Here is a 228588-nt window from a genome sequence, read left to right on the forward strand (position 1 = left end):
CCCGCAGCTGCTAATTTCGCCCTGGGCCGGGCTGATCGCCGACACCGTCGACCGCCGAAAGTTGCTTCAGCTGACCCAGGTGGCGATGGCGCTGCTGGCCGTGGGCCTCGGCCTGCTGGTGCTCACCGGCGCCGCCGAACTCTGGCACGTCTACGCCTTTGCGCTCGCACTGGGCATCGTCTCGGCTTTCGACGCACCCGCCCGGCAGACCTTCGCCTCGGAACTGGTGCGCGATGACTACCTGCCGAACGCCGTAGCGCTCAACAGCGCCTCCTTCAACGCCGCGCGGATGGTGGGCCCCGCCGTAGCAGGGCTCCTGACCGCGGCGGTGGGCCCCGGGTGGGTTTTCCTCATCAATGCGCTCACCTTCGGCGGAATGGTCTACGCCCTGCTCGCCATCCGCGCCTCCACGCTCAACGTCCAGCCGCGGTCGGAACCGGGAAAGGGCCGCATCAAGGCGGGCCTGCGCTACGTCCGCGGACGGCCCGATCTGATGATGGTGCTGCTGGCCATCTTCCTCGTCGGTACGTTCGGGCTGAACTTCGCCGTATTCATCGCGGCAATGGCCCGCACCGAGTTCGGGCAGAACGCCGGAGTGTTTGGGGTTCTCTCCTCGGTCATGGCGGTTGGGTCGGTTGCCGGAGCGCTTCTGTCGGCGAGGCGCGACAAACCGCGGATGCGTTTCGTCTTCGGGGCCGCCGGTGCCTTCGGCATCGCCTGCGGGGTCGCCGCGCTGGCGCCAACCCTCGAGCTTTTCGGCCTCGCACTGGTCCCGGTGGGACTTTTCGCCCTCACCCTGCTCACGAGCGCCAACGCCTACGTCCAGACAACCACCGACCCGGTCATGCGCGGGCGCGTGATGGCCCTCTACTTCGCCATCTTCCTAGGGGGCACACCGCTCGGCGCGCCGGTTGTCGGCTGGGTATCCGACGCGTTCGGGCCGCGGTGGAGCCTCGGTGTCGCCGCCGCCTCCGGCATTATTGCCGCTGCTGCAGGACTGTTCTGGGCCTGGCGCTACCACGAGGTGCGGCTGCGCTACGACCGCTCCCTACCCCGGCGCCTGCGCATCACCCACGAGGCACCCCACAGCGCCGGGGACTGAACCTGCAATCGGCGCCCTGGGCTCACTCGCCGCCCTCGCCAAATTCGGCACTGAGCCGTTCGACAACGTAGTCGATGCACGAAAGCAGCGCGGATACGTCGTCGGGCTCGATCGCCACGAACGTGGCAATGCGCAGCTGGTTCCGGCCGAGCTTTCGGTACGGCTCGACGTCCACGATCCCGTTGGCACGCAGCACCGAAGCGATAAGCGCGGCGCGGATGGGAGGGGTGATGTCGATCGTGGTGATGACGTTTGAGCGGTCCTCGGGACGCACCACGTACGGCGTTGCGACCTCCGAAGCCTCGGCCCAGGCGTAGACCCGGCCGGCCGAATCCGCCGTGCGGGCAGCTGCGAAGTCCATTCCCCCGTTGCTGTTGAGCCACTGGAGCTGGGCGTTGAGCATCACCAGTGTCGCCAGGGAGGGAGTGTTGTAGGTCTGGTTCAACTGCGAATTGCCGATCGCCGTCTGGAGGTTGAGGAAGTCCGGAATCCACCGCTCCGACGCGTCGATGCGGGCCGCCCGCTCAAGCGCCGCCGGCGAGAACAGCCCCAGCCACAGTCCGCCATCCGAGGCGAAGTTCTTCTGGGGTGCGAAATAGTAGACATCGGCCTCGGACACGTCGACGGCCAGCCCGCCGGCGGCCGAGGTCGCGTCGATGAGCATCAGTGCGCCGTCGTCGGCACCTGCGACGCGTCGGACGGGGGCCGCGACGCCCGTCGATGTCTCGTTTTGGGGCCAGGCGTAGACGTCGGCGCCGGCCTCGGCGGACGGCTCGGGCCGGGTGCCCGGCTCGGAGGTGATGATGGAGGAGCGCTCCAGGAACGGCGCCTTGTCCGTTGCCGCCGCGAACTTCGACCCGAACTCGCCGAAGGAAAGGTGCTGGGCCCGGGAATCGACAAGCCCGAACGCTGCGGCATCCCAGAACGCCGTCGAACCTCCTACTCCGAGAACAACCTCATACCCCTCGGGCATGCCGAAGAAGGTGGAGAGCCCTTCGCGGACCTCACCGACGAGGTTCTTCACCGGCTTCTGCCGGTGCGAGGTGCCAAGGATCGACGGGTTGGCGGCCGTGAGGGCACTGAGCTGTTCGGAGCGCACCTTCGACGGGCCGGCGCCGAAGCGGCCGTCCCGGGGCAGCAGGTGGGTGGGAATTCTTAGGTCCGAAAGCTCGCTCACTGGTCCTCCGTGTGGATGTGGGGTGGGTGGGGCAACGGGCCCAATTCTGCCCCAGCGGAGGTGCGCCGGGTTATTTATGAAGTGCAGCACGCCGCACGGGCGGCGTCGACGCACGATTGCCGGGGCCGAAGGCGGATGGGTTAACCTGAGGGGGCGTAGGGACCCGGCCCGGTCCGGACGTGCTGCACGCAGCACGCAGTGCCCTTACCCGCCCCGCATTGTGCCGCACCTAGGAGCCGAACCCTCATGACGGACCTCATCGATACCACCGAGATGTACCTGCGGACCATCCTTGAGCTTGAGGAAGAGAACATCGTCGCACTGCGGGCCCGGATCGCTGAGCGGCTCCGCCACTCCGGCCCCACTGTGTCCCAGACGATCGGGCGCATGGAGCGGGACGGGCTCGTTGTGGTCTCCGGCGACCGCCATCTCGAACTCACCGAGCTCGGCCGGCGCCGCGCCACGGGAGTGATGCGCAAGCACCGCCTTGCCGAACGCCTGCTCAGCGACGTCATCGGCCTCGACTGGGCCTACGTCCATGAAGAGGCGTGCCGGTGGGAACACGTGATGAGCGAACGCGTCGAGCGGCGCCTCTACGAACTGCTCGGGCAGCCATCGCAGTCGCCCTACGGCAACCCGATTCCGGGCCTCGAAGCGATCGGCGGAGTGCCTTCAGAGTTGCTCACCGACGGCGTCACGACCCTCCTCGCGGCAATGGAGGACTACCGGCCGGGCACTGCGGTGACCCTCCTGCGCCTTGCGGAGCCGATCCAGGTCGATCCCGAGCTGCTGTCCCAGCTCGCCGACGGCGGACTCCGCCCGGGCGCGTCGCTCAACCTGGAGTCGGTGGGCGGCTACGTCTCGGTGCGCGTTCCGGGCGTCGACGGGGCCCTTGAACTGCCGCCGGAAGTCGCTTCCCACGTTTTCGTCTCCGTCGCCTAAGGCGCCGGACCGGCCCCGGCGCGGGCCGCATCATGGGGAAACAGGGCAGCTACGCCCTGAACACAGTTGATAACAACGTGGTCACTTTGCGTCAACGCTCCGGGACTGCCAGACTGACCCTCGATACCTCGCCGTGATCTTCCTTGGAGTGCGCCGCAGCCATGTTCCTGCGGATTTCGTTTCGCTCCCGCAGATCCGTTGCGCAGCTCCGTAGGAAGGGAACGTATTTGTTGAAGCAGGAAGTGTCAGGACGCCGCCGGGCGGGTGTTCCGGTTGTCTCCGAGCGTCCGAGGGATGCGCACCGGGCCGAGCGCCGCAGCCGCGGAACGCGGCACCCGGCGGCCGCTCCGCGCCCGCGCGATGCGCACCGCACCGAGCGCCGGCGCCGGGCAGCCGGATACCGCGAGGACCTTTCCTTTTCGGGACTGAGCCAGAAGGTCGCGATGGCTGCCGCCGTGTCGGGCATCGCCCTGACCGTCGCGTGGCCCACGACAGCCGCGGTGCCGGCTTCCGCAACCGCTGAGGCGGCCCCGGCGGGCGCCGAAGTGCATGTTCCCGCCTCGGCCCGCGTCGACTTCGACCGCGCCGCGCTCAGCACTACCCTCGGCGCCGACGCGCGGCTCGAGGCGGTCATGACCGCCTCGGCTGGATCAGCGACCCCGGCGGCGGCCAAAGGCGCGCTGACGGGCCCCCTTGACGCCCTCGTCGAAACCTCCGGATTCGGCTTCCGCCCAAGTCCGATGACAGGGCTCGGGGAACTCCACAGGGGCCAGGACTTCAGTGCGGCCTGCGGCGCCCGGGTATATTCGGCTGCCGCAGGTACCGTGACCTTCGCCGGATGGCACCCCTATGGGGGAGGAAACCGGATCGTTGTGGACCACGGCAACGGCCTGGAAACCACGTACAACCACCTCTCGGTTATCGAGGTGTCCGAAGGCCAGCAGGTGCGGCGGGGCGAACGCGTCGGGCAGAGCGGATCAACCGGCGCTTCAACGGGCTGCCACCTCCATTTTGAGGTGATGATCGAGGGCCAGGTCGTCGACCCTCTGGGCTGGCTGTAACACACCCTCGACCCTTCCGTGACCGTAATGTGACAATCTGCGTGATCTAGGGTACGTTCTACTCGTGCCAGATCGTCATAGGTCTGGCGCCCTCAAGCAAATCGCCTAGCTCTGCCATTGCCTGAGGTCCGTCCGCACATTCGCATGGCAGAGGCGGGGGAACCAATTTTTGGGTTTCGCAAGAAATCCTTGGGGTTAAGTCGCTGATTCGTCAGCGGCCGGGTGACTCCCATCCGAATCCGACAGCTCACCTCGCAGGCATTGGGAGAGGCAATTTCACGTGTCCAATAATTCTCTGGGTCGCCACCGCGCGGCCCACGTGTCAGCGAGCCCGCTCACAGTTCTTTCTCAGGCCGTTTCCTCGAATGCAGGAACTGTAGGCCGCCAGGCCGCCGTCCTTGTCGCAGCCTCAGGCCTCGTCTTCACCGCAGGTCTTCCCGCAAACGCAGCACCCGCCGCAGAGCGCGAAGTGCAGTCAACCTCATCGTTGAGCGTGACTGCCCCCGCAGCCTCGAAGGTCAGCGCCGCAGCCACGGCCGCCGTCTCCTTTGAGCGCGAAGCCGTGAACGTCACCCCCGCCGTCGTCGTTGCGGCACCGGTCGAGGCGCCGGCCGTCGAGGCTCCCGCCGCACCGGCTCCAGCCGCAGAGGTCGTTGTTGCCGCAGCCCCTGCCGCAAAAGCTCCTGCCGCCCCCGCAGTCCAGGCCGCCGCAGTCACTCCGGCTCCTGCCGCTCCCGCTCCCGCCGCGAAGCCGTCCGCCGGAATCGCAGGCGCCCTCGTCGGCTCCGCATACTCCCAGATCGGCGTTGCCCAGGACTGCACCGCCATGGTCGAGAAGGCACTGCGCTCGGTTGGAAAGTCCGTCGGCGACCTCGCTCCGGGCCAGTTCTTCCAGTACGGCGACGTCGTCGGATCCCCGCAGGCCGGTGACCTCGTGATCACCGCGGGCCACGTGGCAATCTACGTCGGCAACGGCCAGGTCATCAGCGGCGGCCTCAACGGGCTGAACACCGGTCTTCACTCCCTCTCGGATCTTCCCGGCGCAAGCTTCGTCCGCGTCCGCTAAACCCCACTTTCACACTCCCCCTCTCACACTCCGGAGAACCCCTATGTCTTCTCGCGCCCCGATCGCCCGCCACCGTGCCGAAGTCCAGCACACCGCACCCCTTGCAGCCCTTGCCAAAGCCGTCACCGAGAACGCCGGCGGCATGGGACGGCAGGCCGCAGTCATCGCTGCTGCATCCGGCCTGGTCCTGACAACCGGCGTCGCGGCCAACGCCGCGGACCTGCAGCCCGAGCGTGAATCCTTTGCCTCGACGCTCAAGGTCGACGCCAGCCCCGCCGTCGTCGTCGCCGACGCCAACGCCAAGGTCGCCTTCAACCGAACCCCGGTCAAGGCCGTCGCCAAGCCCGTCACCGTCGAGGTGACCGTTGCCGCGGAGCCATCGGCCCCGGCAGCACCGGCAGTACAGGCCACCCCGGCCGTGCAGGCAGCTCCGGCAGCCGTGCAGGCCGCTCCCGCCGTCGTGAAGGCTCCCGCCGCACGGAAGGCGCAGGCAGCTCCGGCCGCTCCGGCCGTCAAGGTTACTCCCGCAGCATCCTCCGGCAAGGCCGCAACCATCGCCGCGGCGGCCAAGGCCCAGCTCGGCGTGAACCAGGACTGCACCCGGCTCGTGAGCAACTCCCTCGCCGCAGCCGGCATCAACTTCCACGGCTGGCCGGCAGGCTACCTGTCCCTGGGTCGCACCGTCAGTGCCGGTGAAGCAGTTCCGGGCGATCTCATCTACTACGCCAACGGCGGCATGGGCCTGGCCCACATCGCTGTGTACATCGGCGGCGGCCAGGCTGTGCACGGCGGCTTCAACGGCAACTCGACCGTCATCGCCCCGGCGCAGCTCGGTTCCGGCCCCGTGTTCATCCGCGTGGGCGGCTGACACCCAGCGCCTGGTGGTTCTTCGAACCAACAGCTGAAGAAAGGAACCGGCAGCGGTGCTGCCGGTTCCTTTCTCTTAAAGTGCCGCCCCTGCCTCCGCGCCGCAACTTCGCTCTTTCTATTCGCCCCGGCGCGCAGGTCGGCTACCCTAGGCATTGTTAATCCGAAGAACTTATCCCGAGCATCCGGGGTGGCAGCCGGTAGCGGGGACATAGTCCGCAAAGAGGCATGCGCATGCGCACTCTCGTTTTGAATGCAGGATATGAACCGCTGGCGGTTGTTACGTTCCGCCGGGCGCTGGTGCTTGTGCTGACAGGCAAAGCGAGCGTCGTTGCCGAGGATGAGGATCCGGTTGTCGGGCCTTCCGAAATTCTCGGACGCCCGTCGGTGATCCTGCTGAACCGGTATGTGAAGATCCCGTACCGTCAGGAAACGGCTGCGACCCGGCGCGGGGTGCTGCGCCGGGACAACCACCTCTGCGCTTACTGCGGGAAGACCGCTACGACAATCGACCACGTCTTTCCCCGCTCCCGCGGCGGGACCGACACCTGGGAGAACATGGTTGCGTGCTGCCTGCGGTGCAACAACGCCAAGGGGGACAAGACGCTGGGCAGCCTCGGCTGGAGCCTTCGTGTTGTGCCGCGGCCCCCGCGCGGGCCGTTGTGGCAGCTGCGCGAACTCGAGAAGCCGGCGCCGCAGTGGAACGAGTTCCTCACCGAAAGGGCAGCTTGAGCGACCCAGCGCCACTTCCGTACGACGCAGTCATCCTCGCCGGCGGGCGGTCCTCCCGGTTGGGCGGAACCGCCAAGGCAGGCCTCACCATCGGCGGCCGGACGCTCCTTGAGAGAACCCGCGCCGCCGTACCGGATGCCCTGCTGACCGTCATCGTGGGGCCGGCGGACCCCGCTCAGGAGGCGGGGGTGATTGTCACCCGGGAATGCCCGCCCTTCGCCGGGCCTGCGGCAGCCCTCTGTGCCGGACTCGCAAGCCTCGCGGCCGAGCCCGACCGGGACCTTCCCGCGTGGACCTTCGTCCTCGCCTGCGACATGCCCCGGTGCGATGTTGCGGCCGAGGTACTGCTCGGTGCCGCAGCGGAGGACCCCTCGGCTTCTGTCGTCGCGCTTGACCGGGACCGGGTCCAATTGCTCGCCGGGCTGTACCGCAGGGAGGAGCTCTTCGAGGCTGCGGCTGAGGCGCTGGCTGCGGGAGGCGCGCAGAATCTTTCGATGCGCGCCCTCCTTGCTAGGGTGAAGATTAGACCGGTCCCGGTTCCGCCGGGCACGACGTCGGACGTCGACACCTGGGCTGACGCCCGGATTCTCGGTGTTGACGTCCGCTAACCAACCCGTGGAGGGTACTCATGGACGAGCGCGAAATACTTCTTCAGCAATGGAGCGAGAAGCTGCTTTCGGCTTTTGAACTTGGGGATTCCAAGGTCGACGTCAACGCCATCCTGGCACTTGCGGGAAACGCTGCCGCCGCAGTGGTGCGCCCCGCAGCGCCGCTGACCACCTTCGTGGCCGGCTACGCCGCCGGGCTCGCCGCAGGCAGCGGGCAGGCTGAAGAAGCCGTGGCGATGCGGTCAGCGATCGAGCACGCGTCGCGGGTCTGCGACGAGGCGGGGGCGGAACGCTGATGGGCGACGTTATTGACGGCGGACGGGACATGAGCTGGGAGAAGGCGCGGGAGGCTGCTTACAACGCCGGGCAGCCGATGCCGTTCCAGACGGTGCCGCTGGCGGATGCGCTCGGCCAGACCCTCGCCGAGCCGGTCGAATCCCTCCTCGACATACCCCATTACGCATCTTCGGCAATGGACGGCTGGGCTGTCAGCGGCCCTCCGCCGTGGACCTTCGTCACGCCCAAGCCCGCCGAGGACTCCGGGCGGTGGCACCCGTCCCCACACACCGATTCGGGCACCATCACCCTTGAGCCGGGGCAGGCAACCTTCATCCTCACCGGCGGAGTGGTTCCCCACAACGCGACCGGCATCCTCCGGACCGAGCACGGGGAAATCCGTGAGAATGTGCTCACCCGGAACGACCTCGCGAGGCATGATGAGCCGGTTCAGGGCGAACACATCCGCCCTGCGGGGGAGGAAGCGGCACTCGGCACCATCGCGATCCCGGCCGGCGTCGTGCTCAATCCCGCCCAGATCGCCCTTGCCGCTGTATGCGGCCACGACACGCTGGCGGTCCTGAGGGCGCCGCGGGTTTCGCTGCTGATGACCGGTGACGAAGTCATCGAGGCGGGGCTTCCCCAGCCGGGCCAGGTCCGCGACACGTTCGGGCCCCAGCTGCCCGCGCTCGTGGCGATGCTCGGCGGGCATGTCGACGTCGCGGGGAGGGCCAAGGACGACCTCGACGACGTCGTCAACGCCATCAGTGCGGAGGCGACCGACGAGTTCTCCCTGGCCCGGGCGTCGGGGGATGTGCTGATCACCACGGGTGGGACGGGCAGTTCCTCCGCGGACCACATCCGCCGGGCGCTGGCGGTGCTCGGAGCCGAGATGATCATCGACGGCGTCGCGATGCGCCCCGGGCACCCGACGCTGCTCGCCCGCCTGCCGGACGGCCGGTTCCTGGTGGGCCTGCCGGGCAACCCCCTCGCGGCGATGATGGCGATGTTCACGGTTGCTGCGCCCCTGCTCGCCGGTCTGCGCGGAGCTCCCATACCGGGATTGCATCGGGTCCTCAGCGGAGGGTATTTCGAGCCGTTGAGGGGCAGGAGCAGGCTCGTGCCCTACCGGATCGAGGCCGGCCGTGCGGTGCCGAGCCGGCACCAGCGTTCGGGCATGCTCCGCGGGCTCGCCTCCGCCGACGGCGTGATGGTCGTCCCGGCCGAAGGGTGCGACATCGACCAGCCGCTTCCCGCGCTGACGGTGCCCTGGCATCCGGTCCCGCAGGCCAACTGACCTCCCGCACGACTGACTTCCCGCGCAACTGAGAGGAGCAAGCACATGAGCAGCCGAGTCACCCAACGACGCCGCATCACCAAGTTCCGGCTCGGTTCCGATGTTCCGGGTGGATCAACCCGGCGCGAAGACGTCCTTGCCGGGGAAGAACCGCTTGAAATCCGGCTGGGCGGGAGGCCGTTCACCGTGACGATGCGGACCCCCGGAGACGACTTCGACCTCGTCGCAGGCTTCCTCGTCTCCGAAGGGGTGGTGTGGGAGCCGGGGCAGCTGCCAAGCCAGCGCTACTGCGCCGGAGTGGACGACAACGGGCAGCAGACCTTCAACGTTGTGGAAGCCCAGCTCCGGCCGGGAGTGGTGTTGCCGGAGACTGCGCTCGAACGGCACGTCTACACCTCGAGCTCCTGCGGGATCTGCGGGACCGCCTCGATCGATGCCGTCCGCAAGTCGTCCCGCTTCGACCTGCGCGAGGACAACGCCCCGGTCGACGCCGCCGTCCTCGCCGGCCTGCCCGACCGCCTTCGGCAGAACCAGAAGCTGTTCGACCGCACGGGCGGCGTCCATGCGGCGGGCCTGTTCACAGGCGATGGCGAGCTGCTGTGCCTGCGCGAGGATGTGGGCCGCCACAACGCCGTCGACAAGGTGGTGGGATGGGCGCTGCGCGAGGGCATGCTTCCCCTTGCCGGAACGATCCTCCAGGTCTCGGGCCGGGCATCGTTCGAACTCGTCCAGAAAGCGCAGCTCGCGGGCATCCCGATCCTTGCGGCGGTCAGCGCCCCCTCCTCCCTCGCAGCCGACCTTGCCGACGATGCCGGCCTTACCCTCGTCGGGTTCAGCCGCGGCACGTCGTTCAACTGCTACTCGCATCCGGAACGGATCCGTCCCGAGACACCCGCGGAATAGCGCCCGGCAGGGCGGGGCCGCGCATTCCCTTGAGCGCGGACCATGAACTAACGACGATTGGGCCAGCGCAATGGAACTAGGCATTTTCAGCTTCGGAGACCTCCACCCCGACCCCGTCACGGGTCAGCGGGTCTCACCCGAGCAGCGCATGGCCGACCTGCTCGAACGGGCGCGCCTCGCCGACGACGTCGGGCTTTCCTACTTCGGGATCGGCGAGCACCACCGGCCGGATTACGCGGTCTCATCGGTGGTGCCCGTCCTCGCCGCGGCGGCCGCGCAGACCCGGAACATCCATATCGGGTCGGCGGTGACGGTGCTGAGCACCGAGGACCCGGTGCGCGTCTACCAGCAGTTCGCAACCCTCGACCTGATCTCCCGGGGCAGGGCGGAACTGACCGCCGGCCGGGGCTCCTTCATTGAGTCGTACCCCCTCTTTGGAGCCGCACTCGAGGATTACGACGCGCTTTACGAAGAGAAGATCGACCTGCTGCTGCGCCTTGACGCGGAGGAACGCATCACGTGGAAGGGCCGTTTTCGACCCCCACTCGACAACGCACAGATTCTGCCCCGGCCGACCTCTGGCTCACTCGACATCTGGATCGCAACGGGCGGAACGCGGCAGTCGACGCTGCGCGCGGCTGCCCTCGGCCGGCCGGTGATCTACGCGATGCTCGGCGGGACCGTGCGCAACTTCGAGGAGCACGCCGAGCTGTACCGGAAGTTGGCCGCTGAGGCGGGCCACGACCCCGGTGCCTTGCGGGTGGGCGTCAGCAGCGTGGGGCTGGTGCTGCGCGAAAAGGCGAACGAAGTGTTCCGGCCGTACTGGATGGATTCGATGGTCCGGATTTCGGGCGAGCGGGGCTTCCCTAAGCCGAGCGGGGTCACCTACAACATGCAGTCGGCCCGGTCCGGGGCCGTTTTTGTCGGGACTCCGGAGCAGGTTGCACAGAAGATCGTTCTCACCTCGACCTTCATGCAGCACGACCGCCACATCTTCCAGTTCGACTTTTCCTCCGTCCCGCAGGCCCAGGTCCTTGAGTCGATCGAACTGCTGGGCACTGAAGTGCTGCCGCTGGTTCAGAAGGAACTCGGCGTCGCCTGAGGCTGCTCCTCCTTCCCGCCGAGTTCGCAGGTCACCACCCTTTAGGGGCCCGAAGGCGTGGTGAGCTGCAGTGTCGGCAGGAGGGGCGGCGGGCAAGCCGTCTACCGCCGCTTCCGCGTCCCTCGAGTTCGCAGGTCACCACCCTTTGGGAGCCCGAGAGCGTGGTGAGCTGCAGTGTCGGCAGGAGGGGCGGCGGGCAAGCCGTCTACCGCCGCTTCCCGTCCCTCGAGTTCGCAGGTCACCACCTTTTAGGGGCCCGAAGGCGTGGTGAGCTGCAGTTTCGGCAGGAGGGGCGGACGAAGAGGGGCGACGGCGGCGGGCGGAAAGAGGGACGACGGCGACGGGCGACGGCGCGCGGGGAGGGGCGGCCGACGGCTAGAAGGGGTGGAGCAGGCGCTGGACGAACCTTCGCGTACGTTCGTGCACCGGAGCCCGCAGCACCTGGTCGGGGTGGCCGCGTTCAACGACGACGCCGCCGTCCATGAATACCACCTCATCGGCGACTTCGCGGGCGAAGGCGAGCTCGTGGGTGACGATGACCATTGTCCAGTCCTCCTCGGCCAGGTCCTTGATGACCTTGAGCACTTCACCGACGAGTTCGGGGTCAAGCGCTGAGGTCGGCTCGTCGAAGAGCAGCAAGTCGGGACGCAGCGCCAGCGCCCGAACGATCCCCACCCGCTGCTGCTGGCCGCCGGAGAGCTCGAACGGATACTGGTCCTTCTTGGCGAGGAGCCCGACGCGCTCAAGGAGTTTCTCGGCGTCCTGCTCGGCCTCCCGGCGCTTGCGCTTCTGGACCTGTACCGGGCCCTCGATGATGTTCTCGAGGACCGTCATATGGGGGAACAGGTTGTACTGCTGGAACACCATGGCGCTGTGGTCCCGCAGCGCCGAAAGCTCCTTGGAAGAAACGCCTGCACCGAAGGTCACCGACGGGCCTCCGGCGAAGGCGACGGTTCCGCCGTCGGGCACCTCGAGGCCGTTGAGGCAGCGCAGCACTGTGGTCTTTCCCGATCCCGAGGGCCCCACGAGGGCCACGACCTCGCCGCGGTGCACCGACAGGTCGATCGACCGCAGCACGGTGTTCGTGCCAAATGACTTCTCCAGGCCCCTGGCGGTGAGCAGAACCGGACCTTGGCCCTCCTGCACCGGGCGGATCGGCTCAGTGGATGACATAGCGGTCCAACCTCTTTTCGAGTGAGTGCTGCCCGACGGCAAGGATGGAGCAGAACGCCCAGTAGATCAACGCGGCCTCAAGGTAGAGCAGCATGAACTCCTGGCTGAAGGCCGCAATCTGCTGGGCTTCGCGGAAGAGTTCGGTGACGAGGATCAGCGAAGCCAGGGAGGTGTCTTTCACCAGGGAGATGAAGGTGTTCGACAGCGGGGGAACCGACACGCGCGCCGCCTGGGGGAGGATGATCCGCCGCAGCGTCCTGCGCCGGGTCATTCCAATGGTGTGCCCGGCCTCCCACTGGCCCTTGGGCACCGAAAGGATGGCGGCCCGCAGGATCTCCGCTGCGTATCCGGCGACGTTGAGCGAGAACGCGATCACCGCGCTCGGCCACGGCGGGATGGTGACGCCGATCGAGGGGAGTCCATAGAAGACGACGAACAGCTGAACCAGCAGGGGAGTGCCCCGGATCACCGAGATGTAGGCCCGGGCGACGCCGGCAAGCACGCGCCGTCCGCTGATCCGCATCAGGGCGAGGAGCAGTGCCAGCGCCAGTCCCAGGACAAAGGACACGAGCGTCAGGGGGATGGTTCCGGTCAGCCCGCCCCGGAGGATGGGCCAGAACGAGCTCCGGAACAAATCCCAATCCACGTATCAGTCCTTCCGTCCGCGGGATGTGCGCGCGGCCGCGTCGAAAAAATCCCCAGCCGGCGGTGGACGCCGGATCCTCGTTCCTGCCGCCGGTGCGCCGCCTACGGCTGCGGCCTACTTGCTGACGTCGGTTCCAAAGTACTTCGTTGAAATCTCGGCAAGGGTACCATCGGCGCGAAGTTCGCTCAGGGCCTCATTGACCGCCTCGACGAGATCGGTGCTGCCCTTCTTGAAGGCAACAGCGCTCTCGGAAGTCTCCTCGGTTTCCGCCGCGATCTTGATCGAAGAATCCTTCGAGGTGTTCTGGTAGTCGAGGTAGGTCAGCTCGTCGTTGATCGTTGCGTCGACCCGGCCCTGCTGGAGGAGGGCAACCGACTGGGCCCATCCCTCGACGCCTTCGACGTTGGCGCCGCTCTCCTTGGCAAGTTTGTACCAGTTGCTGGTGAGCGACTGGGCGGTCGTCTTGCCGCTCAGGTCCTCGAAGGATTTGATTTCGTCGTTGTCGGCGCTCGTGACGATTACGCCGTTGCTCACGGTGTAGGGGTCGGAGAAGTCGTACTTCTTGGTGCGATCCTCGGTGATCGACACCTGGTTGGCGATGGCGTCGAAACGGCCGGCTTCAAGCCCGGCGAAGATGGCATCCCACTGGGTCTCCTCGAACTCGACCTCGACGCCGAGCTTCTCGCCCACGGCGGTGATCACCTCGACGTCGTAACCGGTGAGGTCGCCGTTGCCTTCCTCGTGGAAACTGAAGGGCTTGTAGGTTCCCTCGGTACCGACGGTAAGGACGCCGGCCTCCTGGATCTGCTCAAGGGTTGTGGGAGCCGCGTCGGATGCTCCACCGCTGGTTCCCCCTGCCCCGGGTTCGGACGAAGCCGAGCATCCGGAGACGGCAAGGGCCAGCGCTGCGGCGGTGCCGAGGAGGGACAGGCGGAAGGTCATGGGAAATCCTTTATGTCTCGCGGGTGGTCTGCTGGGCGGTCCGGCGGGCGGACTCCAGTAGTGCAACAACACTGCACCATTCCATTGTTCCGCGCTGCTGGCGATTCAATGTGACCTCGTATGTCGAAACTTTCCGGCAACCCTTGATCCTGCCCCCGAAATTGTGCCTAGGGCATACACGGGAAGACCGGGGGTGCCAGCGCCTAAGCTTGAAGAGGCTTAACGGAAGGCACCTGTATGAGCATGGAAGGCGCGGCCTGGAGTTCCCTTTACCGGATCTCGACCGCCAAGGACCGCACGAACAAATTCTCCAAGGAAACGCTGAAGCGTATCGTCGCGTTCGCCGTCCCCTACAGGGTGAAGCTCACGCTGTTCATCATCCTGTCGGTCGGCTCGGCCTTCCTCGCCGTGGCAACCCCGGTCCTCGCCGGGCAGGTCGTCGACGTCATCGTCGCCCGCGGCTCAACCCAGACTGTCATGTGGCTGGCCCTCGTCATTGCCCTGGTTGCGGTGGCTGACGCCGGCGTCAGCATGGCAACGCGCTGGTACTCGGCGAACATCGGCGAGGGCGTCATCCTCGACCTGCGTACAGCCGTGTTCAACCACGTCCAGAAAATGCCGATCGCCTTCTTCACGCGCACCCGCACCGGTGCGCTGGTCAGCCGGCTCAACAACGACGTCATCGGCGCGCAGCAGGCCTTCAGCGGCACCCTCTCCGGGGTGGTGAGCAACACCGTGGCGCTCGCCCTGACCCTCATCGTCATGCTGAGCACCTCCTGGCTGGTCACCGTCCTCGCAATCGTGATGCTGCCGCTGTTCCTTGTCCCCGCACGCCGCATGGGCAGCAAACTCGCCGCGCTGCGGAGGGAGGCAGCCGACCACAACTCCGCCATGAGCACGCAGATGACCGAGCGGTTCTCGGCTCCCGGAGCCACCCTGGTGAAGCTGTTCGGCCGTCCCGACTCCGAATCCGAAGAATTCCGGGTCCGTGCCGCCCGGGTGCGTGACATCGGCGTGCGGATGGCGATGCTCCAGTACGTCTTCTTCACGGCGCTGATGCTCGTCTCCGCGCTGGCCCTGGCACTTGTCTACGGTCTCGGCGGAACGCTCGCGCTTGGCGGGCAGCTTGAAACCGGTGAGGTCGTTACCCTCGCACTGCTCCTGACCCGCCTTTACGCGCCGCTGACGAGCCTCGCCAACGCACGGGTCGAGATCATGAGTGCGCTCGTCAGCTTCGAGCGGGTCTTTGAAATCCTCGACCTCGTGCCGTTGATCCGGGAAAAGGCGGACGCCCGGAACGTGCCGGGCGGGCCGGTCACGATCGAATTCGACGACGTCCGATTCGCCTATCCTTCGGCCGACAAGGTTTCCCTCGCCTCCCTTGAAGAGGTCTCGACCCTCGACACCCGCGGCGGAGAAGAGGTGCTCCACGGCATCTCCTTCAAGATCCTGCCCGGCCAGACGGTTGCCCTGGTGGGCACCTCCGGCGCCGGAAAGTCGACGATCGCGCAGTTGCTGGCGCGCCTTTACGACGTCGACAGCGGCGCGGTGCGCCTGGCCGGCGTCGACGTCCGCGACGTCACCTTCGCCTCGATGCGCTCCACCCTGGGCATGGTGACCCAGGACGGGCACCTCTTCCACGAGACGATCCGCTCGAACCTGCGGCTCGCACGCCCCGAGGCGACTGAGGACGAACTGTGGGACGCCGTGCGCCGCGCCCGGCTCGAACCACTGCTGCGGTCCTTGCCCGACCAGCTCGACACAATGGTCGGCGAGCGCGGCTACCGGCTCTCCGGCGGAGAACGCCAGCGCATGACGATCGCCCGCCTGCTCCTTGCCCAGCCGCGCGTTGTGATCCTCGACGAGGCCACGGCTGCCCTCGACTCGACGTCGGAGGCGGCCGTGCAGGCCGCGCTGACCGAGGCGCTCGAGGGCCGGACGGCGATGGTGATCGCCCACCGGCTCTCAACGATCCGCAGCGCCGACCTCATCCTGGTCATCGAGGACGGGCGCATCGCCGAACAGGGAACCCATGAGGAGCTGCTTGAGCGCAGCGGCCGGTACGCGGAACTGCACCGTACCCAGTTCGCAGTGGAGAAGGCCGTCGCGCCGGACGAGGATCCTGACGTCCTCAGCGGAACCCGCGCTTCGACCTAGCCGGCGCAGGCGGTGCTCCGGCAAGCTCGACCAGGGCCGGAATCACGAACTCCGTCAGCAGCGGGGCGAGGTCGGTGCGCAGCCCTAAAGTGCCGAGGTCGAGCCAGCCGATTTCCTCAATCTCCGCGGCAGGGACAGGGGTTCCTTCGAGCGGGCACAGGAACACAGTGGCATCGATGAGAGTGTCGGCCTCGTTTGCTGCCGGCCCGTACCAGGTGCCGAGCAGGACCAACCGCGAAGGGGGGACGGCAAGGCCCAATTCCTCCTGCAGTTCGCGCACCGCGGCGGCCGCCGCCGACTCCCCGGGTTCGAGCTTGCCCCCTGGCTGCATGAACAGGATGGTGCCGCGTTTGCGGACCAGGAGGAGGCGGCCGGCGCCGTCGAGCAGGCACAAGGCGGCGATTGTCAGGACCTGGGTCATTGCCGCCTCGGAGTTTCGGGCAGGACCGCCGGTGTAGCGCATTGCCCTTTTCGATCATGGTGCCCCTGGCCGGAATCGAACCGACGACCTTCCCTTTAGGAGAGGGACGCTCTATCCTACTGAGCTACAGAGGCGGGGCGGCCCTGAAACGTCGGACAGCCAAGCGGTTTTCAGCATACCTGCTCCCGCGCCCCATAGGGAAAATCCGGGCCGGCATTGGCGCTTCGGAGAGGTTCCAGCACCATGCATGCGCCCAGAGGTTTTTGTTGCACTCCACGGTCTGGCCCTAGCAATGTTGGGCAAAGTCCACAACGTGATTGCGGTCACGGGTAGGTTGCTGTTCATTAGAGGGATGGCAATTACCCACATACTCCCCAGAGCGGTAACCGACGAGGTCGGATGGCTTGCCGCAATCGACAACGCAATCAATGCGATCTTCGAGCCGATCACAACCGTTTTCTCAGCGATCGTGTTTTTCCCGATCACCATCGGCGAGGTCAGTTTCCCGGCTGTCGTCGCCTGGCTCATCGCTGCCGGCGTCATCTTCACCATCTACTTCGGGTTCATTCAGTTCCGTGGCCTGAAAGTCGCCTCGGAGGTTATCCGCGGTAAATATTCGGTCAAGGACGACCCGGGGGAAGTGCCCCACTTCCAGGCGCTGACCTCCGCCCTTTCGGGAACGGTGGGACTCGGCAACATCGCCGGTGTCGGCGCCGCCATGGCCCTGGGCGGGCCCGGCGCCACCTTTTGGATGATCCTCGCAGGCCTGCTCGGCATGGCCAGCAAGTTCGCCGAGTGCACCCTCGGCGTGAAGTACCGCGAAGTCCATGAGGACGGTTCGGTCAGCGGCGGCCCATTCAAGTACCTTCCCATCGCCTTCAGCAAGTTCGGGAAGGTCCCCGCAAAAATCCTTACCGGCATCTTCGCCGTCGCCATCCTCATCTTTGGTGTCGCGGGCGGCAACATGTTCCAGGCCAATCAGACATTTGCCCAGGTGCAGAACGTCACCGGTGGTGAGGACGGTTTCTTCGGCAGCGCCGGCTCCGCCCTGATCTTCGGAATCGTCCTGGCCGTCCTCGTCGCCGCCGTCATCCTGGGCGGCATCAAGTCCATCGGATCAACAACCAGCAAGCTCGTTCCCGCCATGGGATTCGTCTACGTGGCGTCCTGCCTGCTCGTCATCTTCGTGAACATCGGACAGGTTCCCGCAGCCTTCGGCGCCATCATCCAGGGTGCCTTCGCCCCCGCCGGCATCGCCGGCGGCGTTGTCGGCGTCATGGTCGTTGGATTCCAGCGTGCCGCCTTCTCCAATGAGGCCGGGCTGGGATCGGCTGCGATCGCCCACTCGGCCGTGAAGACCCGGAGGCCGGTCAGCGAGGGCTTCGTTGCCCTCTTTGAACCGCTCGTCGATACGGTGCTCATCTGCACCATGACGGCGCTTGCCATCATCATCGCCGGTGCGCCGAGCCTCCAGGCCGGCATCGATCAGGTTCAGGCCGGCGACGGCCCGCCTGACGGCGTGACGCTCACCTCCGACGCGTTCGCAACGGTGCTGCCGTGGTTCCCCATCGTGCTCGCGGTTGCGGTTGCACTCTTCGCCTACTCCACACTGATCACCTGGTCCTACTACGGTCTCAAGGCGTGGGAGTTCCTCTTCGGCCGCGGAAAGAAGTCGGAGGTCCTCTACAAGGTCATCTTCCTGTTCTTCACGGTCGCCGGCTGCGTCCTGACCTTCAGCCAGGTCATCAGCTTCGCCGATGCCGCACTGTTCGTCTGCGCCTTCGTCAACCTGCTCGGCGTGTACCTGCTGCTGCCGGTCATCAAGCGCGAGATGAAGGACTACCTCGCCGACCGCAAGAGCGGGAAGCTTGCACTGCTAGGAATCGAGCCCGGGGAGATGGAGCGCCCTCGGAGCTGATCCAGCTCATCAATCCAGTCTCCGGACCATTCACCAAGGCGCCCGCCGGCACTCAAGCCGGCGGGCGCCTCCGTGTGCTGGAGGAACAGCCCGAGGGCCCGATCGTGGGGCCGGGAGATACCATGCGCGTGCCGACAGTCAGAGGCACCGCCTAGACTTGAATGCACCATGGATATGCTCTTCGACCCATACCCCGCCCCCTCACCCGCCGGATCGAAAAAATCAGGCATCAAGACCGGCAGCGGGGAAACCCCTTCATCCGATCCGGCGCTGGCGCATGCCCCGGTGCCCGGACCGAACGAAGCGCGGGCCGCGGAGCTCCTCAGCGGGTTGAACCCCCAGCAGGAAGAGGCCGTCCGGCACAGCGGCTCCCCGCTGCTGATCGTCGCCGGGGCAGGCTCGGGCAAGACGCGGGTGCTCAGCCACCGCATCGCCTACCTTCTCGCCACGGGGCGGGCACGGCCGGGAGAGATCCTCGCCATCACCTTCACCAACAAGGCGGCCGCCGAAATGCGCGAGCGCATCGAAGCGCTTATCGGCGACGTCGCCCAACGCATGTGGATCTCGACCTTCCACTCCTCCTGCGTGCGGATCCTGCGCAGGGAAGCCGCAAGCGTCGGCCTCAACTCCAACTTCTCGATCTACGACTCGGCCGACACGCTCCGCCTGATTACGATCGTCGCCAAGGGCCTTGACCTCGACCCGAAGCGATTCGCGCCGAAGGCGATCCAGCACAAGATCTCGGCGTTGAAGAACGAACTCATCGACGAGGAAACCTACGCCGGCTCGGCCGACTCCGGCGACCCCTTCGAGCAGGCGGTCGCCGAGGTCTACAAGGGGTACGCCCAACGCATGCGCCAGGCGAATGCAATGGACTTTGACGACCTCATCGCCCAGACCGTCTACATGTTCCGTGCCTTCCCCGGAGTTGCCGACTACTACCGCCGCCGCTTCCGCCACGTCCTCGTCGACGAGTACCAGGACACCAACCACGCCCAGTACGCGCTGGTCCGCGAGATTGTCGGAGTTCCCGGAGAAACCACCGACTCGCCGGCGGAGCTGACCGTGGTGGGCGACTCGGACCAGTCGATCTACGCCTTCCGCGGAGCCGACGTGCGCAACATCGTCGAGTTCGAGAACGACTACCGGAACGCCCGGACCATCCTCCTCGAGCAGAACTACCGTTCCACCCAGACAATCCTCAGCGCAGCCAACGCCGTCATCTCCCGCAACCCGAACCGCCCCGAGAAGCGGCTGTGGACGGCCGAGGGCAACGGCGAAAAGATCGTCGGCTACGTCGGCGAAAACGAGCACGAGGAAGCCCGGTTCATCGCCGAGGAGATCGACCGCCTCCAGGATGAGGAAAACCTGCGCCCCGGCGACGTCGCGGTGTTCTACCGCACCAACGCACAGTCCCGCTCCATCGAGGAGATCCTCCTGCGGGTCGGCCTGCCCTACAAAGTGGTCGGCGGAACCCGCTTCTACGAGCGCAAGGAAATCAAGGACGCCCTCGCCTACCTTCGGGTCCTGGTGAACCAGGACGACGTCGTCAACCTGCGCCGCATCCTCAACGAACCCAAGCGGGGCATCGGTGACCGCGCCGAGTACGCGATCGCTGCCTTGAGCGAGCGCGAGCGGATCAGCTTCATGGAGGCGCTGCGCGCGGCGGACCGCGCTCCCGGCATGGCCACGCGTTCGGTGAACGCTGTTGCGCACTTCGTCAAGCTCATCGACGACCTCGCCGAGGTCGCCAGCAGTTCCGGGGCCTCCGCCGCCGTCGAGGCCGTGCTGGAGCAGACGGGCTACCTTGAGCAGTTGCGCACCAGCAACGATCCGCAGGACGAATCACGGGTCGAGAACCTCGCCGAACTTGTCGCAGTGGTGCGCGAGTACGAGCGGGACAACCCCGAGGGAACCCTCGGGGACTTCCTCGAGCAGGTCTCGCTCGTGGCCGACGCCGACTCGATCCCTGACGCGCCGGAGGGTTCGGTCGAAGAGGTTGAGAAAGCCGTAGCCGAGGCCCGGCGGCAGGGCGTGGTGACCCTGATGACCCTCCACACCGCCAAGGGGCTTGAGTTCCCCGTGGTGTTCCTCACCGGCATGGAACAGGGAATCTTCCCGCACCAGCGTTCGGCAACCGACCCCAAGGAACTGGCCGAAGAGCGCCGGCTTGCGTACGTGGGCCTCACCCGGGCCCGCCGGCGGTTGTACCTCACCCGGTCCGAGGTGCGGAGCATGTGGGGCCAGAGCCAGTACAACCCGGCGAGCCAGTTTGTTGCGGAAGTGCCCGACGAACTCATCGAGTGGAAGCGGGAAGGGGCATCCCTTCCGGCTTGGAACGCCAGTCCGACAAGCGGTCCACGGTTCAGCGGATCGTACTGGGGCGCAGGAGGTGCAGCGGGCGCAGCTCCCGCAGCGGCGAAGGCGATCGGCAGGGTGCAGCCGCAGAAGGAGGTCGTTTCGGTCGCGCCGGGGGACAGCGTCAACCATTCGACCTTTGGAAACGGGACGGTTGTCGCAGTCGAAGGCTCCGGCGACAAGACCGTCGCGAAGGTGCGCTTCGATGCGGGCGAAAAGCGCCTGCTTCTGCGCTACGCGCCGCTCACGAAGACCGCCTAGGCGGTCTCCAAAAGCAATAACCGAAAGGGCAGTTTTTCTACAACTCATAGAACTGTGGCCTTACTCACGAAACCGGTAGTCTGGAAAAGGCGCTCAGCGCCAAGGGACTACAGTTCCCTGTGTAAACCTACTTCGACGTAGAAGGACACCAGCCCGTGGACCTGTTTGAATATCAGGCGCGCGATCTCTTTGAGGCACACGGAGTTCCCGTGCTCGCCGGCATCGTGGCGCACACCCCCGAAGAAGCAAAAGCAGCAGCTGAAAAAATTGGCGGCGTCGTCGTCGTCAAGGCTCAGGTCAAGGTTGGTGGCCGCGGTAAGGCCGGCGGCGTTAAAGTGGCCAAGACCCCCGAAGAAGCAGAACGCTATGCCTCCGACATTCTGGGGATGGATATCAAGGGCCACACGGTACACACCGTGATGATCGCCCAGGGTGCCGACATCGCCGAGGAATACTACTTCTCCGTGCTGCTCGACCGGTCGAACCGCAACTACCTTGCCATGTGCTCCGTCGAAGGGGGCATGGACATCGAGCAGCTCGCCGTCGAGCGCCCCGAGGCCCTGGCCCGCGTCGCCGTCGACCCGGCCGTCGGCATCGACTCGGCCAAGGCGCAGGAAATCGTCGAAACCGCGGGATTCGCACCCGAACTGCATGAAGGCGTCACCGCGACGATCCTCAAGCTGTGGGACGTGTTCGTCAATGAAGACGCAACCCTGGTCGAGGTCAACCCGCTCGTGAAGACCGGCAGCGGTGACATCCTGGCCCTCGACGGCAAGGTCACGATCGACGAGAACGCAGACTTCCGCCACCCCGACCACGCGGCACTCGAGGACAAGGAAGCAGCCGACCCGCTCGAGGCCAAGGCAAAGGCAAACGACCTCAACTACGTCAAGCTCGACGGCGAAGTGGGAATCATCGGCAACGGTGCCGGCCTCGTAATGTCCACCCTCGACGTCGTCGCCTACGCCGGTGAGTCCCACGGCAACGTGCGCCCCGCCAACTTCCTCGACATCGGCGGCGGAGCCTCCGCCGAGGTCATGGCCGCCGGCCTCGATGTCATCCTCAACGACACCCAGGTCAAGAGCGTCTTCGTGAACGTCTTCGGCGGCATCACCGCCTGCGACGAGGTCGCCAACGGCATCGTCAAGGCGCTTGAGATCCTCGGCGACGAAGCCAACAAGCCCTTGGTCGTGCGCCTCGACGGCAACAAGGTGGACGAGGGCCGTGCCATCCTGCGCGAGGCCAACCACCCCCTGATCACCCTGGCCGACACCATGGACGAAGGCGCCGACAAGGCCGCCGAGCTGGCTTACGGAAAGTAAAGGTTCCAATGTCTATCTACCTGAATAAAGACTCAAAGGTGATCGTCCAGGGCATCACCGGCGGCGAAGGCACCAAGCACACCGCCCTCATGCTCGCCGCAGGCACGCAGGTCGTGGGCGGCGTCAACGCCCGCAAGGCCGGCACCACCGTCACCCACGGCGACGTCACCCTGCCCGTCTACGGCACCGTGAAGGAAGCAGTCGCAGAAACCGGCGCCGACGTCTCGATCGTGTTCGTTCCGCCGGCGTTCACCAAGGACGCCGTCGTCGAAGCGATCGAAGCAGGCCTCGGCCTCGTCGTCGTGATCACCGAGGGCGTTCCAGTGCAGGACTCGGCCGAATTCTGGGCCCTCGCCCAGTCCAAGGTTGACGCCGACGGCAAGCAGATCACCCGCATCATCGGGCCGAACTGCCCGGGAATCATCACCCCGGGGGAGTCCCTCGTGGGCATCACCCCGGCGAACATCACCGGCAAGGGCGGGGTGGGCCTCGTTTCGAAGTCCGGCACCCTGACCTACCAGATGATGTTCGAGCTGCGGGACCTCGGCTTCTCAACGGCCATCGGGATCGGCGGCGATCCCATCGTCGGGACCACCCACATCGATGCCCTCGAGGCTTTCGAGGCCGACCCCGAGACCAAGGCAATCGTCATGATCGGCGAAATCGGCGGCGACGCCGAGGAACGTGCGGCCGAATACATCAAGGCTCACGTCACCAAGCCGGTCGTCGGCTACGTCGCAGGGTTCACCGCACCCGAAGGCAAGACGATGGGCCATGCCGGCGCGATCGTCTCCGGTTCGGCCGGAACCGCCCAGGCGAAGAAGGAGGCCCTCGAGGCCGCCGGAGTCAAGGTCGGCAAGAGCCCGTCCGAGACCGCCCGCCTGCTGCGCGAGGTCTACGCAACGCTCTAACGCCTGACGCGTCGAAGCCCCCTGGGCCGCCCTTCTGGGCGTCCCGGGGGGCTTTTTCTCTTGCAGCCGAGCAGGGCTTGCCGGTTCGTCGGGGACAATGGGTCAATGACCACCACAACGCCGACCGATTCCCCCTATCTCATCACCCGGTCCCGGCTGATCGAAGCGCCGGCGCAGCAGATCTTCGACGTGCTCGCGGCGCCAGGCCTGCACAGCGTGATCGACGGCTCCGACACGGTGCGCGGTGAACAGCCCAACGGGCCCGACCGCCTCTTCCTTGGTGCCCGTTTCGGTATGGAAATGAAAATCGGGGTGCGCTACAGAATCCTGAACCGCGTCGTCGAGTTCGACGAAGGGCAGCGCATCGCCTGGCGCCACTTCTCCCGCCACGTGTGGCGCTACACCCTCGAGCCCCGCGGGCAGGCGACCCTCGTCACCGAACAGTGGGATGCCCGGACGGTTCCCCTCAAGGTGCTGCTGCGCGTTGCCGGATATTCGCGCCGCCATCCCGGCAACATCGAGCGGACGCTCGAGCGCCTTGAGGAGTATCTGAGGACGAACCCCTGACCACCTGCCGGACGGCTCAGCCGGCCGAGGTGCCGAAGAGCATGCCGAGGAGATAGGTCGCCGCGGCGGCACCGAGCCCGATGGCGAGCTGGCGCAGTGCGAGCTTCAGCGGAGAGGCGCCTGACAACAGGGCCACAACGGCCCCGGTCGCCAGCAGTGCGGCGCCGACGAGGATGCAGGACGTGACGACGGCAGCCATGCCCGTCAGTCCCGCGAGGTAGGGAAGGATGGGGATCACGGCGCCCGAGGCGAAGAAGCAGAAGCTCGATGCCGCAGCGCCCAGCCCGGTGCCGACCTGCTCGTGGGCGTCCTCCGGTTCCTCGCCTTCGGGCTGCAGGGAGAAGCTCGGGTCACAGTCGCAGTCCGCGAGCCCCATCCGTTCCTCGGCGCGGTGCGTTGCCGCCTCGAGGGTCATTCCACGGGCCCGGTACACCAGGACCAGCTCGTTCGCCGCGATATCGAGTTCCTTTGAGGCCGTCAGGGTGACCTGGGTGGGGCGGGTTGCCGAGAGCAGCTCACGCTGGGAGCGGACCGATACGTACTCGCCGGCTCCCATGGACAGCGCCCCTGCCAGCAGCCCGAAGAGGCCGCTGACAAGGATGAGGGACGTTGAAACCCCGGTGGCCCCGATGCCCATGATGAGTGCAAGGTTGCTCACCAGGCCGTCGTTTGCACCGAAGACAGCGGCCCGAAAGTTTCCGGAGAGGCGGTTGCGCCCCCGGGTCGCCAGGGCGCGGACCACTTCCTCATGGATTTGTTCGTCAGCCGCCATGGCGTTGGTCGCCGTGGGATCGCTCGCGTACGGTGAGCGTCCTTCGGCGCGCTGGGCGAGTGCGAGGACGAAGACGGAGCCAAAGCGCCGGGCCAGCAGGCCCAGCACCCGGTTGCGCAGGGAGGGGCGCACGGGCTGTCCCGCAGCGTCACCCAACAGCCGGATCCAGTGGGCCTCGTGCCGCCCTTCGGCATCGGCGAGGGCAAGCAGGATGTCGCGTTCTTCGCCGTCCCGGCGTCGGGCAAGGTCTCTGTAGGTCGCTGCCTCGGCACGCTCATCGGCGAGGTATTGGCGCCACCTCTTGATGTCGTGGGGGCTCGGCCTTGGATGGGCGGCTGTCACTCGGGTACTCCTGCTCTTGACGATCGCAGGCCGGGCGCGTGGAGCTCCGGCCTGCAACACGTGGACGTGTTGGGCCGAAGGTCTCGCTCGCCGCCGGTGGGCGGTGGACTGCCGGGCGGCTTAATTGGCGCCAGTATGTCGACAGGCCTCGTGGCGTGCCACCACGGAGCTACTCCCCTTCGCTTCTCCAAGTCTAACCTCTCGTCCGACGGCGGCTGATTCCGCGGGAGGCGGGTGCCGCCGGAGGGGAACGCGGCCGGGGCGGCAGCATGCTGCAGAATGAAGGATTGGGTAGCTACCACGACGGCGGCGGGGCACTGTAGAGTCAGCAGGGTCAAAACAGGAAGCAGGCTTATGAAATTGGAGTTTCCCCGCCCGTGGGTGTCGAACTATGCTCCCGGGGTGCCGCACGAGATTTCCGTTCCGGACGGCTCGTTGTTCGACCTGCTTGAGGCCTCCGCCGCGCGGCACCGCAGCCGGACCGCTCTCGAATTCTTCGGCGCCGGCACGACCTACGGCCAGCTGGGCGACGAAGTCCTGCGCGTGGCCGAGGCACTGCGGCGGCTCGGAGTCGTGCCGGGGGACCGGGTGGCCCTCGTCCTTCCCAACTGCCCGCAGCACATCGTCGCTTTCTACGCAGTGCTCCGGCTCGGAGCGGTCGTTGTCGAACACAACCCGCTGTACACCGACCGCGAGCTGCGCCATCAATTCGAGGATCACGGAGCGAAGGTGGCAATCGTCTGGGACAAGGTCGTGCCGCGCGTGCAGCGCCTGCCTGAGGACCTCGGACTTGATGCAATCGTTTCGGTCGACCTCACGCGCGCGCTTCCGGCCCGCAAGCGCCTTGCGCTGCGGCTTCCCCTTCCCGCCGCACGGCGGGCCCGGGCGGCCCTCACCACATCCGAGAAGCTGACCGGCCCGCGCCGGGTCATCGGTTGGGACAAGCTCGTCGAGGGCGGGAGGCTGCGGGCCAGACACCCGCGCCCTGCAGCGGGCGACACCGCGGTCATCCAGTACACAAGCGGGACGACGGGCAGCCCCAAGGGAGCCGTTCTCACGCATCGAAACCTGCTCGCCAACGCGGCCCAGGGCAGGGCATGGGTTCCCGGGCTGACCGAGGGGCGGGAAACGGTCTATGCGGTGCTGCCCATGTTCCACGCCTACGGCCTCACCCTCTGCCTGACCTTCGCCATCAGCATCGGCGCCCGGCTTGTGCTCTTTCCACGCTTCGACGTCGACCATGTGCTCGAGGCCGCGCGGCGCACCCCGCCAACCTTCCTGCCGGCCGTGCCGCCCATCTATGACCGGCTCGCAGCCGCCGCCGAGGAGCGCGGCGCCGACCTCACAAGCATCCGCTTCGCCATCTCCGGAGCCATGAACCTGCCGCAGGCCACGGTCGAGCGGTGGGAGAGGGTGACCGGCGGATACCTTGTCGAGGGCTACGGCCTCACTGAAACCTCGCCTGTGGCACTGGGCAACCCCATCGGGCCGACCCGCCGCCCTGGCACGGTTGGACTGCCGTTCCCCAACACCGACGTCCGTGTCGTGGACCCCGACAACCCGACGGTTGAGCGGGCGCCTGGAGAGGCGGGGGAGCTGCTGATCCGCGGGCCCCAGGTCTTCTCGGGCTACTGGCGCAAGCCGGAGGAAACCGAGGCGGCCCTCCTTGAGGGAGGGTGGTTCCGGACGGGGGACATCGTGAAGGTCGACGCCGACTCCTACGTCAGCATCGTCGACCGCATCAAGGAACTGATCATCACCGGCGGGTTCAACGTTGCGCCTACCGAGGTTGAGGAAGCACTCCGAAGCTGCAACGGCATCGCCGACGCCGCCGTCGTGGGTCTGCCGCGCGCGGGAGGCGGTGAGGACGTCGTCGCCGTCGTTGTCCTGGCCGATGGCCAGCAGCTCGACGAGGACTTCCTCCGCAGCCACTGCCGGGGCGCCCTTGCCGCCTACAAGGTTCCCCGCCGCATCGTTGTTGTAAACGATCTGCCCCGCTCCCTGATTGGGAAGGTGCTGCGCCGCGAGGTGCGCAACAATCTCCTGAACGACACGGCATGCTGACGGCACAGCATCGTAACCGAAACATTCAACGGGAAGACAGTGAAAACATGAGCGTCAATGCACCAGAACCGATGAATCCCTGGAAGGACAGCCTTGGTCGGGCCAGCACCCGCTGCGCCCAGGTCCTCCTGATGCTGCTCCTCGCGGTGATCACTGTGTACGCGCTCATCCAGGTGCGCCTCGTCGTGATTCCGCTGCTGCTCGCCCTCATCCTCGCCGCCGCCATCGTGCCGCTGGTGCACTGGCTCCGCCGCAAGGGCTGGCCAAGCTCCGCTGCAACCGGCTTTTCCTTCCTGCTGCTCCTGCTGCTCTTCGGCGGGCTGATCACCGGCATCGTGTTCGCGGTGCAGCGGCAGGCCGGGGAATTGGTGGACAGTGCGGTGGAGGGGTTCGACCAGCTCTACGCCTTCGTCGAAAACGGACCACTGCCCATCGATCCGCAGCAGATCCAGCAGGCGCGGGACGCAGCGATCGACTTTGCCACGAGCAGCACGGCCGGCGCCGGCGCCCTTTCCGGCCTGAGCGCGGCAGGCAACTTCATCGCCGGCGGCCTGCTGATGGCCGTCATCCTGTTCTACTTCCTCAAGGACGGCGAGAAAATCTGGGCCTTCATCCTGAGGGCGTTCAAGGGCAAGCGGCTCGTGAAGGCCCGCCGGGTCGGCTACAGCAGCCTTGCCGTGCTCGGTGGCTACGTACGTGGAACGGCCATCGTGGCGTTCGTCGACGCTTTCTTCATCGGCCTGGCGCTGTTCATCCTTGGCATCCCGCTGGCGCTTCCGCTGGCGGTCATCGTCTTCATCGGAGCGTTCATCCCCCTGGTCGGGGCGACGCTGGCCGGAGTTCTCGCGGCGCTTGTCGCGCTTGTCTCAAACGGGCCGACGGCGGCCCTGATCGTCATCATCGTTGTCATTGTCGTCAACCAGCTCGAGGGTAACTTTCTCCAGCCGGTGGTCATGGGCCGCACCCTCAGCGTCCACGCTCTCGTGATCCTGCTCGCCCTGACCGCCGGCACTATCCTTGCCGGAATCATCGGGGCGATCCTGTCGGTTCCCGTTGCGGCCGTGACCTGGGCGGCCATCAAGGCCTGGAACCAGGAGGACGACGACGAGATCACGCAGACCGAAATCGTGAAGGCGGAGCAGGCCACTGCCCTCGATGAGAGCGGCCACGGCCTGAGCACCCTTCCCAAGGACGACCCCAAGGCCATCGAACTGGCGGATCGGGCCGGCCGTGCCGCGCAAGAGGAGCGCCCGGGTACGGCCTCGCGGGGAGTGACGCCCGAGACGGAGGAGAATCCCGACATCTTCGCCTCCGAACCTGCGCCGCCGGCGCCGGGCGGCACCACCCGGACTGACAAGCGCCGCGACCGCCCCGACGGCGGATCGAGCGCGCTGGGCGGCTGATCCCTCAAGCGGACGCGAAAGGGCCCCTTCTGCATTGTGCAGAAAGGGCCCTTTTGCGTAGCTGGCGCACCCCTCGGGCTGCGTCGCCACCCGTCGGCAAATCCTTCCGTCATGCCGCAGTTGGCCGGGACATTGCGTCGGCCCGCCGCTGCGACTGCTGCCGTTCCCGCCGCCGCGGGGCAGGAAGGAGTCCGGTCAGTGCCGGCCGGCTGCCGCGCCTGAGATCTCCGGTGTGACGTCCTCGGGGACGTTGCCTGCCACGCGTTCCTCCCAGGCGGTCATGACCGCCGGATCGGTGCGCGGGCTGGCCATGGAGGCCAAGACGTAGGCGAAGGCCGACGCGGCGAGGCCGAAGTAGATCGGATAGTTGGAATAGATGCCGTCGTACTGGTTTTCGGCGTTCACCTCGAGGTAGATCATGGTGCCGAGGGTGACAACGGTTCCGACCGCCATTGAGATACCGGCGCCGAGCCCGTTGCCGCGCTTCCAGACAAGGCCGCCGATGATGGCGACGAGCAGGCCGCCAACAAGGATGTCGTAGGCGATCGTCAGCGCGGCAACGACGTCCTGGACGACGATGGCAAGGGCGATTGCCGCAAGGCCGAGGCCGAGGACCCACCAGCGGCTTTCGGTGACCTCACGCTCGGCGCTTACTGCCGGAGCGGCCTTGGCGGCAGCGCTCCGGTTCGACCAGCTGCGGACATAGGGCAGCACGTCGGTCCGGGCGACCGTCGCAGCGGCGATCAGCGCACCGGACGCCGTCGACATCATCGCGGCAACGGCGGCGGCAAGGACGAGGCCGCCGATCCCGACCGGCAGGACGTTGATGGCCACGTCGGCGTAGACGTCGTCCTGCGAGGCGATGTCGGGGAGGATGACGCTCGCCGCCATGCCGATCAGCGCGCCGGCAACGCCGTAGAGGATGCAGTAGACGCCGGCTGCTGCCCCGCCCCACCGTGCGACCTTGGCGGTCTTGGAGGTGAAGACGCGCTGCCAGATGTCCTGGCCGATGAGCAGGCCCAGGGTGTAGACAACGAAGTAGGTGATGATGCTCTGGGCGCCGATCCCGGTGAGGCTGAAGAATTCGTCCCCGGCACGCTCGGAGATGCCGCTGAAGCCGCCGGCCGAGGCGAGCGCGAAGGGAAGCATGAGCGCGAAAACGCCGATCGTCTTGATGATGAACTGCGCCATGTCGGCAAGGGTGATCGACCACATTCCGCCGACGGTCGAGTAGATGAGGACGATGATTCCACCGAGGGCGATGGACAGGGCGCGGTCCCAGCCGAACAGCACAACGAAGATCGTGGCGTAGGCCCCGGTTGAGGTGGCGCAGAGCATCAGGGTGTAGGCGAGCATGACGATGCCCGAGACCTTTGTGGCTTCGTGGCCGTACCGCAGCGTGAGCATCTGGGAGACCGTGTAGATCTTCAGCTTCGATATGGTCGGGGCGAAGAGGAGGCTCAGCAACAGCACCCCGGCGCCGATCGCAACGACAAGCCACATGCCCGAAAGGCCGTAGGTGTAGCCGAGCCCTACCCCGCCGACGGTCGAGGCGCCGCCGAGCACGACGGCTGCCATGGTCCCGGTGTAGAGGAAGGGTCCGAGCCTGCGCCCGGCCACAAGGTAGTCGCTCTTGTTCTTTGTGCGCGACTTTCCCCACCAGCCGAAGCCGAGCATTGCCGCGAGGTAGAGCACAACGATTGCGATATTCAGGTATTCCATAGTTCTTCCCGTCGCGCGGATGTTGCCCTGGAGGCAACACGTGTTGTCTAGTAGGCTATTGTGACCCGGGTTACACGTCAAGCCTGCCGAGGGGCCGGGCGGGCCGGGAGCATCCGGTCGGTATGCTCAACATTAGATGCGCGCAGAAAGAGGACTGCAATGAAGGCTCTTCCGGTTGAACCCACGAATGCGCCGGTGGCGATAGGTTCGCGCATCCGGGCGGCGCGGCAAGCGCAGCGCATGACCATCGAGCAGGTCGCCGAATCCACCGGACTCACCAAGGGCTTCCTGAGCAGGGTTGAACGCGACCTCACGTCTCCGTCGGTCGCTTCGCTGGTGACCCTCTGCCAGGTTCTTTCGATCTCCATCGGCGATCTGTTCCTCGCCCCTGAAACCCACCTGACCCGGCTCCAGGAGGCTCCGCGGATCAGTCTCGGTGGTGAGGGAATCACCGAGCGGCTTATGACGGCCCGGTCGGAGCGCCGGCTCCAGGTGATCCGGGCGGAGGTTGAGCCGCATGGACGCGGTGAAAGCGACCTCTACTCCGTTGACTGCGAGGTCGAAACCCTTCACGTTGTGGAAGGGCGCTTTGTGCTGATCTTCTCCAACGAGCGCTTCGAGCTCGAAGCGGGGGACACTGTGACGTTTCCGGGGCGCGAGCCGCACACCTGGGTCAATCCGACGGCGCAGCGTTCGGTGGTCCTCTGGACACTCGTCCCCGCGGCCTCGCGGGGCTGAGCCAGCCTGCCCGCTCGGGGGCCACCTTCGGCCCGCCGGCCGGTGATGCGGCCACTCCGGGCCGCTCCTCAGCTCGGCGGGGCGGTGGCTGCCTTGACCGAGACTCCGGTCACAATTAGCCTTATACAAAACAATTGATGCTTATAGAGCAACTTCGCAGGCGGTTGTCCTGCGGGCTGCCTCACGGGACGGACTAAACGACGATGGAAGAACTGCGGATCACCGCCGGCGGGAAGCTCGGACCTGTCGACTCAGCACGCGTACCGCGCTATGCCGGAGCCGCGACGTTTGCCCGGCTGCCGCGCCTGGACCAGGTGGAACGGGCGGACATCGCCGTCGTCGGCGTGCCCTTCGATTCGGGAGTTTCCTACCGCCCGGGTGCCCGCTTCGGCGCGAACCATGTCCGCGAAGCTTCACGGCTGCTGCGCCCCTACAATCCGGCATTGAACATTTCCCCCTTCGAGCAGGTCCAGGTGGCCGACGCCGGAGACATGGCCGTCAACCCGTTCAACATCGGGGAGGCAATTGAAACAGTCCAGCACAACGCGCTCGAGCTGACCGCGGACGGCACGCGGCTCGTGACCCTCGGCGGGGACCACACGATCGCCCTTCCCCTGCTCCGCGCGGCATCAGAACGGGCCGGAAGTCCAGTTGCACTGCTTCACTTCGACGCCCACCTCGACACCTGGGACACCTACTTCGGTGCGGAGTACACGCACGGGACCCCCTTCCGCAGGGCCGTTGAGGAGGGCATCCTCGACACCGAGGCAATCTCCCACGTCGGTACGCGCGGGCCGCTCTACGGAGTCAAGGACCTTGAGGACGACCGCCGCTTCGGGTTCGGGATCGTGACCTCCTCCGACGTCTTCCGGCAAGGCGTCGACGAGACAGTAGCCAAGCTGCGGGAGCGCATCGGCAACCGCCCGCTCTACATCTCCGTCGACATCGACGTCCTCGACCCCGCACACGCCCCCGGCACCGGAACGCCGGAGGCCGGCGGAATCACGAGCCGGGAACTGCTCGAGATCCTGCGCGGATTCCGGGGAATGAACCTTGTGGGCGCCGATGTCGTGGAGGTGGCACCGGCCTACGACACTGCCGAGATCACCGGCGTCGCCGCCTCCCATGTCGCCTACGACCTCGTGAGCCTGATGGCTGACAACCTCTCTTCAACCCCCGTCAAGGAAAGCTGAATGGAACTCACCGACAGCGCTGCCTCCGCCCCACCGCACCCCATCTCCGGCCAGCGCAACGGCGGCGATCTTGTCGTCGAGACGCTCACCGCCCTGGGCGCAAGCACCGTCTTTGGCATCCCCGGCCAGCACGCGCTCGGCTTGTTCGATGCGCTCTCCCGTTCGAGCCTGGAGTTCGTCTCCTCCCGCGTCGAGAACAATTCCGCCTTCGCCGCCGACGGGTTCTCCCGGGCTACCGGCGAGGTCGGGGTCCTCTTCCTCTCGACGGGTCCCGGAGCGCTCACCTCGCTTGCCGGGCTGCAGGAGGCCTATGCCACGGGCGTGCCGATGGTCGTTATCGCAAGCCAGATCCCATTGGAGGGCCTCGGCGCGCGCCGCAAGGGCATGCTGCACCAGCTCGACGATCAGAAGGCCTCGGCGGCCAACGTCACCAAGAGCCAGCGGCTGATCCAGCAGGCCTCGGGCATCCCCTCGGCCATCCAGGACGCGTGGACCGAAGCGGTTTCCTCGCCCCAGGGCCCGGTATGGATCGAGATTCCGCAGAACGTGCTCCTCGACCCCGTGCTGGTGCCGCGGGTCGAGGACGCGCTCGCCGAGCCGTTCGACAACCCGCCCCGCGTCGAGCTGGTGCGCGAAGCCGTGGCCTGGCTCAAGGAGTCGAAGCGGCCGGCGATCGTCGCCGGTGGGGGAACCCGCCGCGGCCGCGCTGAACGTCAGCTCCTGTCGATCGCGGAGAAGCTCGGTGCGCCGGTCCTCTGCTCGCCCGGCGGAAACGGTGCTTTCCCGTGGAATCACGAGCTCTCCCTCCAGGCCTGGGTCGAGGACCGATACGTCACAGAAGTGCTCGAGGACGCCGACCTGCTCCTGGTGATCGGTTCGTCCCTCGGTGAAGTCACCTCAAACTACTTCACGCTTGAGCCTCGCGGCCGCATCATCCAGATCGATGCCGAGCCCCGGGTGCTCGAATCGAACCGCCCGGCCCTGGGCATCCGGGCCGACGCCGGCCAGGCGCTCACGGCGCTCGACGAGGCCCTGCCGGTGCTTGATCGTTCCCGTACGGAAGGCTACGACGCCGCGGCGCTCGTGGCGGAGACCCTGGCCAAGGTCAAGGCCCGCCTCGACGGGCAGGACCTGCTCAAGGAGCGGACCTTCATGGCCGACATCCGGGCAGCCGTGCCCGATGACATGCAGACCTTCTGGGACATGACCATCTCGGCCTACTGGGCGTGGAGCTGCTGGGATGCCCGTGCGGGGCAGTTCCATTCGGCGCAGGGCGCCGGCGGGCTCGGCTTCGGCTTCCCGGGTGCCCTCGGCGGATCGGTTGGACTCGCGTCGAAAGGGAAAACCCCCCGCGTCCTTGCGGTCTCGGGTGACGGTTCGGCGATGTATTCGATAGCCGAGCTGGCAACCGCCCGTCAGCACAACCTTCCAGTGACCTGGCTGATTGTTGACGACGGCGGGTATGGCATTCTCCGCGAGTACATGGAGGGCGCCTTCGGGAAGGCCACGGCCACGGAGCTGGCCCGGCCTGACTTCGTGAAGCTCGCCGAAGCGTTTGGTGTTCCGGCACGCCGCGTGGCACCCGAGGACATCGGCGAGGCACTCAAGGAGGGCTTCGCGGCGGAGGGCCCCAACGTCGTCGTCGTCGAAACCCTCATGCGGCTGTTCGCACCCACCCATCTTGACTCCTGAGCTTTTCGGCTGACCGGTTCGCAGCTAGGGTCGAAAGACCCGAAGGCCGAGCGAAGGAACCGCAATGTCATTCAGCAAGGGCGATAAGGTGAACTGGAACACCCCGCAGGGGCAGACCGAGGGCAAGGTTCTCGAGAAGCGCGATAAGGAATTCACCTTCGACGGGCAGAAATTCAAGGCCTCCGCCGACGAGCCCTATTACATCGTCGAAAGTTCCAAATCGGGCAAGCAGGCGGCGCATAAGGAAAGCGCCCTCAGCAAGGCCTCCTGAACGGGGCGGGCCCCTCATTTCGGTCTGCCGTCTGTGGTTCTCCAGTGTCAAGCCATTTCTTGGGCGCCGAGGCGGTTTCCGGAGCATTTTCCCTCCACTGGGACAAGATCCCGTCAGGATCGGGGCCGTTCCGCGCCATTTGCCGTACTTTCCTCCTCCTCTGGTCCGCGCCGGCCATTCTCGGAGCCGCGATCACCGACTCGACGTAGCTTAATCGTAAGTACGCTGATAAACGTAGAGGGTACGTCGGTTTTCAAGGACAAGGAGTACGACATCATGGCAGGAAACCTTTTGGCACGGTCCGCCCACGACCTCGGCGCGGCAGCGTGGTTCGGCGGAACGCTCATGGGCGCCGTCGGACTGAACGGAGCCACGGGTAAGGCGAAGGATCCGCGCGAGCGCACGCGCCTCTCAAGCCTCGGTTGGGCAAAATGGACGCCGGTGCAGGTTGCTGCGTTCGCGGTCCACGCCGTCGGTGGTCTTGGACTGATCCTTGGCAACAAGGGGCGGCTGGCGAAGCAGCAGGGCGTCGGGACGAACACGTTGATCAAGGCGGTCGTCACCGTTGCCGGAATGGCGCTCTCCCTCTACGCGGGAATGCTCGGCAAGAAGGTTGCCGAGCTCGCCGAGCAGGGCGGCGAGGGTGCCACGGAGCCCCGTCCCGGTGCTTCGGACCAGCTCGCCAAGGCGCAGTCGCAGCTGAAGATGATCCAGTGGGCACTGCCGGTGGTCAGCGGCACCGTCGTTGCTCTCGGCGCCCACCAGGGCGAAATGCAGCGGCCGCAGAACGTCTTCGAAGGCATCTTCAACAAGCGGTCCTAGCTCGGGCTTCCGATCCCCCGCCACACGCCGCACCGCGCGGCGGGCCCTCCCTCCTTTACCGGGGCGGCCGGTGGCGGGGGATCGCCCGTCCGGGAATGAAATACCCCTCCCTCCGGTTATCAGGTACATGCAAACGTATGTATTTGGAAGGGGTGCACGATGACTAAGCAAATCCTTGTCGTTTCTGCTGGTCTTGGAGTGCCTTCCTCGAGCAGGATGCTCGCGGACCTGCTCTCGGAAGCCGTGACGGACGCGCTTCGCGTGCAAGGGCAGCCGGTCGAAGTGGAGACGGTCGAACTGCGGGAATTGGCTGTCGACATCGCCAACAACCTCGTCACCGGCTACGCGCCTCCGGCCCTCGACGCGGTGTTGAAGCGTCTCGCCGACGCGGACGCGCTTGTTGTCGTGAGCCCTGTCTTCTCGGGATCGTACAGTGGCCTGCTCAAGTCGTTCTTCGACGTCGTCGACAACCAGGCGCTTGGCGGAATGCCCGTGGTCATCGGAGCCACCGGCGGAAGCGCGAGGCATTCGCTGATGCTTGACCATGCGATGCGCCCGTTGTTCAGCTACCTGCGCATGGTGGTTGTGCCGACTTCTGTCTACGCCTCCCCGCAGGACTGGGGAGCCGGCGACGAGGGTGCGGCGGGGCTCGAAGAGCGCGCCCAGCGCGCGGCAAAGGAACTGGCCGCGCTGCTCGTTGGATCGGCGACGACGCGGGCGCCGCGCGCCCCGGAGGTCTCGGCCCCTTTCGAGGAACTGCTGGCACGGATCCAGGGCCGCTGAGCGGAAGCGGCGCCTGTTCCCGTTGGCCGCGGGAACGCCCGGGCGTAGGGCCGTTACTGCATTGTGAAAGTGCTGGCCAGCGCTGAGCGGGCGGCGGGAAGCGAGAGCAGGCCCGCCACCGCGGCGTTGCGCGCCCTGAGCGCGGCCGGCGCGAGGGGGCGCCCCAGTGCCATGTTCACGTGGGCCCGGCGCCGGGCGAGCATCGCCTCACGGCGCCGGGTCGTATTGAACCGCGCCACCTGCCGGCCCACGTCGACGCCGTCGCGCAGCGCAGAGACGATGACGGGAGTGAGCAGGCCCGCGTCGAGCCAGCCAAGGTTCATCCCCTGCCCTCCGATAGGGCTGATCTCGTGGGCGGCGTCGCCAAGGAGGATGGTCCGGCCGGCGATGAAGCGGTCGGCGATCTGGGAGCGGACCCCAAACGCGCTCAGCATCGTGTTCCCTGCCCGGTCGAGACGTATCCCGGTGCGCGCGGAGACAAGTGCGGCAAGGGCGTCCACCGTCGGCTCAGGCCCTGGGGAACCCGTGCGCACCACCCACCTCCGAATCCCTCCGGGGAGCGGAAACGACTCGACGATTCCGTGCGGCTCAAGGTAGAGCACCGCAGCTGAACCGTCGCCACTGGTGTCGGGAAAGTCTCCCATCAGGTACCGGTCGGGGTAGGTGCGCCCTGATGCGCCGATTCCGGCGAATTCCCGCACCGAGCTCTTCGCGCCGTCGGCTCCGATCAGCAGGCGGGACTCCACCGATGCGGGCTGGCCGTCCTGTTCCACGGTGGTGACGACGTGTCCGGGCCATTCTGCAGTCCCTACCGCCGTGATCCCGCGGCGGAGCGTACCGGGGAACGCTGCTTCGAGGCGGCGCTCGAGCACCTCCTCGGTCACCGCCTGCGGAACGGCAAGCACGAACCGGTGCCTGCCCGGGAGCGAAGCGAACGAGAGCGCGGTGACGTGGCGGCCGCCGCTGCGGGCGATCCCGTGCGTGATGCGCACCCCGCGGGCCGTGAGCTCGTCGCTGACGCCCGCCGCTTCGAGGGCGGCAAGCGCCGGCGGGTGGATGCCGATCGCCCGGGAATGGGAACTCCGGCGGGTGCGGCGCTCAAGCACAACGACATCGAGCCCGGCCTGCCGGAGCAGGATGGCTGTGTAAAGGCCGACCGGCCCGCCGCCGACAATCACGACGTCATGCATGGGGTGCGTGCCCCCGTTCAAGGACGAGGAGGTTGCGGAAGGGGCTGGCGCTCTTCACGCTCCATCCCCGGCGGCCCTGGCTGCGCAGCACCTCACGAAGTTCTTCCGGCGTGTAGCTCCGGCGGATCGAGGTGAGCCCGTCCTGGCGGATATACGACCCGCGCAGGGGGAGGGTTGCTGCGGAGAAGAGCCCGTAACCGACGCGGCTGCGTGAAATATCGCTGTGGACCCCGACTCCGACCGCCAGTTTCTCGGTGTCGTTCAACAGGCCATCGAGTTCGTCCGGCTCGAGATGGTGGAGCACATGGTTGGAGGTTACGGCGGTGTAGGTCCTGCCTTCGGCCACGAGGTCCGAGCTGAGGGCCCTGCGGTAGGTCAGACCCGCCACGGGTGGCTGGGCGGCGGCATAGGCATAGGCCCGTTCGTCCGGGTCGATGGCGGTGATTGTCAGCAGTATGCCGTCACGGCGGGCCCACCTTGCGAACGCCCGGGGGACGTCGCCGCCGCCCGAGCCGATGTCGAGCAGGGTGTTGGCCGACGTCGGGGAGAACTGCGGGCGCAGGATCCGGACGTAGGTGCTCCTCCAGCCAGAGACGACGGAATTGACGAGGCCGAACTGGGAGTAGGTGCGGTCCAGGGTGGCAGGGTCGCAGTCCGGTTTGTCCATCTGCTCGACCGCGCTGGTGTCGCGCTGCCCCAGGAAGCCGAAAGGATTCATCCTCCCACTTTGGTCAGCAGCGCCGTTTCGACGGTGAGGCCGGGGCCGAACGCCATCGAGCAGATGCGCTCGTCGCCGCCGGAGAAGGGCTGTTCCAGAATGTGCTTGAGCACGAACATCACGGTGGCGCTGCTCATGTTGCCATAGTCGCGGAGGATGGTGCGGGCGGGAACCAGCTGCTCCTCGGTGAGCTTGAGCTTGGCTTCGACCTTGTCGAGGATGCTGCGGCCCCCGGGGTGGATGGCCCAATGCTCAATATCCCGGTAGTCGCCTCCCTCAAGGGAAGGATCCCGGGCCAGCAGCGGCTCGAGGGCTCCAACGATGTGCTCGTCGATGATGTGGGGCACGTAGGTGCCAAGCACCATCTCGAAACCTTCATCACCGATGTTCCACGCCATCGACTCCTCGCCGACCGGGGTGAGGATCGTCTCGAAGTGGTCGAGGCTGAGCAGCGGCCCCTCCGAGGGGAACTCGCGGGCGGTGACGACCGCGGCGGCGGCGCCGTCGGCGAACAGCGACGAGCCAACGATCGTGTCGGGGTTGTTCGATGACCGCACGTGCAGTGAACACAGTTCGGCGCTGACAACGAGGACGACGGCCTCGGGATCCGCTTCGCAGAACGCCTTCGCCGAGCGCAGCGCTGGAAAGGCGGCGTAGCAGCCCATGAAGCCCAGATGGGAGCGCTGAACCGACGGATTGAGACCCAGCGCCCGCACCACCTTGTAGTCCGGGCCGGGGTTGAAGAAGCCGGTGCAGGAGACTGTCACCACGTGGGTCACATCCGAAGCCTCGACGCCGGCGGCAGCGTCGAGCGCCTTTTGCGCCGCCTCGATGAACAGTTTCGTGCCTTCGACGGCGTACAGCTCGTTACGGGTCTTGGTGCTGGGACTGAGGATGCGCATTGTCCGAGAGTCGAAAAAGACCGGGTTTTCCGCTGCGCTGTCCAGGGTGAGTTCCTTCACCGCCGTGTACCGGGTGTTGATGCCCGAGGAATCGAATGCCGCGCCCACCAGGCGGGTGCCCAGACGGGTCAGGTCGGGCTGGGCGGCGAAGGCCTCCCGGACCTGCGGCTGCACCATTATTGTCTCGGGCACAGCGGTTTCCAAGGACCTCAACAGAACTGTCATAGTCAATTGATAGAGGACTAACGCGAAGAACACAATGTCAGTAGGCTTATCATTCCGCAGTTTTCGAGGTGAATGGAGCACAGCATGGTGGATGGCCCAAAGAACACGCTGAACCAGGACGACCCCCGAGAACCTGCCGCCGAAGCGTCGACCGAGCTCCAGGACTACCCGGGCTTCACCGAGCAGATGAAGCCCCGGCCCGACCACGGGGAGGAGTCTTACAAGGGCAGCGGACGGCTCAAGGGACGCAAGGCGTTCATCACCGGCGGTGATTCGGGGATCGGACGCGCTGTCGCGCTCGCCTACGCCCGGGAAGGAGCCGACGTCGCCATCGGGTATCTCCCCGAAGAGGAGGAAGACGGCAAGAGCTGCGTCGAATTGATCCGGGCCGAAGGTCGGAAGGCCGTCGCGGTCCCCGGAGACGTCCGGAGCGAGGAGTACTCCCGCACCGCCGTGGCGCGGGTGGTTGGCGAGCTGGGCGGGCTTGACCTGCTCGTGAACAACGCCGGATACCATCTGGCGCAGCCGGGCGGAATCGAGGACATCTCTGCCGATCAGCTCAGGCGGACCTTCGAAACGAACGTATTCGGCGCCGTCTGGCTGATCCAGGCCGCACTGCCGCATCTGTTGCCCGGCGCATCGATCATCACCACAACATCAATCCAGGGCTACCACCCTTCAACGAGCCTGATGGACTACGCGGCGACAAAGGCCGCCCTGAACAGCCTCACCTTCAGCCTGGCGGAACTGTTGGGCGAGCGCGGCATCCGCGTCAACGCCGTTGCCCCGGGACCGATCTGGACGCCGCTCCAGCCTGCCACGACCACTTCCGAAAAGCTTGAGACCTTCGGCGAAGACACACCCCTCGGGAGGATGGGCCAGCCCGCCGAACTGGCCGGTGCCTTCGTCTTCCTCGCCTCGAACGACGCGCGCTACGTATCCGGCGAAGTGCTTGCCGTAACCGGCGGGAAATACCTTGCGTGATGGATCGTGACGGCCACTAGGGTGAAGGCGCGATGCTTACAGTGCCGATGCCTCAGGCAATGTGGAGGTACCCCTTGGTGACTGCACGGCGCCGCCGTGCTGCGGCCCTTTCGCTTATGCTCGCTGCAGCGCTGGCCCTATCCGGATGCTCAGTTCAGCAGCGGCCCGCGGAGGCGACGGCCGATGCGACCAGCGGGGCAACGGCCGGTGCAACCGGCGGTGCGATCGGCGGGGCGACGCCGGATGCCACAGCAACCCCGCGCAATTCCCCGGACCCGTCACCCTCGGCGCCGGCCACCTCTTCCGGCCCACCGGTGACGTCGCCACCGGCAACTCCGGCGCGCAGTGCACTGCCCCGAGGTGGAACCAGCCTCTTCCCCGCGCACCGGCTCGTCGGGTACAGCGGACATCCGCTCTCTCCGGGACTGGGGCGCCTGGGCATCGGGGACCTCGACGAGCGGGTCAAGGAGATCGAGGCGCAGGCGGCAGCGTTCGCCGGCGGGAGGAAGGTACTGCCGGTCCTTGAGCTCATCACGGTCGTTGTGCAGTCCGAGCCCGGAGCCGACGGGAAGTACCGGACCTTCACCCCCGACGAGACGATCCGGCAGTACCTTGAAGCCGCACGGCGGCACAAGGCACTCCTGCTCCTGAACATCCAGCCTGGCCGTTCGAGCATGACCGCCGAAGTGAAACGGCTGGAAAAGTGGCTCAAGGAGCCGGATGTGGGGCTGGCTTTGGATCCCGAGTGGGATATCACCGACGCCGAACTGCCGGGAGCGGTGTACGGGTCGACGGCCGGCGAGGAAATCAACGCGATTGCTGCTGACATCGATGCCCTGGTCAAGCGCGAGAAGCTGCCGCAGAAGGCGCTTGTCTTCCACCAGGTGGCGGTAGGCGTCGTCACCAACGAAGCGGCAATCGGCGACTATGCGGGGGTCGAGGTGATCAAGAGCGCCGACGGTATCGGCTCGGCCGATCTGAAGATCGAGGCCTACGACCTGTTGACCGAGGGCCTGCCTGCTTCGATCCATCCCGGGTTCAAGCTGTTCTTCGAGGAAGATGCGGCACTCGGTCCGCTGATGACGCCGCAGGAGGTGCTTGCGCTCGATCCGCAGCCGGAATACATCCTGTACGAGTGATTCCGACGGTCCTCACGGCTAGGCTGCGGTGGGCTCCTTCGCGCTTCGACCAAGCCGCACGGCCGTCCGCAGCGAATATCAGCTAAATCGCCGCCCTGGCCGTGGACACCGTTGTGGAGTTCACGGCCGCCGGAGCGGCTTCACCGACGGCAGAGCGAGGAACACCGATGAAGATCCGATGGAGCGTCCTTCTTGCCGCGGGCCTCGCTGCGGCATCCCTCGCGGGATGCGGCGTCGCGGAGGAAAATCCGCTCGACGTCAATGCGGCGCGGGAGGCGCGGCCTGGCGTCGCCGCCGGAGCGGTGGCGGGAGCCGTCTCCGAGGACGACCCGCTCAATATCGGTGCCGATGGAGCGAAGCTCTGCGGGGTGCAGCCGAAGGACAGTTTCCAGGAATACACCGTCATGCTCCACAACCCCACCCTTGAAACCTTCACGTTCGGCGAAATCGCGCTCGGCGCGCCATCGGGCCTGAGCATCGTCGAAGCGGAGATTTCCCCGGCCAACAGGGAAGGCCACGGCCACCACGGTGCCGAAGCAGACGCCCACGCGGGCCACGAACCGACGCCCAGCGCCACATCCACGGAGCCAAGCACCTTTCAGGTTGAGCCCGTGCCTGCGGCAGGGTATCGCTTCGAGCCGGATGCCCACATCAACATCGTTGTCGCAGTCTCACTCGATGAGGCGGTCGACAACGGCACTGCTGAAAACATCATCGTCAACTTCGCGTCGGACGCCCGCGAGTACACAGTGGCCCACAACCTTGAAATCGAAATCGACAGGGTGAGCTGCGGCAAGTAGCGCTACTGGGCGTCGGCGTGGCGGCCGGGCAGCAGTTCGGTGATGAGCTGCTGGACCCGGCCCCGGATCTCGTTGCGGATTTTCCTCACGGTCTCGACGTCCTGGCCCACAGGGTCCGCGACCGGCCAGTCTTCGTGGCGGCGTCCCGGGAAGTGGGGTTTTTCGGCTTCCATACCGAGCGTGATGATCACATCCGACTGTGAAACGTCGTCCTGCGTCAGCAGCCGCGGAACCCGAGTCGAAATGTCAACGCCCACCTCGGCCATCGCGTCAACCGTCGAGGGGTCGACGCGATCAGCAGGCTCCGGCCCTCCCGACAGCACACGTATCCGACCTTCGGCGAACCGGCTGAGGTAGGCCGCTGCCATCTGCGACCGCGCCGAATTGCGTATGCAGACGAACAGAACCGACGGTTTGGGAAAAGCGCTGCTGCCAATCATGTGCCCGGCCTTCGCTGTGGCGGAATCCGATCTACCCGAAATTCGATATAACGAAGTAAACCAGCACTTACGGCCATAAGCACCCCTTGTGGGCGGCGGGTTGCCCCAAGGGCGCGGTGCTCCGGTCCGGCCGGAACACCGCGGACTTCTATGTCTCTGTTCAGCCGAGCAGTTCCCGCACCATCGGGATCACCTTGGTGCCGTAGAGCTCGATGCTGTGCATGAGCTTCTCGTGCGGGAGCGGACCGAACGTGTACTTCAAATCGAACCGGTCGATCTCAAGCGTGCGGGCCGTCGCCGCGATCTTGGCTGCGACAGTTTCGGGAGAACCGACGTACAGGGATCCGGCGTCAACCTCCCGATCGAACTCGGCCCGGCTGGTGGGACCCCAGCCGCGCTCGGAGCCGATACGGTCCCTCATGATCCGGTAGTCCGGCCACAGTTCTTCGCGCGCCTGTTCGTCGGTGTCGGCAATGTGGCCCGGAGAGTGCACTCCGATCGGCAGCTGCGGCTTGCCGAACTGGGTAAGGGCCTGATGGTAGAGGTCGACGTACGGGGCAAAGCGTGAGGGATCGCCGCCGATGATGGCAAGCATCAGGGGCATTTCGTACCGCGCCGCCCGCACAACAGACTCGGGGCTTCCGCCGACGCCGATCCACGTCTTGAGCTTGCCCGATTCGGTGGTCGGGAAGACACTCTGGTTATCCAGCCCGGGGCGGGTCCGTCCCCGCCAGGAGAAGGGCTTCTCCTTGAGGAGTTCGCTGAAGAGGTCGAGCTTTTCCTCGAAGAGCTCCTCGTACTGGGTGAGCTCGAAGCCGAAGAGGGGGAAGGATTCGGTGAACGAGCCCCTCCCGAGAATCACTTCGGCACGCCCGTTCGAGGCGGCGTCGAGGGTCGCGAAGCGCTGGAAGACACGGATGGGGTCATCCGAGCTCAGGACCGTCACGGCCGAGCCGAGGCGGATGCGCTTGGTCTGGCCGGCGATGGCGGCAAGCACGGTTTCGGGTGCGGAAATGGCGAAGTCGTCGCGGTGGTGTTCCCCGACCCCGAAGAAGTCCACGCCGACCCGGTCCGCAAGGACCGCCTCGGCGATGACGTTACGAATCACTTCAGGGTATGCCAGCAGCTCCCCGTCGGCTCCCCGCGTCACATCACCGAACGTATCAAGTCCGAGTTCAAGTTTCTTCGCCATGATGGTGCTCCCGTAGTCTATCCGCGGTTCACAGTGAACCGCTTCCGCTAGAACACCAAAGCACCCCCTGCGATTCCCGGCGCACGGCAGGGCGGTGTCGGGCCGTGTGATCGCCCGAAAGGCCAAGGCGGGGCGTCAGGCGGCGGTGACACTTTCGAGTCCGAGAAGGGTGAGGCTGTTCTGCCACAGCTGATCAAGCTGCGCGGGATCGTTGAACAGTTTCGCGAAGAGGACCATGCCTTCGATCTGGGCGACGATCGACTTGGCGGTGCCCCGCGGGTCCTCGAGTTTGAGTTCGCCGCCATCGATGGCCTCACGTATTGCTGCCTCGATGATGTCGATCTGCTCCCCGAAAATATCCTGCAGCCGCTCGCGCACCGGGTCGTCCTGGGCGCTTACTTCGAGGGCCAGGTTGCCGAACAGGCAGCCCGTCACGGCACCTGTGCCTTTCAGGGCGCTGCTCTGGATTTCAGCAGTAGAGATGAACAGCTTGCGGAGGCGGTCGATGATCGTGTCGGGCGCCGTGAGGACCCCGGTCCATTCTTTCCGCTGCTTGATCCAGTGCTCGTTGATGACTTCGAGCGCCAGGGCCTGTTTGGACGGGAAGAAGTGGTAGAAGCTGCCCTTGGGAACGCCGGCCGCCGCGCAAATTTCGGCGACCCCGATCGAGCCGTAGGTGCGCTGCTGGAAGAGTGCTGTGCTCGCATCGAGAATCCTTTGACGAGCGTCTGATTTTCGTCCCATGTTGCAATTATAAGACCAGTCGGCTATAAATGGGCGAGTACGTAGTAGACCGATCATCTAGTAAGGACAACAGGTACATGGAACCTCGCAAAGTAGCAATCATCACCGGGGGCTCTCAGGGCATCGGGGAAGGGCTCGTCTCCGCGTTCCGCGGCATCGGCTATGCCGTTGTCGCCAATTCCCGCTCCATCGCCCCTTCCGACGACATTGATTTCGTTACGGTCGCAGGCGACATCGCCGACCCGGCGGTTGCTGAAAGGGTCGTCGCCACCGCGATCGAGAAGTTCGGCCGCGTCGATACCCTCGTGAACAATGCCGGGATCTTCGTCGGCAAACCGTTCACCGAATACACGATCGAGGACTATGAGCAGGTGCTCAGGGTCAACCTCGGCGGGTTCTTCCATGTCACCCAGCAGGCGATCACGCGGATGCTTGAGCAGGGTTCCGGCCACGTGGTGAACGTGACTACAACCCTTGTCGAGTATGCCAACTCAAGCCTCCCCTCGGCACTTGCCTCACTGACCAAGGGTGGCGTCTCGTCGGCGACGAAGTCGCTTGCCGTTGAGTATGCCGGCCGCGGGATCCGTGTCAACGCCGTTTCCCCCGGGCACATCAAGACCCCGCTCCACGAGTCGCATGACCACGACCTCCTCGCGGGCCAGCACCCGGTGGGCCGGATGGGCACGGTCGACGACATCGCCCGCGGCGTCCTCTACCTCGAGCAGGCCCCCTTCGTCACCGGCGAAGTCCTTCACGTCGACGGCGGTCAGAGCGCGGGCTACTAGGCGCCCGCCGCGGAGGCGGTCCTGCGGGCCGCCTCCGTCATCGATAAGGACACCCATGGTGTCCGCCCACCCGAAAGGCAACACATGAAATCCCCTGATATCGGGCCGTTGGGTACCATCACCACCGTCCTTGAAGCGTGGGCCGGTGGAATCCGCGACCACCGACCGGAGGCCGTGGCTTCCCTCTTCACCTCCGACGCTCTTTTCCAGGGCTTCGACAAGACGTACATCATCGGGCGTCCCGGCATCAGTGCCTATTACGACAAGCAGCCGTTGGGGTTGACTGCCGCTTGTCGCGTCCGCGAACACCGGCAGCTTTCCGCCGACAACCTCATCTCCTACGTGGACGTCGACTTCACGCTCCCCGGCGGTGAGGTCATCCCCGTCCACCTCACCGTGGTTCTGCACCAGGCCGGCCGTGCCTGGTTGATCAGCCACTACCACGTCTCGAAAATCGCGTAAACGCCGGGCGCCTGCCTTATCGATAGGTCCCTGCGAAGGAGGCGAAGATCTCGGCCGCAGGGGCCTGCCGAGCGAGGGGAGCCGATTGCCCGGCCCAAAGGCTGGCGAGATCGGTGCGGCCCTGTTCCTCGGCGGCCCTGCGGAAGGGCGAGGTCATTGCGCCGAGGGCGGGGTAGGGGATACGGGTCTCCCATCCCGCTGCTTCCCGGGTCACCCGGTTGGCAATGCCCCTCGCCATTCGTCCGGTGAAGGCTTTGGTCAGCACCGTTGTGCGGCCGGCCGGTCCCGTTAATGCATCCTTGTGGAAGGTGGAGGCAGCCGACTCGTGCGACACGAGGAAGGCTGTGCCGATCTGCACTCCTTCCGCACCCAGTTCGTGTGCCGCGCGGACCTGGGCGGGTGTCACGATTCCCCCTGCGGCAACGACGGGAGCGTCGACCGCGGCCACCACCTGCGGCACAAGGGAGAACGTGCCGACCAGGGACTCCTCGACCGGGGCAAGGAAAGCGCCACGGTGCCCGCCGGCGTCACTTCCCGACGCGACGATCACATCGACGCCGGCGGCCTCGAGGGAAACCGCCTCCTCGACCGTTGTTGCGGTTCCGATCAGGAATATGCCTGAGCGGTGCGCGCGCTCGACAATGTCCGGACCCGGTACGCCGAACACGAAGCTGATGACCGGCGGTGCGGCTTCCAGGAGCGCGTCGACCTGCGCGTCAAAGTCGATTTGCGTGTCCGGGAGCGCCTCGGGGGGTGGAATGCCCAGTTCCTCGAAGTACGGCGCGAGCAACGCTGTCTGGGCGTTTAGCTGGCCGCTGGCCGCCGCGTTTTCGCCGCCCGACGGGACCCACAGGTTGACCGCGAAGGCCCGTTGGGTCGCAGCCTTGAGCCGCCCGACCAACTGCGTGATTTCCGCGGGGGAGAGGTGGTGGGCACCGAAGGAGCCAAGGCCGCCGGCATTTGAAACAGCGGCGACCAGCGCCTCGGAGGATAGTCCTCCACCGAATGGACCCTGGATAACGGGAACGTCCAAGCCGAGCACCCGTGCCACCCGGGTTTGCCGTGAAGGTGTGTTCATGCTTGCGGGCCCTTCATTTCGTGATATTTCCTCATTTGCTTTCCCCTGCTTGACATGATATTGGCCTCTCACCTATAACTGAACCCACATAGTAGACCGAACGTCTAGAAAGGAAAGCACAATGACTGCAGGCCAGGAGACCGGCCGGGCGCGCTACAGCTTCACTGACGCCGCCGCGGCGCTGCGGCTGGTCCCTACCGCTCCCGTTCCGGACGTTGCCCGCGGGCCGAAGGTTCCGGACGTGGGTTATTACGTGGAGGAGCTCGCCGACGGCATGTTCCTGTTGAGCGACGGGACCTACCAGATGATGTTCGTTGTCTCCGATGAGGGAGTGGTGGCCGTCGACGCTCCGCCGACGCTCGGTCACAACATCCTTCGGGCGATCGCCGGTGTGACGAAGAAGCCGATCACGCAGATCGTCTACAGCCATCAGCACGCCGATCACGTCGGGGCGATGTCGATCTACCCCCAGGACGTTCCCCGATATGCCCAGCGGTTCACCGCGGAGCGGCTTGCGAGACTGGGTGATCCCAACCGCCCGGCCCCGACGGTGGTGTTCGACGACAATCACACCCTTCAATCCGGCAGCCACACGCTGCAGCTTGACTACAAGGGGCCGAACCACGCCGAAGGGAACATCTTCATCTACGAACCGCAGCGGAAGGTGCTGATGCTCGTGGACGTCGTTTTCCCGGGATGGGTTCCGTTCTCGAACCTTGCCGTTTCCGCCAACGTCCCCGGCTTTGTCAACGCAATGGATCAGGCCCTGGGCTATCCCTTCGAAAAGCTCGTTCCCGGGCATGTGACCCGCTCCGGCACCCGCAGGGATGTGGAGGTGCAGTCGGAGTACATTGCCGACCTGCGTGCCACGACGGAGGCGGCGCTTTCTTCTGTCGACTTCGAGAAGGTCATGGCCCCCGTGGATATGTCGAACGCCTGGGCGGTCTTCCGGGCCTACCTTGACGAGGTCGCGGCGAAGTCGGCTGACGAAGTTATTCCCCGCTGGGTGGACCGGCTGGGGGGCGCCGACGTGTTCACCCTGCCCAACGCCTGGGCGATGATGGAGGCCCTGCGCCTCGACTATGGAAGCCTCGGCCCATTCGGTATCGCCGACTAACGGGCCGCAGCGCTACATCCGCGATAGCTTTGGAAGTGGGCCGGTCGCCGCCCTGCGGCTGGCCGGGCAGGCGGTCCCGCCGCTCGCGCCGCTCCCGCCGTCGATGCGTTCAATGACCGCGGCCCGGTTCCACAGAGCCTGCTGCCGCGGCTGCGGATTCCTGGTGTGCAGTGGTGCCGGCGCCGTACTTTGAACGGCTCCCGGATCCCACCGACTACCGGGAATTATCCCAAGCCTCTTCGAGTTGATACGCATACAGTATCAATTACTCCTGATTTAGGAGTAATTGGAACACCATTCCTTCGTCGCCTTCAGCGATCCCGACGGCAACGAACCAGTTCCTGTGGCATCCCGTCCGCAAAACCGTGACGCCGCAGAGTCGCCCGGCGCGAGCAGCCGGCGGCCGGACTGCATCAGAAGCACAAGTCACCAGAAACAACACCCCAGTAGTAAGCAGAAGCAACAAGGAAAGGAATTGTCATGGATTTCAAAATTGAGGTAATCGCCGTTCCCGTTTCTGACGTGGACCGGGCCAAGGCGTTTTACGATTCGCTCGGATGGCGTTTCGACGCGGATTTCACCGTCGATGAAAGCCTCCGGGTCGTCCAGTTCACTCCTCCGGGTTCAGGGGCCTCGATCATGATCGGCAAGGGCATCACCGCCGGCGCCCCCGGCTCCCTGCAGGGCGTGTACCTGATCGTCGATGACATCATCGCCGCCCGCGAGGACATCGCCGCCCGTGGCATCGAGATCTCCGAGGTCTGGCACGATGCGAAGGGCATCTGGCACCACGAAGGTGAGAAGGACCGTGTCGCCGGGCCGGACCCCGAGCGCAAGACCTACGCCTCCTACGCCTCCTTCACCGACCCCGACGGCAACGGCTGGTTTCTCCAGGAAATCACAACCCGCCTGCCCGGCCGCATCTGAACCGCCGCATTCACCCCGCCGCGGCGTCCGGATCACCGGGCGCCGCGGCGGCACCAATTCGCAGCACCCGGCTGCGGGCGATGCACGAATCACCTGCAGGAATAAGAAATCAAAGGCAGAACTGAGAATTTGAGGGAAGACACGACAGTGGAAAAGACAGAGTACGACCTGATCGTCCTGGGCGGAGGTGCGGTAGGCGAGAACGTGGCCGACCGTGCTGTTCAAGGCGGGCTGACCGCGGTGATCGTTGAGGCCGAGCTGGTCGGAGGCGAGTGCTCGTATTGGGCGTGCATGCCCTCCAAGGCGCTGCTGCGTTCAGCGCAGGTGCTGCGTGCGGCCAAGCACGTGCCCGGCGCGGCCGAGGCAATCACCGGTGACCTCGACGTGGCCGCGGTGCTGGCCCGGCGGGATGCCTTCACCAGCAACTGGGACGACGCCGGCCAGGTGGGTTGGCTTGAAAGCGCCGGGATCGACCTGGTGCGCGGCCACGGCCGGATCAGCGGGACCAAGGAAGTCACCGTTACCGCCACCGACGGTACCGTCACGGTGCTCACCGCCCGTCACGCAGTGGCCGTGACCACCGGCTCCGATGCCTCAATGCCGCCCATCGAAGGACTTGCCGACGCCCGCCCGTGGACATCCCGTGAGGCCACGAGCATCAAGGCTGTCCCCGAGAGCGTGGCAATCATCGGTGGAGGCGTTGTTGCAACCGAAATGGCAACCGCATTCGCCGGGTTCGGCACGAAGGTTACCGTTATTGCCCGCAGCGGACTGCTCACCGAGATGGAACCCTTCGCCGGGGAACTTGTCGCGGCGTCCCTGCGGGACCTTGGCGCCACGGTGCTCACGGACACCAAGACGACAAAGGTCACCAGGGACGGGGACACCGTGACCATCGAGACCGCCGACGGTGCCCAAATCACCGCCGGGGAGGTCCTCGTGGCCACGGGGCGCACCCCGCGCAGCACCGACATCGGGCTTGACTCAATCGGGCTTGCACCCGGGACCTGGCTGGAGACCGATGACACGCTGCGGGTTCCCGGGTTCGACTGGCTCTACGCCGTCGGGGACGTCACAGGGCGCGTCCTGCTGACCCACCAGGGCAAGTACCAGGCCCGCGCGGCAGGGGACGTCATCGCGGCCCGGGCCGCCGGCGCTGTGGTCTCGGACGGCCCGTGGGGCACGCACGTGGCTACAGCCGATCATGAGGCGGTCCCGCAGGTGACCTTCACCGACCCTGAGGTTGCCTCAGTGGGCCTGACTGCCGCAGCCGCCCGCCGTGCCGGCTATGAGATCCGGGTTGTGGATTACGAACTGGGGTGGACCGCCGGCGCCTCGGTTCACGCCGACGGGTATACCGGCAAGGCGCGCATGGTCGTCGATGAACAGCGCAAGGTCATCCTCGGGGTGACCTTCGTCGGCCCCGATGTGGCCGAGCTGCTTCAGGCCGCGACCTTTGCCGTCGTCGGCGAAATCCCCCTGGACCGGCTTTGGCACGCTGTGCCGGCCTACCCCACCGTCAGCGAGATCTGGCTTCGCCTGCTCGAAACATACGGTCGGCCCCAGCTGGCTCCAGTCCAGTAACCGGCACCTGCCGGCATCCGTACCGCCTGGGGCGGCCCCGTCCGGGCCGCCCCAAGGCATACAACAACGATCCCGCCGGCCACCCGCACTTCAATCCCACTACCCCCGGCTAGCGCCGGACACCCAAGGAGATTTCGATGGCGCTCTCGGAACGCGAGCAGGAACTGTTCGCCCAGCTGGAGAAGCAACTCCAGGACGATGACCCCCAGCTCGCCGCAGCATTGGCCCCGGCGCCCGTCCCCACCGTCTCGACCCGCCGGGTCGTCCTCGGCGTGCTCCTCACCCTCGCCGGCTTCCTGACCCTTATCGCAGGCGTCATGGTCCCGGAGCAGGCCACAAGCATCTTCGTCGGCATCCTCGGCTTTACCATGATGGGCGCGGGGATCTCGATTGCGTCGACGCTCGTCGAGCCGGGGCCCGCAGCGCGCTAGGAGCCTGGTGCGATGCGGATCGGCGCCTTCGTGCGGCGGGCCCCCGGGTTAGGGGGCGAGCCGGTCAAGGATGGACCGGGCGGAACCGGCGATGCACCGGCTGTACCCGGTGCCTGCCCATAAATTGAGGCGATGGGGATCGTTGGCCACAGCCGCAGCGGCCCGCAGGGGACTCGTCAGGTGGTGGATCTCCGGATATCCGTATGGCGCAACGGGGTCGTAAGCCCTCATGAAGTCGTTGTGGAGACCACGTGCATTCCGGCCGGAGAAAGCCTTGGTGATGGCGGTGGTCGTGAACTGGTCGGATGAAAGCGCGGCCCGGTGTGGCCCACGGGTCCCGGCTTCGTCGGCCCTGAGGAATGCTGTTCCGGCTTGGACTGCGACCGCACCCCGTTCAAGCGCCGCCCGCGTATCTTTTCCCGTGACAATGCCGCCGGCCGCGATCAAGGGGATGCCCAGATCCGAAAGCTCATCGAGGAGCCCGTGCAGGGCAGTGGTGTTCGCGGGCGCGGTTGCGTTGAAGGTTCCCCGGTGTCCTCCGGCTTCGGGGCCCTGGACGCAAAGCGAATCCGCGCCCGCCGCCAGCGCCTGTTCCGCCTCGTTTCGCGAGGTGACGGTGAGCGCTACGGCAACGCCCCGGTCCTGCAGTGCGGTGATGACGCCCGCCTCTGGAACGTCGAAAGTGAAGGACACGACGGCGGGCGCAAGTTCAAGGAGCACCTCGACCTTCTGCTCCCAGTCGTCATCGTCGTGTCGCGGGTCGCCGAGGCCCGCCTTCAGGCGTTCTACCTCGGGAGCGAGGGAAAGCGCGTACTGCTGGAGGGCATCGGCAGTGACGGTGGAGGGCTGCGGGACAAAAAGGTTGACCCCAAAGGGGGCGCCGGTCAATTCGCGTACCGCGTTGATCTCCGACCGCATTATGGCGGCCGACTTGTAGCCCGCCGCAAGGAATCCCAGTCCGCCGGCAGTGCTGACGGCCGCCGCAAGCGAGGGGGTGGACGGGCCACCCGCCATGGGAGCCTGGATGACCGGCAGGGCCAGGTCATCAAAATCGAAGGGACGATCTTTTCCCGCTGATCCGCTCACGCTGCAGGCCTTCCCTCGTGCGCTCCGTCGTGCTTTCCGCCGGGTCCAAGGCTACCCGCCATGGCGCCGGCAACAGGGGCTCAGGCTGCCTGGATGAGGAGTGGGTTGACAGGGAGGTCCGCTTTCCCTATAAATAGTAGACCGTCCGTCTAACATCTGAAAGGAACACAATGAAAAAGGTATTGATGGCAATCACCGGAGCCACTGTCTGGGAGCTGAAGGACGGCTCGCAGCACCCCACAGGCTTCTGGGCGGAGGAGTTCGTCGTCCCGGACCGAATCTTCCGCGAAGCGGGCTTCGACATCACGATAGCCACCCCCGGCGGGGTCACCCCGGTCGCAGACGAACTGAGCCTGGCGCTGGCGATGAACGGCAATGACGGCGAAAAAGTCGCGGAGTACCGCGCGTACCTTGACGGCTCGAAAGAGAACCTGGCCGCCGCCGTCGCGCTCGAAGACGTCGACTCGAGCGACTACGACATCGTCTTCGTTCCCGGCGGCCATGGTCCGATGCAGGATCTTGCAGTGAATGCCGACATCGCCCGGATCTACGAGGAAACACTCGATGACAACACCAAGGTTGTCGCGTCGCTGTGCCATGGGCCTGCCAGCTTCAGCTCGGCGACCCGGGATGGGCAGTGGCTGTTCAAGGGGCGGCGCATGACCGCGTTCTTGGATGAGGAAGAGGTTCAGGCCGGCTTCGCTGACAAGGCGCCCTGGCTGCTTGAGTCACGCATGCGCGAGTACGGCGCCATCTTCGAGTCCGGCCCCGCCTGGGGCTCCTTCGTCGTCGTCGACGGCAACCTCGTGACCGGCCAGAACCCGGCGTCGGCCGAGGAAGCGGCGAACGCCGTTATCGCCCTGGCTACGCGGGCCTGACCCACCATCTCCCGGTACCGGCGGCTCATAGGGGGCTGCCGATGCCGGGGAGTGCGGTTCGGGCATCGGCCATCGGAGCCCGGAAGCTCTTTCAATCCTTTGACTTGCATCTTGCAAGTTACACATCCGAGCAGGTAGCCTCTTTCAGCTTGCACATCGCAAGTTTGCTAGCGCCGGCACCCCAAGGGCGCAACCACCGCCACCTAGGAGACAAATCATGAAACGCTTCTCGTCCCGAGGCGCGTTCTGGACGGTCGCACTCATCCTGACCGTCACCTTGTGGTCCAGCGCTGCCGCTACGATCGTGTTCCCGGTGTACGCCGCGGAGTGGGGGCTGGCGACGTCCGTCACGACAGCGGTCTTTGCCGCCTACCCGGTGCTCCTCATCGCCACCCTGCTCATCTTCGGCAACGTCTCCGACGTCATTGGACGCCGGAACACACTGCTTGCGGGGCTGGTCTTCCTGCTCGGCGGCGCAGTGTCCTTCGCACTTGCAGCCGACACGTTCTGGCTGTTCGCGGGCCGCGCGCTGCAGGGAATCGGTGCGGGGCTCACCGCAGGAGCGGGAGCGGCTGCCCTCGTCGAGTTCAACCCGACAAAAAACCTCAAGGCACCCGGTTCGTTGAACACCATCACCCAGGGTGTCGGACTCTTCATCGCCACAATCCTCGGCGCGGTCCTCATCCGCTTCGCCCCGGACCCCCTTCACCTCAGCTACTGGCCGCTCACGCTGATGGTGCTCGTCAGCCTCGCCCTCGCGCTCTTCCTCCCGGCCCACACCCAGCCCGCCAGCACCGCGCGGAAGGCCTGGCGTCCGGCCGGCGTGCGCGTTCCCCGCCACCTGGCCGGGATCTATGCGGTTGCCGCCCTTTCCTCGGCGGTCGGCTTCGGTGAAGGATCCCTGTTCCTCTCGCTCGGCGCGCTCATCGCCCGTGATGTCACCGGCGCCTCGGACATCCTGGTCATCGGAGCGGTGCTGTCAGTCTCCTACGTCCTCGGCGTCGTCGGCGCGTACCTCGCCGGCAAAATCGACCCCACCACCTCGATTCTCCTTGGCAGCGCCTTGACCATCGTTATGGCGGTGCTCCTCGCCGCATCTGCCCAGTCCCAGTCCTTTACGCTGTTCATCGCCGCCTCGCTTGCCGGCGGCAGCGCCTATGGACTCGCGGGCGCGGGCGGCATTGGGCTTGCGGCGATGAACGCGCCGGCCCACCTCCGCGGCCAGATGCTCTCGGCAGTGCTTCTCGTCGCCTACCTGTTCCTCGGTGGCACGGCGCTTGGTGCAGGGCTCGCCTCGGCATCCGTCGGCCTTGATGGCGCGATACGAATCCTGGCCCCCATCCTCATCGGCCTGGCGGCTGCCTCCCTTGCCGCCGCGACCGCCCTGCGGATCCACCTCGCCCGCGCTTCACGCACACCGAAGGCGCACCCAGCTGCGCCGGCCGTGGCCTCCGGAGCCGAGGCGGGCTCCATCACCTGAGCCATCCTGTCGGTCGACACGGGCGATCCGGATTCCATCACCGCGGCCGTCCGCACCTCCGTTGACACCCCGATCGTCAACGCGGCGGGGATCACCGGGGCCGGGTCGCTGGGCATCTCGACGCAATGTACCGCAGCTCGTGCGCGGCTGGGCGCGGCTGGGCGCCGCTTCAGGGAGGACGGTTGGCCGGACTGGCGCCGGGAGGCACAGCGGCACAAGACCGACCGCTTCGACTAAAATGCTTGCAAGTTGCAAGTGAGAGGGTGGAAAAGTGGGATCGATCGACTGGAGAACCGGCCCGTGCTCCATCGGACGCGCTGCAAGCATCCTTGGAGACCGGTGGTCCCTGTTGATCCTGCGAAACGCCATCCTGGGCTACACGCGGTTCGATCAGTTCAAAAAGCAGCTGGGCATCGCGGACAACATCCTGTCCAACCGGCTGACCCGGCTGGTAGAGGACGGCATGCTCGTGCGGGAGGACTATGAGGACGGCGCCAGGACGAGGCAGCGATACCGGCTGACGCAGGCGGGAGCGGACTTTCGCCTTGTCCTGGAGAGCCTGGCGCACTGGGGCCAGTCCAACACCCGCTCCGAAGCGGCAACCGGGCCAATGAGGGTCCTCCATGCAGACTGCGGCACGGTCCTGACGGACGGGCAGTACTGCGCAACCTGCCAGTTGGCGCTCGAGACGCCCGACGTCGCCTGGGTCATGCCATGGCTTTCCGAGCAGCCGGTGCGCCTTGCCGCTCCGCTGCTCAGCAGTCGGGCCCGCTGAGTCCGCCCGCCCCAGCGATGGCCTTTCCACGGCCACAGGCAGCCACCGTCCGAACGTAACCGGCAAGCTCCTCCGAGCCTTCCGGACAGGCGGCTGGACCTGCGGCCGAACCGCTGTTAGTCGTCGAGGCGGAAACCGACCTTCATGGTGACCTGCCAGTCAGCGACATTTCCCTCGCTCAGGTGCCCACGTATCTCGGTGACCTCGAACCAGTCCAGATTGTGAAGCGTGGCCGATGCGCGGGTAATTGCATTTCGCACAGCGGCGTCGGTGCCGTCCGGCGAGGTTCCAACGATTTCGGTGATGCGATACGTGTGACCGGCCATTTGTCCTCCTGGAGAGAATTGCCGCCATCCAGCGGCGGCGCCATGCGGATGGCCGCAACCCTAATACGTCAAGCAGTCCGAGTCCATAGGCCCTGCGGCGCGCACTCACCGGGCCTTAACCGAAAAAAGGCCCTGCCTCAAAGCGAGGCGGGGCCTTTTCAGGCATCGGGAGATGCGTTGTGAGACGGTGATCCTTAGGCGGGGATCTGCAGAACGTCGCCGGTGAAGATCAGGTCGGCGTGGATGACCGTGTCGGCGTTTGCCGCGTACAGTGCTTCCCAGCCACCTGCAACGCCGAGCTTCGCGGCGATGGAGCTGAGCGTATCGCCCGACTGGATGACGTAGGTCTCGCCGCTGACTGCAGCAGCAACGACCGGTGCCTGGGCAACGGGTGCCTCGGCGACAGGTGCCTGGGCAACGGGTGCTTCAACAACGGGGGCCTCGACAACGGCTGCTTCGACGACGGGCACCTGGGCGACAGGAGCCTGCTGGACCGAAACGGGTGCCGGAGCAGGAACCGCTCCGCCGGTGCTCGCCGAGCTGTTCAGGCCGAGCTGCGAGGAGCAGGAGGGCCATGCGCCCCAGCCCTGACCCTCGAGAACGCGCTCGGCTACGGCAATCTGCTGCTCGCGGCTGGCATCGGCTGCGGAGCCGGATCCACCGTACGCGGCCCAGGTGGACGGGGAGAACTGGAGTCCTCCGGAGTAGCCGTTACCGGTGTTGATTCCCCAGTCTCCGCCACTTTCGCACTGGGCGAGGGCGTCCCAGTCGCTGGCGGGAGCGGCGTTCGCCGCACCAGCCGAAGCACCGAGGCCAAGGCCTGCGAGGGCGACGACGGCAAGGCCACGGCGCGCGTTAAGAGTCGTTTTTGAGTTCTTCATGAGGGTACGATGCTCCAAAAGGCCACCTGCACTCGTTCCGTCCCCGGACGTCTTTGTACCGCTGCTCACCTTGACTGAATAGAGGTCATGGTTCGGTATCCGCCTGACGAGCAGCATGCGGTGGAGGCGGTACCGGGCATATGCAGCCGCGCGGTTTGGAACCGGCAGCCTTTATCGATCCCCAGAGCGGGGAACACCCCTACGCTAGGCGAGAATTCGATCGTTGCCAAATCGAGATGAAACGGTAATTGACTTTTCGAAAAAACCGGAAAAAAACTGGAAGTCTGCCGCTCGGTCTGGAACACTTCGCCCGCGGTGGGCCCTTGACGGACCTCCGGCGGGGCTTCGAATCGGCCAAGAACGGCCGTTCGCGGGTGGCTCCGCCAGCTGGAATCAAGGGGGTTCCGCGCCTGCTTCGCGTCAGTGAAGCGCGTGCCCCGGTGTGGTTCCTGTAGAACGGGAGCATGGAAACTCCTACTGCCGCACTTACCTGTCAGGTGCCCCTCCGCTGGGGCGACATGGACGCCTACGGTCACATCAATAACGTTTCGGTGGTCCGGCTCCTCGAGGAGGCCCGCGTCGGGGTGTTCGGCCAGCCGGCAGGAACCGGCGCTGCCGGGCAGACCGCGCAGGTTGAGTTTTTCTCGGCGCTCGACGCCGATGTCCAGGCGCTCGTCGTCGAACACAGGGTCCGGTACACAGCCGCTCTTGAGTACCGCAACATTCCAGCGGTCGTCGACGTCTGGGTAAGCGAGGTGAAGCCCGCGAGCATCACGCTGTCCTACCTCGTCCGCGATCCCGTGAACGGGGAGGTCTGCGTGAAAGCGGCTACCGTTCTTGTCTTCGCCCGGGCTGCCACCGGCCAACTCGTGCGGCTCAGTGCTGACCAAAGGGATCTGTTGCGCACCCGCCTTGGGGCTCCTCTATTCGGCTGATGCTCCCGAATAAGGGTGCGGACACGCCGGAGGGCAGCAGCCGGGGTGCCGCCCCGGATGCTGCCCTCCAGTGTGTTCTCGTCCTACTGCTGGGCAGAGCCCGCCATGCTGGCCTGCTGCGTACCGAGGTAGCCATTGGGATCGAGGACGTACTTCGTCGCGGCTCCCGCGTCGAACTCCTCGTAACCCCGCGGGGCGTCGGTAAGCGGGATCGCCTTCGCGTTCACGGCCTTGGCGATGTTCACCTTGTCGTGGAGGATCGCCATCATGAGGCCCCTGTTGTACTTCATGACCGGACACTGCCCGGTGGTGAAGGACAGCGACTTGGCCCAGCCGGTGCCAAGGCTGAGTGACAGCGAGCCAACCTTGGCGGCCTCGTCGATGCCGCCCGGGTCGCCCGTGACGTAGAGCCCCGGGATGCCCAGCGCTCCGCCCGCGGCCGTGATGTCCATCAGCGAGTTGAGCACCGTCGCCGGCGCCTCCGTGCTTGACCCCGAACCATGGCCCCGGGCTTCGAAGCCCACGGCATCAACGCCGCAGTCGACCTCGGGCACGCCGAGCAGCTGCTCGATCTGGTCCTTCGGATCGCCCTTCGAGACATCGACTGTCTCACAGCCGAAGCTGCGGGCCCGCTCGAGGCGGTCGGCGTTCAGGTCGCCAACAATCACGACGGCGGCGCCGAGGAGCTGGGCCGACACTGCAGCGGCAAGCCCGACCGGACCAGCCCCTGCCACGTAGACAGTCGATCCGACGCCGACACCCGCCGACACGGCTCCATGGAATCCGGTGGGGAAGATGTCCGAGAGCATCGTCAGGTCGAGGATTTTCTCGAGCGCCTGATCCCGGTCCGGGAACTTCAGCACGTTCCAGTCCGCATAGGGCACCAGGACGTACTCCGCCTGGCCTCCCACCCAGCCGCCCATGTCCACGTATCCGTAGGCGCTTCCGGGGCGGTCGGGGTTGACGTTGAGGCAGATGCCGGTCTTCCGCTCCTTGCAGTTGCGGCAGCGGCCACAGGCGATGTTGAAGGGGACCGAAACGATGTCGCCCTCCTTGATGAATTCGACGTCGCGGCCCACCTCGACCACTTCGCCCGTGATCTCGTGCCCCAGGACCAAATTGGCCGGCGCGGTCGTGCGGCCCCGGACCATGTGCTGGTCCGAACCGCAGATATTGGTGGCTACGGTCTTGAGGATGACTCCGTGTTGCACCTGCCGCCCGACGTTTGCCGGATTGACCCCAGGGCCGTCCTTGAGCTCGAAGGTGGGGTAGTCGATGTCGATGACCTCGACCTCACCGGGAGCCTTGTAGGCAACAGCTTTGTTTCCAGGCATGGGTTTCCCTTTCAGTAACAGTCGGTCCGGTCCTCGTTGACCGGATCCTCCTCGCTGAGCTCCTCCATGCGCCCTTCCACTGCTCGGCCGTGAGGCGGAGCTCCGTCCGACCGTAGCGGATTGAAGGTTGCAAGGGCGTTGCAGGAAAGGGCAGGGTGGGAGCCATGACTGAGACTGTTTTGATCACCGGCGCCAGTGCCGGCCTCGGGGCCGAATTCGCGAAGCAGCTTGCAGCCCGCGGATCGAACCTCATCCTCGTTGCACGGGACGCGGCGCGCCTCGATGAGAGCGCAAAGGCACTTCGGGGCACCCACGGTGTTGAGGTGGAGACGCTTGCGGCGGACCTCCTGGACGACGGCGGCCGGGATCGGGTGATCGCCCGTCTTTCGGCATCCGAGGTTCCGGTGACGGCGTTGGTGAACAACGCGGGCTACGGATTGCAGAAGCCGTTCGCAGACAACACGCTCAACGACGAACTGCGCCACCTGAAAATCCACGTGGAGGTGCCCATCGCGCTGATGCACGCTGCTCTCCAGGGGATGCGGCGGCGGGGGAGCGGGCGCGTCATCAATGTTGCGAGCGTTGCCGGTTTTACCCCGCGGGACACCTACGGTGCGGCGAAAGCGGCGATGATCAGCTTCAGCCGGTGGGCCAACATCGCCTACCGGAAGGAGGGAATAGCCGTCACCGCGGTGTGCCCCGGGTTCGTCCACACCGAATTCCACGACCGCATGGGCGTTGACAAGGCCTCGGTTCCGCAGTGGATGTGGCTCGAACCAGGCCCGGTGGTTGCGGAGGCGCTGCGCGACGCGGGCGCGGGCAAGGCCGTATCAATCCCAAGCAAGCGGTACAAGGTGCTATCCGCTGTGGCACGCACCGCCCCTCCCTCCCTCGTTGCCGCGCTCGCCAACCGGGGCCGCTGAGCTGTGTAGTTGGAGTTAGGGATAGTTCGAGTCAGGGGTAGTCCGAGGAGCGGCGCCCATCGGACCGGTGATTCGGGAGCCGGTTCAACCCCGGCAGCCGGTTCACCCCCGGTCGTCCCAGGAGTCCTGGCCGGGTTCGCCCGCGGAATCCGCCGCGCCCTCAGGCCCGTGTTCTCCAGTAAAGCTCGGCGGAACCATTCCGCCGCCGGAAGTGCCCTGCTGCTCCCGGATGTTCGCCGAGTCGGCTCCGGACTGCCCTGCGTCGGGCTCAAGGGCCGAATCGCGCCGGTCCGCCGTCGGCTGCCCGCTTCCCGCGCCGCTGAGGTTGTCTTCCCCGTCCCCGTTCGCGGGGCCCTTCGCCGGCGCGTCGGCCTTCTCCGGGCGGACGGCTTCTGTTCCGTCGCCTGCTGCTCCAATGCCACTGCTCACAATTAGTCTTCCCTTCGTCGGGCCCGCGGTCGGTGGCCAGGCGGCGCTACGGGCCGAGGAACGCCGCGAGCTCCTGTTCAAGTATTGACGCCGGCTCCTTCAACCGGCACTCCCACACCACCATCACTTCCCATCCCATCTCATGCAGGAGGGCCAGCTGCGCGCTGTCCCGTTCAACAGTGCGGGCCCGTTTCTGAGCCCAGAACTCGGCATTCGTTGACGGTGCGCGCTGCCCGGCGCGGCAAGAATGGGAGTGCCAGAAGCACCCGTTGACGAAGATCACCTTGCGGCGGCTCGCAAAAACGAGGTCCGGCTTTCCCGGCAGGAGTGTCCCGGCGAACGAGCCGTGGAGCCTGTACCGGTAGCCCGCCCGGTGAAGCGCACGACGCACGGCAAGCTCCGGCCGAGTGTTCCTGCCCCGGATCCGGGACATGTTGAGGCTGCGCTGTTCGCGGCTGACGGTGTCGGCCATGCATCGATCCTAGGCTCCGCGGAGTGGGTGATCCACAATCCAGTAAGTATGCTTATGATTAAGCACCGCATTTGAGGAAAATGCCCCTTACAAGGAGGTAAGACGATGGCTGGTTATTTCAAACTGGTTGACGCCCATGATGACGGCTACCGAGTGAAGCTGACCGCCCCGGATGGTTCACTGGTTGCCGTTTCCGCTTTCTATGCGACGAAACAGGACGCAATTGCGGGAATTGAATTGATGCGCGAGATCGCTGGAACCGGACCGGTCGTCGACCAGAGCAGGGGCGACATTGAGGCTCCTGATGCGTTCCTGCGCGGTGTCTCCGCCTCCGCCGCACCGGGAACCGCCGCGGCGGGGAACGGCGCCTCGATCTAGCCCGCCGGGGAAGGCGGCCCCGCCTTCGGAGCCGTCGCAACCAAGGCCTACGCCCCCCGGCCGGCCCGTTCCGCCACGATACTCGCCTCGTGTGTACCAATGTATACAATGAGCGAAACCGGGTACTAGACTAGAGGCAAAACTCGTTTTCAAGCTAAGGAGCGAAGGTCATGACTGCCGCGGATTCATTTGGCTCAAAGGGCGTACTCGATGTCGCCGGTAAGTCGTACGAGATTTTTCGGCTGGATGCTGTTGAGGGTGCGGAGAAGCTCCCCTTCAGCCTCAAGGTACTGCTGGAGAACCTCCTGCGAACAGAGGACGGCGCGAACATCACCGCCGATCACGTCCGCGCTCTCGCCGGATGGAACCCGGACGCACAACCGGACACGGAGATCCAGTTCACGCCGGCCCGCGTCATCATGCAGGACTTCACCGGCGTTCCCTGCGTTGTCGACCTCGCCACGATGCGTGAAGCAGTGGCGGACCTCGGTGGCGACCCCAAGCGGGTGAACCCCCTGGCGCCGGCGGAGATGGTCATTGACCACTCCGTGCAGATCGACGTCTTCGGCAACGCCGGAGCGTTGGAGCGCAACATGGAAATCGAGTACGAGCGCAATGGTGAGCGCTATCAGTTCCTGCGCTGGGGCCAGACCGCGTTCGATGACTTCAAGGTTGTTCCCCCGGGCATGGGCATTGTGCACCAGGTGAACCTCGAATACCTGGCCCGCACCGTGATGACCCGCGAGGTCGAAAGCAACGGAACAACCGTGCTGCGGGCATACCCCGATACCTGCGTGGGAACCGATTCACACACCACGATGGTCAACGGCCTTGGCGTGCTCGGCTGGGGTGTCGGCGGGATCGAGGCCGAGGCCGCAATGCTCGGCCAGCCGGTGTCGATGCTGATCCCCCGGGTCGTGGGCTTCAAGCTGTCCGGCTCGATCCCGGCCGGGGCAACGGCCACCGACGTCGTGCTCACGATCACCGAGATGCTCCGCCAGCACGGCGTGGTCGGCAAGTTCGTCGAGTTCTACGGTGAAGGCGTTGCCGAGGTGCCGCTGGCCAACCGCGCAACGATCGGCAACATGAGCCCGGAGTTCGGCTCAACCGCGGCAATGTTCCCCATCGACGAGGTGACCCTCGACTACCTGCGCCTGACCGGGCGTCCCGCCGAGAACGTGGCGCTGGTTGAGGCCTACGCCAAGGAACAAGGGCTGTGGCACGACCCGTCGAAGGACATCCAGTTCTCCGAGTACCTCGAACTCGACCTCTCGACCGTCGTACCCTCGATCGCCGGTCCGAAGCGTCCGCAGGACCGTGTCGCGTTGACCGAGTCGAAGAGCCAGTTCCGTGAGGACCTGAGCCACTACTCGGACGACCCCCACCTTGCCGAATCACCGGCGGGAACCGTCGACGAAGCCTCGGAATTCAGCTTCCCGGCCTCCGATTCGCCGAGCTTCACCGCAGGGAGCACCCACGTAGACGAAAACGCCAAGCCGCGGGAAACCGTGCACGCCGGGGCGGACCAGGCAACACGGCCTTCCAAGAAGGTCAACGTCACTATGAAGGACGGGCGCGAGTTCGAACTCGACCACGGTGCGGTAAGTATCGCCTCGATCACCTCCTGCACCAACACCTCAAACCCCTCGGTCATGCTCGCCGCCGCCGTGCTGGCACGCAACGCCGTCGAGAAGGGCCTCACCTCGAAGCCGTGGGTGAAGACCTCGGTCGCACCGGGCTCGAAGGTCGTCACCGACTACTACGAGAAGTCGGGCCTCATCCCCTACCTTGAGAAGCTGGGCTTCTTCATCGTCGGATACGGCTGTGCCACCTGCATCGGCAACTCCGGTCCGCTTGAGGATGAGATCGCCAAGGCCATCCAGGACAACGACCTCGCCGTGACGGCCGTCCTCTCGGGCAACCGGAACTTCGAAGGCCGCATCAACCCGGACGTCAAGATGAACTACCTGGCCTCCCCGCCGCTGGTGGTCGCCTACGCCCTGGCCGGCACAATGGACTTCGACTTCGACAACCAGCCCCTGGGCCAGGACAGCGACGGCAACGACGTGTTCCTCAAGGACATCTGGCCCAACCCCGTCGAGGTGCAGTCCGTCATCGACTCCTCGATCAACGAGGAGATGTTCACCTCGAGCTACGGCACCATCTTCGAGGGCGACGAACGCTGGAAGTCCCTTCCGACGCCCGCCGGCGCAACGTTCGCATGGGATCCCGAGTCCACGTACGTGCGGAAGCCGCCATACTTCGAGGGAATGACCCTCGAGGCCGAGCCCGTGCAGAACATCGAGGGCGCCCGCGTCCTGCTCAAGCTCGGCGACTCGGTCACCACCGACCACATCAGCCCCGCCGGCTCCTTCAAGTCCGACACGCCCGCGGGCCGCTACCTCCTTGAGCACGGGGTCCAGCGCAAGGACTTCAACTCCTACGGCTCGCGCCGTGGCAACCACGAGGTGATGATCCGCGGCACGTTCGCGAACATCCGCATCAAGAACCAGCTGCTCGACGGCGTCGAAGGCGGCTTCACGCGCGACTTCAGCCAGCCCGACGCGCCGCAGGCGGCAGTGTACGACGCGGCGGAGAACTACCGGAAGGCAGGCATTCCGCTTGTCGTGCTGGCCGGTAAGGAATACGGCTCCGGGTCCTCCCGTGACTGGGCTGCGAAGGGAACCGCGCTGCTCGGGGTGCGTGCGGTGATCGCCGAAAGCTACGAGCGCATCCACCGCTCCAACCTGATCGGCATGGGTGTGCTGCCCCTGCAGTACCCGGAGGGGGCAACCGCCCAGAGCCTCGGCCTGACCGGCACTGAAACGTTCGCGGTCGAGGGCGTCACCGAGCTGAACGAGGGCAGGACGCCGCGCACGGTCAAGGTCACGGCAACTCCGGCCGACGGAGGACAGCCGATCACTTTCGACGCCGTCCTGCGCATCGACACTCCGGGTGAAGCCGACTACTACCGCAACGGCGGCATCCTGCAGTACGTGCTTCGTCAACTGGTGGGCTGACCCAGCACCGTGGCCGAGTCAATGGACGCGTCCACGCGGGTGGACGGTGAAGCCATCTTTCGGGTGCTTCGGGGGGAGATCCTCGCAGGGGTCCACCCCCCGGGCACCGCTTTGCGCGAAGTGGTGATTTCCGAACGCTTCGGTGTTTCCCGTACTCCTGTCCGGGAGGCGCTCAGCCGGTTGCAGCATGAGCGCCTCCTTGAGCGTGCGGCCCGCGGGCTCCAGGTTCCGCAGATCGACCCGCAGGAAGTCATCCAGATCTACGACCTGCGGGTCATGCTCGAGGAGGAAGCCGCCGGGCAGGCAGCGCTCAGCCGTGGAGCGGCGGAGCTGATGCGCCTTGAAGCGCTTCTTGAGCGTGACCGTGCCGCGAACGATCCCGATGACCGCACGAAGATCGCGTACAACCAGGAGTTCCATCTGGCGGTGTGGGCGGCAACCCACAATCCGGTGCTGACCGACCTGCTTGCACGGTTGTCCACCCACCTGATCCATACGCCGCGCTCAACGCTTTCGGTCGACAACCGCTGGCAGGAATCCCTCGACGAGCACGCCGCCCTGGTGTCGGCGGTGGCGGACCGCAGGGTCGACGACGCCCGACGGATCGCCCGCACCCACATGGAAACTGCGCGGACCCTGCGCCTGCGACTGCTGCGCACCACGGCAGCCGGGTAGCGCCGTGGAACTCCAATCCAGGCTGCTGCTCGACGTCGACACCGGAATCGACGACGCGATCGCCCTGCTCTACCTCCTGGCCGCGCCAGGGGTGCGGATCGAAGCGATCACCTGCACCGCGGGCAACGTCCCAGCCGCCCAGGTTGCCGCGAACAACCTTGCCCTGCTCGAGCTTGCCGGCGTCGACGGGGTGGAGGTCGCGATCGGCAGCGAAGTGCCCCTACAGGTACCGCTGGTGACCACTGAGGAAACCCACGGCGATTACGGCGTGGGCTACGCCGTCGTGCCGCCGGCCGCCGCCAGCGTCTCGGACAGGCACGCCGTCGAGGTGTGGGTCGAGGCGGCGCGGGCCAACCCGGGCCAGATCACGGGCCTGATCACCGGGCCGCTCACCAATTTCGCCCTGGCGCTGCGCGCCGAACCGGAACTTCCCTCGCTGCTGCGCGGGCTCGTCATCATGGGCGGGGCATTCAACTACCCCGGAAACACGACGCCGGTGGCCGAGTGGAATGTTTCGGTTGATCCGCACGCAGCGCGCGAAGTCTTCGCCGCCTACCGCGGGCTGCCGGCCGAGAAGCTGCCGATCGTCTGCGCGCTGGAATCAACCGAACGCATCGAATGCCTCCCCGAACATATCGACCGTCTCTCGCGCGCGGCAGGAGCCGGACCGGAGGTGCTCAGCGCCGAAGACGCCGAAGGGCTGCGCAGCTCCAATTCAAACCGGATGATCGCCTGGGTCTCGGATGCGCTGCGGTTCTACATGGAATTCCACCGCCGCTACGACCAGGGCTATCTCGCCCACCTCCACGACCTGTTCGCGGCGATGGTTGCCACCGGTGAAGCCTCCTTCAGCGCGCGCACCGCAACGGTCGACGTCGAAACCTCCTCCATCCTCACCCGGGGGCAGACGGTTGGGGATTTCGCCGGGTTCTGGAAGCAACCGCCGAATGCGCGCGTGGTGCGAACCAACAATCCCGAGGAATGCTTCGATCTGCTCGTCCGCCGCGTCGGGGCCCTCGCCAGGTCGCGGGGCTGAACGGGAGCCGCTGCGCGGGTACACTTACTAACTGCCCGCACTGCCGCGGGCCCGCGCCGAGGTGACATGAGGTGCACTCCCAAGCCTTTCCCGCGCTAATGAGGACTGCCATGAGTTCACCCCTGATCCTTCCCGCTTCGCGCGGCTCCTCCGCGCACCGCCGCCTCCTGACCGCCGCCGGAGCGGTGTTGATCGCCGCGACCTACCTCTACCTCGTGCTGGCCCAGCCCTCCGAGGTCGCCGGTGGCACCGGCAACGCCGCCGCCCTGATCTGCCTCCTGGGCTTCCTCGGCGGAGGAGCGCTCCTCGTTGCCGGAATCGTGCCGACGCTGAGCACCAACACCCTCGTGATCATGCCCCTTGGCATCGCGCTCAATATCGCGATCGGCCAGACCGCCGGAAGCCTTGGGCTGCAGATCTACCTCGACGCGATTGGAACGGTGCTCGTCGCCGTCCTGGCCGGACCAGCCGCGGGCGCCGCAACGGGGGCGCTCAGCAACGCCATCTGGGGGCTGTTCAATCCCCTTGCGCTTCCCTTCGCCGCAGGGGCGGCCCTGATCGGCCTGCTCGCCGGCCTCGCCGCGCAGTACGGGATGTTCCGGCGCGTCTACCTCGCGCCCCTGGCCGGTCTCGTCGTCGGGGCGATCGGCGGGCTTGTCGCAGCTCCCGTGGCCGCCTTCCTGTTTGGTGCCGCCGGAAGCGTGGGGACCAACGCCATCGTTGCTGCCTTCCGGGCGGTTGGCGATTCACTGCTCGTGGCGGCGACCAAGCAGGGGCTCACCTCCGACACCATCGACAAGCTGATCGTGTTCACGCTTGTCGCGCTCATCGTCTACTCCCTGCCGCGGCGGACCCGCAGCCAGTTCCCGTTCCTGCGCCGTCATGCCGTGCTCGCAGGCACGGCGCACGCCGGCCGGTAACGCCTTGCCCCGGCGCCGGGTCTTCCATCCGTTCACCGAACTGCTGGCGGCGGCGCTCCTCGTCGTCCTGGTCCTCGTCATCAACCGCTGGCAGTTCTCCCTGGCGGTGCTCGTTGCCGTCATCCTCCCTGCGGTGCTCCTCTCCGGGGCGCCCCGGAAGCTCGGAACGGCGCTGGCCGTCGTGGCGGGGCCGCTCCTTGCCTCGTCACTGGTGCTCCATGGGTTGTTCTTCCCCGAGGGGTCGACTGTGCTGGCGCAGTGGGGTCCTGCCCGGGTGACCGCCGAGGGGCTCTCCTTCGCCGGCTCGATGGGCCTGCGCCTGGCCGTGCTTGCCGGCGCCCTGCTCACTGCGGCAAGCACCGTGAGCATCCCCGAACTGATCTCCGCGATGACCTCCAAGGGCTGGAACCGGAAGCTCGTCTTCCTCCTCGGCTCGGCGCTCGGCCTGCTGCCGCAGGTGGCCGAACGGGCCCGTGCAATCACCCAGGCACAGCAGGCCCGCGGCCTTGTGGTGCGCGGAGGCCTCATCTCGCGGCTTCGAGGGTTGCTCATGGTCACCGTTCCCCTGGTGCTGGGCCTGCTTGTCGAGGCGGCCGAACGCGCGCGCATGCTCGAGGCCCGGGGGTTCTCCGCCACTGGAGCACGCACCAGCTACTTCCCCGACACCGACACCCGCGCGCAGGCCGCAGCACGCTGGGGGATGACCGGTGCCGTCCTTGTCTTCTCGGTGCTGTGGCTTAGCGGGGGAGCCTGAAGTGATAAGCCTGCACTGCGAGCTTTTCGCCTACGATGATGCCCCCGACGAGGGGCCGGATTGCCCCCGGCAGGGTCCGGACGCGCCCGCCGGAACCGGCCAGGGGAGGAAGGGCGCTGCACTGCGCGGCACCGCCCTCGACGTCGCACCCGGCGAACTCGTGGTCGTCGTCGGTGCTTCGGGCTCGGGCAAGACGACGCTCGCCCACCTGCTCGCCGGCCAGACCGGCAGGGACGCCGGATCCGTTTTCCGGGGCACGCTGGCGCTCGACGGCCAGCGGCTCGACTTCTCCGGCACCGACGACGACCCCCGGATCGACCCGGCGGCGTGGAGCGCCCGGGTGGGGTTCGTCGCCCAGTCGGCGTGGAGCCAGCTCTCCCTGATGTCCGCGACGGTCGGTGAGGAGATCGCCTTCGGGCCCGCCAATCACGGCGTGCCGGTGGACCGGCTTCGGGAGACCGTTGCCGCTGTGGCCGGGGACCTCGGCCTCACCGGACTCCTTGACCGGGACCCGCGCAGGCTCTCCGGAGGCCAGCTGCGGCGGACCGTGATCGCCGCGGCCGTTGCCGCGCGCCCCGGCATCCTCGTGCTCGACGAACCCTACCAAGGCCTCGACCCGGAGGCGGCCCGTGAGGTTGCCGCCGTCCTTGACGGGCTGCGGGCTGCGGGGACCGGTGTGGTGCTCCTCCAACCGCTGCTCCCGCAGGATGCTCCGCCGGGCACCCGGATCATGGCGCTCGACGGCGGACGGCAGGTCTTCAGCGGATCGCTCGCCGAGGCCCGGGACGCCGACCTGGCACGCCACGGCATTGGCACCGAAGGCGAGCCTCCCCGCTTCGTTCCCGCCCCTCACCCCAAGCCAATCGCTGAGCGAATCCCGCTGGCCCAGCTGAGCCGGGTCCATTTCACCTATCCGCAGCCCTCGGGAGAACCTCCCGCCGGACTGCACGGCGTCGACCTCACCGTGTTTCCCGGTGAGATCATCGCACTCACCGGGGCCAACGGCTCGGGGAAGTCGACGCTGCTCAAGCATTTCAACGGGCTGCTCCGCCCGTCGGCCGGATCGGTGCGCCTGGCCGGGGGAGAGCTTGGGGGGCGCAGCGTCGGTGAGCTCGCGCGCACCGCCGGCTACCTCTTCCAGGACACGGACCAGCAGCTCTTCGAACGGACGGTGCTGCGCGAGGTGGCCTACGGACCATCGGCCGCCGGGTCCTCCCGGGAGGCCGCGCAGACCGCCGCGCATGCCGCACTCGAGGCCGTGAACCTGGGGAACCGCGCCCAGTCCCATCCCTACGAGCTCGGCTTCGTTGAACGGCGCCTCGTCGCGCTCGCTTCCCTGATCGCCACGGGTCCGGTGCTGTGGGTGCTCGACGAGCCGACGGCCGGTCTCGACGAACGGGGGCGGAACCTGCTCGCCCGGGTCCTCGCCGACCATGCAGCTGCCGGGGGAGGGGCAGTGCTGGCCACCCACGACACTGAGTTTGCCCGGGCGGTCTGCCACCGCATCGGGCGGCTCATGGGCGGCACGCTCCGGTTCCCGCCGGGTTTCCCCCCGCGCGGGGCACACCCCCGGTAGGGTCCGGGGCTATGGACAGCAACGCGGAAATCCCTCCCTCACCGGGCAGCGGCGCCAGTTCCCCGGCCGACCCCGACTTCGGCGAGCTGGGCGGCCGACGACGAACCGTTTCCTCATCCGGCGCGCAGCTCGCCGTCTTCGAATTCGGGCGCACTCCCGCACCCGGAGTCCCCGCACTGCTGCTGGTCCACGGCTACCCCGATGATCACCGGGTGTTCCTCCCGGTGATCCGCCGGCTTGCCCCGACCTTCACGATCGTCGCCTACGACACGAGGGTTGCCGGCCAGTCAGTATCCGGCGGCGGACCGGGCGCCTTCCTGCTTTCAACGCTCGTCGATGACCTGTTCGCGGTGATCGAGGCAACAGGACTGGCCCAGGTGCACCTTGTGGGCCACGACTGGGGATCGATCCAGGCCTGGGCTGCACTGCGGGACCCGCGGGCGGGGGTGTTTTCACGGTTCACGAGTGTCTCCGGGCCTGATCTGCTTCACTTCCGGCGGTGGGTCCGCGGCAGTGCACGCCGGCCCGGGAGGTGGCCCCGCCTTGCCGGCCAGCTGCTGCGAAGCTCCTACGTGGCCGCCTTCCAGCTTCCCCTGCTCCCGGAGGCGGTGTGGCGGCGCTACCTGGGTCCGCGCTACGAGGGTCTCTCCGGCCGAAGCATCGGCGAGAACCCGGCCCGTGGGCTCGTCCTGTACCGTCGAACGCTTTTTTCCGCGCGGCGGGCCCCCGGGCGCATCAATGTGCCGGTCCACGTCGTCGTCCCGCTCCGCGACCCCTTCCTGTCGCCGTCGCTCACTGCTGGACTCGAGGAGCAGGTGGGGGAGCTGAGGGTTGAACACGTTGAGGGCGGCCATTGGTGGATCGCCGCCCGCCCGGCGGATTTCGCGGCCGTCCTCGACGCCGGCTCGCGCACCAACGGAACCTGAGGCAGCTCCTTAGGCCTCCAGCAGGCCCCGGATGTCGTCGGCGGTGAGCGCGGAACTGAAGACCGCGTCGTCGTCCATGACGGAGGTGAAGAGCCGGGCCTTCTGCTCCTTGAGCTTCATGACCTTCTCCTCGATGGTGCCCTTGGAGACCATCCGGTACACCATCACGTTCTTCGTCTGTCCGATACGGTGGGTGCGGTCCACGGCCTGTGCCTCGGTGGCAGGGTTCCACCAGGGGTCGAGGAGGAAGCAGTAATCCGCCTCGGTCAGGTTCAGGCCGAACCCACCGGCCTTGAGGCTGATCAGGAAGACCGGAGCCTTGCCCTCCTTGAAGGAATCGATCACCTCTCCGCGGCTGCGCGTCGACCCGTCGAGGTAGGCGTAGTCGATGCCGCGGGCCTCAAGCTGGGCTGCGGCCTTCTTGAGGTAGGAGGTGAACTGGCTGAACACCAGGGCGCGGTGACCCTCGGCCAGCACGTCCTCGAGCTGCTCGAGGAGAAGTTCGAGCTTGGCCGACGGTACTCCCTCGTGCTCCGGATCGACAAGGGACGCGTCGAGGCTCAGCATGCGCAGCAGGGTCAGCGACCTGAAGACGATCATCCGGTTGCTGTTCATGTCTTCGATCAGTCCAAGCAGCTTCTGGCGTTCGCGCTGCAGGTACGTCGAGTAGATGTGGCGGTGCTCGGGGGAGAGCTCAACCTCGAGCACCTGTTCCTGCTTCGGGGGCAGGTCGGAGGCGACGGCCTCCTTGGTGCGCCGCATCATGAGCGGCCGTATCCGGCGCCGCAGCCGCGCGAGCGGACGGTTGTCGCCGGTTTTCTCGATCGGTGTGCGGTAATCCTCGGTGAACTTCCGGGCCGACGGGAAGAGCCCGGGCGCCACGATGTTGAACATCGCCCACAGCTCCATGAGGTTGTTCTCCATCGGTGTTCCGGTGATCGCCAGCTTGAACGGGGTGTCGAAGTCCTTTGCGGCCTGGTGGATCTTCGACGTCCGGTTCTTGACGAACTGCGCCTCATCGAGGATCAGTCCGGCCCACTCGAGGTCCTGGTAGGCGGGAAGGTCGAGCCGGAACAAGGTGTAGGAGGTGATGACGACGTCGGCGCCGCGGATCTGCTCCGCCACCGGAATCCCCGACGCACCCTGGGTGTCGGTGATCCCGACCACCTTCAGTCCGGGCGTGAACCGGTGCGTTTCATTGATCCAGTTCGGAACCACCGAGGTGGGTGCGACGACGAGGAAGGGCCGGCCAGGCTCGGAGGTGGTGCGTGCGTGCTCGATCAGCGCGAGGGCCTGGAGCGTCTTGCCCAGTCCCATGTCGTCGGCGAGGACCCCTCCCAGCTGGTTGCGCCACAGGAACGCCAGCCAGTTGAACCCCTCCTGCTGGTACGGCCGAAGCTCCGCCGCGATGCCCGGGGGCACCTCGACGGGTTCGAGGCTGGGCAGGTCGAGGAGCCCGGCGACTGCGTCGCGCCAGGCCGATGCCTGCTCGGTCTCGTCGGCGAGGTCCTCGAACTCGGCCCACAGGCCGGCCTGGTACCGGCTGATCTGGAAGCCCGTCTCCCATTCGCTGAGGTCCCGGGCTTCCTCGATGAGCTCGCGCAGCTGCTCGAAGACGGGCTGGTCGAGTGAAAGGTAGCTGTTGTCGACGAGCTTGAGCTTCTTCCGACCCTGGGCGAGGGCCCGGAAGATCGAGTCGAAGGGGATCTTCCGGCCACTGACCGTGACCATGACGCCGAGGTCGAACCAGTCCCGGTTGTCGGTCTCAACGGTGGAAATTGTCAGCTGCGGCGCCTCGGTGAGCTCCTGGTAGAGCGGTTTCACACCGACAATTTCGACTTCAACACCCTTGAGCTCTTCCAGCCGGGGCAGCACGTCCTCGGAGAACTCGACGGCGAGCATCTCCTCGAGGGTCGTTGACTTCAGCGGCAGCGGCCCCAGGACGGACGCCGCTTCGCTGACCAGGGCCTCTTCGGCGTCGGCGTCGCGGAACCCATCGACGTCGTCGCTCTGAAGGGGACGGCGGTGCACCGCCGCCCCGATGCTGTACTTGAACTCCCAGGACAGGGCCACCGCACCGTCGGACCGGTATGCCGCGGTGAGCAGGAGGACCGGCGGCTGCGCCTCGGGCAGGTCGACGCTTTCGTCGCTGCTGGCGATCCGCAGGGAGCGGCGAAGCCTCGGGTAGTACTCCTCGAGGAACTCCGGGGTCTCGGCGGCCGGCACGACCACCGGGCGGGCCCGCTGCAGCAGGTCGATGTGCTGGCCGCTGAGCTTTCCGGCGGAGGCGAGGGTGATGACCGAGTCTGGGGCGACGGTGTAGATACCGTGGTTCGCGATGACGTGCGCCGTCTCGGCCGGGTGTTCAACGCCGTCGATTTCGAGCCGCGGGTTCAACTGCAGGTCCCCTTCACCGGCGGCCGTGGCGTCGAGGGAGAGTACCGCCCGGCGCCCCAGCTTGATCGTTACGGCCTTTTTCGTTCCGACGAACTCGATGCCGAGCCGTTCGGCCTCCTCAAGCAGCTGCCAGAGCATCGGGTTGCTGAACTCGTCGAGGTAGAGCCATGAGTCGTTGTTGCCGAAATAGTTGACGCCGGTGCCGCGGTGCAGGGCGGGGAACTGGGAGAACCAGCGGTGCTGGTCGGGGTCGAGCTTCAGGCCGTAGGTCTGATAGCTGATGTTGCCCCAGGACAGGCTGTTCTTGACCCACTTGCCCTTGCTGTTTTGGCTGACGGGCCTGACCCCGAGCCGCGAGTTGAGCGTCCGCAGGCCCTGCCGGTCGGCTGCGGATCCCCAGCGCTGCACTGCGACTTCGGGGGTGCGCACCTCGAACTGGAGTGCAAGCGGGGTGGGCGCAGGGGTTGAAGGCGTTTCGGGTCCGGCCGGTTCAAGCAGTTCGGTGAGTGATGCCTGCCAGCCGGCGGGCCGGCGGGTCGAAGGCACGGCAGCGGGCTCGTGGTTGGCGAGGAGGTGCTCGGTGTTGCTTTGGAGTGCTGTTGCCGCGACGTGCTTGCAGCTACCCCCAACCGGGCAGCTGCAGTGGCTCTCCAAGGGTCGGAAACGACCGTCGCCCTTCAGCCCGAGGCGAAGCTTCGTGCGGTATTCGGCCGGACTTCCACCGCGCACCCGCCCGGTGAGGATCTTCGCCCCGGCGTCCCAGGCCACCGACGTCACCGCGCCGTCCTTGGCGTAGATCTGGCCCCGTTGGAAAGCGGCTCCGCCCACGACGCGGATGATGTCCGTGACATCGACCAGGGGCAGGGGGGAAGTGGGCATACTTTCATGCTCTCACGCTGGCGCGCCCGCCCAAGCCCGGCATGGAGGGGTTTCCGCTACAAGCGATTGTTGCGCTCCGCGGCGGTCGGAGGCTTTTGATTCCTCCGGACAGCGGCCAGCACGTAACCTACGAATGGGGCCGTTTTCACTCCTCCGACGAAGGGTTGCCGGTGTTCGAAGCACCAAGTTTCATTTATGCCGCCGCAGGGCTTGCGGTTTTCGCGGCGGCACTGCTGCCCCGCCTGCTGATGCGCGCTCCGATCTCGATGCCGATGGTGTTCCTTGGCGCGGGAGTGCTCACCTTTTCGCTGATCGACAACCTCCCCGATCCCGACCCGATCAAGTACGGTGACTTCACGACCCACCTCGCCGAGGTCTGCGTCATCATCTCCCTCATGGGTGCAGGGCTCGCCCTCGACCGCCGGGTGGGCCGGAAGCGCTGGGGTACGACGTGGCGCCTGTTGGGCATCGCAATGCCGGTGTGCATCGTGCTCCTCATGTTCCTGGGCCTGTGGGTGCTGGGGCTTGGGCTCGCCTCGGCCCTGCTCGTCGCAGCGGCGCTCGCGCCGACCGATCCGGTGCTTGCCTCGGAGGTCCAGGTGGGCGAGCCCTCGGAAACCGAAGAGGACCTTGAAGGCGAGGACGAGGTGCGCTTCGGGCTGACCTCGGAGGCCGGGCTCAATGACGGTCTCGCATTCCCGTTCGTCTACCTTGCGATCGCGCTCAGCCTCGTCGGGTCCGCCCCATCGGCATGGTTCCCCGAGTGGTTCGCGCTCGACGTCGTCTGGCGCCTCGGAATCGGCTGCCTCTTCGGCTTCGGCATGGGCAAGCTGCTGGGCCGGATCTTCTTCTCGGCCCGCAGCGAGAGTGTCAGGCTGGCCAACTATTCGGAGGGCTTCGTTGCGCTCGCCGCGACGTTCCTGACCTATGGCCTCACCGAACTTGCCGAGGGGTACGGCTTCATCGCCGTGTTCGTCTGCGCCGTGACCATCCGGGCGGCGGAGCATACGCACGGCTACCACGGGGTGCTTCACAGCTATATCGAGCAACTCGAACGGCTTCTGACTGTCGTCGTCCTCGTCCTGCTGGGCGGCGCCGTTGCCCGCGGGATGCTGGAGGGCCTCCGTTGGCAGGAGATTCTCGTGGCGGTGCTGTTCCTCCTCCTTGTCCGCCCGGTCGCAGCGTGGATCAGCCTGGCCCGGGGGCGCACCGGATTGTGGGAGCGCGGAGTCATATCCTTCTTCGGCGTCCGCGGCATCGGCTCCATCTACTACCTGGGCTACGCGCTGTCCAAGGGGGACTTCGGGGCTGAGGCCGAGGTGCTGTGGCGCATCGTGGGCCTGATTGTGTGCCTGTCGATCGTGGTCCACGGCATGAGCGCAGCCCCGGTCATCAACGCCCTCGACAGGGCGCGGAAGCGCAAGGCGCTGCGGGTGTCCGGGGATGAGGGCCGTGCCTCCTCAACGCCCATCTGAGCCCGCCGGTCCCAGCGCCGGCGCCGGTGTCAGCGAAGGTCCTCGAGGCGCCGCTGGACGGCTTCGAGTTCCTCGCTCAGGGCGGTGAGGCCCGCGGTTCCCGATTCGGTGGCGAGCGCCCGGACGAGCTCCTCCTGCCTTGCCCGGAGCCCGGCCTCAGTTGATGGAAGCTCAAAATTAGCCATGGGTTCATCGTGCCAGATGCTCCGCCCGCACCGGCGAAACCTCCCGGTCGGCCTGCCGGGTGAACCGCAGCCGAAATAAGTCGGCGGTCCTGGCCGTTCCCCTAAGAGCGCCTGCAAGCCGCACCGTTTCGAACGGTAAATAACACGGCACGCAACTTTTGGGAAGGTTTTTCTTTGATAACTGTTCCGTTGTCCATCCTCGACCTGGCACACATCCCGCGGGGAGGCACTGCCTCTGCGAGTTTTGCCGCAAGTGTAAGGCTGGCGCAGAACGCGGAAAAATGGGGATATCGAAGGATCTGGTACGCAGAGCACCACAACATGGGAAGCATCGCTTCCTCCGCAACGAGCGTATTGATTGCCCATGTCGCCGCGGCGACCTCAAGTATCCGCCTGGGTGCCGGTGGAGTCATGCTGCCGAACCATTCACCCCTGACGATCGCCGAGCAGTTCGGGACCCTCGAAACGCTTCACCCGGGCCGTATCGATCTCGGCCTCGGGCGTGCACCGGGAAGTGATGCGAACACCCTGCGGGCACTTCGCCGGGACCCGGCGTCGGCGGAGTCGTTCCCTGAGGACGTCCTTGAACTGCAGGGGTACCTCTCCGGCGATACGCGCATCCCGGGGGTCCACGCAACGCCCGGACGGGGGACAAACGTCCCGCTCTACATCCTTGGCTCGTCGCTGTTCGGGGCGAGGCTCGCCGCAGCCCTTGGGTTGCCCTATGCCTTCGCCTCCCATTTCGCCCCGGCCGCCCTTCGGGACGCGGTGGCCCTCTACCGCAGGGAGTTTCAGCCCTCCGCCCAGCTCGAGCAGCCGCACGTGATCGCCGGCGTCAACGTGATGGCCGCCGACTCGGAAGAGGAGGCCCAGCGCCAGTTCCAGGACGGCCAGCGGCGGATGGTCGAACTGCTGCTGGGTCGTGGCGGCACGTTCAGCCCCGAGGAGGCGGATGCGATCCTCGCCTCACCGGGGGGCCAGCAGGTAGCGCAGATGGCTACGTACTCCGCAGTTGGCACAGTGCCGCAGGTGCAGGATTATCTCGAGCGGTTCACCGACCACGCCCAGGCCGACGAGTTGATCATTGCAACGCGGGCCAGCAGCGAAGAAACCTGGCTGAGGTCCTTCGAGCTGGTTGCCGGGCTGGCACGCCCGATGGCGGCCTAAAGGTTGCATTTAAAAGAAGGTTTGGATTCCTGCTTGCCATTACCCGTGTTGGTTTGGCAAAGTGGGTCTCGGTTGTAGTGTTGCGCATTTGTATTTCACGCGGCGAAGCCCTCCGGGGCGGCGCCGCATCTCTGAAAGAGCGGACAAGCACGCCGCGACTGGGGCTTTCCGAAAGTCGGAAGGCGTCTGAATTTCAGAAGGATAACAAAAATGGCAACAGGTACCGTGAAGTGGTTCAACGCTGAAAAGGGCTTTGGATTCATCGCCCCCGACGACGGAAGCGCAGACGTGTTCGCACACTTCTCCGCCATCAACGCGAGCGGCTACCGCTCGCTGGATGAGAACCAAAAGGTTAGCTTCGACACCGAGCAGGGCCCCAAGGGTCCCCAGGCGTCAAACATCCAGCCTCTCTAAGGCTTGATTTCAGCAACAGGACGGGAAGCGATTCCCGTCCTGTTGCTGTTTAACGCCCTGTTCCAGGTTTCAGCCGTGAGTTCCGGTCCTGAGTGCCAGGCCGGTGCGCTATACGGCTAGAGTTCCGGCACGCAGGGTCCCCTGCCCAGGTGGGCGAGCCCGGCGCGGTCGCCGGCGCCGAGCTGGGTCGGCGACGTTGTCTCGGCGTGCATGAGCTGGGTCGGGTCGTCAATGTGGTCAAGGCCGACGAGGTGTCCCAGTTCATGGATGACCACCGCACGGGCCGCATCCGGTCCGCCAGGGAGGGGAAGCATTCGGCTCAACTGCGGGCCGTCGAGCTGGATCTGGCCGGACACGTAGATCGATGGCCCGTCCTGCAGCCCGAGTGCTGTACTCCCGCCGATCCCCGCTATGTCATCTGCGACCTCGGGGTTCTCCTCGGGAGTGACCCACGCGATGAGGACCGGCGCCCATCGCTCGCCATACAGCTCCGGCTGGTACGGTTCCCGCTGTCCGGCCGGTGCTTCAGCGGTGGCTCCGTCGTGGATGAAGCGGAGGCCGGTCGCAGCGGAAATCTCAGCGACGGCTTCGTGGATCAGCTTCGAACCACCCGGAGGCTGATGGTCGGGCCGGACAACGTAGTGGATCGGACGGCACGGATCGTAGGCGATGAAGGCCTGGGAAGTGTTCCCGGTATCGAAGAGCCTGTAGTTGGTTGAGGGTTCGACCGCGGGTGGAACCCCCAGCGGGACGGCCGAGGCTTCGATTCCTGCGGGTGGCCGCTGGGAGGACTGTCCCGGCAGTGCAACTCTCAAGGGCTCGACTACCCGGTTCAGAACGCCTCCGGTGACATCGGGGGCGAGGTAGAGGGCCGCGACGACGGCGACAACGCAGGCGGTTCCCACGTGCAGCGAACGCGGGCGGCGCCGACGCCGTTTTCCAGGACGTTCCGACGGGTAGGCGAAAGCGTTTCGGGTGCGCTGGGTTTCCGCGTCCTGGTTTTTTGCACCCTGGTTTTCTGCACCCTGAAAGGAACGCGCGGACGGGCCCTGGAGGGGAGGGGGAAACCCGCGACTGGTGCGGGGTGCTGCCGCTCCGCCGGGCCGCGGCTGCTTCTGTGGATGGTGTTCGCCCACGGGATTCCTGAGTGAGAGGGTGCGTCAGCCAAGCATAGGCGATTCGGGGCCGCACAGCCCTGCGAAAGCCCCGAGTTCCTCGAGGTAGTGCGGCCGGGTGGGAAGGTGCGATGTCAGCTGGGGTGAGCGGATGATCACCGCACGCCACTGTCCCCGCGAAACCGCAACATTGATGCGGTTCCTGTTCAGCAGGAACTCGATCCCCCGCGGCGCTTCAGCAGCCGCTGAACATGCCATTGAGACGATCACGACTGCGGCCTGCTGGCCCTGGAACTTGTCGACGGTACCCACGCGGACATCGGGGACACCGGCACCCTCCAACACCCCGCGGATCAGTTGGACCTGGGCATTGTAGGCCGCAACAACCAGGAGATCGGACTGCTCCAAGGGGCGGGTTGGCTTCCCCTCGTCCGGCGTCCAGGCCAGGCCCAGATGGCGTTGAACCTGGGCAAGGACCTCGGCCGCTTCTTCCGGAGATGATGTCTTGCGGTGTGCGTGGTCGACCAGGACGCACTCCACACCGGCGCGGACGCCGTCGAGGTTCCGCATCGCCGCGGGGGGCGCCGATTCGAGCTTCCCGTCATAGGCGAGCTGCGAGACGGCGGCACATAGTGCCGGGTGCATGCGCCAGCTTGTGGCAAGGAAGTACCCGAAGTGTTCAGGCAACGTCGCGGCTCCGTGCGACAGCCACCCGAGCGCGGATTCATCGATGGGCTCGGGATGCCTGCCCTGGGTGACCTGGGGAAGCTGCTGCGGATCTCCAAGCAGCAGCAGCCGCCGGGTAGACCGCGTCACGGCGAGGATGTTCGCCAGGGAGAACTGGCCGGCCTCATCGATCACGAGGAGGTCAAGCGACTGTTGCGGGACGCGGCTCCCCGTCAGCGTCCACGCCGTTCCACCGATCAGGCAACCGCCATCGGACGCAAGCAGCGCCTCGACATCCTCGTCCCGGCGGTTCGGCCACGGCGCATCGCGGTCGGTTTTCTTGGCGGTCACGGCGGGAGGAACCCCGGCCTCGAGGGCGGCCTCGATCATGTGTTCCACGACGGCGTGGGACTGGGCCACCACCCCCACCTTCCAGCCGCGGGCCACGAGCCTGCTGATCACGCGGGCACCGACGTACGTCTTGCCCGTCCCCGGTGGGCCTTGGACGGCGAGGTAGGAGGATTCGAGCAGCGACACCGCTTCGGTGATCGCTTCGACATACGCTCCGGGGCCTTCACCCACAGCAGGCAGTTCCGCTCCGGCGGCGAGGCGGGGTGGAAGCCTGCGCAGCAGGTCAAGGCCCGGTCCACGGGGGAGGTCGGGCAACGTGGCGTGGACTTCAGCGGCGAGGGCACGCAATGCCGTCTCGATCGAGGTTGTCGGCAGCGGCTTGTCGGGGGTCAGGGCCCGGGGGAGCAGGTCGTGCGGCAGGCCACCGGTGCGCAGGCGCTCCTCGAGCACCAGGGTGTCGCCCTGGGCGGAGGAGGACGCTTCGAGGACCGTTGAGCCGAACCATCCGCCGCGGCCGCCCTCGCCGTTTTCACGCGAGTCGACCCCTTCGGGCAGGGGCGGAGCGTACATGCTGAACCACGTCGAGCCCTGCCGGAACTCGGCCCCTTCGGGGAGCACACCGGTCAGGCGGATGGTCCGGGCCAGGGTGCGGGCCCGGGGCGTGCGCGGCGCCCATTCGGTGAGCACCTCGGCGGAGGTGGGAAGGAAGACATCGCGGGCGTCGGACCAGCTGTCGATCGAGGTGGAGAGGCGGTCGAAGTGGCCCCACCAGAACTGTTTGCGTTCCCTCCGGTGGTAGCCGACGGCCGCGGCGACCATCGCCACCGCCTGGGCGTCACCGATGGATGACGGGCCGGGCGGTAGGGAGGCGACGTAGTCGAGTAGTGCGCTTTCCTCGGGGAAGGGTTCCGGGCCCGACGGGGGCTCAACGGATTGTCCCGCCGTCGCCGGGGTGATGCCGCGGTCCCTGGCCAGGCCCAGCAGCCAGTTGCGCAGCTCGCGGGTTGATAGGCAGTCGTAACGGTTGTAGTCCCGGATTCCGGCAAGGACAGCCTCGGCCGTTTCTGCGTCCTCGGCGTCCCGGGCGGCGCAGTACTCGGCGTATGCGACAACCGAGGCCCCGGCGTCGGTGACATCGCCGGTGCGCAGGTTGTCGCCCATGTAGAGCGGTTCGAGCTTTTTGAGGCTGTAAGAATTTTCGGAGATGCGCAGGCTCCGGCGCACTGTTTCGTAAAGGTCGACAAGCACGCCCTCCCGCAGGAGGGTGTCGACGGCGTCTTCGCCAAGAATGTGGGTCAGTGACAGCCTGCGCAGGGCGGTCTTTTCGTAGGAGGCGTAGTGGTACACGTGCAGGTCCGGGTGGCGCTTCCTGCGTTCCGCCACGTAACCGAGAAAGCTGGTGAACGCCTGCTTCTCCTCGCCGCGCGAGTGCGCCCAGAACGCACGGTAGGCCGGTTCGGAGGCGGGACCTCCGCCGGCTGGATTCTCGACGACGCCGAACAGGTACTCCAGGCCCCAGACCCCCGTTTCAGGATCCTGCCAGAGGGGGTCGCCCTCGAAGTCGAAGAAGATGTCACCGTCACTCGGCGGGGGAAGCAGCCCGAGGGCGTTGCCGTCGATCACCTGGTACTCGATCGTGCGTGCAGTGCCCTGCTGGTCGACATAGCTGCGTCCTCCGTCGATGGGCGCGGTCCGCGTCTGCATCCGGGCCTGTTCCCGCAGGCGGGCGAGGCTCGACGCGGGGTCAGCGACCTCCAGTGCCGCGAGGTCGTCAATGGTGCGGACGCCCTTCCCGCGGAGTGTCTGCCGTTGGCTCATGCTGAGGTTGGGGACAAGCAGGACGTCGCGGGTCTGCTCGATCATCTCCCGGCAGTAATCGCAGCGCCCGCAGGCGGTGTGGCCCTGCCCTTCCCAGGCCACCGGCTGCTGACCCTCACGGTGACGGGTGAGCAGCTCAGTGAGGCGCCGCCGCCGTTCCCGGTACACGGGGAGGATGTCGGAGAGCCGGTGCGTGCTCGAGGTCCCGTTGCCGAGGACCAGGGTGACCCCCGGCGCCGTTCGAACCCCGGCACGGAGCAGCTGGTCGCCGTACGCGGCCAGCTGCAGCAGCGCACCGACCTTGGCGTGCCGGGCCAGTTTGGTGTCCCAGACCGCATAGGCCCCGTCCTCGGTCCGCACGAGGAAGTCCGAGCGGCCGTGGAACTCGCCGTCGAAGAAGGAGGCCTGGAACACCACGCCGGCGCCGGCGTCCAGGGCGGCAATCGACTCCTCGTGCTTGGCGGTGAGCGCTGCCCGGTCCATCGAGGCCGCCGGGACCACCTCGTACACGCCGTGCGGGTTCTCTTCGGAAAAGGTGCCCTGGTCCGCTATGAACTTCTCGAGAACGCGGTGCTCATGTGCATCCCCCAGCACCGCTGCCCGCTGCAGCATCTCATCCGCCGCGAACTCGGCGGGGGGAGCCCAGCCCAGCTTTTCGTCGAGGATGCGAAGTGCCCGGTACTCGCACTCGGAGGCGGTGACGAGGTCGCTCGCGGAGAAGACAAGGTCGGGGGCGGTGCCGGGTGAAACGGGGTTGAGCAGGAACACATGGACTCCCGGGCAGGTGCGATGGTGATCAACAACTTACCAACTACGGCAAGGCGGTGACATTGAATGCGGTAGCGTGGAGGAGCCTCTTTTCACCGTCCTGGAGATTCATGAATCCGCGCCTGCTGTTCAAGACCGTCGCCGTAGCCGAGGCAATCAGCTGGGCTTTCCTGCTGACAGCCATGTTCTTTAAATACATTGCACGCACCACCGAGGCGTTGATCGCGCCCGCGGGCGGCATCCACGGCTTCATCTTCCTCTGCTTTGTGCTGACGACCGCCTTCGTCTGGATCAACCAGCGGTGGTCGGTGGCCACGGGCCTGCTGGGACTGGTCTCCGCCGTCGTGCCCTTCGCCACGGTTCCGTTTGACCGTTGGCTCGAGCGCGGCGGAAAGCTCGACGGCCACTGGCGCCTGGCGCCCGGCCGCGAGCCCGCCGCCGGCGTACTTGAAAAAGCACAGGCCCTGGTGCTGCGCAGCCCCGTGCTCGCCGCGCTCGTGGCGCTCGCCGGCGTGGGCGTCGTGTTTGCGCTGCTCCTGATTGCCGGGCCTCCGGTTTCCGCCGGATAGGGATCGCGCCGGCTGGAGTTACGCGCCGGCTAGCCGCGCACCAGCTCGGGATGGTGAAGTTCAGCGACGTCGGGGTGCGCCCGCAGCCTCCCCTTGAGCACGTTCGAACCGTAGGAGGCGAGCATCGGGTTCTCCGGATCGTCGGAGATTCCCCGCGCCTCTGCGCGTAACGGCTCGGGCAGGGAAACGGGGTCGATGACGGCGTCGAGCCGTGGCGACCAGAAGAACGGGACGGCGTAGCGGTCGACCCCCGGGGGTGGTGACTTCACGCGGTGGATCGTCGCGGCAAGATACCCCTGGGTGGCGACCTCAAGCATCTCGCCCAGGTTGACCACGAGCGCCCCGGGAATCGGCTCCACCGGCACCCAGTCCGAGCTTCCCCGGGGGAGGACTTCGAGCCCACCGACCTCGTCCTGGAGCAGGAGGGTCACGAAGCCGTAGTCGGCATGGGAGCCAACCCCCTGGCCGCCGGCCCCGCCATCACCCCCCACATAGTGAACGAGCTTCGCCATCCAGGCAGGCGCTCCCTCGAAGGGCTCGGCGAAGTGGTCCTCCGGCAGTCCGAGCGCAACCGAGAGGGCGCCAAGGAGTTCAGCGCCGACCGTCGAGAGCAGCTGCGCCCAGTCCATCGCCCGGCGCTCGAGTTCGGGCAGTGCCCGGGTGGGCCACTGGTTGGGACCCTGAAGCAGCCAGTACGGCTGGTCCGCCGGGTAGCTCTCCACCGGGGGGCGGTCGGGGGAAAAGTCGATCTGTTCGCGGGCATCGGGCCTGCCGCGCGTCACTTCGGTGCCCAGCCGGGCATAGCCCCGGAAGTGGGGGGAGCGCCGGTTGTCGAGCTTGAGCCGTTCCTCGAGGGGGAGGTCGAAGAACTTCCGGATCACGGAGAACAGGTCTTCAACCTGGGTTTCCGCTGCTCCGTAGTTCGTCACCTGGAAGAAGCCGACGGTATGCGCTGCGTCGCGCAGGCGGTCGATGAACTGGGGGTCGAATGAGCCATCGGCGGTGCGGGCGACGCTGAGGTCAAAGACGGGGATGGGGCTTGTAACCATGCGGGGAGACTACGCCTGCGGGGCCGGACGGCGCGCGCTCCGGTTACGCCATGTTTCGCCCGGAGGGTTGGCCGGTGGGAAGTGCACCGGCCGGGAACCGGTCATCGGCGCTACCGGAGTGCTGGAATAACCGCCCGGGCGGCGCCGTCCCGACTGCACCGCGCGCGGTCTGCACCGCGCGCTGCAACCTAGAGCCCGGCGAGCCGAAGGACGACGGCGAGTCCCTGCGGGCTGCCCGGCCAGTGACGCTCCACCACGCCGGCCCCGGCGCGGCGGATTGTCAGGCGCAGCACGAAGACCACGAGGAGGACGTCGTCCGCGTAGCCGATGCCCGGCAGGAAGTCAGGGACGAGGTCGATGGGGAGCAGAAGGTAGCCAAGGAGCAGGACGAGCCCTGCACGCACCCCGGCCGGCACCGACCGGTCGGCAGCGAGGCGCCTCAGCAGCCGAAGCAGATCGGGAAGGAACCGCAGGGCGTCGGTCATTGTCAGCGCCTCGGGGTGGCGCCTTGCATAGACCGCCAGCGCCAGGAGAAGCACTGCGTAAACGCCGAGGAGCGCGGCGAGCACTGCGAGTACCGCTATCTCGTTCATTGCACCTTCCCGTTCGAACATCTTCTGTACCACCTGTACCGTGCGCATCTTCCATCAGCGAAATTGAAAGGCTATAGTTCTGATGCGCCTTACACATTTCGCATCGATGGGGGAACCTTCCACGCGGGCTGGGCCGGTTGCAACGTTTCATTCTCGGGCGCGCTGCGCCCCACCTCGCCCCACCCTCGGAAGGATCCACGAATGTCCCAGTATGCGCGCCAGAGCAGGCCGGCGTATCCCAGCGAGCAGCCCTTCGGCGGAGGCGGGCTGCAGTACCGCGGCGGGGGCATGCCCTTTGACTCCCAGGCCGGCAAGAGACACGCGCAGCTGTCGTTGGTCTTCGGGGTGCTCGCGCTGTTTTTCGGAGTCTTCTTCGTGATCTTCGCCCCGCTGGCCATCGTGCAGGCAGGCAGGGCCGAGGGCCTCGGCGAGCCGGCGAATGCGGGCCGGATCCTCGGCTGGGTAGCCATCGGTTATTGGGTGATCTGGTTCATCCTGATGGCAATCATCTACTCGTTCATGTTGAGCCAGTTCGCGTTGATGATGAGCGACCTCGAAATGCTGATGGGAACGGTTCCCCCGGAGTACGGCCCGCCCGTCTAGGCAGCCCGTGAGGTGAGGGGTTGTTCGAAGACGTAGTCGTTCTCGATCCGTCCGCCAAGACGGAAGGTCTTGGTTCCCGCAAGGCGGAAGCCGCTGCGGGAGTAGAACCGGATGGCACGCTGGTTCTCCTGGTTGACGCCAAGCCAGATACCCCGCATTCCACTCCCGGCCGCCGCGGCAAGCGACGCGGCCATCAGTGCTCCCGCGGCGCCGGTTCCGTGGTGCGCCGGATCTACGTAGAACTTGCTGAGCTCAATGGCGGGCAGGAGCGTCAGGGCGGAACGGACCTGCGGGTCGGCCGGCTGGGTGCGGACCAGCATGCTGTATCCCTCGACGCGCGGATCCGGCCCGGTATCCGCGTCGCTGTCCGCATCGCTGCCTCCTGCGGATTCTCCGGCCCCGAGGCACAACAGGATCCGGTCCGGGTCGCTGAGATAGTCCTTGAACCGGTTCACTGACAACTCGGTGGCAAGGAAATGGTCGATGTCCCGTCGGTCGGAACCCGGGGGACAGGCGAGTGGAAAGGTCACGGCCGCGCACGCTGCAAGTGCCGTGGCGTCACCGGGGCCCGCGGCGCGGATGGAAAACTCCATCGCTTTACGACGGCTCTGGTGATGGCATTGCACCACTGTAACCCCGGCTCAATGGTGAGCGGATCGCTCCGGTTAACATGCCGGATTATGGCTGTCAGTAGGTGCCGGCTGAAGCTCCCAAGGTAATAAACCAGCACTCCTCCGTCTCCCAAGGGCAGTCCATCGGTGAAGTCCTCGGTCCTGAGGCGATGAAGTGGCAGTGCGCCCAGGGGGTTCCGGACCCGTCGGACGCTGCTGCCCGAGCGGCCGCAGGGATGAGAAAAGCCCCGGTGGAACAGGCTGGCTCTTCCACCGGGGCTTGGATTCCCGGGATGGCCCGGCAGGGCCGTACGGGAACGCTCCTGCCTCCACGTGGCTCAGGCGGCAGGAGCGTTCCCGCAAGGGTTTGGTGCTTCGCGCCCCCGAATCAGGCAGCCGTGACGGAGCCCGGCTTGCGGGTGGTGTGGACCGGCTTGTCGGGGACGTGCGCCGGGCGGCGCTTGGCGAACTCGGCCCGCAGTTCGGGAAGGACAAGTTCGCCGAAGAGGTCGAGCTGGTTCAGCACCGTCTTCAGCGGCAGGCCCGCGTGGTCGATCAGGAACAGCTGGCGCTGGTAGTCGCCGAAGTACTCCTGGAAGGAGAGGGTCTTTTCGATGACCTCCTGCGGGCTGCCGACCGTCAGCGGCGTCTGCGCCATGAAGTCCTCCATCCGCGGGCCGTGGCCGTACACCGGGGCGTTGTCGAAGAACGGACGGAACTCCTTGATCGCGTCCTGGGACTTCCGGGCCATGAAGAACTGGCCACCGAGGCCGACGATCGCCTGGTCTGCGGCGCCGTGGCCGTAGTGCGCGTAGCGCTCGCGGTAGAGCCCGATGAGCTGCTGGTAGTGCTCCTTGGGCCAGAAGATGTTGTTCGCGAAGAACCCGTCGCCGAAGTAGGCGGCGATCTCGGCGACTTCCGGGGTGCGGATGGAGCCGTGCCAGACGAAGGGCGCAACGCCGTCGAGCGGGCGGGGCGTCGAGGTGAAGTTGCGCAGGGGGGTGCGGAACTTGCCTTCCCAGTTCACGACGTCGTTGTCCCACAGCTGGCGCAGCAGGTTGTAGTTCTCGATTGTCAACTCGACGCTGTCCTGCTGGTTCTTGCCGAACCAGGGGTAGACCGGGCCGGTGTTTCCGCGGCCCAGGATCAGGTCGACCCGGCCGTCGGCCAGGTGCTGCAGGGTTGCGAAGTCTTCGGCGATCTTCACCGGATCGTTCGTGGTGATCAGGGTGGTTGACGTCGAGAGCTTGATGCGTTCGGTCTGTGCGGCAATGTACCCGAGGATCGTGGTGGGGGAGCTTGCGTAGAAGGGCGGGTTATGGTGCTCGCCGGTGGCGTAGACATCCATGCCGATCTCTTCGACCTTCTTGGCGATCGCGACGGCGGCCTTGATGCGCTCACCCTCGGTCGGGGTCTTTCCGGTGAGCGGGTTGCGGGTGACGTCACTGACTGTGAAAACGCCGATTTCCATGATTTCTCCAAACGGTGGTGGGTCTTTGTGGGTTTGCTGTGCTGTGGCGCTGGCGCCGGGTGTTCTCAGGTGGCTGCCCGGGTCGTTCTGCGGTTGACCATCCAGGCAGCGGCGGCCAGGACCATCACAACCGCGATCACGATGGTGGTTGCCGTCGTGAGCCCGAGGGGGCCGGTGAGGGCGCCGATCGAGAGGACCGGGATGGCGAGGCCGCTCTGTGCTGCGATGAAGTACGCTGCGACACTCTTGGCGTGGCTCTCGTGTGGTACGGCCCGAGCCAGCTGGCTCAAGCCGCCCATGAACGTCAGGCCCGCCCCGAATCCGCCAAGGACCGTGCCTGCCCCGAACACCACGAGGTTCGCGGTGAGGAAGCCGGTGAGCACCAGGGCGAGGGCAAGGATCAGAACCGGAAGTCCGCGGAGGATCGACCACCGGGGCGCCTTTCCCCGGAATGACAGCTGGGCGATAACGCCAATCTCAAAGAGGATGAACGTCGCGAGCCCTGCCAATGCCAGGTTGTGCACGTCGAGGGTCTGGGCGATGAACCTTGGGGTGAGGCTCGAGAACAGGCCAAGGAGGGTGAAGGTCGGGACGACGGCGATGGCCGACTTCCCATAGATACCCAGAGCCGAGCGTGGTACCCCGACCCTCGGCGCCCAGTTGATCTTGCCGACCGTGCGCGGATGGGTTTCGGGAACGAAGAAGGTCAGGAGGAACGCCGCTGCAACAAGGGCGCCGAACACCATGAAGATCAGGACCGTCGGTGCCTGAAGGTACTGGGCGAAGACGCCGGCCACGAGCGGGCCGAGGCCCAGGCCACCCATGTTGGCGGCGGTCGAGATCATCGAGGGGAACGCCTTGTTCTTCCCGCGGTACAGTTCCGCCAGTGCGGCGGTGGCCGCCGAAGTCATCAGGCCCACACCGACACCGCTGAGGAACCGTCCTGCGAGCAGCATAGGGACGTTTGCGGCGAAGAGGAAAAACAGGGTGGAGAGGATCGTCAGCGACAGCGCTGCGAAGGCCAGCGGCCGGCGCCCGATCTGGTCGGAGAGGCCTCCGAAGAAGATCAGCGCGAGCAGCGTTCCCAGTACGTAGACGGCGAACACCCAGGTAGTGGTTTCGGCGCCGAACCCGAACTCGTCGCCCCAAAGGGTATAGAGGGGGATCGGCAGGGTGCCGCCGGTCGTCATCAGGGCGAAGGTCGTTGCGATGATTGCGAATGAGGCTGTGTATTTGGTCTGCGGTAGCCGTGCCATTTTCAGATTTCCCTTTGATCGGGTCGTTGCGCTGGTTCGGTGTGGAGCAGGACCCGAACGATGAGACCGGAGGCTGCGCCTACAAGAGTTGTGAGGATGCCCGCCCAGAGCGGCAGGACAGCGATGCCGAACAGGGCATCCACCGAGAGTGCGCCGGGGCCGGTGATGCTCAGCGCGGCGGCGATAACGATCAGCACCAGCGGGTACTCGTACCCGTCGTGCTGCACCCAGAGGCCCTTCGGGGCTTTGACAGTCAAGGCGACCGTCATCACGCCAATGGCCACCATTCCCGAAAGCGGAGTAAGCACTCCGAGAGCGAGAAAGAGGCCGGATCCGAGTTGCCCGAGGCCCGCGGCCAGCGCCGTCACGGCACCGCCGCGGAACCCATCGGCGCGGAACTCGTCAATGCCGCCCTGGAGACCTGAGCCTCCCAGCCGAAAGGAGACCTTCTGCAGCCCATGGCCGGCAATCAACAGCCCGATCACCACCCGCAGCAGCAGGATTCCAATATCGGCATTCATGATCCGGTCTCTTTCGTCGTTTCGTGGGGCTGACCGGCCGGACGGCCGGTCAGCCGTAGTGCTTGTCAACCAGTGGCTTCTCAGCCGTGCAGCTCCAGCCGGGTGGAACGTCGGCCGGGTGGCTGATTAGCCGGCGTTTCCGCCGATGAAGTCACCGGCGTAGTGCATGCCCAGGCCGTAGGTTCCGCCGTGGGCCTTGACGACCTCGGTGACGGGGATGTAGGTCTCGCCGCGGGCCCAGTCGCGCTGGAGCTCGAGGAGGACCTGGATCCAGGTCACGGGGACGGCGCCGGCGCGCGTCATGCGCTCCATGGCGTTGTCGTGGGCTTCCTTGGTGACTCCGCCGGAGGCATCGGAGACGACGTAGACCTCGTAGCCCTGGCCCAGTGCGGAGAGCGCCGGGAGGACAAGGCAAACCTCGGTCCACAGCCCGGACAGGACGATCTTGGTGCGGCCGGTGGCCTTGATTGCCTCAACGACGCGCTCGTCTTCCCAGGCGTTCATCGTCGAACGGTCGATGATCTCCTGGCCCGGGAACACCGCGGCCAGGTCGGGAAGAATGTTGCCGGAGAAGGACTGCGCGGCCACGGTGGTCAGGATCGTCGGCACGTTGAAGGCCTTGGCGGACTTGGCCAGGCCGACGGTGGCGTTGATGATCGAGGTGCGGTCTCCGCTGCCTACGCCGAAGAACATCTGGGGCTGATGGTCAACGAAGAGGAACACGCTGTTATCCGGCGTGAGCAGGTCGTCACTGGGGGTGGCGGTGACGTTGGCGAAATCGATGGTAGCCATTTCTTCTTTTCCTTTGTACTGGTTCCTGCTGAATGCCGTGCGAATGATTTCGTACAGGTTTTTCTTATTCATGGGATGCCTGCGTTTCTCGGCCGGGTGGCTGCTTAGCCGGCGTTTCCGCCGATGAAGTCACCGGCGTAGTGCATGCCCAGGCCGTAGGTTCCGCCGTGGGCCTTGACGACCTCGGTGACGGGGATGTAGGTCTCGCCGCGGGCCCAGTCGCGCTGGAGCTCGAGGAGGACCTGGATCCAGGTCACGGGGACGGCGCCGGCGCGCGTCATGCGCTCCATGGCGTTGTCGTGGGCTTCCTTGGTGACTCCGCCGGAGGCATCGGAGACGACGTAGACCTCGTAGCCCTGGCCCAGTGCGGAGAGCGCCGGGAGGACAAGGCAAACCTCGGTCCACAGCCCGGACAGGACGATCTTGGTGCGGCCGGTGGCCTTGATTGCCTCAACGACGCGCTCGTCTTCCCAGGCGTTCATCGTCGAACGGTCGATGATCTCCTGGCCCGGGAACACCGCGGCCAGGTCGGGAAGAATGTTGCCGGAGAAGGACTGCGCGGCCACGGTGGTCAGGATCGTCGGCACGTTGAAGGCCTTGGCGGACTTGGCCAGGCCGACGGTGGCGTTGATGATCGAGGTGCGGTCTCCGCTGCCTACGCCGAAGAACATCTGGGGCTGATGGTCAACGAAGAGGAACACGCTGTTATCCGGCGTGAGCAGGTCGTCACTGGGGGTGGCGGTGACGTTGGCGAAATCGATGGTAGCCATTTCTTCTTTTCCTTTGTACTGGTTCCTGCTGAATGCCGTGCGAATGATTTCGTACAGGTTTTTCTTATTCATGGGGTTTAGTGGCTGTGCATTTCGAACGCGCTGGCGGAGATGGCAGGAGCCGCACCGTAACGGGCTGCACGCCACTGCCTCTGCTGCTCCGACTCGGCTGCCGCCTGGGCGAGCAGTTCAGCCTGGCGGCCTCCGGCCATCGAGGGCTTGGGGGTTGCCTGGTATCCGCCGTAATGGGCCACGGGGCTCCACAGCGGGGAAACCTTGGGCATTTCCTCGTCCTGGCCCTCGTAGTCGCCTGCGGCGTAAACGATCCGCCCGCCGACTACCGTGAACAGGGACTCGATGTGCGGGATGTCCCGCTCCTCGACGGTGAAGAAGTCATCCGAGAGGATCGAGAGGTCTCCGTAGAAGCCCTCCCGCAGGACGCCCTTCACGTCGTCCTCGCCGGTGAGCTTGGCACCGGCGACGGTGAACATCTCGAGCGCCTGCTCGCGGCTCACGCGGTTCTCGGGCGGGTAGATGAGGGTGTCCCCAACGGTCCGTCCGGAAACCAGCCAGTGCAGGGCAACCCAGGGGTTGTAGGACGAAACGCGGGTGGCGTCCGTTCCTGCGCCGACGACGAGTCCGCGGTCGAGCATCTTGCGGATCGGCGGTGCTTCGGCTGCCGCGCCGGCGCCGTAGCGCTGGACGAAGGCCTCACCCTGGAAGGACATGCGGTTCTGGATGGAGAGTGCTCCGCCCAAAGCCGCGACGCGGTCAAGGCTCCGTCCGCTGATTGTCTCGGCGTGGTCGAAGATCCACCGGTTGTCGCCGGGGAACAGGCCTTCTGCGGCAAGCTTCTCGAAGACAGCGAGGTCGCGCTCGATCGTCTCGTTGTAGGTGGCGTGGAGGCGGAAGCCCCAGCCGTTCTCCATCATCAGACGGACTGCCTTCTCGAACTCAACCTCGTAGTCGGGGGAGAGCTCGGGGCGCGGCTCGGTGAAGTTTTCGAAGTCGCCCGCTGCCCAGGTGAGGTTCTCACCGGCGCCGTTAAGGCGCAGCCACTCGTCGCCGTCGCCCGGGTTGACTGTCTCAACCCAGCGGCGGAGGTCGTCGACTTCCTGCCCGGCCACCTGCGGGAAGAGGTGGTAGGCGATGCGGAGGGACAGCTTGCCCTCGTTCGCCAGGTCCATCACCGTGCGGTAGTTGTCGGGGAAGTTCTGGAAGCCGCCGGCCGCGTCGATGGCGGAGGTCAGGCCGAACCGGTTCAGTTCCCGCAGGTACTGGCGGGTCGAATCCTTGCGTTCCTCGGCGGGCAGCAGCGGAGCCTTGGCCAGGGTTGAGTAGAGCACCAGTGCGCTTGGCGCGGCGAGGAGGAGCCCTGTGGGCTCGCCGTCACGTCCACGGACGATCTGGCCGCCCTTGAAGTCGGGGGTTTCCTTGGAGTAGCCGGCAGCCTTGACCGCGGCGCGGTTCAGCAGTGCGGAGGAGTAAAGGTTGAGGATGAAGACCGGGGTGTCCGGAGCCGCATCGTTCAGCTCTGCAAGGGTGGGAAGACGCTTCTCGGCGAACTGCTCCTTGGTGAAGCCGCCGACAACGCGGACCCACTGGCCCTTCGGGGTGCGTGCTGCCTGCTCGCGGAGCATCTGCATGGCCAGCTTCAGGGTCGGCACCCCGTCCCAGCGAAGCTCGAGGACATAGTTGAGGCCACCGCGGATCACGTGGAGGTGCGAATCGTTAAGGCCCGGGACCACCCGGCGGTTCCGCGCGTCGACCACCTTGGTGTTGGGCCCGGCGACCTTGGCGATCTCGGCGTCGTCGCCGATGACAGTGACCTTGCCGTCCCGGATGGCGACGGCGGTCGCCCGGGGGCGAGCCGGATCACCGGTGAAGATTTTGCCGTTCCGAACAATCAGATCGGCGGGTTCAACCGCATCGGACCGGGGGACGATCCCTGCTACGGGCATTGTGGGCATATCTGCCCACCTCCAATCAGCTAACAAACGTGGTTCGCTCGGACCGCGGTGGTCCGGGTGCATGGTCTATAACTTAGCTTCCGCGCAATTTATTTCCGTGGAAGATATTTTGACGCCAAGGGGTGCTGTTTCTGGCACGCCGAGGGCTTCGCCCACCAGGGGCGCGGCCCTCTCCTGCTCTCATCCTTCCGCCGACCGGGCCGGTATCTCGGATCAGTTCCCACAACATACCTTCCAGGCAATTTATTTCCAAGCAAGATAAATTGCTGCGCCAGGTGACTTCGGCTGCATCCCGCGCTGGGGGAGGGGAAGGGGGGCGCTGCGGTGCCGGCTGCCTGAGCTGCGTGTGCCGGACCTGTACCGCCGGACTGTGTGTGCCGGACCTGTGCGTGCGGCATCCGGTGCGCCGGCTCATCGCGGCGATCCTTCCTGGCGAATGTTCATACCAGGGTGGATGGAGCCGCAGCGCCGTTTTGCGAAACTGGGTCAATGACCGCTTCCGCTCTCCACGCCCGGCATCTTCACATCGGATTGTGGGTCGTTGCCGCCGCGTCGTGGATTGGAGCAATGATCACCGAACGGCTTCTCTTCACGAAAGACATCAACTGCGACCTTTCCGGCGGCCGCTCGGTATTCGGAGAGGCGGCGTGGTCGTGGTTTCCGCCCGGCCGGACCTGCACCTGGGTTATCGACGGGCTCACGATTGTGGAGGGTCCAGGGGCCGACCGTCTTATGGTTCCGGTGCTGCTCGTCCTGTGGTTGTTCGCTGTGCTGTCCCTCAGCCGGAACGAGCTGTTCGGCAAGGACGCCACGATGAAGAGGTGCGGAATCCGTTGGACCCGGGCACGCTAGCGCGGAACCTCGCCGACAAAAGAGCAGTCGGCTGGCTCACCCGCACGCGGTGTGCCGAAAATTTTCAGGCAGCTCGAGCGGCCTCTGCCTCACTCACAATTCCAGGCACAACCGCAGCTCAAGGGCCCCGTGGAAAGAATCCGCACCCAGAATCCGCACCCCCGAATCCGCACCCAGAATCCGCACCCCCGAATCCGCACCCCGAATCCGCACCCAGAATCCGCACCCAGAATCCGCACCCCCGCGCTCGTCATCAAGGCGCATATTGGGGCGGCTGGATCCAGATCTGTCTAGGGTGGCACCAGCACCGCTTCACAAGTCCCGCTCCCTCCGCACCAGCGCACAAAAGTCCGATCTGACAGAGGAGCCCCAATGGGCCAGGAACCAGCGACACCCCCTCCCGCACAAGCCGTGCCCGATGACGACCCGAGCCGTCAGGCCACCGTCGTCAGTCCCGACAAGTCCGACCTGCAGCACATCGGCCTGGCCGGGGGCACCTACACCGTCCTGCTCGGCGGCTCCGACACCGCCGGGGCGTACACGCTTATCGATATGCTCATTCCACCGGGAGGGGGCCCCCGTCCCCACCGCCACAACTTCGAGGAAATGTTCACCCTTACCGAGGGTGAAGTCGAGTTCACCTTCCGCGGCAAGAGCTTCACCGCGGTCGCCGGCGAGACGATCAACATTCCCGCTAATGCGCCCCACTTCTTCCGAAACCGTTCCACCAGCACAGTGCGCATGTTGTGCATGTGCACCCCTGCCGGCCAGGAGGAATTCTTCGCTGCCGTCGGTGACCCGGTGGCCACGCGAACCACCCCCGCCCCCGAGCTTGACGAGGAGACGCTTGTCCGGCGGCGGGAATTGATGATGGAACTGGCGCCCAGCTACCGCACCGAACTGCTTGGCTCGTAACCCTCCCGCACCGCACTGCCGCAGAGCCCTCCCGTCACTTCGCAGGAGCAGAAGAAAAGACGCAGCCGGGTGCCCGGCTGCGTCTTTGTGGTGGAGCGGTATTGTCTAGCTGACCAGGGTCGGCCGTCGAGGGCCAGGCGCTGCCGAGGTTTCAGGGTGGTCCGCGGAGGGGGCCACACCCGATGACGGTTCTGAAACATCAGCCGCTGGTCGGTTTGCCGGGGCCGGGGGTTGGACGTCGACCGTCCGGCGCAGAGCCTTCTCCTTGATGAAAAGGACGCTGATCAGGGCCAGGACGGCGATCCCGGCGGTGATCATGAAGATCAGCGCCGTGCTCTCACCGTAGGCGGCCCGGATGATGTCCCCGATGGGGGCGGGAAGTCCGGCCGGGTTGAGGGAGCCTCCGGTGAATCCGGGAAGGTCCGGGGAGAGTCCGGCGGCACGCAGGCCCTCGGCCGTCTTGGCCGCTGTCTGGTTTCCCAGGACGGCGCCGAGTGCTGCAACACCGGCCGCCCCGCCGATGGTGCGGAAGAACGCCACTGAAGCACTGGCTGAACCGACGTCCTTCACCGAGACTGTGTTCTGGACGGCGAGCACGAGGTTCTGCATCAGCAGTCCCAGGCCCAGTCCGAAGAGGAAAGTGTAACCTCCGACGAACCAGAGGCCCGTGACCTCATCGATGGTGCCCGCGAGGCCGAGCCCGAGGATCAGCAGGGCCGAGCCCACGATAAGGAAGCGCTTCCACCGTCCGAAGCGTGTAATCAGCTGGCCGGAGGCGACAGATCCGATCAGGTTTCCCGCAATCATGGGGAGGGTCAGCAGGCCGGCCTCGGTTGCAGTGAATCCACGGGCCACCTGGTAGTACTGGCCGAGGTAAGTGGTTGACGCGAACATTGCAACGCCGACTGCGAGGGAGGCGACGATCGCAAGGGCGGTCGTGCGCTCGGTGATGATCTTGAGCGGGATCACCGGCTCGGCGGCCTTTGACTCAACAAGGACCAGCAGCGCCAGGAGCAGGACGCTTCCGCCGACCATTCCGGCGCTCTGCCAGGACAGCCACCCGAAAGTATCGACTTTGCCGACGAAGGAGACCCAGATCAGGAGGGTGCTCACGCCAAGGGTCAGGAGCACTGCCCCGAGCCAGTCGATTGTGACCCTGCGGGGGCGGTGAACGAGCTTGAGGGTCAGTTGGAGCAGGACCATTGCAATGACGGCAAGGGGCACGACGACGAAGAAGGTCCACCGCCAGCCGAGGGGCGAATCCACGATGACGCCGCCGAGCAATGGCCCGGCCGCGGTTGCTGCGGCGATCACTCCACCGAGATAACCCGAATAGCGTCCGCGTTCCCGCGGTGAGACCATCGCTGCGATGATCGCCATGGCGACGGCGGTCAGGCCTCCCATGGCGATGCCCTGGATAGCGCGGCCGGCCAGCAGGACCGGGATGTTTTGGGCGAGCCCTGCGAGCACTGAGCCGGCCACGAAGACCACGATGCTCAACTGCACGAGAATTTTCTTATCGAACAGGTCCGCAAGCTTTCCCCAAAGGGGCGTGGTGACCGCACCGGCGAGAAGGGCTGCCGTAATGACCCACGCGAAGTCGGTCTGTGACCCGTTGAGGTCCGAGATGATGGCCGGGAGGGCGTTGGCCACAATGGTGCTGCTGAGGATTGCTGTGAAAAGTGCGGCGAACAGGCCGGTGAGTGCCTGAAGGACCTGCCGGGCGGACATTGCGTCGCTTACCTGCGGTTGCGGCATCGGGGTGGTGCTGGTCATGATGATCCTGCCTGGATTGGGGAGAAAGACCGTCGAATAGGGGATTGCGTCGCTGCTGAATGACGTCGACTGCGGGAGATCCGTTGGATGCCGGGGCCGAGGGCTTCGGAGCTGCTTGCCTTGGGTGGGGCTAGTGGCCCGAGGCCCTGTCGAGGAGTTCCTGGAACGGAACTGAGTTGTGGCCGGCCGTTGGGGTCGGGGTGCGGGTGGAGGTCCGTACCGCTCCGGCGAACTCCCGGGCGGCGCGGTGGATCCTGTGCTCGAGGGACTGGATTGAATCCGATCCGGCGCCCCAGTCCTCCGGTGCGGCGTAGACCGCTGTGGGCACGACAACCGCGCGGAGGTAGCTGAACAGGGGGCGCATTGCGTGTTCGAGCATCAGTGCGTGGCGGGCACTTCCACCCGTGGCCCCCATCAGCACCGGCATCTGTTCAAGTGCCGTGGGCTCCAGGACGTCGAAGAAGGATTTCAGCAGGCCGCTGTAGGAACCGGAGAAGACAGGACTCACAACGACGAGGGCGTCGGCGCGGGCGAGCCGGTCGATGACCGAGGCCAACGCCGGAGCTGGATAGCCGGTGATGAAGTTACTGGCGATGTCCACGGCATGGTCCCGCAGTTCCACCGCGTCGATCTCGACCGGCGAGCCAGGGGAGGCGAGTTCCGCTACGACGGCGTCGGCCAGCTGATCGGCAAGCATTCGGCTTGAGGAAGGAACCCCCAGTCCGGCGGATACAACCATGATTCGCTGCGTAGTCATTCGAACTCCATCTCGGTTTTTCGTCACCTGCTTTATGTTGCCGGGCACATGATTACAACCGGAACCGACCCCGATTCATTCCCGATGGAGGCCTCGTCCGAGGGGGAATAGTCCCGTGGCTTAGGCAGTTACGTGGTGGGCAACCTAAATTTCAAACGAAAGCGCCGCCCGTCCGGACCCCCTGCGTCCAGAACGGCCCGCAGAAGGAGGAATCATGCAGATTGGCATTTTCAGCGTCGGTGATCGAACCATGGATCCGGCAACGGGCCGGCTCCCGACGGAAGGTGAACGCATCAAGGGGACTGTTGAAATAGCGCTCCGTGCGGAGCAGGCGGGCCTTGACGTCTTTGCCACCGGGGAACACCACATCCCGCCGTATGTGACCTCATCGCCCACAACGCTTCTCAGTTTCATCGCCGCCCGGACGAGCACCCTCCACCTGTCCACCTCGACAACCCTGATCACAACGAACGACCCCGTGAAAATCGCCGAGGACTACGCGATGCTCCAGCACCTGGCCGACGGCCGCCTGGACCTGATGCTGGGCCGCGGGAACAGCGGACCCGTGTACGGGTGGTTCGGCAAGGATTCCCGCAAGGGTGTCGACCTGGCCATCGAAAACTACGCTCTCCTGCGAAAGCTGTGGGACGAGGACCGGGTCACCTGGGACGGGAAGTACCGCACGCCGCTGCAGAACTTCACGTCCACGCCCCGTCCACTGAATGACGCCGCCCCCTTTGTATGGCACGGATCGGTTCGGACCCCGGAGATCGCCGAACAGGCCGCCTACTATGGCGACGGGTACTTCGCGAACCACATTTTCGGCCCGCCCCAGCACACAGCACGGATGGTCGGCCTGTACCGCGAACGGTTCGAGCACTACGGGCACGGCCGTGCGGACCAGGCAATCGTGGGACTCGGGGCGCACGCCTTCATCCGCAAGAACTCACAGGATGCCGTCCGGGACTTCCAGCCCTACTTCGACAATGCACCAATGTTTCCCGGAGGCTCGGCCCTGGCGGATTACATGGCGCAGACCCCAACAATTGCCGGCAGCCCCCAGCAGGTGATCGAAAAGACGTTGTCCTTCCGAGAGTATGCAGGCAACTTCCAGCGCATCCTGTTCGCCCTTGAGATCGGGGGAGTGCCGCTGGCAACCACATTGGAGCAGATTGACCTGCTCGGGGAATATGTGGTTCCCGAGCTCCGGAAAGAACTCGCTTCCACCCCCGTCTGACCCGGCCCGTAGCGGCCACGGGAAGAACTCCCGTGCCAAGCCCGGAATAAACGGGGCTCTCCACCCGCTCTACAAGTGGCCGGCAACGTAAAAACTTAGGACGACCCCGGGGTCCGGGAACCCGGCCCCCGGAGCAGGGAATAACTACAGGATCACGACAGTTGAACATGTGGTCGGCAACGTAAATTGGAGGCCGGCATAATCGAAGGAAATCCAGTGAACACCAACCGTGTAGTACTCATCACCGGCGCAGCAGGCGGCGTAGGATCGGTCCTCGTCGAGAGGTTCCTCGCCAACGGCGACTCAGTCATTGCAACAGATGCCAGCGAAGGGACCCTCACCGCATGGCGGCAGCGGTACGCTGCCGACGCGAAGCTCTCCATCATCGCCGCCGATGTCTCCTCCGATGAGGACGTCACCCGCGTTGCCGGCTTCGCCCGGAGCACCGCCGGGCGCGTCGATGTGCTGATCAACGCCGCGGGCTACTTCCCGTTCAGCAGGTTCGAGGACATGCTGTCCACCCAGTTCCGCAAAATCATCGAAATCAACCTGACGGGCACCTTCCTGATGGCCCAGGCGATCCTTCCCCTCATGAAGGATCTGGGTGCTGGCCGAATCATCAACTACGGTTCCGGATCCGTCTTTGACGGCACCGCTGGCCAGGCGCACTACGTGGCAGCGAAGGCCGGGGTTGTTGGCTTCTCCCGCTCACTGGCCCGTGAGGTCGGCGGATACAACATCACGGTCAATGTCATCACCCCGGGCCTGACAGTCACCAAGGCAGTCCGCGACAGCTTCCCCGCCACGATCCTGCAGGCTCAGCGCGATGCCCGGGCCATCCAGCGCGACGAGGTTCCTGAAGATCTCGTCGGCCCCACGTTCTTCCTTGCTTCCGAGGACTCCGCCTTCATCACCGGCCAGATCCTCAACGTCGACGGCGGCGCGTACATGTACTGATCCCAAGGTGCCCCGCCCGGACCAACCACCCCCGCCGGCGTCACTGCCGCTATCAAGACTCCAAACCACACAGATCGGAAGAAAAAATGACGAACCTCTTTGAACCAACGACCATCGGCAACATCACCCTTGACCACCGTCTCGCCATGGCGCCAATGACCCGCGGCCGGGCCAATGCGGACGGCACCCCCGGGCCGCTGACGGCCGAGTACTATGCCCAGCGGGCATCACTGGGCCTGCTCATCACCGAAGGCGTCCAGCCCTCGGCCGACGGCCAGGGCTACCTGAACACTCCGGGCATCTACACCGACGCCCACGTCGAGGGCTGGCGCGAGGTGACCTCCGCGGTCCACGAGGCCGGTGCCGCGATGTTCGTGCAGCTGATGCACGCCGGGCGGATGTCCCACCCGGATAACACACCCCATCACCGCACCCCTGTGGCACCCTCGGCGATCGCCCCGGGCGTGCCGATGTTCACTATGACCGGCCCGCAGGACATCCCCGTCCCCCGGCAGCTCAGCGTTGGTGAAATTGCCGCCACGGTGCAGGACTTCCGGGACGCGGCAGCGGCTGCCATCCGGGCCGGAGCCGACGGCGTCGAGATCCACGGCGCCAACGGGTACCTCCTGCAGCAGTTTTTCGCTCCTAACGCCAATGAGCGTACCGACCAGTACGGCGGCTCCATCGAGAACCGTGCCCGCTTTGCCCTCGAGGTCGCCAAGGGCGTCGCTGAGGAAATCGGGGCCGAGCGCACAGGCATCCGCCTCTCGCCGGGCCTGACCCTCGGCGGCTTGGACGAAGGTTCCGAATCGGGGGATCTGTACCGCTACCTTGTTGGCGAACTGGCCAAGCTCGACCTGGTCTACGTGCACGTGCTGCACATTGGCGATGATGACCTGCTGCGTGACATCCGTGCAGCCTGGCCCAACACCCTGCTGGTCCTGCGCGCCGGACGGGCCCGCGAAGACGTAGCAGTTGATGTCGAGGCCGGACTGGCAGACATCGCCCCGATCGCCTCCTGGGCCCTGGCCAATCCCGATGTCGTTGAGCGCCTCAAGACGGGCGCGGAGTTCAACGAAGGGGACCCGGCGACCTATTACGGCGGTGGCGCCGCCGGCTACACCGACTACCCCGTCCTAGAGCCGGCCGGCAAGTAGTCCACGCAGCAGCAATGACGGGCGCGATAGGCCCGGCATGAGAGACATTGATGGGTGGAGGGGCAGCAGCCCCTCCACCCATTGGTGCGCAATGGGAGGATGGGTCCCGGCACCCGGAGCACGCCCGCCCCCGAACCCGGCTACATCCGCCGCGGCCCGCGCAATCCGGGGCAGCGGAGCGACGGAATGCTAGGGTTGACCCGCTTGGGCGTGGGGGCCATATTGGGCCCTACCTCCCATCCCATACCTCAGGAAAACGAACCAAAGGTAGCAATCGTGAAGACCCCGAACGGAACTGCGGAGTCCCAGCCCTCCACGGCCCGCGACTTTCCCGCCAGCTGGGCCATCTTCAGCCTGGCCCGTTCGCACCGGGCGTTGGCGGCGTCAATGCTCGCCGACCTTGGGCTTTTCCCAAGCCAGGAACTGATCCTCATGCAGCTCTGGAACGAGGATGGCCAATCACAGAAAGCCCTGGGCCAGACTCAACGATTCGACCATTCCACGATCGCCAAATCGGTGCGCCGACTCGAGTCCGCAGGTCTGGTGCGGCGGGAGAAATCCCACGCGGACGGCAGGGTCACCCTGGTCTTTCTGACGGACGCCGGGCAGGCCCTCAAGGACCGCACCCTCGGAATTTGGGAAGAACTCGAACGCAAAACCGTCCAAAGCCTCACGGCTGAGGAAAAGGCGCAACTTGTCGCCCTCGCGTGCAAGATCATTCCCAACCTCGAATAGCACTCTGGGAGGCCGGCACTGCGCCGAACGTCCTCGACGAAGGCCAGCCCCGGGCCGGGACAAACCCGAAGGGCCCCAGCGGGCGGAATACCAATCCGCCCGCTGGGGCCCTTGCTGCATCGGGCGTCCCTCCAGGCCGTAGCTGCGCTCGCTCGACCGGACCGTGGAGACAGCAATCCTTGCCGCTGCCCCTTGCGGGGCTGACTCAGCAATCTAAATGCCACTTAGGACCTAGGGGCAGGGCACTTCGGCGCCGCTGACCTGAACCGTTGTGCCCGGCGCCAGGCCCTGGCACTGCTCGGCCAGTTCAACGAAGTTGGGAATGAGTGACATCGCGGCAAACGCAGCGATTGCCAGGAGTACTGTGCCGAGAATCCCGACAATGATCCCGGCAAGGGCGAATCCGTTGCGGCTCCCGCTTTTTCGGGCCTTGACCAGTGCGATGATGCTGATGACCAGTCCGATCGGACTGATGAGGAATGCGAAGACGAGGCCGACAACACCTAGGGTCTTGCTTCCAGTGGCATTCATTCCATCGGGCGTGCTGTTGTATCGGGAGTTTTTCTCAGTGCTGTGAAGCGAATAGTTCGACATGGGTTCCTAACGGCCGGGAACGGCTATGTTATGTATTTGGAGTGGCGCCACCGGGAGCGCAAACTGCGCCTCTTTACATTTCCAGCCTAGTCCTTCATTGGTTCAGCATTGCGCCTCCCGGCAGACAATCATCCGAAATGAGTACGAATGTCATCCGATGTACCTAGGGTTGCGCCTTGGAGGATCGTCGGCCACAGTGTCCTGGTGAATGGTCAGTCTGGCCTCGGAATCTCAGGCCCTTGATCTGGCATCCGGTCGGGCCGCTCAAGGCGGCGGAGCACACGCCTTCGGGCCGAGACCCCATTAATGCAATTCACTTGTCGCTGTCCGCTGCGTGCCGCGTCGAAGGGTGGAAGAGTCGCGCATTTACAGGCTTTATGTTAACGAAGAAGATACAATTCCCCCGTGAATCGATGTTGTTTGCATTTTGGTCGGCACGAGGTGCCTTGGCCATGAAAATTATCTCAATTGATGGGATGAACGTCACCGATGGAATAATCGCCGGAGATGGTCCGCCGAATGGTCAAGCGTCAGATATAAGGGGCGAAGAATAAGATTGCAGCGGAATATCTTTCTGGGGCCTATGGTCGGCTGACGAGCTTTTGAGGAACGGCCGCCGGCAGGGGCATCAGCCGGAAGGGAACAAACGAAGCCGGGATGGGAACAAGAAGCCGACATCCCTCGGCTGGCAGCATCGTAACCCCGCCCAACACCCGGAGCGGTGGTCGCGGTGCTGCAGTGGAGGTGAGGGGGCGGCGCGCCAGCACCGTGCATATTTTGCTTCCGTGGAATATACTTGCTCGACGAAGAACAATCGGCGGTTCCCTTCGCCGGAAAGGCCCGAAAAATGTCATCCCCCAAAACGCTCCCAGCGTCCGTTCCCACCGATGGTGAGGTGGTGTCCGAGTGGGGGCTGGTCATCCGCGGGTTTGAGGTCACCAACAAGAAGCTCCATAAGGCGGTAGCCGCGGCATTCAGCCTCGACGAGCCCGAAACCGAAACGATGCTGCGCCTCGGGGCCAGCCCCATGCATCGGGTTCCGATGACAGTGCTGGCACGCGAAGCAGCATTCAGCTCCGGAGGCTTCACGAAAGTGGCCGACCGGCTGGCCCGCCGCCAGCTCGTCAAGCGATCACCGTGTGCTGACGACCGCCGAATCACCTACCTCGAGTTGACGCCGGAGGGCCAGGAGCTGGCAACCGAGCTGCACTGCCTCGTTGCGGACATGGTGCGCTCGATCTACGTCGACGTCCTGGGTGCTGAGCGGGCCGGCGTGGTCGCCGGCGCGATGCGCGATCTCCACAAGGCCAACCGCCCGCCCGCATAGACGCGATCCGGCGGACGAGACCGGCCCCATAGGACGGGCCCGACTTTGCAAAGGGACACACGGCCGCGGGTAGAGCCTACGGCCGTCGAACGTCGTAGGTCAGCGAGGCGAATTGACCCAGCTGCTGGGCGCTGCGCAGCACCAGGGTGTCGGGAAGGACCTTCCGCGGCAGCAGGGGAGCACCGCCGGTCAAGGCCGCCGGCGCAATAGACACCTGGATCTCGTCGAGGTGTCCCGCGTCGAGGAACTGCCCGGCGAGGTCACCGCCGCCGACAACCCAGATGTCCTTTTCCCCGGCGGCTTCCACCAGGGCAGGAAACGCCGCTTCAACCGACCCGCTGAGGAAGCGCACGTCCGCCCCCGCCGGCGCCGGCAGCTTCCGCGTAGTGAAGACGAACGTGGGGCGCTGCCCGAAGTACGCAGGCCACTTCCCGGGATTGTCGAGCAGCTTTTCCTCCCGGAGGACCCATTCATAGGTTGTCGAGCCCTGCACGAGCACACCGATACCGGCGAGGAACCGTTCATGATGTGCCGGTTCGGGTGGTTCGGCGGCGAAGAGCCATTCGAGGGAGTTCGCCTCGTCGGCGATGAACCCGTTGAGTGAGGTTGCGGTGTTATAGATGACGCGTGGCATGACAGAAGGGTAATTCTTTCTTGGCGTCAAGATGAGGCCCCGGCCGTTGTGCACCTTATAAGGCAGCGCCGGCGCTCCGCCTTCCGAGTGCGGCTACCGAGGCCACCGTCAATGCGGACTCGGGAACGACGAAGTTGACGTCGCCCTTCGTTGCTCCGTTCACAAGCAGCCCGCTCACCAGGTTCCTCCGGCGACCGGGTTTTCGTCGACGTAGCGGTAATAGTCCTGAAGCTCAAGCTCCCGCGCTGCGTCCCGGTCGATGACAAGGGTGGCGCGCGGGTGGTGCTGCAGCACCGAGGCGGGGCACATGCTCGAGACGGGGCCCTCGACGGCGCGGGCAATTGCAGCCGCCTTGGCGGGCCCCTGGGCGACGAGCAGGACTTCGTGGGCCTCGAGGATTGTGCCGAGCCCCTGCGTGAGGCAGTGCTTTGGCACCTGCTGCTCGTCGTCGAAGAAACGCGAATTATCCATCCGTGTCGCGGACATCAGGGTCTTCACCCGGGTGCGCGAGGCGAGGGAAGACGTCGGCTCGTTGAAGCCGATGTGCCCGTTGCGGCCGATCCCCAGGATCTGCAGGTCGATTCCCCCGGCGGCGGTGATTTCCGCTTCGAAGTCCTCGCATGCGGCAGCCAGGTCGGAGGCGTATCCGTCCGGAACATGGACCCGGCCGGGGTCGAGCCGCAGCCGGCGGGTGACCTCCCGGTCGATGACAGAGTGGTAGCTCTCGGGGTGCTCCGGGGGAAGGCCCACGTACTCGTCGAGCGCGAAGACGTTGAGCGCCGCGAGCCCGGGAACCCACCGGGACTCAAGGGCCTTGTAGATGGACAGGGGAGACGAGCCGGTGGCAACGCCGAGGTTCCGCAGCTTCCCCGCGGTCAACCGGCGAAGAATCAGGTCGCTTGCATACTCACCGATCTGGGCGGAGTTTTCGAGGATCACAAGGTGCATGGGCTGCCAATCGCTGCGTTCGTGCCTGGGGCGCGGGCGGGGGTTGTGGTCAGGAGGCGGAGGGGGATCCAGGAGCCTGAGGCGCCACTGTCACCTTCGTGCCGTGCGCTTCGAAAGCGGCCTTCTGGTCGGCGGTGATCCCGGAGTCGGTGATGAGGTTGCTGAAGACATAGTCGGGCATCGTTGCGAAACTGCGCGTTCCAATCTTCGACGAGTCAGCCACGATGTAGGTCTCGGAGGCGCGGCGTGCCATGAGCGAGTTGACTGCCGCTTCCCCCTCGTCGCTCACGGTCGGGCCGACCTCGGGGTCGAGGCCGTTCACTCCGACGAAGGCGAGGTCCAGGGCAACCCGCTGAAGGATGACGTCGGTGTAGGGTCCGACCAGTTCGTAGGAACGCGGATTCACGACACCGCCGGTGACCATGATTCGGATGTTCGGCCGGACGACGAGCTGGGCGGCGATGTTGATGGCGTTCGTCACCACCGTGAGTGTCGGTTTGCTTGAGGGTTCAAGGAGGTCGGGTCGCATGCCGAGTGCGTGGGCAATGGCGGTGCTTGTTGTCCCGCCGCACAGGCCGATCACCGCGCCCTTGGGGACAAGGGTGCTCGCCGCACGGGCAATCGCCTGTTTCTGGGCGGTGTGGTCGTCCCGGTTGTACCGAGTCGGCAGGTCGTAGGCTACAGATTCCATCGTTGCACCGCCCCGGGTCCTGGTCAGGAGCCGCTGCGTGGCGAGGCTGTCGAGGTCGCGCCGGGCCGTAGCGGGGGAGACTTTCAACTCCCGGACGATGTCCTCGACCTGCACGTGTCCGGCAACGGCGATCAGGTCGAGGATCGCGTTGAGCCGCTCGGTCTTTTCCAGGATCACGCCCCACCTTCGGCAGTGTCCCGGCCCGCGGCCAGGAGATGAAGCAGTCGTGCTGCCTCCGGAGCGAGCGCCCGGCGGCCGGCACCGAGGTACGTGCGGGAATCGACGAGGTCGGGCGAGGCCTCGAGCGCTTCGCGGACGGCCCGGGTAAAGAACCCGTTGAGGTGCGTTGAGACGTTGATCTTAGTCATGCCCGCCCGGACCGCTTCAACGAGCATTGTGTCGGGCACTCCCGAGGAGCCGTGGAGCACCAGCGGCACTCCGGTGGCGTCCTTGAGCCTCCTGATCAGTCCGAGGTCGAGCTCCGCGCTGCGGGTGGTCATTGCGTGCGAGGAGCCGACGGCGACGGCGAGGGCGTCGACGCCGGTTCCCTCAACGAAGGCGCGGGCTTCCTGCGGGTCGGTGCGCACACCGGGTGCGTGGGCGCCGTTCTTGCCTCCCACCTCGCCGAGTTCCGCTTCAACGAAGGTGCCGTGGCTGCGGGCGTCCTTGACGATGCGGGCCGTGGCGGCAACGTTCTCTTCGTAGGGAAGGCGGGCGCCGTCGTACATGACCGACCCGAAGCCAAGGGCGATCGCCCGGTGCACCAGGGCTTCATCTTCGGCGTGGTCGAGGTGGAGCGCAACCGGGACACTCGCCGAATTGGCGATGGCGATGCAGGCCAGCGCGAGGGGTTCAAGCGCGCCGTGGTAACCGGAGCAGTTTTGGGAGATCTGGAGAATGACGGGGAGTCCGGCAGCCTCGGCACCCTGGACGATCGCTTCGGCGGTCTCGAGGTGCAGCACGTTGAACCCGCCAATGCCGCTGCCTGCGGCGGCAGCGGCCTCGACGAGGGTGCGGGTTGCGGCAAGGCCCATCAGTTTCCCCTCCTTGTGCTGAATGCGGCATCCTGGCGGCGGGTGACCAGCACGGTCCCGGCGAGGCCTTCATGATCACGGGAAATTTCGCCGGCGATGGGCACGAGCACTGCGGCGGCCGACCAGACGGTGGCCCGGCGGAGCAGGCGGGCCGTGGCGTCGGGGCCTTCGGCCGACCCGTCGGTGAATGAGGCAGCGAGTGCTGCAACAGCCGCGTCGCCGGCGCCCGTGGGATTGCCGGGGAGCGGCTCAGGCAGCACCGCGGCAAGGTGGGTGTCCGGGTCGCGGGCGTCGAAGGCCAGGAGTCCGGCCTCACCGCAGCTGACGAAGACCCGCTGCGCTCCGCGCGCCAGCAGCGACCGGGCCGCGCTGGGGATGTCGGGAATCCCCGTTGCCTCGACGAGTTCGTGCTGGTTGGGCTTCAGGGCTGTGGCTCCGGCGGCCGCCGCGGCAAGCAGTGCCGATCCAGTGGTGTCGATGATGCAGGGAATGCCCAGTGCCGCTGACTTCCGGACGAGACCGGCGTAGAAGTCCGCCGGAACGCCCGGGGGGAGGCTGCCCGAGCCCACGAGGCAGCCCGCCTGTTGAAGGGCGGCATCGATGATCCGGTTAAATTCGGCCAGCTCGTCCGTACCGAGGCGGGCCCCGGTTTCGTTGAAGATGCTCGTGAGCGAGGCGGTGTCGTCGACGAAGGCGAGGGTGCGCCGGGTGGGAGCAGAAACGGAGACGAGCGCGGCCGGAACTCCGCTCGAGTGAAGGTCGGCACTGAACACCGCACCGCCCGGTCCGCCAACCGGTGCGAGGGCCAGGGCCGCACGGCCCAGCTGGTGGAGAACCCGAGCCACGTTGACGCCCTTGCCGCCCGCCCGTACCGTCGGCGCATCAACCCGGTGGGTGTTTCCCGGCACCAACCCGTGCACGGTGTAGGTTTCGTCGAGGGCGGGGTTGGGCGTCACAGTGACGACGGTGGCGGGCACACGGCGGGTGTTCATGGGTGTGCCACGAGGTCGCGGGCCCGGAGCCCTGCACCGATCAGGCCCGCGTCCTGGCCGAGGATCGAAGCGAGGATCTGCGGGCGGCGGTGGAAAGAGAGGCTGTCTTCGACGCGCCGGCGGAGTGGGTCAAGGAGTGCCGGGCCTGCCTGGGCGAGCCCTCCGCCGAGGATGACCGCCTCGCTCCCGAGGATCGCGGCAAGCTGGCACACGGTGAAGGAGAGTGCACCAACGGCGTCGTCCCACACCTTCTGAGCGGTTGTGTCCCCCTCGGCCGCCGCTTCGAGCACGTCCCGTGCTCCCGAAACCGGGATGCCGGACAGCTCCGAGTAGCGCCGTTGGATTGCCCCGGCCGAACCGAGTGTTTCGAGGCATCCGTGTGCTCCGCAGGGGCAAGCCGTTCCTCCGGGCACCTGGGCGTGGCCGATCTCGCCGGCGTACCCGCCGGCGCGCACGAGCTGCCCGCCGCAGAAGACTGCTGCGGCGATGCCCGTACCGATGACCAGGACGGCGGCGTCCCGGAACCCGCGTCCGGCTCCGGCCCGCATTTCCGCTTCCCCGGCAATGCTGACGTCGTGGCCGAACGCCACGGGGAGTCCTGTGGCGCTGCGGATGCGTTCGGTAAAGGGATAGTCGCGCCAGCCGAGGTTCGCGGACATCAGGCCCAGTCCGGCGTCCTCGTCAACGAGCCCCGGTACCACGAATCCGATCGATCGGATGGTGAATGCGGGAAACTTGTCCTGATACTGAAGAGTCAGGGACTGCACCCGGTCCACAATGACGTCACCGGGCCGGCGTGCGTCGTGGGGGGTTGGAACACGCAGCAGTTCGTGGAACCGGCCCGCCCCGTCGATCAGGGCCACCTTCATGTCGGTTCCGCCAACGTCGAACGCGAGGACGCCGCTTGGAGGTGCCGCTTCGTCCCGCGTCGGTGGGACGTGCCCATGATCCACCTTCACCTCAGTGCCCGAGGATGACAGAGCGGGAGAGGTGGCGGGGTGAATCGGGGTCGAGCCCGCGGGCACGGGCCCGCTCAAGGGTCACCTTGTGGACCCGGACCAGTTCCGCGAGCGGATGCAGGTCCGATGCAACGAAGTGGGCGCCAGTGGCGGCGACCTCGGCGTCAAGGCGGTCGGGCCCATCCCCGAGCATCCAGGTCACGCGGCCGGGGGCGGCGATGGAGATGGGCCCGTGGCGGTACTCCATTGCGGGGTAGGACTCGGTCCAGCCCTGAACCGCCTCGCGCATTTTCAATGCGGCCTCGTGGGCAAGGCCAACGGTCCAGCCGGTGCCGAGGAAACTGAATTGTTCGGCGTCGAGCAGCGCCCGCTGGGTCGGAGACGAAAGGGCGCGCCGTGCGTCGTCGGCTGCGGTCGAGAGGTCGATGCCGGCCGTGGCCAGCAGGTAGGTAAGCGCCGTGGTGGCGAAGCGCGTCTGGACAACCGAGGTCTCATCGGCGTACGGCAGGGCAACGACCGCGTCGGCGAGCTCGACGGCGGGGGAGCCGGTATCACCAAGGACGGCGATGGTGCGGACCCGCCCCTTGAGGCGCTCGAGCAGCGTGAGGACCTCGCTTGTGGTTCCGGAGCGGGTAATGGCGATGACCGCCGCGTACCCCCGGCTTTCAACGGGCGCTGCTTCCGAAGCGGCGAACGCGTCGGTTTCCCCCTGGCCGGCGGCCTCGCGGGCCGCCGCATAGGACTGCGCCATGAACCACGAGGTCCCGCAGCCAACGACTGCCACGCGCTGGCCCGGGGCGGGCGCGAGCTGTTCGGACCGGGCCTGGCCAATCGCACGCACCCAGAGGTCGGGCTGCGAATTGAGCTCTTCCTCCATGCGGCGCCCGCCGGTGCCCGGGGCGGGCTGGCTCGGATTCGGGTTCATGCGTGCTACTCCTTGGCTGGCGGCGCTGGAGGCGGCGGATGCGGCGCCCTCCACACCAATGATGGCGTGTGATCGAAGTTCCTGTCTAGTGATCAGCAGCAATCATCCTGGTCCGGTCTTGCGGAGGGCGTCCGGTTCTTCCTTAGCCGAATGACTGCGGAGCAGCAACCTCTCGGCCCGTCAACGGTTCGAAGAATGAGGCATCCAGCAATCCCTTGACGTGAGACGTGGATCACGTCATTATTTTGACATTGCATGATTCGTTGTGATCGGGAATGGCTCCGAAGTATCACTAAACACCATCCTTCTCGGGCAGGTCTTCCTACGCCTGATGACCGCGGCGCACCGCCTGAAGGATGCACCACCTGAAAGAGGAACAGATGAAGAGCAGACTTCGTAGAGGCCTGATGGCCGCTGCCGCCGCAGGAACGCTGATGGTGACCTCCTGCGGGTTCGGGGGAGGTGGGACCGCCAACGAAGGTGAGGGCGGAGAGACGACTCTCAACATGCTCGTGCCGAGCTATTCGGACGGCACCAAGGCCCTATGGGAAGGCGTCGTCAAGGAGTTCGAGGCAGCCAACGAGGGTGTCACAGTGAATCTGCAGATCGAATCGTGGGAAAACCTCGAATCGGTGCTGCAAACCAAGATCCAGGCCGGAGAAGCACCGGACATCTACAACGGAGGCGCCTTCTCCGCTTTCGCTTCCGAAGGCCTGCTCTACCAGGCCGAAGAGATCGCCTCACCGGAGGTCATCGGCGACTTCCAGACGTCCTTCGCCGAGAATGAGTCATTCGAAGGCACGCAGTACGGGCTTCCCCTTATCGCTTCGGCTCGTGCCCTCTTCTACAACAAGGACCTGATGGAAGAGGCCGGCGTCGCCGAACCTCCGACAACGTGGGACGAACTCCACGACGCGGCCAAGAAGATCACCGCAACCGGAACCCCCGGGTACGGCATGCCGCTTGGCTCCGAGGAAGCCCAGGGTGAGAGCCTCATCTGGTTCGCCGGCAACGGCGGCGGATTCGGCGATGAATCGAAGATCACAGTGAACACCCCGGAGAACCTCGAAGCGGCCGAGTTCATGAAGAAGATGATCACCGACGGCGTGACGCAGCCCGACCCCGGTGCCACCCAGCGGACGCCGATGCTCAACGTCTTCACCCAGGGCAAGATCGGCATGGTGTACGGGCTGCCGCAGACAGTGGGCCAGATCGAGAAGGAAAACCCCGACCTCAACTACGGCGTTGCCAACGTGCCAACCAAGGACGGCGAGCCGGCCACCCTCGGCGTCGCCGACCGCCTGATGGCCTTCAAGAACGACGACGCCAAGAAGGAGGCAATCACCAAGTTCATGGACTTCTTCTTCCAGGAGGACCAGTACGTGAACTGGGTCGAGACGGAGGGCTTCCTGCCCACCACCAAGAGCGGGGCCGAAGCGATGGCATCGAATGAAACCCTCAAGCCGTTCCTCGAGATGCTTCCCGACGCCAAGTTCTACCCGACGTCCAACCCGGCGTGGAACGCGACCGACGGCGCCTTCAAGTCCCTCATGGGACAGCTTGAAGACAAGGAGCCTGCCACGGTGCTTGAACAAATCCAGGCCAAGGCAGACGCCGCAGCCTAATCCTTAACCGGGGGCCGGCCCTCCAGGCCGGCTCCCTCAGGGTTTCCGAAAGGGACTGGCATTACATGAGCACCTTCCAACCGCCGGCGGCCCGTTTCCGGAAGCCCGGGCCCCAGAGCGGCGACAGCCTGTGGGCAGCGATGCCCTGGATCGGTCCCGTCCTGATCCTGATCTTCGGGGTGGTCCTGTTTCCGGCCGGATACATGATCTACAACTCCACGCGGCGCATCAGCCAGGCCGGCACCGACCTCGAAGGAGTGGGCGGCGCGAACTTCGCCGATGTCTTCGCCGACCCGAACCTCCCCCGGATCCTGCTCAACACCCTTGTCTGGGTGGTCGTCGTTGTGTCGCTGACCGTCCTCATATCGCTCGCGCTGGCGAACTTCCTCAACAAGCCGTTCCCGGGACGCACCCTGGTGCGGATGGCTGTTGTGGTTCCCTGGGCGGCGAGCGTCGTCATGACCACGACCGTTTTCTACTACGGCCTCGACCGCGACTACGGGATCATGAACGCGTTCCTCGTCGACATCGGCGTGCTCGATTCGGCCTACGGGTTCACCAAGAACGTCACCAGCGCCCTCGGTGCGGCGATCGTCGTCGGCGTCTTCGTTTCCATCCCGTTCACCACCTACACCCTGCTGGCCGGCCTGCAGGCCGTCTCGGCCGACACCCTCGAAGCCGCGAAGATGGACGGGGCGGGACCGGTGCGCACCTACTTCGGCGTCGTGCTTCCGCAGCTGCGCAGTGCGCTCGCCGTCGCGGTGCTCATCAACGTGATCAACGTGTTCAACAACCTGCCGATCCTGCGCATCATGACCGGCTCGATCCCGGGCTACAGCGCCGACACCCTCATGACCTACATCTTCAAGGTGCTTCAGTTCGATCGGCGCCTCGACATCGCCAGCGCCCTGAGCGTCGTGAATTTTGCCGTCGTCCTCCTGATCGTTGCGGTGTACGTCAAGGTCGTTCGTCCAATGAAGGAGAACTGAAGTGACAGTCGCCGCCCCGCTGAAGCTCGATGGAACGGCACGGACCGCGGGCCGGACCAGACGGTACGGCTCCGACGGTGTTAGCAGGCGCCGCATGACAATGCGCGTCGCCGCCGGGATCGTGATCGCCGTCGTCTTCCTGACCCCGTACCTGATCATGCTGGTCGGTTCGCTGAAGACCCGGCCGGAAATCCTCGCCGTGCCGCCGGCGTACCTGCCGCAGGAGGGGCTGCAGCTGGGCAACTATGCGTCAATGTGGTCGACGCCCGAGACTCCGCTGCCGTACAACCTCGTCTCCACACTGATCATCGCTGTGTTCGCCACGCTCCTCGTGCTGCTCGTTGCCACCCCGGCCGCCTACTACACGGCGCGCTTCCGGTTCCCCGGCAAGCTCGCTTTCTTGTTCCTGGTGATCGTGACGCAGATGCTCCAGCCGGCCGTCCTCACGGCCGGATTGTTTCGTCAGATGCTGGTGCTTGACATCAACGACACCTGGCTCGCCATGATCCTCATTAACGCCGCCTTCAACCTCTCCTTCGCGCTGTGGATCATGCACAGCTTCTTCGCGGGGATCCCCAGGGAGATCGATGAGGCAGCCCAGCTCGACGGAGCGAGCCGGATCGCCGTGCTTTTCCGTGTCAACCTGCCGCTCGTCTGGCCCGGAATCGTCACAGCGATCATCTTCACCTTCGTTTCGTCGTGGAACGAGTTCGCTGCCTCCCTCGTGATCATGTCCACCGCCGAGAACCAGCCGCTGTCGGTTGCACTGACGAAGTTCATTGGCCAGTACGCTACGAGCTGGCAGTACGTCTTCGGCGTCTCGATCGTCGCGATCATCCCGGTGATCATCCTCTTCGCGCTGATCGAAAAGCGCCTGATCGGTGGACTCACGGCGGGAGCGGTGAAGTAACCGCCTCCCGCCGCCGCAACGGATCGGTTCTTTTCGTTGTGTGAGCCGGGGCGGGGTGTTATGCCTTGGTAGAAGGAATGGACCCTGGATGCGTTTCGGGCCGTTCCGCCGGAGCCAGCCGATGAAGGAGAAGTCATGACACTGCCCGAAGCCGAAGCCCGTGAACTCAGCGACTGGAGCCGGACGCTCACCCAGGCCCTGCAGATCCTTGACCTTGAGGTCGATTCGGAAAAGATCGTTGAAGTCGCATCGAAGTCCTCGGATTCGGTCGCCCCGAACGCCGGTGCAGTGAGCGCCTTCCTGATCGGTTACGCAGCAGGGACCGCCTCAACAAAGGGCCGGCGGGGCGCCGATGAGGCAGTGCAGAAAGCGGCGGACACGGTGTTGCGGGTGCTCGCCGGAGGCGCCGACGACAGCTCCGAGGAAGACGGGTGGACGGGCACGGCCCAGTAGGTTCATCCCCGCCGAATCACAACGGAACATCACTCCGCCAACATCACTCCGCCGCGGTCGTAGCCTCCGCGGACGCGCGGGCGAGCCTGCGGCGAGCGTCCTCAAGGTGCCGCCGCTCGGCTGGATCGGTCGTCAGGGTGAGCGCGTGTGCGTACGCCGCTGCGGCTTCCGTGGTGCGCCCCGAGCGTTCGAGAAGGTGCGCCCGGGTGGCCCAGGCCGGCTGGAACCGGTGGAGGGTGCCGTCCGGATCCCCGAGGACAGCGAGCCCGGCGGCCGGCCCCTCCGCCTCACCGACCGCCGCGGCGAGGGATACCCGTGCACCGAGCGTTGGGAAGAGCTGGACGAGCGCACGGTTGAGTTTCACAAGCGCCTCCCAGTCGGTTCGTCCCGTCCGAGCCCGGGCGCAGTGAACCGACTGCATCGCCGCCTCGAGCTGGAACCGCCCGATCCGCCCCAGGGTGTGGGCCCGGCGGAGGTATCCCTCGCCCCGGGCAATCAGGCGGGCATCCCAGGCGGCGGGATCCTGACGGTCGAGGGGAACGAAAGGACCGTCGGCTCCACCGCGCGCCGGGGCCCGCGCCAGTGACAGGCAGATGAGGGCGGCGAGCCCGTGCACCTCCGGCTCGGCGGGCAGCAGCTCGGCAAGCGTGGCGGCAAGGTAGAGGGCCTCGGCTGCGAGTGAGTCACGATAGGTTGTTCCCGACACGGCCCGCCAGTCGATCGCATGCGCGCCATAGACCGCTTCGAGGACGGCGGGGAGCCTGGCCGGCAGCACCTCGGTGTCGGGCACGCTGAAGGGAATCCGGGCGTCGCGGATGCGGCGCTTCGCCCGCACGAGCCGCTGCGCCATCGCCGGTTCCGGAACGGCAAAGGCCCTGGCTATCCTCCCGGAGTCGATCCCCAGCACCGTCTGCAGCATGAGCGGCGTGCGGATTCCCGGGTGAATTGCGGGGTGGGCGCAGACGAAGAGCAGTGCGAGGCGACGATCCGGGAACGTGCCCTCGGCAGACCCGGCCTCGATGGTTGCGGCATCCGCCAGGGCCGGACCGGGCGCGTTGTCGAGGGGCACCGAGGTGCGCCGGGCTGCCGAACGGTAGCTGTCCTTCTGGCGGTTGCGCGCCACGGTGAGCAGCCACGCCTCCGGGTTGTCGGGGATCCCGCTGCGGGGCCAGAGCGTCAGCGCCTTGAGGAACGCGTCGGCGAGTGCGTCCTCGGCTGCGGCAAGGTCGCCGGTCGGGGCGGCGAGCAGTGCGAGCAGCCGCCCGTAGGAGGCACGCGCCACCGCCTCCACCCGCGCCGGTGCCGCGTCACCTCCAGTGTTTCGCTGGCTCAGTCCGGGCTCCGCCACTGACCGTCCCGGAAGACGATTGCCGACGGCCGGATTTCGATCACTCCGTACTGGGCTCCGGGGCACTTCTCGGCCCACGCCAGAGCGGCGTCGAGGTCGGGAACATCGATGAGGAACGTGCCGGCGAGTTTTTCTTTCGTGTCAGCGAACGGTCCGTCCTGGATCTCAAGGCTTCCGTTGCGGAGGGTCACGGTGGTTGTCGACGCTGCGGGTTGGAGGATGTCCGCCGAGATGAGTACTCCCGCGCCGTCGAGGGATTTCGCGTACGCATCGAAAGCGGCGCGGAAGGGCGCCATCTCCTCTTCGGTGACACCGGCGTCGTCGGCTTCAAGGTTATTCAGGAGCAGTGAGTACCGCATCGTTCTGTCCTTCCTTTGTTCATGTAGTGTCCGTCGGGCCGACGGACACTACATGAACGATCTCGGCGGCTCCCGATCGACAGTCCGGCTACACGAGTTTTCCGGATTCCCCATCAGCCTGGCGCTCCTCAGGCAGGCACCGGCTTCGACGGCGACGGCGACGCCTGCCCCGCCCCGTTTGAGTCGGCGGCAGCGGACCCGGCAGCGACCGCATCGCCGTTGGGGGCCGCTGTTGCCTCAAGCCGGATCAGCACCGACTTCGACGTCGGGGTGTTGCTTCCCTCAGCCACCGCATCGAGGGGTACAAGCACGTTCGCCTCCGGATAGTAGGACGCGGCGCACCCCCGTGCGGTGGGGTAGGAAACCAGGCGGAAGTTCCGCAGCACCCGCTCGGTTCCGTCCTGGTACGCACCATGGACGTCAACGTACTGGCCGTCCTCGAAACCGAGTTCCGCGAGGTCTTCGGGGCTGACGAACACAACGTGCCGGCCCTTCTTGATGCCACGGTAGCGGTCGTTGTGCCCGTAGATCGTCGTGTTCCACTGGTCGTGGGAGCGTATGGTCTGGAGGATCAGCGTCCCTGGTGGGCGTTCGATCGGTTCGAGGTCGTTGACCGTCAGCACCGCCTTTCCCGTGGGGGTGCGGAAGGTCCGCGAATCGCGTGGCCCGTTGGGCAGCACGAAGCCCCCGTCCTGCCGGATCCGCTCGTTGTAGTTGTCGCAGCCCTCGACGACGTGCGAGATGTGCTCGCGGATGAGGTCGTAGTTCTTCTCGAACCCGGCCCAGTCGGCGTTGATCTTGTCACCGAGCACCGCGTGGCCCAGCCGGCTGATGATCGCCGGCTCGGAGAGCAGGTTCGGCGAGACGGGTTCCACCGTCCCCCAGGAGGGGTGGACCGCGCAGACCGTGTCTTCGACGGAGACGAACTGGTGCCCTGTCTCCTGCACGTCGATTTCGGTCCTTCCCATCGTCGGGAGGATCAGCGCCTCCTCACCCGTGATCAGGTGGGAGCGGTTGAGCTTCGTCGAGATCTGCACCGAAAGGTCGAGGTTGCGCATCGCCGCTTCGGCCACGGTGGTGTCGGAAATCGCCGATACCAGGTTTCCGCCGAGGGCAACGAGGACCTTGATCCGGCCGTCGCGCATCTGGCGGATGCTGTCAACGGCATCCACTCCGTGATCACGGGGAGGATCGAATCCGAATTCTTCGCCGAGGGAGTCGAGGAAGGCCGGAGGCATCTGCTCCCAGATACCCATCGTGCGGTCGCCCTGGACATTGCTGTGGCCGCGGATTGGGGAGGCCCCGGCGCCCGGCTTCCCGATGTTGCCCCGCAGCAGGAGCAGGTTGATGATCTCCTTGATGGTGGGCACTGCCTTCTTCTGCTGGGTGATGCCCATGGCCCAGGTGATGATCACCCGCTCCGCCCTCAGGTACCGGGCAGCGAGTTCGTCGATTTCCTCGCTGCGGAGCCCCGTCGCTTCGCGGACCGCATCCTCGTCGAGTTGGGACAGGTGCTCCCTCAGGTCCTCGAGGCCCTCGCAGTGCTTCGCCAGGAACTCATGGTCAAGGACCTTGCCGGGGTTCTTCGCCTCGGCGTCGAGCACCCGCTTCGACACCGCCTGCAGCAGGGCCATGTCTCCGCCCAGCCGGATCTGCAGGAACTGGTCGGCAATCTCGGTTCCCCGGCCGACGATCCCCTTGACCCGTTGCGGGTTCTTGTAGCGGCGCAGCCCCGCCTCGGGCAGCGGGTTGACTGCCACGATCTCCGCCCCGAACTCCTTCGCTTCCTCGAGGGCCGTGAGCATGCGCGGGTGGTTGGTTCCCGGGTTCTGGCCGAGAATGATGATGAGGTCCGAGCGCGCGAAATCGTCGTACGTGATTGTCGCCTTGCCGATCCCGATCGTCTGGCCCATGCCCCAGCCCGAGGACTCGTGGCACATGTTCGAGCAATCGGGAAGGTTGTTCGTGCCGTAGGCGCGGGCGAACAGCTGGTACAGGAAGGCCGCCTCGTTTGAGGTGCGCCCGCTCGTGTAGAACGCCGCCTCGTGGGGCGAGTCCAGGCTCTTCAGCTTGTCGGCCACGATCGAGAAGGCTGCGTCCCAGCTGACGGGCCGGTAATGGTCGTCGCCGGCGGCCTTATAGACCGGCTCGATGAGCCTTCCCTGCATGCCGAGCCAGTACTCAGTCATCCCGAGAAGCTCGCTGACCGAATGCTCTGCCCAGAAATCGGAGGAGATCACGACGGGTGTGGCTTCCCAGGTGACCGCCTTCGCCCCGTTCTCGCAGAACTCGAAGGCCTTGCGGTGGTTCGGGTCGGGCCAGGCGCAGCTCGGGCAGTCGAAGCCGTCCTTCTGGTTCATCGCCAGCAGGGTCTTCCGTGTCCGGTCGACGCCCATGTGTTCGAGGGCGGGCTTCATCGAATAATAAACCCCGGGTATCCCCGCCGCCCAGTCCTTTGGGTGATCCTTGACCTCGACGTTCTTTTCGTCGGGCTCGTTGACCTTGGGGTTGCTGCGGACCATCGTGCACTTCCCTTCTTCCGGCATCTACGCTGCTGCCGGGCTCCCTGCTGCACTGACCTCGTCCTTCAGGACTAGCAGGCGGAAGGGGGCGCCGCAATACTTTCTTTGTTCGGGTTTACACCGCGTGGATCGTCCACCGCGCCGAATGCGAATCCCCGGGCTGAAGCACAATGAGGTCCGTCTCCGAGTTGAACGCATCGGGCGGGCAGGTCATCGGTTCAACGGCCATCCCGAGCCGTGAAATTGCCGGGTCGGGCTGGTCGGCGGTGTGTATCTGGACCCACTGGCAGTCCTCGCCGAAGGTCACTGCGGCACCGCGGCCGTCGGTGCCGGTGACGCTCACCGTGACCCGCCCGTCGTCGTAGGCAAGGCCGGTGAAGGCGTGGTCGATGAACGTCGAACCGACAATGCGTGGGGTCCGGAAGTCGAATTCCGGGTTGACCGGGGTGAGGGTTGTGGGAATGAGGCGGTCTTCGGTGACAGCCAGGAACCGATCGGCCGGAAGGGAGAGCAGCCAGTCGTCAACAACGCCCTCGCCGCCGAGGAGGTATGGGTGCGGTGCTGTCCCGTACGGAGCGGGGGAGGCCCCGGTGTTGCTGGCGGTCACCGTCGTGTGAAGTCCGGCGTCATCGAGCCAGTAGTCAACGCTGAGTGCGAGGCGGAAGGGGTAGCCGACGCTCGGCGCAAGGTCGGTGCGGAGGCGCACCGCGGACTCGGTCGAGTTCTCCAACGTCCAGTCCTGCCAGGCCACCAGCCCGTGGAGGGCATGGCCGCGTTGTGGCTCGGAGATGCTCAGGGTGTGATCGACGCCGTCGAAGGTGTAAGTGCCGTCCACAACGCGGTTGGGCCACGGGGCCAGGAGCGCGCCGCGGAAGTAGGGCCGGACCTCTTCGGCTGCGAAGGGAAGCACGAGGTCGCGCCCGTCAAAGCGCAGGGTACGCAGCGTGGCACCGGTGCTGGCGATCATTGCCGTATAGCTGCCGTGGCGGAGGGCGTGCTGGCGGCCGGACTGGGGGAGGATATTGAGGTTTTCCATAGGCCTTTTCAGGGTAACCGGCTGCGGGCCGGAAATGGGGACAGCTCCCCTCGACGAACGTGTCGGGGGGAGCTGTCGGGGAGTGCGCTTGGGGCTGCCGGGTGGAACCCGTGGAACGGATTCAGCCCTTTCCATCAGCCCTTTCCGTCAGCCCTTCACACCGGAGCGGGAAACCCCTTCGATGATGAACCGTTGCAGGAACACGAACAGGGCAAGAACCGGGACGCTGGCCATCACTGCCCCGGCCATCAGCAGGTCGTACCGCACGGCGTTGGCGGACTGGAGCGTCGAAAGCCCGGCAGGGAGCGTCTGCACTTCCGGGCTGAAGAGCACATAGACCGGCCAGAGGAAATCGTTCCAGTTGGTGAGGAACGCCAGCAGGGCCAGTGTGGCCATTGCCGGCTTCGCCAGCGGCAGGATGATCTTGGTGAACATCTCGAAGCGGTTGGCGCCGTCGAGGCGCGCGGCCTCTTCGAGGTCCTCGGGGAGCGCCCCGAAGAACTGGCGCATGAAGAACACGCCAAACGCCGAGGCCGCCGTAGGAACGACGATCGAGACCAACGAGTTGAGCCAACCGAGGTCGCTGACGATCAGGTAGTTGGGGATCACGAGGATGACCGGCGGCACGAGCAGGGTTGCGACAATCACGCCGAAAACGATGTTCTTGCCGCGGAAGTTCATCCGCGCGAGGGGGTACGCCGCCAGGGAGGCAGTGACGACGACGAGGACCGAGTGGAGCAGCGCCGCGATCATGCTGTTGACGAACCAGCGCAGCACCGGGGTGCTGCTGCCGGGCGCGAGGATCGCCTCGTACGCCTGGAGGGTGAACGGGCTGGGAATCCAGCTCGGAGGGATGCCGGTTGCATCTTCGCGGGTCTTGAACGACGTCATGATCATGAAGATGAGCGGGCTGATGAACACCAGCGCAACCACGCTGAGGAACACGAGGCGGAGGATTCCCCTGCGGCGGTCAGCGGGGGACTTGGTCCGGACGTTCGGGCGCCGCGCCGGGGTTTCGGTTTCGGTGCCGGTTCCGGGTTCGGTGAGCTGGGTCATTTCGCGTCCTTCTTTTCACGGAAGAGCCAGAAGACGATCAGGCTCAGCAGCATCAGGAACAGCGTGAGCACGTAGCTCATCGCCGCCGCGTTGCCCATCTGGAAGTTGCGCAGGCCGGTTTCGGCGATCTGGTAGATGGCGGTGCGTGTTTCGCGGCCCGGACCGCCGAGGGTGATCAGGTAGGACTGCCCAAACATGTTGACCGACGCGATCAACGTGACGATCGTGATGAAGGACAGCACGGGGCGCAGGCCCGGAAGGGTGACGTTGACGAACTGTCCCCACTTGCTGGCGCCGTCGACCTGTGCGGCTTCGTAAAGTTCGGCAGGAATGTCCTGGAGGGCGGCGAGGTAGATGACGGCGTTGAAGCCGAGGGTCCACCACACCGTGACGCCGACAAGGGCAACCCAGGCCGCCGGGGTCGACGTCGTCCATGCGATGTCGTCGGGCAGGCCGATCACGCCAAGGTAGTAGTTCACGAGGCCGATGTTGTTGTCGAGCAGGTACCGCCACAGGACCGAAATCACCGCGACGCCAAGGACATACGGCGCGAAATACACTGCGCGGAAGAAGTTGCGTCCGGGGAACTTCTTGGCCATCAGCAGGGCGACGGCGAGCGGGATGGTCAGGAGCAGTGGAACGCTGAAGACCGTGAAGATTCCGGTGGCGCGCATCGAGCTCCAGAAGGAGGCGAAGTGGACCGAGTTCGGATCGAAGAGGGCGGCGTAGTTGGCCAGCCCAACGAAAGGCTTGAGCGGGAGGGTGTAATCCCAGGCGTGGAGGCTGATCCACAGACCGAAAACGATCGGCAGGAGCACGAACCCGATGAAGAGCAGGAGATAGGGGGCAAGGAACAGCCATGGGGTGGCTGGAGCCTGCTTCGCGACGGGTTTGTTGGGGCTTGTCTCGATGGTGGCCGGCCGGCCACCGGGCGCCCTCTTCGGTGAGAGGGCGCCCAGCTGCGGTTTAGGTGTCATTGTCGATCATTTTCCAAACGAGGCTTGGTTTTCCTTCATCAAAGCTGATGCTTTCTTCGCAGCCTCGGTCAGCGCTTCCTTGGGCTTCTGCTCGCCCAGGACGGCGTTGTTCACTGCAACTTCGAGGGTTTCGGCCTGTACCGTTCCCAGGCCGGGAGCGGAGGGGAGGAACCTCATCGAGTCGACCTTCTCGGCGATTGCCTCCTGCGGCATTCCGTCGAGGACGCCGCTGGCACGCACCGACTCACGAGCGGGGATCATTCCCGATCCTGCCCAGGTGTCGGAGTGCTCGCTCATCCAGGCGATGAAGACCTTGGCGGCGTCGGCCTTGTTCTGGTCCGGCTTGGCCTGGCGGGGGAGGAAGAAGTTGTGCGCGCTCGCCCAAACGGCATCGGTCTTGCCGATGGTCGGGATCGGTGCGGCGGCGTAGGGTACGCCGGCCGCTTCGAGGTCGTTGAGCTGCCAGATGCCGTCCCACGTGATCGAGGTCTTGCCGTTCTTGAAGGCAACGTACTGGGAATCGAGGGCGACCTTGGAGGGGCTGTAGCCTTCCTCGATCATCGATGTCTGCCAGCTCAGTGCGTCGACGCCCGCCTGGGAATCGAAGGTGGCCTTCGCGTTTTCGGGATCGTAGGGCTCGCCGCCGTTCTGCCACAGGAGCGAGAGGTTCATCAGGTGGGCCGGCCACCGTGCGGGCATCCAGAACGGGTTGTCGTACCCGGCTGCCTTGAGCTTGTCCAGCGCCGCCTCGAAGGATGCGGCGTCGGTCGGCGCTTCCTTGATTCCGGCTTTTTCGAAATGCTCGGTGTTGTAGTACATGGCGAGCGAGTGGACGTCCAGGGGCACGCCGTAACGGGCTTCCTTGTAGACACCTGCGTTCCAGACCTCTTCGGTGAAGTCGTCACCGGTGAGTTCAAGGCTCTCCACGAGGTCGTCGACGGGAACGATCACGTTGCGTGCGGCGTTCGTTGAAAGCTGCTCGAGGTGCATGACCCCGACGTCGGGGCCTTCGCCCGCTGTGACGGCCGCTGGGAGGCGCTGGTAAAGGTCCTCCCACTTCATTGTGTTCGGTGTGACCTTGATGTTCTCGTGTTCGGCATTGAACTCGTCGACCATCTTTTCCATGAATGCGCCGTCGCCGCCGGTGAAGCCGTTCCAGTAGTCGAGCTCGACCGCGGGGCCGGTGTACTCACCGGTGAAGGCAGCACCCGCTCCCTGCTGGGGGCCCGAGCCGCCGCAGGCACTCAGGGCCAGAACGGCGGTCACGCCGATGGCGGTGACTGCGGAAATGCGGTTGCGAATGAACCGCTTGGGATAGGTCATCATCGTCCTCCTCGGTGAAAAACATCGGTCGGCGCTCGGTGCGCTCCCCAGTAACTCCTTGCGCCGCAACCAACCGCCGCGGCTCCTAGGCGTCCGATCAAGATACAGCGCTGTAAACTGGTCTGTCTACCGAATGGTCGGAAGCGGCGGACGTCTCAACTAGGATTATTGAGTCGGAAGAGGGGAGTCCAATGAAGCGCGTGCGCCTTGCCGATGTGGCCGAATTCGCAAACGTCTCAACCAAAACCGTATCGAATGTGGTCCACGACTATCCCCATGTCGCCCCCGAACTCCGCAGCCGTGTCCAGGCGGCGATCGACGAACTCGGGTACCGCCCCAACCTGACGGCGCGCCGGCTCGTCACCGGAAAGACGGGAATGATCGCCCTGGCCATCCCGGAGATCGATCAACCCTACTTCTCGGAGCTGTCCCGTTCGATCGCCGAGGAAGCCTCACGCCGGGGATACCGCGTGATCATCGAACAAACCCTCGGCAACCTCGATGCCGAGCACGCCGTCCTCGAGGACCGCGAAGCCGGACTGGTTGATGGAATCATCTTCCACCCCGTACGCATGGGGGCATTGGCGATCGCGAAACTTCATCACGACACGCCACTGGTCCTGCTGGGGGAGGCAAACATGCCGGTGACGACGGACCATGTCATGATCGACAACGTCGGCGCCGCTGCAGGCGCTGTGGACCACCTTTACCGCCAGGGACGGCGGAGGATCGCCTTCCTCGGGGTGGTTGCCGGCGACATCACATATTCAACGGATAAGCGGCTGCTCGGGTACCAGCAGGGACTCATCGAGGCGGGAATGGAGCTCGACCCGGATCTGGTGCTGTCGGTTCCCGACTTCTCGCCGGAAGCCAGCAGCGCTGCGCTGCGGGAGGCGCTGGAGCGCGGGATCGCGATCGATGGAGTGGTGTGCCGCGACGACAAGTTCGCAGCAGGGGCCCTCCGTGCCTGTAGTGACGCGGCAGTCGACGTACCGGGCGACATTGCCGTGCTTGGTTGGGACGACACGGCGATCGGCCGCTACACCACGCCAAGCCTCACGTCGGTGGCTCCCGACAAATGCGGACTGGCGGAAACCGCGCTTGAGCTGTTGATCGAGCGGATCGATGGGTTCCGGGGCATCGGCAGGCACCGGATCGTTCCGCACTCACTGACAATCCGCGAGAGCGCGCCCGCCGTAGCCGCCGGGCGCTAGGCGCCCGAAGCCCAGGCGGGCGGGCCTGGCCGGTCCGCGCCCGTCCTGTCCGGCCCCATTCGCGTGTTGGGTAATATTCCCCCCTTGCCGGCCCAGACCGGTCCGCGCGTCGTCCTGCCGGGCCGCTTGGCTTCGAAAGGCCGACCGTCCGCTGCGATCTGATCCTCAACTTTACAGCGTTGAAAATTTGGTAAAAGATTGCGCCATGCCTAACTCGATCCCCTTCAGCGCGAGCACCCAAGACGGCGACTACCCGAGGCCACAGCTGGTCCGCAGTTCCTGGCACGACCTCTCGGGCGAGTGGGGCTTCGAGCACGACGACTCGGATCGGGGCCGGAAGGAAGGCTGGTTCTGCGGTGAAACGGACTTCTCCCGGTCGATCATCGTGCCCTTCCCTCCCGAGGCCTCACGCTCGGGCATCGGAGACACCGGCTACCACCCCGTCGTCTGGTACAAGCGGACCCTGACGGCGGAGGACCTCGCCGCAAGCGGCTGGACAGGGGACGGCGGCCGCGTGCTCGTGCACTTCGGCGCTGTTGATTACCGCGCGTCGGTCTGGCTGGACGGGCAGCTTCTGGGCACCCACGAGGGCGGCCAGACCCCCTTCTCCTTCGACATCACCGCCCACGCGAGGACGGGCAGGGAGCTCGCCCTCGTCGTCCGGGCCGAGGATGACCCCCACGATGTCTCCCAGCCCCGCGGCAAACAGGACTGGCTCGAAGACCCCCACGTCATCTGGTACCACCGGTCGACGGGCATCTGGCAGCGGGTGTGGCTCGAGACCGTCCCGGAAACCTACGTACGCTCCCTGTCCTGGCAGTCGAATGTGCCGGCAGGCTCGGTGCAGCTCGACGTCGAGCTCTCCGAACGCCCCCGCGGGCAGGTCAGCGTCCAGGTCGAGCTCAGCTACCGGGGACGACCGCTCGGTTCCCAGCAGCTTTCAACCGACCAGCCCCGCTTCGCCGTGTCAAGCTTCCTCGCGCACCAGAGCAACGGCCAGGCGTACGAGTCGCTGCTGTGGTCACCCGAACACCCTCGGCTGATCGACGCCCGGGTTGTTCTCAGGGATGAGAACGGTGACCTCCTTGACGAGATCTGGTCCTACCTTGGCCTGCGCAGCGTGGGTGAGGCCGGTGGCCGCTTCCTGCTCAATGACCGGCCCTACTATGTCCGCTCGGTTCTCGAGCAGGGATTCTGGGCCGATTCGCTGTTCACTGCGCCCGATTCGCAGGCCATCCGCGACGAGGTTCAGCTCATCAAGGACCTGGGCTTCAACTCGGCCCGCCTCCACGAAAAGGTCGAGGACCCGCGCTTCCTCTACTGGGCCGATCGGCTCGGCCTGCTGATCTGGGGCGAGATGGGAAGCACCTTCGAGTTCTCAACGACCGCCGTCCAGCGCGTCGCACGCGAATGGATGAGCGTTGTCGAGCGCGACCGCTCCCACCCGAGCATCGTCACCTGGGTTCCGGTCAACGAGAGCTGGGGCGTGCAGCACGTTTCCCACGAACCGGCCCAGCAGCACTTCGTGCAGGCGCTCTACCACCTGACCAAGGCCCTCGACCCCACCCGCACGGTCGTTTCGAACGACGGCTGGGAGCACACGGACTCGGACCTCCTGACGATCCACGACTACACGACCACCCATGACGGTCTCGCGGCGAACTACAAGGACGCCGCCGCAGTCCAGGCACTTCTCGACGGCGTGGGCCCGGCCGGACGGCGCCTGATGGTCCTGCCCACCGGCGGCACGGGCAAACCGGTGATGGTCTCCGAATTCGGTGGAGTCACCTACGCCCCGAACAGCACGATCGAGACCTGGGGCTACTCAACAACTGAGTCACCGGAGATCTTCGCCGAGCGCGTCGGGGGACTGTTTTCCGCACTCCACGCAAGCCCGGTGCTCGCCGGCTTCTGCTACACGCAGCTGACCGACACAATGCAGGAGGCAAACGGGCTCACCGACGAGAACCGGAAGCCCAAGCTGCCGATCGCTGCGATCCGGGAGATGGTGACGGGGCGCCTTGATGAGCCCCGCGATGACGCGATGCCCGAGCCGGAGTGGCTGATCCCGCAGCAGCAGGCCGGTCCCGCTGCCGAAGCACCCCGGTCCTAGGGGCGGGCCTCCGCCGGCATTCGCCGGCGGAGGCCTCCTTGGCACCTGATTGCCAAGCGGTCAGGGGCTGACTTCGAGCAGCTCGCTGAGGATTTCGGAGGCGGTCTCCGAGTTCCCGGCATCGGAATAGTGCTTGGCGGCCTGCAGGAAGTGCTGCCGGGCCTGGGGCAGGTCATCGGTGCTCACATGGTATTTCGCCCAGAGGCGTTCCATCAGCCCGACTGCTTCAAACTCAAGTTCCTCATCCTGTTCCTGGATCTGTTTCAGGAGCGGCAGGACCTTGCTGAAGCTCCCACGGAGGGTGTGGAAGTGGGCCTGGGCCAGCAGGAGTTCGGCCTGTTCCTGCGGGCTGCTCGTGATGCGGAAACCGAGCTCGGCATTCGCGAGGCACTGCTCGACCGCGGCGTCCGCGATCCCTGCGATCAGGCGGGCACTGGCACTTGCCCGGTTGAAGTGGGCCCAGAGGTGGACATCGGTCTGGGGCCAGAGGTGTTTGGCGGCGATCGCGTGCTGGGCGAGACCGGTCTCCACGTCGCCCCGGCGGAACGCGATGTTACCGATGACCCAACCCGCGCGCCCGATCATCGGGGAGGGAACCTCGGGGACGCTGTCCAGGGCGGTGAAGGACGCGGCCTCCTCCCAGGCTTCATCCATGTCTCCCTTGACCGAAAGCGCGGCGATGAGGATGAACCAGCATTTCATCTTGGTCACCGAGTGTTCGGGAAGCGATGCCGATTCATCAACAGCAAGGCGGGCAAGGGCGACCGACTCCTCAAGGTCCCCCGCATTGCGTTTGACCACCGATATCCCGCCAAGCGCCGTGGCTCGCAGTTCAGGCCACTCATTGCTGATCGGCTGGGCAAGGAGGTCCCTGAAGACTGCTTCGGCGTCGTTCATGCGGCGCAGCAGAACATACGCCTCGGCCTGCATGTTGGAAAGTTGCCACCAGGCCGCGGTGTTCTGCTGCTCGCGGGCAAGACTTGCCGCGTACTCGGCTTCGGAGGCTGCGAGCTCGTAGTCCTTGATGTCCCACGCATTGTGAGCGTGCATCATTGCCGCGGCGAGGGCCCCGCTGTCATCGACCGGTTCCGGGCCCATCCAGCCAAGGACTTCGTCGGCGTCGCGCTCAAGTGTGGCTGCGAAATGGAGTGCCATTGCGGACGTGGGACGGCGGTGGCCCCGCTCAAGCAACGAAATATAACTCGGGGAATACCGCGATCCCCCCAAGTCGCTTTGGGTTAATCCCTTTGCAATGCGCGCGCTTTTTAGCTGGTCCCCAAAATTCACTGTTCAACTTCCTGCTGGCAACTTGTCAAGGTTCTTGACCGTGACAGTCTATTGATCCGCAGACTTGCCAAGCATGCGACACGGTTGTACAGGGTTTTTGGAAATGGAACTTTATGGGGTCGCCGGTGGACGGACGGGATGTTTGCTGACCATTGAAACGCGGTTGAAGGCTCCGATTGTTATTGCAATCCAGCTGAGCGCCGAGAATTCTGCGTCGCTCAAATTGCGACGGGCCTCGGCGAATTCCCTGTCGCGTTCGACTGATCCGGGCAGTTCCGTGACAGCCTCGGCAACGGCCAGTGCGGAGCGCTCCCTGGCGGTGAAGAGCTCCGTGTCCCGCCATGCCGAAAGTACGGCCACGCGCTGTCGAGTCGCGCCCGCTTCAAGTGCGGCCTCCGTGTGGCGCTGGAGGCAGTAGGCGCATCCGTTGATTTGGGAAACCCGGATATTCACCAGTTCCGTCAGTTCCCGGCTGATGCCCGCCGCCTCGGCGGATTCCCGGGCCCTTAGCGCAACAGCATTGAGCGCTTTGAATAGCGCGGGATCCTCCTTGTCCAGGAAGACGGAGTGACGCCTGAGGTTCGGTGTTGCGGAATTCACAAGGGATCTGCTCCGGGATGTTTGGGTCAACGGTGTTTCCGTGATGGGTACCAGTATGTCAGCGCCTGACGTACGGATTTTCATCCCGCCGCACGCGAGGGCAGCACCGCAGTACCATCTGAGGGTGAAACCGTTTCTATTGCTGGCCACGCGGGCCGACGACGCCGCTGCCGAAGGTGAGTATGAGGGATTCCTGCGTTTCGGGGGTCTTGAGCGGAGCGAGCTTCATCGGGTTCGGGTCGAGGAAGCGCCGCTTCCGGCTATTGACCTGTCCAGATACTCAGGCATCTTCGTTGGCGGAAGCCCGTTCAATTCCTCAGACCCGGAGGAGCAGAAGTCCGATGTGCAGCGGCGGGTGGAGCGGGAGATCGGCGTCCTGCTCGATGAGGTTGTCGAATCCGACTTCCCGTTCCTCGGGGCTTGCTACGGCGTGGGAACTCTGGGGCGCCATCAGGGGGCGGTGATCGACCGCACCTTCGGAGAGCCGGTTGGCGCAACGACGATCACCGTCAACGAGGCGGGATCCGGGGACCCCCTGCTGGAGGGGATGCCGGAAGAGTTCATGGCCTTTGTCGGCCACAAGGAGGCCTGTGCCACGCTTCCAGACGGCGCAGTGGCGCTGGCTTCGTCGCCGGACTGCCCGGTGCAGATGTTCAGAATTAAGCAGAATCTTTACGCGACGCAGTTCCACCCCGAACTCGACAACGAGGCATTGGTGCAGCGCATCCACATCTACCGCAACGCCGGATATTTCCCGCCCGAAGAGGCCCATGACTACATGGAACGGGCGCGGCAGGCCCGGGTGAACCAGCCGGCGCGCATCCTGCGCAATTTCGTGCGCCGTTACGCGGTGAACTGACCGCGTCCGGCGGCGAGTCAGCGCAGACTGGTGTGGCTGCCCGGCGTACGCTGCCGGGCCCTGTCCGGCTCGTCCTGTGCGGCGGATCCTGACCGGCTGCCCTCGTTGGCTGGTGCGGGATGGACGGACAGGGTCGGCCGCAGAAGTGAATCAGGCAGGCGAGTAGTCGAGCAGGAGCCCGTCCACGGCATCGGGTGCGAAAACCTTGCGCATCACGAGCGTGGTCAGCCCCCGGGTAGCAGCCTCGTCTCCTGAGAATCCGGCGTCGACGGCGAGGCCTTCGCCGATACGTTCGACGACGTCCTCAAGGACCCGGCGGCGCACCGCGTCAACGACGGCGGGAAGGACCCCGATGCTCCCGCCGAGGACGAGGCGATCCGGGTTGATCGTCGCAACAGTTGTCGCGAGGGCGCGGCCCAGCACTTCGGATGCAACCTCGAGTGCCTGCGTTGTCCGGGGATCACCGGCCCGACCGGCGGCGCTCACTTCGTCGAGAGTCGTGAGACCGTGAACCTTCAGCGCAGCGACAAGCGACCGCCCCGAACTGAATGTCGCGAGGCATCCGTGGCGGCCACAGCTGCAGACCGGGCCGTCGGAGGCGACGCGGATGTGGCCGATGTCGCCCGCAGCGCCATGGGCTCCGCGGAGGATTGAACCGTCAACAACGATTCCGCAGCCGATGCCTGTCGCAACCTTCACGTACACAACCGTTTCGGCGTCGGTCCTGCTTTCGCCCAGCGCAGCCGCTCGCGCGTCGTTCTCGACAATGAAGGGTACCGGCCAGGCATCGGAGACGGCCGCTACCACCGCATCCCGCGGCCATCCGGGGATGGTGGTGGGGTGCATGACGTATCCCGTGTCGGCAGCGACAGGGGAGGGCAGGCTCACTCCAACGCCGGTGAGGATTTCCGCTTCACACCGGGAGAGGAGGTCCTTGCCGATCGCGATCAGGGGCGGGAGGACGACGGTTGAGGGGTCGCTGATGCGGTGGCTGACGGTTCGTGTGCACAGTTGGCGTCCCTCGGTGTCGGTCACGCTCACCGTGGCGTGGGTCTGTCCCAGCGCCATCGTGAGGATGGCCCGGCCCCGGTCGTCAAACCGGATCTTCCGTGAGCGGCGGCCACCGGTCGCCCCGAGGGATTCGGCCTCATAGACGAACTTTCGGCGCAGCAGGACGTCGAGGCGCTCGTAAAGGGTGGCGCGGGACATGCCTGTGGCGGCAAGGAGCTGCTGGCGGGAGAGCCCACCGGTCGAGCGGATGAGTTCAAGCAGATGGCCGTGGGAGGTTGCGCCGCCTCGTCCCGCGGGAATTCTCTCCGCTGTCATTCTGTCCTTTCGCCGCGGCCGTTGAGCCTACTGTATTGGGTGCGGCGTCAGTGCGGTTTCGGTGGCGATGCGTTGACCCACCTGTTCCAGGAGCGGGCCGGCTTCATCGATGCAGCGGCGCAGGTCGCTCTCGACGTCGGTGAGCGCATACGTTCGGTGGATCCCGATTGCCTTGAGCGAGTCCTCGTCGAGCAGGTTACGGCCGCAGACGGCCACAACGCCGATACCCCGGCGCGATGCCGCGAGGGCCACCCCGGCAGGCGCCTTCCCGCTGAGGGTCTGGGCGTCAAGGGAGCCCTCACCGGTGATGACGAGGTCATCGACGCTCAGTTCGGCCAGTGCGGCGGTGAACCCGGTGAAGTCCATCACTGCCTCAACTCCCGGGCGGGTCTGGGCCGAGAGGACGGTCAGTGCAGCGAAGCCGAGCCCGCCCGCGGCCCCGGCGCCGGGCAGGTCGTGTGCCGACCGCGTGTTTCCGGTTGCCTGGCGCACCGCTATTGAGAAGCGGGTGAGGCCTGCCTCAAGCCACAGGACGTCTGACGGCGATGCTCCCTTCTGCGGTCCGTAGACGGACGCTGCGCCGCGGGGCCCAAGCAGCGGATTGTCGACGTCGGTGGCGAGCACGAACTCGCAGCCGCCGAGCCGGGCGTCGAGGCCGGTGAGGTCGACGGCGGCGGCATTGTTGAGCACTCCGCCGCCCGGCGCCAGCCTTCGTCCGTCCTCGTCGGTGATCGAGGCTCCGAGGGCGGAAAGGAATCCGGCTCCGCCGTCGGTCGAAGCGCTTCCTCCGACCGCGAGGATGACGCGGCGCGCTCCGCGGTCGAGAACCGATCGGACGAGTTCGCCCGTTCCGTAGGTGGACGACGTCAGCGGCTGAAGGGCGCCGGGAAGGCGTGCAAGTCCTGAGGCCTGTGCCATCTCCACGACCGCGGTCTGCGTCGACGGCTCCCATGCGAAGAACGCCGTGATCCGGTCTCCGGTTGGTCCGCTCGCAGCAACGGGAACCCGGGTATAGCCCGCACTGACGGCGGCCTCGAGCGTGCCTTCCCCGCCATCGGCGATGGGGATCGACTTCACCAGCAGCTGCGGCTGGCAGGCCGTGATTCCACGCTCAAGCGCCGCACCGACCTCCCTGGCGCTGAGGGATCCCTTGAACTTGTCACAGGCAATCAGGACGCGTTCCACCGTCCGGCTCACCGGGATCCGGTCGCGGGGAACTCGACGCCGGCGGCACCGATCCACTCGAGTGCGGCCGCCGCGGTCCAGGCCTGGGCAAAACTGCCAAGGGGTTCGCCGGTGAGCGGATGGTAGTACTCGGCGAACTTCAGGTCCGCCAACTGATCCAACGACGCCGAGCGCAGGCCCTCATAGAGCACGCCCTGGGAGTCCCGGGAACTCGCCCAGCCGAAGAGCAGGTTCAGGAAGGGCCACACCGGGCCGCGCCAGTAGGTCCGGGGGCGGAAGGCGGGGCTTGTGGGAGAGGTTGAGGGAGGCAGCGCGAAGCGCAGGCCCGGGTAGCCCATCCACTCAGGACCGAGGAGGAGTTCCCGCTGCCGGTCCAGCAGGGCAGAGTCGCCACCGGCGATCAGCGGGGAAAAGCCGGAGACTGTGTCGGTGGAGATCCACTGCCCTGCCCGTACGTCGTAATCGCGGGCGAGGCCAGTTGCCGGATCGATTGTCGAGGCCACGCCGTCCCGGAAGCGTTGAGCCAGTTCCCTCAGCTCGCGGGCTTCAACGCTGCGGCCAAGCTCGTCGCCGAGGTCGGCGAGGACGTCACTTGAGGCGGCCATGATCCCGGAGAAGAACACGTCCCGCACCCGGAAGTCGACGATGCCGCGGACGGCGTCGTCGTCGAACTGGACGGAGGCCATCTGCTGAACGAGCCACAGGTACTTCGTGTACTCGGCGTCGTCGGGGCGTTCGCTGACGTCGGAGACGTGGAGGGTGTCCCGGCGGGTAAAGGGTGCAACCGGTCCGGGTTCAACGCGCGAGTAGGGTCCGTCCCAGCGCGGCGAATTGTCGAAACCGGATTCCCAGCCGTGGTGGATTTCTATGAGGCCAACGCTGTCGGGGTCCCGGACTGCGGCAAGCCAACGGTGCCAGGCGAGCCAGCCGTCGAAGGACTCACTCAGAAAGCTTTCTGCTTGGGACTGGTCCGTGCCGCCGTTTTCGCGAGCCCGGTCAAGTATGTGCCGAAGGGCGATCGCGTGAACCGGCGGCTGGCAGATGCCGCTGCTCTTCACCGCTGCGGGCCTTGCCGCGGCACCGGCGGTTCCCCATCGGTCGAAGCCGGGGAAGTAGCCGGTGTCGTTGTCGCTGAAGACGATGTGCGGGATCATCCCGGTTGTCCACTGGGCGTTGATGAGGGTCCGCATCTCGGTGATGGCGCGGGGTACGTCGAACCGGGCAAGGCCGATTGCCACGAAGGCGGCATCCCAGCTCCACTGGTGGGGGTAGAGATTCGGCGCGGCGGTGGTCATCGTGCCGAGGTCGTTCAGCCGGAGTACCTCGATCGCCGTGCTGCGGAGTTGGTCGGTGCTGAGGGTATCGAATGTCATTTTGCCACCAATGCGATTGCGGTTTCACGGTCATAGAAGCGCATGCTGTTCGACGAGAAGGTCAGCCAGATCGTTGCGTCGGGCGACGTGCGGAAGGTGGGCGGGGCCTGGACCTTGATCGTCTGGCCTTCCACTTCAACGGTCAGCAGGATTGAGGACCCCATCGGTTCGACGACCAGCACCCGCCCCGGAAGATCACCGGAGGACCGCTGCGTGTCCACCCCGACGTTCTCTGCGCGGATGCCCAGGACGACGTCGGAGCTTGAGAACGAGCTGAGGAGCGACGGCGCCCGCAGCCGCTGGTCACCGACGATGAGCGCATCGCCGTCCGCGGAGACGGCGGCGTTGATGAAGTTCATGGGTGGGGACCCGATGAAGCCTCCAACGAAGCGGTCGGCGGGAGCGTCGTAAACGTCGAGCGGGTCGCCCAACTGGGCGATGCGTCCCTTGCGCATCACCGCCACCTGGTCGCCGAGGGAGAGTGCCTCGCTCTGGTCATGCGTGACGTAGACGGTCGTCGTCTTCAGGTCCTTGACGATCTTCTTCAGTTCGGAACGGAACGTCAGGCGGAGCAGCGCATCGAGGTTCGAGAGCGGCTCGTCCATGAGCAGGACGTCGGCGTCCATTACGATAGCCCGTGCCACGGCGACGCGCTGGCGTTGGCCGCCGGAGAGCTGGGCAGGAAGGCGGTCAAGGTACGGACCGAGCTGAAGCAGGTCCGCGGCCCACTGGACCTTGCGTTCGATCTCTTCCTTGGGCTTCTTCGTCATCAGCAGCCCGAAACCGATGTTGTAGCGAACCTTGCGGTGGGGGAAGACCGCGTACGACTGGAACACCATCGAGATGTTCCGCTTGTTCGGCGGCAGGTAGGTCACGTCCTTGCCGCCAACGGCAACCGACCCGGAGTCGGGCAGTTCGAGGCCCGCGAGCATGCGCAGGAGGGTCGTCTTGCCGCAGCCCGATGGGCCGAGCAGCACGGTGAAGTCGCCGTCCTTGATGTCGAGCGACACGTCGTCGGTTGCCCGTTCGGTGCCGCCGGGATAGGTCTTGACGAGGTGGGAGATAGTGATGTCCGCCATGATCGGCTCCTTCAATTCTTCTGAGTTGGCTGGGAGGGGTGCTGCCGGGCTAGCGGATCGTTGAGCCCCACATATTGGTCAGGTAGCGGCGCATGAACGCGATGAAGATGATCGAAGGGATCACAAGTGCGAACCCACCGGCGAACCGGTACGCCAAGGGGGAGTCGGAGAGCGAGGTGAGCACCTGGGCCGGAAGGGTGCGGTGATCGAGCGTGAGGATCGACGCGCCAAGCACCTCGTTCCAGGACATGACGAAGGTGAAGATTGAGGCAGCTGCGAGACCCGGGAGTGCCATCGGCATGACGACCCTGAGGAATGCGCCGGCGGGCGTGCAGCCGAAGACGCGGGCCGCTTCTTCGACATCGATCGGGACGCTCAGGAAGACGCTCGCGGAGATGAGAATCGTCGTCGGCAGTGCCAGTGCCGTATGGAGCAGGATGACCGCGTAGGTCGTGTCGTACAGGTCAACGGTGAGGAAGAGCCGGGCCAGGGGGACCGAGAGGACCACGATGGGCAGCGCACGGGTGAACAGGAGGAACAGCTGGTATGGCTCCTTTGCGGGGAAGGCGAACCGGGCCAGGGCGTAGCCCGCCGGGACCCCGATCAGGGCCGAGATCAGCAGGGTTCCGATGCCGACGATCATTGAGTTGCCGAAGGCTCCGACGATTCCAGTGGAGCCGAGGAACGCGCCGAGCGTCTCGAAGGAGAGGTTTGTCGGCAGCAGGCTCAGCGGGAATTCATTGAGGGACTCGCGTGTGGAGAGGGCGGCGAGGGAGATCAGGTAGATCGGGATCAGCATGAACAGCGAAATCAGGACGCAGACTGCCTGCAGCAGTGCCCGGTTCCGCCGTTGACGCTTCAGCGGCGCTTCGTCGACCGCGGGCGGTGCTGGGATCGCGTCGAGCGTGCGTGTCGTCGTCATCGGGTGCCTTCCTGCCCTTTGTCGCGGAGAGCCCGCAGGTAAAAAATGGAGATCAGCATTGACGCTACGAGGATGACCAGTGCAAGCGCGGCAGCCACGTTGGGGTTCTGCAGGGCCGTGTACCAGCGGTAGGTCTCACCCACGACGAGCGGGAAGTTCTGCCCGGTGAGCGCCTGCGCGACGGCGAAGGTCTGGAACGCCAGGATGGTCCGCAGGATCAGTGCCACCTGGAGGCTCGGTTTGAGCAGCGGGAGGGTGACATGGCGCAGCCGCTGCCAGAACGTCGCCCCGAACACCTGGGCGGCTTCGTCGTAGTCCTTGGGGATTCCCTGAAGTCCTGAAACCACGATGACCAGCACCAGCGACGTCGACCGCCACACCTCGGCGATGAGGACGCAGAGGAACAGGGTGGTGGGGTTGTCGTAGGCGAGCCAGGGGATGGTGTCGATGCCGATGGAGGCGAGCACCGAGTTGAGGTACCCGCGGTCGTTGAAGATTGAGAGCCAGACGAGGCCGGCGGCGAGGTCGCTCAGTGCCAGGGGGATGGCCCAGACGAAGAAGTGGACCTTGTCGAGGCGTGGACTCGACCGGAGAAGCAGCGCCATGGTGATGGCGAAGGCAAACTGAAGTGGAATCATCACCACGATCAGCAAGAGCGTGTTGCGGACTGCGGGCCAGAAGTATGGGTCTTCGACCATCCGGTTCACGAACTCGAGGGTGAAGCCTTCGTCGCCGCGGAAGGCCTGGAGTACACCCTGGATGACCGGCCAGCCGAGGAGCAGCGCCATGAAGACGATCGAGGGGGCGATGAGCATGACCGCCGGCGGAATGCGGCGGGGACGGGCGGGCGTGTCCAGTTGGACCGGGGCCGGGGGTGAATCGACTGTCATTACGCTACCTCGCACTTTTCGCCGGATGAGACGGGGTCGGGAGCCCAGCACGGGACGTTCAGTTCCTGCAGGATGGTGTTGAGCTGTTTGGCCTGGTCATCCAGCGTTGACTGGACGGCCGAGCCGTTGAGGCAGATCTCCTGGAAGCAGTTCTTGAAGATCTGGGACACCTCGCCCTCCTTGGGGCCGAGGCCCACCGGGGGAAGGGCCAGGAGTGCGTCGGGGGACTGCTGCTGCAGCTTAACCGCTGCGGCTTCAAGGGCGATTGCACCGGCAAGGTCCGTAGGAAGTTCTGTCTGGACCACCGGGAAGAAGGCGTTGCTGCGCAGCGTCTCGATCTGGGTTGTGGGTTCGGCGAGCCCGCGGATTGCCTGCTCCGCCCGGTCCCGCTCCAGCCCGTTCTTGGGAAGGGCGACGCCGGCGACGATCAGCATGTAGCCGCGCCCCTTCGGCCCGCGGGGGGCTGGAACCATCAGCCACTCGTCGGGGTTGTTGGCCGGGGCGTCGATCAACCGGGCAACGTGGTCCCACGCGACAAGCACCTCGCCGCGCGCCAGAGGTTCCTGCATTGCGTCGAAGTTGGTTGAGGCAGGGACCGTGGCATCCCACAACTCCTTCATGTACTCCCACGCGGTCACGGCGTCTTCGTTGCGGAACGTTGTGATCTGGCCGCCGGTGAAGCTTGGGAGGAGAAACCCTTGATAGAAGCGGTGGTGGAGCCCCTTGGGGCCAGCGGGCATTCCAAAGACCGGGCTTCCTGCCCCCTTTTTGGCGGCCTGCGCCCACTTCAGGTAGCCCTCGTAGGTCAGGTCGTTGACGTCGACACCGCTGGGAAGCCACTCGAGGGCCTTCTTGTTGACGGCGACGACGTACGTTGCCTGCATCCAGGGGACGTATTTCGAGGTTGTGCCGCCGACCTTGGTCAGTTCGAGGATCTCCTTGTTGAAGCCGCTGCCGGAGAGGTCCCTCAGGAGCTGGTCGACGTCTTCAAGGGAGTCAGCCAGGGGGGCAAGTTCACCGTGAAGCCCACCCAGGAGGGCGGTTTTTACATTGCCTGCCTGGGTCTGCGTCTGGATTGTGGAGGTGAAGACACCGGGGTCGACCGAGTTATAGGCGACGGGGACGCTCAGGGTCTTCTTCAGGACCTCTTCGAAGCGCTGCTTTTCTTCAACCGGCGTGAACTGGGTCGAGAGGAAGCCGACGGTTCCCTTGCCGGCGACGGCACCGCTGGTGTCGAATCCGGCACAGGAGGAGAGGAAGGGGATCGAGAGTGCTGCACCAAGCCCTCCCAGTAGTGCACTGCGCCGTGAGACGGAGTGCTGCAGGAGTGGGGGAGGGGTGTTTTTCACTGATGGCTCCGATCAAAAGCGCTTCGTTGCATCTTCTGTCTAAGCATCAGACGAAAGCTTCAGTGTGTCAAGCGCCACACTCCGCCTGCCAGGGAGGGCGGCCGGCAGGGGCGGCGGGGCTGGCAGAGGCGGCGGGGCTGGAAGGACTGACGGAACGGGTGGGAGGAGCGACTATCTCCCCCAGCAGGTCAATGGAGAGATCCCAGAGCCGTTCTGGATTCCGTGACCCAGCAGGTGCGTACGCAGGAGAACCTTCACTCCAATTGGAGCTGTGCGGCTTTCGTGGAGTCACCGGCCGACCAGTACCCGTTGCGTCGAAGCTTCTGCCGCGGATCCAGATGGTGTGGAGGCAGGAACCATGGAATGCCGTGCCTCGACTGCACCGTCCAGGAACCTTCGTGGATCAGGTGGTGGTGGTGCGAGCACAGGAGCACTCCGTCGCTGAGCTTGGTTGTGCCGCCCTTCTCCCATGGAACGATGTGGTGGGCTTCGCACCAGGTGGCGGGAATGGTGCAGTCAGGAAAGGCGCACCCCTTGTCGCGGGCAACCAGTGCGCGCCGCAAGTGGGGTGGGAACAATCGTTGGCTTCGTCCGATATCGAGAATCTGGCCCTTGCCGCCGAGAACCAGAGGAAGGAGGTCGGCGTCGCAGGCAAGCCGGCGGATGCTTCGTGCAGAAATCTGCTCGGCAAACACGGCGTCACCGGCCTGCCCAAGCTCGCCCAACAGCGTCCTGTAGTCGATGGCGACCATGACCTGGGGGCGGTGGCCACCGGTCGCGGGAAGACCATCCCCTGCCAACGCGATCCTGCACGCGCCCACTAGTCCTTCGAGTAACTGCTGCGCTCGGGTCGAACCGTCGTCGAGTCCGGGTGCAGAGGTGGTGCTGCCGGCTTCTCTGCTGTCGCCGTCCTCGTCGTCTGTATGAGTGGCGCAATTTGTATGAGTGCCGTCAGTGGCGGAAATACTCTCGGCCTGGAGACTGCTCCATTGGGAGGCCACTGCCGCACCGGAGGAGTGCTCGGAGTCAACCTTGCGTATGGCAGCTCGTGATCGCGGGTTCGTTGTTGCGTTCATCACGGTGGCCAGGTGCTCAAACTGTTCGTCGGTCGCGCCGATTTCCAGGTAGTGAAGTCCGTTGCGCCGACCGCGAAGGAAAACCCCTTGCCGTGCGCGCAGCAACTTTTCGGATGGTTCCTGCCCATCCTGGTCGAGGGTGCTTTCCCACCGCCGAGCCACGACCCGCAGGATGTCCTCGTCGCTCTCCGTCGCCTGACGCGTCAAGTGGCGCTCCATTGCATCGAGTTCGCGGGATTCAGCAACGGGCCTGACTCTTTCCACCGCATCCCTGATGAGCGAAGCAGCCCTCCCACTGACCTGCCCGGCGCCAAAGGCTTCGCCAAGAACTTCAAGAGGCGCCGCTGTTGTTTGGCCGCCGAGCAGAAGCCGTGGCTGGGTGCTTTCCGCGAGTCTCAGTCGTCGATTCGCTTCGCTCCGGCTGATTCGAAGACGCGCGCGAAGGAAGTCGGCGGTATTGCGAAACTCGCGATGGGATCCGGTTCCCTCGAGTGATGAGGCGTGACCGGCCGGGGTGGCTGAGCTTGCTGATTCGGCCAAGGTTGCTGGTCTTACTGTGTCGGCCAGGGTCGCTGAGCTTTCTGGGTCGGCGAAGGTAACTGTGCTGACCGCGCTGACCGTGCTGGCCGTGCTGACCGAGCTGGTGGGGTGCACCATGCCGGCAACCCCGGCGATGAATGCGCTGCCAGTCGTCCCAATCGAGGGGGTGAACCACCCGGTCTGCTCGCCGGTTGACGCCATGCCCAAGCTCATTACAGCGTGGGCCCCAAGTACCTGCAGGTGTTCGATAATCTTCGACAAGGCCTCGATTCCGTCGACCGTCTCGGCAACCTCGTTCCCACCCAGCAGGAGGAACCGTGCGGCGAAATCGTTGGCAAACTCACGGAGCTCGGTTTGCACAGCTGAGAGAAACACCGGGGCGTCCCCCTGCTGTTCAATCGGTGCCGTAGCCATAACTCATTTTATCGAACACGAGTTCGAATAAGCGGCTAAATGGGGGCCTGTGGAGGACAAGTGGAGGATGGCAATCCACGGCCTCAGGCGTTCACCGATCGTCCGCGGATCGGCACCTGTCGCCCGCACGAACTAGTGGTGCGCACCCTGCCGCATGGCCATCCTTTATGTCAGGTTGGCGGTTCGCCAATGATGCGGCACTCCGCCCGCTTTGCCTGGTTGCCTGGTTGCCTGGTTCACCCCGTTGTCCGGTTGCAAACTTCGCCCGCTTGGCCCGCTTGCCGCGAGGGCATCACGGCGCCCGTGCACCCGCTTCCGGGGGAACGAGGCGGAAACGTGTTCTCCGGCCGGGTCGAGAGCCACCTCCCTTTAGTGGGCAGGGAGGGAGCCCGACGAAAATTCGCCATAAATACTCTTGACCAGCCCTTGGAGGAGGACTAGCTTTATATTATCAACCAACTAGTTGATCAACCGATAGGTGGATCATGGAGCAAGGATCTGAGGAACAGCTCGACTCAGCCTTCGCTGCCCTCGCCGACCCCGTCCGTCGGGCACTAATCGCCCGGCTTTCCCGCGGTCCCGCAACCGTCAACGAACTCGCCGAACCGTTCCCCATCACAAAGCAGGCTGTCTCGAAGCACATTCAGGTGCTCGAGCAGTCAGGATTGATCACCCGCACCAGGGAGGGGCAACGACGCCCCTGTCACCTCGATCCGGCTGCACTTGAGGCATTGACCGGTTGGATCGACGCCCATCGGCTCAACGTCGAGCGGCAGTTCCGCCGCCTCGACACAGTGCTCGACACACTGAAGGAGAAGGAATCATGAGCAACCCAACCAACATCACAGCAGTGCCGAACCAGCCGTTCATCGACATCGTCCGCGAGTACGACGCCCCGCGCGAGCTCGTCTACCGCGCGTACACTGACCCCGAGCTCGTAGTGAAGTGGCTTGGCCCGTCCCGGCTCACCATGGAACTGGGGGAGTACGACGTGCGCGACGGTGGGTCCTGGTCCTTCGTGCACCGAGATACTGATGGGACGGCGTACGCGTTCCGCGGAGTTTTCCACTCGGCGACGCCCCCTGAGCGGATCATCCAGACCTTCGAGTTCCTCGGTGCCCCCGGCTACGTCAGCATCGAGAGCGTGACCTTCGAGGAACTTGAGGGCGGTCGAACCCGCGCCGTCGCCCACGCCGTGTACCCGACGCTCGAGGCCCGCGATGCAATGATCGAGAACGGCATGGAGGGCGGCGTCGTTGAAGGCAACGAGCGCCTCGACGAGGTGCTTGCAGGGCTGCAGCAGCACGCCGACAGCCAGTGATGAGCCGCACCACCAACCCGAGCCGCACCGCCGAAGCGTAGGAGCCTGCTTCCCTCAGCTACCTCTGGGAAGCAGGCTCCTGCGCGGAGCGGTGCGGTACCAGGCGAGGGTCCGGCGGATTCCCTCCTCATAGGAGGTGATCTGTCCCGGCCCGATCCGGCTGAGGAACTTCGAGGCGTCAACGCTGTGGGGCTGATCAAACTGGTAGAGGGTTTCGGCGCCCGCACGGGCAACCGGCGAGACGACTCCCAGGGCCCTGCCCGCGCCCGCCCTTATCCGGCGCACGCGCAGGCGGTGTCCGGTCTCGGTGGATATGAGGTCGATGAACTCCTTCGCGGTCACCGGCGGAGGCGTCGGGACGTGCCAAGCCTCGCCCAGTGCCGCTTCGCGCTCGCCGAGGTCGGCCAAGGCAACGGCAAAATCACCAATGAAGGTCGGCGCGATCGGCTGATCGAAGGCCCCGGCCCATAAGCCCGTCCGCCCGGATGCCGCAGCGCCGAACAGGTTGTACCCCACCAGTGATTCCACCCTCGGGCCGTACAGCTCGGTCGCCCTGCCGATCACTGTTGCGACACTTCCCCGCGCATGTGCGGCAAGCACCCGCTCCGCGAGCCAGGCCCGCAGCACTCCCTTGTCGCTGACCGGGCGGTACGGCAGATCCTCCGTCATCGGGGCAGCCACCCGCCCATACATCCAGGTGTCGTCGACAAACACCATTCGCGCTCCGGCAGCTTCGGCCCCCGCTAGGACGCCGTCAACGGCTACAGGGAAGTCCTCACGCCAACGGTGCAGAGGAGGATTCACCGCGTTGTAGACGACGCCCGCACCGTGGCACACCTCGATCATCCCGGCCTCGTCCAGTGCATTGCCGGCTCGGACCTCGACGCCGTCGGGGACGTCGGCGGCACCCCCGCGGCTCACCGCCCTGACGCGCCTTCCCCGCCTCACGAGCTCCCGAACCAGCGCGCCGCCTGTGCCGCCCGTGGCGCCGATGACAACGTGTACCTTCTCCGCAGGATCCATGTCCGTCGCTCCCTCACCCTTGCCGGCTTGCCGCCTCTGTGCCGGGTACCGTTGTGGGCCCACCCTGCCGGGACCTGCTGCCGAGCCGTCCCCGGGTCGCCGCGATAACGACAAGGCCGACGACGGCGGACGCCAGAAGATGGATCGGTCCGAAGTTCTCGGTCGGGTAAAGCAGGGGAAGCATCCCATCGCCGGGCCACCCCCGCACGGCTGCCGCGTTCCCGGCTGCATGTAACAACCCCACGAGGAGCAGGCTTGAGGTGCGGTTGTAGAGCCAGCCCGTTGCCGCCCGGAAGGGGATGGCGAGCAGGGTGAGCACGAGGAGCAGTACGACCGTCGTCACCAAGGAACCGCCCGCAACGAGGGCGGCGTGCTGCAGGGCGAACAGGGGAGCTGTGAAGATTGCTGCGCGCAGTGCGCCGTGCCGTTGCTGCAGCCGTACCTGGACAAAACCCGTCCAAGCCACTTCCTCCCAGAGGTTACTGATGATCAGGCCGAGAAATGTCTGCAGCAGCAGTCCCTGAACCAGTGCCGCGGCAAGAACGGCTCCGGAGGCTTCAGGCGGACCGGCGAGGGCGAGCGAAAGTGCGAAAGCTCCAAGCGGAACGACGACGACGGCGAAGACGTACCACCAGGTGTTCAGCCGCCAGATAAGGATCCGGTTCAGGAGCGCTCTGACCCCTGCGCGCCCTTCGCAAAGCCGGGTGAGCACAAGCGCCGCCAGCAGGAGTCCGATGAGGTTGCTTGCCACGACGAAGAGAGGCCCTGAGAGCTCAACCCCCTGCGCGGCAGCAATACGGGGGAGGAAGGCAATAAGCTGCCCTGCGGTGAAAAACCACACCAGCAGCACGGCGATCGGATGGCGCTTGATCATCTCGGTCATACCGGCACTCCACTGATGGGGACGGGCCCCGCTCTGGGCAGGCTGCCTCTCCCAACCGCGACGCGTGCCTGCCTGCAACCGACGAACAGCACCAGATTACTTTCGCCGGTGTGGCGGGTGAATGACTTTCCGAAGGCGGCGTCGGTTCGATGGGGAGCCGATGGCCTTTCGAGACGGCCCGCAGGCCTCCGACAGGCCCCCGGGATCCCTCGAGGCTGCCCTTCCCCTATATCCCTACCTCGGGCCGCTGGCCCTCGACGCCTCCTCAGTCAGGCCTCCTCACCCAGCCCTCCTCACCGAGCCTCCTCACCCGGCCTCCTCACCTCGGCCTCCTCACCCGAGCCTCCTCACCCGAGCCTCCTCACCCGAGCCTCCTCACCCGAGCCTCCTCACCCAGGTCTCCTCACCTCGGCCTCCGCCTGCGGTCCCCGGCACCGCTCGGGCCCTCCGCATGCCGATGTTGACCGCATCTCCTCGGTTACCTTATAGTTACTGCAAGCAACTATATAGTCGGGCAATGACGGCCGCCACCACTCCACAACACTGGAAGCAAGACGCTGATGGCAAAAAACCTCACGACGACGACCCCCTCCGGCACTCACAACTCCATCGCCATGACCCACCGGCAGATCCTCCAGGCCCTTACCGGCCTGCTCGCCGCGCTGTTCACGGCGATCCTCAGCAGTACCATCGTGGCGAACGCGCTGCCCACGATCATGTCCGACCTCAATGGTTCCCAAACCGATTTCGCTTGGGTCATCACCGCAGCCCTGCTCGCCAACGCGGCAACCACACCGATCTGGGGCAAGCTGGCCGACCTGTTCGACAAGAAGCTGCTCGTTCAACTGAGTATTATCATCTTCGTCGCAGGCTCGGTGGTGGCCGGACTGGCGCACACCATTCCACTGCTGCTGGCCGCCCGGGTGGTCCAGGGTGTCGCAATGGGAGGCCTGACAGCCCTGGCCATGGCCGTTGTCGGGACGATCATTCCGCCCCGAGAACGTGGACGCTACTCCGGATACCTCGGTGGAGTCATGGCTGTCGCAACCGCCGGTGGACCGCTGCTCGGCGGCCTGATCGTCGACTCGGCCCTCGGCTGGCGCTGGACCTTCTTTGTCTGCGTTCCCCTCGCCGTCGTCGCCCTCGTGCTCCTGCAGGTCACGCTGAAACTTGAGCACACGCCCCGCCGCGTCAGCATCGACTGGCTCGGCTCCGTCCTGCTCACCGCGGGCGTCAGCCTCCTGCTCATCTGGGTGTCCTTCGCAGGCAAGGAGGGCTACTACGCGTGGTGGTCGTGGCACAGCGCGGCAATGGTCGGTGGAAGCCTGCTCCTGCTCCTGCTGCTGCTGACCGTCGAGCGGCGGGTTGCCGACCCGGTCATCCCGCTCGCCATCATTTCCGAGCGTACGACGGCGCTGGCCATCATCGCCTCGATCGCCGTCGGAATCGCGCTGTTCGCCTCCTCCACCTACCTCGGCCAGTACTACCAGGTGGCCCGCGGAGCCACTCCCACCGAGGCCGGCCTGCTCACCCTGCCCATGATCGCGGGCAACCTGATCGGCTCGGTTGGTGCGGGTCGGCTTGTCACCAAGTACGGAAAATGGAAGCGGTTCCTCATTGCTGGTGCCATCCTCCTGATCGCGGGGCTCGGGGGCGCCGGAACGATCAACCACCTCACCGAGCTGTGGCTCGTCGGCGTCTACACCTTTGTGTTCGGTCTCGGACTCGGCCTTATGCTGCAAAATCTCGTGCTCGCGGTCCAAAACACCGTTGCGCTGAAGGATGTCGGCACCGCCAGTGCCTCGGTTGCGTTTTTCCGGTCCCTCGGAGGCGCGGCCGGCGTCGCGGTACTTGGCGCAATCCTCGGTAACCAGGTGGGCGCACGCACGGCCGATGGGCTGCGGGCGGCCGGCATAACGCCAACCGGAACCGGGACACTCGATCCGCTCGACCTGCCCGGGCCCGCCGCGGAAATCGTCCGCGCGGCCTACGGTGACAGCACCGCGCTGATCTTCCTGGTTACCGCGGCAGTCGCCGTCGTCGCGCTTGTGTGCGTGCTTCTCATCCGCGAGCAGGCCCTGCGGCGGACAGTGGACATCGTTCCGCCCGATGCAGTGCCTTCCGGATCCCGGACGGTGAAAACCCCAACGACGTCCGGCCCTGAGGCCAGGCCCCTTCCGGGCACCTGAGGCAATTTTCAAGTACCCGTTTGGCCTGTCACTGCCTAGCCGGCGCCTGTAGGGTCGAGCCACGCCCGGTCCGCCCAAAGGGGCTCTTCCGGGCATGGCTCGGCACGTTCGCCGGACTCCGAGCGTGGAACAGGTATCCGCTGCACCGACGGCCGGCACGGCGCCGGCAGGAAAGAGACTGCTGAATGGGACTCATGACACGGATCTCCCAGCTTCCAGTGCCGGTTCGGCGGGCGAGGCCCAAGGCCGGCGACGCATCGTCGGCACGCGAGGGGGACCACCATGGGGTCGTGGTGATCGGCGGCGGAAACGCGGGCATCTCCCTTGCCGCACGGCTGCGCCGATACGGGGTCAAGGACGTGGCGATTGTCGAGCCGCGCGACCGCCACCTTTACCAGCCGCTTTTCTCGCACATCGGCGGCGGTACGGCCCAACCCGACGAGGCCGTGCGTTCCCAGGCCTCGACCACCCCGCGCGGGGTGCGGTGGATCCGGGACAGCGCGGTCGACGTTGACCATGATGCCAATACGATTCTCCTCGGCTCCGGCGTGCGGCTGGGATATGGGCAACTCGTCGTGTGCCCGGGCATCCAAAAGGACTGGGATTCGATTCCCGGGCTGGCTGAAGCCATGGCCTCACCGTACGGCGTCTCGAATTACGAGTTCGAGCTCGCGCCCAAGGCGTGGGAACTACTACGCAAGGTGCGGGCGGGAACCGTGGTGTTCACCCAGCCGCCGGGCCCGGCGACCTGTGCGGGAGCGGCCCAAAAACCGATGTACCTTGCCTGCGACTATTGGCGGGAGCAGGGTGTGCTCGAAGACATCCGCGTGGTGCTGGTGGTCCCCACTCCCACTGTCTTCGGCATGGAGATCGTCGACGAAGAACTCAACCGGAAGATCGCCGAATACGGGATCGAGGTGCGTTACGACAGCGAGCTCGCGGAAGTCGACCCCGAAGGACGCAGCGTCGTGATCCGCAACCTCCTCAGCGCCGAAACCGAGCGGATCTCGTACGACGTCCTTCATGCGGTGCCGCCGCAGTCGGCCCCGGATTGGCTCAAGCCGACAAGCCTGCCGGCCGTCGGGGACGCCAAGGGGTTCGTCGAGGTTGACCCGTTGACCCTCCGGCACGCCCGCTACGCCAATATCTGGTCCCTCGGCGATGCCGCTGCGACAAGAAACTCGAAATCCGGGGCCGCCTTGCGCCAACAAACCACGGTGCTGGCGAAGAACCTGAAGAAGACACTGAAGGGCAAAACCCCAAAGGCGAAATACAACAACTATTCGGCGTGCCCGTTTACCGTTTCCCGCTCCACCGTTGTTTTCTCGGAGTTCGACGACAAGTACAAGCCAATGCCCACCGTGCCCCGATGGGTGAATCTCGCGCGGGAGCGGCGCCTGACGTGGATTGCCGACCGCAGGGTGCTCCCTCAGGTGTACTGGTACCTGATCCTGAAGGGCAGGGCCTGAGCGCGATCACCGGGAGGTTCTCGGCGGTGTCGGACGCACGCTCTCACGACGGGCGCACCGGAAAACGACGGGCGCACCGGGAATATCGGGTGCGCCCGTCGTTTTCGAATGCGCAAGGCGCTTTCGGCTGCGGAAGCCGCGTCTGGAAGCTCCGGGACGGGGCTCAGCCGATCAGATCCCGGTATTCGGGGTTCTTGTCCAGGAAGTCCTGGACGAAGGAGCACTTCGCTTCAACTTTGAGCCCCTTAGCCCTCGCTTCGTCCAGCGCCCTTCTAACGAGGGTGCTGCCGACCCCGCGGCCCTCCAGCTCCTCGTCGACGACCGTGTGGGTGAACACGATGCGGTCGTCCTCAATCTCGTAGGCGGCGATTCCCACGGCCTCCTCACCGATCGAGGCAACGAATCGGAGCTTCTCCGGATCGTCCCGAACCGTCAGTTCCGCCTGATCTTCCGCATGTGCGCTGCCCATCGTTCCTCCTCGGCGTCTCCGCCAGTTTTTCACTCCAGCACCACCCGGTCAACGACGCCCCCGTTCCGGTGCGGGCCGGAGCCCGGCACCGGCTCAGCCTCGCCGGTTTCTCCTCCGGGGCGGGCGCCCACCGCCACCAGTTCAACCGGCGGTGGGCGCTTGCGCCTCGGGAAGACGCTTCAGCACCGCGGAAAGGCCGGCGTCGATCACCACGCGGGGGAGGTCTTCGGCGTTCTGCCGCTCGGCCGAAAGCCGGTCGCGCAGCCGCCCGAGGGTGCCGTTGCCTGCCGCTGCGCCGGCCACGACCGCAGCCCAGACTTCGCCCACGGTGCTGCACTGCCGGACGGCACCGGTGGGCCAGCGCAGCAGCCAGGTGTCCCCGGCAGCGGTAACGCCGGGGACACCCGGAAGCTGCCCGCACAGCGCAGAGATGGTGGAGGCGACGATGAACTGCTGGCGCTGGGTGCGCACCGGCCCCAGCAGTTCATCGGCCACGACTGTCCTGCCGCACGCTCCGCACATCCGAATTGCTCCTCTCAGGGCATGACGTCGCCGGAATTAGGCCCGAGCGTCTGGCCGACAAAGAGGTTCCCGCCCGGGTCGCTCGCGAGCAGGAGGGCTGTGGGTGCGACCTCCGCCGGTGTGCCGAAGCGCCCCAGCGGGAGCTCCTTCCGCTTGGCGGCCTTCCACTCCTCGGAGATGCCGTCGACGAGCGGAGTCTCGATCGGCCCCGGCGCTATGCAGTTGACCAGGACGTTGTCGCCGGACACCTCAAGGGCCAGCGACTTCGTCATGCCGATGACGCCTGCCTTCGCCGCACTGTAGTGGCTTAGGCCGGTTCCGCCCTTGATCCCGAGCTGTGAGGAGATGTTGATGATGCGGCCCCACCGTTGTTCGCGCATTTCGCCGAGCACCTCCCTGCAGCAGAGGAAGACGCCCGTGAGATCCACTGTGATTGTCTCGTTCCACTGCTTGAGGCTCATCTCCTGCAGCGGTGACTCGGTCAGCAGGCCGGCGCTGTTCACCAGGATGTCGACCCTGCCCAGGTCCTTTCGGGCCTGGGCGAATGCGTCGGAGACACTGTGCTCTTCGGCGACGTCCACCGGGATGGAGCCGGGTGCCGGCCTGCGGTCAAGCACCGCCACCCGGGCTCCACCTGAGCGGAAGGCATCGGCGATGGCGGCTCCGATGCCGCTGCCGCCACCTGTCACAACGACCCCGCGTCCCTCGAAGGAATCCATCAGGCCCTCATCTTGACGGTCAGGCCGCCGTCAACGATGAGCGCCTGCCCGGTGATGTACACGGAAGCGTCCGAGGTGAGGAAGCCGATGACACTGGCAACCTCCTCCGGGCGGCCCACCCGGCCCCACGGGATGTCCTTGCCGGCCCGCTCGAGCCCCTCTGGGCCCAGCGAGTTGACCGGATCGAGCGACTGCGGAGTCTCGATAAGCCCCGGAATCACCGCATTGGCGCGGATCCGCCGGGGTCCAAGTTCGACGGCGACGCTCCGCACCAACCCCAGCACCCCCGCCTTCGCGGCCGCATAGTGGGCGTGTTCCTCCCACCCGTACACGCCCCCGGCAATTGAAGACACCGCTACCAGTGCGCCGCCGTCGTTCATCTGCTGCGAGCCGGCCCGCAGGGTGCGCAGCACCCCGGTGAGGTCGACATTGAGCATGTCGTCCCACTTCTCGTCCGACAGCTCGTGCAACGGTGCGTTGCGCAGGATTCCCGCGTTGGCAATGGCGTAGTCGAGCCTGCCGTACTCGGTGATGGCGCGCTCAGCGAAGGCATCGACCGACTCGGTGGAGCGGACGTCCACCTCGTGGATGATCCCCATTCCGCCCGCGTGCTTCACCTGGTCGAGGGTCTGCTCGGGATCGTGGGGATCCCCGGGGAAGGTGCCGATGATCGACACGACCCCGCGCTGCGCGTAATTGACCGCCAGGGCGCGGCCGATGCCGCTTGCAGCACCCGTGATGATCGCTACCTCAGGCTGGGATGTCATGGGGTGACTCCTCCCGCATAACCGCGTCGACGTGCTTGGCACCCATCATCATGAAGCCCGAGAGCAGCGTGCCCAAGGCGCCGACCCAGAGGGCCGCGGGACCGGTTCCGGCGGCGGCGGCGATGATCGTGAACAGCGCACCGCCAATGATTGTGCCGGGCTGGCTCATCGCACCGATGAAGGCGAGGCCGGTGGCACGGCAGCTGACGGGGTAGCACTCGGCCATGTAGTACTGGATGGCCGCGTAGGGGCCGACCAGGAAGAACAGACCAGTGCCGTAGGTCAGAATGATCAGGAACGGGCTTGCCACCAGGGGGCTCAGCATGACAGCGAACGAAAGCCCGGAGATGATCCAGCCGCCGATGATGGTGCGCTTCCGCCCGATCTTGTCGCCGATCCAGCCATGGAACACGTAGCCGAAGTAGGCGAGCAGGTTGATGACGATCAGCAGCCAGAAAGCCGTCGACAGCTCGACGCCCTTCGCGTTTGCGAGAACCGAGGTGCCCAGAACGCTGAAAATCGCAATGCCGAAGAAGTTGAGGATCCAGGCGAGCGAGAAGACGATTGTGTTCCGCCGCAGCTCGGGCTCCCAGATGCGCTTCAGGGGAGCGGTGGAGGAGTGTTCGACGCCGAAGCTGCGGGCCAGGGCGTGCGCCTCCTCGGTCTTGCCCGTCTTCTCGAGCTCGGTCAGCCGGTGGTGGAGCTCAAACTGGGGGGTTTCCTTGAGCTTTTTCGAGATGACGAACACGATGATGAACGCCGGGATGGTGGCCATCAGGTACAGCGCGCGCCAGCCGAAGATGGGCAGGAAGACAAGGGCCAGGGCGCTCGCAAGGAGGAAGCCCAGCGGCCAGCCGCCCTGGATGAACGAGTAGTGGAAGCCGGGGCGCTTATGCTTCTTCTCATCTTCGGTGACCTGGTAGACCTCGTTCATGTACGTGGCGTTCACCGCCTGCTCCGAGAAGCCGAGGCCGCCGAAGGAGCGCACGAACACGAGCAGGCCGTTGCTGATGAAACCAAGCCCTGTGGGGACCAGAGCGGTGAGGCCCGAGACGACGGCAGTACCGCCGACGGTGACCATCATGCCCTTGCGCCGTCCGAGCCGGTCGATCACCGGGCCGATGCCGAAGCAGACGATCGCCGTACCGACTGCGATCCAGGTGTTGATGGCGTACGCCTCGGGCGCAGTCCAGCCGAACTCCTCCTGCATGGCGGGCAGGAGGGTGCCGAACAGGCCGTAGTCGAAGACCGCGACGGTCCAGGCGAGCAGGGCGAGGATCGTGGCCGTCGTCGTGTTTTTCTTGGTGAATGAAGGGAAACGGCGCTTTTCGTCTCCCGTTGGCGTCGAAAGGTCGACGCCTGCCTCTTGAGTGGACATTACTTGGTTTCCTTTCGGGGGCTCCGTGCGAGGAACGAATCGGCGATCTGGTCGAAGGTGTGCCAGCTGACACCCTCGTGGGAGTTGATGTGCTGGATGAGGCGGTCAAGCATGAGGAGGACCTGGGGCCTGCCCGAGACGTCGGGGTGGATCGTCATGGTGAAGACGGCCTGGTCCATTTCGGCGTAGACCCAGTCGAACTGGTCGCGCCACATCTCCTCGAGGTGGCGGGGGCTCACGAACCCGTGGGAGTTCGGGGCCGCCTTAATGAACATCATTGGCGGGAGGTCGTCGAGGTACCAGTTGGCCGGAATCTCGACGAGGTCAGTCTCCTGTCCGCGGACAAGGGGTTTCATCCACGTCTCGGCGGGCTGGGAGTAGTCGATTTTGTCCCAGGTGTCCCCGACGCGCACATAGTAGGGCGAGAAGTCGTTGTGCATGAGCGAGTGGTCGTATTTGATGCCGCGCTCGAGGAGGATTTCGTTTGTGACAGGCGAGAACTCCCACCACGGCGCCACATAGCCGGTGGGCCGCTGTCCCGAAACCTTTTCGATGAGCTCGATCGAGCGGTCGAGGATGGCGGTCTCCTGCTCCCGGGTCATGGCGATGGGGTTTTCGTGGGAGTACCCGTGAACCCCGATTTCGTGCCCCGCCTCGACGACCATGTCGGCCAGTTCCGGGAAGGTTTCGAGGGAGTGGCCGGGGATGAACCACGTCGAGGGTAGGTTGTACTTCTCGAACAACCGCAGGATGCGCGGCCCTCCGACCTCGCCGCTGAACAGTCCGCGGGAGATGTCGCAGGGGGAGTCCTCCCCGCCGTAGGATCCGAGCATTCCTGCGACGGCGTCGACGTCCACTCCGAACGCAACTTGTATTTCCTTTTTCATGATTCAACCTTTCGTGGGGGTGAATGACGGAGCATGGGGAACTGGGTGCTGGAGGAGGCTGCCGCGCTGGGAGAACTGCTCGGCGATCTCGGGCGGCGACATGCCCAGGGTGAGGAGCAGCTGCAGGAGGATCCGGGCCTGGGAGGGTTTGAGCAGGCCCGCCGGGATCGCCCCAGCCGCCCCAAGGTCCTTCCCGCCGCCGGCCCCGTACACCTGCACGATCGGTCCGGCATGCACGCGGGTGCTCGTGACGACGACGGTGCCCGCCGTCACCGCTTCTGCCACGGCCGAGCAGATTGCCGGGTTCGCGTTGCCGTTGCCGGTTCCCTGAAGCACGATTCCGGCAGCACCGGCCGCCAGCGCTGCCCGCAGCAGGACGTCGTCGGCGTCCGGGTAGGAGGCGACGACGTCGACCCTGCGCGGCTGGGCGCCGGCCGGCGGCAGCGGCAGGGGTTCGAACGGCGGGGTGGCGGCGCGGAGGGCGACGTCGCCGGATTCGGTGACGGTTCCCGCCGCGCCGATGTCGGGGTTTGCGAAGGCCTGCGAGCTGGTTGTCTGGGCTTTCCGCACCCCGGCTGCGGGAAAGATGCTTCCCGCAAAGCTGACGAGCACCCCTTGTCCTGCGGCAGCGGGGGAGGCCGCGACGGCAAGGGCCCTGCGCAGGTTGCTTGGCCCGTCGGGGCGTTCGGCATCCGCGGCGTGCTGTGCTCCGGTGAAGACAACAGCCCGCGGGTCGGCGTGGAGGAGGTGGGCGAGGTAGGCCGTCTCCTCCGTGGTGTCGGTGCCATGCGTGACCACAACCCCGAGCACGCGGGGGTTGCGCAGCGCCTCCTGGATTGAGGCGCAGATACGGAGCATGTCGAGGAACGTCAGCAGGTAGGAACCCTTGGTCATGACGTCGACTACGCGCACCGGGGCGCTCCGGGCCCCCGCGGTCGAAAGGAGTAGTTCTCCTGAATCTTCGGCGAGGGCAGCTCCGCCCGCCTCGGCGGACCGGCGCGACGCGATTGTTCCGCCGGTGGCAAGCAGAACCACGTGCGGCTCGTCATCTTTACTCATTTTCACCTCGGCTTGCTACGCGTCTCGGCTGTTGCACAATCGTTTGGGTAGGGGGTGTTACTAAGAACATTTCCTGGCTTGGAGGGGTTGGCTTACCTCGGAAGCGGTGGGACTGCACGGCTTGGGGTAACGCGGTGGTGCGGTGCCGAATGGAGGGACGAGCTGTGGCCCGGCGACCGTTCCGGAACGGCACGACGCAAACCCAAACCGTTTATACCCAATCGTTTGGGTTGCGCTTGGAAAAAGACTAGGATGTGAGCTGGGTCTCGTCAACAAAATGCTTTGAGAGTTTTCATGCTTGAAACAATGGAGTTCAGCAAGGGGAGAAGTCGCTGATGCACGCTGAAGGAACAGGCCGCCGCCCGGTCACGCTCAAGGACCTGGCCGCCGAGCTGGGCATCCATCCCTCGACCGTTTCCCGGGTGCTTCACTCCTCGTCGGACGTCGCGCGGGGGGCGGCGTCGTCGGCCACGGCGGAGCGGGTGCGCAAGCTCGCCCGTGACCTCGGGTATTCCCCGGATCCGCAGGCGACAAGCCTGCGCACCCGCAGGACGAAGGCCCTTGGTGTGATCGTGCCGCGGCTGTCGGACCTCGTCCTTGCCACAATGTACGAAGGCGTCGAGGAGGCGGCCGCCGAGGGCGACTATTCAACATTCGTGATGAACTCCCACGACCGGGTTGACGAGCAGCGGCGCAAGGCCGAGATCATGCTGGCGCGCAGGGTTGACGGCCTGATCCTCGGTGACGTCCACGCTGACAGCGATTTCATCCACGAGCTTCGCGCCCGCCACATCCCCTTCGTCCTCATGAACCGCAGGCACCCGGACTTCCCCTCATCGACCTGCGACGACGTGATGGGCGGCGAACTTGTGGCCGAGCATCTGTGGAACAGCGGTCACCGGAGGGTGGCCGTGATTGCCGGAGAGCCCTATGCAAGCACCGCCGTCGACCGCACCTTCGGCTTCAGCAGCCGGTGGCTCGAACTCGGTGGAACCCTCCCCGAGACGGATGTGGTGTGGTCCAGGTTCGACACCGCGGGCGGCAGGGAAGCCGCCGAGTCGATCCTGCGGCACGCGGAAACGCCGCCAACGGCCGTTTTCGCTGTCAACGACTTCGCAGCGATCGGCGCCATGGGTGCCTTCCGGTCCCACGGACTGGTGGTGGGGCGCGACATCGCAGTCGTCGGCTTCAACGACACCTCCCTGGCCGAGCAGCTTCCCATTCCTCTTTCCTCGGTGCGCTCGCCGATGCTTGAAATCGGCCGCCGGGCCGTGGAGATGCTGCGCCGGGTGATCAGCGGGGAAGAGGTTGAATCGGTCCGCCTGAAACCGGAACTGTGCATCCGTGAGAGCAGCGCCGCCGTACCCCAACCGGCCGCGCAGCGCGCCTTCGCGGGCTGAGATGCTGTCCCGGATGGGGTAGCCCGGCCCGGTTCAGGCTTCCGATTCGCCCCAGAGCCGCGAGCGTGCCTGCTTGCCCTCGGCCCGTGCGGCGAGCGCTTCATCGAGGTTCACTGCACGGAAGGCGGTCTTGGTGCCTGGCGCGCTGCGGGCCAGCAGGTCCATGTCGGCGCTGATCACGGTCGCGACCATGGCGTAACCGCCGCCGGAGACCGCGTCGCGGTGCAGCACGATCGGTTCCTTGCCGCCAGGGATCTGGATCGATCCGACCGCGTAGCCGGCGTCGACGATGTTCGAGGGATCCGAGCCCGCGCCAAAGGGTTGGTTGCGCGGCTTCCACTGGATGTCGGGGCCTGAATAGCGCAGCCCCGTGCGGTCGGCCACCGGGGTGAGGGTCCAGGTTGCCGTGAGAAGAGTCTCGAGACCCTCCTCGGTCAACCGGTGGTCGTAGAGCCCGGGCAGTACGCGGACCGTGACCTCCTTCCCGAAGGTGGGCCGCAGCGATTCATCGATCGTCGTCAGGGGCGGACGCCGCCCGTTGCCAACGGTGCCGACCGGCAGGGAATCACCGGCCTTCAGCGCCCTTCCCTCGAAGCCGCCGACCGCACCCAGAATGTAGGTTGACCTGCTTCCCAGGACCACCGGGACATCGAACCCGCCCTGGATGGCCACGTAGTAGCGGGTGCCGCCGCGCAGCATCCCGAAGGACACCTCGTCGCCGGGGGCGAGCTCGAGCCGCGAGAACTGCTCGCGCAGCTCCCCGTTCACCAACACATCAACCGGAGCGCCGGCGACGGCGACGACGGCTTCGACGTCGGTTGTGAACTTAGGTCCGAGGTAGGTGCACTCAAGCACCGCCTCGGCGGCGGAGTTGCCAACGAGCGCGTTGGCCATTTCCGCTGACAGCTGGTCCATCGCGCCGCCCTGGGGAATGCCGACGTTGTAGTAGCCGAGCCGCCCGCGGTCCTGGACCGTCGTCGCCAGGCCGGGTTCCGCGATCCTAATGGCCATGAAGGTGCTCCAGAAGCTCGTTGTTGTACGCGGTTGGGTCTTCGAGGGCCCGTTGGAGGTCGAAGACGACGGGGACCTGGCGGTACCGGTAGAGGCCGGCATCCACTTGGCCCTGGATGTCCCGGTATTCCTCCTGGTTGACCGGACGGAACTTCACGATGTCCCCCGGCCTGAAGAAGATCATGAAGTCCGCAAAGTCGGGAAGATGCTGCCCCGGGTCGAAGATCGGGGCGGCGGCGAGGCCGAACATCTGGTAGCCACCGGCCCCGCGGACCGAGTAGATGCAGGCGAAGCAGCCGCCGTGCCCCACCGTCAGCGCCGGGGTGTCGGTGCGCGGGCTGAGGTACTTGGGCACTTCGAGCTGCTGCTCCTGCGGGACGATCTGGAACATGAAGGGAAGGCCCGCCACGAACCCGACCATCGAGACGAGCCAGGGGGATTCGTGGTGGCGGCGGATGAACTCGGCGGGGGAGGCAAGGCCGTTCTCCTCGGCGGCGAAGTCGAGGTCGGTTCCCTCCGGACGCTGGTGGCCCTTCCGGAACCGGTCGCCGGTTTCGCGGGTGTACGGGTCGTCGTACCAGACCGGAACCTCGATGATCCGGGTGTCGAGGGTCTGGTGGGCCATGTGCGCCACTTCGTCCTCAACCTCCCGCACCACTGCCTCGAGCCGGGTGGGGTGGACCACGTCGGGGTTGAAACGGATGAGCAGGGAGGCGTTCGCCGGGCAGATGTCGGTCACGCCGACGAGGTTCCGCGAGGTGAGCAGGGTGGCCATTGCGTTTGCCTTGAAGTTCGCGGCAAGGCTCATCGCCTCGGCGATCTCCACGAAGAGGAACTCGTCTCCTCCCCACGTGTACCGGGCGTCGGTGCGCTGGACTGTTGTTTCGGTCATGGGCTCACTCCCAGGAGGTCGGGCGTCGTTTCGATGAATTTCGTCGAGTGCTCAACGTCCCGCACCTCGCGGCGCCCGAGCACCGCCTTCAGTAGTGGAAGCGTTGTCTTCACACCCTCGATCCGGAGTTCGTCGAGGGCACGCAGGGAGCGGGTGATTGTCTCGTCGCGCCGCGAATCCCAGACAATGAGCTTGGCCAGCAGGGAGTCGTAGAACGGGGCAACAGTCGATCCCGAGACCACTCCCGCGTCGACGCGGATGCCCGGACCTCCCGGCCAGTCGAGCCGACTGAGGGTTCCGGGGCTCGGCATGAAGTTGTTCTGGGGGTCTTCGGCGTTGATCCGGAACTCGAAGGCGTGGCCGGTGAACCGGACGTCGTCCTGGGTGAGGCGCAGGGTGCCGTCCCGGGCCACGAGGATCTGTTCGCGCACGAGGTCGAGCCCGGTAATCATCTCGGTGACCGGGTGCTCGACCTGGAGCCGGGTGTTCATTTCGATGAACGCCGCCTCGTGCGACACGGGGTCGTAGAGGAACTCGACCGTGCCAAGGCCCCGGTAGTGGCACTGCCTTCCCAGTTCGATCGAGGAGGCAAGCATTTTTGTCCGCACCGCCTCGGGGATTCCCGGCGCGGGCGCTTCCTCCACGACCTTTTGCTGCCGCCGCTGCAGGGAGCAGTCGCGGTCTCCGAGGTGGATGACGCGCTCGCCGTCCCCAAGGATCTGGACCTCGACATGCCGGGCGGCGGTGACGAACTGCTCGAGGTAGACCGACGAATCACCGAAGGCCGCCTGTGCTTCTGCCCGGGCCATGTCGACGGTTGAAAGGAGTTCCGCTTCCGCCGTGACGAGCCGGATGCCCCGCCCGCCCCCGCCGGCAGCGGCCTTGACCACGAGGGGATACCCGACCTCGGCGGCAATGGCCAGCACGTCGTCGGCAGGAACGAGGACGCCCTCGCTGCCGCGGAAGGTCGGCACGCCCGCGTCCTTGGCGGCCTGCCGGGCGCGGGACTTGTCGCCCATGAGTTCGATGGCGCCGGGTGACGGACCAATCCAGGTCATTCCGCTCTCGCCCACCGCACGGGCGAACGCGGCGTTCTCCGAGAGGAAGCCGTAGCCGGGATGAACGGCGTCGCACTGGGTTGCCTTGGCCGCCGCGAGGACGGCCTCGGTGCTGAGGTAGCTCTTGGTTGCGGCAGCGGGGCCGATGACTTCCACCTCGTCGGCAAGCTCCGCGGCGTACGACTTCGCATCGGGTTCGCTCGCCGCGAGCACTGTGCGCAGCCCGAGCTCCCGTGCGGTGCGGATAATCCGGACGGCGATTTCGCCCCGGTTGGCGACGAGCAGCTTCTTCATTGTCATTGTTCTGCCACAACCGCTATGACGTCGCCGGGATTCACCGTGCCGGCGTCGTCGACCGCGAACCGCTCAAGGGTGCCGCCGACCTCGCTGCGGACCTCGGTGAACTGCTTCATGATCTCGACCATCCCAACCGTCTGACCCGCTTCGATGCGGTCCCCCTCGTTGGCATAGGGCTCTTTGTCGGGGGCCGGCTTCCGGTAAAAGATTCCGGGGAGCGGGGAAATGATGTCAGCCATTCGATGAGTCCTTCCAACGGTGGGGCGGTTCAGGTGTCCTTGGATGCTGGGGCGGCGGTTTCGGGAGAGAGCACGCCGCGTACGGCGGCAGCGACCTCGGGGGCGTTGGGTGCGTCGGAGTGGACGCAGACGCTGTCGAACTCGATCCGCAGCAGGGTTCCGTCGGAGGCTTCAACGAGCCCGTCCTCGAGGACCCGGCGCACGCGGGCGGCGGCCTTCGCCGGGTCGGTGGGTTCGGGCCGCCGCTGGATGAGCAGCTGGCCTTCCGGCCCGTAATTGAGGTCAACATAGAGTTCGCCGACGAAGGGGACGCCGAGGCTTTCGCACACAATCTGGTGCTGCGAACCGGCGATGCCGAAGAACGGGACGCCGTAGAGTGCCGCTACCTTTCCGGCGGCCTGCATCAGGTGATGGTCCCGGGAGAGCATGCCATAGAGCGAGCCATGGGGTTTGATGTGGTTCAGCTCGGCGCCCTCCTTGCGCAGGAAGGCCGTGAGTGCCCCGACCTGGTAGAGCATCAGGTGTTCCACCTCGTTGGGGGTCAGCTTCATTTCCCGCCTGCCGAACCCGACCAGGTCCGGAAGCCCCGGATGCGCACCGATGCCGAGGCCCCGCCCGGCGGCGGCCGACACTGTCTCGGCCATCGCGTCCGGATCCCCTGAGTGGAACCCGCAGGCGAGGTTGATGACGTCGACGGTGTCCATCAGGGCAAGGTCGTTGCCGAAGGAGTGGATGCCGAGGGATTCGCCCATGTCGGAATTGATTGTGGGCGTCACTGCCTGAGTGGCGCCATCTGGTGCATCAGTCATGCGACACACGATAAACCCGCATTCCGCGCCGTGACAGGGGGTTGGAATCTTTGAAAATTTGGTGCGGATGTGCTGTTTTCAGCACCTTGTCATCGGAGGGTCCCTTCGCAATCCCTTGATTGCTCCGCGACCAAGGCGGCGCCCCCGGCAAGGAGGCCGTTCGGGCGCATCAATGGACATGGGGGTGCAAGGTGGGCCGGTAGATGAGTTCCTGGGTGCGACCGTCGAGGGTCCGATGCTCCACGAGGTCCAGGTCAAAGTCAGCCGCACCCTGAAAGACCGGGTTCAGGCCGGTCTGGCCGGTGATAACCGGGAAGAGTGTCACCTGGACGCGGTCCACCAGACCGGCGGCCATCAGCGCGCGGTTCATCGAAAGGCTGCCATGTGAGCGCAATGGCACATCCGAGTGCTCCTTGAGCCGGGCGACGACGTCGACGGCGTCCCCGTTCACCACCGTGGCATCCGGCCAGTCGAGGGGGTCCTGCAACGTCGTCGACACAACCGTTGCAGGCGTGTTCCACATCCGGGTGACCCATGGATCCCGCACCTCGGACTCCTCGGTGCTCGAGGCGAGCATCTGCACGAATTCGCGGAATGTGGTGGCGCCGAAAACCATCCGCTGCTCCTGTTCGTACAACGCGAGGCGGCGGTCGAGCAGTTCGGGGCCCTGCTTGCCCCAGTAGCCCGTCCAATCACCTCCGGCCGCGGCGTAGCCGTCGAGGCTTGAGAAGACGTCGAACGTGTAGGTGGCGGTCATGGTGCTTCCTTCCCGTTGTCGATACGCCCCTGCTGGGTGGGTATGCCGGCAGTAAAAGTCCCGGTCGGTGACCGTTTTCAGGTCAGCCAGCGCCACCATCGTGGCGGTTCGGGCACCGGCTCCGTCTCCGGCGCCGGTTCCTCGCCCAGGGCCCACGCTGCCTCAACGATGTCCTCCGTGGTAAGCGTCATCACGTCGTCACGGTCGAGCGCGTCAAGACTCCGGTCCTCGTCGAGGGAGAGCCTCAGCGCCTGCCGGTTGAGCGCCTGTTCGAACAATGTGCGGGCGAAGCGCGCGTTGCCGGAGTCCTCGCCGGCGTGGACACCGGCGAGGATGCGGCGCAGCATCTCGTCCGCGCCGGGCTCAAGCATGTACTCGTGCTGGGCCAGCATTTGGTTGAAGATCGTCTGGAGCGCGTCGACCGAGTAGTCGGGGAAGGTGATTTCGCGTGCGAACCGGGAGCGCAGGCCGGGGTTCGAGAGCAGGAACGACTCCATCAGCCGCGGATACCCGGCCACGATCACCACGAGGCGGTGGCGATGGTCCTCCATCCGCTTGAGCAGGACCTCGATCGACTCGGGGCCGAAATCCATCCGGCCATCCTCCGGGGAAAGAGAGTAGGCCTCGTCGATGAACAGAACGCCGTCAAGCGCCCGACGGATCACCCGGTCCGTCTTGATGGCAGTCTCGCCGACGTACTGCCCGACCAGGCCCGACCTGTCAACCTCGACTAGATGGCCCTTTTGCAGCAGGCCCACCGCGCGGTACATCTCGGCGAGGAGCCGCGCCACCGTGGTCTTGCCGGTGCCCGGATTTCCGAGGAACACCAGGTGCTGTGATGTGGCCACCTCCGGCAGTCCGTGCGCCTTGCGGCGGGCCTGGACCTGAAGCAGGGCGACGAGCGCCCTCACCTGTTCCTTCACTGTCTCCAGCCCGACCAGCGCGTCGAGCTCGGCCTGCACCTCGGAGAGCGGTCGGGCCGGCCCTGGCCGCGCACCGAAGCGCTCACCTGCCAGGTCATCCACCCGCTCTGAACCCGGCAGCCTGAGCTGCTCGGCCAGATGGCCGAGCGTTTCGCGCAGTTCGTCGAGCGGATTGCGGCTGGCAGCCATGCGTTCCTCCTGTGACGGTTAGTGGACCGCGGATGAGAGATTCACGGTCGTTGGATCGGTGTGCTGGTCGGCATGGCTTGCGGTGAGGATGGCTCGGGCTCGTAGGTGCGTATCACTCTAGTACTCCCTCCTCCATCGAGCTTCCCGATCGAGTTGAGCATCCGACAGGCGCGCGCGACAGCGGCGCGGCAGCCGGTCCCGCCGATATAGAGCGCGCATCCCGGGATGCGGTCAGGACTCGCTGCGCGCGGCCCTTCGCGCTTCGATGATGCCGCGGGTTGTCCGGATTGCAGCATCGCTTGAGTCGAAGGTCCTCTGGGTGAGCGCGACAAACAGGCAGTCGACGACAAGCAGCTGGCCGATCCGACTGGAGAGCGCACCGGGGCGCGGGCCACGTTCGTGGCCGGCGGCGATGAGGGCGAAGTCCGCCTCACGGGCGAGGGTCGAATTCTCGGCGCCGGTCAGGGCGATCGTCACCGCCCCGCCCCCCGCCGCGGCCTCGAAGGTGCTGAGCGTCTCACGGGTTTCCCCGGAATGGGAGACGGCAACCGCAACACCGGAGGAACCGAGGAGCACGGCTTCGGTGAGGGCGAGGTGATTGTCGGCCGGGCTGTGACAGATGAATCCGGCCCGGGTGAGTTTCTGCTGGAGGTCGGCGGCGACAAGGCCCGAGGCTCCCATGCCGAAACTCAGGGACCGCGAGGCTCCGGCGAGCGCTGCCGCAGCAGCCTCAACCACGGCCGGATCGAGGTGAGCCGCTGTTTCCCGGATCGCCTGCTGTTCCGCATGCGCCAGTTTGGCGATGACGTCTTCGATGGGGTCGTCCCTCGACACGGTTCCGGTGACGACCTCCGGTGCCGCACGCCGTCCAGACGCTGCTGCAAGAGCGAGCCGCAGCTGCGGGTAGCCGGAAAAGCCGAGCGCCTTCGCTGCCCGCACGATGCTCGCCCCGCTCACCCCGAGGGCCTCCTCAAGGCTCGACATCGTCGACCCGGCAACCCGGTCCGGGTCCTCGAGGATCAACCGGGCGATCTTCTGGGCGGCGGGCGGCATCCCCGGCAGCTTCGCCCGAATGCGAGCCGAGATTTCATCGGGCCCCTCGCCGGGAAGAAGCTGGTGCGCACTGCTCATGAAGGTCCTCTCGGGCGACGGCGGGACTCCTACCATAGCGCCGCGGCAATCGGACGGCGGCACAGCGTTCCAATTACCCGACCGGCCCCCGCTGAAGAAAGTTTTCACCAGAGTACAGGCATATGAAAATTGCTGATGATCGGCGTGTTTGCGCGAGCGATCAGCTGTACGGCACACGACGCACCGATACCCCCGGCCCCGACTATCCGGCCGGGCGGAAGGCGGGCTTCTCCCTAACCAGCCGTTGCTGCTGCCGCAAGGCGGGCATTGACGGCCCCGGCCGAAAACGTCTGGTTGATGACCATGTGGCGGGCACCCTGAAGGCAGGCGTCTTCGCCCAGCGCGCTGGTGGCGATCGTCAATTCCCGGGTGGCCAAGGGGACTGTCCGCTTGTACACGGACTCCTTGACCGCCGCCACGAAGGTCGGGCAGGCTGCCGGGATGGCCCCGCCGAGGACCATCACCGCAGGATTGAGCAGCGCAACGGAGGTGGCAAGCACCTCGCCGAGAAGGTGTCCTGCGGTTTCGGCGAACGCCAAGGCAGCGCTGTCGCGCGCGGCGAGAAGGCGCAGCACATCCTGCGTGGTGCGGGTGTCGCGGCCTTCGGCGCGGAGCTTGCGGGCAAGCGCGCCGCCACTGGCTTCGGTGGCAAGGCACCCCGTTGCACCACAGGTGCACAGCTGCCCCTCCTGCCCGTCGGGAAGAACGCGGACATGCCCGATATCGCCGGCGCCGCCTGAGATTCCGCGCTCGGGCTGGCCGTTGAGGATGATCCCGGCCCCGATGCCGGTGCCCACCTTGACGAAGAGCATGCTCGCCGTTCCGGGGTAATGGCCACGGGCTTCGCCCAACGCCATCAGGTTCGCGTCGTTGTCGACCCAGACCGGAACCCCTAGGATGCGGCCGAGCCGTGAGGCAAGGGGAAAGTCGTGCCACCCGGGCATCAGCGGCGGCATGTTGGGGCGCTGGCTCTCGAACCGGACCGGTCCGGGGATGCCCACCCCGATGCCCGCGATGTCCTGGAGGGCGTTGCCCGCACGGTCGACAAGCTCGCCGATCCGCCGGGCGATGTAGCGGGTTGCCTCCTCGGGATCGGTGTTCATCGGGAGGTCGCTGCGGGCATGGATCCGGATCTGGCCGCCGCCGTCGATCAGCGCGATGTGGATGCCGGAGATGCCAAGGTCAACGGCCACAACAAGCTGCCGGTCCTCGTCGAAGGAGAGGATCTTCGCAGGCCTCCCCGTTGTCCCGGATACCTGCCCGGTCTCGCGCAGGTATCCGGCAGCAAGGAGCTGGCTCATACGCAGCGAGAGCGTGGAACGGGAAAGGCCGGTGAGGTCCTGCAGCTCTCGTCGGGTGCGGACCTGGCCGGAGCGCACGAGTTCGAGGATGGCACCTGCGGATGCCGGGGCCGGTTGGGCCAAAGGGATCATCCTTTCTCGGCGCCGGCCGTAAGTCCGCCGGTCAGCAGCCGCTCAGTGGAGAAGAACAAGATCAGGATCGGCAGGGTGAGGACGACGGACCCTGCCATCAACACAGTAGTTGGAATCTCGGCGCTGCCCGAAAGCTGCGAAAGACCCAACGACACCGTCCAGCTTTCGCGCCGTTCCACAAGGAACAGCAGGGCGAAGAGGAATTCGTTCCAGGCGATCATGAAGATGAACAGACCGGTGGCCATGATTGAGGGCATGACGAGGGGAAGGCTGATGCGCCGGAGCACTCCGAGGCGGGTCAGTCCATCGACGAGGCCTGCTTCCTCGACGGCCACGGGAACCGTCTCGAGGTAGTTGCGCAGCATGTAGATCGCCACGGGCACCGTCTGGGCGATGTAGACGAGCACCAACCCCACCAGGGAACCGCGCAGGCCGAGCCGGGTGAACAGGACGAACAGGGGGATGGCCAGGACGATCGCCGGGAAGAGGTAAGCGGCGAGGAACAGGGCATTGACCTGCCGCCGGCCGAAGAACGGCAGCCGCGCGATCGCGTAGGCACCGGGAATCGCGACAACGAGCGAGAGGATGACTGCGCTGATCGAGACGAACGCGCTGTTGGCGAGGAAGGTGCCGAAGCCCTGGCCGCCCGCCTCCGTCGAGGCAAGGACCTGCTGATAGGCCGCAACAGTGAATTCGGCCGGGGCGACGAAGAGGGAGCTCGGGTTGCGCAGGAGCGCTTCGATGGGACGCACCGAGAGCAGGATCATGTAGTAGAAGGGAAGCACCGTCACGGCGAGAAGGCCGAAGATGACTACCCAGCGCGCGATGCGCAGGCCGCTGCGCTCGATCCGGTCCCGGTTCAATGGAGGACGGCGCCGGCGGGCGGGAGCGGGGGAGGTCGTGGCGTTCGTTTGCGCGCCGGGCGCGGTGAGTGCACTCACAGTCGTTCTCCTCTTTTGCGCATCATGAGTATGTAGACGGTGAGCAACGCCACCAGGACAAGGGCCAGCACGAGCGACTGCGCCGCCGCGGCGCCGACATTGCGCTGCACTGTCAGGAATTCGTAGACCCGCACGCTCGCCACGTCGGTTCCGGCTGCGCCTCCGGTCAGGAGGAAGATGTCGTCGAACTCGTTGAAGGTCCAGATTGTCCTCAGGACCGCGAGCAGCGCGATCACGGGGAGCAGCTGGGGCAGGATGATGTAGCGGAATCTCTGGAGCGGGCTCGCCCCGTCAACCAGTGCCGCCTCCTCCGTCTCGGACGACATTGCCTCGATCCGCGCCATCAGGAACAGGAACGCGAACGGGAAGTAGCGCCACCCCTCGAAGGCGATAGCGGTGAGCAGTGCTGTGGGGATCGGGAATTCGGCGCCAAGGAACTCCAGTGACCGCTGGGCTTCGGAGAGGAACGGTATCGGCTCGTCCCACCCGAAAACCGACTGGCCAAGCTCGTTGACGATGCCGAACTGGGGGTTGAGGGCAGTGCGCCACACGAAGGTCACTGCGACGACCGGGGCCACGTAGGGCAGGAGGAACGCGGCCCTGACGAGGGTGCGTCCGCGGAAGGGCCGGCGGACGGCCATCGCCGCGATGAGGCCGAGCCCGATGGACAACACAACCGAACCGGCCGTGTAGATCAGCGTCGTGCCAAGGCTCTCCCAGAAGGCGCTTGAGGTGAGCACCCTCTCGAAGTTCGCGAAGGTCAGGGGCTGGAACGGGCTGGCCGTCCCGATGTCGAGCAGCCTCAGCTTTTGGAAGGCAATCACCGTCGACCAGATCAACGGGAGGATGACGACGGCGAGGACGATGATGAGGGTCGGCGACATCAGCACCAGGCCGGTGCGGGCGTCGCGTTGTGACAGGGTCCGTCTGCGGAGAGTCGTGGCGGGCATAAGCGCTCCTTGAAGCGTGCGGGGGCCTGAAGCTCCTGCACTTGTGGGTGTGGGGGCTACTCGCCCAGGTCGGCCTTGAGGTCTTCGGCTTCTTCCTGGGCCTGGGCGGCGGCGTCTTCGGCGCTGGTGCCCGAACCGATCATTGCCGAGAGGACCTGCGGGACGATGAACTGGCCTCCTACGGCTGAGGCGAGGGCGCCCTGGTTCTGGGGGATGCCCCAGCGCTTGAACTGGTTGGTGCTTTCGGTGAGGTCCTTCAGGGTTTCGGCGGGGTAGACGGAGGAGAGCAGCGCGCGGGTGTCCACCCCGGCTTCGAGGGACTTCCAGGCGTCGGTGTACTCGGTGGGGGACTCGGCGGTGCCCATGCGGACCGGCAGCTTGCCCTCGGGTGCGACGCCGAGCCATTCCTCATACCCGTCGCTCATCATGAAGGCAACGAGGTCCTTGGCGGCCGGGGAGGCGTCGTTGAGGATGTTCCACGAGACGACCTCGCCGTAGCCGGCTCCCTCCGCACCGTCGGGGCCCTGGATGGTGCTGACGATTCCCGTGTTCTCCGCAAGGAAGGTGGGGTTGTCCTCGCACTCGGGGCAGGTGGGGAGGGCGTCATTGCGCAGTCCTGCCAGCTCATCGAGCATGAAGGACGACCAGACGGTCATCGCTGCCTCGCCGGCGAAGTAGCTGGCGCGCGTCGTATCGGCGTCCTGGTTGCCGGGAACCGAATAGTCGCGGATGAGGTCGGAATAGAAGCTGAATGCCTCATTGCACTGGCTGCTGTTCAGGCTGACGTTGGAGTCCGTGTCGACGAGCTCGCAGCCGTTCGCCAGGGCGAACTGCTCGAACGTCTGCTGGGTGAAGGAGTCAGCAGGCGCCGTTGCGGCAACGATGCCGGCCATCTCGTCGGAGTTCAGGGCCTTCGCGGCGGCTTCGATGGCTTCATAGGTGTTGGGCACCTCAAGGCCTGCCTTTTCGAAAAGGTCCTCCCGATAGAACAGCAGCTGGGCGAACGCGTCGCTCGGAACGGAGAGCTGTTCCCCCTCGGCGGAGGTCAGTTCGAGGGAGCGGGGAGAGAAGGTGTCGGCCCCAAGCTCCTCCACCACCTCGGCAGCAGCCGCGCTGTCGAGAAGCCCATCGGTATAGAGCTGGTTCGTTCCGTTCAGCGAAAGGGCGCCGATGACGTCGGGGAGCTCTCCGGCGGCTGCCGACGAGGAGAGCACCGAGGTCAGCTGATCCTCGGCGATGGCCACGAGTTCAACCTCGGTGCCTGAGCTTTCGGCGAACTTGTCGAGAATGGCCTGCTGGGCTGCTACCCGGCCGGCGACGTCTTCCGTCGTCCACACCGTCAGGACGTTGTCATCCGACGAGGCGTTGTTCGAGGGTGCACACCCGGAGACCGCCAGAAGGGAGGCGAGCAGCAGGGATCCGGCCGCCATTCGTCGATTTAGCATGATTCTCTCTTTTCGGTCAGGATCGCGCTCATCACGCCGCTGAAAAACGTGCTCAACCGGGTCGCCATTGACTAATCCACTGACCGTGGAGCACAGGCTTCATCTAACACCGAGTTTTGGCCGATAGCAAGACGAAACCAAGGAAACTTCCCACTCTTGGCCGAAGACCACGCTTGTAGTTATGTATGAAAATCGCCAAAACAGTGTTGCAATGCGCATCCGTACTGCGTAGGGTCGTGTGCAGACTTTCAAGTCACCGCACTGTGCGGCAAGCCGTCTCTACCATCGGGAATCGAATGACAAACCTGATCTGCGTCCAAGAACAACACCTGCCCGGCACCGCAATGCTGGAGAAATGGGACATCGCGCAGTCCTGGGGGTACGACGGCATTGAACTGCGCGGCAAGGGCAATGGAGAATTTTTGGCCCGCCTGCCCGAACTGAAGGCGGCTGCGAAGGCCGGGGTGGTCATGCCCACCGTGTGCGTTGACATGCTCCACTTCATTGGCGACTTCGATGCGGATCGCCGCACGGACGCGAGAACCCAGATGCGCGACCAGCTCCAGGTCATCGCCGAGCTCGGCGGACGCGGGGCGATGACCCCGGCCTCGTACGGGCTGTTCTCGCGTCGGCTGCCGCCGTTCGAGCCTCCCCGCAGCGAAGCCGAAGACAAGGCGATCCTCGAGGACGCCTTGGGCGAGCTGGGTGCGTACGCCCATGAACTGGGAGTGTCGCTATTCCTTGAGCCGCTCAACCGGTACGAGGACTACCTGGTCAACCGCCTTGACCAGGCCGCCGCGCTCATCGAGGCAATCGGCGGCGAAGGCGTGAGCATCGGCGCCGACACGTATCACATGAACATCGAGGAAGCGGATCCGGCTGCGGCCCTGCTCCGCGCGGCGCCTTACATCGGCCACGTCCAGCTCAGCGATTCGAACCGCCTCGAGCCCGGGGCCGGCCACGTCGACTGGGCCCTGATCGGGGCAACCCTTCAGGCCATCGGGTACGACGGCCCCCTGGCCCTCGAAAGCCGGCTCTCGGACAAGGCAGAAATCGCGCTCCCAGCCGTTCCCCCCTTCATCCGGCGGTACCTGTGAGCGGGAACCTTGCCGCAGCGGCAACCACAGTCCTTGCGGGGAATTGGCGCGCCGGCTACACCGTCCCGGCGCACGGGCTCTACCCGCACCAGTGGAGCTGGGACTCGGCGTTCATCGCGATCGGGCTGCGCCACGTCTCGCCCCGAAGGGCCCAGCAGGAGCTCGACTCCCTGTTCGGCGCCCAGTGGGAGGACGGACGCCTGCCCCAGATCGTCTACAACCCGCACAAGGACGACCAGTATTCACCCGGCGCGTCCTTCTGGCGCTCCAATGAAATTCCGGGATCCCCGGCGGTTCCCACCACCGGCCTGATCCAGCCGCCCAACCACGCGTGGGCGGCACTGCTGGTCCACCGCGCCGACCCCGGCGAATCACGGCGGCGCACGTTCCTCGAACGCAGCTACCCCCGCCTGGTGCGCTGGCACGATTACCTCGCCGCCCGCCGATCCTCGTCGTCGGGACTGTTCTACGTCGCGCACCCATGGGAGAGCGGCATGGACAACTCCCCGTACTGGGACCAGCCGCTCAGCGGAATTCCCGCCGCGCCGCTCGAGACCGTCCCGCGGCCGGATCTGCTCCACGCCGATGAAACCGAACGGCCCAGCAACGCCGAATACGGCAAGTACCTCTATCTCGCAGCGCGCTACCGCGACCACGACGCCGATGACTCCCCGGAGTCCTCGCCCTTCCGGGTGACCGACCCTGCCGACAACGCCCTGTGGATCCGCTCGGAACTCGCGCTCGCCGAAATCGCAGAGGAACTGGGCGCCGACTCCTCGGTGCACCTGCGCCGCGCGGCCGAGCTCACCGCGGCGTTCGAGGGCCTGTGGGATGCGTCCCTTGGCTGCTATGCCGCCCGAGATGAGGTCACCGGGGCCCTCCAGCCCTACCGCACCGTCTCCGGGCTGCTTCCCCTGCTGGTTCCCGGCATCGGGCACCGGCAGGAACTTCTCGAGACCCTCTCCTCCCCGCACTTCGGGCTTGGCGCCTCGGTGATGGTTCCCAGCCACGACCTCCTCGCCCCCACGTTCGACACGTCGCGGTACTGGCGCGGCCCATCCTGGTTCAACACAGCATGGATGATCGCCACCGCCCTGCGCGAACAGGGTGAGGACGCCAAGGCGCTTGCCCTTGCCGAGGACATCCAGCGCACGGCCCTGGCGAGCGGTTTCAGCGAATACGTCGACCCCTTCACCGGGGAAGGACACGGAACCCGGCGGTTCAGCTGGACGGCAGCGCTCGCCCTCGACCTGCACGCCACCAACGCCCTGGAGCCGCGGACATGACCGAGCAGCGGCTTTCCCTGACAATCTGGAACGAGTTCCTCCACGAACGCGAGGATGAGCCCGTCCGGGAGATCTACCCCTCCGGGATCCACGGCGCGCTGAAGGACGGCCTCGGCGCCATCCTGCCCGGGGCCTCGATCCGGACCGCCACGCTCAACGAACCGGACCACGGGCTCAGCGAGGAGGTGCTTGCCGGCACCGACGTCCTGTTCTGGTGGGGACACAAGGCCCACGACGACGTCAGCGACGCCGTCGTCCAGCGGGTGAAGGAGCATGTCCTTGCCGGAATGGGGCTGATCGTCCTTCACTCGGGGCACTTCTCGAAGATCTTCAAGGACCTCATGGGAACGACCTGCTCCCTGCAGTGGCGGAACGACGGTGACAGGGAGCTGGTGTGGACAGTGACTCCGCACCACCCCATCACCCTGGGCATCGAAAGCCCCCTCGTCCTTTCCGCCCACGAGACCTACGGGGAAGTCTTCGACGTCCCCGCGCCGGAGGAGCTTGTCTTCATCAGCGCCTTCGAAGGCGGAGAGGTCTTCCGGTCCGGAATGACCTACACCCGCGGGCGCGGAAAAATCTTCTACTTCAGCCCGGGGGATCAGAAGTACCCCGTCTACCACCAGCCGCAGATCCTGCAGGTCCTGGCGAACGCCGCCCGGTGGGCACGGCCGTCAGGCCCGCGGAACCCGCCCGCAGTTGTCCATTCCACCAACCAGCACCACTTCAGACAGGGCTGATCCCGCCCCCACCCCGCCTGTGACCCGGATCTGCCGCACCACCTAGCCACCCGACCCCACCCCCGCGGGACGGCACCGAACCCCAACCCGAGACCGAACCCCCACCCGAGCCGCAGCCGCCGCACCAGCACCACCCCGCAACCCCAGGAGAAATCCAATGCCAAAGATGGTCAGCTTCACCTCCCCGTTCAATGCCGAGCTTGTCGAGGAGGAGGCCCGGCCGCTCGGGCCAAACGACGTCCGCATCCGGACCCTCTACTCGGGCATCTCCGCCGGCACCGAGCTGACCGCGTACCGGGGCAGCATGCCAACCCTCTACAAGACGTGGGATCCCGAACTCCGCCTGTTCGTCGACGGCGAGGCGAAGGTCGAGTACCCAGTCAACGGCTGGGGCTACGAGGAGGTCGGCGAGGTCGTCGAGCTCGGCAAGGACGTTCCGGTGACAACGCCAGGCATCTCCGTGGGAGACCGAATCTGGGGCACCTGGGGCCACCGCACCGAAACCGTGCAGGACGCCGGCTTCGCAGCTCAGCGGATCCTCGCCCCGCATGCCGACCCACGGATCGGCATGTTCTCCCATATTGGGGCCATCGGACTCAACGTCGTCCTCGACGCCGACATTCACATCGGCGAGACGGTCGCCGTTTTCGGCCTGGGCGTGCCAGGCCAGATCGCAGCCCAGTTCGCCCGCCTCAACGGTGCCCGCGTGATCGCAGTCGACGGCATTGCGAGCCGGCGCGCCCTGGCGCAGGAGCTTGGTGCCGACATCGTCCTTGACCCTGCCGACGGATCCGCCGCAGCGGCCATCCGCGACCTCACCGGAGGCCGTGGCGCCGACGTCGCCCTCGAGGTGACCGGTAACTACAGGGCGCTGCACGAGGCAATCCGCGCCGTTGCCTACAGCTCCCGGGTCTGCGCTGCGGGGTTCATGCAGGGGGAAGGCAAGGGACTGTTCCTCGGCGAGGAATTCCACCACAACCGGGTGCAGGTGATCTCCTCGCAGATCTCCGGCGTCGCACCGGCACTCCAGCACCGGTGGGACCGCTACCGGCTGAACCGCACGGCAATCGACCTCGCCAGCGCAGGCCGCCTCCACCTCACCGAACTCATCTCGCACACCCTGCCGGTCCAGAAGGCCGCCGAAGCCTTCGAAATGCTCGACAAGACACCGCAGGACGCCCTGCAGGTTGTCCTCAGCTTCGAGGACGGCAAGTGAGCGGTCCGGCCGTGAAGCCGGCCCTGCGGATCGGGATGGTCGGGCACGCGTTCATGGGCGCGGCCCACTCGCACGCCTGGCGGACCGCTCCCCATGCCTTCGACCTGCCGCTTGAGCCGGAGCTCACGGCGCTCGCGGGCCGGAACGAGCGCAGCGTGAGCGCCGCCGCGGCGAAACTGGGGTGGAAGTCAACGGAGTCGGACTGGCGCGCACTCATCGAGCGGGACGACATCGACCTGATCGACATCTGCTCCCCTGGTGCAACCCACGCCGAGATCGCGGTCGCCGCACTCAACGCGGGCAAGCACGTCCTGTGCGAGAAGCCACTGGCCAACACCGTGAAAGAGGCCGAAGAAATGAACGCCGCTGCCGAGCGGGCAGCGTTGAACGGTGTCTACGCCATGTGCGGGTTCACCTACCGCAGGACGCCGGCCCTCGCGCTTGCCAAGCGCATGGTGGACGACGGCCGCCTCGGCACGATCCGTCACATCCGCGCGCAGTACCTCCAGGACTGGCTGAGTGATGAAAACGCTCCGACAAGCTGGCGGCTGGACAAGAGCCTCTCGGGTTCCGGAGCCCTGGGCGACCTCGGCTCGCACCTCATCGACGCCGCCCAGTGGGTCACCGGCCAGCAGATCACCGGTGTCAGCGCCCTCCTGAAGACCTTCGTGACGGAGCGCCCGACCGGCGGGGAAAACACCGGCGCGGACGGCGGTCGGGCCATGGCGCCGGTGACCGTTGACGACGCCGCGCTCTTCAGTGCGCGCTTCACTGAGGGACCCGTTGGAATCTTCGAAGTGACCCGGGCCGCCCTGGGGCGGAAGAACGCGATGCGACTTGAGATCAACGGCAGTGAGGGCTCGCTCGCTTTCGACTTCGAAAACATGAACTACCTCTCCTTCTTCGACGCGAAAGACCGGTCGAACGAGCGCGGATTCCACCGCATCATGGTCACCGAACCCGGGCACCCCTACCTTGAGGGCTGGTGGCCGCCGGGACACGGTCTCGGGTACGACCACGCGTTCACGAACCAGGCCGCCGACTTTCTCCGCGCCATCGCGGATGGCCGCCAGCCCTCGCCGTCCTTCGCCGACGCACTGAACGTGCAGCAGGTCCTCGGCGCAGTCCAGGACAGTGCCGATGAAAGCAGCAGGTGGGTCGACGTGGCGGGGGCGAAGCACTAGCACTGTCCACGAGGAGCCCTGCGCGGTCGAGGTAAACGCGCAGGGCGGACGTCAAGGTGCCAGGGCCAGCTTCACTGCGATGAAATGGACTGTTGACAGCTTCCCTGTGAGCGGGGTTACAGTGGTTATGAAAAAATAGTTCCGCATTGCAGAAACATCGAATCAAGTCGATTCCGTCGATGGTCAAGGGTGTTCAGCGCTGCAGCGGAGGAACCAGGAAAGCTGACACCCGACCATGCGCTTAAACGAGTTCAACGACGCACCCGCCGACGCCGCCGCGGAGCTGCTCCGGACCTGCTGCGACGTGCCCCGCTGGGTCAATGACATCCTCGAGGCCCGGCCCTTCCCGACGACTGCGGCGCTGAGCGCGTTGGCCGCCACCGCCGCCCCCGACTGGTCCGCCGACGAAATCGACGGCGCCCTGGCGCATCATCCCCGTATCGGCGAACGTCCCTCCGGTGCCTCGGCGGAGGCCGGCCATTCACGCCGGGAACAGTCGGGCGTGGACACGTCAGGCGACACCGCGGCGCAGCTTGCCGCAGGGAACCGCGCCTACGAGGAGAAGTTCGGCAGGGTCTTTCTGATCCGGGCGGCCGGACGCTCCGCCCCGGAAATCCTCGCGAGCCTCAAGGCCCGCCTCGACCACACACCCGACGAGGAACTTCCGGTGATTGCCGGGCAACTTCGGGAAATCGCGCTCCTGCGCCTTGAAGGATCGGTCACGCCATGAGCCAGGTCACAACACACGTCCTCGACACCGGAACCGGCCGGCCGGCCGCAGGCATCTCTGCCACCCTCTCGCGCCGGAACGGCACGGGCTGGGAACCTCTAGCGCAGGGAACCACCGACGCCGACGGGCGCATCAAGGAGCTGGGACCGGCGGAGCTTGGCGGGGGGACCTACCGGATCGACTTCGCCACCGGAGCCTACTTCGCCGCGGCAGGGGTTGAGACCTTCTTCTCCGAAGTGGCGCTGACCTTCACCGTCACAAGCCCTACCGAGCACTACCACGTACCCCTCCTGCTGGGTGCGTTCGCCTATTCAACCTATCGAGGGAGCTGACAATGACGTCTCAGAGCACCACTTCACCGACCACCGGTCGAAACGCAGCGCAGGGCACAATCCCGGGCGCAGGGCCGGCGCGCATCGTGCTGGGGCAGAACCAGTACGGCAAGGCGGAGGTCCGGCTGGTGAGGATCACGAGGGACACCGCCCGCCACACGATCGAGGACCTCAATGTCACCTCGCAGCTGCACGGCGACTTCGAGTCCGCCCACACCGAGGGGGACAACTCTCATGTTGTGGCAACCGACACCCAGAAAAACACGGTCTACGCTTTCGCCAAGGACGGCATCGGCTCGCCCGAGACCTTCCTGGTGCGCCTCGCCGACCACTTCACCTCGAGCTTCGACTGGGTGAGCGGCGGACGATGGTCGGCCGAGCAGTACTTCTGGGACCGGATCTCAGACCACGACCACGCCTTCTCCCGGAACAAGTCCGAAACCCGCACAGCCGTGCTGGTTGTCGAGGGGGAGCGGAGGCATGTTGTCGCAGGGATCCAGGACCTCACCGTCCTGAAGTCCACGGGCTCGGAATTCTCCGGATTTCCGCGCGACCGCTACACCACCCTCGCCGAGACAACGGACCGCATCCTTGCCACGGATGTCACGGCCCGGTGGCGGTACAACACCCTCGACGTCGATTTCAACGCCCTGTACGCCAGCGTGCGCGGCATCCTCCTCGACGCGTTCGCCAACACCCACTCGCTCGCACTCCAGCAGACGATGTTCCAGATGGGCAAGAACGTCCTCGAGGCACATCCCGAAATCCAGGAAGTCAAGCTTTCCCTTCCCAACAAGCACCATTTCCTGGTCGACCTCTCACCGTTCGGGCTCGAGAACCCCAACGAAGTGTTTTTCGCGGCTGACCGGCCCTACGGGCTCATCGAGGCAACGGTCGAGCGCGAAGGCAGCACCGGCGAACCCGGAGTCTGGGCCCACGTCCCCGGCTTCTGCTGAACAAGGCCGGGATCAGGCTCCCGGCGCAGGCAACCATCAAGCGGACAAGGAAGTCAGCTATGAAAGCATTCAGCACCACTCGTAACGCAGCAGGTTCACGCCCCGAAGACGAAAGACTGCCCCTCGGACGGACCTTCACCTACGGGCTGCAGCACGTCCTGACCATGTACGGCGGGATCATCGCCGTACCGCTGATCGTCGGATCAGCGGCCGGCATGGACTCGACGGAGATCGCCCTCCTGATCGCCTCCTGCCTCTTCATCGGAGGCGCCGCGACGATCCTCCAAAGCTTCGGCGTACCGTTCTTCGGCTCGCAGCTTCCCCTCGTCCAGGGCGTGTCATTCGCCGGAGTCGCGACGATGATCGCCATCCTTAATGCCGGCGGCGGAATCCAGTCGGTGTTCGGCTCGGTGCTCGTTGCGTCACTGCTGGGCCTGATCGTCGCGCCGTTCTTCGCGAAAATCATCCAGTTCTTCCCGCCCGTGGTGACGGGCATCGTGATCACCACGATCGGGTTGACGCTCATGCCCGTCGCGGCGAACTGGGCCATGGGAGGCAACCCTGCGGCCGAGAACTACGGCTCGCTCTCCAACATCGGACTCGCCGCCGGCACCCTCGCCCTGGTCCTGCTGCTCAGCAAACTGGGCAGCTCGGCCATCTCCCGGTTGTCGATCCTCCTGGCCATCGTCGGCGGTACGATCATCGCCGCAATCCTTGGGCTTGCCGACTTCTCCGGTGTGGCGGAGGGCGACATCGTCGCCGTTCCCCGCCCCTTCGCCTTCGGCTGGCCGACCTTCGAAGTGGCGGCGATCATTTCAATGGTCATCGTGGTCCTCGTGACGATGACAGAGACAACCGCGGACATCCTCGCCGTCGGTGAGATCGCACGGACGAAGGTCGACTCCCGGCGCATCGCCGACGGCCTGCGGGCCGACATGCTCTCAAGCGCCGTCGCCCCTGTCTTCAACTCGTTCACCCAGACGGCCTTTGCCCAGAACGTGGGTCTCGTCGCGATCACCGGAGTCAAGAGCCGCTACGTGGTGACGGCCGGCGGTGTCATCATGCTCGTCCTCGGGCTGCTCCCCATCCTGGCGCGGATCGTCGCCGCGGTGCCCACGCCGGTGCTCGGCGGGGCCGGGGTCGTCCTCTTCGGCACCGTCGCAGCCAGCGGCATCCGCACCCTCGCCAAGGTCGAGTACAAGGACAACATGAACCTTGTGATCGTTGCAGTGTCACTGGCATTCGGCATGATTCCGGTTGTCGCACCCACCTTCTACGACGCGTTCCCCACCTGGTTCAGCGTGATCTTCCACTCCGGCATCAGCTCGGCCGCGATCATGGCCGTCCTGCTCAACCTGCTCTTCAACCACCTGAAGGTCGGCAACTCAAGCCAGCAGTCGGTGTTCGCGGCGAGCCCGCCGCGCGTCGTTCGGGCCGAGGAGCTCCAGGGATTCCGGGACGGTGACTACTACCAGGACGGCAGGCTCATCGACGCCTCAGGCACCGAGATCCCGGTTGTCGACGCCGCCCGGTACACGATGGTCAAGGAAAAGATTGACAAGGGCGAGATCCGCACGATCGACGACGTCCGCCGGGCCTGCGAGACCGACCATCCCGAGCAGCCCCGTTGATATCCGGATCGTGGAAGCCCACTTCCACGAGTTGTATAGTTTGCTCACACCGCTGAGGAGTGGAAAGCATGGACGGCACTACTGACGCTATCAACATCACGGTCAACGGCGAGGTCCGGCCCTGCGGCGGGGTCAACCCGCACGAGCGGCTGCTCGACTGGCTGCGCGCCGAAGGCCTGACCGGAGCCAAGGAAGGCTGCGCCGAGGGTGAGTGCGGTGCGTGCGCCGTGATGGTCGCCCGCCCCGACGGACCCGGACGCACCCGGTGGACCTCGGTCAACGCCTGCCTGCCGCCCGCGCTGGCGTTCGACGGGCAGGAGATCCTCACCGCCGAGGGCCTCGGCACGGCGCCGGGCCCGCGCGCGGAGGAGGACCTCCACCCCGTGCAGCGGGAGATGGCGGACCGGGGAGGCTCCCAGTGCGGCTACTGCACCCCGGGCTTCATCTGCTCAATGGCTGCCGAATACTACCGCCCCGAGCGGGACGCAACGGGGTCCGGGGAACGGGTGGAGACCGGCACCGCGGTGGTCGGGGAGGAACATGCAACCGACCACGAGAGCGGGCCCAACGGATTCGACCTCCACGCCCTCAGCGGCAACCTCTGCCGCTGCACCGGCTACCGGCCGATCCGCGACGCGGCCTACGCGCTTGGTGCCCCGGCGGAGAACGACACCCTGCTGCAGCGCCAGGAACGCCCGGCTCCGGACGCACGGAACACCCGGGCAGGCAGCAACGGTGCCCGGTTCGTGCGGCCGGCCAGCATGGAGGAGCTTTTCGAGCTGCTCGAGCAGAACCCGGGCGCCCAGGTCGTGGCCGGTGCCACCGATGCCGGAGTCGACGTCAACATCCGGCACGTCCGGCCCCCGATGGTCATCGCCATCGACCGGCTTGAGCCGCTGCGGACGCTCACAGTCGGCACCGACCGCATCGAAATTGGGGCTGCGCTCACCCTCTCGGAAGCCGAGCGCGGGCTGGCCGGGCGGGTGCCGCTGCTGAACCAGCTCTTCCCGCAGTTCGCCTCACGGCTGATCCGCAACGCCGCGAGCCTCGGCGGCAACCTCGCCACCGGGTCCCCGATCGGCGACACCGCGCCGGCGCTGCTGGCCCTCGACGCCTCGGTGGTCCTCGCCTCCTCCGGTGGGGAGCGCGACGTACCGCTCGCCGAATACTTCACCGGCTACCGCCAAAGCGTCAGGAAGCCCGGGGAGGTGCTGCGCGCGGTGCACGTCCCGCTTCCCCTCGCCGAAAGCACTGCCTTCTACAAGATCGCCAAACGGCGCTTCGACGACATCTCAAGCGTCGCCGTCGCCTTCGCGATGCGCCTCGACGGCGGCACTGTGGCCTCGATACGGATCGGCATGGGCGGGATCGCTGCAACACCGATCCGGGCACTGCGGACCGAGGAGGCGCTCATCGGCCGGCCGTGGACCGAGGAGACCGCCACTGCGGCCGCCGCGGTGATGGAAACCGAGGGAACCCCGATCGATGACCTGCGGGCCAGCGCCCGCTACCGCTCGGCAATGCTCGGACAGTCGATGCTGCGGTTCTACGCACAGACAAGCTCAGCACCCACCCTGGAGGTGACCCGGTGAAATCCCTTGCCGACCGCCCAATCAATCCCGTCGTCGGAGTGCCGGTCGCCCACGAGAGTGCGGCGTTCCACGTCACGGGTACAGCCCTGTATACCGACGACCTCCCCATCCGCAGCCAGGACGTTCTCCACGCCTGGCCGGTCCAGGCCCCGCACGCACACGCCCTCGTGAGCGCACTGCGCACCGGGGGCGCCCTGGCGGTCCCAGGCGTGGTCCGGGTCCTCACCGGTGCCGATGTGCCCGGCATCAACGACGCCGGAACCAAGCACGACGAACCGCTGTTCCCCAGCGAAGTCATGTATTACGGCCATGCCGTGTGCTGGGTGCTGGGGGAAACCCTCGAGGCAGCACGGCTCGGGGCCGAGGCCGTCGAAGTGGACTACGAACCGCTGCCCTCGATCCTCACCCTCACCGAAGCAATCGAGCAGGAGAGCTTCCAGGGCGACCAGCCGACTGTCGCCCGCGGCGACGCCAACGCGGCCCTGATGGGTACCGCCCGACGGTTCAGCGGGGAGGTCGAGTTCGGCGGGCAGGAGCACTTCTACCTCGAAACCCATGCCTCCTTCGTCTACGTCGACGAGAGCGGACAGGTTTTCGTCCACAGCAGCACCCAGCACCCCACCGAAACCCAGGAAATCGTTGCCCACGTCCTCGGGCTGCACAGCCATGAGGTGACGGTGCAGTGCCTGCGCATGGGCGGGGCTTTCGGCGGCAAGGAAATGCAGCCGCACGGATTCGCCGCCATCGCTGCACTCGGAGCCACCCTGACCGGGCGGCCGGTGCGGCTGCGGCTGAACCGCACGCAGGACATCACCATGACGGGCAAGCGGCACCCGTTCGCCGCGAGGTGGGAGGCCGGATTCGACGAGGACGGCAAGCTCCTCGCGCTAAAGGCTACGCTCACCAGCGACGGAGGGTGGAGCCTGGACCTGTCCCAGCCTGTCCTCGCCCGGGCCCTGTGCCATATCGACAATTCCTACTGGATTCCCAACGTCGAGGTCCACGGCCGCATCGCCAAGACCAACAAAACCTCGCAGACGGCCTTCCGCGGTTTCGGCGGCCCGCAGGGAATGTTCGTCATCGAGGAAGTGATGGGCCGGTGCGCGCCGCTGCTGGGGCTTGAGCCGAGCGAGCTGCGCCGGCGCAACTTCTACCTTCCCGGCCAGGCGACCCCTTACGGACAGCCGGTCCGGCACGCCGAGCGGCTGCACATGGTGTGGCAGCAGCTGCTCAAGCGCGCCGACGTTGAGCACCGCCGCGCCGGAATCGCAGCCTTCAATGCGTCGCACCGCCACGTCCGCCGCGCGCTGGGCATCACTCCCGTGAAGTTCGGTATCTCCTTCAACCTCACAGCGTTCAACCAGGCCGGGGCGCTCGTTCACGTCTACAAGGACGGCTCGGTGCTGATCAACCACGGCGGCACCGAAATGGGCCAGGGACTCCACACAAAGATGCGCCAGGTCGCTGCGACCGCGCTCGGCGTTCCCCTTGAGACCGTCCGCCTCGCGCCGACCCGCACCGACAAGGTGCCCAACACCTCGGCGACGGCGGCGAGTTCCGGTGCCGACCTCAATGGCGCCGCGATCCGGAACGCGTGCGACCAGATCCGCGACCGCCTCGCAGAGGTGGCCGCCCGGAAGCTTAACATCCACCCCGCCGACGTCCGGTTCGACAACGGGACCGTGACGGGAATCGGCTTCACCGACCGGGACATCGCCTTCGCCGACCTCGTGAACGACGCGTACTTCCAGCGCGTATCGCTCTGGGCGGCCGGGTACTACCGGACCGAAGGCCTTCACTGGGACGGCGCCCGCATGCAGGGCGAGCCGTTCAAGTATTTCACCTACGCGGCCGCGGTCTCCGAGGTGGAGGTCGACGGATTCACCGGGGCCTACCGCCTGCTGCGGGCCGACATCGTCCACGACGTCGGTGACAGCCTTTCGCCGCTCATCGACATCGGCCAGATCGAGGGCGGCTTCGTGCAGGGCGCAGGGTGGCTGACGCTCGAAGAGCTGCGCTGGGACGTCTCCGACGGGCAGCGGCGCGGGCGGCTCGACACACAGTCGGCGAGCACCTACAAGCTGCCAAGCTTCTCCGAAATGCCCGAGGAGTTCAACGTCCACCTCTTCGAACGTGCAACCGAGAGCGGGGTCATCTACGGATCCAAGGCGGTGGGGGAGCCGCCCTTCATGCTCTCCCTGAGCGTGAGGGAGGCCCTGCGCGAAGCAGCCGGCGCTTTCGGACCAGGTGGCCGGACGGTCGAGCTGGCCAGCCCGGCGACCCCCGAGGCGGTCTACTGGGCGGTGGAGCAGGCACGGAACGCCACCGCTGAGGCCGACGGGGTCCGGGTTGAAGCTTCGGTTCCCGCATCGGCGCAGTAATTTTTCCAGGACGATATTTCCCGGGAGATGCAGGCCGGGCGGCATGAACCGAGTGACCAGCTGATGTGGACAGAGTGATGTGGAAGCAGTGACATGGACTGGCTGACAGCGCTGCAGGCCCTGCGCGCCGACGGATCGCCGGGCGTCCTCGCCACGGTGACCGAGGTGCGCGGCCACGCGCCCCGGGAAGCCGGGGCGAAGATGGTTGTGGGCGCCGGGGCCACGTGGGACAGCATCGGCGGCGGCAACCTCGAGGCCACGGTGGTCGAGCGCGCCCGGGCGCTGCTCGCCGCGGGCGCCTCGGGCCCGGAGTCCCTTGAGTTCGCGCTCAACGAGCATGCCCCCACCGAGCACGGACGGCAGTGCTGCGGTGGCGTGGTCCGGGTCCTCCTCGAAGTGTTCCTGCCGCGCCCCACTGTCGCCGTGTTCGGCGTTGGCCATGTCGGATACGAGCTGGCCCGGATCCTCTCCCGCCTGCCCCTGCAGCTTCACCTTGTGGACAGCAGGCCCGACCAGGTCAGCCCCGCGCGCCTGGCCGACGTCACTGCCGGCACCGCCGACGTCCGGCCCTCGGCCGGTCCGGCCCCGGAGGCAGTGCTGGGCACGCTGCCGGCCGGCTCGCACGTGTTCATCATGACCCACGACCACGCCGAGGACTTCCTGCTGTGTGACGCTTCACTGCGCCGGGCCGACCTGGGCACTGTCGGGCTGATCGGTTCCCGCGCCAAGTGGTCGCGGTTCCGTCAGCGGCTGCGCGCTGAGGGGCACGCCGACGCCGTCATCGACACCATCACGTGCCCCATCGGGCTTCCCGGCCTCGAGGGAAAGGCCCCCGCCGTGATCGCCGTCAGCGTTGCCGCCGAACTGCTGAAAACCCTCGCCTCCGAAGAGGCGAGGGTTTCCGGAGCGGATCGTGCGACGTCGGTTCAGCCGCCCATCCAGGCGGTCACCGGCCCGCGGGCGAAGTAGACCAGGAAGCCCGCTGCAACAACCCACAGCAGGGGATGGATCTCGCGCGCCTTGCCCGAACCGGCACGGATGAGGACCCAGGTGACGAACCCGACCCCGATGCCGTTGGCGATTGAGTAGGTCAGCGGCATCGTGACGATGGTGAGGAACGAGGGAAGCGCCACCGAGAAGATCGAGAAGTCGATCTCCCGGATCTGGGCCACCATCATCGCCCCGACCACGACGAGCGCAGCCGCGGCAACCTCCAAGGGAACCACCGCCGTCAGGGGGGTGAGGAACATTGCAGCGAGGAACAAGACACCGGTGACCACCGAGGCGAGGCCCGTGCGGGCGCCCTCACCGATGCCGGCAGCCGAGTCGATGTAGACGGTGTTCGAGGAGGACGACGTCGAGCCTCCGGCCACCGCGCCGACGCCTTCGATGATCAGGGCCGACTTCAGGCGGGGGAAGGTTCCCTCCTTGTTGGCGAGGCCGGCGCTCTTGGAAAGCCCGGTCATTGTGCCCATCGCGTCGAAGAAGTTGGTGAAGACCAGGGTGAACACAAGCATTGTTGCGGCGAGCACGCCGATGCGGTCGAAGGCGCCGAAGCTGAACTGCCCCAGGAGCCCGAAGTCCGGGACCGAGACGATGCCTCCGGGCACTGCCGGTGCGTTGAGGTGCCAGCCGCCGGGATTGTCGGGGCCGCCGGCCCCGAGCTTCAGGAAGGCCTCGATGATCACGGCGACGATCGTCGTGGTGATCATGCCGATCAGCAGCCCGCCCTTGACCTGCCGGGCCACGAGGATGCCCATGGTGATCAGGCCGACCAGGAAGACGACGGTCGGCACGGTGGTGATCGAGCCGTTGTCCCCGAGCTGAACGGGAGGCCCGCCCTCGGTCCGGTTGACGAAGCCCGAGTCGACGAAGCCGATGAACGCGATGAACAGGCCGATGCCCACGGTGATTGCCGCTTTGAGCTCCGGGGGCACCGCGTTGAAGATCGCCGTTCGGGCCCCGGTGACGGCAAGGAGGACGATCAGCAGGCCGTTGATGACGACGAGGCCCATCGCCTCGGCCCAGGTCACCTCACCGATCACCGAGACGGCGAGGAAGGAGTTGATGCCCAGCCCCGCTGCGATGCCGAACGGCAGGTTGGCGACCATTCCGAAGAGGATCGTCATCACCCCGGCCGTCAGGGCGGTGACGGCGCCCACCTGTGCGGCGGCAAGCCACCCGCCTTCGACGTCGGTTGCTGCCGCGTCGGCGCTGAATCCGCCAAGGATGAGCGGGTTGAGGATGACGATGTAGGCCATCGTGAAAAAGGTGACAAGCCCGCCGCGCACTTCGCGGGCCTTGTTGGAGCCACGTTCGGTGATCTGGAAGAAGGCGTCGACCGAGCTGAAGCGTCCTCCGTCCGCCGGGCGGCGGCGGGCACCCCGGGGGGAGCGCCCGTCGTGGGATTCATTGTCGCGCGTCGTGAGTGCCATGGCGCTGCGCCTTCCTAGTAGGCCACGCGGCCGGTGTATGAGGTCCAGGCGTCAAAAGGCGCACGGGCGTCGAAGCCCCCGGACGGTGAGGGGAGGAGTTGGAGGGACGGCATTGAGCGTTCCTCGACCGGGGTGGAGAAGTAGTCGTAGAAAACGGCGTCGTCGAAGCCGGCGCGAGCTGCATCATCGCGGTCGGCGGCATACACAACGCGGTCAACGCGGGCCCAGAGGGCGGCCGCGAGGCACATGGGGCACGGCTCGCAGCTTGAATAAAGCACGCAGCCGGAGAGGTCGAACGAGGAAATGGCGGTGCACGCGGCACGGATGGCCATCACTTCGGCGTGGGCCGTCGGGTCATTCGTCGCCGTGACCCGGTTGACGCCTTTGAAGACGCTTCCGTCCGGAGTCACGATGACGGCGCCGAACGGGCCGCCGGCGTTTGAGACATTGGCTATGGCGAGGGAGATTGCCTCCCCCAGATACTGCTCTTCCTTGGTTGTGGTGCTCACAGGTCCTCCCAAGCGAGGCAACAACCCTTCCGCACCACCGATGCCGAACGGGGCAGGTGGCTTGGCAAGACTGCTGCGGGGATTTGGCTTGCAGGTCCGCCTGGTAGATAGCTACCCCCGGGAGGGGTGCCCGCCGTTGGCTTCGTCCTCAGACTGTAACACCATCATGTGACGCGGAACACACTATTTCTGAAAAAGTTTTATCGCAATGTGGAAGTTAGGAGACGCCGTTGAGGTCGTCGGAGATGGCCTGGGCCGCCTTGCTGAGGAAGGGGATGGCGCGCTCGGCAAAGTCCTCGTCCACCCGGCTCACCGGTCCGGAGACGGAGATCGCCGTAGGGGTGGGGGCGTTGGGGACTGCAATCGCAAAGCAGCGCACCCCCAGCTCCTGCTCGCCGTCGTCGATTGCGTATCCGCGCTCACGGATCTTCCCGAGTTCCGCCAGGAGTGCATCGACGCTGCCGATGCTCTTCTCGGTGGGAGTGGGCATTCCCGCGCGGGCGACGATGGCGCGCACCGCCTCGTCGTCGAGCTGGGCGAGGATGGCCTTGCCGACGCCGGTATCGTGCGTGTGCGCCCGCCGGCCCACCTCGGTGAACATGCGCATTGAGTGGGATGACGGTACCTGCGCGATGTAGACGACCATGTCCGAATCGAGGACGGCCATGTTCGAGGTTTCACCGAGGCTGTCGACGAGGTACTTCAGCTGGGGCCGGGCGAGCGCGCCAAGCTGCTTGTTCGCTCCCTCTCCCAGCCGGATGAGCCGGGGCCCCAGGGCGTAGCGGCGGTTGGGCAGCTGGCGGACGTAGCCCTTGCCCACGAGGGTGCGCAGCAGGCGGTGGATGGTGGGGAGGGGCAGGTCGGTTGACGACGAGAGTTCGCTGAGGGTCACCTCGCCCCCGGCGTCCGTAATCAGCTCAAGCAGTTCAAAGACGCGTTCGACGGACTGCACGCCGCCTCGGGCTGGGGCTTCCGTCATGGATACTCCTGGTGTCTTGCGCCGCCGGTTACTGGTTCATGATATCGCTTATCCGCATCGTGGAATCTATTTCTGGTCCAGCATGACGAACACCCCCATGTCGGAGCATTCTTCCTTGTGCTTCCACTTGGCAGACAATAATATCCATAATACGAAAACTTCAGCGCGGTACTGTGCTGTTCGGCGACGATGCCGGGGCAGCGGCACGCTGACGGGCGGCACCGACGATCCCGAGGAGCGAAAAGCATGGCCATCGAATTGACCGATCCCGCGCCCGTCGAAGGGGCGGACACAATCCTTACCCCCGAAGCACTGGAGTTCGTGGAGCAGCTGCACCTGCGCTTCCGCGCCGAGCGGGACGAGCGTCTCGCGGCCCGCGTCGCCCGCCGGACGGAGGTCGCCAGGACCGGCCGGCTCGACTTCCTCCCCGAGACCCGGGGCGTGCGCGACGGAGCATGGCACGTGGCGCCGGCACCGCCGGACCTGCGGGACCGCCGGGTGGAGATGACCGGACCCGCCTCCCCGGCAAAGATGGCAATCAACGCCCTCAACTCGGGGGCGAAGGTCTGGCTCGCCGACCTCGAGGACGCAAGCACGCCCACCTGGCACAACGTTGTCGACTCACAGCTGAACCTCTATCAGGCAGCCCGCGGCCGGCTCGACTACACCTCGCCGGAAGGCAAGGAGTATTCGCTGCGCCTCGACGCGCCCCTTGCCGTTGTCGTGGCACGGCCGCGCGGATGGCACCTTCCCGAAAAGAACGTGCTGATCGATGGCAGGCCGGCCATCGGCGCCCTCGTCGACTTCGGCCTCCACTTCTTCCACAACGCCCGGCAGCTGCTCAACACCGGAAGCGGGCCCTACTACTACCTGCCCAAGCTCGAAAGCCACCTCGAGGCCCGCCTGTGGAACGATATCTTCGTCTTCGCCCAGGAGTATGTGGGGGTGCCTCACGGCTCAATCCGTGCGACAGTGCTCATCGAAACGATCCCCGCCGCCTTCGAAATGGACGAGATCCTCTACGAGCTCCAGGACCACGCATCGGGGCTCAACGCCGGCCGGTGGGATTACCTCTTCAGCATCATCAAATACTTCCGCGATGCCGGGCCCGCCTACCTGCTGCCGGACCGCGCGAGCGTTTCAATGACCGCCCCGTTCATGCGCGCCTACACCGAGCTCCTCGTGAAAACCTGCCACCGCAGGGGCGCCTTCGCCATGGGCGGCATGGCGGCCGTCATCCCCAACCGGCGCGAACCGGCCGTCACCGAGGAGGCCTTCGCCAAGGTGCGGGCCGACAAGACCCGTGAAGCCGACGACGGCTTCGACGGCTCCTGGGTGGCACACCCCGACCTCGTGCCGGTATGCAGGGAGGTGTTCGACGCGGTGCTGGGAAACCAGCCCAACCAGCTCGACCGCCAGCGCGACGACGTCAGCGTCATCGCAGGGGACCTCCTCGACGTCCGCTCCGCGGGCGGTTCGATCACCGAAGCGGGCCTGCGCTCCAACCTGTACGTGGCCATCGCCTACGTGGCGGTCTGGCTGTCCGGCAACGGCGCTGTCGCCATCCACAACCTGATGGAAGACGCCGCGACTGCCGAAATTTCACGGTCCCAGGTGTGGCAGCAGCTGCGCAACAAGGCGGTGCTCACCGACACCGGAAACACCGTCACCCCGGAGCTCGTCACGGCCCTGCTCGATGAGGAGTTCGAAAAACTCCGCACCGAAGTTGAAAGCGGAACCTTCGAGCGGTACTACGAACCGGCCCGCAACCTGATCGCGGACATCTGCCTCTCGGAGGAGTACACCGAGTTCCTCACCCTCCCGGCCTACGAGCTGGTGCGCTGATGCCCGAGACCGTCCTCGGCGCAGACGACTACTCCGCCGCAACCGAAAAGCTTGCCGAAACCGACGAGCTGCTGGTGCGGAACTACCCGGGCGACGCCGGCACCCGCCAGCCCGTTCACACCGTCTACATTCCCGCCGACCGGTTCGAACCCGGCCTCGCCGCGCGATGGGGCGGGGAGGCACTGGCTGCGGTCGAGGCACAGGGCGGCCTTGAGTCCCTGTGCAGGACCGCCGAGCTTCCCGCAGAGATGATCGGACCGATCAGTGCGAAGGTGAAGGCGAAACTGCTCGCCGAGCCGATCGAGGATCTCCGAATCGACTTCGAGGACGGCTATGGGAACCGCCCCGACGCCGAGGAGGATGCCGCAGCGCTCGCGGTGGCCGACCAGCTTGCCGAAGCCGCCACCGACTCCGCCGCCCCGCCCTTTCTCGGCATCCGGTTCAAGTCCTTCGAGCAGCCGACGCGGGCGCGGGGTATCCGCACCCTCGATCTGTTTCTCTCCCGCCTTGTGCAGCACGGTGAACTGCCGGAGGGGCTCGTGCTGACCCTGCCCAAGGTCAGCACCGTGGCTCAGGTGGAGGTGATGGCCCGGCTGTGCGGGCGCCTCGAACAGGCACACGGGCTCGGGGACGGGCGGCTTCGTTTCGAAGTGCAGGTTGAAACCCCGCAGCTGATCCTCGGCCCCGACGGCACTGTGCCGGTGGCCCGGCTGCTCCACTCGGGCGATGGCAGGGTGTCCGGGCTCCACTACGGAACCTACGACTACAGCGCCTCCCTCGAGATCGCCGCGGCCTACCAGGCGATGGACCATCCGGCCGCCGACTACGCCAAGCAGGTCATGCAGGTGGCAGCGGCCGGAACCGGGGTGAGGCTATCCGACGGGTCGACGAACATCCTCCCGGTCGGTTCTGCCGACAACAGGGTCCAGGCGTGGAAGCTGCACGCCAGCCTCGTTCGGCGCTCCCTGGAGCGGGGCTTCTACCAGGGCTGGGACCTCCACCCGGCGCAGCTGCCCACCCGGTTCATCGCCACGTACTTCTTCTATCTGCACGGGTTCGATCACGCCGCCTCCCGGCTGCGCAACTATGTTCACCGGCTCGAAAGCACGGTGCTCGACGAACCGGCGACCGCCAGGGCGCTTGCGCGCTTCCTGCACCGCGGGCTCCTCTGCGGTGCGCTCGACGAAAATGAAATCGAACAACGCACGGGCATCGATGCCGCACAGTTGACCCTGCTCGCTCACCCCGGGCTGGCCCGCGAACGCAAAGGACTTTCATGACAAGCCCCGCCTCCTCCACCCGGTCCTCCTACTACACTCCGCCGACCGCGCTTCCGCCTCAGACCGCGCTCCTTTCCGACCGTGCCGTTGTCACCGAGGCGTACACGGTGATACCGCGGGGAGTGCTCCGGGACATCGTCACGAGCGTGCTTCCGGAATGGACGGGGACCCGCGCGTGGATCCTCAACCGTCCGGTGGCAGGGGGTGCGACGACGTTTGCCCAGTACCTCATGGAGGTGGCCCCCGGCGGGGGCTCCGGCGCCCCCGAGCCGCAGCCCGAGGTCGAATCATTTGTCTTCCTGCTCGAGGGGACCCTCGAGGTGACGATCGACGACGTGGAGCACTCCTTGGTGCCCGGAGGGTTCGCCTACCTTCCGGCCCGTGCCCGCTGGAAGGCGCACAACCGGGGAGCCGGCCACGCCAAGTTCCAGTGGATTCGGAAGCGCTACCAGCCGCTGGAGGGCTACCAGCCCGCAGTCGTCGTCGGCAACGAACAGGACATCGAGCCCGACGGGATGCCCGGCACCGACAACAAGTGGCGCACCACCCGCATGCTGCCGGTCGAGGACCTCGCGTACGACATGCACATCAACGTCGTGACCTTCGAGCCGGGGGCCTCAATCCCCTTCGCCGAAACCCACGTGATGGAACACGGGCTGTACGTGCTTGAAGGAAAGGCCGTGTACCGGCTCAACAGCGACTGGGTCGAGGTCGAAGAGGGCGACTACATGTCACTGCGCGCCTTCTGCCCCCAGGCCTGCTACGCCGGGGGTCCAGCCAACTTCCGCTACCTGCTCTACAAGGACGTCAACCGGCAGATCGTGCTCTGACCGTCCAGCCCCACTCCCTCGCTCCGCCGCGGACCCTCGGATCCGCGGCGGAGTTTTTTTGTGTCCCCGCCATTGACAGGTGTTCCGTATCCACCCTAGGGTTTTCATATAAAGGAAATAATATTCCACGAAGTGAAATCTTTTGAGCCTAGGAACGCCGATGTCCTACACAGTCAACTGCTCGATCCTCCTGACCGAACTGCCCCTGCTTGAGCGTCCCGCCGCCGCCAAGGCCGCCGGGTTCGACAACGTCGAGTTCTGGTGGCCCTTCCCCGAAGCCGTTCCCTCCGACGCCGAGGTAGGCGCCTTTGAGGATGCGATCACCGGGGCCGGCGTGCAGCTGACCGGGCTCAACTTCTTTGCTGGCGACATGCCCGGCGGTGACCGGGGACTCGTGTCATGGCCGGCACGCTCGCAGGAATTCCGGGACAACCTCGACGTCGTCGCCGGTATTGGAGGCCGCCTCGGCTGCCGGGCCTTCAACGCCCTCTACGGCAACCGCACCGAGGAATCGACACCGGAGGAGCAGGACACCCTCGCGATCGAGAACCTCACCCTTGCTGCGGAGGCCGTCGCGGCGGTCTCCGGAACCGTGCTGCTCGAGCCCGTCAGCGGAGCCGAGCGCTACCCGCTGCTCACCGCACAGCAGGCACTTGACGTGATCACCAAGGTCCGGGCGGAGGGCGCAGCCAACATCGCGCTCCTCGCCGATTTCTACCACCTGGCAGTGAACGGCGACGACGTTGCGGCCGTCATCCGCGCCTACGGCGCCGACTTCGGGCACATCCAGATCGCCGATGCGCCCGGCCGCGGAGCCCCCGGCACGGGATCGCTCCCGCTGGGGGAATGGATCGACTCCAGCAGGTCCGCCGGCTACTCCGGCTACATCGGCCTCGAATTCAAGGAGCCGGCGGAGACCGCTTTCCGCTGGTTGACCCGCTGAACAACCCCCCAACCAAAGGACGCAGACAATGAGCAAGATCGCAGTCATCGGACTCGGAATCATGGGCCTGCCCATGGCGGTGAACCTGGTCAAGGCCGGGCACGACGTCACAGGGTTCAACCGCAGCCAGGACCGGGTGGACCAGCTCGCCGCCGAGGGCGGGAAGGGTGCGGCGGACATCGCCGGGGTGGTTAAGGACGCCGACATCGTGATTACCATGGTTCCCGACTCACCCGACGTCGAATCAGTGGTCTCAGGGCCGGACGGTGTCTTCGCCAACGCACCGCGCGGAGCGTACTGGGTGGACGCGAGCACCATCCGCCCCGACGTCAGCGTCCGCCTCGCCGCAGCGGCGGCGGAGGCCGGAATCCGGGCACTCGACGCCCCGGTATCGGGCGGTGAGCAGGGAGCCATCGAGGGGAGCCTTTCGATCATGGTCGGCGGTGCCCCTGAGGACTTCGACGTCGTCCACCCGATCCTTGAGGCCGTCGGCGGCACGATCGTCCACGTCGGGCCCGCCGGCTCGGGGCAGACCGTCAAGGCGGCGAACCAGCTGATCGTCGCAGGCACCATCCAGCTCGTTGCCGAGGCGCTTGTGTTCCTCGAAGCGCACAACGTCGACACCGAAGCCGCAGTGCGGGTGCTCGCCGGGGGCCTCGCGGGCAACCGCATCCTCGACCGCAAGGCAGCATCGATGGCGGCCCGCAGCTTCGAGCCGGGCTTCCGGGTGGACCTTCACCACAAAGACATGGGCATCGTCACCGCCGCCGCACGCGAGGCGGGAGTCGCCATTCCGCTCGGAGCGCTCACCGCCCAGCTCATGGGATCGCTTCGCGCCCAGGGCCACGGTTCACTCGACCACTCGGCGCTTCTGCTCCTCGTCGAACAGCTCTCCGGCCGCGCCTCAGGGCAACCCAACCAACCATCCTGAGAGGACCCGAACCATGCCAAAGATGCGCGCAGTAGACGCAGCGGTACTCATCCTCGAGAAAGAGGGAGCCACGCAGGCCTTCGGGCTCCCCGGCGCGGCAATCAACCCCCTGTATTCCGCACTGCTGAAACACGGCGGAATCCACCACGTACTGGCCCGCCACGTCGAAGGCGCCTCCCACATGGCCGAGGGCTACACCCGAGCCAAGGCCGGCAACATCGGCATCTGCATCGGAACCTCAGGGCCCGCCGGAACCGACATGATCACCGGCCTCTACTCGGCCTGGGCCGACTCGATTCCCATCCTGTGCATCACCGGCCAGGCGCCGGTGGCGAAACTCCACAAGGAGGACTTCCAGGCCGTCGACATCGCCTCAATCGCCAAGCCGGTCACGAAGATGGCGATGACCGTCCTCGAAGGCGCACAGGTTCCGGGAGCCTTCCAGAAAGCCTTCTACGAGATGCGCTCAGGCCGGCCCGGCCCCGTGCTGCTCGATCTCCCAATCGACGTCCAGCAGACACTGATCGACTTCGACCCCGACACCTACGAACCACTGCGCCCCTCCAAGCCGGCGGCCACCCGGCCGCAGCTCGAAAAGGCCCTCGACATGCTTACCGCTGCCGAGCGGCCGCTGATCATCGCGGGCGGCGGAATCATCAACGCCAATGCGGCCGCCGAGCTCGTTGAGTTGGCCGAACTGCTTAACATCCCGGTCATCCCCACCCTCATGGGCTGGGGTTCAATCCCCGACGACCACGGCCTCATGGCGGGAATGGTGGGACTGCAGACCTCGCACCGGTACGGCAACGCGACGATGCTCGAATCGGACTTCGTCCTCGGCATCGGAAACCGCTGGGCCAACCGCCACACCGGAGCCCTCGACGTCTACACCAAAGGCCGGACCTTCCTCCACATTGACATCGAACCCACGCAGATCGGCCGGGTGTTCGCCCCCGACTACGGCATCGTCTCCGACGCCGGGGAAGCCCTGCGCGGGCTGATTGACGTCGCCCGCGAGCGGAAGGAACGGCAGGGCCTTCCCGACTGGAACGCCTGGGTGAAGGACTGCGCCCAGCGGAAGTCGATGCTGCAGCGCAAGACCCACTTCGACAACGTGCCAATGAAGCCGCAGCGCGTCTACCAGGAAATGAACCGGGCCTTCGGCCGGGACACCCGGTACGTCTCGACCATCGGGCTCTCCCAGATCGCAGGCGCCCAGTTCCTCCACGTGTACGCGGCCCGGAACTGGATCAACTGCGGCCAGGCAGGACCGCTCGGGTGGACCGGCCCGGCGGCCCTCGGCGTCGCGACGGCCGACCCGGGTGCCACCGTCGTTGCGCTCTCTGGCGACTACGACTTCCAGTTCATGATGGAAGAGCTCGCCGTCGGAGCCCAGTTCCACCTCCCGTACATCCACGTCGTGGTCAACAACTCCTACCTCGGGCTGATCCGCCAGTCACAGCGCGGGTTCGAGATGGACTACCACGTTTCCCTCGCGTTCGAAAACATCAACGCCCCTGAGCTTGAGGGCTACGGCGTCGACCACATCAAGGTGGCCGAGGGGCTCGGCTGCAAGGCGATCCGCGTCCGTGAGGCCGATGATCTCCAGGCCGCCTTCGCCCAGGCGCGGTTGCTCATCGAGGAGTTCCGGGTGCCCGTTGTGGTCGAGGTGATCCTCGAACGGGTGACCAACATATCGATGGGCGCCGCAGGTATCGACGCGGTCAACGAATTCGAGGAGCTCGCGGTGTCGGCGGACGACGCCCCGACCGCCATTTCGCTGCTCGTCTAGGATTGCGCTCATGCGGATTGTTCTCTCTCCTGACAAATTCAAGGGCTCGCTGACGGCAACGGAGGTGGCAACGCATCTCGCGGCGGGACTGCTTAAAGAACTTCCCGCCGCCGAGATCTTCGCGATGCCTGCGGCCGACGGCGGTGAGGGAACCCTCGAGGCGGCTTTCGCTGCGGGCTACCAGCGCCACGAGGAGGTAGTCACCGGCCCCGTGGGCGAGCCGGTGACGGCGGCCTTCGCGGTTCGCGGACGCCAGGCGGTCATCGAAATGGCGGTGGCGTCGGGGCTCGCCGTCCTGCCGCCGGGTGTCCTCGACGCGCTCGGTGCGACGACAAAGGGCACCGGAGAGCTGATCGTCGCCGCACTCGAGCGGGGATGCACCGAGGTGGTGCTCGGGGTTGGCGGAAGCGCCAGCACCGATGGCGGGGCCGGGCTCCTTGCCGGCCTCGGCGCCCGCCTCTTCGACGAAGCGGGGAATCCACTGCCGCTGGGCGGCGGAGCCCTGGCGCGGCTCGCGAAAATCGACCTGTCGGGCCTCGATCCGCGGCTCAGTGACACCCGGTTCGTCCTTGCCAGCGACGTCGACAATATCCTGCTCGGGCGGCGCGGCGCGGCAGCCGTGTTCGGCCCGCAGAAGGGTGCCTCAGCCGCCGAGGTCGCCGAACTCGATCGAGCGCTCAGCCGGTTCGTCGACGTCCTCGCCGCGGAAATCGGTCCGGTGGCGGCAACCACCGCCCTCAGTGCCGGCGCTGGTGCCGCTGGCGGAACCGGGTACGCGGCGCTCGCCGTGCTCGAGGCCGAACGGCGCCCGGGTATCGACGTCGTCCTCGAACTGACCGGCCTGGCCGATCACCTGCCCGGGGCGTCCCTCGTAGTCACGGGCGAGGGAAGCCTCGATGAGCAGAGCCTGCTCGGAAAGGCCCCCATCGGGGTTGCCCGGGCCGCCGCAGCTGCGGGGGTGCCCGTGGTCGCCGTCTGCGGCCGGAGCCTGCTCACCCCCGCCGAGCTTGCCGCAGCGGGCTTCGCCGGAACGTATGCGCTCACCGAACTGGAGCCCGACGTCTCCCGGAGCATGAAGAACGCCGGCGCACTGCTCGAAAAGGTGGGACAGTCGCTTGGCGCCTACCTGCGGGAGCGCGACCCCGCCGAAGCTTTCGCCCCAAGGAGTGTTTCATGACCGAAGCCGTTCCAACCGAGGGCTTCGACCTCGTGATCCGCGGGCGCCGCGTGCTGACAGGTGCTTCAGTAGGGGAGTGGGAGGTCGGTGTCCGCAGCGGAACCGTAGCGGCCCTTGCGCCGCTGGGCGCCGGGCTGAACGGCGCGCGCGTCATCGACCTGCGGGACGACGAAACCCTGCTGCCCGGGCTCGTCGACTCCCACGTGCACGTCAACGAACCCGGCCGCACCGAATGGGAAGGCTTTGCCTCGGCCACGCGCGCCGCCGCAGCCGGAGGCGTCACGACCATCATCGACATGCCGCTCAACAGCATCCCGCCAACCGTCAACGTTGCGGCCCTCGCTCAGAAGCGCCAGGTGGCAGAACCGCAGGCCTTCGTCGACGTGGGCTTCTGGGGCGGCGCTGTGCCCGGCAATACATCCGACCTGCGTGCCCTTCACGACGCAGGAGTGTTCGGCTTCAAGTGCTTCCTGATCCACTCCGGCGTTGACGAGTTCCCGCACCTCGAAGCGGACGAGATGGAAAAGGACATGGCGGAGCTCGCCACGTTCGACTCGCTGATGATCGTCCACGCCGAAGACCCCCGCGTCATCGGCAGCGCGCCGCCGGCCGAGGGGGACCGGTACGAGCGCTTCCTCGCCTCCCGCCCCCGAGACGCCGAGAACGTCGCGATCGCAGAGGTGATCGAACGGGCACGGTCGACAGGGGCGAGGGCGCATATCCTCCACCTTTCGTCGTCGGACGCACTGCCCCTGATTGCGAGTGCCAAGCGCGACGGCGTGAAGCTCACCGTCGAGACCTGCCCCCATTACCTGACCCTGTTGGCCGAGGAGGTCCCGGACGGGGCGACGGCGTTTAAGTGCTGCCCGCCGATCCGCGAGGCCGCCAACCGGGAGCTGCTCTGGAAAGGGCTCGAGAACGGCGTCATCGACTGCATCGTTTCGGACCACTCGCCGAGCACTCCCGACCTCAAGGACCCCGAACACGGCGACTTCGGGGTTGCCTGGGGCGGCGTCTCCTCCCTGCAGCTCGGGCTTCCACTGGTGTGGACCGAGGCCCGCCGGCGGGGGATCGGGCTTGAGCGCGTTGTGCAGTGGATGTCGCAGCGGCCCGCCGAGCTCGCACGCCTTGAACGGAAGGGCAGGCTGGAGGTGGGCTTCGACGCCGACCTCGTTGTCTTCGCGGCGGAGGAGGGTTTCACGGTTGACATGAACTCCCTCCACCACCGGAACGCCGTCAGCCCGTACGACGGCAAGCAGTTGACGGGAGTCGTGCGGCGCACCTACCTGCGGGGGGTCGAGGTGGACGGTGCGTCGCCGCGCGGCCGGTTGCTCCGCCGCGGCGAGGCCTGAACACGCCCGGTGACGACGCGGCCGCGCGCTGATCGCCGCGGATGTCGCTGAATCAGTCAGTCAGCAAGCGCCACCATCGTGGCGGTTCGGGCACCGGCTCCGTCTCTGGTCCGCGCCGGGCTCAAGCATGTACTCGTGCTGGGCCAGCATTTGGTTGAAGATTGTCTGGAGCGCGTCGACCGAGTAGTCGGGGAAGGTGATTTCGCGCGCGAACCGGGAGCGCAGGCCGGGGTTCGAGAGCAGGAACGACTCCATCAGCCGCGTGCGGCGTCCCCTAGCTGCGCGGCGACGGGGTTGCCGACGGGGTTGCCGACGGGGTGGGTGCCGTGCTGGGCGCAGCCGGCACTGCCAGAGGAGTGACGTCCTCGTAGGCCACCACCTCGAGGTTCCCATCACGACGGAAGGAGGTTGTCTTGTCGAGGCTCAGCGCCGCGTCGGCGCACACAAAGCGCACTCCGGAGAGCCTTATGTCCCCCTCCCACGCCGTGTGGGCAATACCCTCGATGTTCGCACCGGTTGAACCCCAGAAGACGACCCAGAAGGAGTGGTCGCCGGCCGCGTCCGGCGTGGTGAAGACATCGCAGGCCCTCGGATCGACGAGTTCACTCGCCAGCACGGAGCCATCCGGTGCTGTTGGGTCGGTGCGGACGGCAATGATCCTAAGCAGCAAGGTGTCGTACGTCCGCAGGGCCGACGCGCTCGTCTCTGCCCTGATGTGCAGGACCCCCTCGGACGTCCGGTCGACCGCCAGATCCAGGGATGGCGCTTCACGGTTCGTGATGACGTACGCACCAAGGAAAATGCTCCCGCCCACGGCGAGGACGATCAGTCCTGCGCTGGCGAGTTCGAGTCCGGAACGCAGACCTTTGTTGAGTTTCCATTGTTTCGTTGTGATGAGGACGGGGAGCGCGGCGGCGACGGCCGCAAGTGAAGCGCAGAGCGCGAACAAGACCGGCTGGTTCCGGATCATGCGCTGCAGGATCTCGCCTTCGATGCCGATTGCCGCCAGGACGGCGATGAAAAGCGAGAAGCCAGCATAAATGGCTACCCGCAGCGCTACGTTCACCTGTTTGGTGTCCTCGCCGCGGCCGGGCTCGAAGCCTGTGCTCCCGGCGGTTGGGCCACTGGGCGCGGGCTGCTGCGATGCTGCTGTGTTCTCGGCAGCGTTGGGTGCGGGCGCGGGGTTGGTCTGCGAAGCGGCTGCCGCGGAGTCGGAGCGTTTCCTTCTGCTGCGAAGCCCCATCAGTCCTCCCACATCCGGATTGTGGAGACCTGCTAGTCATGTTATTCCCGCGCTCGATAATCACGCTAGACCGACCGGCCACCGGCATTCTCCGGCTGGGCGAGAATCATCTTCTCACACATGAACCCTCTCATTTGGCCCCCAAAGGCTCCGGTCGAGTTCCGCCCGATGGGTGCACAAGACCCGTCATGAATACGCGAATCCCGCTGTCCTTACGCGGTCCTTAATGGCGCGGACGTTGCAGTCGCCTGCTCCGCAGCTACCCGCGGAATTCCGTCCCGGCCCCCGGTGCCGCCCGCACCCCGGGGCTCTCAGGCCTTCCGGGACACTTCCTCAAGGAGCTCAAGGACGTGCTGGTACTGCTCGCCCGTGGCCCGGGTCATGCCCAGCTCACACGTCCGGTTGCACGAAGCATGGGCGTCGGCGCCGAACTGGGCGATCTCGGCTGCCTGACGCCCGGTGGCCGACGCCGTCAGCTCCGGGTGCAGCATGCCGCGGTCCCCGGCAAAGGCACAGCATCCCCAGCTCTCCGGGACCGACACCTCGGAGGCAACGGCCCCTGCCACGGCTTCCAGCGCCGGATTGAGCCCCAGCCGGGTGGAGGAGCAAGTGGGGTGCAGGGCCAGGGATTCCCGTTTGACGTACGGTCCGAGCACCGGGAGGATCCGTTCGGCGGTGAACTGAACAGCGTCAACAACCCGCAGCGGCCGCTGCCCCGGTGCGGGGACGTCGCCAATGATCACGGCAAGCAGCCCCTCGGTGCAGGAGGTCGCATCACAGACCACCGGAAGGGCGCCGTCGCCGGTGGCCTCCCGCAGGGCGGCAAGGGTCCGGGCGGCCATCGCTTCCTGGCCCGCGGCGAGTCCCTTGGAGGACCACGGCGTCCCGCAGCACAGCCCGTCGATTCCCTCGGGCACCAGCAGGGTGAGCCCTGCCCGTTCGCAGAGCTCCTCGAAACTCACCTGCACGCCGGGACCGGGATTGCCGCCGGGCGCGGCGGGGCCGAACATTGTCCCAACGCATGCCGGGAAGTACACGGCGTCGGCCGTTCCCTCCGGCGCGGGCCGGCGCCGCCGTGAGCCGCCCGCGGGCAGCTCGGGGGAGTGCAGCGGAACGTTATCGGCCCCCAGGGCCGCACGGGCAACGGAATTCGGGCCTCGGACGACCGGGGAGGGTAGCTTCGCGGTGAGGCTCAGTGCGGCACCGGCACCGCGGGTGACGCCGGCCCAGTGGTCGGCGGCAGCCGCGCCAATCCGTGCCGCCACCGGATGGGCCTTTTCCCGCCGGAGCCGCTTGACCAGGGAGCCGGTGTTGATGTCCACCGGGCATGCGGTCTGGCACATGCCGTCGACCGCGCAGGTCTGAACCGATTCGTAGTCGTAGTCCTTCCCCAGCTCCGCGGCCAGGGCGGTGTCGCCGTCGAGCCGCGCCTGTTCGATGGCGCGCAGGGTCACGATCCGCTGCCGGGGCGTCAGGGTGAGGTCCTTGCTCGGGCAGGCCGGCTCGCAGTAGCCGCAGGACACGCACCGGTCCACCTCCTCGGCGACGGCGGGCACGGCCTTGAGGTGGCGCAGGTGCGCCTGCGGATCCTCATTGAGGATCACGCCCGGGTTCATGACGCCGGCTGGATCAAACAACGCCTTGATCGAGCGCATCACTTCGTACAGCTCATCGCCGTACTGGCGGCGCACGAAGGGCGCCATGACCCGTCCGGTGCCGTGCTCGGCCTTCAGTGAGCCGCCCTCGCCGAGCACCAGATCCACGAGGTCCTCGGTGAACGCCGCGTACCGGTCCAGTTCCGCAGCTGAGGCGAACCCGTCGGTGAGCATGAAGTGGATGTTGCCGTCCTTGGCATGGCCGAAGATGACGCTGTCGCGGTACCCGTACGTCCCGAACAGCCGGGTGAGCTCGGTGCAGGTGCGCGCCAGTGCGGGCACCGGGACGACGACGTCCTCGAGCAGCGCAGTGGTTCCCTGCGGGCGGGCTCCGGCCACCGAGGCGTAGAGGCCCTTGCGCAGCCGCCACAGTTCCGCCCGGGCGGCGGCGTCGGTGCTGAACCGGGCGGGGGTGCTCAGGCCCAGCGGCGCCAGGGCAGCCTCGCCGGCCGCCGCGGAATGCGCCAGTTCCTCAGGGGTGTCCGCCGAGTACTCGACGAGCAGGGCTGCGTGGTCGCGGACGGCCAGGTCGCGCACGAGCGCGGGCGTGCCGCGGAGCCCCTGGCCCACCTTCAGCGAAAGCGCGTCAAGGAGTTCCGCTGTTGCGGCGCCGGAGTCGACAAGCGCGGGCAGGGCCGAGTTGGCGGCCTGCAGGTCCGGGAAGACGAGCAGCCCCGTTGTCGTATGTGGCCGGACCGGGACGGTCCGGAACACGGCCTCGGCCACGAAGCCCAGGGTGCCTTCGCTGCCGACGATCAGGTGTGCCAGCATCTGAGCGGGAGTCTCGAAGTCGAGCAGCGAGTTCAGCCCGTAGCCCATAGTGTTCTTGCGGGAGAATTGGTCTTCGATGGTCCGCACCGAGGCTGGGTTTGAGCGCACCCGCCGGGCGAGGCGCAGCAGGCCGGCGTGGAGCGCCGGTTCGAGGGCACGGAGGCGCCCGTCGGCGTCGGGTGCGGCGGTGTCGATCACGGTGCCGCTGGGGAGCACCACTGTCACCGACTCAACGGTGCGGTAGGCGTTGTCGGCTGTACCGCAGTGCATGCCTGAGGAGTTGTTCGCGACGACGCCGCCGATGGTGCAGGCCGATTCGCTGGCGGGATCCGGCCCGAACTTCCGCCCGTACCGGGCCAGGCGGGTGTTGAGCATCCGCACGGTGACCCCGGGCTTGACCCGGACGCGGTCACCGCCGTCGAGCACCTCGATGCCGCGGAAATGCTTCCGCACGTCCACGAGCACCCCGTCGCTGACGGCTTGGCCGCTGAGGCTGGTTCCGCCCGAGCGCAGCGTGAGGGGGATCCCCTGGGCGGCCGAGGCCCGCAGCAGCGCACCAACCTCGGCGGCGTTCACGGGGGTTGCCACCGCCTGCGGGATCAGGAGGAAGTGGGAGGCGTCGTGGGCGTTGGCGTGGAGGTCGATGGCCCGTTCACTGATCCGGGCGGGATCACCGACGGCGGCGCGCAGCGCGGTGATCATGCGGTCCTCCCCGCGCGCGTCCGGTGGTGCTGCGTTGACAGGAATCCTTCCCGCGGCTCCGGCCCGGTGCCGAAGGCGACGGCGGCCCCAAGCCGCAGCGCTCCCTCAAGGGAGGTCCCCTCGCCGGGGGCCAGGTCAAGGCCCGGGTGCCTCCGGTTGAGCTCCTCGCCGAATTCATCAAGGAGGTCCGGGGAAGCTTCGAAGAGTCCGCCGACCCAGCGGATCCGCAGCGGCAGGCCGTCGACGAGGCCGGCGCTGGCGGTGCAGGCCAGTTCCCGGCCGGCGGAGCGGAAGATGCCAAGGGCGGTGGCGTCGCCGTCCGCAGCGGCGGCGGCGGCGTCGGGTACGAAGGAGGCGAGAACCGCCGAGCGGTCCTGCCGTGTGTAGACGCTGCGGATGAGGTCCTCGGGGGAGCCGAACCGGGAGCGCAGGCGGTCGAGCAGTCCGGCCGAGCCCCCGCTCCGCCCGTCGTAGCTGCGGTAGGCGGCATCAAGGGCGCGGGCACCGATCCATGCGCCGCTGCCGGCGTCGCCGAGCAGATGGCCCCACCCGTCCACCCGACGCCACAGCCGGGCGTGGTCCGTCCCGAGGGCCACGGCCCCTGTGCCTGCCGCGACAACGACCCCCGGCTGCATCGACAGTGCGCCGATGTGGGAGGTGAGGACGTCGGAGGCGAGGACAGTGGTGCGCGCACCGAACCGGGCGCTGAGCTCCGCGTGGACCCCGCCGGCATTGCGCAGCAGGGTGACGAGGCTCGCGGCGCCAAGCACTACGGTGTCGAGGGCCCCGGCCCCCGAGGCGTCGCGTGCCGAGGCGACAAGTGGTTCAAGGGTGCGCATCAGCTCCTCGACGTCGAGGCCTGTACCGCCGATCCGCAGGCCGGTTCCGGTGAAGACCGGGACGGGGGCCTGCTGTCCGCCGGTGGGAACCACGGCGACCCGGCACCCGGTCCCGCCGATGTCGATGCCGCACACGGCGGCCCCGGGACGTTCGACGCCCGCGTGGTGGACCGGCCGCGGCTCGGTTTCGGGGGGCGTTGTCCCCGGCCGGTCGTTGGGGCGGCTCATTGAGGTCCTCTCAAGCAGTGGGGGCAGACAACGTCAACGGTAACGCGGCCTGCAGGTCCATCTCGATGAAACTAAGTTTCACAACCTTACACATTGATGAAAGTGATTGACCACACGTTGCGGCCTGTGTTCTCCTTGGAGCGTGAACAACTCCTACAACGCCCAGGAGACGGCGGACCGCGAGGAAGCACCGGCGGATCTCGACCGCCTGGAAACCGAGCAGTCCCGCCCCGACCTGGCCGATCTCGACCTGCGGTCAACCCGCGACCTCGTCGCCCAGATTGCCGCCGACGATGCCGTCGTCCCTGCTTCCGTCGCCGCAGCCGGCGAGGCCATCACCGCCGCCGTCGACGCCGTCGTCGACCGGCTGAGCAGGGGAGGCCGGCTCATCTACGTTGGCGCAGGAACCCCCGGACGCCTCGCGGGTGTCGACGCCGCCGAATGCGTCCCAACCTTCGGGGTGGCACCCGGACTCGTCGTCGCCCTGATGGCCGGCGGGCCGGCCGCCCTGGTCTCCGCCGTTGAAGGGATCGAGGACGATCCCGCCGCCGGCGCAACCGACCTGCGGGGCCTCGACGTGAGCAGGCTCGACGCCGTGGTCGGGATTGCAGCCTCGGGCCGGACCCCCTACGTCCTTGGGGCAATCAAGGCCGCCCGGGCTGCCGGAGCCGTGACCATCGGCCTCTCGAACAACCCCGGTACGCTGCTCAGTGCCGCAGTCGACCACCCCATCGAGGTGCTCACCGGGCCCGAGGTTGTTGCCGGATCCACTCGCATGAAGGCGGGCACCGCCCAGAAGCTCGTCCTCAACGCCATCTCCACGGCGGCGATGATCCGCCTCGGGAAGACGTACGGGAACCTCATGGTCGATGTGAAGGCCACAAACGGCAAGCTGCGCCAGCGGGCACAGCGGATCGTCATCGAGGCCACGGGGGTGCCCGCCGCCGACGCCGCCGGCGCCCTCGAAGCCTCCGGCTGGCATGCCAAGACCGCCATCGTGATGCTCCTCAACGGTGTGGATGCCGCCGAGGCCCGCCGCCTCCTCGACGAGCACGCGGGCAATGTACGGGCCATCCTTGGCGCAGCTCCGGTGCAGCAGTGAGGGTGCTCGGGTTGTCCTCCGGCACCTCGGTTGACGCCATCGACGTCGCGGCGGCGGACTTCGAGCTCGACGGCCCCGACCTGCGCATGACCCCGCTGGGCCACCGGGAGGTCCCCTACAGCGAAAGCCTTCGGGAGGAGATCCTTGCGGCAATGCCGCCGGCCGCCACCTCCATGGAGGCCGTCACCCGACTCGACACCCTCATCGGGCAGGAATTCGCCGCCGCAGCGAAGGCCTACCTCGCCGAGACCGGAGGCACCGCCGACCTCGTTGTCTCCCACGGGCAGACCCTCTTCCACTGGATCGAGGACGGAAAGGCCCGCGGAACGCTTCAGCTGGGCCAGCCCGCCTGGATTGCCCAGGCAACGGGGCTTCCCGTCCTCTCCGACGTGCGCAGCAACGATATTGCCGCCGGTGGTCAGGGTGCCCCGCTCGTCAGCATCTTCGACTCCCTGCTGCTCGCCGGGCGTGCGGAGGACGCAGCAGCCGCCCTCAACCTTGGCGGGATCGCCAACGCCACGGTGATTCGGCCGGGCCAGGATCCCCTAGCCTTCGACACCGGCCCGGCCAACGGTCTCCTCGACGCCGCAGTGCGCGCCTCAAGCGGCGGGGCCGAGTCCGTTGACCGCGACGGGCAGGGCGCCCGCGCCGGAACTGTCGACGCCGACCTTCTCGCCGCGCTGCTCGCGCATCCCTACTATGCGCAGCCGGCACCCAAGTCCACCGGCCGAGAGATCTTCCACAGCGGTTACCTCAGTGAGATGACGGCAGGCAGGTCGATCAGCGCCACAGACCTGCTCGCCACGCTCACCGAACTCACGGCACACACCATCGCGGACGCCCTTCGTCCCTTCGGAGTCGGGGAGGTGTTCGTCTCCGGCGGCGGAACCCGCAACCCGTTCCTGATCGAACGGCTGCGGGAGCACCTCGCTCCCGCTGAAGTGCGCAATGCCGCCGAGCTTGGCGTCGACCCCGACGCCAAGGAGGCCTACCTTTTCGCCCTGCTGGGGTTTTTCAGCTGGCACGGGCTCCCCGGCACCCTGGGGAGCTGCACCGGAAGCACCACTCCGCCGATCGCCGGACGCATCACCCCGGGCGCCAACCCCCTGCGCCTTCCCCCACCGGTCACCGTCGCACCGCAGCGACTGACCGTTTCCCACCCGGTCACCGACCGCCACCTCTAGCCCTCCTGGAGAACCGTGCAACCCCTCGACCTGATCGTCATCATCGCCTACCTCGTGGGCTCCGCCTGGCTGGGACTGAAACTCTCCGGCAAGCAAACAAACGTCAAGGACTACTTCCTTGGCAACCGGCAGTTGCCCTGGTGGGCAGTGTGCCTCTCGGTCGTCGCCACCGAGACCAGCGCCCTGACGGTCATCAGCGTCCCTGCCGTCGCCTACCTCGGGAACATCACCTTCATCCAGGTGGCCATCGGGTACCTGCTGGGCCGCATCGTCGTCGCCTTCGTCCTCCTGCCGCGCTACTACCGCGGCGAGATGACCACCGCCTACGCCTACCTCGGCCAGCGCTTCGGCCGCGGGATGCAGAGCACCGCCTCGGTGGCGTTTATCCTCACCCGGCTCCTTGCCGACGGCGTCCGGCTCTTCGCCGCCGCCATCCCGGTGAAGGTGATCCTCGATTCCTATGGCCTGAACCTCAACTTCTTCGCCATCATCGCGATCCTCAGCGTCGTCACCATCGCCTACACCTTCGTCGGCGGCATCAAGGCCGTCGTCTGGGTCGACGTCCTCCAGATGGCCCTCTACGTGGTGGGCGGCATCATCGCCCTGATCTTCATCACCACAAGCCTCGACGTGAATTTCTGGTCCGAAGCGGCCGACGCCGGCAAGACCCAGTTCCTCGACTTCGCCTCAAGCCCCATCTCCGCCCCTTACGCCTTCATCACTGCGGTGATCGGCGGCGCCCTGCTGTCGACGGCGTCCCACGGTGCCGACCAGATCATCGTGCAGCGGCTGCTCACCACCCGCACCCTGCGGGACGCGCAGAAGGCAGTGATCGGCAGCGCGGTGATCGTATTCTTCCAGTTCGCGCTCTTCCTCACCGTAGGCCTGGCGCTCTGGAGCTACTACGAGCGGAAGTCCGTCGAAGAACTCGGTCTTGAACGCGGTGACCAGATCTTCCCCACCTTCATCGTCGAAGGCCTCCCGAGCGGCCTGTCAGGGCTGCTGCTCGCGGGCATCCTCGCCTCGGCCATGAGCACCCTTTCGTCGTCGCTGTCGGCCCTTGCCTCCTCGACCATGTCGGACCTGTTCGAGAAGTTCAGCGCCCGGAAGCTCTCCGAGACGGAAGGCCTGCGCCTGAGCAGGATCTTCACCCTGGGCTGGGGTGTCGTGTTCATCGGCGCCGGCGCCCTGTTCACCGGAACCGACAACCCCGTCGTCGAACTTGGCCTTTCAGTCGCCGGGCTCACCTACGGCGGCCTGCTTGGTGCGTTCTTCCTCGGACTCTGGGTCCCGAAGGCCCGCCAGACGGACGCGATCATCGGATTCGCCACAGCGGTCGCCCTGATGACCTACCTGTTCCTTTTCCAGCGCACCCTCATCGGTTTCACTTGGTACACGGCGATCGGCGTCGTTGTCACAGTGGCCCTTGGCTTCCTGCTGTCGCTGCGCCACCGCACTCCTGCCGACGCCGCTGTGACAACCGAGGAGATCGAGAGCGTCCGATGAGGATCAGCATCAAGCCCGACGCGACGGCGGTCGGTGAGCACGCCGCCCGCATCCTCGCCCACGTTGTTGCGGGCAAGCCCGACGCCGTCCTCGGCTTCGCCACGGGATCGAGCCCGGTTGCCACCTACGAGGCGCTCGCCCGGCACCGCCGGGATGGGCTGGCCTTCGACCGGGTGCGCGGCTTCGCGCTCGACGAATACGTGGGGCTGCCCGCCGGCCATCCGGAGAGCTACCGCTCGGTGATCGAGCGGGAAGTTGTCCATTTGCTCGGGCTCACACCGGAGAACGTCCGGGTGCCGGACGGCGCGGCGGCGGACCTCGAAGCCGCCTGCCGGGAGTACGAGGAGGCGATCCGGCGCAGCGGCGGGGTGGACGTGCAGCTGCTGGGCATTGGCGCCAACGGCCACATCGGCTTCAACGAGCCGACGTCGTCGTTCGCCAGCCGGACCCGCGTCAAGACCCTTTCGCCCCGGACCCGGGAAGACAACTCCCGGTTCTTCGGCGGTGACATCTCCCGGGTGCCGATGCACTGCCTCACCCAGGGAATCGGCACCATCCTTGATGCGAAGGCCGTTGTGCTTGTGGCGACCGGGGGCGCAAAGGCGGCGGCGGTGGCCCAGATGGTTGAGGGTCCCCTCGGCGCGTTCTGCCCGGCGACCGCCCTGCAGCTGCACGCCAATGCGACGGTAATTATCGACGAAGACGCCGCCTCAGAGCTCCGGAACCACGCCTACTACCGGCACACCGAAGCGAACCGGCCCGCCTGGCAGCTACCCTGAGTCCGGTGACCACACTTCCGGCAAGCAAGCCCCTCGTCCTCCACTCGGCCCGGCGCTTTACCGACGCCGCCGTTGTCCCCGACTCCTGGCTCCGGATCGACGGGGGCGTCATCTCGGACGCCGGGACCGGCGATTCCTGGCGGGAGCTCGCGAAGGACGCGGAGGTCCTCGACGCAGCCGGAGCTTTTCTGGCGCCGGGGTTCGTGGACCTGCACTGCCACGGCGGGGGAGGGGCGGCCTTCGAGGATTCCGACATCTCCGAGGCGCTGCGCGTCCACCGGGCCGGCGGCACAACCAGCCTCGTGGCGTCGCTGGTGACCAACCCGCTGCCGGTCCTCGAAGCATCCCTGCGCTCGCTCGGCGCCGTCCGGGATCCGATGCTCCGGGGCTTCCACCTTGAGGGGCCCTTCCTTGCCTCGAGCCACTGCGGTGCGCACCGCCCCGACTTCCTTACGGCACCCACCGTCGAGGCGGTTGACCGGCTCGTTGAGGCCGGCGGAGGCTCGCTCGTGCAGGTCACCATGGCGCCGGAGCTGGACCCGGACCTCGCGGCCCTGCGCCGCTTCGTGCAGCACGGCGTCCGGGTGGCAGTCGGCCACACCGCGGCAGGCTACGAGACCGCTCTGCGGGCCTTCGACGCCGGTGCAAGCCTGCTGACCCACACGTTCAACGCGATGGAGCCGCTGCACCACCGCAGGCCGGGCCCGATCGCCGCAGCCCTCGATTCACCGCACGTCACCCTTGAAATCATTGCCGACGGTATCCATGTCCACGATCCGATGCTGCGCCTGGTGTTCGCGTCGGCGCCCGGCCGGGTAGCCCTGATCACCGATGCGATGGCAGCGGCGGGAGTCGGGGACGGCCGGTACCGGATCGGCTCCCTCGACGTCACTGTGGCGGACGGCGAGGCCCGGCTCGAGCGCAACGGCTCGATCGCTGGAAGCACCCTCACCATGGATTCCGCGGTCCGCAGGGCGGTTGCGGCAGGCGTTGGAGAGGCCGAGGCGGTCGCCGCGGCGACGATCGTCCCGGCCCGCGCCGCCGGGCTCGCGGATTCGAGGATCGGCACCACCGAGGTCGGGGGCCGAGGCGGCGTCGTCCTGCTTGATGACGGGTTTAGGGTGCTCCGGGTGGTGTCCTGACCAGGTCCTGGTACTCCGTGTGTTCCTCGAGGAAGTTCTCCGCGAAGGTGCACCCGGCGACGACCTTTAGGTCCCTTGCGCGGGCATCCCGAAGGGCTTCGTGCATCATTGCCGTGGCAATGCCCCGGCCCTCGAAGTCCTCGTCCACGATGGTGTGCGTGAAATTGATGACGCCGTTCTCGAGGCGGTAGGCGGCAAGTCCGACGGCGTCCCCGTTGAGGTAGGCAATGTAGCGGTTCTTCTCCGGGTTGTCCGTGACCTCGAGCTGCGCCTGGGAGTCTTCAGCGCCGGTTGCCGTTCCCTGTCCGTCTTGTTCGTTTTGTTCTTCCGGGGTGCCTGCTGAACTGCCTGCCGGCCCGTCTGTGCCGCTGGTCATGGTTTCCTCTCTTTGCATTGCCATCAGTTTTTCACCCCGCCTCAGGCCGGTCAAAGCAGCACTAGGAGACCTGGAGGCCGCCGTTGATGTCGTAGGTTGCGGCGGTGATGTAGCCGGCGTCTTCGCCGACGAGGAACGCCATCAGCGCAGCGACTTCACCCACGGTCCCCACCCTGCCCACCAGGATGTCCCGCGACATGTCCTGCTTCCGCTCCTCGGTCAGGGTGCCGCCCATGATGTCGGTGTCGACAGGACCGGGGGCAACGCAGTTCACCGTGATGCCGTGCTCGCCCATCTCGCGGGCCAGCGCCCGGGTGAAACCGATGATTCCCGCCTTCGAGGCGCTGTAGGCCACCTTCGAGTAGGTGCCGCCTCCGCGCTGGGCCGAAATCGAGGAAACGCTCACCACCCGTCCGAGCTTCCGGTCGATCATTCCGCCGAGCACCCGCTGGGTGACGATGAAGGTGCCGGTCATGTTTACCGCGAACACCCGCTCCCAGGCCTCCTTCGTCTCCTTCATGAACTCGGTGGGCGAGCTGATGCCGGCGAGGTTCGCGAGCGCGACAATGGGCGGCAGCTCGGCCTCGACGCGCCCGATGGCGGCGTCGACCGACTCCTCGTCCGAGACGTCGGCTCCAACGCCGAGGGCGCTGACGCCGTGCCGGTCGGCGACGTCCGAGGCCGCCGCTTCCGCAGCACCGGCGTCGACATCGAGGATGGCAATGGACCAGCCCTGGCCGGCCAAAGTGTTTGCCAGGGCGCGTCCGATGCCGCGCGGGGATGCGGCGCCGGTGAGGACCGCCGTGCGCTCGGCCGGGAAGGTTGCCGTTTCTGTCATGTTGCTCAGCTCCTTGAACTGTTCGTGTGGTGGATGAAGTGCTCGTAGTCGTCGTAGGTCTGATCGATGTGTGCCTCCATCGCCTTGCGGGCCGCCTCGGGGTCACCGGACCGGATTGCGTCAAGCACGAGGCCGTGGTGCCGGATCGCGTGTTTCTGGACCTCCCGGAAGGACGACGTTTCCCGCCGCATTGTGTAGAGCAGTTGCCCGAGCGGGCCGAGGATCACCGGCACGAACGGATTTGCCGAGGCACGCAGCACCGCGTCGTGGAAGTCGAGGTCGGCGGCGGTGACGGCGTCGAGGTCGTCCGCCTCGTGGGCGGCCTTCAGCGCCTCGACTGCGGCGGCCATCTTCGCCAGGTCGTCCTCGCTCGAATGCCGGGCGGCGAGTTCGGCGGCTCCGATCTCAACCATGCGCCGGACCTCGAGCAGCCGCAGCGCAACTTCGCTCGAACCGATGCCCAGCGAGGCCGAGCGGAGGATTGCCTCAAGGTTCGTCCACTGGGCCGGGGGATTAACGAAGGTTCCAAGACCGCGCTTGATGGAGATGACGTTCTGCGCCTCGAGTTTCTTCAGCGCCTCACGCACGGTGAGGCGGCTGACGTCGGCATCCCTGGCCAGTTCGGCCTCGGGCGGCAGCGCTTCATGGGGGGCGAACCTTCCCTCGATGATCTGCTGCAGCAGGTTCTCGAAGACCGACTCAGCGAGTGACTGCCGGCCCATCAGGGGCTCCTCCCTCAGCTGCATGGTTGGTCCCTGCGTTCTGGCTGTCCGTCGTCCTTCGAGCAGGCGCAACGACCTGGATGACCGAGGAGTCGTCGGCCGTGCCGAGCCCGTGCGTCTGCCCCAGCAGGAACAGCTGCTCGGCCGCCGCAGCGACCGGTGCGGCAAGTCCCGCCGCCCGGGCGGCCTTGCCGACGATGCCCATGTCCTTGACGAAGATGTCGAGCCGGCTCAGGACCTCGGTACCGCCGTCATAGCCTTCGATCATGCGCGGTCCGCGGTTTGAGAGCATGAACGACGCCGCGGCTCCCGACTCAAGCGCACGCAGCGCCAGTTCCTGATCGAGCCCCAGCGCGTCGGCCAGGGCGAGCGCTTCGGCTGCGGCGGCGATGTGCACCCCGCACAGCAGCTGATTGACCGTCTTCATCGCCTGCCCGTCACCGGGCTTGTTTCCAACAACCGTCAGCGTCGAGGCGAGCCGTTCGAGGACGGGCCGGGCCTTCTCGAGAACGGCGGGCTCGGCACCGAGCACGATCAGCAGGTCGCCGTCACCTGCGCGCGCCGGCCCGCCCGAGAGCGGGGCGTCGACGAGCCCCAGCTGCAACGCGGCGAGGCGCTCGGCCCAGGCCGGCACGGCGTCAACGCCAACGGTGCTGGTGATCACGACGACGGCGCCCGGATTCATCACCTCGGCCACGCCATCGGCGCCAAAGAGCACCGCCTCGACCTGGGCGGCATTGCGTACAGCGAGCAGTACGATGTCCGATTCGGCTGCCGCGGCGCGGGCGGATTCACACGACGTCGCTCCGGCCGCGTCGGCGGCTTGGCGCAGCGCATCGGAGGGGTCGAAGCCCCGCACGGGAAAGGATCCGGCGAGCCGGCGTGCCATTGGCAGGCCCATCGCGCCGAGGCCGAGGACGGCGACGGTGGGGACGTTCGCATCCGGTGGGTTGCTCATTTCCGTTTCCTCTCCCTCGGGACTTCTCGGCTGTGGCTCGGTGTCACGGATGCACGCTGAGCGTCTGCACGACGTCGGCGAGTGACTCGTCATTTCCGACGTTGCCGGCAAAGACGACGTAGGGGACTCCGCGGGCCGGCCCGTCCACGGGCTGCCAGAGCGAGACGATGCCCGGGAGCATTGGCCCGCGCACCACAGCATGGCGGATCTCAAGCCCGTGGGCCGCGACATCGGACGAGGTGATGCCGCCCTTTGCAATGACGAACCGCACCTTGGCTGCAGCGATCGTTGCGCGGACGACGTCGACAACCGACTGCGACACGAGCCGGGCGATCTGCAGGCTCCGCTCCGGATCCTCCGAGCGCACAAGCCGGCGGCTTGTATGGAGGATGACTTCGCCGCGGCCCAGCCCTTCGACAACCGCGGCTGTCGTGCTGCCGATCTCGGCCTCCCGCGTCTCCGGCTCGAGGAGTGCCTCGACCGACAGTTCGACGCGCACGGCGGGGTGCCGGCGCACGAGGGCGTCGAGTTGGCGGGTGGTGAGCCCGACGTGGGAACCCACCACGATCAAACCTCCCGCCTCGGGCGCATCGAGGCCGGCGAAGACCTCTGACGCGGTGAGGGGAGCGTGTTCGCTCTGGCCGATGCGGGCGCGCACGAACGGCGGACCCACCCGGTACAGGAGCTTCCTGCCGCGGCGCTCCGCCTCTTCGAGCCCCAGCGCCAGGGCGCGGAGGTCGTCCTCGTTGATGATGTCGGGAACGATCGGCGTCGAATCCCGGGCGTTTTCGAGGGCGTCGGCGATGGCGCCGGTGCCGCTGCGGATAGTGGCGAGGTCGATCAGGATCACGCGTGCGGCAGGGAGGCGCCCGCCGGACTTCTCCTCGATGTACTCCGCGAGGTTCGAGGAGGTGAAGCCGAAGGTGGCGTCCTTCGCGAATTCGGTGTCGGCGACCGGGGTGAGCCCGCCGTCGTTGTCCCGCACATAGTGGACGCCTCCGATGGTGATGCGGCCGGCCTCGGGGAACGCGGGGACGACCACGACGCCGTCGGTGGGAATGCCCTTGACGTCCCTCAGGGTAGCCGCGATGGTGTCCGGTTCGAGCGGGAAGTGCCCGCGCAGGGTGGAGTCGCTGCGGCTGACGAAACCGATCGTGGTGCCGGTCGAGTCGGCGGCGGCAACGGCGTTGGTGACGATCTCCCGGTTCCGTCGCTCGGCCTCAGCGGGGTCGAGACTGCGGGTGTTCGTCAGCACGTACACCGCCGGAGCGGCTGCGCCGCGGATGCGGTGCGAGAACGCCCACCGGAAATCATCGGGTTCCCAGGCGGTGAGGACCGGGAGGTCGGCAACGGATTGGGTGCCCGTTGGGTCGTCATCGAGGACCACAAGGACCCGCCCCGAGGCCGCGACGACGGCGGCTATTTCCCGAGGATCGGTGGGGACGGTGCCCGGATACTGGGCGAGCAGCGCTGCTTCGCGTGTCAAGAGTATTCACATCCTCGGGAAGACCTTGTCAGACGTCATATGTGTGGTGTTAGTGTTTCAGCCAGCATCTAGCCCGTCAACGAATTGGGGGCGTTGCTGCAGAACACTCACTGACCGGGCAACGGGGCTTGGCCAGCGTTCCGTCGAGGGGTACATCACCGTGGATATACAACTTCTTTTGGCACTGGTTCTGGGAATTGCCACAATCATCGTCCTCGTGCTCCGCACGCGTCTTGATGCCTTTGTGGCCCTCCTGATTGCGGCTCTGGTGACCGGCATGGTCGCAGGTCAGGCGCCGCTGGACATCGTCTCGTCGATCACCACAGGGTTCGGCAATACGCTCGCCACGATCGGAATCGTGATCGGCCTCGGCGTCGGGATCGGCAAGATCCTCGAGGTGTCGGGTGCGGCGACAGCGCTCGCCCTCGCGTTCCTGAAGGTCTTCGGCAAGGGCAGGGAGCCGTGGGCGATGGGCAGCGTTGGAGCCCTCGTCTCGATTCCGGTGTTCTGCGATTCCGGGTACGTCATCATGAACCCACTCGCCCGGTCGATTGCGCGCGTGGAGAAGGGCGGCTACATCGTCCTCGCCCTGGCGCTCGGCTGCGGCATGACTCTCACCCACCACCTCGTCCCGCCGACACCGGGGCCGCTCGCCGTCGCCGGTATTCTCGGGGCGGACCTCGGCGCGCTCATCCTGGCCGGGCTCGTCTTCACCGTGATCCTGCTGCCGGTCGTGGTTTTCTACGCAAAGTGGATGGGTCCGAAGCTCGAGTCGCAGATCAACGCCAACGTCCGCACTGCCGTCTACGGCTCGGCCGCCGCGGTGTCGACCGGCGGGCGTTCGGCCGGCGCATCCGGGGGAGCGTCAACCGGCACGACGCTCGCCGACCGAACCGCAACAGCGGACGCCGCCCCGGCGGGTGCCCATGTGGATGGGCGCGACGACGACCCCGGCGCCGGCGACGCTCCGGTGGATCCCGCAGCCGAACTCGGCACGCCTCCCGAGGGGGCGAAACCGCACCGGGTAGGAGCGTTTGTCGCATCGCTGCCGCTGCTCATCCCGCTGCTGCTGATCATCCTCAACACGGTGAGCGGCGCCATCGACCAGAACAACCAGGGTGTTGTCGGCACCGGCGAGTACGAGCCGTCCGCCTGGGCCGTGCCGCTGGCCTTCATCGGCAATCCCGTCGTCGCGCTGGTGATCGGTGTCCTCCTCGCCGTCTATGTCCTGCTGCCGCGCTGGACCCCGCGCTCCAAGGTGCAGGGCTGGTTCGCTGACGCCGCCGCCTCCGCAGGGCTCATCCTCCTGATCACCGGCGCAGGTGGCGCACTGGGACAGGTGCTGCGCGACTCCGGCGTCGGCGACGCCCTCGCCGTGGCCATCGCCGCGACCCCGCTCCCCGCCTTCCTCGTTCCGTTCCTCATCGCGTCACTGGTGCGCATTGCCCAGGGCTCCGGAACGGTCGCAATGATCACCGCCGCCTCAGTCACAGCTCCGCTGGTCGTCTCCCTCGGCATCGATCCCATCGTCGCAGCCCTGGCCTGCACCGCCGGTTCGATGGTGTTCAGCTACTTCAACGATTCCTACTTCTGGGTGGTGACCCGTTTCGCCGGCCTGGATGGTACGGCGGCCCTGCGTGGGTGGTCGGGGATCACCACGGCCGTCTGGGCCGGGTCGATTCCCCTGCTGTTCCTCGCGAACCTCGTGCTCGGGTAACCGGGTACTTGGGGGAGGCCGTCGTCGCGGAAGCGGCGGCGGCCTTTTGCTTTGCTGATCGCCGGTTGGCGGGCAGTGGCCGGTCAGAGCTGCGGGACGCAGGCCCCGGAGCCCAGCCGTGCAAGGCCGGCGCGGTCGCCGTCGGCCAGTTGGGTGACGTTGTTGTTTTCCGCGTGCATCAGCTGGGTAGGGTCGTCGACATGATCGAGTCCGAGCACGTGCCCAAGCTCGTGCACGATGACTGCCCGGACCAGTCCGGATCCTTCGGGGTGTTGGAGGGTCTGCGACAACGAGGGTGCGTCGAGCACCACCTGTCCGGCGACGTAGACCCATGGGTGGCCCGGAGTGCTCGCGATCTGGCTTCCGCCGAGTCCCGCGACGTCGCCGACGAGGCCAGGGGTTTCCTCGGGAGTTGACCAGGCGATCAGGACCGGCGCCCAGCGCTTGCCGTAGCGGTCGGGCTGGAACTTCCCGCGCTCCATGGTCGGCGCTTCGGACGTGGAGCCGTCATTGACGAAGGTGAGCCCCGTCGCCGCGGATATGCTCGCCACTGCTTCCTCGACGAGGATTTTTGATCCCGGCGGAGCGTTATCCGGCCGGACGACGTAGTGGATCGGTCGGCAGGGGTCGTAGGCGACGAAGTCCTGGTCCTTGTTAGGGGAGGGCTGCAGCAGGTACTGATCCGATGCCGCCACTGCAGAAGGCTGTCCTAACGGGTCCTTCGAGGCTTCGACTCCCCGCGGAGGAACGTCAGTACCCGGCAGGTACGGAGCGGCGGCCGGCAGGACGTAGCGCTGGAACAGACTGGGGCTGAAAGACAGGCCAATCACAAGGGCGATTGCAAGCCCGTTGCGGATGCGTCCTTGGGTTGCAGGGTGCCTCTCCTTGCTGCGGGGCGGGACCGCCCGCGCCTTCGGCTTGGTTCTTTTGCGCCGCGGCAGCGACGCGTTGTAAGCCTCAAGCTGCTGCATGAGTGTTTCTTCGAGCGCCCAGGCAGGGGTGCGGCCGCTCCGCGACGAAGGCGGCGTCCCGTCGGATCTTCCGCTAATGCTGTTCAGGTCGCGGTCCTCGGACCCGTCCCCCAAGACTTGCATGACTTGGGGAGCCTAGCCGACGAGCTTCGCGTAAATCACGTAGTTGTCGTCGAACTGGCCGGTGGCCGGGTCGAACCCGTCACAGGTGATCAGGCGCAGCTCGGCCCCGTCGGTATTGCCGTACACCTCGGTGGTGGGAAAGGCGTCCTTCGCATACTGCTCGCCTCGGTCGACGGCGAATACTGCGGTTGTGCCGTCCTCGCGGGTCACCTCGATTTTGTCCCCGGCCTTCAGCTGCCGCAGCGAAGCGAAAATGCCCGGCCCACCGTCGGTGGCATTCACGTGCCCGAGGAGGACGGCCGGTCCGGGCTCGCCCGGAGTGGGGGACTGGTTGTACCAGCTGGCCGGAGCACCGGGGCCGTCGGGTGGCACTTCAAGCGTTCCATTGGGGCGCAGACCCAAGCTGAGCAGCTCCGACTTCGCGCCCGTTGAGGGAATACTGAAGGCAACAGGTGGCGATTCCGGCAGCGATGGAAGTTGTGATTCTGAGGCGCTCGGCGCAGGCGTTGGCTTCGCAGGGGCCGAGGTCGATGGCACCGAAGAGGAGGCCGGATCAGGGGTAGCCGAGACCGTTGCCGGCCTTTCGACCTGCGGGGCTGCATCGGTTGCACAGCCGGAAAGTAGGAAAAGAGCAACCGCCGCAGAAGCAAGAAAGCTCCTGCGGCGGTTCCTGATTGAACTAATCATGCGTAGGACAATATCCGATCAGTTCTTGGTGTAGGTGGACTATGCCTGGGCGGCGACGCGACGCCGCACCACGAAAGTTCCACCGGCTGCTGCCGCGAGGACAAGGCCGCCGCCGAGCGCGAGCGCGCCCATGTTGTTAGTACCTTCCTGAGCAACGCCGGTGTCAGCGCCGCCGACGGGCATCTGAACTACCTGCGACGGTGCTGCGGGAGTGTTCTGAGCAACGATGCCGGCCACGATGCTCGCGTCGTAGGCAGGGTTGCCTGCAGCGTCGCAGCCAGTCCCATCTCGATCGGCATCCAGTTTCAGCTGGTAACCCGGCGTGCCTGCAGGGATGTTGTAGACGCCCACTGCCGCTGCTTCACTGCAGTTTGCAAATGGGAGGGATACTGCCATCGCCGGTGCGGCCGAGATTGCCGTGAGACCTGCTGCTGCTACCAGTGCGAATCCTGCTGTACTTTTCTTCAATTTTTCCCCAATTCATTTGTGACGTTTGAGGCCCATGTGATGGGCGTAATGAAATTGTAACTCGGAATTTTGACTGTTTGGTCCACCTCGTGGTTATCGCACCCACTACCGATCGTCATCTCACCAGGGCTTGCAAGACACCCTGCTCCCACCAAGCTGTTTCGCCACCCGCTCGATCAAGACGCACACGGGATGCGGCTCGTGACTTTCTATGACGGACGGTTCTCGACGCGGGCGCCGTCCTGCCCGTAGGGTCGAATTCAGAATCAAGAGTTCCAACGCAAAACCCTGGTTTGTTGGACGGCAACCCTCTCGCTGTAGCGGGGTGCCCCAGGTGAGGATTCGGCCCGGCCGGCGGAGATGACCGGAGGGCAAGTACGGCACTTCCTTTCGGTGGTGCCCTAATGCAAGGGTTCTTTTGCCATGTCCTTATCCCCGCATTCCTCCAATTCGCCCCGTCAGATCCGCTTCAACGCTTTCGTTATGAACTGCGTCGGTCACCAGTCGCCCGGTCTGTGGCGCCACCCCGAGGACCAGTCCTGGCGGTACAAGGACCTGCGCTACTGGGCGGACCTCGCAAAGACCCTTGAAAAGGGACTGTTCGACGGCATCTTCATCGCCGACGTCCTCGGCACCTACGACGTCTACGGCGGCTCCGACGAGGCAACTCTCCGCCAGGGCACACAGACTCCGGTGAACGACCCGTTCCTCCTGGTCTCCGCCATGGCTCTGGTGACCGAGCACCTCGGGTTCGGCGTCACCGCAGGCACCGCCTACGAGCACCCGTACCCGTTTGCCCGCCGCCTCTCCACACTCGACCACCTGACGAATGGGCGGTTCGGCTGGAATGTCGTCACCGGGTACCTGCCCTCGGCGACGCGGAACCTCGGGCAGACCGACCAGCTCGAGCACGACGAGCGCTACAACCACGCCGACGAGTACCTCGAGGTGCTCTACAAGCTGCTCGAAGGCTCCTGGGAGGACGACGCCGTCATCCGGGACACCGAAACCGGCGTCTTCACCGACCCTGCGAAGGTCCACGGGATCGGCCATGAGGGCAAGTACTTCACGACGCCGGGGATCCACCTCAGCGAACCCTCCCCGCAGCGCACCCCGGTGATCTACCAGGCCGGGGCTTCACCGCGCGGGATCGCCTTTGCCGCGGGCAACGCCGAGGCCGTTTTTGTTGGCTCGCCGACCAAGGAGATCCTCAAGGACACCGTCACCAAGATCCGCGACGCCGTCGAAGCCGCAGGGCGCGACCGCTACTCCGTGCGCATCTACACGCTGCTCACCGTCATCACGGACGAGACGGAGGAGAAGGCGCAGGCCAAGCACGCCGAGTACCAGCAGTACGTCAGCTACGAGGGAGCCCTGGTGCTGGTCTCCGGCTGGTTCGGCGTGGACCTCTCCGCTTACGGACCTGACGAGCCCCTCGGCAATGTGAAGTCGAACGCCATCCAGTCGGCCGTCGCCAACTTCTCCAAGGTGGAGGACGACGGCAAGCCGTGGACGGTGCGCGACATCGCCGAGTGGGCGGGCATCGGCGGGCTGGGCCCCCGCATCGTCGGCTCGGGCGCGCAGGTCGCCGAGGAGCTTCAGGCCTGGGTCGAGGAGACCGACGTCGACGGGTTCAACCTTGCCTACGCCATCACGCCGGGCTCGTTCGAGGATGTGGTGAAGTACGTGGTTCCCGAGCTGCAGAAGCGCGGCGCGTATCCCACCGAGTACGTCGAGGGGACACTGCGGCACAAGCTCTTCGGCCGCGGAGACCGGCTGCCCGCCGAACACCACGGCAGCAGCTACCGCCTCGAGCCCGCCGCCCGCTGACATCTCACGGAATAATAAGCGGTTCCCTGAATCAATGAACCGACCAAAACCTACCGACACGGAACTGATTCTGTGAGGGCTGGACCGGCCCAGCTTCGAGGTCGGCCGCGGCACACGTGATCGGCCGGCTCAGCCGGCACGGCAAAGGCCCCGCCTCCTTCCGGAAGCGGGGCCTTTGTTGTGGGGCCTTGTTGTGACGGAGGGGCTCAGCCGCGCAGGCGCTCCATCCCTGGGTCGAACAGTGGCTCGGCTGCGACGGTGGCACGGACCCGCTCGCCGAAGTATTCGATCTCCACGGAGTCGCCCTCGGCAACCGCGGCCGGTAGCCAGGCGTAGGCGATGGGCCTGCCGATCGAGAACCCGTAGGCGGCGCTCGTGACGTACCCGGCGGCTTCGCCGTTCACGAACACGGGCTCCTTGCCCATCACCACGGAGACGCCGTCGTCGACCGTGAGGCAGCGCAGCGCCCGGGCCGCAGGCTCCTCCCGGCGGGAGACCAGGGCGTTGGAGCCCTTGAAGCCTTCCTTGTCCTTGTTGACCGCGAAACCGAGCCCGGCTTCGAAGGGGTGGTGCTCCGAGGTCATGTCCGCACCCCACAACCGGTAACCCTTCTCGAGGCGCATCGCGTTGAAGGCCCCGCGACCGGCGGCGATGATGCCGTGCTCCTGGCCCGCCTCAAACAACAGGTCCCACAGCCGAAGCCCGTGCTCCGCCGTTGCGTAGAGCTCCCAGCCGAGCTCACCGACGTACGAGAGGCGCATTGCGGTGACGGGGATGCCGCCGATGCGGATTTCTTTGGCGCGGAAGTAGCGAAGTGCCTCGTTGCTGAGGTCGTCGTCGCTGACCTTGGCCATGACGGTCCGTGCCAGCGGCCCCCACAGTCCGATGCAGCAGGTGGCGCCGGTGATGTCGGCGATGTACACCCACTGGCCGGGATCGCCCGCGGCCTGCTCCCGGGCCTCGCGGCGCAGGTACTCGAGGTCAACGTTGCTGTTGACGCCCAGCTGGAAGGTCTCCTCGCCGAGCCGCGCCACCGTGACGTCGCTGCGGATGCCGCCGTCGTCGTTGAGCAGGAGGGTGTAGGTCACCGCCCCGGGCTTCTTCGCGATGTTTCCCGTGCTGAGCCGCTGGAGCAGCGACAGCGCTCCGGGCCCGCTCACTTCGAGCCGCTTCAACGGCGTCATGTCGTAAAGGCCGACGGCCGTGCGGGTCCGCCAGGCTTCGGCCGCCGAAATCTCGGAGTGGAACATCCCCGCCCATTCGCCGCGCGGAGGCGCCTGCCATTCCTCGGGGAGCTCAGCGAGCAGTGGGCGGTTGGCTTCGAACCAGTGAGGGCGTTCCCAGGCCGCCGACTCAAGGAAAAACGCTCCAAGTTCCTTCTGGCGGGAGATGAACGGGCTGACGCGAAGATCGCGCGGGGATTCCCGGGGCTGCAGCGGATGCAGCACGTCGTAGATCTCCACGAAGTTCTGCTGCGAAGTTTCGCTGACGTAGGCGTCGCTTGTCTGCACCTTCTCGAAGCGGGTCACCTCGCACCCGTGAAGGTCGGTCCGGGACTGCCCCTCGACGAGCAGTTCCGCCATGGCCTTGGCCACGCCGGCCGAGTGGGTCACCCAGACGGCCTCCGCCACGTAGAACCCGTCGACCTCGGCAGATTCACCAAGGAGCGGACCGCCGTCGGGGGTGAACGAGAAGATCCCGTTGAAGCCCTCCGCGATCCGCGCCCCCTGCAGTGCGGGGAGCAGTTCCTGACTGTCCTTCCACGAGGGAAGGAAATCGGCTTCGGTGAAGTCGAGGCGGGACGGCATGCGGTGCTCGGACATCTCATCGGCGCCGACGCGGGGGAGGGTGTCGAGGTCAACCGGCATGGGGCGGTGCGCGTAGCTGCCGATCCCGATCCGGTCGCCGTGTTCGCGGTAGTAAAGGTCCTTGTCCTGGTAACGCAGGATCGGCAGCCGGGCGCCGCCGGGCTCGTTCTGTGCACCGTGCCCGGGCAGCGGCGTCGTCTTCACGTACTGGTGGGCCAGCGGCAGCAGCGGCACCTTCATGCCGACCATCTTTCCGACCTCCCGGCCCCAGAACCCCGCGCATGTGACCACGATGTCCGCGGGGACGACGCCGTCGGAGGTCTCGACGCCGGTGACCCTGCCGTTGGACTGGGTGACGCCGGTGACGGGGGTGGATCCGATGAACTTCACCCCTGCCTCTGAGGCGCGGCTGATGAGCAGCTGGACGGCGCGGGCGGCGGACGCGAGGCCGTCGGTGGGGATATACAGCCCGCCGAGCACGGCGTCCGACTTCAGCAGCGGGTAATGCTTCTCGCACTCGTCAGGGTCGATCAGCCGGCCCTCGATACCCCAGGAGGTTGCAAATCCCAGCCTGCGCTTCAGCTCGCCAAGCCTCGCCTCGGTTGTGGCGAGCTCAAGCCCGCCGACCTGGTTGAAGCAGGAGGTTCCGTCGTCGGCGCGCAGGGAGAGCAGCTTGTCCACTGTATAGCTGGCAAAGTCCGTCATGGTCTTCGACGGGTTGGTCTGGAAGACGAGGCCTGGTGCATGCGACGTGGACCCGCCGGCAAGGTGCAGCGGCCCCTGCTCAAGGACGGTGATGTTGGTCCAGCCTCGGGTCGCGAGTTCGTCGGCGAGGTTCGCTCCAACGATGCCGGCGCCGATGATAACTACGCGGGGTGATGCGTTCATTCTTGTTCTCCTGGTGGCGTCAGCGGAATACGACGGTGCGGGTGTTGCTCAGCAGGACCCGGTGCTGGCAGTGCCAGCGCACTGCCCGGGCCAGCGCCTGCGATTCGGCGTCGCGGCCCACTGTCACTAGGGCGTTGGCGTCCTGGGTGTGGTCGACCCGGAACACTTCCTGCTCGATGATTGGCCCTTCGTCGAGATCCGGGGTCACGTAGTGGGCGGTGGCGCCCACAAGTTTCACGCCCCGGTCGTACGCCTGGTGGTAGGGCTTGGCGCCCTTGAAGCCGGGAAGGAAGGAGTGGTGGATGTTGATGGCGCGCCCGCGCAGCGCGGTGCACAGCTCGTCGGAGAGGACCTGCATGTAGCGGGCCAGGACCACAAGGTCCGCGTCGTATTCCTCGACCAGTTCCAGCAGCCTGCGCTCGGCCGCCGGCTTGGTGTCGGCGGTGACCGGAACGTGGATGAAGGGCAGGCCGGCGGCCTCCGCCATGGAACGCAGGTCCTCATGGTTCGAGACGACGACGGCGAGCTCCCCGCCGAGGCTGCCTGCCTTCCACCGGGAGATCAGGTCATTGAGGCAGTGGCCGAACCGGGAGACCATCACCAGCACCCGCTGCGGGCGGCCGTCGTGGATGGTGAAGTCCATTCCGAAGTCGGCTGCGATCGCCGCAAACTCCTCGGCGAGGCCCTCGGCTGTGACCTCGGGGGACTCCCCGGTGAAGGCCGTGCGCAGGTAAAGGTTTCCGCTGACATGGTCATCGAACTGCTGGTGTTCAACGATGTCGAATTCCCGGTCGGCAAGGAAGCAGGTTATTGCCCGGACGATGCCGGGGCGCTCCGGACAGGCGAGGGTCAGCACGAATTGGGCGGTCCTGGTCTGGGGGTCTGTCACGGAGCCACCGGAGGGGCGGCTTCCAAGAGCAGTTGTCACTAATTCTCCTTTGAGGTTTCGGCGGCGACAGGACAGCGCCGCTCACCGGTGGCACAGCGTTCATCGCATTGATGCTTGGTGACCAGGTCGAACTGCGCGCCGCGGTGCTGGCTGACACCGGAGCGGACGGCACGTTCGACGACGGAGCTGGCAAGGCGCCGCCGCAACGACAACGGATCCCTGCGGAGATCGCGCGTCAAGGCGAAGCAGAGCAGCAGCATCACCAGGACAAACGGAAGGGCGGCGATGATCGTGATCCGTTGGAGCCCGGAGAGGGCCTCCGCCGGCTCGTCGCCTCCTGCCATCAGCATCACTGCCGCGACTGCGCCGGTGAGCACGCCCCAGAAGATCACGAGTCCGCGGGTCGGGTGTTCGGTGCCGTTGGAGCTGAGCGAGGACATCACCAGGGAGGCCGAATCGGCGCCGGTGACGAAGAAGATTGCTACAAGCACCATGGCCAGGATTGCTGTTGCGGCGGCGATTCCGCCGGAGAGGGGCAGGTTCCTCAGGAGGTCGAACAGGGCGCCGTCGAAGTCGATCGAGGGTGCGCCGTCGACGATTGTGACGAGCCCGTCGTTCGGGTCATCGGTTGCATCGGCTGCCTGCTGGACGCCGAATGCGGCTCCGCCGAAGATGCCGAACCAGATGACGCTGACCATGCTCGGCACGAGGAGGACGCCGGTGACGAACTGGCGGATGGTGCGGCCGCGGCTGATCCGGGCGATGAACATGCCCACGAAGGGCGTCCATGAGACCCACCAGGCCCAGTAGAAGATGGTCCAGCCGGACATCCACTCGCGCAGCGCCTCGTCACCGACGGCCTCGGTGCGTGAAGCCATTTCGGCAAAGTCACGGGCGTAGTCACCGATCGCTGCGGGGATCAGATTCAGGATGAACAGGGTGGGGCCGGCGACGAAAACGATCAGGGCGAGGAGGACGGCCAGCACCATGTTGATGTTGGCGAGCCATTGGATGCCGCGGCGGATGCCGGAGACGGCAGAGGCAACAAAGCAGACGGTAAGTATCGCGATGATCGCCACGAGCACCGGGGTGCCGAGCTCGCCGACCCAGCCGTTGGAGGCGAGGCCGCTTCCAATCTGGAGCGAACCAAGGCCCAGCGATGCGGCGGTGCCGAAGAGCGTCGCGAAGATCGCGAGGATGTCGATGAACTTGCCTGCCGGGCCTTCGACCGTGCGGCGGCCAAACAGCGAGGTGAAGGCGGCGGAGATCAGCTGACGGCGGCCGAGGCGGAAGGTGCCGTAGGCGATGGCGATGCCCACGACGGCGTACATCGCCCAGGGATGGAGCGTCCAGTGGAAGATCGAGGTGGCCATGGCCGTCTGGATGGCGGCGGGCGTCTGCCCGTCGACCGTCCCGGGCGGCGGAGAAACGTAGTGATAGAGCGGCTCGGCCACCCCGTAGAACATCAGGCCGATTCCCATGCCTGCAGCGAACATCATGGCAATCCAGGAGATGGTGCGGAACTCAGGCTTTTCGCCGTCCTTGCCGAGGGGAATGTCCCCGAAGCGGCCCAGGGCGAGCCAGAGCACGTACACAACAAAGAGGGATGCCAGGGCGATGAAGAGCCAGCCCGTGTTCTGCATGACCCAGTTCAGCGCCGTCTGGGAGGTGGTCGACATGCTTTCGGTGCCGAGGAAGCCCCACAACACAAAGGCAAGGGCCAGTACGCCGGTGATTCCGAAGATTACCCTGTCGAGCCCCAGCGGGCGCGGGGGGCGGGCCGCCGCGGATTCTGAACGCCCGACGTCCTGCTGCAGTTCGTCGAGAATCCGCTCATTGTCTTCACTGGGCGGGAGGGGTTCGTAGCCGGCAGGGTGCAAGGATCCACCCCGAAGGCCATTCTCCGTGCCTCTTGCGACAGGGATTTCGTTGCTGGTTGCCATGGCTCTTCCTTTGGATGGATGCTCGGGCCGTTCAGGTCTGGCCGTTGATGCTCAGTCCGGGCGGGAGGTTGGGGGCATCGCTTGACTCGGCGACCATGATGTCGCCGTCGACCACTGTTACTTCATGGACGCGCACGGGAAGCTTGGCCGGTGGGGCATCGACCCTGCCCGTCCGCAGGTCAAACTTTGATGCGTGTAATGGGCATTCGACCTCGCAGTCCTCAACCCACCCATCGGCGAGGGATGCATCCTGATGGGTGCAGGTGTCGTCGATCGCGAAAAGCTCGCCGTCCTCCGTATGGAAAACGGCGATGGGTGGCGAGGTATCGAGACGCAGGGCATCGCCCCGCGCTAGTTCGGTGAGGGGGCATGCCTTATGCATGAAGGTGGCCTCTCTATGGTGAGGAGCGGGCCCGGTCGGCGGTTGTTCCACATGAATCAACGAAGACCGCGATAAGCAACAGCGTGAGGTATATCACAGGGGTATGTCAAGGGCTGCGACGGAGCAATTTCCCCTCTTGACACGGTCTCCGCGCTTCCCGCAGAGTGTTCCGTATGACGAAGTACGTTGCGCATTACGCACAACATGGCAAGGAGCTGGTTTGCAGACTCTGGTAATCGTCGGAGCTTCCCTCGCAGGGCTTTCGGCAGCACGGGCAGCACGCGCCCAGGGTTTCACCGGGCAGCTGGTCATCGTAGGGGATGAGCTGCACCGGCCCTACGATCGGCCCCCGCTCTCAAAGGATTTCCTGCTCGGGAGAATCCCGGCCGAGGAGCTCGGCCTCGAGGCGGACCTCGACGAACTGCAGGCCGAATGGGTGCTCGGAGCGCCGGCCGTCTCCCTTGACGCCGCAACGCGCACCGTCCACCTCAAGGGTGGGCGATCCATCGAAGCCGACGGCGTGGTCATCGCGACCGGAGCCCGGGCGCGGACACTTCCCTGCCTCGCCGGACTTCACAATGTTTTCACACTGCGGACGATGGCCGATGCGCAAAGCCTCGCCCCGGAGCTCGTGGCCGGCAGCAGGTTGACCATCATCGGCGGCGGGTTCGTTGGCGCCGAAGTCGCAGCGACAGGGGCCTGCCTCGGGATGGAGGTCACGATCATCGACACCAAGCCCGTGCCCTTCGCCGCTCAGTTGGGCGAGGAGATGGGCGCACATGTCGCGGCCCTCCACCGGGCCAACGGCGTGAACCTCCTGTCGGGCGCGGCAGTCGAGGATTACTACTGCAGTGAAGGCAACGTCACCGGGATGCGGCTCGCGGACGGGCGGTATGTTCCGGCCGACGTCGTCGTCGTCGGAATCGGTGCGGAGCCGAACACCGAGTGGCTTAAGGATTCGGGCGTCCTGGTGCAGAACGGCGTCGTCTGCGACGGCATGGGCCGCACCAATGTCCCGGGGATCGTAGCGGTGGGGGACTGCGCCGCCTGGTTCGACAACTCCTGCGGAAACCACCGCCGGATGGAGCACTGGACCGGCGCGCTGGAGCGGCCGGCTCTCGCCGTCGCCGCCCTGTTGAATGAGGACACCCTCCAGTTGCCGCTGCGGCCCGGCTATTTCTGGTCCGACCAGCACGGGGTCAAACTGCAGTTCGCGGGAGACCGTACCGGCTCCGACCGGCTGGTGATCGAGGCGGGGGATCCTTCGGTCCACAGCTTCCTCGCCGTTTATTACTGCGGCGACCGCCCGGTGGCGGTCCTCGGAATGAACCAGCCACGCCTATTCACCAAGTGGCGGCGTTCCCTAAGCACCACCCACGTCCTGGCCGAGGCCGTGCTGTCTTCCTGATTTTTGCTTTCTAGTCCTGTTCCTGGGAGGAGTAATTGTGTCTGTTGAGGTAAATACACCGAGTCTGCTCCCGACGTTGCCGGGGTACACCTACGTCGACGAGGGAGTGTTCCGGGCCGAGCAGGAACGGATCTTCGAGCAGATGTGGTTCTGTGCCGTGCGTTCGGCGGACCTTGATAAGCCCGGCGCGTACAAGACGGTGCAGATCGGACGGGAGAGCGTGCTGATCTCCCGGACCCGCAAGGGCGGGATCCGCGCCTTCTACAACATCTGCCGCCACCGTGGAGTGAAGCTGTGCATGGAGGAATCCGGGCAGGCCGCGCGGTCGTTCCAGTGCCCGTACCACGCGTGGACCTACGACTTCGAGGGCAAGCTGATTGCGGCCCCTAACCTGACGAAGATGCCCGACATCGACCGGGACGAGTACGGACTGGTCAAGGTGCACGTGCGGGAGTACCTCGGGTATGTGTGGGTGTGCCTTGCCGCCGAGCCGCCGTCGTTCGAGGAGGAGGTGATGGGCGCGATCGAGGAGCGCCTCGGGGACCTGCGGGCCATCGAGGGCTACGACGTGGAGCACCTGAGCCTGGGCCGGCGCATCCGCTATGACGTGAAGGCCAACTGGAAACTCATCATTGAGAACTTCATGGAGTGCTACCACTGCGCCACGATCCACCCGGAGCTGACCGAGGTGCTTCCGGAGTTCGCCGACGGGCTTGCGGCGCAGTTCTTTGTGGGCCACGGGGCGGAGTTCGGCGGGGATGTCAAGGGCTTCACCGTCGACGGCTCCGAGGGATTCGACCGGATTCCGGGGATCGAGGAGGACCAGGACCGTCGGTACTACGCGATCACGATCAAGCCCACGGTGTTCGTGAACCTGGTGCCGGACCACGTGATCATCCACCGCATGTTCCCGATGGCGGCCGACCACACCATCGTGGAGTGTGACTGGCTGTACCTGCCAAGCGTGGTCGAGTCCGGGAAGGACCTCACCGCCTCGGTCGAGCTGTTCCACCGGGTGAACCAGCAGGACTTCGATGCCTGTGAGCGCTGCCAGCCGGCGATGAACTCGAAGGTCTACGCCAAGGGCGGGGTGCTGGTGCCCAGCGAACACCACATCCGTGAATTCCACGACTGGGTTGAAAGCAAGGTCGGCGACATTGTGCCGACCCGGTAGCAGTCAGCGTCCCGTGTAACCCATCTTCGAACTGATCAACTGCCCGGCCTGTGCGAGTGATTCGACCAGGCCGGGCTTGTTGTTGGGATCGAAGCGGAAGGCCGGCCCGGAGATACTGACGGCTCCGATGACGACGCCGAGATGGTTTCGCACGCCGACAGCAATGGCGCAGAGTCCAATCTCGAATTCCTCGACGACCGTGGCGTAGCCGTTGTGGGCGACGTCGAGGAGCTGTGTCTCGAGCTCCTTGCGGCTGGTGATGGTCAGCGGGGTGCGTGCGGGGAGGCCGGTTTCCTTGAGGATCCGGTCGCGCTCGTCGGATGTCAGGGAGGCGAGGAGCACTTTCCCGCTCGACGTGGCGTGCAGGGGAGTGAGGCTGCCGATCCAGTCGTAGGTGGCCAGGGTTGAGGGCCCCATCGCCTGGTCGACGTTGACTGCGAAGTTTGAGCGAAGCACCGCGAGGTTGACGGTTTCCTTGAACTCGCCGGCCAGTGCTTCGAGCACCGGCCGGGCTTCCCTGACGAGGCTGAGCCGGCCCGGGATGGAGCTGGCGAGGCGCAGGATGCCGAACCCGAGCTGGTATTTCCCGCGCTCGCTGTTTTGCTGGACCATTTCGCGTGCGACGAGGGAGCCGAGCAGGCGTGATGCGGTGGACTTGTGGATGTGCATCTCTTCGGCGATTTCGCTGACGCCGGCGTTGCCGTCGCGGGCCAGGATCTCAAGGATGGCCATGGCCCGGTCGACTGACTGGACGCCGCCGGTTTGGGCGATTTCGATGTCGAGATCCGGGTCGGGGGAAATATCGGAAGCCATGAACCCATGCTCTCACTTATTGGGTGGGGGCCGGTTCGGGGCGTCGGCGGTTATGCACCGACCGACAACGGCGCCGCCACCTGGTGCGTCACCTACGACTCGGCGGACGTGCCGGGGACTGGATCCAGCGGGTGTCTCCGCGGACCTTGCAGAGCCGGCTCTGGTGGAATTCATCGATGAGGAGGTCGCGCCGAAGTACGGGATGGATATTGAGTTCAAGGGGCTGAGCGACAGCAACACGATCAACCGGGCGGTGAGCGAGGGTGAGGTCGCGGCGACGATCTACCAGCACAAGCTGTGGCTGGGGCAGGTCCTTGAGGCGAACCCTGACTTCCGGGAGACGGCGGTGGGCCCGGTGTTCCGGTGGTGCTTTGGCATCTGGTCGGATAAGTACAAGACCGTGGAGGAGATTCCCGGCGGCGGGACCGTGTCGCTGTATTCGGATCCGGCGAACGAGGCCCAGGGGCTGTGGCTGCTGGAGCGCGCAGGGCTGATCACGCTGAAGGAAGGGGTGAACAAGTGGGAGGCAACGCAGAAGGAAATTGCCGAGAACCCGAAGAACCTTCAGTTCCGGCTGCTCGACTTCGCCGCGCAGTCGAGGGCGCTGCCCGACCTCGATGCGGCCGTTGGGTACACCGAGTACTACACGGCGGCGAAGATCCCGCTGGAGCAGCAGATCTTCGCGCCGCCCGCCCAGGATGAGTTTCGCCTCGCAGCTGACCGTGGGCACGGAGTACCTGGAGACGGAGAACATTAAGAAGCTGACCCAGGCGTTCCAGGATCCGGCCGTGCAGGAGTTTCTGTCGACCGATCCGGAGGTGAAGGGGCTGCTGCTGCCGATTGAGGGGGAGTAGCGGCATCGATGCGGTACTCTCCGTTTGCTTCACAGCCGCACTTCGCCAATGAGACATTGGCCGGCGGTGGTCACTGTCGCGTAATTGCGCCACCGACGAGGAGCCTTCGCAGCTCCAGGGGGAGTCGGCTGCCGGACGGCACGAAGATGTCATTGGCCGAATTGGCATATCACCAGCTGCGGGACAAGCTGATCATGCTGGAGATCCCGTCCCGGGGGGGAGCCATCAAGGACGGGCAGCTTGCAGCTGAGCTGGGCATCGGCCGCACGCCGATGCGGGAGGCGTTGAAGGGGCTGGAGCTCGACCACCTCGTTGTCTCCTATCCGCGCAGAAGCAACTTCGCCACGGTAGTGATCACCACCGAGCTCGTTGACGTGTCCGAGATCCGCGCCACGCGCAAACCGCTCGTCGCGCGGCGGGCAGCCGAGGTGGCGACGGCGGCGATGCGGGCCGAGCTGCGCGAGATGGATGCTGCAACCGGGGGGGGGGCTCGGCGGAAGTCAGCCCCCACGACCTGATGCGCATGAGATGAAGGTCTACTGCCTCACCGCCCGGACGTCGGCGAATCCTTACCTCAATTGTGTGTTGATCCGCTGCGACAATCCGGCCGCCCGGATCTGGTGCTTGGTAGTTGGGAAGGTTCCGTCTGTGGTGGAACGCATCGCAGAACACGTGGAACTGCTCCAATCGAAAGCTCGGAGCGACGCGGAACGGGCCGCCGAGGTAGCCGCGGGAGCATTTCAACACACTGGACATACGCGATTCTGCCGGATAGGCCGCCTTCAGAGAGTATTCCCGGGCCAGCCTTCAATCTAAGAAAAACGTCAGACCTGACAAACGTCACGAGTGCCGAACTCACGACTCAAAGATCGGGTTAGCTTCGGATTGGAGTGTCGCTCGTTTCCTGATAACTCATCCGCCTAAGGTGGAGCAGGATCAGATAAAGGAAGACGAGCATGAATATTGCAGAAATTAGTGTGGTTGCTGACACCGTTACGGCGGCATCAGCGGTAGCTGGCATTGTCATTGCTACCGCCCTTGGGCTGAAATCCATAAATCTCGCGGGTGATTCTGTGGAGATCTCCAAAGAAACCGCGAATATTGCCTCGGAAACTCAGAAGCGCGCGGAGAAAGACTACATCGCAGGGCGTGCGGACTATATCGCCGCGAACCTAGGTAACGTTATCGACCAAGTTGCACAGTTCAGGGCCGATATACATATGTTTTGGAAGGAAGTACCGCGTGCGCTTCTGGAGTCGTCGGAAGCTCACGTCCTAGCGGGTGGACTAACACCCTCTCAGGTGGAGGTGGAACTGAGGCGTAACGAATTGGAGAATAGGATTACGTTCCTTGAGGAGCAGCGACTGGCTTCTGAAGCTGCAGTTCATGGTTCTGTCTATAGGCTCAACGCCGCTGGACAACGTTTAATAGATTCCCTCGAGAGCACGAAGCACCTACCAGTAGATCCCGGCCATGCGAGCATGGCATTCCATGCAGACTCGGCAATCGCCGTTGTCAAACTAGTTCTCCGCTCGGTGCATCCAAATTACCTGTCGTTGATACCAGATGAGATGCCGCCTGCACCGCACGATGGTGAATTTGAAGGATGGTTCACCGATAACTTGCATCTAAGGGTCGACAATGAGGAGGACCGACGGGTCCAGGCTCAGGCACAGGCGTGGATCGCTCGTGAGTTGAGAAGTCTGGCGCATCCCTCTACTGCGACTCTGACCGACAGATTTATCGAGAATTTTGCAGTGGAGCGTTTGTACGAAGAGGTTTCCCAGATTACCGAGAGTCTGTACCTCACTGCTGCGCCTTGACCTTCCCGAGTAGCCGGGAGTTGGATTGTTCGGTCGGAGAGTCCCAGGTCCTGAACCAGATGTCAGGTTTTCCCTGAGTGACTGCTGAGGTCAAAATTCCCGTCGAGGTTGTTCGGTCCCACATGATGCGGCTCAAAGGGAGACCTATAACGATGGTCGGACCAAGTATCAGTGTCGAAAAACCTCCGTAAACATACTCTCGCGGAGCCTATTCGAGTCAGCGAAACGTCTTAGTCCGCATCTGCTTCATACCCAGCCGGCCGAGGCTGCTCACCTCGAAGGTGTACGCATGGGGCCCGCTATAGTGCGATGAGATTGTCAGTATGAGTGCTACTGATACTCATACTGATGTCGGTCCCCTGTCCGGCGGCACAGTTCCGCCCGTTGGGTGTCATGCAAAATTTTAGAGAGGAACCGGAATGGCCAGTCCCACCGCGCTTGAACCCGAGGAGACACCGATAACGACTGCGGAGAAGGCGTCGGAGCAGCTCCAGAAGCTGGTAGGCAGAGTAATCGACACAGGCGCCGGTCCACTGGCAGGGTCGATCGCATGGGCTGAGGATCGGCTGGAACGCGTCCAAGGACCCCGCTACGAGCCCAACGCTGCCCCGACGCGGAAAGCTAGGCCGGATGAGCGCGAGGATATCGAGAAGACAATAAAGAGGCTGATCGTTGAGTCGGTCGAAGCAGCTGGCGTCAACGGTTTCGTGACTGGGCTCGGTGGGTTCATCGCAATGCCAATCACCGTTCCCGCGAACATGGCGGGCGCACTCGTAATCAATGCACGTCTCACCGCCGCCATCGCATACCTGCGTGGGTATGACCCCAAGGATCCACATGTCCGTACGGTGGTCACGCTTATCGCCGTGGGTTCGAACGCACAGCAGATCGCGAAGACCATCGGCATTAAGGCGGGCGAGAAGGTGGCGATGCAGGTGATCAAGAAGCTCCCGATTGTGCTGATTCACGAAATCAACAAGAAGGCTGGTTTCATGCTCCTGGCCAAGTACGGCTCGAAGCGTTCGCTCATCACTTTGGCGAAGGGCGTACCTCTCGTCGGCGGAGTAGTCGGCGGAGGGGTGGATGCGACCATGACCGGTGTAATTGGTCGCACCGCTAGAGCGATGTTCCCCGTCGATTGAGTGGTTCGCTTCTCAAAGCCAACCCAGTGGATGCGCGAAATGGAGCCAGCGCCGGAATGGGCCGATGATGATGGTGTCGTTGAAGCCGAGACTAGCCTTGGCCGCACTTCTTACACGACCACCAGGGAGTAGCTGACAACAAGCACGCCGAAATCCCCCCCGCCAGTGCTCTCAAAAATATCAGCTGTCGCGGAAGATGACGTGGATTCCCAGCGAACCAAACATGCCGGTCAGCATGGTTCGGGTGTTTCGGGCTGCCTGCTTCCGAAGCTCCGACTCCTCCGCGGCGGTGGTTATCTTCGCTTCTGCGAGTTGGTAGAACTCCGTCTGCTCGGGCGTTTCAAACGCGTCGACTATCCGGTCGAAGATGCCGCGTTTCTGATCGTATAAGTATGTCCGGTCAGAGTTGAGGTTGGGCTTGTCGAGTATCGGCTCTGGCAGCCGGACGGTCACCGACTTGCCGTCCGCGGACAGCTTCAGGTCCTCCTCGTCGAGCCCTGACAGATCCACGTAAGAGTTGACCGTGCCCGCCGCGACGAAGAGTGTTCGTCGTCCAGCGAGGATGTCGGGCGCAAAAGGTACGTCCTTCTCGCTGTCCAGTATCACCTCGAAGTTGCCCACCGCAGCGTGGTATTGGCTGATTTCCTGTACTGACTTCAGCAGTACGGGCTGGCTCCGGTCAATCTGGCTCACCTGAAACGGGCTGGCCCCAAAGAGGTTTACGGCACCAAGCCCGGCCAGCACCAGGATGGGCATGCCAACCACCACAAACGCGATGGTCTTTAGAAGCTTGGTGATCGCCGGTCTCCTTCCAGCTCTTGAAAGGCCCGGGGCCGTTCCTGCGGGTTCGCCTGTCCGGCGGGTGCCAGGTGGGCTGATTGCAGCCTCAGTGTAGCGCGGGTCTCGACTCGGCTGGCGGGCGCAATCCCAGCCGCCGTGCTATCAGCGGCGGCTGACTTCGGCCTGATCAGAACACTTGGATCGGCCAATGAGTAGTGCGGGCCCACGTCTATGGGTTTTGGTTTTCATTTCGTAGTCATCATGGCGATAAACATGGCTGCTGCGACGGCTTCATCGGCATTTCTGACGTCCTCCAACCGCACCGCACGAAGAATGTTTTCCTGCTGGCTCTGCGAGAGGGCTTCGGTGAAGTCGACCGTGCTGGCCGCATCCATTTCGCTCTAGCAGTCCTGATTTGGGACAACAGCCATACCCAGCTGGGGCTCCTAGGAATCCCACGTTGGAAACCGCACCCTAGCGGGGGCTGAGGCCTTGGCAACACGATTATGATTCCTCATAGCAGTGGGATAGAAGTGAATCTTGTTACAGCTGTGCATAATGGCTTCGGAGCTCTTGTCGCCAGATGGGCTGAGCCCGCTGGGGAAGTTCGAAGCACAGGAGCAGGTCTTGACAGTTACAGCCACGCATCGGGAACTCAACGTCGCACCCGGGTCGGTGGTCCGTGTCCGTGACGAGGACTGGCTCGTCACCAGCGTAGAGAAATCCGTCGACGGCACTCTCATCCGGGTCCAGGGCCTCAGCGAGCTAGTCCGTGACACCACGGCCGCCTTCTACTCCGCACTGGACACCATCGACGTGGTGGACCCCGCCAAATCCAAAGTCGTCGCCGATGACACACCGAACTATCGCCGGGCCCGCCTGTTCCTGGAAACCACTCTCCGTAAGACTCCGACACCCCAATCGGCGGAGTACCTGACTGTTTCCACCCGCATGCTGTCGCGGAACCTTAAGTATCAGCAGATCGCCGTCGCAAAGGCTCTAGACACCAAAAACATCCGCCCACGCATTCTGATTGCCGACGCCGTGGGCCTCGGCAAGACACTCGAGATCGGCATGATCCTCAGCGAGCTGGTCAAGCGCGGCCGCGGCGAGCGCATTCTCGTCGTCACCCCGCGCCATGTGCTGGAGCAGATGCAGCACGAGCTCTGGTGCCGCTTCGCCCTGCCGTTCGTCCGCCTCGACTCCGCTGGCATCCAAAACATTCGGCAGAAGCTCCCGGCCACGCGTAACCCCTTCACTTATTACAAGCGAGCCATCATCTCGATGGATACGCTCAAGAGCCCCCGCTACCGGACCCAGCTCGGCAAGCTGCACTGGGACGCGGTGGTGATTGACGAGGCCCACAATGTGACCAACACCCAAGCCATGAACAACGAGCTCGCCCGGGTGCTCGCACCGAACACCGAGGCCCTCATCCTGGCTTCAGCCACCCCGCACAACGGACGCAATGAATCGTTCGCGGAAATCCTGCGCCTGCTCGATCCCACCGCCGTCCGCCCGGACGGCACGTTCGACCCCAAGCAGGTGGAAAATCTCATCATCCGACGCCACCGGCACAGCCCGGAAGTCGCCCAAGAAGTCGGCGCGGACTGGGCCGAGCGGGAAGAACCGGACAACAGGCTGGTCGCCGCATCCCCCGCGGAAAACGCCATTGCCGAAGAGCTCTCCGACATCTGGCTGTACCCCGAAGGCAAACCGGCACCGTACTCGGGGCAGAATGGCGCGCTGTTCTCCTGGACTCTCGCCAAAGCATTCCTCTCCAGTCCTGCTGCGCTGCTCGAAACGGTCACCGAGCGCCTCAGGAAACTCGACGCCGATTCTCCCTCCGAGGCCAGAGAAGCCGAAGCGCTCAAGCGGCTCAGCACGCTCGCCGAGGCCGCCGGGACTAGTCAATCCGCCAAGTACACCGAGCTCGTTAGCTACCTAAGGAAGATCGGCGTCGGCAAGGGTTCCCCAATGCGGGCCGTGGTCTTCGCCGAGCGCGTCGCCACCCTCAAATGGCTGCGGGAGACACTGCCCAAAGCCCTCGGCCTCAAACCGGAAAACGTCGGCCTCCTGCATGGTGGCCTCAGCGACGTCGAGCAACAAGACATCGTGGACCAGTTCAAGCGCGGCAACAGCCCGCTTCGTGTTCTGGTCACCGGCGACGTCGCGTCCGAAGGCGTGAACCTGCACGCCGAATGCCACCACCTGATCCATTTCGACATCCCCTGGAGCCTCATCCGCATCGAACAGCGGAACGGCCGCATCGACCGGTTCGGCCAGCGCCATAAACCGCAGATCACCACCTTGCTCCTAAACCCGCACAACACCCGATTCTCCGGCGACGTCAAGGTCCTCACGCGGCTGATGGAACGCGAGCACGAGGCGCACACGGTCCTCAACGACGTCGCCTCCCTGATGGGGCAGTACAGCGTCAAGCAGGAGGAAGACGCCATCCGCGACGTCCTCCTCGGCAAGAAGGACTTCGAGGACGTTGTCGGGGAGCCCGACGCCGACCCGGGCTCGGGCGACCTTTGGGACTTCCTCGACTTCGAGGCCTTGAAGGACGGCAAGGAAACCGCGACCATCCCGGTGGAGAAGCCGCTCGGTCTCTACTCCACGGACTTGGACTTCCTGGATGAAGCCCTCAACGAGGCCTTCGGTGATCCGCATAAGGTCCTTGGCTGGACCGTCCACGCCGGACACGGACTCGCCGAACTCAACCCGCCAGTTGACCTTCAGCACCGCCTGGGCTACCTCCCGCAGGACTACCTGTCCGAGCGGCGCGTCACCGAGCGCCTCAAACTCGCAACCACGGTCGACGCCGGTACCCGGGAACTGAACCGCGCCCGCGAATCCGACGACATGAGCTGGCCCGAGGCCCATTACCTCGGCCCGCTCCACCCCGTCCTGGACTGGGCAAGCGACCGGGCCCTGTCCTCGATGTCACGCAGCGAGGTCCTCGTTATCCGTGGGGATGTCGACGCCACCCAGGTCCTGCTCATGGGAACGCTTATGAACCGCCGCGGTCAGGTGGTCTCCAAAGCCTTCATCGCGGTGGACTTCCCCGACCCGACGAACCCGACATTCTGTCTCTCCGAACCCCTCGAGGATCTGGGTGAGCATCTGGGCAGCATCGGGGTCGATGCCAAGGCGACCAACCCTGGACCGGTCACAGTGGACGGCCTGCAGGCGATGCTCCCGCAGGCGGTGGAAAGCGCCCGTCAGACCATGCAGCTCACCTTCGAGGCGGCCGCAGCTTTGGCCAACAAGCGCCTGCAGGCGTGGAAGGACCGGGCCACAGGCTGGACCCAGTTGTCCTTCGACTTCGCCCAGCGTGCGGAAGTGAAAAAGCAACGGGAGCGTGTCAGCGAGGAGCAGCGCATCGCGGAGTCGCTCGCCCCGGCGCAACGCCTCGTCCGCCCCCTCCTGATCGTCGTTCCCCGAGCAACCCCTGTCGCTGTCCCGGAAGGTGCCGACCAGTAATGCCATCCTTTGATTCCATCGTTGTGGGTGAAAACTGGGTCAGCGAACACTTCTTCAACACGGATTCCACCAAGGAATCCTTTCAGGCCGAGGTCGTCAAACTCCGCAAGACTTGGGACGAGGCAGCCAAGGACAACGACTCCACCACCCCGACCCGCTTTGCCGAGATTCGCGGCCGCCTCCAAGTCGTCCTCGCCGGGCTGTCGGAAGACCCGTCGGGTGCGTCTCAGGCCTACGCCCTGCTGCGCGGCGCCCTCGGATTCAGAGGCACGACGGCGACGGTCACCTTCGAACGCAGTGGGACTGAAACGCTCGTCCCCGGCGTGTGGGCCACAGAGAACTCCGAGGTTCTCTTCGTCGAGGCCGCCCCGGCGGACGGACTGGAAGACGTATTGTCCATGATCCTGCCGCTCGGGCGGGTTTTGGTGGACGGCAAAGAGCCGTCCCCGGCGCTGACAGTGGCAAAGGTGGTGTCCGAGGCGTATCTGTCGGACAAGGCGCCGAAGTTCGTGGTCATCATGGCTGGCCGCTGGCTGGTGCTCACCGAACAGGAGCGCTGGGCCGAAGGCCGCTACCTGGCCGCTGACGTGCTCCTGGTCGC

207 protein-coding genes, 1 tRNA gene, 3 pseudogenes and 2 riboswitches (2 of these 213 cut by a window edge) are annotated in these 228588 nt (G+C 66.0%); of the genes and pseudogenes, 107 read left to right on the plus strand and 104 right to left on the minus strand.

Features of this window, described 5'->3' with window-relative positions; genetic code table 11:
- Positions 1 to 1102 carry the 3' portion of an MFS transporter gene (locus AC4D14_RS08985; protein WP_490902373.1) on the plus strand. Its footprint begins 167 nt before the window's first position, so 1102 of the gene's 1269 nt are visible here — the last part of the coding sequence; the start codon falls outside the window, past its left edge; the stop codon is at positions 1100 to 1102.
- Between the two features lie 22 nt (positions 1103 to 1124).
- Here the strand turns inward: AC4D14_RS08985 and serC are convergent, their stop codons facing one another.
- Positions 1125 to 2279: a phosphoserine transaminase gene (gene serC / locus AC4D14_RS08990; RefSeq protein WP_490901622.1), complete on the minus strand. Its 1155-nt coding sequence runs from the start codon at positions 2277 to 2279 to the stop codon at positions 1125 to 1127.
- Positions 2280 to 2525: 246 nt separating this feature from the next.
- Between serC and AC4D14_RS08995 the strand changes: the two genes are divergently transcribed.
- The 10 genes from AC4D14_RS08995 (at position 2526) to AC4D14_RS09040 (ending at position 11133) form a co-directional block, all read left to right on the plus strand.
- A complete protein-coding gene (locus AC4D14_RS08995; RefSeq protein ID WP_490901624.1) occupies positions 2526 to 3221 on the plus strand; it encodes an iron-dependent transcriptional repressor DtxR in 696 nt (231 codons plus the stop codon).
- A 227-nt stretch (positions 3222 to 3448) separates the two neighbouring features.
- On the plus strand, positions 3449 to 4282 hold the full coding sequence (locus tag AC4D14_RS09000; protein WP_490901626.1) for a M23 family metallopeptidase: 834 nt from the start codon (positions 3449 to 3451) through the stop codon (positions 4280 to 4282).
- Positions 4283 to 4390: 108 nt separating this feature from the next.
- Positions 4391 to 4557, plus strand: a riboswitch (cyclic di-AMP (ydaO/yuaA leader).
- A 5-nt stretch (positions 4558 to 4562) separates the two neighbouring features.
- Positions 4563 to 5348: an NlpC/P60 family protein gene (locus AC4D14_RS09005; RefSeq protein ID WP_490901628.1), complete on the plus strand. Its 786-nt coding sequence runs from the start codon at positions 4563 to 4565 to the stop codon at positions 5346 to 5348.
- 43 nt (positions 5349 to 5391) lie between these two features.
- Positions 5392 to 6216, plus strand: a complete 825-nt coding sequence (locus tag AC4D14_RS09010) for an NlpC/P60 family protein (RefSeq protein WP_490901630.1) — start codon at positions 5392 to 5394, stop codon at positions 6214 to 6216.
- 233 nt (positions 6217 to 6449) lie between these two features.
- The gene (locus AC4D14_RS09015; protein ID WP_490901631.1) at positions 6450 to 6947 is read left to right on the plus strand and encodes an HNH endonuclease; all 498 of its coding nucleotides are present in this window, start codon (positions 6450 to 6452) and stop codon (positions 6945 to 6947) included.
- Entirely contained in the window at positions 6944 to 7555 is a 612-nt protein-coding gene (gene mobA, locus AC4D14_RS09020; RefSeq protein ID WP_490901633.1) for a molybdenum cofactor guanylyltransferase, read from the plus strand. Before AC4D14_RS09015 ends, mobA begins: the two co-directional genes overlap by 4 nt.
- Before the next feature lie 20 nt (positions 7556 to 7575).
- Complete coding sequence (locus tag AC4D14_RS09025) at positions 7576 to 7851, plus strand: DUF6457 domain-containing protein (RefSeq protein ID WP_490901635.1); 276 nt, start codon at positions 7576 to 7578, stop codon at positions 7849 to 7851.
- Positions 7851 to 9128 carry a molybdopterin molybdotransferase MoeA gene (locus AC4D14_RS09030; protein WP_490901637.1) on the plus strand — a complete coding sequence of 426 codons (1278 nt, stop codon included), beginning with the start codon at positions 7851 to 7853 and terminating at the stop codon, positions 9126 to 9128. The genes AC4D14_RS09025 and AC4D14_RS09030 overlap by 1 nt, the downstream gene beginning before the upstream one ends.
- Positions 9129 to 9173: 45 nt before the next feature.
- Complete coding sequence (gene fdhD / locus AC4D14_RS09035; protein ID WP_490901639.1) at positions 9174 to 10031, plus strand: formate dehydrogenase accessory sulfurtransferase FdhD; 858 nt, start codon at positions 9174 to 9176, stop codon at positions 10029 to 10031.
- A 70-nt stretch (positions 10032 to 10101) separates the two neighbouring features.
- On the plus strand, positions 10102 to 11133 hold the full coding sequence (locus AC4D14_RS09040; RefSeq protein WP_490901641.1) for an LLM class flavin-dependent oxidoreductase: 1032 nt from the start codon (positions 10102 to 10104) through the stop codon (positions 11131 to 11133).
- A gap of 375 nt (positions 11134 to 11508) precedes the next feature.
- Here AC4D14_RS09040 and AC4D14_RS09045 read toward each other — a convergent pair whose 3' ends face one another.
- The 3 genes from AC4D14_RS09045 to AC4D14_RS09055 form a co-directional block, all read right to left on the minus strand.
- Positions 11509 to 12306, minus strand: coding sequence for an amino acid ABC transporter ATP-binding protein (locus AC4D14_RS09045; RefSeq protein WP_490901642.1), 798 nt, complete (start codon positions 12304 to 12306; stop codon positions 11509 to 11511).
- Complete coding sequence (locus AC4D14_RS09050) at positions 12293 to 12952, minus strand: amino acid ABC transporter permease (RefSeq protein WP_490901644.1); 660 nt, start codon at positions 12950 to 12952, stop codon at positions 12293 to 12295. Before AC4D14_RS09050 ends, AC4D14_RS09045 begins: the two co-directional genes overlap by 14 nt.
- Before the next feature lie 114 nt (positions 12953 to 13066).
- Positions 13067 to 13894, minus strand: coding sequence for an amino acid ABC transporter substrate-binding protein (locus tag AC4D14_RS09055; RefSeq protein WP_490901646.1), 828 nt, complete (start codon positions 13892 to 13894; stop codon positions 13067 to 13069).
- Between the two features lie 237 nt (positions 13895 to 14131).
- Here AC4D14_RS09055 and AC4D14_RS09060 point away from each other — a divergent pair, with 237 nt between their 5' ends.
- Entirely contained in the window at positions 14132 to 16051 is a 1920-nt protein-coding gene (locus AC4D14_RS09060; protein WP_490901647.1) for an ABC transporter ATP-binding protein, read from the plus strand.
- Here the strand turns inward: AC4D14_RS09060 and AC4D14_RS09065 are convergent.
- Both AC4D14_RS09065 and AC4D14_RS09070 read right to left on the minus strand, forming a co-directional pair.
- Complete coding sequence (locus AC4D14_RS09065; RefSeq protein ID WP_490901649.1) at positions 16026 to 16514, minus strand: NUDIX hydrolase; 489 nt, start codon at positions 16512 to 16514, stop codon at positions 16026 to 16028. The two genes, AC4D14_RS09060 and AC4D14_RS09065, sit on opposite strands and share 26 nt — an antisense overlap.
- A 15-nt stretch (positions 16515 to 16529) precedes the next feature.
- Positions 16530 to 16606, minus strand: a tRNA-Arg gene (locus tag AC4D14_RS09070).
- Between the two features lie 218 nt (positions 16607 to 16824).
- Between AC4D14_RS09070 and AC4D14_RS09075 the strand changes: the two genes are divergently transcribed.
- The 5 genes from AC4D14_RS09075 to AC4D14_RS09095 all read left to right on the plus strand — a co-directional run bounded on the left by AC4D14_RS09075 (position 16825) and on the right by AC4D14_RS09095 (position 23809).
- On the plus strand, positions 16825 to 18390 hold the full coding sequence (locus AC4D14_RS09075; protein ID WP_490901650.1) for an alanine/glycine:cation symporter family protein: 1566 nt from the start codon (positions 16825 to 16827) through the stop codon (positions 18388 to 18390).
- 168 nt (positions 18391 to 18558) lie between these two features.
- Positions 18559 to 21009, plus strand: coding sequence for a DNA helicase PcrA (gene pcrA / locus AC4D14_RS09080; protein WP_490901651.1), 2451 nt, complete (start codon positions 18559 to 18561; stop codon positions 21007 to 21009).
- A gap of 155 nt (positions 21010 to 21164) precedes the next feature.
- Positions 21165 to 22331 (plus strand): ADP-forming succinate--CoA ligase subunit beta, encoded by a 1167-nt coding sequence (sucC, locus tag AC4D14_RS09085; protein ID WP_490901653.1) that lies wholly within the window; start codon positions 21165 to 21167, stop codon positions 22329 to 22331.
- Positions 22332 to 22339: 8 nt separating this feature from the next.
- Entirely contained in the window at positions 22340 to 23242 is a 903-nt protein-coding gene (gene sucD, locus AC4D14_RS09090) for a succinate--CoA ligase subunit alpha (protein WP_490901655.1), read from the plus strand.
- Between the two features lie 105 nt (positions 23243 to 23347).
- On the plus strand, positions 23348 to 23809 hold the full coding sequence (locus AC4D14_RS09095; RefSeq protein ID WP_490901657.1) for an SRPBCC family protein: 462 nt from the start codon (positions 23348 to 23350) through the stop codon (positions 23807 to 23809).
- Between the two features lie 16 nt (positions 23810 to 23825).
- Here the strand turns inward: AC4D14_RS09095 and AC4D14_RS09100 are convergent, their stop codons facing one another.
- Complete coding sequence (locus AC4D14_RS09100; protein ID WP_490901658.1) at positions 23826 to 24923, minus strand: VIT1/CCC1 transporter family protein; 1098 nt, start codon at positions 24921 to 24923, stop codon at positions 23826 to 23828.
- A gap of 354 nt (positions 24924 to 25277) precedes the next feature.
- Between AC4D14_RS09100 and AC4D14_RS09105 the strand changes: the two genes are divergently transcribed.
- Both AC4D14_RS09105 and AC4D14_RS09110 read left to right on the plus strand, forming a co-directional pair.
- Entirely contained in the window at positions 25278 to 26987 is a 1710-nt protein-coding gene (locus AC4D14_RS09105; protein ID WP_490901659.1) for a long-chain-fatty-acid--CoA ligase, read from the plus strand.
- Between the two features lie 47 nt (positions 26988 to 27034).
- Positions 27035 to 28390 (plus strand): AI-2E family transporter, encoded by a 1356-nt coding sequence (locus AC4D14_RS09110; RefSeq protein WP_490901661.1) that lies wholly within the window; start codon positions 27035 to 27037, stop codon positions 28388 to 28390.
- 195 nt (positions 28391 to 28585) lie between these two features.
- Here AC4D14_RS09110 and AC4D14_RS09115 read toward each other — a convergent pair whose 3' ends face one another.
- Positions 28586 to 30112 carry a sodium:solute symporter family protein gene (locus tag AC4D14_RS09115; protein WP_490901662.1) on the minus strand — a complete coding sequence of 509 codons (1527 nt, stop codon included), beginning with the start codon at positions 30110 to 30112 and terminating at the stop codon, positions 28586 to 28588.
- 159 nt (positions 30113 to 30271) lie between these two features.
- Between AC4D14_RS09115 and AC4D14_RS09120 the strand changes: the two genes are divergently transcribed.
- The 6 genes from AC4D14_RS09120 (at position 30272) to AC4D14_RS09145 (ending at position 35611) form a co-directional block, all read left to right on the plus strand.
- Complete coding sequence (locus AC4D14_RS09120; protein ID WP_490901664.1) at positions 30272 to 30850, plus strand: helix-turn-helix domain-containing protein; 579 nt, start codon at positions 30272 to 30274, stop codon at positions 30848 to 30850.
- 203 nt (positions 30851 to 31053) lie between these two features.
- Positions 31054 to 32043: an agmatinase gene (gene speB, locus AC4D14_RS09125; protein ID WP_490901665.1), complete on the plus strand. Its 990-nt coding sequence runs from the start codon at positions 31054 to 31056 to the stop codon at positions 32041 to 32043.
- Complete coding sequence (locus tag AC4D14_RS09130) at positions 32044 to 33735, plus strand: thiamine pyrophosphate-binding protein (RefSeq protein WP_490901667.1); 1692 nt, start codon at positions 32044 to 32046, stop codon at positions 33733 to 33735. It begins immediately after the preceding gene.
- A 64-nt stretch (positions 33736 to 33799) separates the two neighbouring features.
- Positions 33800 to 34006 (plus strand): hypervirulence associated TUDOR domain-containing protein, encoded by a 207-nt coding sequence (locus AC4D14_RS09135; RefSeq protein ID WP_490901669.1) that lies wholly within the window; start codon positions 33800 to 33802, stop codon positions 34004 to 34006.
- 276 nt (positions 34007 to 34282) lie between these two features.
- Positions 34283 to 34828 carry a hypothetical protein gene (locus tag AC4D14_RS09140; RefSeq protein ID WP_490901670.1) on the plus strand — a complete coding sequence of 182 codons (546 nt, stop codon included), beginning with the start codon at positions 34283 to 34285 and terminating at the stop codon, positions 34826 to 34828.
- A gap of 159 nt (positions 34829 to 34987) precedes the next feature.
- Positions 34988 to 35611, plus strand: coding sequence for an FMN reductase (locus tag AC4D14_RS09145; RefSeq protein WP_490901672.1), 624 nt, complete (start codon positions 34988 to 34990; stop codon positions 35609 to 35611).
- 53 nt (positions 35612 to 35664) lie between these two features.
- On the opposite strand, the gene AC4D14_RS09150 is transcribed toward AC4D14_RS09145, so the two are convergent.
- The 3 genes from AC4D14_RS09150 to AC4D14_RS09160 are packed head-to-tail and all read right to left on the minus strand — an operon-like array spanning position 35665 to position 38646.
- Entirely contained in the window at positions 35665 to 36801 is a 1137-nt protein-coding gene (locus tag AC4D14_RS09150) for an FAD-dependent oxidoreductase (RefSeq protein WP_490901674.1), read from the minus strand.
- Positions 36794 to 37519: a class I SAM-dependent methyltransferase gene (locus tag AC4D14_RS09155; protein ID WP_490901676.1), complete on the minus strand. Its 726-nt coding sequence runs from the start codon at positions 37517 to 37519 to the stop codon at positions 36794 to 36796. Before AC4D14_RS09155 ends, AC4D14_RS09150 begins: the two co-directional genes overlap by 8 nt.
- Positions 37516 to 38646, minus strand: a complete 1131-nt coding sequence (locus AC4D14_RS09160; RefSeq protein ID WP_490901677.1) for a type III polyketide synthase — start codon at positions 38644 to 38646, stop codon at positions 37516 to 37518. Before AC4D14_RS09160 ends, AC4D14_RS09155 begins: the two co-directional genes overlap by 4 nt.
- A gap of 84 nt (positions 38647 to 38730) precedes the next feature.
- Here AC4D14_RS09160 and AC4D14_RS09165 point away from each other — a divergent pair, with 84 nt between their 5' ends.
- The 3 genes from AC4D14_RS09165 to AC4D14_RS09175 all read left to right on the plus strand — a co-directional run bounded on the left by AC4D14_RS09165 (position 38731) and on the right by AC4D14_RS09175 (position 41569).
- Entirely contained in the window at positions 38731 to 39630 is a 900-nt protein-coding gene (locus AC4D14_RS09165) for an SDR family oxidoreductase (protein ID WP_490901678.1), read from the plus strand.
- A gap of 77 nt (positions 39631 to 39707) precedes the next feature.
- Complete coding sequence (locus tag AC4D14_RS09170) at positions 39708 to 40769, plus strand: hypothetical protein (RefSeq protein WP_490901679.1); 1062 nt, start codon at positions 39708 to 39710, stop codon at positions 40767 to 40769.
- 167 nt (positions 40770 to 40936) lie between these two features.
- Positions 40937 to 41569 (plus strand): hypothetical protein, encoded by a 633-nt coding sequence (locus tag AC4D14_RS09175; RefSeq protein WP_490901680.1) that lies wholly within the window; start codon positions 40937 to 40939, stop codon positions 41567 to 41569.
- A gap of 2 nt (positions 41570 to 41571) precedes the next feature.
- Here the strand turns inward: AC4D14_RS09175 and AC4D14_RS09180 are convergent, their stop codons facing one another.
- From AC4D14_RS09180 to AC4D14_RS09190, 3 genes are all read right to left on the minus strand, one after another.
- Positions 41572 to 42009: an arsenate-mycothiol transferase ArsC gene (locus AC4D14_RS09180; protein ID WP_490901681.1), complete on the minus strand. Its 438-nt coding sequence runs from the start codon at positions 42007 to 42009 to the stop codon at positions 41572 to 41574.
- Between the two features lie 160 nt (positions 42010 to 42169).
- Positions 42170 to 43201, minus strand: coding sequence for an LLM class flavin-dependent oxidoreductase (locus tag AC4D14_RS09185; protein WP_490901682.1), 1032 nt, complete (start codon positions 43199 to 43201; stop codon positions 42170 to 42172).
- Positions 43202 to 43336: 135 nt separating this feature from the next.
- Positions 43337 to 43945: a TetR/AcrR family transcriptional regulator gene (locus tag AC4D14_RS09190; protein WP_490901683.1), complete on the minus strand. Its 609-nt coding sequence runs from the start codon at positions 43943 to 43945 to the stop codon at positions 43337 to 43339.
- 77 nt (positions 43946 to 44022) lie between these two features.
- On the opposite strand from AC4D14_RS09190, the gene AC4D14_RS09195 reads away from it, so the two are divergent.
- Together AC4D14_RS09195 and AC4D14_RS09200 are read left to right on the plus strand one after the other, a co-directional pair.
- On the plus strand, positions 44023 to 44730 hold the full coding sequence (locus AC4D14_RS09195; RefSeq protein ID WP_490901684.1) for an SDR family NAD(P)-dependent oxidoreductase: 708 nt from the start codon (positions 44023 to 44025) through the stop codon (positions 44728 to 44730).
- 84 nt (positions 44731 to 44814) lie between these two features.
- Positions 44815 to 45192: an SgcJ/EcaC family oxidoreductase gene (locus tag AC4D14_RS09200; protein ID WP_490901685.1), complete on the plus strand. Its 378-nt coding sequence runs from the start codon at positions 44815 to 44817 to the stop codon at positions 45190 to 45192.
- A 16-nt stretch (positions 45193 to 45208) separates the two neighbouring features.
- Here AC4D14_RS09200 and AC4D14_RS09205 read toward each other — a convergent pair whose 3' ends face one another.
- The gene (locus tag AC4D14_RS09205; RefSeq protein WP_490901686.1) at positions 45209 to 46270 is read right to left on the minus strand and encodes an NAD(P)H-dependent flavin oxidoreductase; all 1062 of its coding nucleotides are present in this window, start codon (positions 46268 to 46270) and stop codon (positions 45209 to 45211) included.
- Between the two features lie 121 nt (positions 46271 to 46391).
- Between AC4D14_RS09205 and AC4D14_RS09210 the strand changes: the two genes are divergently transcribed.
- The 4 genes from AC4D14_RS09210 (at position 46392) to AC4D14_RS09225 (ending at position 50329) form a co-directional block, all read left to right on the plus strand.
- Positions 46392 to 47387, plus strand: coding sequence for an MBL fold metallo-hydrolase (locus tag AC4D14_RS09210; protein ID WP_490901688.1), 996 nt, complete (start codon positions 46392 to 46394; stop codon positions 47385 to 47387).
- 480 nt (positions 47388 to 47867) lie between these two features.
- Complete coding sequence (locus tag AC4D14_RS09215) at positions 47868 to 48314, plus strand: VOC family protein (RefSeq protein ID WP_490901690.1); 447 nt, start codon at positions 47868 to 47870, stop codon at positions 48312 to 48314.
- A 147-nt stretch (positions 48315 to 48461) separates the two neighbouring features.
- Entirely contained in the window at positions 48462 to 49898 is a 1437-nt protein-coding gene (locus AC4D14_RS09220; protein ID WP_490901692.1) for a dihydrolipoyl dehydrogenase family protein, read from the plus strand.
- Between the two features lie 137 nt (positions 49899 to 50035).
- Positions 50036 to 50329, plus strand: a complete 294-nt coding sequence (locus tag AC4D14_RS09225) for a DUF3040 domain-containing protein (protein ID WP_490901693.1) — start codon at positions 50036 to 50038, stop codon at positions 50327 to 50329.
- A gap of 48 nt (positions 50330 to 50377) precedes the next feature.
- On the opposite strand, the gene AC4D14_RS09230 is transcribed toward AC4D14_RS09225, so the two are convergent.
- The gene (locus AC4D14_RS09230) at positions 50378 to 51415 is read right to left on the minus strand and encodes a nitronate monooxygenase (protein WP_490901695.1); all 1038 of its coding nucleotides are present in this window, start codon (positions 51413 to 51415) and stop codon (positions 50378 to 50380) included.
- Between the two features lie 170 nt (positions 51416 to 51585).
- Here AC4D14_RS09230 and AC4D14_RS09235 point away from each other — a divergent pair, with 170 nt between their 5' ends.
- From AC4D14_RS09235 to AC4D14_RS09245, 3 genes are all read left to right on the plus strand, one after another.
- Positions 51586 to 52293: a type 1 glutamine amidotransferase domain-containing protein gene (locus tag AC4D14_RS09235; RefSeq protein WP_490901697.1), complete on the plus strand. Its 708-nt coding sequence runs from the start codon at positions 51586 to 51588 to the stop codon at positions 52291 to 52293.
- 217 nt (positions 52294 to 52510) lie between these two features.
- Positions 52511 to 53773 carry an MFS transporter gene (locus tag AC4D14_RS09240; RefSeq protein WP_490901699.1) on the plus strand — a complete coding sequence of 421 codons (1263 nt, stop codon included), beginning with the start codon at positions 52511 to 52513 and terminating at the stop codon, positions 53771 to 53773.
- A 271-nt stretch (positions 53774 to 54044) separates the two neighbouring features.
- Positions 54045 to 54548 (plus strand): winged helix-turn-helix transcriptional regulator, encoded by a 504-nt coding sequence (locus AC4D14_RS09245; RefSeq protein WP_490901700.1) that lies wholly within the window; start codon positions 54045 to 54047, stop codon positions 54546 to 54548.
- 116 nt (positions 54549 to 54664) lie between these two features.
- Here AC4D14_RS09245 and AC4D14_RS09250 read toward each other — a convergent pair whose 3' ends face one another.
- Both AC4D14_RS09250 and AC4D14_RS09255 read right to left on the minus strand, forming a co-directional pair.
- The gene (locus AC4D14_RS09250; RefSeq protein ID WP_490901702.1) at positions 54665 to 54874 is read right to left on the minus strand and encodes a dodecin; all 210 of its coding nucleotides are present in this window, start codon (positions 54872 to 54874) and stop codon (positions 54665 to 54667) included.
- A gap of 194 nt (positions 54875 to 55068) precedes the next feature.
- Positions 55069 to 55755, minus strand: a complete 687-nt coding sequence (locus tag AC4D14_RS09255; RefSeq protein ID WP_490901703.1) for a transglycosylase family protein — start codon at positions 55753 to 55755, stop codon at positions 55069 to 55071.
- 464 nt (positions 55756 to 56219) lie between these two features.
- On the opposite strand from AC4D14_RS09255, the gene AC4D14_RS09260 reads away from it, so the two are divergent.
- Positions 56220 to 56690, plus strand: a complete 471-nt coding sequence (locus tag AC4D14_RS09260; RefSeq protein WP_490901704.1) for an acyl-CoA thioesterase — start codon at positions 56220 to 56222, stop codon at positions 56688 to 56690.
- 83 nt (positions 56691 to 56773) lie between these two features.
- Here the strand turns inward: AC4D14_RS09260 and fdhA are convergent, their stop codons facing one another.
- Complete coding sequence (gene fdhA, locus AC4D14_RS09265; RefSeq protein ID WP_490901705.1) at positions 56774 to 58024, minus strand: formaldehyde dehydrogenase, glutathione-independent; 1251 nt, start codon at positions 58022 to 58024, stop codon at positions 56774 to 56776.
- A gap of 164 nt (positions 58025 to 58188) precedes the next feature.
- On the opposite strand from fdhA, the gene AC4D14_RS09270 reads away from it, so the two are divergent.
- Positions 58189 to 58947, plus strand: a complete 759-nt coding sequence (locus tag AC4D14_RS09270) for an SDR family NAD(P)-dependent oxidoreductase (RefSeq protein WP_490901707.1) — start codon at positions 58189 to 58191, stop codon at positions 58945 to 58947.
- Between the two features lie 102 nt (positions 58948 to 59049).
- On the opposite strand, the gene AC4D14_RS09275 is transcribed toward AC4D14_RS09270, so the two are convergent.
- Positions 59050 to 59376, minus strand: a complete 327-nt coding sequence (locus tag AC4D14_RS09275; RefSeq protein ID WP_490901709.1) for a hypothetical protein — start codon at positions 59374 to 59376, stop codon at positions 59050 to 59052.
- 46 nt (positions 59377 to 59422) lie between these two features.
- Positions 59423 to 59848: a very short patch repair endonuclease gene (locus AC4D14_RS09280; RefSeq protein WP_490901711.1), complete on the minus strand. Its 426-nt coding sequence runs from the start codon at positions 59846 to 59848 to the stop codon at positions 59423 to 59425.
- A gap of 105 nt (positions 59849 to 59953) precedes the next feature.
- Here AC4D14_RS09280 and AC4D14_RS09285 point away from each other — a divergent pair, with 105 nt between their 5' ends.
- The 8 genes from AC4D14_RS09285 to AC4D14_RS09320 all read left to right on the plus strand — a co-directional run bounded on the left by AC4D14_RS09285 (position 59954) and on the right by AC4D14_RS09320 (position 69133).
- Positions 59954 to 60226 carry a YegP family protein gene (locus tag AC4D14_RS09285; RefSeq protein ID WP_490901712.1) on the plus strand — a complete coding sequence of 91 codons (273 nt, stop codon included), beginning with the start codon at positions 59954 to 59956 and terminating at the stop codon, positions 60224 to 60226.
- 170 nt (positions 60227 to 60396) lie between these two features.
- A complete protein-coding gene (locus AC4D14_RS09290) occupies positions 60397 to 63246 on the plus strand; it encodes an aconitate hydratase (RefSeq protein WP_490901713.1) in 2850 nt (949 codons plus the stop codon).
- 21 nt (positions 63247 to 63267) lie between these two features.
- The gene (locus tag AC4D14_RS09295; protein ID WP_490901715.1) at positions 63268 to 63921 is read left to right on the plus strand and encodes a GntR family transcriptional regulator; all 654 of its coding nucleotides are present in this window, start codon (positions 63268 to 63270) and stop codon (positions 63919 to 63921) included.
- 4 nt (positions 63922 to 63925) lie between these two features.
- The gene (locus tag AC4D14_RS09300; protein ID WP_490901717.1) at positions 63926 to 64957 is read left to right on the plus strand and encodes a nucleoside hydrolase; all 1032 of its coding nucleotides are present in this window, start codon (positions 63926 to 63928) and stop codon (positions 64955 to 64957) included.
- A gap of 110 nt (positions 64958 to 65067) precedes the next feature.
- The gene (locus AC4D14_RS09305; protein ID WP_490901719.1) at positions 65068 to 65877 is read left to right on the plus strand and encodes an ECF transporter S component; all 810 of its coding nucleotides are present in this window, start codon (positions 65068 to 65070) and stop codon (positions 65875 to 65877) included.
- Positions 65878 to 65881: 4 nt separating this feature from the next.
- Positions 65882 to 66631, plus strand: coding sequence for an energy-coupling factor transporter transmembrane component T (locus AC4D14_RS09310; RefSeq protein WP_490901721.1), 750 nt, complete (start codon positions 65882 to 65884; stop codon positions 66629 to 66631).
- Position 66632: 1 nt separating this feature from the next.
- On the plus strand, positions 66633 to 68207 hold the full coding sequence (locus AC4D14_RS09315) for an ABC transporter ATP-binding protein (protein WP_490901723.1): 1575 nt from the start codon (positions 66633 to 66635) through the stop codon (positions 68205 to 68207).
- A gap of 11 nt (positions 68208 to 68218) precedes the next feature.
- Complete coding sequence (locus AC4D14_RS09320; protein WP_490901724.1) at positions 68219 to 69133, plus strand: alpha/beta fold hydrolase; 915 nt, start codon at positions 68219 to 68221, stop codon at positions 69131 to 69133.
- Between the two features lie 9 nt (positions 69134 to 69142).
- Here the strand turns inward: AC4D14_RS09320 and AC4D14_RS09325 are convergent, their stop codons facing one another.
- A complete protein-coding gene (locus tag AC4D14_RS09325) occupies positions 69143 to 72409 on the minus strand; it encodes a DEAD/DEAH box helicase (RefSeq protein ID WP_490901726.1) in 3267 nt (1088 codons plus the stop codon).
- A 170-nt stretch (positions 72410 to 72579) separates the two neighbouring features.
- Between AC4D14_RS09325 and AC4D14_RS09330 the strand changes: the two genes are divergently transcribed.
- Positions 72580 to 73884, plus strand: a complete 1305-nt coding sequence (locus AC4D14_RS09330; RefSeq protein ID WP_490901728.1) for a cation:proton antiporter — start codon at positions 72580 to 72582, stop codon at positions 73882 to 73884.
- 29 nt (positions 73885 to 73913) lie between these two features.
- Here the strand turns inward: AC4D14_RS09330 and AC4D14_RS09335 are convergent, their stop codons facing one another.
- Positions 73914 to 74069 carry a hypothetical protein gene (locus tag AC4D14_RS09335; RefSeq protein WP_490901729.1) on the minus strand — a complete coding sequence of 52 codons (156 nt, stop codon included), beginning with the start codon at positions 74067 to 74069 and terminating at the stop codon, positions 73914 to 73916.
- Between the two features lie 177 nt (positions 74070 to 74246).
- Between AC4D14_RS09335 and AC4D14_RS09340 the strand changes: the two genes are divergently transcribed.
- Complete coding sequence (locus AC4D14_RS09340) at positions 74247 to 75236, plus strand: LLM class flavin-dependent oxidoreductase (protein WP_490902375.1); 990 nt, start codon at positions 74247 to 74249, stop codon at positions 75234 to 75236.
- Positions 75237 to 75446: 210 nt separating this feature from the next.
- Positions 75447 to 75650 carry a cold-shock protein gene (locus tag AC4D14_RS09345; RefSeq protein ID WP_026533290.1) on the plus strand — a complete coding sequence of 68 codons (204 nt, stop codon included), beginning with the start codon at positions 75447 to 75449 and terminating at the stop codon, positions 75648 to 75650.
- Between the two features lie 116 nt (positions 75651 to 75766).
- On the opposite strand, the gene AC4D14_RS09350 is transcribed toward AC4D14_RS09345, so the two are convergent.
- Both AC4D14_RS09350 and AC4D14_RS09355 read right to left on the minus strand, forming a co-directional pair.
- Positions 75767 to 76555, minus strand: coding sequence for a matrixin family metalloprotease (locus AC4D14_RS09350; RefSeq protein ID WP_490901730.1), 789 nt, complete (start codon positions 76553 to 76555; stop codon positions 75767 to 75769).
- A 255-nt stretch (positions 76556 to 76810) separates the two neighbouring features.
- Complete coding sequence (locus tag AC4D14_RS09355; protein WP_490901731.1) at positions 76811 to 80368, minus strand: TM0106 family RecB-like putative nuclease; 3558 nt, start codon at positions 80366 to 80368, stop codon at positions 76811 to 76813.
- 110 nt (positions 80369 to 80478) lie between these two features.
- On the opposite strand from AC4D14_RS09355, the gene AC4D14_RS09360 reads away from it, so the two are divergent.
- A complete protein-coding gene (locus AC4D14_RS09360) occupies positions 80479 to 80937 on the plus strand; it encodes a DUF3817 domain-containing protein (protein ID WP_490901732.1) in 459 nt (152 codons plus the stop codon).
- Positions 80938 to 80966: 29 nt separating this feature from the next.
- On the opposite strand, the gene AC4D14_RS09365 is transcribed toward AC4D14_RS09360, so the two are convergent.
- Both AC4D14_RS09365 and AC4D14_RS09370 read right to left on the minus strand, forming a co-directional pair.
- The gene (locus tag AC4D14_RS09365) at positions 80967 to 81986 is read right to left on the minus strand and encodes an isopenicillin N synthase family dioxygenase (protein WP_490901733.1); all 1020 of its coding nucleotides are present in this window, start codon (positions 81984 to 81986) and stop codon (positions 80967 to 80969) included.
- Between the two features lie 188 nt (positions 81987 to 82174).
- Positions 82175 to 82579, minus strand: coding sequence for a DUF1232 domain-containing protein (locus AC4D14_RS09370; RefSeq protein ID WP_490901735.1), 405 nt, complete (start codon positions 82577 to 82579; stop codon positions 82175 to 82177).
- 201 nt (positions 82580 to 82780) lie between these two features.
- Between AC4D14_RS09370 and AC4D14_RS09375 the strand changes: the two genes are divergently transcribed.
- A complete protein-coding gene (locus AC4D14_RS09375; RefSeq protein ID WP_490901736.1) occupies positions 82781 to 83182 on the plus strand; it encodes a DUF4190 domain-containing protein in 402 nt (133 codons plus the stop codon).
- Here the strand turns inward: AC4D14_RS09375 and AC4D14_RS09380 are convergent.
- The 7 genes from AC4D14_RS09380 to AC4D14_RS09410 form a co-directional block, all read right to left on the minus strand.
- Complete coding sequence (locus AC4D14_RS09380) at positions 83179 to 83775, minus strand: GNAT family N-acetyltransferase (RefSeq protein ID WP_490901737.1); 597 nt, start codon at positions 83773 to 83775, stop codon at positions 83179 to 83181. The genes AC4D14_RS09375 and AC4D14_RS09380 overlap by 4 nt on opposite strands.
- A 406-nt stretch (positions 83776 to 84181) precedes the next feature.
- Entirely contained in the window at positions 84182 to 85264 is a 1083-nt protein-coding gene (locus tag AC4D14_RS09385; protein WP_490901738.1) for a CE1758 family FMN-dependent luciferase-like monooxygenase, read from the minus strand.
- 65 nt (positions 85265 to 85329) lie between these two features.
- The gene (locus AC4D14_RS09390) at positions 85330 to 86520 is read right to left on the minus strand and encodes an MFS transporter (RefSeq protein WP_490901739.1); all 1191 of its coding nucleotides are present in this window, start codon (positions 86518 to 86520) and stop codon (positions 85330 to 85332) included.
- Between the two features lie 2 nt (positions 86521 to 86522).
- A complete protein-coding gene (locus AC4D14_RS09395; protein ID WP_490901740.1) occupies positions 86523 to 87041 on the minus strand; it encodes a DoxX family protein in 519 nt (172 codons plus the stop codon).
- A gap of 126 nt (positions 87042 to 87167) precedes the next feature.
- Positions 87168 to 87833 carry a hydrolase gene (locus AC4D14_RS09400; protein WP_490901741.1) on the minus strand — a complete coding sequence of 222 codons (666 nt, stop codon included), beginning with the start codon at positions 87831 to 87833 and terminating at the stop codon, positions 87168 to 87170.
- A 104-nt stretch (positions 87834 to 87937) separates the two neighbouring features.
- Positions 87938 to 88603, minus strand: a complete 666-nt coding sequence (locus tag AC4D14_RS09405; RefSeq protein WP_490901741.1) for a hydrolase — start codon at positions 88601 to 88603, stop codon at positions 87938 to 87940.
- A gap of 77 nt (positions 88604 to 88680) precedes the next feature.
- Entirely contained in the window at positions 88681 to 90573 is a 1893-nt protein-coding gene (locus AC4D14_RS09410; RefSeq protein WP_490901743.1) for an amidohydrolase, read from the minus strand.
- A 489-nt stretch (positions 90574 to 91062) separates the two neighbouring features.
- Between AC4D14_RS09410 and AC4D14_RS09415 the strand changes: the two genes are divergently transcribed.
- Complete coding sequence (locus tag AC4D14_RS09415; RefSeq protein WP_490901745.1) at positions 91063 to 91425, plus strand: hypothetical protein; 363 nt, start codon at positions 91063 to 91065, stop codon at positions 91423 to 91425.
- Positions 91426 to 91797: 372 nt separating this feature from the next.
- Entirely contained in the window at positions 91798 to 92340 is a 543-nt protein-coding gene (locus AC4D14_RS09420) for a cupin domain-containing protein (RefSeq protein ID WP_490901747.1), read from the plus strand.
- Positions 92341 to 92445: 105 nt separating this feature from the next.
- Here the strand turns inward: AC4D14_RS09420 and AC4D14_RS09425 are convergent, their stop codons facing one another.
- Together AC4D14_RS09425 and AC4D14_RS09430 are read right to left on the minus strand one after the other, a co-directional pair.
- Positions 92446 to 94071 carry an MFS transporter gene (locus AC4D14_RS09425; RefSeq protein ID WP_490902377.1) on the minus strand — a complete coding sequence of 542 codons (1626 nt, stop codon included), beginning with the start codon at positions 94069 to 94071 and terminating at the stop codon, positions 92446 to 92448.
- Between the two features lie 175 nt (positions 94072 to 94246).
- Entirely contained in the window at positions 94247 to 94873 is a 627-nt protein-coding gene (locus tag AC4D14_RS09430) for an FMN reductase (RefSeq protein ID WP_490901749.1), read from the minus strand.
- 214 nt (positions 94874 to 95087) lie between these two features.
- Here AC4D14_RS09430 and AC4D14_RS09435 point away from each other — a divergent pair, with 214 nt between their 5' ends.
- The 4 genes from AC4D14_RS09435 to AC4D14_RS09450 all read left to right on the plus strand — a co-directional run bounded on the left by AC4D14_RS09435 (position 95088) and on the right by AC4D14_RS09450 (position 98959).
- Positions 95088 to 96110, plus strand: a complete 1023-nt coding sequence (locus AC4D14_RS09435; RefSeq protein WP_490901750.1) for a CE1758 family FMN-dependent luciferase-like monooxygenase — start codon at positions 95088 to 95090, stop codon at positions 96108 to 96110.
- Positions 96111 to 96326: 216 nt separating this feature from the next.
- Positions 96327 to 97067, plus strand: coding sequence for an SDR family NAD(P)-dependent oxidoreductase (locus AC4D14_RS09440; protein ID WP_490901752.1), 741 nt, complete (start codon positions 96327 to 96329; stop codon positions 97065 to 97067).
- 86 nt (positions 97068 to 97153) lie between these two features.
- On the plus strand, positions 97154 to 98224 hold the full coding sequence (locus AC4D14_RS09445; protein WP_490901753.1) for an alkene reductase: 1071 nt from the start codon (positions 97154 to 97156) through the stop codon (positions 98222 to 98224).
- 276 nt (positions 98225 to 98500) lie between these two features.
- Positions 98501 to 98959 (plus strand): MarR family winged helix-turn-helix transcriptional regulator, encoded by a 459-nt coding sequence (locus AC4D14_RS09450; RefSeq protein ID WP_490901754.1) that lies wholly within the window; start codon positions 98501 to 98503, stop codon positions 98957 to 98959.
- A 231-nt stretch (positions 98960 to 99190) separates the two neighbouring features.
- On the opposite strand, the gene AC4D14_RS09455 is transcribed toward AC4D14_RS09450, so the two are convergent.
- Positions 99191 to 99553: a DUF4190 domain-containing protein gene (locus AC4D14_RS09455; protein WP_490901755.1), complete on the minus strand. Its 363-nt coding sequence runs from the start codon at positions 99551 to 99553 to the stop codon at positions 99191 to 99193.
- 847 nt (positions 99554 to 100400) lie between these two features.
- On the opposite strand from AC4D14_RS09455, the gene AC4D14_RS09460 reads away from it, so the two are divergent.
- Positions 100401 to 100880 carry a MarR family winged helix-turn-helix transcriptional regulator gene (locus AC4D14_RS09460; RefSeq protein WP_490901757.1) on the plus strand — a complete coding sequence of 160 codons (480 nt, stop codon included), beginning with the start codon at positions 100401 to 100403 and terminating at the stop codon, positions 100878 to 100880.
- 76 nt (positions 100881 to 100956) lie between these two features.
- On the opposite strand, the gene AC4D14_RS09465 is transcribed toward AC4D14_RS09460, so the two are convergent.
- From AC4D14_RS09465 to AC4D14_RS09495, 7 genes are all read right to left on the minus strand, one after another.
- Complete coding sequence (locus AC4D14_RS09465) at positions 100957 to 101514, minus strand: dihydrofolate reductase family protein (RefSeq protein ID WP_490901758.1); 558 nt, start codon at positions 101512 to 101514, stop codon at positions 100957 to 100959.
- A gap of 174 nt (positions 101515 to 101688) precedes the next feature.
- A complete protein-coding gene (gene nagB / locus AC4D14_RS09470; RefSeq protein WP_490901759.1) occupies positions 101689 to 102462 on the minus strand; it encodes a glucosamine-6-phosphate deaminase in 774 nt (257 codons plus the stop codon).
- Between the two features lie 49 nt (positions 102463 to 102511).
- A complete protein-coding gene (locus AC4D14_RS09475; protein ID WP_490902378.1) occupies positions 102512 to 103324 on the minus strand; it encodes a DeoR/GlpR family DNA-binding transcription regulator in 813 nt (270 codons plus the stop codon).
- Positions 103325 to 103326: 2 nt separating this feature from the next.
- Positions 103327 to 104187 carry a class II fructose-bisphosphate aldolase gene (locus AC4D14_RS09480; protein ID WP_490901760.1) on the minus strand — a complete coding sequence of 287 codons (861 nt, stop codon included), beginning with the start codon at positions 104185 to 104187 and terminating at the stop codon, positions 103327 to 103329.
- Positions 104187 to 105179, minus strand: a complete 993-nt coding sequence (locus AC4D14_RS09485; protein WP_490901761.1) for a 1-phosphofructokinase family hexose kinase — start codon at positions 105177 to 105179, stop codon at positions 104187 to 104189. The genes AC4D14_RS09480 and AC4D14_RS09485 overlap by 1 nt, the downstream gene beginning before the upstream one ends.
- Positions 105176 to 106138: an ROK family protein gene (locus tag AC4D14_RS09490; RefSeq protein WP_490901762.1), complete on the minus strand. Its 963-nt coding sequence runs from the start codon at positions 106136 to 106138 to the stop codon at positions 105176 to 105178. The genes AC4D14_RS09485 and AC4D14_RS09490 overlap by 4 nt, the downstream gene beginning before the upstream one ends.
- Position 106139: 1 nt before the next feature.
- On the minus strand, positions 106140 to 107063 hold the full coding sequence (locus tag AC4D14_RS09495; protein WP_490901764.1) for an SIS domain-containing protein: 924 nt from the start codon (positions 107061 to 107063) through the stop codon (positions 106140 to 106142).
- Between the two features lie 380 nt (positions 107064 to 107443).
- Here AC4D14_RS09495 and AC4D14_RS09500 point away from each other — a divergent pair, with 380 nt between their 5' ends.
- The 4 genes from AC4D14_RS09500 (at position 107444) to AC4D14_RS09515 (ending at position 111040) form a co-directional block, all read left to right on the plus strand.
- Complete coding sequence (locus tag AC4D14_RS09500) at positions 107444 to 108688, plus strand: extracellular solute-binding protein (RefSeq protein ID WP_490901766.1); 1245 nt, start codon at positions 107444 to 107446, stop codon at positions 108686 to 108688.
- A gap of 65 nt (positions 108689 to 108753) precedes the next feature.
- Positions 108754 to 109677: a carbohydrate ABC transporter permease gene (locus AC4D14_RS09505; protein WP_490901768.1), complete on the plus strand. Its 924-nt coding sequence runs from the start codon at positions 108754 to 108756 to the stop codon at positions 109675 to 109677.
- A gap of 1 nt (position 109678) precedes the next feature.
- Positions 109679 to 110587, plus strand: coding sequence for a carbohydrate ABC transporter permease (locus AC4D14_RS09510; protein ID WP_490901769.1), 909 nt, complete (start codon positions 109679 to 109681; stop codon positions 110585 to 110587).
- Between the two features lie 135 nt (positions 110588 to 110722).
- Positions 110723 to 111040, plus strand: a complete 318-nt coding sequence (locus tag AC4D14_RS09515; RefSeq protein ID WP_490901770.1) for a DUF6457 domain-containing protein — start codon at positions 110723 to 110725, stop codon at positions 111038 to 111040.
- Positions 111041 to 111083: 43 nt separating this feature from the next.
- On the opposite strand, the gene AC4D14_RS09520 is transcribed toward AC4D14_RS09515, so the two are convergent.
- From AC4D14_RS09520 to AC4D14_RS09550, 7 genes are all read right to left on the minus strand, one after another.
- Positions 111084 to 112388 carry an RNA polymerase sigma factor gene (locus AC4D14_RS09520; RefSeq protein ID WP_490901771.1) on the minus strand — a complete coding sequence of 435 codons (1305 nt, stop codon included), beginning with the start codon at positions 112386 to 112388 and terminating at the stop codon, positions 111084 to 111086.
- Positions 112370 to 112747: a YciI family protein gene (locus AC4D14_RS09525; RefSeq protein ID WP_490901773.1), complete on the minus strand. Its 378-nt coding sequence runs from the start codon at positions 112745 to 112747 to the stop codon at positions 112370 to 112372. The genes AC4D14_RS09520 and AC4D14_RS09525 overlap by 19 nt, the downstream gene beginning before the upstream one ends.
- A gap of 128 nt (positions 112748 to 112875) precedes the next feature.
- Positions 112876 to 115269 (minus strand): FdhF/YdeP family oxidoreductase, encoded by a 2394-nt coding sequence (locus AC4D14_RS09530; RefSeq protein WP_490901774.1) that lies wholly within the window; start codon positions 115267 to 115269, stop codon positions 112876 to 112878.
- A 115-nt stretch (positions 115270 to 115384) separates the two neighbouring features.
- A complete protein-coding gene (locus tag AC4D14_RS09535; protein WP_490901776.1) occupies positions 115385 to 116305 on the minus strand; it encodes an aldose 1-epimerase family protein in 921 nt (306 codons plus the stop codon).
- Positions 116306 to 116452: 147 nt separating this feature from the next.
- A complete protein-coding gene (locus AC4D14_RS09540) occupies positions 116453 to 117361 on the minus strand; it encodes a carbohydrate ABC transporter permease (protein WP_490901778.1) in 909 nt (302 codons plus the stop codon).
- Positions 117358 to 118338, minus strand: coding sequence for a carbohydrate ABC transporter permease (locus AC4D14_RS09545; RefSeq protein ID WP_490901780.1), 981 nt, complete (start codon positions 118336 to 118338; stop codon positions 117358 to 117360). The genes AC4D14_RS09540 and AC4D14_RS09545 overlap by 4 nt, the downstream gene beginning before the upstream one ends.
- Before the next feature lie 6 nt (positions 118339 to 118344).
- Complete coding sequence (locus AC4D14_RS09550) at positions 118345 to 119664, minus strand: ABC transporter substrate-binding protein (RefSeq protein ID WP_490901782.1); 1320 nt, start codon at positions 119662 to 119664, stop codon at positions 118345 to 118347.
- Positions 119665 to 119852: 188 nt separating this feature from the next.
- On the opposite strand from AC4D14_RS09550, the gene AC4D14_RS09555 reads away from it, so the two are divergent.
- Together AC4D14_RS09555 and AC4D14_RS09560 are read left to right on the plus strand one after the other, a co-directional pair.
- Positions 119853 to 120875, plus strand: a complete 1023-nt coding sequence (locus AC4D14_RS09555) for a LacI family DNA-binding transcriptional regulator (protein WP_490901783.1) — start codon at positions 119853 to 119855, stop codon at positions 120873 to 120875.
- Positions 120876 to 121080: 205 nt separating this feature from the next.
- Positions 121081 to 122988, plus strand: coding sequence for a glycoside hydrolase family 2 TIM barrel-domain containing protein (locus tag AC4D14_RS09560; protein WP_490901785.1), 1908 nt, complete (start codon positions 121081 to 121083; stop codon positions 122986 to 122988).
- Positions 122989 to 123048: 60 nt separating this feature from the next.
- On the opposite strand, the gene AC4D14_RS09565 is transcribed toward AC4D14_RS09560, so the two are convergent.
- Positions 123049 to 124275: a helix-turn-helix domain-containing protein gene (locus AC4D14_RS09565; RefSeq protein WP_490901787.1), complete on the minus strand. Its 1227-nt coding sequence runs from the start codon at positions 124273 to 124275 to the stop codon at positions 123049 to 123051.
- A 111-nt stretch (positions 124276 to 124386) separates the two neighbouring features.
- A complete protein-coding gene (locus tag AC4D14_RS09570) occupies positions 124387 to 124875 on the minus strand; it encodes a carboxymuconolactone decarboxylase family protein (protein ID WP_490901789.1) in 489 nt (162 codons plus the stop codon).
- A gap of 124 nt (positions 124876 to 124999) precedes the next feature.
- Between AC4D14_RS09570 and AC4D14_RS09575 the strand changes: the two genes are divergently transcribed.
- Complete coding sequence (locus AC4D14_RS09575) at positions 125000 to 125734, plus strand: glutamine amidotransferase (protein ID WP_490901791.1); 735 nt, start codon at positions 125000 to 125002, stop codon at positions 125732 to 125734.
- A 150-nt stretch (positions 125735 to 125884) separates the two neighbouring features.
- Here AC4D14_RS09575 and AC4D14_RS09580 read toward each other — a convergent pair whose 3' ends face one another.
- The 8 genes from AC4D14_RS09580 to AC4D14_RS09615 all read right to left on the minus strand — a co-directional run bounded on the left by AC4D14_RS09580 (position 125885) and on the right by AC4D14_RS09615 (position 135687).
- Positions 125885 to 127060, minus strand: coding sequence for an ROK family protein (locus AC4D14_RS09580; protein WP_490901793.1), 1176 nt, complete (start codon positions 127058 to 127060; stop codon positions 125885 to 125887).
- Positions 127061 to 127087: 27 nt separating this feature from the next.
- Positions 127088 to 128257, minus strand: a complete 1170-nt coding sequence (locus AC4D14_RS09585) for a glycerate kinase (RefSeq protein WP_490901795.1) — start codon at positions 128255 to 128257, stop codon at positions 127088 to 127090.
- A complete protein-coding gene (gene ggh, locus AC4D14_RS09590) occupies positions 128254 to 129618 on the minus strand; it encodes a glucosylglycerate hydrolase (protein WP_490901796.1) in 1365 nt (454 codons plus the stop codon). Before ggh ends, AC4D14_RS09585 begins: the two co-directional genes overlap by 4 nt.
- Entirely contained in the window at positions 129615 to 130697 is a 1083-nt protein-coding gene (locus AC4D14_RS09595) for an ABC transporter ATP-binding protein (RefSeq protein WP_490901798.1), read from the minus strand. The genes ggh and AC4D14_RS09595 overlap by 4 nt, the downstream gene beginning before the upstream one ends.
- 49 nt (positions 130698 to 130746) lie before the next feature.
- Positions 130747 to 131619 carry a carbohydrate ABC transporter permease gene (locus AC4D14_RS09600; RefSeq protein WP_490901800.1) on the minus strand — a complete coding sequence of 291 codons (873 nt, stop codon included), beginning with the start codon at positions 131617 to 131619 and terminating at the stop codon, positions 130747 to 130749.
- Complete coding sequence (locus AC4D14_RS09605; RefSeq protein ID WP_490901802.1) at positions 131616 to 132509, minus strand: carbohydrate ABC transporter permease; 894 nt, start codon at positions 132507 to 132509, stop codon at positions 131616 to 131618. The genes AC4D14_RS09600 and AC4D14_RS09605 overlap by 4 nt, the downstream gene beginning before the upstream one ends.
- The gene (locus tag AC4D14_RS09610; protein WP_490901804.1) at positions 132509 to 133858 is read right to left on the minus strand and encodes an ABC transporter substrate-binding protein; all 1350 of its coding nucleotides are present in this window, start codon (positions 133856 to 133858) and stop codon (positions 132509 to 132511) included. The genes AC4D14_RS09605 and AC4D14_RS09610 overlap by 1 nt, the downstream gene beginning before the upstream one ends.
- Before the next feature lie 254 nt (positions 133859 to 134112).
- A complete protein-coding gene (locus AC4D14_RS09615; RefSeq protein WP_490902380.1) occupies positions 134113 to 135687 on the minus strand; it encodes an HNH endonuclease signature motif containing protein in 1575 nt (524 codons plus the stop codon).
- 6 nt (positions 135688 to 135693) lie between these two features.
- Between AC4D14_RS09615 and AC4D14_RS09620 the strand changes: the two genes are divergently transcribed.
- The 3 genes from AC4D14_RS09620 to AC4D14_RS09630 all read left to right on the plus strand — a co-directional run bounded on the left by AC4D14_RS09620 (position 135694) and on the right by AC4D14_RS09630 (position 137209).
- Positions 135694 to 135840 (plus strand): hypothetical protein, encoded by a 147-nt coding sequence (locus AC4D14_RS09620; RefSeq protein WP_490902407.1) that lies wholly within the window; start codon positions 135694 to 135696, stop codon positions 135838 to 135840.
- Between the two features lie 533 nt (positions 135841 to 136373).
- Positions 136374 to 136715: an ArsR/SmtB family transcription factor gene (locus tag AC4D14_RS09625; RefSeq protein WP_490901806.1), complete on the plus strand. Its 342-nt coding sequence runs from the start codon at positions 136374 to 136376 to the stop codon at positions 136713 to 136715.
- Complete coding sequence (locus tag AC4D14_RS09630) at positions 136712 to 137209, plus strand: SRPBCC family protein (protein WP_490901807.1); 498 nt, start codon at positions 136712 to 136714, stop codon at positions 137207 to 137209. The genes AC4D14_RS09625 and AC4D14_RS09630 overlap by 4 nt, the downstream gene beginning before the upstream one ends.
- Positions 137210 to 137263: 54 nt before the next feature.
- On the opposite strand, the gene AC4D14_RS09635 is transcribed toward AC4D14_RS09630, so the two are convergent.
- Both AC4D14_RS09635 and AC4D14_RS09640 read right to left on the minus strand, forming a co-directional pair.
- Positions 137264 to 138232, minus strand: coding sequence for an NAD-dependent epimerase/dehydratase family protein (locus tag AC4D14_RS09635; RefSeq protein WP_490901809.1), 969 nt, complete (start codon positions 138230 to 138232; stop codon positions 137264 to 137266).
- Positions 138233 to 138245: 13 nt separating this feature from the next.
- The gene (locus tag AC4D14_RS09640) at positions 138246 to 139115 is read right to left on the minus strand and encodes a CPBP family intramembrane glutamic endopeptidase (RefSeq protein ID WP_490901811.1); all 870 of its coding nucleotides are present in this window, start codon (positions 139113 to 139115) and stop codon (positions 138246 to 138248) included.
- Between the two features lie 614 nt (positions 139116 to 139729).
- Here AC4D14_RS09640 and AC4D14_RS09645 point away from each other — a divergent pair.
- A pseudogene (locus tag AC4D14_RS09645) lies at positions 139730 to 141220 on the plus strand (MFS transporter); the annotation flags it as partial.
- 278 nt (positions 141221 to 141498) lie between these two features.
- Positions 141499 to 142773: an NAD(P)/FAD-dependent oxidoreductase gene (locus AC4D14_RS09650; protein ID WP_490902382.1), complete on the plus strand. Its 1275-nt coding sequence runs from the start codon at positions 141499 to 141501 to the stop codon at positions 142771 to 142773.
- A 163-nt stretch (positions 142774 to 142936) separates the two neighbouring features.
- Here AC4D14_RS09650 and AC4D14_RS09655 read toward each other — a convergent pair whose 3' ends face one another.
- The 7 genes from AC4D14_RS09655 to AC4D14_RS09685 all read right to left on the minus strand — a co-directional run bounded on the left by AC4D14_RS09655 (position 142937) and on the right by AC4D14_RS09685 (position 148574).
- The gene (locus AC4D14_RS09655) at positions 142937 to 143242 is read right to left on the minus strand and encodes a GNAT family N-acetyltransferase (RefSeq protein ID WP_490901813.1); all 306 of its coding nucleotides are present in this window, start codon (positions 143240 to 143242) and stop codon (positions 142937 to 142939) included.
- Between the two features lie 141 nt (positions 143243 to 143383).
- The gene (locus tag AC4D14_RS09660; protein WP_490901814.1) at positions 143384 to 143737 is read right to left on the minus strand and encodes a hypothetical protein; all 354 of its coding nucleotides are present in this window, start codon (positions 143735 to 143737) and stop codon (positions 143384 to 143386) included.
- A gap of 41 nt (positions 143738 to 143778) precedes the next feature.
- A complete protein-coding gene (locus AC4D14_RS09665; protein WP_490901815.1) occupies positions 143779 to 144483 on the minus strand; it encodes an SDR family NAD(P)-dependent oxidoreductase in 705 nt (234 codons plus the stop codon).
- A complete protein-coding gene (locus AC4D14_RS09670; RefSeq protein WP_490901816.1) occupies positions 144483 to 145250 on the minus strand; it encodes an SDR family NAD(P)-dependent oxidoreductase in 768 nt (255 codons plus the stop codon). Before AC4D14_RS09670 ends, AC4D14_RS09665 begins: the two co-directional genes overlap by 1 nt.
- Positions 145234 to 146628 carry an MFS transporter gene (locus tag AC4D14_RS09675; RefSeq protein WP_490901817.1) on the minus strand — a complete coding sequence of 465 codons (1395 nt, stop codon included), beginning with the start codon at positions 146626 to 146628 and terminating at the stop codon, positions 145234 to 145236. Before AC4D14_RS09675 ends, AC4D14_RS09670 begins: the two co-directional genes overlap by 17 nt.
- A complete protein-coding gene (locus AC4D14_RS09680) occupies positions 146628 to 147515 on the minus strand; it encodes a polysaccharide deacetylase family protein (RefSeq protein ID WP_490901818.1) in 888 nt (295 codons plus the stop codon). Before AC4D14_RS09680 ends, AC4D14_RS09675 begins: the two co-directional genes overlap by 1 nt.
- Positions 147516 to 147518: 3 nt before the next feature.
- Complete coding sequence (locus AC4D14_RS09685; RefSeq protein WP_490901819.1) at positions 147519 to 148574, minus strand: asparaginase; 1056 nt, start codon at positions 148572 to 148574, stop codon at positions 147519 to 147521.
- Between the two features lie 335 nt (positions 148575 to 148909).
- Here AC4D14_RS09685 and AC4D14_RS09690 point away from each other — a divergent pair, with 335 nt between their 5' ends.
- On the plus strand, positions 148910 to 149974 hold the full coding sequence (locus tag AC4D14_RS09690; RefSeq protein ID WP_490901820.1) for a LacI family DNA-binding transcriptional regulator: 1065 nt from the start codon (positions 148910 to 148912) through the stop codon (positions 149972 to 149974).
- A 33-nt stretch (positions 149975 to 150007) separates the two neighbouring features.
- On the opposite strand, the gene AC4D14_RS09695 is transcribed toward AC4D14_RS09690, so the two are convergent.
- The 12 genes from AC4D14_RS09695 to AC4D14_RS09750 form a co-directional block, all read right to left on the minus strand.
- Positions 150008 to 150985 carry a 5-oxoprolinase subunit C family protein gene (locus AC4D14_RS09695; RefSeq protein ID WP_490901822.1) on the minus strand — a complete coding sequence of 326 codons (978 nt, stop codon included), beginning with the start codon at positions 150983 to 150985 and terminating at the stop codon, positions 150008 to 150010.
- Entirely contained in the window at positions 150975 to 151877 is a 903-nt protein-coding gene (locus AC4D14_RS09700) for a 5-oxoprolinase subunit B family protein (RefSeq protein WP_490901824.1), read from the minus strand. Before AC4D14_RS09700 ends, AC4D14_RS09695 begins: the two co-directional genes overlap by 11 nt.
- Entirely contained in the window at positions 151874 to 153235 is a 1362-nt protein-coding gene (locus tag AC4D14_RS09705) for an acetyl-CoA carboxylase biotin carboxylase subunit (protein ID WP_490901826.1), read from the minus strand. The genes AC4D14_RS09700 and AC4D14_RS09705 overlap by 4 nt, the downstream gene beginning before the upstream one ends.
- On the minus strand, positions 153232 to 153471 hold the full coding sequence (locus tag AC4D14_RS09710) for an acetyl-CoA carboxylase (RefSeq protein WP_490901827.1): 240 nt from the start codon (positions 153469 to 153471) through the stop codon (positions 153232 to 153234). The genes AC4D14_RS09705 and AC4D14_RS09710 overlap by 4 nt, the downstream gene beginning before the upstream one ends.
- Positions 153472 to 153500: 29 nt before the next feature.
- Positions 153501 to 154280, minus strand: a complete 780-nt coding sequence (pxpA, locus tag AC4D14_RS09715) for a 5-oxoprolinase subunit PxpA (protein WP_490901828.1) — start codon at positions 154278 to 154280, stop codon at positions 153501 to 153503.
- A gap of 169 nt (positions 154281 to 154449) precedes the next feature.
- Complete coding sequence (locus tag AC4D14_RS09720; RefSeq protein WP_490901829.1) at positions 154450 to 155037, minus strand: dihydrofolate reductase family protein; 588 nt, start codon at positions 155035 to 155037, stop codon at positions 154450 to 154452.
- Between the two features lie 77 nt (positions 155038 to 155114).
- The gene (locus AC4D14_RS09725; protein ID WP_490901830.1) at positions 155115 to 156149 is read right to left on the minus strand and encodes an AAA family ATPase; all 1035 of its coding nucleotides are present in this window, start codon (positions 156147 to 156149) and stop codon (positions 155115 to 155117) included.
- Positions 156150 to 156380: 231 nt separating this feature from the next.
- On the minus strand, positions 156381 to 157280 hold the full coding sequence (locus AC4D14_RS09730; RefSeq protein ID WP_490901831.1) for a MurR/RpiR family transcriptional regulator: 900 nt from the start codon (positions 157278 to 157280) through the stop codon (positions 156381 to 156383).
- A gap of 233 nt (positions 157281 to 157513) precedes the next feature.
- Complete coding sequence (locus AC4D14_RS09735; protein WP_490901833.1) at positions 157514 to 158704, minus strand: ROK family protein; 1191 nt, start codon at positions 158702 to 158704, stop codon at positions 157514 to 157516.
- Positions 158705 to 158709: 5 nt separating this feature from the next.
- Positions 158710 to 159654: a carbohydrate ABC transporter permease gene (locus AC4D14_RS09740; RefSeq protein WP_490901835.1), complete on the minus strand. Its 945-nt coding sequence runs from the start codon at positions 159652 to 159654 to the stop codon at positions 158710 to 158712.
- On the minus strand, positions 159651 to 160604 hold the full coding sequence (locus AC4D14_RS09745; protein WP_490901837.1) for a carbohydrate ABC transporter permease: 954 nt from the start codon (positions 160602 to 160604) through the stop codon (positions 159651 to 159653). The genes AC4D14_RS09740 and AC4D14_RS09745 overlap by 4 nt, the downstream gene beginning before the upstream one ends.
- Positions 160605 to 160660: 56 nt before the next feature.
- Positions 160661 to 162049, minus strand: a complete 1389-nt coding sequence (locus AC4D14_RS09750; protein WP_490901839.1) for an ABC transporter substrate-binding protein — start codon at positions 162047 to 162049, stop codon at positions 160661 to 160663.
- Between the two features lie 296 nt (positions 162050 to 162345).
- Here AC4D14_RS09750 and AC4D14_RS09755 point away from each other — a divergent pair, with 296 nt between their 5' ends.
- From AC4D14_RS09755 to xdhC, 12 genes are all read left to right on the plus strand, one after another.
- Positions 162346 to 163146, plus strand: coding sequence for a sugar phosphate isomerase/epimerase family protein (locus tag AC4D14_RS09755; protein WP_490901840.1), 801 nt, complete (start codon positions 162346 to 162348; stop codon positions 163144 to 163146).
- Positions 163143 to 164432, plus strand: coding sequence for an MGH1-like glycoside hydrolase domain-containing protein (locus tag AC4D14_RS09760; protein WP_490901841.1), 1290 nt, complete (start codon positions 163143 to 163145; stop codon positions 164430 to 164432). The genes AC4D14_RS09755 and AC4D14_RS09760 overlap by 4 nt, the downstream gene beginning before the upstream one ends.
- Positions 164429 to 165172: a ThuA domain-containing protein gene (locus tag AC4D14_RS09765; RefSeq protein ID WP_490901843.1), complete on the plus strand. Its 744-nt coding sequence runs from the start codon at positions 164429 to 164431 to the stop codon at positions 165170 to 165172. Before AC4D14_RS09760 ends, AC4D14_RS09765 begins: the two co-directional genes overlap by 4 nt.
- A gap of 157 nt (positions 165173 to 165329) precedes the next feature.
- Complete coding sequence (locus tag AC4D14_RS09770; protein WP_490901845.1) at positions 165330 to 166388, plus strand: zinc-binding dehydrogenase; 1059 nt, start codon at positions 165330 to 165332, stop codon at positions 166386 to 166388.
- Positions 166389 to 166423: 35 nt separating this feature from the next.
- Positions 166424 to 167572, plus strand: coding sequence for a Gfo/Idh/MocA family protein (locus tag AC4D14_RS09775; RefSeq protein WP_490902383.1), 1149 nt, complete (start codon positions 166424 to 166426; stop codon positions 167570 to 167572).
- 235 nt (positions 167573 to 167807) lie between these two features.
- Entirely contained in the window at positions 167808 to 168302 is a 495-nt protein-coding gene (gene uraD, locus AC4D14_RS09780) for a 2-oxo-4-hydroxy-4-carboxy-5-ureidoimidazoline decarboxylase (RefSeq protein ID WP_490901847.1), read from the plus strand.
- On the plus strand, positions 168299 to 168634 hold the full coding sequence (gene uraH / locus AC4D14_RS09785) for a hydroxyisourate hydrolase (RefSeq protein WP_490901848.1): 336 nt from the start codon (positions 168299 to 168301) through the stop codon (positions 168632 to 168634). The genes uraD and uraH overlap by 4 nt, the downstream gene beginning before the upstream one ends.
- A gap of 2 nt (positions 168635 to 168636) precedes the next feature.
- Positions 168637 to 169590, plus strand: coding sequence for a factor-independent urate hydroxylase (gene pucL, locus AC4D14_RS09790; protein ID WP_490901849.1), 954 nt, complete (start codon positions 168637 to 168639; stop codon positions 169588 to 169590).
- Positions 169591 to 169649: 59 nt separating this feature from the next.
- Positions 169650 to 171221 (plus strand): nucleobase:cation symporter-2 family protein, encoded by a 1572-nt coding sequence (locus tag AC4D14_RS09795; protein WP_490901850.1) that lies wholly within the window; start codon positions 169650 to 169652, stop codon positions 171219 to 171221.
- A 68-nt stretch (positions 171222 to 171289) separates the two neighbouring features.
- Positions 171290 to 172813, plus strand: a complete 1524-nt coding sequence (locus AC4D14_RS09800; RefSeq protein WP_490901851.1) for a xanthine dehydrogenase small subunit — start codon at positions 171290 to 171292, stop codon at positions 172811 to 172813.
- Positions 172810 to 175194 carry a xanthine dehydrogenase molybdopterin binding subunit gene (xdhB, locus tag AC4D14_RS09805; RefSeq protein ID WP_490901852.1) on the plus strand — a complete coding sequence of 795 codons (2385 nt, stop codon included), beginning with the start codon at positions 172810 to 172812 and terminating at the stop codon, positions 175192 to 175194. The genes AC4D14_RS09800 and xdhB overlap by 4 nt, the downstream gene beginning before the upstream one ends.
- Before the next feature lie 93 nt (positions 175195 to 175287).
- On the plus strand, positions 175288 to 176163 hold the full coding sequence (xdhC, locus tag AC4D14_RS09810; RefSeq protein ID WP_490901853.1) for a xanthine dehydrogenase accessory protein XdhC: 876 nt from the start codon (positions 175288 to 175290) through the stop codon (positions 176161 to 176163).
- Here xdhC and AC4D14_RS09815 read toward each other — a convergent pair.
- The 3 genes from AC4D14_RS09815 to AC4D14_RS09825 form a co-directional block, all read right to left on the minus strand.
- Positions 176121 to 177629, minus strand: a complete 1509-nt coding sequence (locus tag AC4D14_RS09815) for an NCS2 family permease (RefSeq protein WP_490901855.1) — start codon at positions 177627 to 177629, stop codon at positions 176121 to 176123. The genes xdhC and AC4D14_RS09815 overlap by 43 nt on opposite strands.
- Positions 177630 to 177643: 14 nt before the next feature.
- Positions 177644 to 178138 (minus strand): nucleoside deaminase, encoded by a 495-nt coding sequence (locus AC4D14_RS09820; protein ID WP_490901857.1) that lies wholly within the window; start codon positions 178136 to 178138, stop codon positions 177644 to 177646.
- Positions 178139 to 178355: 217 nt separating this feature from the next.
- Entirely contained in the window at positions 178356 to 179117 is a 762-nt protein-coding gene (locus tag AC4D14_RS09825; protein ID WP_490901859.1) for an IclR family transcriptional regulator, read from the minus strand.
- A 246-nt stretch (positions 179118 to 179363) separates the two neighbouring features.
- Between AC4D14_RS09825 and aceB the strand changes: the two genes are divergently transcribed.
- From aceB to allB, 8 genes are all read left to right on the plus strand, one after another.
- Positions 179364 to 180962, plus strand: coding sequence for a malate synthase A (aceB, locus tag AC4D14_RS09830; RefSeq protein ID WP_490901860.1), 1599 nt, complete (start codon positions 179364 to 179366; stop codon positions 180960 to 180962).
- Entirely contained in the window at positions 180962 to 182242 is a 1281-nt protein-coding gene (locus AC4D14_RS09835) for a DUF6986 family protein (RefSeq protein WP_490901862.1), read from the plus strand. The genes aceB and AC4D14_RS09835 overlap by 1 nt, the downstream gene beginning before the upstream one ends.
- A complete protein-coding gene (locus tag AC4D14_RS09840) occupies positions 182239 to 183072 on the plus strand; it encodes a bifunctional allantoicase/(S)-ureidoglycine aminohydrolase (RefSeq protein ID WP_490901864.1) in 834 nt (277 codons plus the stop codon). Before AC4D14_RS09835 ends, AC4D14_RS09840 begins: the two co-directional genes overlap by 4 nt.
- A 160-nt stretch (positions 183073 to 183232) precedes the next feature.
- Positions 183233 to 184015 carry a hydroxypyruvate isomerase family protein gene (locus tag AC4D14_RS09845; RefSeq protein ID WP_490901865.1) on the plus strand — a complete coding sequence of 261 codons (783 nt, stop codon included), beginning with the start codon at positions 183233 to 183235 and terminating at the stop codon, positions 184013 to 184015.
- 28 nt (positions 184016 to 184043) lie between these two features.
- Positions 184044 to 184946, plus strand: a complete 903-nt coding sequence (locus AC4D14_RS09850; protein ID WP_490901866.1) for a 2-hydroxy-3-oxopropionate reductase — start codon at positions 184044 to 184046, stop codon at positions 184944 to 184946.
- Positions 184947 to 184959: 13 nt separating this feature from the next.
- The gene (gene gcl, locus AC4D14_RS09855) at positions 184960 to 186738 is read left to right on the plus strand and encodes a glyoxylate carboligase (RefSeq protein ID WP_490901868.1); all 1779 of its coding nucleotides are present in this window, start codon (positions 184960 to 184962) and stop codon (positions 186736 to 186738) included.
- A 10-nt stretch (positions 186739 to 186748) separates the two neighbouring features.
- On the plus strand, positions 186749 to 187915 hold the full coding sequence (locus tag AC4D14_RS09860; protein WP_490901870.1) for a glycerate kinase: 1167 nt from the start codon (positions 186749 to 186751) through the stop codon (positions 187913 to 187915).
- The gene (allB, locus tag AC4D14_RS09865) at positions 187912 to 189267 is read left to right on the plus strand and encodes an allantoinase AllB (RefSeq protein ID WP_490901871.1); all 1356 of its coding nucleotides are present in this window, start codon (positions 187912 to 187914) and stop codon (positions 189265 to 189267) included. Before AC4D14_RS09860 ends, allB begins: the two co-directional genes overlap by 4 nt.
- A 93-nt stretch (positions 189268 to 189360) precedes the next feature.
- Here the strand turns inward: allB and AC4D14_RS09870 are convergent.
- The 4 genes and pseudogenes from AC4D14_RS09870 to AC4D14_RS09885 all read right to left on the minus strand — a co-directional run.
- Positions 189361 to 189528 (minus strand): annotated as a pseudogene (locus AC4D14_RS09870) (AAA family ATPase); the annotation flags it as partial.
- Positions 189529 to 189541: 13 nt separating this feature from the next.
- Positions 189542 to 190522, minus strand: coding sequence for a hypothetical protein (locus AC4D14_RS09875; RefSeq protein WP_490901872.1), 981 nt, complete (start codon positions 190520 to 190522; stop codon positions 189542 to 189544).
- 299 nt (positions 190523 to 190821) lie between these two features.
- Positions 190822 to 193638, minus strand: a complete 2817-nt coding sequence (locus AC4D14_RS09880; RefSeq protein ID WP_490901873.1) for an FAD-binding and (Fe-S)-binding domain-containing protein — start codon at positions 193636 to 193638, stop codon at positions 190822 to 190824.
- Positions 193635 to 194705 (minus strand): N-acetylglucosamine kinase, encoded by a 1071-nt coding sequence (locus AC4D14_RS09885; RefSeq protein ID WP_490901874.1) that lies wholly within the window; start codon positions 194703 to 194705, stop codon positions 193635 to 193637. The genes AC4D14_RS09880 and AC4D14_RS09885 overlap by 4 nt, the downstream gene beginning before the upstream one ends.
- Before the next feature lie 142 nt (positions 194706 to 194847).
- Between AC4D14_RS09885 and murQ the strand changes: the two genes are divergently transcribed.
- Genes murQ through nagA form a run of 5 tightly spaced genes read left to right on the plus strand, consistent with a single transcriptional unit; the run spans position 194848 to position 200418 of the window.
- Positions 194848 to 195807, plus strand: coding sequence for an N-acetylmuramic acid 6-phosphate etherase (gene murQ, locus AC4D14_RS09890; RefSeq protein ID WP_490901875.1), 960 nt, complete (start codon positions 194848 to 194850; stop codon positions 195805 to 195807).
- A 2-nt stretch (positions 195808 to 195809) separates the two neighbouring features.
- Complete coding sequence (locus AC4D14_RS09895; protein WP_490901876.1) at positions 195810 to 196991, plus strand: anhydro-N-acetylmuramic acid kinase; 1182 nt, start codon at positions 195810 to 195812, stop codon at positions 196989 to 196991.
- Between the two features lie 15 nt (positions 196992 to 197006).
- Positions 197007 to 198497, plus strand: a complete 1491-nt coding sequence (locus AC4D14_RS09900; RefSeq protein ID WP_490901877.1) for a sodium:solute symporter — start codon at positions 197007 to 197009, stop codon at positions 198495 to 198497.
- Positions 198494 to 199276, plus strand: a complete 783-nt coding sequence (gene nagB / locus AC4D14_RS09905) for a glucosamine-6-phosphate deaminase (RefSeq protein ID WP_490901878.1) — start codon at positions 198494 to 198496, stop codon at positions 199274 to 199276. Before AC4D14_RS09900 ends, nagB (AC4D14_RS09905) begins: the two co-directional genes overlap by 4 nt.
- A gap of 5 nt (positions 199277 to 199281) precedes the next feature.
- Positions 199282 to 200418, plus strand: a complete 1137-nt coding sequence (gene nagA / locus AC4D14_RS09910; RefSeq protein WP_490901880.1) for an N-acetylglucosamine-6-phosphate deacetylase — start codon at positions 199282 to 199284, stop codon at positions 200416 to 200418.
- On the opposite strand, the gene AC4D14_RS09915 is transcribed toward nagA, so the two are convergent.
- The 5 genes from AC4D14_RS09915 to AC4D14_RS09935 form a co-directional block, all read right to left on the minus strand.
- Positions 200393 to 200794: a GNAT family N-acetyltransferase gene (locus AC4D14_RS09915; protein ID WP_490901881.1), complete on the minus strand. Its 402-nt coding sequence runs from the start codon at positions 200792 to 200794 to the stop codon at positions 200393 to 200395. The two genes, nagA and AC4D14_RS09915, sit on opposite strands and share 26 nt — an antisense overlap.
- Before the next feature lie 61 nt (positions 200795 to 200855).
- Positions 200856 to 201632: an SDR family NAD(P)-dependent oxidoreductase gene (locus AC4D14_RS09920; RefSeq protein ID WP_490901883.1), complete on the minus strand. Its 777-nt coding sequence runs from the start codon at positions 201630 to 201632 to the stop codon at positions 200856 to 200858.
- A 5-nt stretch (positions 201633 to 201637) separates the two neighbouring features.
- Positions 201638 to 202354, minus strand: coding sequence for a FadR/GntR family transcriptional regulator (locus AC4D14_RS09925; RefSeq protein ID WP_490901885.1), 717 nt, complete (start codon positions 202352 to 202354; stop codon positions 201638 to 201640).
- Complete coding sequence (locus tag AC4D14_RS09930; protein ID WP_490901886.1) at positions 202332 to 203312, minus strand: NAD(P)-dependent oxidoreductase; 981 nt, start codon at positions 203310 to 203312, stop codon at positions 202332 to 202334. The genes AC4D14_RS09925 and AC4D14_RS09930 overlap by 23 nt, the downstream gene beginning before the upstream one ends.
- A 43-nt stretch (positions 203313 to 203355) precedes the next feature.
- The gene (locus tag AC4D14_RS09935) at positions 203356 to 204798 is read right to left on the minus strand and encodes a four-carbon acid sugar kinase family protein (RefSeq protein WP_490901887.1); all 1443 of its coding nucleotides are present in this window, start codon (positions 204796 to 204798) and stop codon (positions 203356 to 203358) included.
- Positions 204799 to 204958: 160 nt separating this feature from the next.
- On the opposite strand from AC4D14_RS09935, the gene AC4D14_RS09940 reads away from it, so the two are divergent.
- On the plus strand, positions 204959 to 206515 hold the full coding sequence (locus AC4D14_RS09940) for a GntP family permease (protein WP_490901888.1): 1557 nt from the start codon (positions 204959 to 204961) through the stop codon (positions 206513 to 206515).
- An 83-nt stretch (positions 206516 to 206598) separates the two neighbouring features.
- Here AC4D14_RS09940 and AC4D14_RS09945 read toward each other — a convergent pair whose 3' ends face one another.
- From AC4D14_RS09945 to AC4D14_RS09955, 3 genes are read right to left on the minus strand one after another with little or no spacing between them, the layout of a single operon-like run.
- Positions 206599 to 207609 (minus strand): matrixin family metalloprotease, encoded by a 1011-nt coding sequence (locus tag AC4D14_RS09945; RefSeq protein ID WP_490901889.1) that lies wholly within the window; start codon positions 207607 to 207609, stop codon positions 206599 to 206601.
- Positions 207610 to 207621: 12 nt separating this feature from the next.
- The gene (locus tag AC4D14_RS09950; protein ID WP_490901891.1) at positions 207622 to 208296 is read right to left on the minus strand and encodes a class F sortase; all 675 of its coding nucleotides are present in this window, start codon (positions 208294 to 208296) and stop codon (positions 207622 to 207624) included.
- Between the two features lie 39 nt (positions 208297 to 208335).
- Positions 208336 to 208764, minus strand: a complete 429-nt coding sequence (locus AC4D14_RS09955; protein WP_490901892.1) for an excalibur calcium-binding domain-containing protein — start codon at positions 208762 to 208764, stop codon at positions 208336 to 208338.
- 264 nt (positions 208765 to 209028) lie between these two features.
- Positions 209029 to 209148: riboswitch (SAM riboswitch) on the plus strand.
- Positions 209149 to 209187: 39 nt separating this feature from the next.
- Here AC4D14_RS09955 and AC4D14_RS09960 point away from each other — a divergent pair.
- Positions 209188 to 210594, plus strand: coding sequence for an LLM class flavin-dependent oxidoreductase (locus AC4D14_RS09960; RefSeq protein ID WP_490901893.1), 1407 nt, complete (start codon positions 209188 to 209190; stop codon positions 210592 to 210594).
- A 206-nt stretch (positions 210595 to 210800) separates the two neighbouring features.
- Here AC4D14_RS09960 and AC4D14_RS09965 read toward each other — a convergent pair whose 3' ends face one another.
- Genes AC4D14_RS09965 through AC4D14_RS09980 form a run of 4 tightly spaced genes read right to left on the minus strand, consistent with a single transcriptional unit; the run spans position 210801 to position 216504 of the window.
- Positions 210801 to 213290, minus strand: coding sequence for a GcvT family protein (locus AC4D14_RS09965; RefSeq protein WP_490901894.1), 2490 nt, complete (start codon positions 213288 to 213290; stop codon positions 210801 to 210803).
- Between the two features lie 19 nt (positions 213291 to 213309).
- Positions 213310 to 214218 (minus strand): formyltetrahydrofolate deformylase, encoded by a 909-nt coding sequence (gene purU / locus AC4D14_RS09970; RefSeq protein ID WP_490901895.1) that lies wholly within the window; start codon positions 214216 to 214218, stop codon positions 213310 to 213312.
- On the minus strand, positions 214218 to 216122 hold the full coding sequence (locus AC4D14_RS09975; RefSeq protein WP_490901897.1) for a BCCT family transporter: 1905 nt from the start codon (positions 216120 to 216122) through the stop codon (positions 214218 to 214220). Before AC4D14_RS09975 ends, purU begins: the two co-directional genes overlap by 1 nt.
- 31 nt (positions 216123 to 216153) lie before the next feature.
- The gene (locus AC4D14_RS09980) at positions 216154 to 216504 is read right to left on the minus strand and encodes a bifunctional 3-phenylpropionate/cinnamic acid dioxygenase ferredoxin subunit (protein WP_490901898.1); all 351 of its coding nucleotides are present in this window, start codon (positions 216502 to 216504) and stop codon (positions 216154 to 216156) included.
- Positions 216505 to 216724: 220 nt separating this feature from the next.
- On the opposite strand from AC4D14_RS09980, the gene AC4D14_RS09985 reads away from it, so the two are divergent.
- The gene (locus AC4D14_RS09985; protein ID WP_490901900.1) at positions 216725 to 217912 is read left to right on the plus strand and encodes an NAD(P)/FAD-dependent oxidoreductase; all 1188 of its coding nucleotides are present in this window, start codon (positions 216725 to 216727) and stop codon (positions 217910 to 217912) included.
- A 37-nt stretch (positions 217913 to 217949) separates the two neighbouring features.
- A complete protein-coding gene (locus AC4D14_RS09990) occupies positions 217950 to 219086 on the plus strand; it encodes an aromatic ring-hydroxylating oxygenase subunit alpha (protein WP_490901902.1) in 1137 nt (378 codons plus the stop codon).
- 3 nt (positions 219087 to 219089) lie between these two features.
- On the opposite strand, the gene AC4D14_RS09995 is transcribed toward AC4D14_RS09990, so the two are convergent.
- Positions 219090 to 219899, minus strand: coding sequence for an IclR family transcriptional regulator (locus AC4D14_RS09995; RefSeq protein WP_490901904.1), 810 nt, complete (start codon positions 219897 to 219899; stop codon positions 219090 to 219092).
- A gap of 163 nt (positions 219900 to 220062) precedes the next feature.
- Here AC4D14_RS09995 and AC4D14_RS10000 point away from each other — a divergent pair, with 163 nt between their 5' ends.
- The 4 genes and pseudogenes from AC4D14_RS10000 to AC4D14_RS10015 all read left to right on the plus strand — a co-directional run bounded on the left by AC4D14_RS10000 (position 220063) and on the right by AC4D14_RS10015 (position 223718).
- Entirely contained in the window at positions 220063 to 220656 is a 594-nt protein-coding gene (locus AC4D14_RS10000; protein ID WP_490901906.1) for a MetQ/NlpA family ABC transporter substrate-binding protein, read from the plus strand.
- A gap of 243 nt (positions 220657 to 220899) precedes the next feature.
- A pseudogene (locus tag AC4D14_RS10005) lies at positions 220900 to 221569 on the plus strand (GntR family transcriptional regulator).
- Positions 221570 to 221709: 140 nt separating this feature from the next.
- The gene (locus tag AC4D14_RS10010; RefSeq protein ID WP_490901907.1) at positions 221710 to 222576 is read left to right on the plus strand and encodes a hypothetical protein; all 867 of its coding nucleotides are present in this window, start codon (positions 221710 to 221712) and stop codon (positions 222574 to 222576) included.
- A gap of 419 nt (positions 222577 to 222995) precedes the next feature.
- On the plus strand, positions 222996 to 223718 hold the full coding sequence (locus AC4D14_RS10015) for an EcsC family protein (protein WP_490901909.1): 723 nt from the start codon (positions 222996 to 222998) through the stop codon (positions 223716 to 223718).
- Positions 223719 to 223898: 180 nt separating this feature from the next.
- Here the strand turns inward: AC4D14_RS10015 and AC4D14_RS10020 are convergent, their stop codons facing one another.
- Both AC4D14_RS10020 and AC4D14_RS10025 read right to left on the minus strand, forming a co-directional pair.
- On the minus strand, positions 223899 to 224474 hold the full coding sequence (locus tag AC4D14_RS10020) for a DUF4230 domain-containing protein (protein WP_490901911.1): 576 nt from the start codon (positions 224472 to 224474) through the stop codon (positions 223899 to 223901).
- A gap of 269 nt (positions 224475 to 224743) precedes the next feature.
- Entirely contained in the window at positions 224744 to 224893 is a 150-nt protein-coding gene (locus AC4D14_RS10025) for a hypothetical protein (RefSeq protein ID WP_490901913.1), read from the minus strand.
- Positions 224894 to 225125: 232 nt separating this feature from the next.
- Here AC4D14_RS10025 and AC4D14_RS10030 point away from each other — a divergent pair, with 232 nt between their 5' ends.
- Together AC4D14_RS10030 and AC4D14_RS10035 are read left to right on the plus strand one after the other, a co-directional pair.
- Positions 225126 to 227987 (plus strand): helicase-related protein, encoded by a 2862-nt coding sequence (locus AC4D14_RS10030; protein ID WP_490901914.1) that lies wholly within the window; start codon positions 225126 to 225128, stop codon positions 227985 to 227987.
- Positions 227987 to 228588: the 5' end (the start) of an Eco57I restriction-modification methylase domain-containing protein gene (locus AC4D14_RS10035; RefSeq protein ID WP_490901916.1), read on the plus strand. It continues 4012 nt past the right edge of the window; 602 of the gene's 4614 nt are visible here — the first part of the coding sequence; the start codon lies at positions 227987 to 227989; its stop codon lies beyond the right edge, outside the window. The genes AC4D14_RS10030 and AC4D14_RS10035 overlap by 1 nt, the downstream gene beginning before the upstream one ends.

The sequence above is a fragment of the Arthrobacter sp. TJ-254 genome, assembly GCF_058269175.1.

Coding starts and splice junctions, on each gene's coding strand:
- AC4D14_RS08995 (WP_490901624.1), top strand. CDS start 2,526: ATGACGGACCTCATCGATACCACCGAGATGTACCTGCGGACCATCCTT.
- AC4D14_RS09010 (WP_490901630.1), top strand. CDS start 5,392: ATGTCTTCTCGCGCCCCGATCGCCCGCCACCGTGCCGAAGTCCAGCAC.
- AC4D14_RS09015 (WP_490901631.1), top strand. CDS start 6,450: ATGCGCACTCTCGTTTTGAATGCAGGATATGAACCGCTGGCGGTTGTT.
- AC4D14_RS09025 (WP_490901635.1), top strand. CDS start 7,576: ATGGACGAGCGCGAAATACTTCTTCAGCAATGGAGCGAGAAGCTGCTT.
- AC4D14_RS09030 (WP_490901637.1), top strand. CDS start 7,851: ATGGGCGACGTTATTGACGGCGGACGGGACATGAGCTGGGAGAAGGCG.
- fdhD (WP_490901639.1), top strand. CDS start 9,174: ATGAGCAGCCGAGTCACCCAACGACGCCGCATCACCAAGTTCCGGCTC.
- AC4D14_RS09040 (WP_490901641.1), top strand. CDS start 10,102: ATGGAACTAGGCATTTTCAGCTTCGGAGACCTCCACCCCGACCCCGTC.
- AC4D14_RS09045 (WP_490901642.1), bottom strand. CDS start 12,306: ATGTCATCCACTGAGCCGATCCGCCCGGTGCAGGAGGGCCAAGGTCCG.
- AC4D14_RS09055 (WP_490901646.1), bottom strand. CDS start 13,894: ATGACCTTCCGCCTGTCCCTCCTCGGCACCGCCGCAGCGCTGGCCCTT.
- AC4D14_RS09060 (WP_490901647.1), top strand. CDS start 14,132: ATGAGCATGGAAGGCGCGGCCTGGAGTTCCCTTTACCGGATCTCGACC.
- AC4D14_RS09065 (WP_490901649.1), bottom strand. CDS start 16,514: ATGCGCTACACCGGCGGTCCTGCCCGAAACTCCGAGGCGGCAATGACC.
- AC4D14_RS09075 (WP_490901650.1), top strand. CDS start 16,825: ATGGCAATTACCCACATACTCCCCAGAGCGGTAACCGACGAGGTCGGA.
- pcrA (WP_490901651.1), top strand. CDS start 18,559: ATGGATATGCTCTTCGACCCATACCCCGCCCCCTCACCCGCCGGATCG.
- sucD (WP_490901655.1), top strand. CDS start 22,340: ATGTCTATCTACCTGAATAAAGACTCAAAGGTGATCGTCCAGGGCATC.
- AC4D14_RS09095 (WP_490901657.1), top strand. CDS start 23,348: ATGACCACCACAACGCCGACCGATTCCCCCTATCTCATCACCCGGTCC.
- AC4D14_RS09105 (WP_490901659.1), top strand. CDS start 25,278: ATGAAATTGGAGTTTCCCCGCCCGTGGGTGTCGAACTATGCTCCCGGG.
- AC4D14_RS09110 (WP_490901661.1), top strand. CDS start 27,035: ATGAGCGTCAATGCACCAGAACCGATGAATCCCTGGAAGGACAGCCTT.
- AC4D14_RS09115 (WP_490901662.1), bottom strand. CDS start 30,112: ATGGAATACCTGAATATCGCAATCGTTGTGCTCTACCTCGCGGCAATG.
- AC4D14_RS09120 (WP_490901664.1), top strand. CDS start 30,272: ATGAAGGCTCTTCCGGTTGAACCCACGAATGCGCCGGTGGCGATAGGT.
- speB (WP_490901665.1), top strand. CDS start 31,054: ATGGAAGAACTGCGGATCACCGCCGGCGGGAAGCTCGGACCTGTCGAC.
- AC4D14_RS09130 (WP_490901667.1), top strand. CDS start 32,044: ATGGAACTCACCGACAGCGCTGCCTCCGCCCCACCGCACCCCATCTCC.
- AC4D14_RS09135 (WP_490901669.1), top strand. CDS start 33,800: ATGTCATTCAGCAAGGGCGATAAGGTGAACTGGAACACCCCGCAGGGG.
- AC4D14_RS09140 (WP_490901670.1), top strand. CDS start 34,283: ATGGCAGGAAACCTTTTGGCACGGTCCGCCCACGACCTCGGCGCGGCA.
- AC4D14_RS09145 (WP_490901672.1), top strand. CDS start 34,988: ATGACTAAGCAAATCCTTGTCGTTTCTGCTGGTCTTGGAGTGCCTTCC.
- AC4D14_RS09150 (WP_490901674.1), bottom strand. CDS start 36,801: ATGCATGACGTCGTGATTGTCGGCGGCGGGCCGGTCGGCCTTTACACA.
- AC4D14_RS09155 (WP_490901676.1), bottom strand. CDS start 37,519: ATGAATCCTTTCGGCTTCCTGGGGCAGCGCGACACCAGCGCGGTCGAG.
- AC4D14_RS09160 (WP_490901677.1), bottom strand. CDS start 38,646: ATGACAGTTCTGTTGAGGTCCTTGGAAACCGCTGTGCCCGAGACAATA.
- AC4D14_RS09165 (WP_490901678.1), top strand. CDS start 38,731: ATGGTGGATGGCCCAAAGAACACGCTGAACCAGGACGACCCCCGAGAA.
- AC4D14_RS09175 (WP_490901680.1), top strand. CDS start 40,937: ATGAAGATCCGATGGAGCGTCCTTCTTGCCGCGGGCCTCGCTGCGGCA.
- AC4D14_RS09180 (WP_490901681.1), bottom strand. CDS start 42,009: ATGATTGGCAGCAGCGCTTTTCCCAAACCGTCGGTTCTGTTCGTCTGC.
- AC4D14_RS09185 (WP_490901682.1), bottom strand. CDS start 43,201: ATGGCGAAGAAACTTGAACTCGGACTTGATACGTTCGGTGATGTGACG.
- AC4D14_RS09190 (WP_490901683.1), bottom strand. CDS start 43,945: ATGGGACGAAAATCAGACGCTCGTCAAAGGATTCTCGATGCGAGCACA.
- AC4D14_RS09195 (WP_490901684.1), top strand. CDS start 44,023: ATGGAACCTCGCAAAGTAGCAATCATCACCGGGGGCTCTCAGGGCATC.
- AC4D14_RS09200 (WP_490901685.1), top strand. CDS start 44,815: ATGAAATCCCCTGATATCGGGCCGTTGGGTACCATCACCACCGTCCTT.
- AC4D14_RS09205 (WP_490901686.1), bottom strand. CDS start 46,270: ATGAACACACCTTCACGGCAAACCCGGGTGGCACGGGTGCTCGGCTTG.
- AC4D14_RS09210 (WP_490901688.1), top strand. CDS start 46,392: ATGACTGCAGGCCAGGAGACCGGCCGGGCGCGCTACAGCTTCACTGAC.
- AC4D14_RS09215 (WP_490901690.1), top strand. CDS start 47,868: ATGGATTTCAAAATTGAGGTAATCGCCGTTCCCGTTTCTGACGTGGAC.
- AC4D14_RS09225 (WP_490901693.1), top strand. CDS start 50,036: ATGGCGCTCTCGGAACGCGAGCAGGAACTGTTCGCCCAGCTGGAGAAG.
- AC4D14_RS09235 (WP_490901697.1), top strand. CDS start 51,586: ATGAAAAAGGTATTGATGGCAATCACCGGAGCCACTGTCTGGGAGCTG.
- AC4D14_RS09240 (WP_490901699.1), top strand. CDS start 52,511: ATGAAACGCTTCTCGTCCCGAGGCGCGTTCTGGACGGTCGCACTCATC.
- AC4D14_RS09250 (WP_490901702.1), bottom strand. CDS start 54,874: ATGGCCGGTCACACGTATCGCATCACCGAAATCGTTGGAACCTCGCCG.
- AC4D14_RS09255 (WP_490901703.1), bottom strand. CDS start 55,755: ATGAAGAACTCAAAAACGACTCTTAACGCGCGCCGTGGCCTTGCCGTC.
- AC4D14_RS09260 (WP_490901704.1), top strand. CDS start 56,220: ATGGAAACTCCTACTGCCGCACTTACCTGTCAGGTGCCCCTCCGCTGG.
- fdhA (WP_490901705.1), bottom strand. CDS start 58,024: ATGCCTGGAAACAAAGCTGTTGCCTACAAGGCTCCCGGTGAGGTCGAG.
- AC4D14_RS09270 (WP_490901707.1), top strand. CDS start 58,189: ATGACTGAGACTGTTTTGATCACCGGCGCCAGTGCCGGCCTCGGGGCC.
- AC4D14_RS09280 (WP_490901711.1), bottom strand. CDS start 59,848: ATGGCCGACACCGTCAGCCGCGAACAGCGCAGCCTCAACATGTCCCGG.
- AC4D14_RS09285 (WP_490901712.1), top strand. CDS start 59,954: ATGGCTGGTTATTTCAAACTGGTTGACGCCCATGATGACGGCTACCGA.
- AC4D14_RS09290 (WP_490901713.1), top strand. CDS start 60,397: ATGACTGCCGCGGATTCATTTGGCTCAAAGGGCGTACTCGATGTCGCC.
- AC4D14_RS09295 (WP_490901715.1), top strand. CDS start 63,268: ATGGACGCGTCCACGCGGGTGGACGGTGAAGCCATCTTTCGGGTGCTT.
- AC4D14_RS09305 (WP_490901719.1), top strand. CDS start 65,068: ATGAGTTCACCCCTGATCCTTCCCGCTTCGCGCGGCTCCTCCGCGCAC.
- AC4D14_RS09320 (WP_490901724.1), top strand. CDS start 68,219: ATGGACAGCAACGCGGAAATCCCTCCCTCACCGGGCAGCGGCGCCAGT.
- AC4D14_RS09325 (WP_490901726.1), bottom strand. CDS start 72,409: ATGCCCACTTCCCCCCTGCCCCTGGTCGATGTCACGGACATCATCCGC.
- AC4D14_RS09335 (WP_490901729.1), bottom strand. CDS start 74,069: ATGGCTAATTTTGAGCTTCCATCAACTGAGGCCGGGCTCCGGGCAAGG.
- AC4D14_RS09345 (WP_026533290.1), top strand. CDS start 75,447: ATGGCAACAGGTACCGTGAAGTGGTTCAACGCTGAAAAGGGCTTTGGA.
- AC4D14_RS09360 (WP_490901732.1), top strand. CDS start 80,479: ATGAATCCGCGCCTGCTGTTCAAGACCGTCGCCGTAGCCGAGGCAATC.
- AC4D14_RS09365 (WP_490901733.1), bottom strand. CDS start 81,986: ATGGTTACAAGCCCCATCCCCGTCTTTGACCTCAGCGTCGCCCGCACC.
- AC4D14_RS09370 (WP_490901735.1), bottom strand. CDS start 82,579: ATGAACGAGATAGCGGTACTCGCAGTGCTCGCCGCGCTCCTCGGCGTT.
- AC4D14_RS09375 (WP_490901736.1), top strand. CDS start 82,781: ATGTCCCAGTATGCGCGCCAGAGCAGGCCGGCGTATCCCAGCGAGCAG.
- AC4D14_RS09380 (WP_490901737.1), bottom strand. CDS start 83,775: ATGGAGTTTTCCATCCGCGCCGCGGGCCCCGGTGACGCCACGGCACTT.
- AC4D14_RS09385 (WP_490901738.1), bottom strand. CDS start 85,264: ATGGAAATCGGCGTTTTCACAGTCAGTGACGTCACCCGCAACCCGCTC.
- AC4D14_RS09390 (WP_490901739.1), bottom strand. CDS start 86,520: ATGGCACGGCTACCGCAGACCAAATACACAGCCTCATTCGCAATCATC.
- AC4D14_RS09395 (WP_490901740.1), bottom strand. CDS start 87,041: ATGAATGCCGATATTGGAATCCTGCTGCTGCGGGTGGTGATCGGGCTG.
- AC4D14_RS09400 (WP_490901741.1), bottom strand. CDS start 87,833: ATGGCTACCATCGATTTCGCCAACGTCACCGCCACCCCCAGTGACGAC.
- AC4D14_RS09405 (WP_490901741.1), bottom strand. CDS start 88,603: ATGGCTACCATCGATTTCGCCAACGTCACCGCCACCCCCAGTGACGAC.
- AC4D14_RS09410 (WP_490901743.1), bottom strand. CDS start 90,573: ATGCCCACAATGCCCGTAGCAGGGATCGTCCCCCGGTCCGATGCGGTT.
- AC4D14_RS09415 (WP_490901745.1), top strand. CDS start 91,063: ATGACCGCTTCCGCTCTCCACGCCCGGCATCTTCACATCGGATTGTGG.
- AC4D14_RS09420 (WP_490901747.1), top strand. CDS start 91,798: ATGGGCCAGGAACCAGCGACACCCCCTCCCGCACAAGCCGTGCCCGAT.
- AC4D14_RS09425 (WP_490902377.1), bottom strand. CDS start 94,071: ATGTCCGCCCGGCAGGTCCTTCAGGCACTCACCGGCCTGTTCGCCGCA.
- AC4D14_RS09430 (WP_490901749.1), bottom strand. CDS start 94,873: ATGACTACGCAGCGAATCATGGTTGTATCCGCCGGACTGGGGGTTCCT.
- AC4D14_RS09435 (WP_490901750.1), top strand. CDS start 95,088: ATGCAGATTGGCATTTTCAGCGTCGGTGATCGAACCATGGATCCGGCA.
- AC4D14_RS09445 (WP_490901753.1), top strand. CDS start 97,154: ATGACGAACCTCTTTGAACCAACGACCATCGGCAACATCACCCTTGAC.
- AC4D14_RS09455 (WP_490901755.1), bottom strand. CDS start 99,553: ATGTCGAACTATTCGCTTCACAGCACTGAGAAAAACTCCCGATACAAC.
- AC4D14_RS09460 (WP_490901757.1), top strand. CDS start 100,401: ATGTCATCCCCCAAAACGCTCCCAGCGTCCGTTCCCACCGATGGTGAG.
- AC4D14_RS09465 (WP_490901758.1), bottom strand. CDS start 101,514: ATGCCACGCGTCATCTATAACACCGCAACCTCACTCAACGGGTTCATC.
- nagB (WP_490901759.1), bottom strand. CDS start 102,462: ATGCACCTTGTGATCCTCGAAAACTCCGCCCAGATCGGTGAGTATGCA.
- AC4D14_RS09480 (WP_490901760.1), bottom strand. CDS start 104,187: ATGGGCCTTGCCGCAACCCGCACCCTCGTCGAGGCCGCTGCCGCCGCA.
- AC4D14_RS09485 (WP_490901761.1), bottom strand. CDS start 105,179: ATGAACACCCGCCGTGTGCCCGCCACCGTCGTCACTGTGACGCCCAAC.
- AC4D14_RS09495 (WP_490901764.1), bottom strand. CDS start 107,063: ATGAACCCGAATCCGAGCCAGCCCGCCCCGGGCACCGGCGGGCGCCGC.
- AC4D14_RS09500 (WP_490901766.1), top strand. CDS start 107,444: ATGAAGAGCAGACTTCGTAGAGGCCTGATGGCCGCTGCCGCCGCAGGA.
- AC4D14_RS09505 (WP_490901768.1), top strand. CDS start 108,754: ATGAGCACCTTCCAACCGCCGGCGGCCCGTTTCCGGAAGCCCGGGCCC.
- AC4D14_RS09515 (WP_490901770.1), top strand. CDS start 110,723: ATGACACTGCCCGAAGCCGAAGCCCGTGAACTCAGCGACTGGAGCCGG.
- AC4D14_RS09525 (WP_490901773.1), bottom strand. CDS start 112,747: ATGCGGTACTCACTGCTCCTGAATAACCTTGAAGCCGACGACGCCGGT.
- AC4D14_RS09530 (WP_490901774.1), bottom strand. CDS start 115,269: ATGGTCCGCAGCAACCCCAAGGTCAACGAGCCCGACGAAAAGAACGTC.
- AC4D14_RS09535 (WP_490901776.1), bottom strand. CDS start 116,305: ATGGAAAACCTCAATATCCTCCCCCAGTCCGGCCGCCAGCACGCCCTC.
- AC4D14_RS09540 (WP_490901778.1), bottom strand. CDS start 117,361: ATGACCCAGCTCACCGAACCCGGAACCGGCACCGAAACCGAAACCCCG.
- AC4D14_RS09545 (WP_490901780.1), bottom strand. CDS start 118,338: ATGACACCTAAACCGCAGCTGGGCGCCCTCTCACCGAAGAGGGCGCCC.
- AC4D14_RS09550 (WP_490901782.1), bottom strand. CDS start 119,664: ATGATGACCTATCCCAAGCGGTTCATTCGCAACCGCATTTCCGCAGTC.
- AC4D14_RS09555 (WP_490901783.1), top strand. CDS start 119,853: ATGAAGCGCGTGCGCCTTGCCGATGTGGCCGAATTCGCAAACGTCTCA.
- AC4D14_RS09560 (WP_490901785.1), top strand. CDS start 121,081: ATGCCTAACTCGATCCCCTTCAGCGCGAGCACCCAAGACGGCGACTAC.
- AC4D14_RS09580 (WP_490901793.1), bottom strand. CDS start 127,060: ATGACAGCGGAGAGAATTCCCGCGGGACGAGGCGGCGCAACCTCCCAC.
- ggh (WP_490901796.1), bottom strand. CDS start 129,618: ATGACATTCGATACCCTCAGCACCGACCAACTCCGCAGCACGGCGATC.
- AC4D14_RS09595 (WP_490901798.1), bottom strand. CDS start 130,697: ATGGCGGACATCACTATCTCCCACCTCGTCAAGACCTATCCCGGCGGC.
- AC4D14_RS09600 (WP_490901800.1), bottom strand. CDS start 131,619: ATGACGACGACACGCACGCTCGACGCGATCCCAGCACCGCCCGCGGTC.
- AC4D14_RS09605 (WP_490901802.1), bottom strand. CDS start 132,509: ATGACAGTCGATTCACCCCCGGCCCCGGTCCAACTGGACACGCCCGCC.
- AC4D14_RS09615 (WP_490902380.1), bottom strand. CDS start 135,687: ATGAGCTTGGGCATGGCGTCAACCGGCGAGCAGACCGGGTGGTTCACC.
- AC4D14_RS09625 (WP_490901806.1), top strand. CDS start 136,374: ATGGAGCAAGGATCTGAGGAACAGCTCGACTCAGCCTTCGCTGCCCTC.
- AC4D14_RS09630 (WP_490901807.1), top strand. CDS start 136,712: ATGAGCAACCCAACCAACATCACAGCAGTGCCGAACCAGCCGTTCATC.
- AC4D14_RS09635 (WP_490901809.1), bottom strand. CDS start 138,232: ATGGATCCTGCGGAGAAGGTACACGTTGTCATCGGCGCCACGGGCGGC.
- AC4D14_RS09640 (WP_490901811.1), bottom strand. CDS start 139,115: ATGACCGAGATGATCAAGCGCCATCCGATCGCCGTGCTGCTGGTGTGG.
- AC4D14_RS09650 (WP_490902382.1), top strand. CDS start 141,499: ATGACACGGATCTCCCAGCTTCCAGTGCCGGTTCGGCGGGCGAGGCCC.
- AC4D14_RS09655 (WP_490901813.1), bottom strand. CDS start 143,242: ATGGGCAGCGCACATGCGGAAGATCAGGCGGAACTGACGGTTCGGGAC.
- AC4D14_RS09665 (WP_490901815.1), bottom strand. CDS start 144,483: ATGGATTCCTTCGAGGGACGCGGGGTCGTTGTGACAGGTGGCGGCAGC.
- AC4D14_RS09670 (WP_490901816.1), bottom strand. CDS start 145,250: ATGACATCCCAGCCTGAGGTAGCGATCATCACGGGTGCTGCAAGCGGC.
- AC4D14_RS09675 (WP_490901817.1), bottom strand. CDS start 146,628: ATGTCCACTCAAGAGGCAGGCGTCGACCTTTCGACGCCAACGGGAGAC.
- AC4D14_RS09680 (WP_490901818.1), bottom strand. CDS start 147,515: ATGAAAAAGGAAATACAAGTTGCGTTCGGAGTGGACGTCGACGCCGTC.
- AC4D14_RS09685 (WP_490901819.1), bottom strand. CDS start 148,574: ATGAGTAAAGATGACGAGCCGCACGTGGTTCTGCTTGCCACCGGCGGA.
- AC4D14_RS09690 (WP_490901820.1), top strand. CDS start 148,910: ATGCACGCTGAAGGAACAGGCCGCCGCCCGGTCACGCTCAAGGACCTG.
- AC4D14_RS09695 (WP_490901822.1), bottom strand. CDS start 150,985: ATGGCCATTAGGATCGCGGAACCCGGCCTGGCGACGACGGTCCAGGAC.
- AC4D14_RS09700 (WP_490901824.1), bottom strand. CDS start 151,877: ATGACCGAAACAACAGTCCAGCGCACCGACGCCCGGTACACGTGGGGA.
- AC4D14_RS09705 (WP_490901826.1), bottom strand. CDS start 153,235: ATGACAATGAAGAAGCTGCTCGTCGCCAACCGGGGCGAAATCGCCGTC.
- AC4D14_RS09710 (WP_490901827.1), bottom strand. CDS start 153,471: ATGGCTGACATCATTTCCCCGCTCCCCGGAATCTTTTACCGGAAGCCG.
- pxpA (WP_490901828.1), bottom strand. CDS start 154,280: ATGACTGATGCACCAGATGGCGCCACTCAGGCAGTGACGCCCACAATC.
- AC4D14_RS09720 (WP_490901829.1), bottom strand. CDS start 155,037: ATGACCGCCACCTACACGTTCGACGTCTTCTCAAGCCTCGACGGCTAC.
- AC4D14_RS09725 (WP_490901830.1), bottom strand. CDS start 156,149: ATGGCTGCCAGCCGCAATCCGCTCGACGAACTGCGCGAAACGCTCGGC.
- AC4D14_RS09730 (WP_490901831.1), bottom strand. CDS start 157,280: ATGAGCAGTGCGCACCAGCTTCTTCCCGGCGAGGGGCCCGATGAAATC.
- AC4D14_RS09745 (WP_490901837.1), bottom strand. CDS start 160,604: ATGCCCGCCACGACTCTCCGCAGACGGACCCTGTCACAACGCGACGCC.
- AC4D14_RS09750 (WP_490901839.1), bottom strand. CDS start 162,049: ATGCTAAATCGACGAATGGCGGCCGGATCCCTGCTGCTCGCCTCCCTT.
- AC4D14_RS09755 (WP_490901840.1), top strand. CDS start 162,346: ATGACAAACCTGATCTGCGTCCAAGAACAACACCTGCCCGGCACCGCA.
- AC4D14_RS09765 (WP_490901843.1), top strand. CDS start 164,429: ATGACCGAGCAGCGGCTTTCCCTGACAATCTGGAACGAGTTCCTCCAC.
- AC4D14_RS09770 (WP_490901845.1), top strand. CDS start 165,330: ATGCCAAAGATGGTCAGCTTCACCTCCCCGTTCAATGCCGAGCTTGTC.
- AC4D14_RS09775 (WP_490902383.1), top strand. CDS start 166,424: ATGGTCGGGCACGCGTTCATGGGCGCGGCCCACTCGCACGCCTGGCGG.
- uraD (WP_490901847.1), top strand. CDS start 167,808: ATGCGCTTAAACGAGTTCAACGACGCACCCGCCGACGCCGCCGCGGAG.
- uraH (WP_490901848.1), top strand. CDS start 168,299: ATGAGCCAGGTCACAACACACGTCCTCGACACCGGAACCGGCCGGCCG.
- pucL (WP_490901849.1), top strand. CDS start 168,637: ATGACGTCTCAGAGCACCACTTCACCGACCACCGGTCGAAACGCAGCG.
- AC4D14_RS09795 (WP_490901850.1), top strand. CDS start 169,650: ATGAAAGCATTCAGCACCACTCGTAACGCAGCAGGTTCACGCCCCGAA.
- AC4D14_RS09800 (WP_490901851.1), top strand. CDS start 171,290: ATGGACGGCACTACTGACGCTATCAACATCACGGTCAACGGCGAGGTC.
- xdhC (WP_490901853.1), top strand. CDS start 175,288: ATGGACTGGCTGACAGCGCTGCAGGCCCTGCGCGCCGACGGATCGCCG.
- AC4D14_RS09815 (WP_490901855.1), bottom strand. CDS start 177,629: ATGGCACTCACGACGCGCGACAATGAATCCCACGACGGGCGCTCCCCC.
- AC4D14_RS09825 (WP_490901859.1), bottom strand. CDS start 179,117: ATGACGGAAGCCCCAGCCCGAGGCGGCGTGCAGTCCGTCGAACGCGTC.
- aceB (WP_490901860.1), top strand. CDS start 179,364: ATGGCCATCGAATTGACCGATCCCGCGCCCGTCGAAGGGGCGGACACA.
- AC4D14_RS09835 (WP_490901862.1), top strand. CDS start 180,962: ATGCCCGAGACCGTCCTCGGCGCAGACGACTACTCCGCCGCAACCGAA.
- AC4D14_RS09840 (WP_490901864.1), top strand. CDS start 182,239: ATGACAAGCCCCGCCTCCTCCACCCGGTCCTCCTACTACACTCCGCCG.
- AC4D14_RS09845 (WP_490901865.1), top strand. CDS start 183,233: ATGTCCTACACAGTCAACTGCTCGATCCTCCTGACCGAACTGCCCCTG.
- AC4D14_RS09850 (WP_490901866.1), top strand. CDS start 184,044: ATGAGCAAGATCGCAGTCATCGGACTCGGAATCATGGGCCTGCCCATG.
- gcl (WP_490901868.1), top strand. CDS start 184,960: ATGCCAAAGATGCGCGCAGTAGACGCAGCGGTACTCATCCTCGAGAAA.
- AC4D14_RS09860 (WP_490901870.1), top strand. CDS start 186,749: ATGCGGATTGTTCTCTCTCCTGACAAATTCAAGGGCTCGCTGACGGCA.
- allB (WP_490901871.1), top strand. CDS start 187,912: ATGACCGAAGCCGTTCCAACCGAGGGCTTCGACCTCGTGATCCGCGGG.
- AC4D14_RS09880 (WP_490901873.1), bottom strand. CDS start 193,638: ATGATCACCGCGCTGCGCGCCGCCGTCGGTGATCCCGCCCGGATCAGT.
- AC4D14_RS09885 (WP_490901874.1), bottom strand. CDS start 194,705: ATGAGCCGCCCCAACGACCGGCCGGGGACAACGCCCCCCGAAACCGAG.
- nagB (WP_490901878.1), top strand. CDS start 198,494: ATGAGGATCAGCATCAAGCCCGACGCGACGGCGGTCGGTGAGCACGCC.
- AC4D14_RS09915 (WP_490901881.1), bottom strand. CDS start 200,794: ATGACCAGCGGCACAGACGGGCCGGCAGGCAGTTCAGCAGGCACCCCG.
- AC4D14_RS09920 (WP_490901883.1), bottom strand. CDS start 201,632: ATGACAGAAACGGCAACCTTCCCGGCCGAGCGCACGGCGGTCCTCACC.
- AC4D14_RS09925 (WP_490901885.1), bottom strand. CDS start 202,354: ATGGGCCGGCAGTCACTCGCTGAGTCGGTCTTCGAGAACCTGCTGCAG.
- AC4D14_RS09930 (WP_490901886.1), bottom strand. CDS start 203,312: ATGAGCAACCCACCGGATGCGAACGTCCCCACCGTCGCCGTCCTCGGC.
- AC4D14_RS09945 (WP_490901889.1), bottom strand. CDS start 207,609: ATGCAAGTCTTGGGGGACGGGTCCGAGGACCGCGACCTGAACAGCATT.
- AC4D14_RS09950 (WP_490901891.1), bottom strand. CDS start 208,296: ATGATTAGTTCAATCAGGAACCGCCGCAGGAGCTTTCTTGCTTCTGCG.
- AC4D14_RS09960 (WP_490901893.1), top strand. CDS start 209,188: ATGTCCTTATCCCCGCATTCCTCCAATTCGCCCCGTCAGATCCGCTTC.
- AC4D14_RS09965 (WP_490901894.1), bottom strand. CDS start 213,290: ATGAACGCATCACCCCGCGTAGTTATCATCGGCGCCGGCATCGTTGGA.
- AC4D14_RS09975 (WP_490901897.1), bottom strand. CDS start 216,122: ATGGCAACCAGCAACGAAATCCCTGTCGCAAGAGGCACGGAGAATGGC.
- AC4D14_RS09980 (WP_490901898.1), bottom strand. CDS start 216,504: ATGCATAAGGCATGCCCCCTCACCGAACTAGCGCGGGGCGATGCCCTG.
- AC4D14_RS09995 (WP_490901904.1), bottom strand. CDS start 219,899: ATGGCTTCCGATATTTCCCCCGACCCGGATCTCGACATCGAAATCGCC.
- AC4D14_RS10010 (WP_490901907.1), top strand. CDS start 221,710: ATGAATATTGCAGAAATTAGTGTGGTTGCTGACACCGTTACGGCGGCA.
- AC4D14_RS10015 (WP_490901909.1), top strand. CDS start 222,996: ATGGCCAGTCCCACCGCGCTTGAACCCGAGGAGACACCGATAACGACT.
- AC4D14_RS10020 (WP_490901911.1), bottom strand. CDS start 224,474: ATGCCCATCCTGGTGCTGGCCGGGCTTGGTGCCGTAAACCTCTTTGGG.
- AC4D14_RS10025 (WP_490901913.1), bottom strand. CDS start 224,893: ATGGATGCGGCCAGCACGGTCGACTTCACCGAAGCCCTCTCGCAGAGC.